Below are 228,601 nucleotides of genomic sequence, written 5' to 3' on the forward strand. Positions count from 1 at the left end.
CAGCGGCCTCAATGTTACCTGCATTAATATGATGCTGACCCAGCGCTTTGCTCCGGAAGATAACCGCCGTGAGAGCGCCTTCCTGTGGAACTACGCCGGGATGAACCTCGGATTCTTCCTCGGCTTTACCGGCGCGGGCTACTTCCAGCTCAGCGAGCACTATGAAGCGCTGTTCCTGTTCGCCACTATCGGTAACGCAGTGGCCATTGTTATCTCGCTGCTGCGCTGGAAGGTGCTGGCCGATATCAGTACCCCGCTGCTGCAGGCAAACCCGCGCCAGTTCCGCTGGCGCATGTTGGCCGGGCTGGTGATTCTGGTGGCGCTGGTGCCGCTGATCCGCCTGATGCTCAATCACGCCGGGTTTACCGGGGCGTTTGTGCTGGCGCTGGGCGCAGCGATCTTCCTGCTGCTGTGCTTTACCACGCTGCGCCATCGCCCGCGTGATGAGCAGCGCCGCATGTGTGCTTATCTGATCCTCGCGCTGGGTGCGCTGGTGTTCTGGACGCTGTACCAGCTGGCGCCGATGGGCCTGATGCTGTTCACCGAGCACAATATTAACCTCCGCGTGTACGGCATTCAGGTGGCCCCGCAGTGGGTGCAGAATATCAACACCCTGGTGATTGTTTTCGGCGGGCCTTTGCTGGCTATCTGGTTCCGCAACCTGCGCGAGCGCGGCTGGCGCATCGATATCCCGCTGCAGTTCTCCGCCTCGCTGTTTATGATCGGGCTGGGTATGCTGGTGCTACCGCTGGGTATCGCGCTGGCGGGCGGGGACGGTATTGTGGCGTTCAAATGGATTGTTATCAGCTACGTATTGCAGAGCATCGCCGAACTGCTGCTGTCGCCAATTGGCTATGCGATGATCGGCAAGCTGGCTCCGGCGCGCTATCAGGGGGTGATGATGGGCTGCTGGATGATGGTGACCGGCGTCGCTTCGGTGCTGTCCGGCTACGTTTCCGCGCTGATGCCGGAAAACAGCGGCAGCACGCCGCTGCTGACTAACCCTGGCTACAGCCATATCTTCAGCCTGCTCGGCTGGGGCAGTGCGGCGGTCGGTTTAGTGCTGATCTGCCTGATCCCGCTGCTGCGCCGACTGATCCAGCAGGTCGACCGGCCATAATTCTTTTCGGGGCAGTTCTCTGCCCCAAATTTTCACTTGCCAGCCGCCGCGTTTTCCCTGAGCCTAAACAAAAACCAGGAGAGAAAACGTGGACATCCTTTTTTATCACCCATCTTTTAAGGCAGAGACCTGGATCAGCGGGTTACAGCAGCGTTTACCCCATGCACGTATTCGTCTTTGGCAGCCCGGCGACGATCGGCCGGCTGATTATGCGCTGGTACGTCAGCCGCCGGTAGAGATGTTAAAAGGGCGGGCGCTGAAGGGCGTCTTTGCGCTCGGCGCCGGCGTTGATGATATCCTCGGCCAGCTGCGCGAGCATCCGGATATGCTGGCACCCGGGGTGCCGCTGTTCCGCCTGGAAGATACCGGCATGGGCCGCCAGATGCAGGAGTATGCGGTTTATCACGTCCTCGGCTGGTTCCGCCGCTTCCCGGAATATCAGAAACAGAAAACCGAAACCCTGTGGCACCACCTGCGCAACTACGCGCGCCGCGACTTCACCATCGGTATTCTCGGTGCGGGCGTGCTGGGCAGCAGCGTCGCCAGCAGCCTGCTGGCGTGGGGTTTCCCGGTCAGCTGCTGGAGCCGTTCACCGAAGCAGATTGACGGCGTCACCAGCTTCCATGGTGAAGCGCAGCTTGGCGAGTTTCTTGCCGGAAGCCAGGTGTTAATTAACCTGCTGCCGAACACGCCGCAAACCCGCGGTATTATCAACCGCCAGCTGCTCAGCCAGCTGAAGCCCGGTGCATTCCTGCTTAACCTCGCGCGCGGTGCCCACCTGGTGGAAGCCGATCTGCTGGCCGCGCTGGAAGCGGGCGAAGTGAAAGCAGCGGCGCTCGACGTGTTTAATCACGAACCGCTGCCCGCCGGACACGCGTTCTGGTCGCACCCGGATATCGCTATCACCCCGCATAATGCCGCTGTAACCTTGCCAGATGAAGCTATGGACTACATTGCGCGTTCGATTACCCGGCGCGAGAGCGGTGAAATGCCGGAAGGGCGCGTCGATATCGATCGGGGTTACTAATCAGGAGAGAACAGATGTATCCAGTTGACCTTCACATGCATACCGTTGCCAGCACCCATGCTTACAGCACGCTGCGCGACTACGTATTACAGGCGCAGACCTGCGGCGTTAAGCTGCTGGCGATCACCGATCACGGCCCGGATATGGCCGATGCACCGCACTACTGGCATTTTGTTAATATGAAAGTCTGGCCGCGGGTGATTGACGGCGTGGGCGTGCTGCGCGGCATCGAAGCGAATATCAAAAATGTACAGGGCGAGATCGACTGTAGCGGCCCGATGCTGGGTTCGATTGATATTATCGTTGCCGGGTTCCACGAGCCGGTATTTCCTCCGCAGGATGAAGCGACCCATACCCAGGCGATGATCGCCGCGATGGCCAGCGGGCTGGTGCATATTATCAGCCATCCCGGCAACCCAAATTACCCGATCGATATTCATGCGGTCGCTGAAGCAGCGGCGAAGTATGATGTGGCGCTGGAGCTGAATAACTCCTCATTTACCACCTCGCGCAAGGGCAGTGAACCCAACTGCCGCAAAGTCGCGCAAGCGGTGCGCGATGCGGGGGGCCGCCTGGCATTAGGCTCTGATTCTCACACCGCCTTTACCCTCGGTAATTTTGAGCACTGTCTGCGTATCCTGCGCGAGGTGGATTTTCCTGAAGATCGCGTGTTAAATGTCACGCCGCGCCGCCTGCTGGACTTCCTGCAGCAGCGTACCGGTAAGGAAATAGCTGAATTCGCCGATTTGTGACAGTGTCACGCATAACTTCTTACGGAATTGAAAGACATGAATGAGTTTTCCATCATCTGCCGCATTTTAGGCTCGCTTTACAACCGCCAGCCGCAGGACCCTTTACTGGTGCCGCTGTTCCAGATGCTGCGTGAAGGTAAACTGCAACAGCACTGGCCGCTGGAGCAGGATGAGCTGCTGACCCGTTTGCAGCAGAACTGTGACCCGCAGACGCTGGCGACCGACTACAACGCCCTGTTTGTTGGCAGCGAATGCCGAGTGTCGCCTTTCGGTTCGCAGTGGGAGAATGGCCCGCAGGAAGCAGACGTGCGTGCTTTTCTTACCAGCCGCGGTATGCCGCTTAGCGATGCACCTGCCGACCATATTGGCGCACTGCTGCTGGCGGCATCATGGCTGGAAGATCAGTCCGAAGCGGATGAAATTACTGCACAGATAACCCTGTTTGATGAGTATCTGCTGCCGTGGGTGGGGGCGTTTCTGGGCAAAGTAGAAGCCCATGCGACCACCGCCTTTTACCGCACGCTGGCCGTCATCAGCCGTGAAGCGATTCAGGCGATGCGCGACGAGCTGGAAGACGATATCGCGTAGGGTGTCAGGCAAGCCTGACCCGTTCATCACCGGACCATTAATCCTGCCATTCCGCCACCGCTGAACCTAACTTCGACGGCCCGCGCGACCAGTTTAGCGGCGTGCCGGGCAGCCAGAACGGCGAACGCAGCCGCTGGCTCAGGCCAAACGACGATATCAGCGCTTCGGCATCTTCATCTGGCGGCAGGCGCGTGCCCAAACCTGAGGGCTGTGCTTCCTGTGGATAGGGGGCGTCCGTCAGCAGGCAGGCGGTGCGCGCCAGCGACAGGCGAGCAGTGAAGCCGGTATTGTGCAGCAGGCGCTGGCGCAATCCTTCCAGTACCGCTGCCGCCATCATATAACCCGTGGCGTGATCCAGCGCCTGCACCGGCAGCGGGACTGGCGCATCGCTGTGCTGCCACAGGCGGCCGCGCTCGGCAATTCCGCTGGCCATCTGTACCAGGCTGTCAAAGCCGCGGCGGTTGCGCCACGGCCCGGTCCATCCCCATGCATTAAGGCTGACATCGACCAGCCCCGGTTTCAGCGCCTGTAACGCCTCTGCATCATAGCCCAGATTGCTGAGCGCATCGGCGCGATAGCCGTGCACCAGCACGTCACACTGGCCGAGCAGCTGCTCAAACCGTTTGCGTCCTTCCGCCGATTTCAAATTCAGCCGCGCACAGCGTTTACCCAGCGTAACTTCCTCCTCCAGCGCAGGTTCCTGCCAGTCTGGCGGATCGAGGCGCAGCACCTCAGCGCCCAGCCCGGCCAGAAAACGCGTGGCGACCGGCCCGGCGATAATGCGCGTCAGGTCGAGCACGCGCACGCCCAGCAGCGGGCGTGCCGCAAACAGTCGCCAGGTGGGCGCCGGGCCGCAGGCCTGCAGCGTCTGATCAATCAGCGCTTCACGGCTGACGCTCTGCCCCTGCGGGTGCTGCTGCCACTCGCTGTGGCTGCGCAGCGCGGCGGCACAGCCTCCTGCGTCCACCACGGCCTGCTCCAGCTCCACTTTCTGCCAGCGGGCGACGGCTGCCGCCAGCTGCTGACGATGAGTCTGCTGCCCGAGTACCTGTTCCATCGCTGCACGATGATGCGGCGCATTAGTATGCAGACGCACCCAGCCATCCGCGGTGGCGTAATCCCCGGCAAGCGGATCCCACAGCGAGGGCAGCGGGCGATTAACCGGGCGCAGCGCGTGCTGAAACCAGCGCGCACACAAAGCCGCATCCAGCTCCACCGGTTGCGCGCTACCGATCAGGCTGGCAGTCGCCTGCGCCGCCAGCCCGATGCTGGTGGCCGCCAGTTCGCTGACGGGATAAGCGGAAACCAGCGCCTGTTCACCGTTAATTTTCAGCTCGGGCAGCGGCGTGCTGCTGTTGCGAAGTCCCTGCCACAGCTGTTGCCACAGCGCAGCGCTCAGGCGATTATCCATTCAACTCTCCTTCAGTTAATCAGGGGCGATCCGAACGGCGGCGCACAAGGCGAAAACGCGACAGACGGGCGTGCATTTTCAGGTTGCGCAGGTTAATCACCGCGATTGCCGTGCCAATAATCACCAGCAGGCCGCCAGTGACTTTAAAGCTGTTCATGCTGTCGCCCAACACCACCACTCCCATAATCACTGCCAGAACCGGGGTCAGCAGCGAGTAGGGCATGATCAGGTTAACGTTGTAGTTTTTCAGCAGGCTGTACCACAGCGAATAAGCCACAATCGAGGAGCCGATCGCGCTGAACAGGATGCCAAACCAGCCGCGCCATGAAGAGTGTAGCAGCAGGTTAAGCTGGTCGGATTCGGTCAGCCAGGATGCGCTGGCGACGATGGGAATGGCCAGAAATGAGAGCCAGCCGGTCATGGTCAGCGGACTGATGGGCGGTGATTTTTTCACAATCATATTGCTCACCGCCCAGCCGAATGCACTCAGCAGCAGCAGAACCAGCACCCACCAATTAGGGATTGTTGGGCTTCCCGCCAGCACCACCACGCCGCTCAGTGAAATCGTAATGCCCAGCAGCTGCACCAGGCGCAGTTTCTCTTTGAGGATCAGCATCGCCAGCAGCATGGCGATAGGCGTGCCGAGCTGTACGATCACCGCCGCAGTACCGGCATCGGTATGGTTCAGGCTGACAAACAGCAGCGAAAAGTGCATAAAGCCAAACGTGAAGGCTAGCGGCACCAGGTAGCGCAGCTGCTGGCGCGAGACGCGGGTAAACGGCACCAGGATCAGCGCAACCACCACAAAGCGCAGGGTGGTCATCAGCAGCGGGGGCAGGTCATGCAGCCCCCATTTAATAGCGATGTTATTAAATGCCCAGATGGACACCACCATCAGAATCAGAAAAAAATGACGCAGGGCCACCACAAAATCCTTAGTTGAGTGATTGAGTCCCTTTCATCATGGCACGAAATGCGCCAGATGAGGCGCTGCTGACCGTCATTTTTTCAGCAGCAGGTAGTGCATAAGTGACGAAATAGCGCTCTGGCTAAGCCGATGCTTTGTATAAAGTTTACCTGAAAATGTTATGAGACAGGCTGGTGACAAACTGCGATGATGATCTGCGGGCTGTCCGGCCCCAATAACATTGCCGATAAGGAGCGAGATAACAGTGAAATTGCCGTTAGCGATTATCCAGCTTGAAAGCCCGCCGCAGGCGGTTAGCCGCCAGGTTGGGGAGCAGAAGCAGTGGTTTATTGAGGCGCTGGAGCTGGCCGATGATGACTATATCGTGGTACGCCCCGATCTTGGCGATGCACTGCCGGACGTGCAGCAGATTGCCTGCGCCGTGCTCAGCGGTTCGTGGGCGATGGTCACCGACCACGCAGAGTGGAGCGAGCGCACCGCCGCCTGGGTGCGCCATGCGGTGGCCGAACAGCTGCCGCTGCTGGGCGTCTGCTACGGTCATCAGCTGATGGCTTACGCGCTGGGTGGCGAGGTGGGGGATAATCCCAACGGCTGGGAGCGCGGCGTAAAGCTGCTGCAAACCACCCGCGCGCAGCGTCAGGATCCGCTGCTGGCCTCTGTGCCTGAGCGCTTCACCGCGTGGCTATCACACCGTCAGTCGGTGCTGACGCCGCCGCCGGGTGCACAGGTGCTGGCCGCCTCCGCGCAGGATGGCTGCCAGATAATTCGCTACTCTGCCAGCGCGCTGTCGCTGCAGTTTCACCCGGAATTCACCCCTGAAATTATGGCCGCCTGCCTGCATAACAGCCTCGCGCCGGGGGAAGTGCAGAAGCTGCTGACGCAACAGCCCGAACCGCACTGGCCGCGCCAGCTGCTGCGTGATTTTTTCCAACAGGCGCAGCCGCAGCAGGCGAAAAGCGCCTGATATTGGGGGCTGCCTGCAGCGGGCAGCTCCGCGCAATAACCGCCTGTGCGCCACCTCACATCACCCCGCGAAATTCCCGTTTTACTGACGTCCTCATCACAGTTTCAGCCTCTACGATCTGGCATCCTGCCGAATGTCGACAAGTGTTAACATTCAGTTATCACAGTGTTAATTATTCGCCACGGCGATGACCTCAACAGGAGTACGATGATGCGCTATGCATACCCGGGCACCACAGATTCACTGATTACCCTGAAGCAGGAGTATGGCAACTACATCAACGGCGAGTTTGTCGCTCCGGTCAACGGTAACTATTTTACCAATACCTCGCCGGTAAACGGTTCGGTTATCGGCAAGTTCCCGCGCTCTGATAAAGATGACGTTGAAAAGGCGCTGGATGCCGCCCACGCCGCTGCGGAAGACTGGGGGAAAACCTCCGTGCAGGCGCGCTCCCTGACGCTGTTGAAAATTGCCGATCGGCTGGAGCAGCATCTGGAAACGCTGGCGGTCAATGAAACCTGGGACAACGGTAAGCCGGTGCGTGAAACCATGGCGGCGGATATGCCGCTGGCGGTCGATCACTTCCGCTACTTCGCTGGCTGCCTGCGTGCGCAGGAGGGTACGGCGGCGGAGATAGATGAGTTTACCGCCGCCTACCACTTCCATGAACCGCTAGGCGTGGTCGCGCAGATTATTCCTTGGAACTTCCCGCTATTAATGGCAGCCTGGAAGCTGGCGCCTGCGCTGGCCGCCGGTAACTGCGTGCTGCTAAAGCCCGCCGAGCAGACGCCGCTGTCGATTACGCTGTTTGTGGAGCTGATTGGTGACCTGCTGCCGAAAGGGGTACTGAACGTGATCCACGGTTTCGGTAAGGAAGCGGGTGAAGCGCTGGCCTCGAACCCGCGCATCGCCAAAGTGGCCTTTACCGGGTCGACCGCGACCGGTGGACATATTCTGGAGCTGGCGGCGAAAAACCTGATCCCATCGACCGTCGAGCTGGGCGGCAAATCGCCCAATATTTTCTTCGAAGATATCATGCAGGCCGAGCCATCCTTTATTGAGAAAGCGGCAGAGGGGGTGGTGCTGGGCTTCCTGAATCAGGGGGAGGTCTGTACCTGTCCGTCGCGTGCGCTGGTACAGGAATCGATCTACGAGCCATTTATGGCGGCGGTGATGGCGCGCGTGAAAACCATTAAGCGCGGCGACCCGATGGACACCGACACCATGGTGGGCGCGCAGGCTTCGCAGCAGCAGTTTGATAAAATCCTTTCTTACCTTGAAATTGCGCAGCAGGAGGGGGCTGAAATTCTCACCGGCGGCGGGGTGGAAAAACTGGAGGGCGATCTCTCGAGCGGTTACTACATTCAGCCAACGCTGCTGAAAGGTACCAATAGCATGCGCGTGTTCCAGGAGGAGATCTTCGGGCCGGTGGTCGGCATTACCACCTTTAAGGATGAAGCCGAGGCGATTGCCATAGCCAATGATTCCATTTATGGCCTGGGTGCCGGCGTGTGGACGCGCGATATCAACCGTGCTTATCGCGTTGGACGGGCTATTAAAGCCGGGCGCGTCTGGACCAACTGTTACCACCTCTATCCGGCACATGCGGCGTTTGGCGGTTACAAAAAATCCGGTATTGGCCGCGAAACGCACAAAATGATGCTCGATCACTACCAGCAGACCAAAAATTTGCTGGTCAGCTACAGCGTGCAGCCACTGGGTTTCTTCTGAGTAAATAGCCTACAGGCCGGGGTTTTCCGGCCTGTGAATCCCACTGCGCTCCCCCTTAGTGGAACTGAGAACCGCCACCAAATCCTTCCGAACCGGTGTTGTTTGCTCCGTATCCGTGGCCGCCAAAAGCGTGCGATCCGGCATTATTTTCACCATGACCCGAGCCACCCGCATGCTGAGAACGCTGACCTTTACTGCTCCCTCCCGTTCCTTTTGCTGTCTGGAATGGGGCACTGTTTTTGACGACCGGTTTATTCAAAACAACAGCGGGTACAGTCTCGGTAAAGGTCGGGCGGCCGACAACCTGCGTTTTAACCCGATCAATATTCATCTGGGTAAGCTGCGCACCGAGTAACGCGTTGATCTGCATTTGCGTGCGCGCCTGATTGGCGGCGGTCAACTGAGCGCCTTGCAGCGCGGCAGTTTGCTGCGCGGTGCGCGCCTGATTGGCGGCGGTGAGCTGAGCGCCTTGCAGTGCGGCAGTTTGCTGCGCGGTGCGCGCCTGATTGGCGGCGGTGAGCTGTGCGCCTTGCAGCGCGGCAGTTTGCTGCGCGGTGCGCGCCTGATTGGCGGCGGTGAGCTGAGCGCCTTGCAGTGCGGCAGTTTGCTGCGCGGTGCGTGCCTGATTGGCGGCGGTGAGCTGTGCGCCTTGCAGCGCGGCAGTTTGCTGCGCGGTGCGCGCCTGATTGGCGGCGGTGAGCTGTGCGCCTTGCAGCGCGGCAGTTTGCTGCGCGGTGCGTACCTGATTGGCGGCGGTAAGCTGTGCGCCTTGCAGTGCAGTGCGCGCGGCTGCGGCAGCCTGTTGCCCAGCCAGGATGCTGGCAGTCATCGAGCTGTTTTTAATACTGTTTACAGTCTGGCTGCTGACAGCGGGTTTATCAGGTGTTGTTGCCGTTGCCGTTGGTACTGGTGCTGTCAGGGGCGTCAGGCCAGTCCTGGCAGGTTCACCTGAATATCCGATTCTGTTAGCGATAGTGCTATCCAGATCGGAAACTGAAATGTTGTACCCTTTTGCCAACTGGCCAAAAGTTTGTGCCTGCATATCGGTTAAAGTCATACCTGCGCGCCGTGCGGCAATATCCTTAATAGCAGAAATGTTCATTCCCAGAGGTTCTGAGGCAGCCTGGCGAACACTGTCTACGATCTGATGAAGTGGCTCAAAGGCGGAGGCAGAAAAAGCCAGTGTGGAAGCGATTACAACAGCGATGACTTTAATTGAAGTTTTCATAAATCTTCACTATAAAAAAATTTGCGTTTCATCGGGCCTCTCCCTGGATTCTCTACCTTGTAAGTATCGATAAAAAATCGACATTTTTACTTGCCATCTTTTTTTTTGAAGGTAAACAAGTAGCCAAAACCTTCCGACCAGCGCGTTAAAAAAAGATTAAAAGCCCACTGATAAATGTGAGTGACAGGCAGCATACCCTCCCTCGGCGAGGCTGATATTACGCCGCACTGGATGGCGGGATTTGACGTAGATCACACTTTTGGTGGAAGCGATTACACTGCGTAAATTTCCTATTGTTTCGTAAAGAAAAATAATTATCTAACAGTGTGGAATGGTGCAATTAGTGTCGTCTGTTGCACAACTGAGAAGGGTAATTATCCTTCCATAACTTTTTAATATGACCCAGACGATTGCTGACTAAAGCCAAATATGGCACGGTGTTTTTAAGGTTGTATAGACAAGAATGCACAACCATTTTTCAACATGACGCTGTCGCCGCGCCGTTCCCGCGGTGGTGAGATCACTTCAGGCAAGGAGTTTGGATATGTCCGTCACATCATCGCGCGCGCAGCCTCAGCCACGCCGTCTTATCGAAACCCGCAGTATTGATTATATTCCCGACGCCGAGCGCCATGGCCGGGTGTTCAGCCAGTTCACCCTGTGGTTCGGCGGTAATCTGCAAATTACCGCGATAATTACCGGCGCGCTCACCGTAGTCCTGGGCGGCGATGTCGTCTGGTCGCTGGTGGGGCTGCTGGCAGGACAGGTAATTGGGGCCGCAGTGATGGCGCTGCATGCGGTGCAGGGGCCACGCCTTGGGCTGCCGCAGATGATTACCTGCCGCACCCAGTTTGGCGTTTATGGCGCGGTGATCCCGCTGCTGCTGGTCTGCATGATGTACGTGGGCTTTTCCGCCAGTGGCACCGTGCTGGCCGGGCAGGCGCTGGCGCATCTTGCCGGCGTAGGTGACCGCAGCGGCATGATGCTGTTTGCCGTGATTATCATGGTGGTGGCGACGTTGGGTTACCGTCTTATCCATGGCTTAGGTAAAGTCGCCAGCGTGGTTGGCATCCTGGCATTCTGCTATCTTTTCCTGCGCCTGTTTATGGAAAATGACGTCAGCAGCCTGCTGGCGAACCGCCATTTTTCTCTGCCGATGTTCCTGTTGGCGGTGTCGCTCTCCTCATCGTGGCAGATCGCCTTTTGCCCCTATGTTTCCGACTACTCGCGCTATCTGCCGCGCAGCGTTTCGGCGCGCAACACCTTTCTGGCGGTGTTCAGCGGCACGGTGCTTGGCACCCAGGCTTCAATGACGCTCGGGGTGATTGCCGCAGCGCTGGCGGGCAGTGCCTTCTCGGGTAATGAGGTGGGTTATATCGTCGGGCTGGGATCGAGCGGCACGATGGCGCTGGTGCTCTATTTCGCCATCTGCTTTGGCAAAATCACCTTTACCACCCTGAATGCTTACGGCAGCTTTATGTCGCTGGCGACAATCGTCTGCGGCTTCCGCAAAAGTGCAGCGATTAGCGAGCGGGCGCGCATGCTGTTTATCATCGCTATGATGCTGGTCTCCTGCGGTATTGCCATACTTAGCGAACCCTCTTTCCTTAAGTCATTCACCCAGTTCCTGCTGTTCCTGCTGGCCTTCTTTGTACCCTGGAGCGCAATGAACCTGACCGACTACTACTTTATTACCCGTGGGCAGATAGATATTCCGGCGCTGAGCGATCCGGATGGCCGCTATGGGCGCTGGAACTGGACAGGCATTTTTACCTATGCGCTGGGCGTGCTGGTGCAGCTGCCGTTTGTCGCCAATGGCTTTTATCAGGGGGCGTTAGTGAGCTGGTTTGACGGCAATGATATTTCGTGGCTGATCGGCTGGGTATTTACCGCGTTGTGCTGGCTGGGAGTGAATAAGCTGCGCAACCAGCCGCACCTGTCGGCGACGGTGCTGCCTGACTAAAGAAAAGGGCGAGAGAAATCTCGCCCTCAGTGTTTATCGAGGCTGGCGAACCGGGGCGCCGTTGGCCTGATAGTACGGCACCTCCACCGCTGGCAGCGGGGCACGGCCGCGGATCACATCGGCCATCTTCTCGGCAATCATAATCGTTGGCGCATTCAGGTTGCCGGTGGTGATCTGCGGCATAATCGATGCATCCACCACGCGTAGCCCCTCAATGCCGTGAACTTTGCCATCGTTACCCACCACCGCCATATTGTGATAGCCCATCGCGTTCGAGCAGGAAGGGTGGTAGGCGGTTTCGGCATGATGGCGCACGAAGTCATCCAGCTGCGCATCGCTGACGCACTCTGCGCCCGGGGAGATCTCTTTGCCACGGAATGGATCCAGCGCGCGCTGCTGCATAATCTCGCGCGTGATGCGGATCCCCGCCCGGAACTCGCGCCAGTCCTGTTCGTGCGACATATAGTTGAACAGAATGCTCGGATGCGCTTTTGGATCCTTCGATACCACCTGCACGCGGCCACGGCTCGGGGAGCGCATTGAGCCAACGTGTGCCTGGAAGCTGTGGGTGCGGATCGGGTTTGAACCGTTATAGTTCACCGCCACCGGCAGGAAGTGGTACTGAATATTTGGCCAGCTAAACTCTTCGTGGCTGCGGATAAAGCCGCCCGCTTCGAAGTGGTTACTGGCGCCAATTCCCGTGCCGTTCAGCAGCCATTCGGCGCCGATCAGCGGCTGATTGTGCAGCTTCAGCGCGGGCGACAGTGAAACCGGCTGCGTACATTCGTACTGCAGATACATCTCCAGGTGGTCCTGCAGATTGGCACCCACGCCGGGCAGGTCAAGCACCAGCGGGATGTCCAGCGAAGAGAGCAGTGCGCCGGGGCCGACACCGGAGCGTTGCAGGATCTGCGGGGAGGCAATCGCCCCGGCGCACAGTAGCACTTCGCGTTTCGCATACGCCTGCTGCGGCTGATCTTTCTGCTGCCACAGCACCCCGACGGCGCGCTGCTGCTCGAACAGAATGCGGTCGGTCAGCGCATGGACTTCAATCGTCAGATTGCTGCGCGGACGCGCCTGATCGAGGTAGCCGCGCGCGGTGCTGGCGCGTCGTCCTTTTGGCGTCACCGTGCGGTCCATCGGACCAAAGCCTTCCTGCTGATAGCCGTTCAGATCTTCGGTGCGCGGATAACCCGCCTGCACGCCCGCCTCAACCATGGCATGGAACAGAATATTGTTATTGCTTTTCGGCGTGGTGACGCTGACCGGCCCGGCATCGCCGTGATAATCATTGCCGCCGATATCGCGCCGCTCGGCAATCTTGAAGTAGGGCAGGCAGTCGAGGTAGCGCCAGTTCTCCAGCCCCTCCTGCTGCGCCCAGTTGTCGTAATCCATCGCATTGCCGCGGATGTAGCACATGCCGTTGATCAGCGACGAGCCGCCCAGCCCTTTGCCGCGCCCGCACTCCATGCGGCGGTTGTTCATATGCGGTTCCGGGTCGGTCAGATACGCCCAGTTATAGCGGCGGCCCTGTAACGGGTAAGCCAGCGCCGCCGGCATCTGGGTGCGGAAATCCTGACGGTAGTCGGGGCCGCCAGCTTCCAGCAGCAGCACCGTCACCTCAGGATCTTCGGTCAGGCGGGTGGCCAGTACGTTGCCGGCAGAACCTGCGCCAATAATGATGTAGTCATATTCCCTGCGATTGCTCATGGTCACTTCCCTTTACTCATTAAAAAATTGACTGATAACGTTCCATCGAGACCTGCACCGACTTGATGCGGGTGTAATGGTGGAGAGCGGTTAAGCCGTTCTCACGACCAACGCCAGACTGCTTGTAGCCACCTACCGGCATCTGCGCGGGGGATTCTCCCCAGCTGTTAATCCAGCAAATTCCCGCCTCCAGCTGGTGGATAATCTGGTGAGCTTTCGCCAGGTCGGGCGTGACCACCCCAGCGGCCAGGCCATAAACGGTATCGTTGGCGCGCTGAATCGCTTCCTGCTCGCTGTCATAGCTGAGCAGGCTCATCACCGGGCCAAAGATCTCTTCGCGCACGATGGTGTGGCTATCTTCACAGTCGGTGAAGATGGTGGGCTGCACCCAGGCTCCGGCATCGTACATCCCACCGGTGATTGCCGCGCCGCCACTCAGCAGGCGCGCGCCTTCACGCTGGCCGGAAGCGATATAGCCGAGCACCTTGTCACGATGCGCGAAGCTAGCCAGCGGGCCAAAGTTGGTGTCCATTTCCAGCGGATCACCCGGGCGAATACGCTGCACGCGTTTGAGCAGTGCCGCTTCCAGCTCCGCTTTGCGCGCGCGCGGGACAAATACGCGGGTGCCGTTGGTGCACACCTGTCCCGAACTGTAGAAGTTCGCCATCATCGCGATGTCGGCGGCCAGTTCGATATCGGCATCGGCGAGGATAATCAGCGGCGATTTACCGCCCAGTTCCATGGTGACCTCTTTCAATGAGGACTCCGCAGCAGCGGCCATCACTTTCTTGCCGGTCGGCACGCCGCCGGTGAAGGAGATTTTTTCAATGCGCGGATGAACGGTTAGCGCCTGGCCAGTGCTGCCGCTACCCTGCAACACGTTGAATACGCCGTCCGGCACGCCCGCTTCGCTGTAAATCGCCGCCAGCTTAAGCGCGCTGAGCGGAGTGATCTCACTCGGTTTGAAGATCATCGCGTTACCCGCAGCCAGCGCCGGGGCCGACTTCCACAGGGCGATCTGAATGGGGTAGTTCCACGCGCCGATCCCGGCCGTGACGCCCAGCGGTTCGCGGCGGGTATAGAAGAAGCTGCCGCTGCGCAGCGGATACTGCTCGCCTTCAATAGCACCCGCCAGCCCGGCGTAATACTCCAGCACGTCTGCGCCGGTAACAATGTCCACGGCCGTGGTCTCCGACAGCGGTTTCCCGGTGTCCAGGCTCTCAAGCAGAGCAAGTTCGGCATTGCGCTCGCGCAGCAGTGCCACGGCATTGAGCAGAATACGCCCGCGCTCCGTGCCGGTCATGGCGGCCCAGATACGCTGGCCGCGTTCGGCGCTCTCCACCGCACGTTCGACGTCGGCGGCAGTAGCAATTTGCACCTGCGCCAGGCTTTCCCCCGTGGCGGGATTGATGGTTTCGAAGGTCTCTGTGCCGCTGGCATCCGTCAGGCGGCCATCGATATACAGTTTCTGAATGGGAAGTTGAGCCATATGACTTGTCCTTAAGTTGGGGCTTACGTGCTGCCCGGTGCTCCCAATCTGTGATGCAGATTACGGGAAAGAATCGGCTGTTTTATTATTGATTGAACGTTCAATTAAAATACTATAGGCTCACCCAATGTCAATGAGATGATGTTCAATTGATAATGAGATGTTGCAAAATGGTTTGTGAGATGAACAAGGAATGATGGATGACAGTGGAAAATCGCAATACGCATCAAGATGAATCGGTGAGCCTCAATCGGCCGGTTTTTGTCAGTTCATCGCTGGTGATTTTAGTTCTCGGCATCCTGCTGGTGCTGTTCCCGGCAGGCAGCGAGCAGTGGCTGAGCCACGCGCAACTGTGGATAACCGATGTGTTTGGCTGGTACTACATGCTACTGATGGTGCTGTGCATGGGGTTTGTTTTCTGGCTGGCCTCTTCACGCCACGGTAACATCCGGCTCGGTAAAGAGGGGGAACCCCCGCAGTTCAGCTATCCGTCATGGGTGGCGATGCTGTTCTCCTCTGGCATCGGTATCGCGCTGGTGTACTACGGCGCTTATGAACCACTCGACCATTTCCTGCAGCCCCCGGAAGGGGCAGGCGGCACCGTGGAAGCGGCGCGACAGGCGATGGCGATCACCTTCCTGCACTGGGGGCTACACGGCTGGGCGCTGTATGCGCTGATTGGCGTGGCGCTGGCCTATTTCGCCTATTGCCGCGGTCAGCCGCTGGCGCTGCGCTCCGCACTCTATCCGCTGTTTGGCGAGCGCACTCACGGCTGGCCCGGGCATCTGGTGGACAGTTTTGGCATCCTGGTCACGGTGATTTCGATGGTCACCAATCTCGGGATCGGCGCGCTGCTGGTCAACTCTGGCCTCAACTATCTGTTTGGCGTGCCGCAAACGCCGGGTGTGCTGCTGGGGTTGATTGTGGTGATGATGATCGTGGCAACCTTTGCAGCGGTCAGCGGCGTTGAGAAGGGCATCGCCATGCTGTCGAATATTAACGTCGGCTTCCTCTGCCTGCTGCTGCTGTTTGTCTTCCTGAGCGGGCCGACGCTCAGCCTGCTGAACGGCATGCTGCAAAACGTGGGTGACTATCTCTCCACTATTGTCAGCCGCAGCTTTGATGTTTACCTGTATGGTAAGGCGGAGAAGTGGCAGGGCGCATGGACGCTGTTTTACTGGGCGTGGTGGGTGGCATGGGCGCCGTTTGTCGGGCTGTTTATTGCCCGTATCTCAAAAGGCCGTACCATTCGTGAACTGATCCTCGGCGTGCTGCTGATCCCGCTCGGTTTTACCCTGGCGTGGCTCTCCATTTTCGGCAATACCGCCATCAGTCTGGTGCTGGAGCACGGCGATGCGATTTTAGGAAAGGTGGCGCTGACCGACCCGCCGATGTCGATATTCAAACTGTTTGAGAATCTGCCGTTCACGCACATTGTGTCTGGCTTTACCGTGGTGATCAGCTTCCTGCTGTTCCTGACGCCGGTCGATTCCGGCACGCTGATGATCGCCAACCTCTCCAGCAAGGGTGGAACCTCCAGCGATGATGCGCCGGCCTGGTTACGTATCTTCTGGGCGGCGGTGACCACTCTGGTCTGCGCCGGGCTGCTGTATGCCGGGAACTTCAATGCGATGCAGACGGCGGTGGTCATTTGCGGCGTGCCGTTCTCCGTGGTGATCCTGCTGTATATGGTCAGCCTGCATAAAGACCTGACGCGCAAGAGCCGGGAAGCGCAGCCGCAAAAGCTGTCGCCGCCACCGGCTGATGCCAACGTCAGCCACTAGACGCCGTCTCACCCGGCTGGCATGGCTCTGACTAGCTCCCGCCTTGCCAGCACACTCACTGACCGCTGATTTCCACTCCTTCAGCGGTCACCTCCAGCCCCACCGCATGAGCCACTTCACCACCGATCCCATCGCCTAAAGCCAGCAGGACGGCCAGCGACTGTCCGTGCACAGGTCAGCATAACCCGGCAATGACGGGCCTTTGAAGCCGGTTGATAGTCAGCGGGTAGCAACTCCCGATGATGAATTTGTTAACCTGGGATTAACTTATTAAAGGATTTTATCATTAGCAGGGATTTTGTCTCCCGGACGCTGGGAGATCGCTTTATCAGCTGGTTTTACTAATGAGAGTTTGTGGCGGCAAACGGTAACCGGGTGTGAGTTTGTATCTGACGACCGAGCCACTTTGCGGTGAAAGTGTGATTATCATCACGCTGGCTGATGCTTTTTTTGCTTAAAAAAAGTCAGATCTATGAGAATTATCTGTTTTAAACGGTGCTGAATCACCCGCGTTTACAAGCGCAGCGGGTTGACGTTCTCTGCTTGATGCTGAAAAGAGTGTAAATATTACACCGGGATGAACTAAGAGCGGGCAGGATGAGAGAGAAGCAGTCAGAGGAGCTAAGCTACAGATTTTTCAGGAAACCTGTTTTTTTACCTTTTGCTCCTTAACGCGTGAAATAAGAATATCCTCACTACATGCTTACCATTGGCAATAAATTCAAGCTAAGAATATTCCTGGTGGCGCTTTTCGTTTACTGGACGTTAATAGTAGAAAACGCGTCCATTTTTTCCTTAAGTTAACCTTAATGTAATCATTAGCGATAAATTACGTTTTAAATAAATGGATGTAATTATCCGTGGGCCGTTTAATCTCTGTTTATTTGTTTTCTCGCTAATGATTTTGCTGAGGATGTTTTAGGGTTTCTTATCTGATTCTTATGCGATTTCTTAAAAAAGATCGGCTTTATCCGAAACCCCATGCAGGAATTAAAGTGGCGTTGATATTTTATTTTATCTGGTGTTAATTAAATTAACTTCGAGATTAAGAGATTTACGTGATGACTCAAAAATTGCTGTCAGTGATCATCCCTGCGTATAACGTGGCTAACTATATTGTCGAGTGCGTTGATTCATTGCTGGTGCAGTTAGCGGCACCCAATGAAATTATTATCGTCAATGACGGTTCGACCGACGACACCCTGGCCCGCGTCGAGCAGGCCTACGGCAATGATGAACGAGTGAAAATTGTCACCCTGTCCAATGGCGGCGCGGGCCAGGCCCGTGACTACGGCATCAGCCTCGCACAGGGAACATTCGTCTTTTGCTGCGACCCAGATGATGTTGTTACCAATGGCTTTTTCGCAGAGTTACAGGCGACATACAGCCAGTATCCTGAGCTGGAACTGTTCTGCTTCAACTCCTCAATGTTTGCCGATAATGCCCCTGAACGCAGCTGGCCAAAAGTGCAGCATCAGCAGTTTGGTCTGCTGCGCCCGGCGACGGTTTTCCGCAATTTGTTAAGCCATGGTGGATATACCTCGGCGAGCTGGAACTACGTGCTTAAAAGGGAAGTTATTGAGAAACACAATTTGAAATATATCCATCGGGTGCATGAAGACCATTGCTACACGCTGGGGGCATTCCTCTGCAGTCGAATTGCCTTTGTCAGTACCAATATTTATTATCGTCAGCGCGTTCGCCAGGGCTCACTGACCAATAGCGCCAAAGCGGAAAGTTTCTTCCGTCAGCGTTATGATGCCTTTATCTCCTGCTATGAAAAGCTGATGAAGTTGACAAGCGGAATGGAAGAACGTCATGAATTGCGTCGACTTTATCTGATCCACTCCTTCAAATTAATGATTAATCTTTCGCTCGCCAGCAACAATCCGGTGCCGGATTACGTTAAAAATGCGATTAATTATTTCGGGAAAAATCTGAAACCGGGCGGTACAGGCAACTGGCTATTGTTAAAACAACCCGAACTGTACTCTAATCTGATTAAATTAAAGCGAGGACTTCGCAAGGCGCAAGGTTAGAGACTCATGGCAAAAGTAATTGATAAAGGCTTGTTAATAAATGTTCTCTCACTGCTGGCCTACCGTGGCGCTTCTTTCATCATCCCACTGGTGACGTTGCCTTACCTGGCACGCATCCTGGGCGTTGAACATATGGGGTTACTCGCGCTGGGCCTGGCCTGCGTGATGTACTGCAGTACCATCTCCGACTGGGGATTCAACGTTTACACCACCAAAGACATCGCAGAGCATCGTGATAATAAGCTGAAAGTCACCGAGCTGTTCTGGTCGACGTTCAACGCCAAGCTGCTGCTCGGCACAGCCTCACTGGCGGTACTGCTGATGGTCACCTGGTTCAATCCGGCCTGGCATAACCTGTTCTACATCGTGCTGGCTAACGCTACGGTGTTGTACGGTCAGCTGCTGTCGTTTGGCTGGCTTATGCAGGGCTTTGAGAAGCTGGGCAAGACGGCGATTATCTCGACGATTGGTCAGCTGACCTCTATCCCGCTGACTTTCCTGCTGGTAAAAACCCCGGATGATACCTGGCTGGCAGCGCTGATCCCGGGCGTTGTCGCTTTCGTTACCGCAATTATCACGCTGTCGATTGTCGTGAAGATGGATATCATCGGCTTCTACCGCTTCCAGCCCCAGGAAATTTTGCAGCGCATGAAAGACAGCCTGCACGTGTTCCTGTCAATTTTCGGCGCCAATATGTTTAACAACATCAACGTGCTGATCTTAGCGTCGATGACCAGCACCTATATGGTCGGGCTGTATAACGGGGCAGACCGCCTGAAAAAAGCCGCGAACTCGGTGCCGGAGCAGATCGGGAACGCCTTCTTCCCCCGCGTCAGCCATCTGTTTAACAAAGACCGCGCAGCGGCAATCGCGGCCACGCGTAAGAGCATCACGCTATCGTTCCTGCTTAGCCTGTTTATCGTGATTTTCACTTATTTCTTCGCCGATATTGTGGTGCGCATCCTGCTCGGGCCAGCCTTCCATGAGTCGGCAGACGTGCTGCGGGTGGCGGTGTGTGGCTTTATCTTCGGTAATATCAGCTACCCGGCTGGCCTGCAGATCCTCATTCCGCACGGCCTGACCAAGCAGCGCATGTACCTGATGTTTATCGTTGGCGGGATTAATATCCCGGCCTGCTGCCTGCTGGCGTGGAAGTTTGGTGCGTTGGGCGCGGCCTGTGCGCTGGTGTTTTCAGAAATCCTGATCTTTATCGGCATTATCTATCTGCTGGTGAAACACGATATTCTGAAAACCTATCTCGCCCGGCCTGCGGTTTTTAAACAGCCTGGTAACGAGCACGCAGGCTGAATCACTCGCGTCAGTTGCGATCGATACGTGACTGACGCCAGTTCAACCACGGCGTCACCGAGATGCCGTGTACCACCACGCTGGCGACGATCAGCGTAAACGCCATATCCGCCATGCGCGTCACTTCCTCCCCCGACAGTCCGTGGGTATAGGCCCAGGCAATATAGTTAATGCTGCCAATTCCGCGAATGCCCAGCCAGCCAATCGTGGCGCGCTGCAGGCGCGGGGTATGCATGCCCAGCGTGGCTATCCACACCGACAGCGGGCGAATAATCAGGAACAGCAGCGCGGCCAGCAGCAGCCCGTCCGCGTTCCAGTGCTGCGCCAGCGTCACCCCAAGCACGATAATGATCAGCGCGGCAAACAGCCGTTCGATGGTGTCGCCGAAGGAGAGCGCATCGCTGACCACCAGCCCGGCAGAGCTGGCCGGATTGGTGCCCTCAATCATATGGCGGGCGTTGGGGTTAATCAGCTCTTCAGCCGGTGGATGACAGTCGCTATCCTGGAACTCTTCGGTCGGGAAATGGCGCACCACGCGCATTTCGGCTCGGCGCAGCCCAACCCCGGCGGCGAAAGCGGCGAGAAAACCGGAAGCATCCAGCGCCTGAGCGGCGCTGTAGCTGAGGGCAATCAGCGCCAGCGCCAGAAAATCATTCGGGGCCACATCCTGATGCGTGTGGCGCAGGTGCGCGGCATACTGCCCAATCAGCTTGCCGAGCACAAAGCCGATAGCGCTACCGCCGACTACCGCCCACAGCACGTCGACCAGTGCCCAGTGGCTGAGATACCCCCAGGACATTTCTCCGCTGCCGGTCAGCAGCGCCACCGCCAGCATCAGCAATGGCAGGGCGGTGCCGTCATTCATTCCGGCCTCGCTGGAGAGCGAGACGCGCAGATTATCGTTATCGCGTGCGTCGTTGACTGAAATCAGGCTGGCGAGCACCGGGTCAGTGGGGGCGACGATAGCGCCAAATGCCAGCGCCAGCGGCCAGGAGAATCCGGCCAGCCAGTGGGCGGCCAGCGTTACGCCCGCCACCGTCAGCAGCATGCCTGGAAACGCCAGACGCAGCCCCATATGCCAGCCGGGGCTTTTGATCGGCAGCCGGAGCTTCAGCCCGGTGATAAACAGCGAGGCGGCCATGGCAATCTCAGTCAGGTTTTTGGCCAGCGTGGCGTGGGCAGCAATATCCACACGCAGCAGGTCCAGCACCCACGGGCCGCAGAGGATACCGGCAATCAAATAGAGAGCAAACGCCGTCACCGGGCCGCGCGTAATCCAGCCCGATGCCAGCGACATCAGTAATAACAGACCGCCGGTGGCGGCGGTCCAGCCAAGAAATCCCATCATTACTCCTGAATCGATTTTGCAATCTATTCAGTATGGACGGAATATGGCGAAGCGGCACAAACGACTGCCGCATTTGCGCGCAGTCAGTCGTTGCGACGTGCCAGCAGGGCGAGCGCTTCCAGCTGTGCGCTGAGGTGATGACGCGTGCTTTCGTCAGTCACGGTGCCGCTTTCCACATCAATACGCGTGGCGGCCTGGCCAATCATGATTTCCGGCTTATTCAGCACCTGAGCGTTAAGAAACACCATGGATTGACGCAGATGATACTGCGCACGCGCACCGCCAATGGCCCCCGGTGACGCGGTCTGGATCGCCACCGGTTTCCCTGCCAGCGGGTTATCCGGCAGGCGCGACAGCCAGTCGATGGCATTTTTCAGCGCGCCCGGCACCGAATAGTTATATTCCGGCATCACAATGACCACGCCGTCTGCCGCCGCAATGGCGGCCCCCATCGCCAGCACGGCCTCAGGGAAACCTTCCGCCTGGATATCGGCGTCATAGTGGGGGAAGTCGGCAATCGACCCCAGCGGGCTGATCTCTACCCCGGCCGGAGCCAGCTGCGGCAGGCTGTTAGCGACAACGGCATTCATTGATGCGGCCCGCAGGCTGCCGAGCAAAGTAACAAACTTCAGGGGAGCGTTATGACTCATGGTGGTTTCCCTATATTGACGGTAGGTTGCTCAATAAAAGCGCTAACCCGTTAATTTTACAAGCGCTATTATGAAATATCTGTAAATACTTATGCGCATTCTGTGCCGTTGTGAGGTTCAGAAAAGCCCGCAAAGATTGTCATCCGGCGCCCGGAAGTATACTGTTAGCACACTATTCATCTTTCTCTCCACGGAGTTCTCTTATCCGCTGGATGACCCGCTAAAACTGAGGTTGTTGTGTCCACTTACTCTCCCGCTCAGCGCCCAAGACGCCTTCGTCAAACCGCTTCTCTTCGCTCCCTGTTCCAGGAAAATACTCTTAGCCTGAACGATCTGGCGCTGCCGATCTTCGTTGAGGAAGAGATTGACGACTATAAGCCGATCATGGCGATGCCGGGCGTGATGCGTATTCCTGAAAAACGCCTGGCGTATGAGATTGAGCGCATTGCCAAAGCGGGCGTGCGGTCGATCATGACCTTTGGTATCTCTCACCATACCGATGCTGACGGCAGCGATGCCTGGAATGAAAACGGGCTGGTGGCGCGTATGTCGCGCATCTGTAAAGAGACCGTGCCGGAAATGATCGTGATGTCCGATACCTGCTTCTGCGAATACACCAGCCACGGCCACTGCGGCGTGCTGCACGATCATGGCGTGGACAATGACGCGACGCTGATTAACCTCGGCAAGCAGGCGGTAGTCGCGGCAGCAGCCGGAGCGGACTTTATTGCTCCTTCTGCAGCAATGGACGGCCAGGTGGGCGCGATCCGCCAGGCGCTGGATGCGGCAGGCTTTACCGATACTGCCATCATGTCCTACTCCACCAAGTTTGCCTCATCCTTCTACGGCCCGTTCCGTGAAGCGGCGGGCACCTCGCTGAAAGGTGACCGTAAAACCTACCAGATGAACCCGATGAACCGCCGTGAAGCGATCCGCGAATCGCTGATCGACGAAGCGGAAGGCGCGGATGCACTGATGGTGAAACCGGCGGGTGCCTATCTGGATATCCTGCGCGACGTGCGTGAACATACCCGGCTGCCGCTGGCGGCGTATCAGGTAAGCGGTGAGTACGCGATGATTAAGTTCGGCGCGCAGGCGGGGGCCATCAGCGAGATCGATGTGACGCTGGAAAGCCTGGGGGCGATTAAACGCGCCGGTGCCGATATTATTTTCAGCTACTTCGCGCTCGATCTTGCCGAGAAGAAAATCCTTTCCTGAAAATTAAGGTAGGGGTCAGGCATGCCTGACCCCTTTTCCGGGCGAGGCATGCCATCGCCCCTACGGCCACCTTTGTAGGGGCTGACCCTCTTTTTCGGTCAGCCCGCCTGCCTGACCCGTCTTTCATACAGGCACAAAAAACTGGAAACAGGCGCCGCGTTGCGGGCGATCGACCAGCTTAATATCGCTATCATGCAGCTGCAAAATGCGTCGCACGATCATCAATCCCAGCCCGCCAGCGCGATGCTTGCGCGCATTCAGCAGCGAAGGGCGCACAAACAGATCTTCGCGCAGTTCAGCGGCTATCCCCGGCCCGCTGTCATTGACCTGAACCTGTACTTTGCCAGCCTGCTGCGTCATCTCAATCTCAATCAGCCCATGCTCTGGCGTATGGCGCAAGGCGTTGTCCAGCAGGTTGGTCAGCACCCGCTCCATCATGCCGAGATCGGCCGTGACCAGCGGAATGCCCGGCGCGCCAGTTACCCGGATTTGCTGGTGGCGGGATTCAGCCGTCAGCTCAAATTTTTGCATCACGTCCTGCACCAGCTCACTCAGGCAGAACGTCTCCTTTTGCGGTTTCACCACGCCATATTCCAGCCGCGCCAGTTCGAACAGCTCCTGCGCCAGACGGCCCACTTTCTTACTCTGCGCCAGCGCGATGCCAAGGTAGCGCTGGCGATCCTCCACGCTGAGCGTATCGGCCTTCACCGACAGCGTTTCCAGATAGCCGTGCAGCGAAGTGAGCGGGGTGCGCAGATCGTGGGAAATATTGGCGACAAACTCACGCCGTAGCCGATCCTGCTGCGTCAGGCTCTGCCACTGCTGGTCAATACGCTGCGCCAGCTGGACAAACGCCTGCTGCAGCTGCGCGACCTCATCCTGCGGTTTGCCCGGCGGCAGGGGGGTATGAGCCAGGGCGCGGATGGCATCAATGCCGTCATCGTCCAGCCCGGCCACCTGCTGAGTCAGCCTGCGCACCGGGCGCGTGACCCAGCGGAAGGCGAAGAACCCGGCAATGCCACCCAGTAGCAGTACCAGCCCCATCGATCGCAGCGCCATCAGCACCGCCGAGTGGCGCTGCGCGGCGCTGGCCAGCAGCGAATACTCCTCGCCCTGCAGTATGATATAGACGTAGCCCTGCACGCTGTCGCCCATTTTCAACGGCGCGGCGCTGAACACCTGCGGCCGTGCGGGATCGCGCGGGTTATCGCCGTAGATCGGCATCGCCGCACCGGCCTGCAGCTGGTGCACCGGAGCCAGATCAACCTGCTGGCGCAGCAGTTTTCCCGCTGGGGCAGCATTGGCAATGATCTTGCCGCTGCTGTCCAGCAGATACACTTCCACGCTCGGGTTAACCGCCATCAGCTGGTCAAACAGCTTGTGGACCGCGCCCCGATCCAGCCCCTGCGCGCTGAGCAGCGGGTTGTTACTGACGATCTGGCTGGCGAGGTTAACCGACAGCCGCTGCGTCACGGCCTGGCTATACTGACTGGCGGAACGCACCTGCAGCCAGCCGGAGATGGCGCAGCAGGCGATCAGCAGCACGATAAACACCAGCATCAGGCGCTGCGAGAGCGTAAGTCGTTTCATAGGTTTTCCCGGGCGTCGTGCGCCTCAGCGACAAATTTATAGCCCTTGCCCCAGACGGTAAGAATGCGCTGCGGCTCGGCGGGGTTAGCTTCGATTTTGATGCGCAGCCGGTTGATGTGCGTATTCACCGTATGCTCGTAGCCTTCGTGCTCGTAGCCCCATACCTGATTCAGCAGGTTGAGGCGCGAAAATACTTTGCCGGGGCTTTTGGCAAAGAAATAGAGCAGGTCGAACTCGCGTGGGGTCAGCTCGATGGGCTGCTGATTTAGCATCACCTCGCGCGAGATCGGATCAATCAGCAGCCCGGAGAAGCTCAGCGTCCCGGCATCCATCTTCAGATTACGGCTCATCGCCTCCTGGCGGCGAAACAGCGCCTTAACCCGGGCCACCAGTTCCAGCATCGAAAACGGCTTGGCGAGATAATCGTCCGCGCCCAGCTCCAGCCCGAGCACGCGATGCACTTCGCTGGAGCGGGCGCTGATGATGATGATTGGCGTATAGCGCGTCATATTGCGCGCCCGGCGGCAGATCTCCAGCCCGTCGACGCCCGGCAGCATCAGGTCAAGGATCAGCGCATCCCAGCCGCCTTTTTCCAGCAGTGCCGCCCCCCGATCCCCGTCGGCAGCGTGGGTGATTTCGTAGCCCTCGTCGCGCAGATGCAGCCCCAGCAGCTCGGCGATATCGCCATCATCCTCCACGATTAAAATACGTTTGCCGTTTTCCATTCTGCCCGCCGTTGTCAGCCTTAATATCGCTCAGTTTACACACCCGCCTGCCGCGGAGTTATCACATTTTGTTTAACTCTGCGTGAGGTCTTCGGGAACTTATCCGGGCAATACTGCCTCATCGCAACGGAGTCGCTGAGGGTAAACATCATGAACGTGTCAACCGGGGAAGCAGGCAGCCGGCCTGAGATTATCCATCCACTGTGGCTACGGCTGACGCACTGGCTTAACCTGCTGGCGGTGCTGATGATGGTCACCAGCGGCTGGCGCATTTACAACGCCTCACCGCTGTTTGATTTCAACTTTCCCGCTGAAATCACCCTTGGCGGCTGGCTCGGCGGCGCGCTGCAGTGGCACTTTGCCGCCATGTGGCTGTTTGGGTTCAACGGCCTGTTTTACCTGGTGATGAACGTGGCCAGCGGGCGGATAAAGCGAAAATTTTGGCCGCTTAATCTGCACGGGCTGCTGGCCGACCTTGGTGCCGCGCTGCGCGGTAAATTGCAGCACAGCGATCCGCGCCACTACAACATGGTGCAGCGGCTGGCCTATCTGTTTGTGATGTTTGACGGCGTGATCCTGGTGCTTTCCGGGCTGGTGCTGTGGAAGTCGGTGCAGTTTCCGCTGCTGCGCGAGCTGCTGGGCGGCTACGACACGGCGCGCTACGTGCACTTTCTGGCGATGGCCTCGCTGCTGGGATTTGTGCTGCTGCACGTGGTGATGGTCGCGGTGGTGCCGAAAACGCTGCTGGCGATGCTGCGCGGACGTTAAGGAGAGACGATGAAAAAGATGATACGCACGATATTCAGCCCCGCAGAGACGCAGGACGTGGTGAAAGAAGCGCAGCGGCTGATTGCCCGCCAGCTTGAGTCCTCTTCACGCCGCCGCTTTCTGCGCCAGGGGTTAACCCTCGGTGGGGTAGCGATGCTGACCGGCTGTGATATCAGCGACAACGCCGGAGTCGAAAAGGCGCTGAACTCGGTTTCCGGCTTCAACGACCGCGTGCAGCACTGGCTGTTCGGTAGTGACCGGCTGGCGCCGGAATACCCTGAATCGGCTATCACGCGCCCGTTTCCTTTCAACGCCTTTTATGGCGAAGAGGATATTCCGCAGGTTAGCGGCGAGGATTATCGCCTGAACATCGCCGGAAAGGTGCTCGATAAGCGCAGCTGGTCGCTGCCCGAACTGTACAACATGGCGCAGGTCAGCCAGGTGACGCGCCATATCTGCGTCGAGGGCTGGAGCGCGATTGGTAAATGGGGCGGGGTGCCGTTTGCCGACTTCCTGCGGCTGATTGGCGCTGACCTTAGCGCGCAGTACATCAGCTTCAAATGTGCCGACGACTACTACACCAGCATCGATATGAAAACGGCGCTGCACCCGCAAACGCTGCTGGCGCTGACTTATGACGGGCAGATCCTGCCACCAAAGTACGGTTATCCCATGAAGCTGAGGATGCCCACCAAGCTGGGATATAAGAATCCCAAGCATATTCAGGTTATCGAAGTGACTAACACCTTCCCGGGCGGTTACTGGGAAGATCAGGGCTACAACTGGTTTGGCGGCAGCTAACGCCGCGAATAACAACGCTCTATCTGCACACTCTGTGCACTCTTACTATTAAGGAAATACCATGAAAAAGTTAATCAATGCAGTGATGATCTCTGGCGTGATGATGATGGGTCTGAGCGGGGCGGCACACGCAGCGGACAGCATGAAGAAAGAGAGCATGAGCCATATGTCCCACGACTGTATGGGCAAGGATTCAATGGGCAAAGATAAGATGGGCCATGACTGTATGAAAAAAGACGGCATGAAGAAAGACGCAATGTCGAAGGATGCGATGAAGAAAGACAGCATGGGCAAAGATTCAATGAGCAAAGATGGCATGAAAAAGGATGCCATGAGTCAGTGATTGATCGAACGCGGATGGCTTCATGCTGTGCCGTCCGCGTTACCACTTACCCGAATGCTTCGATGCTGTTGTAATAGAGATGCCTTTAGTTCAGGGTTATGAAATGGAAATACCCATTCTCTTAAGGATTTTATTCCCTGCAGTTTGAGGCAGCTTTATATTATTAATAATATTTATCTCATGATTAATATCGAGCCCTTCCGTATCCGAAAAGTCACAGTCGGAAAGATCTGTTCGGCGAAACTCGCAGTATGAAAAGGCAGAATTCGTAAAGCAGCTTTTCTTAAGATTGCAATCCTCAAAGGAACACTCCTTAAAGGAGCAGCTGCTGAAAGCACTGTTTTGCAACGCCAGATTAATAAAATCGACTAAGCTGAGTCGGCAATCGTAGAAGGAGAGTGAGTGCGGAATGGTCAAACCATTAAGCGAAACCCCTTGAATAAAACAATTGCGGAAAATGACATCGTTCATTCTCATAAATGACTGAGTTATCAGCCCGATTGAACTATCTGTAAACCTGCAGTTTTCGAACTCAAACTGACGCAAACGAATTTTTTCAAAGGTGCACCCGATGAAATCACAGTCAATGAAAGTACAGTTTTCTTGGGTGACATCCCTGACCTGCAGCCCTGTGTAGGTTTGATGTATGTACTCAATCATTTTTTCTCCTGGGCATTATCTCATTAATAAATGCCATCTTGCACATATTTTCCAGCCAGCGCTTAAACACTACTTTGCCTGGTTTTTATGTCAATTTATATTTTGAATGTTTCTAATGTGATGAATTATTAAAAATTATTTTATTGATTCTTATAGGCTCTTTTGGGGGCTTTTTATTTTCTGTTTTTCCTGGCAAGATCATTATCTTATTGAGTGGCTTCGGTTGAATTATTCGGCATGGTTACAAAAAGGCCGATAGATAGATGGCGTTTAATGCTGTTTTTTTTTGATAATTGAAGTTCTATGCGTGGTACCGATCACGCTTTATCACTGTGGCGCAACCAACTACCAAGAGAACATGAGCTACCTTTCCACGACTGGACTGTAGCAGAAGGAAAGCATGGGTTAACAGACTATGAGCCGCAGCGTAAGTTTGTGGGCGTGGGAAGTACCGCGCCCACGGGGTTTTATCCGACGCGCAATACCTCAGACACCATCTTCTGCGACTCGACGTTAGTAAAGTTTTTCACATCCGCGACAAACTCCGCACCATGCGCGTCAATTACCTGCTGGAACTCTTCAATGCTGTTGCAGTAAACATGGCAGGCGGCAATAAACGGCGCGCTGCTGTCCAGCGGCGTATCAATTTCATAGGCGACACACTTATCGCCCATGCGCGCTTTGAGCAGCGGCAGGTGTACATCGCGGTAATAGTCGTGGTCGAAATGGGCATCGGGCTTACGCGGGTAAAGTACGCTGAATTTGATCACACTAGATTCCTTTTGAAGAGGATGGCTAAGAGAAGGAGTATAACCAGGGGCGGGCGCAGCGGGTTAGCGCATTGAGCGCTTGGCTGAGCGTTTGACCGAAGACCTGTTTATAAGACCCGTTTGCTAAAAATCAGCCAGAGTAACAGCGCGCAGAGGGCTATTCCGCCCAGCGTCATATAGGCATGGCTCCACGTTGAATGGCTGACGATGGCGCCGGCCAGTGCCGGGCTGAGTGAGGCGCCCAGCCCCTGAAATAGCATCACTAAACCCAGCGCGGCGTTAATATGCCCTGAGCCGTTGAACATGGAAGCAATCAGTCCGGGTACGGCAACCCCCAGAATGCCCGCAGCGACACCGTCCAGCACCTGAACAGGAAATAACACCCACTCATTCCCCCACAAAGAGGCAATCGCGGCGCGCACTGGCAACACCACGAGGGCAATCAGAATCAGCCTGGCATAACCGCACTGAGCGGCATAGCGCGCGGTCAGCAATGCGGCGGGGATCATCACCACCTGCGAGATCGCCACCGTTAATGCGGCATAGGTGCCTGGCGTGAACATCGCTTTAGCACCAGAGGAGGCGATCTGCATGCTCAACATCGGCAGCTGGGCCGCATTAGCCAGATGGAAGAGCAGTAACGTGGAACCTGTAACCAGCAATTCTGGCCGTTTTAACAATGCTAACAAAGAGGGAGAAACGGCCGCACCTGCCTGTTGGTTACTCCCCCTTGCCACATTATGGTCGATATCATCTTTGTTGATGGCCGAGGTACAAATCAGGGTGCATACCGCCATCGCCGTCATCAGTAAGAAAACGGACCCGGTGCCCCAAATCCAGCAGGTGAACGCGGCCACGATGGCTATCGTCATATTGCCAGCATGGTTGAAGGCTTCATTGCGCCCCATTTGATGCACGAAAGCCTGCTGGCCGCCGATCCCCAGGGTGATACCGGCAATCGCGGGTGCGACGATAGCGGCCGCTAAGCCGGTGACGATCTGCGATGCAATCACGATGGTGGGCGTCGGAAAATACCAGAGCGCCAGCGTGCTCAGGGTGATGAGCAGGGACGAGACGATAAGTAACAGGCGCTTGTGACGCGTGGCGTCGACGATCATCCCAGAGGGGAAGGTGGCCAGCAATCCCGCCAGGCTACCGGCGGTCATCACCAGGCCAATATCATCCGCCTGCCAGTGGTGAGAGACCAGAAATATCCCGAGGAATGGCCCCAGCCCGTCGCGAACGTCGGCAATAAAAAAGTTGAGCAAACAGAGCACTTGCAGTGAACGTAATTTCATACATAACCCCGGGTGAAGCAAGAACACGCAATAAGGTGAGAGATGACAATAGGGGGGATATCTGAATTTTTCCACTGCAACTTACACCCGGCAACCTGCACCCTGAATCCGCCTATTTCGCCACCGGAAAATCGGCGTAGCGCGTGGTATACGCGGGCGACAGCATCTCGCGCTTCATCGCCCAGGCTTTCTCAATCCCCTGGCCGGCAAACCACACTTTGCCTTTCCCCGAGCGGTTCAGCGTGTCGATCGCCGCCATCAGTGCCGCGCTGTCAGGCCTGGGCTGACAGTCGTCAAACAGGTTCAGCTGCGCCACGCCGCTGCTGAAAAAATCCGCCAGCATCACGCCCGCCTTCATATAGCGGTGGCCGTCGCGCCAGATGCGGTCCAGCGCGTCGGTGGCGGCCTGAATAATATCGCGCGTGTCGTTCGACGGCGTCAGCAGCTTGCTGGCGGCCTGGTTACCGTAAAACACCTCATCCTGCGCGTGCGGGCTGGTGCGCAGAAAGACGCTGATAAAGCGGCAGAACTGCTTTTCCTGGCGCAGCTTTTCGGCGGCGCGTTCGGCATAGGCGCAGACGGCCTGGTGCATCTCTTCATAGGCGGTGATGCGGTGGCCGAACGAGCGGCTGCAGATAATCTGCTGCTTGGTGGGGGAGAACTCCTCCATGCCGAGGCACGGTTCGCCGCGCAGCTCGCGGGCGGTGCGCTCCAGCACCACGTTGAAGTGCTTGCGCACCACCCAGCTGGAGCAGTCGGCCAGCTGCAGCGCGCTCTCAATACCCATCAGATTAAGCTTTTTGCTGATGCGCCGCCCCACGCCCCACACTTCCTCTACCGGCACCAGCGCCAGCAGCTTACGCTGACGGTCGACGTTCGACAGATCGACCACACCGCCGGTCTTTTTCCACGTTTTCGCCGCATGATTGGCGAGTTTCGCCAGCGTTTTGGTCGGCCCGATCCCCACGCCAACGGTCAGCCCGGTGTTTTTCAGCACCTGGTTGCGCATCTGGTGGCCGAAGGTGTCCAGCGGCATACAGTTATTCACGCCGCTGACGTCGACAAAGGCTTCATCAATGGAGTAGATCTCAATGGCCGGGCCGATCTCCGTCAGGGTATTCATTACCCGACTGCTGAGGTCGGCATACAGCGCGTAGTTGGAGCTAAAGACGTGCACCTTCTGGCGGTGCAGCTCGTTTTTCAGCTTGAAGTAGGGCGCGCCCATCTTGATCCCCAGCATTTTGGCCTCGGCCGAGCGCGAGATCACGCAGCCGTCGTTATTCGACACCACCACCACCGGCTGCCCGCGCAGATCCGGGCGAAACACCGTCTCGCACGAGGTGTAGAAGCTGTTGACGTCAACGAGGGCGAACATGGCTACTGATGCGCTTTCAGGGTAAAGGTCACCACGCCGAAGATTTCCAGCTCTTCCTCGTTATGGAAGGTGATCGGCGCGTACTGGCTGTTGTGGGCGAACAGCTGCAAAACGGGGCGGGTGCGCAGCTCTTTCACCGTGAACTCGCCCGCCACGGCGGCCACCACGATGTTGCCGTGCACGGCATCGAGCGAGCGGTCAACGATCAGCAGGTCGCCATCGCCAATCCCCGCACCAATCATCGAATCACCGCTGACCTTAATAAAGTAGGTGGCGCTCGGATGTTTAATCGCCAGCTTGTTGAGGTCGAGCGTCTCCTCAACATAGTCCTGCGCCGGGCTGGGAAAGCCGCACGGCACCCGTTCGATAAACAGCGGGAGCGGCAGAGCCGGGGTGATGATGGCTGGGCGGATGAACGGCATAGTCTGAATCTCAATGTTACTGTGTTTATATACAGTATTACTGAATGCCGCCATCGATCAAGCGTCTTTCGCGCAGGTTCTGGAAAGCCTCTGAAGAGGCGGGGAATTTAGGTGATGCTGGAAAGGATAGCGCTGAGGTTCAGAGGGATAACGTGGGAGTATATCGCGGGTAATATCCAGTATGGCGACTCATGGATGAAACAGAAAGCCTGATGGCAATTGCCGCTCAATGGCAGGGGTATCCGCCAGCGGCTATGCTCTCTGCTGACGGACGCCATTCATCATCAGGAGAAGCCATGAAGGAATTTGATTACCAGCGCGATTTCAGCCAGATCGATTTCAGGAAACACCCGGAGCAGTACCAGGTCGGGCGCGGGGAGCAGGGCGTGCTGATGGTTGAGCCGTATAAAAGTGAGATCCTGCCGCACTGGCGCTTCAAAACGCCCGAAGTGGCGGAGATCTCTGCCGACGCCATCATGGCGCTGTTTGAAGCGTATCGCCGCGATGATGACTTCGTCGGCATGGATATGGCACGCAAGTTTATTCAGATGGGCTATACGCGCGCCAGGCGCTACGCCAACCACAAAGGCGGGCGTAAATATGATGCGCAGGGCGAGATATTGCCGTATCAGCTGAATGAAGAGAAGGCCGCCGCCGCCGCCATTTTTAAAGCCCACTGGGACAGCATTCGCCAGGATAAAGACTACCTGGCGCGGCGCAAAAAGCATCAACAGCAGTTCGGCTAAGCCCCTTTGCCGACGGGTTCGGGGGGCGCGACCAGGATAACGGTGATAAACGCGTTGATATCTGCCGTTGCAGCCTGCTGTGCAGCGGGGGATGGGGAGATAATCAGCTGGTCGGCATAGCCGTTGAGCATCGCCCACAGCTGGCGCGTCACCCGCTGCGCATCACGATGGCGAAAGTGACCGGCCGTGATACCGCGGTCGATAATGTCAGCCAGCAGTGCCTGCCACTGCGCCATCATCGCCTCCGCCAGCTGCGCCCACTCCTCATCGCGGATCGCCAGCTGCCAAAGCGAGCTGTACAGCGACCAGCTGGCGTCCGGTGCGGCGGGCAGGTAGTTTTGCACAAACGCGCTGAGCTGTGAGCGCGCTTCGAGCGCGCCAATCTCATCAGCAAACTCTACGCGGTCGCGCTGCATAAATAGCGTCATCGCCTCTTTGCACAATGTTTCCCAGTCGCGGAAGTAGTGATAGATGTGGCTGCGCGAGATGCCGAGCTGTTCGGTCAGCTCGCGGGTGGTCACGCGCTCAATGCCTTTTTCGCTAAACAGCGTAATTGCGCCATCAAGAATACGGGCGCGTAATACTTCAGCGGTCTCTTTCATTGTTGCTTCCCACGGCTCCATGTTGACTTTGAGCAACTGCTCAAATAGACTGCATCTGGTTTTTGAGCAACCGCTCAAGCCTAATCCTACCAGAAAATAATCCGATGAAAACCTGTACCACTGCGGAAATCGTACCGACTTCCGCCAGCGCGATCGCCACGCTGAAACTGCTTGGCCGCCGCCACAGCAAAAAATTGATCCTCACGCTGCTGCTGGTGATTGCCGAAAACGTCACCTATCTGCTCTATCCGCTGGCGGCCGGATTTGCCATTAACGCCATTCTCAGCGGCCAGGCGCTGCATGCGGTGCTGTATGCGGCGATGGTGTTTACCATGTGGGCGATTGGTGCCGCACGCCGCAGCGTGGATACGCGCACCTTTGCCCGCATCTATGCCGGGCTGGCGGTGCCGGTGATCCTCACCCAGCGCCAGCAAAACCATCCGCCGTCGACCGTGGCCGCCCGCGTGGCGCTGTCGCGCGAGTTTGTCGACTTCTTCGAGCAACACCTGCCGGTGCTGATCACCTCGGTGGCGTCGATTACCGGCGCGGCGGTGATGCTGCTGGCGATTGAGTTCTGGACCGGCATTGCCTGTCTGGTGATTCTGGCGTTTTTCAGCCTGTTTCTGCGCGGCTACACGCGCAAAAATGAGCGGCTGTTTGGCCGCCTCAATGACCGGCTGGAGAAAGAGGTGCGCTTTGTCACCCACGCCGAAACGCCTGCGCTGACGCGCCATTACCGCGTGCTGGCCGGGCTGCGCATCCGCCTGTCGGACCGCGAAGCCTGGGGCTATCTGGCAATTGGTAGCGCCGCAGCGCTGCTGTTTGCACTGACCATTCTGTATATGACGCTGAAGGGCGGGGCGGATGCGGGCCACATCTACTCGGTGATGACCTATATGTGGATGTTCGCCATGAGCCTCGACGATGGCCCGCAGCTGCTGGAGAAATATTCTCAGCTGAAGGATATTGGCAAACGCGTGAATACCGGGCTGGAGTAAGCGGCAGGTTGACGCGCGCATCACCGCATGGCGATGCGCGTCTGTTTTCAGGAGCGGTTCAGCTCGTTAATCAGCTTGCTGTTGAAGTCCGTCGGGTCTTCCATCTGCGGGGCGTGGCCCATACCGGGAAACTCAATCAGCCGCGCACCGGGAATCATCTTCGCTACCTGTTTGCCCAGCACGTTATAGTGACCGATCTTCGCTTTGACCTCTGGCGGCGCAATATCGCTGCCAATTGCCGTGGTGTCGGCATCGCCAATCATCAGCGTGGTCGGCACTTTGAGCTGTGGGAACTCGTAAAACACCGGCTGCGTGAAAATCATGTCGTAGATCAGTGCGGAGTTCCAGGCGACGATTTCGTGCCCCGGTCCCTTATTCAGCCCGGCCAGCATATCCACCCAGCGGTCGTATTCCGGCTTCCACTGCCCGGCGTAGTAGGTGTTCTGCTCATATTTGCGGATGCCTGCAGCATCCAGCTTCAGCTCGCGCTGATACCACTGGTCGACGCTGCGCCACGGCACGCCTTTGGCTTTCCAGTCTTCCAGCCCGATCGGATTGACCAGAACCAGCTTTTCGGTAGCCTGCGGATAGCTCAGGGCGTAGCGCGTCGCCAGCATGCCGCCGGTGGAGTGGCCAACGATAATGGCTTTGTCGATGCCGAGGCTGCCCAGCAGGGCGTGAGTATTGAGCGCCAGCTGCTGGAAGCTGTACTGATAATGGGCGGGCTTGCTGGCGCTGCAAAAGCCGATCTGATCCGGCGCGATCACCCGATATCCGGCGCTGCTCAGCGCTTTGATGCTGCTTTCCCATGTTGCACCGCAGAAGTTTTTCCCGTGCATCAGGACGGCGGTGTGGCCGTTGGCCTTGCCGGTTGGCGCCACGTCCATATAGCCCATTTTCAGCGACTGCTGCTGCGAGTCAAAGCTGAACTGCTTAAGCGGATAAGGGTACTCAAAGCCCTGCAATTCCGGGCCGTATCCCTGCTGCGGGCTGGCGGCAACGGCGCTGCCGGACAAGGCCAGGGCCAGCAGCAGGCATGAACGGGTCAAAAATGGCATCCATCTTCTCCATCAGATTCAGCGGGTAGGGGCAATAGCATAGCCTGCTTTGCCCTGAAGTTTTCGCACTGAAGCCAGTCGTTACAATGATTTACCTAAGCGCGTTTAAGCCAGGCTCAAACGGCGGGTCATCCACACCGTAATGATAATCGAGCTAAGCGCCACCAGCATCAGGCCCGCGCCGACCGCAATCATCGCGCTAAAGCCGAACAGGTTAAACAGCAGCAGTCCGGCGATACCGCCGCTCAGGAAGGAGACGATGGTGATCAGGTGGGTGAGGAACTGCTTGCGCTGGGTGGTGACCTGTTTGGAAACGTCGCGGCGCGCCAGCGTGGCAATCACCGAACCCAGCGCAATCCCGGCATCGGTCAGCGTGCCGGTGATATGCGTGGATCGTACGCGCCCGTTGGAGAGCTGAGTGGAGTTAGCGTTATGAATACCCATCAGGAAGCCGAGCAGCACGATCACCTCCCGGTTATTAAACGGGGAGTAAAACAGCATCTCAAAAGCGGAGATGGCAATTAACAGCGCCCCTTCTATCAGCAGCACCATGCTGAAGATGGTGCGGATATTGTGTTTAATTCCGCCAATAACAATCAGCCGGCAGGTAATACAGCCGAGAACAAACGCACCAATCACCGACATCAGAAGTATCAGGTCTTTCACATTAAAACTGGATACTTCTGCCGACAGTTGCGAAGTATTTCCGCTCATGTGCGACGGGAAGAAGCCAAAGGCACCCAGCGCCATGGCATTGAGCAGCCCGGCGCTGGTGGCCAGCACCAGCGCCAGACAGCGGTCCTCAGTGTGGGAGCGGGCGCGCTTGCGCTTAATCATCATATTGAGCATGGCTACCCCTTAATTTGCCTTGATGTTCAGTCATCAGTGTAGTGTGTGGGGTAAGAAGAAAGCCAATAATAACCGGGTAATTAGAGTTATCTTATATTTCGTAAATAAAGAAATTGGTTTTATCTGTTGTTATTAAAAGTTCGGTAAAGAAATACGGTGCGTTTATTGATAACGCCGGAGGGAGATATTATTTCGCGGCGTCTGATAAGCGTTATCTATATACCCGTCAGGCGCAATTTAAGCGCTTTACCGAAGGCGCTTTCGGCGTGATAACCGCGGACTGAACTGGCCGAAGCCGATGTTGATCACACCTGACAATTAAGTTGCCTGTTACCCCACAGGTTTTCATCGCCGCTGCCGATACTTCTCAGGAATGGAATTCACTCAGACTTGAGGAGGCGGGATGATCGTCGGTATTGCGGTGAACGAACTGCGGCTGGGTATGTACCTTTATAAGCTTGATGTGTTCTGGCTGAAACACCCGCTGGTCGGCAATGAAATGCTGCTGACGGATGAGACGCAGATAAAGGTCATCCAGAACAGCGGCGTGCGTGAAGTGTGGATCGACCTGTCGCGCGGGCGTGGCGTTGAGGTGAAGACCGGGATAGTCGAAAACGTGGTGCTGCCTGAGGCTGAGGCACCGTCTGGCTATCAGTCGCCGGAAGTTGATCGCGACCAGCCCGTTACCCTGCGCGGTGAGATGGCGCAGGCGCAGAAAATCTGCCTGGCGGCGAAAGGGCCAGTGATGGACATGTTCAGCGATGCGCGCATGGGCAAAACTATCGATGCAAACAGCACGCTGCCGCTGGTCAATGATATTGCCGGCTCGCTCAGCCGCCATCCAGCCGCTTTGCTGAGCGTGGTGCGCCTAAAATCGCACGATGATTACACTTACCTGCACTCGGTGGCGGTCTGTGCGCTGATGCTTTCTCTGGCGGCACAGCTGAAGCTGGATCAGCATCAGACCAAACGTGCCGGGATGGCGGGGCTGCTGCACGACGTAGGCAAAGCGGCGGTGCCGCTGGCAATCCTCAACAAGCCTGCCAGGCTGACGGAGGAAGAGTTTGAGGAGATGAAGATCCATCCGGTGGCCGGCGCGGAGATCCTGCGTATCAGCGGTGCCGATGCAGATTTACAGGATGTGGCACTGCATCATCACGAAAAGATCAATGGCACGGGATATCCGCACGGGCTGCGCGGCAATGCGATTTCTCTGCTCGCCCGTATGGCTTCAATATGTGATGTCTATGATGCCGTCACCTCCGACCGTCCCTACAAAGCGGGCTGGAACCCGGCCAGTGCAATGCACCAAATGGCTAACTGGCACGGCCATTTTGATCGTAAGCTGCTGCACTCATTTGTCAAAGCGGTCGGTATCTATCCGGTTGGCTCACTGGTCAGGCTCTCCAACGGGCTGCTTGGCGTGGTGACCGAGCCGGGTGAACACTCGCTGCTGCAGCCGAAGGTGTGCATTTTCTGGTCGTTAAACAGCGGCAAACGGCTGACGCCGTATGAGGTCGATCTCGCCAGCCAGCACGCCTCGGAAAGCATTGTCGGGCCGGAAGAAGCCGGACACTGGCCGGGGATAGACGTCAACGCACTGTGGCAGAAAGCGGTTACTGCCTGATTTTCTGGCAGGATTTGGAAACCCTTCTATACTTAATGCTGATGTTGTCCGCACTGAGGGTCGACGCGGTAGGAAAACCACGATCCCTCTCGACGTCAGACGACAGGCAACTGCTCTACGCCGTCCCCGTCAGACCACGCAGTTACCCTCATTGCACAGCATCTTTCTGAACCATTAATCAGGAGGAATGTGTGACTAAACAAGCAGATTTCGTTCCCCCAATTAAGGCAGAAGCGCGCTACGCCTTCTTCTTTGACGTGGATGGCACACTGGCGGCGATTAAACCGCGCCCGGATGAGGTTTCTGTCCCTGCTGAGGTAGTGGCTGACCTTCAGCACCTGGCGCAAAGCTGTGATGCTGCGCTGGCGCTGGTTTCCGGCCGCCCGATAAGCGAACTGGATGCCCTGGTCGCTCCGGCGCGTTTTCCGCTGGCCGGCGTGCATGGTGCTGAGCGGCGCAATCTCCAGAATGAAACAACGCGCATTGCCCTTGACCCGGGCACTGTGACGATCCTCAGCCGTGAACTGGAGCAGGCGATAGCCGCTCTGCCGGGCACCGGGCTGGAGAGTAAAGGTATGGCGTTTGCCCTGCATTATCGCCAGGCACCGCAGTATCAGCAGGCGATTGAAACGCTGGCCGACTCGCTGGTGGCGCGTTTCCCCGAGCTGGTACAACAGCCGGGAAAATGCGTGGTCGAACTGAAGCCGCGGGGCGTGAACAAAGGCGCCGCGATTAACGATTTTATGCAACTGCCTCCGTTTGCCGGCCGTATCCCGGTGTTTATCGGGGATGATTTGACTGACGAAGCAGGTTTTGACGTGGTCAATGCCATGGACGGTATCTCAATTAAAGTCGGCTCTGGAGCCACCGCCGCGCGCGGACGTCTGGCTGATGTTGATGCCGTTTACCGCTGGCTGGAACAGACCCGAATAAAACTAGATCAAGACGCAACAACGTCGGTGAGGAGTCAAAGTTATGAGTCGCTTAGTAGTCGTATCTAACCGTATTGCCATTCCTGATGGCAGTAAGGCCAGTGCCGGAGGGCTGACCGTTGGCATTGTTGATGCCCTGAAGACCACCGGAGGCATGTGGTTTGGCTGGAACGGTGAGATCAATGAAATTGGAGAAGATGAAGAGCAATTGAACATGCTGGAGCAGGACGGTATTACTTATGCCTCCTTCGGCCTCGATCAGAATGATTACGATCTCTACTACCTGCAGTTTTCCAACGCGGTGCTCTGGCCTGCTTTCCACTACCGTCTCGACCTGGTGAATTTCCAGCGTGAAGCCTGGGACGGTTACTGCCGCGTCAACAAGCAGCTGGCACAGCGCCTGCAGCCGCTGCTGAAAGAAGACGATATTCTGTGGATCCACGATTACCACCTGCTGCCGTTTGCCGCCGAACTGCGCAAGCTGGGCGTGAATAACCGCATCGGCTTCTTCCTGCATATCCCGTTCCCGACCCCGGAGATCTTCAACGCGCTGCCGCCGCACGCCGACCTGCTGGAGATGATGTGCGAATACGATCTGCTGGGCTTCCAGACGGAAAGTGACCGCCTGGCGTTCCTCGAGAGCGTTTCACTGCTGACCCCGATGCAGAGCGAGGGCAAACAGCATCGCGCCTTCGGCAACCGCTTCACTACCGAGGTTTACCCGATCGGTATCGAACCTGACAGCATCAAAGAGATGGCAGAAGGGCCGCTACCGCCAAAAATGGTGGCGATGAAGAAAGACCTGGGCGATGCGCAAAATATTATCGCCTGCGAGCGACTCGACTATTCGAAAGGGTTGCCGGAACGCTTTCTCGCCTACGAGGCGCTGCTGGAGAACTATCCGCAGCATCATGGCAAAATCCGCTACTCGCAGATTGCACCCACCTCGCGCGGCGACGTGCAGGCTTACCAGGATATCCGTCATACGCTGGAAACTGAAGCGGGCCGTATTAATGGTAAATATGGCACGCTGGGCTGGACGCCGCTCTACTACCTCAATCAGCACTTTGACCGCCGCCTGCTGATGAAAATCTTCCGCCTGACGGATATCGGGCTGGTGACGCCGCTGCGTGACGGCATGAATCTGGTGGCGAAGGAGTATGTCGCCGCGCAGGATCCGGATGACCCGGGCGTGCTGGTGCTGTCGCGCTTTGCCGGTGCCGCTAATGAGCTGACCTCGGCGCTGATCGTCAATCCTTATGACCGCGATGATGTGGCGGCGGCGCTTAATCAGGCATTGACCATGTCACGTACCGAAAGGATCTCGCGCTACAACGACATGATGGCGGTGCTGCGCAGCAATGACATTACCCACTGGCGTGAGAGCTACCTGCGTGATTTGCAGGCGCTGCCGCAGGATGGCCGGGTAAAGAACCAGCAGAGTAACGTGACTTCCTTGCCAAAATTGGCCTGAAACATCGGTCCAGTGTAAACAAGATGTTTGACCAGCAGGGGCTGCGGCCCCTGATTTTCCTTATCCCGCTTTAACCAATCCTCACGCTGCTTAACACTTCTCTGACGCAGTTTGCAGAAAAAACGCCCACTTGCTTCAGAAAAAACATAAGAAAGCCACTTTTCCCTAAAGGTTGGCGCCAGTCTGCCGATATTAAAATAAGCAATTACCCGAAAAATCCGAAAAACATTCACACTCCTTATGTAACGCCTATTTACATCTACAGGCATTAGCTGAACATCAGGCGCCGCCTGCTTACAAATCGCTATCACTCCATTGCAAAAACCTGACCTTTGTCACATTTTTACCTTCGAATAGCTTTCGTATATTCACTGTAAGTAACTACCTGAAGGTGGTGTAAAACACCTTATTTAAAGTATAAAAGTCTTATAAATAGTATCATTTATGAATTTTATGCTGCCACGTGCCGCTTCGCTGCTCCCCTTGCGTTTAAAATTCCACGCGCGTTGGTTTTCGTTCGAAGATGGTTACTTACCGGGCGGAATTTACAAAAACTGACTGAAATGATTAGTTAGTGAGCTAATCAACAGGGTTGCTGATGGTTTTTTCTGAATTATTTGCCTTAAAAGTGTGATCTAGATCACACTTTATCTAAAATTCAGGTAGGCTCTCGTTGTATGTCGAAATCAGAGGGGATAGAGTTGCCTTGTTTTCGGAATAGTCTTAAAAGAATGTAACAAGAAGTCACGGATGGAGTCAGGGAAGAGAGGGCTCAGGAATGGCCACTGGCAAAATGAGTTCATGATTATTTCCTGGCTTGGTTTCTGCGAAAAACAAGACAGCCTTAGCAAGCATTTGGCTTCTGCCACTAAATTTTTGCCATCTTTAGATTTACCAACCAGCAACCATGGTAGCGGCATTGACCGCACACGTTAAAAGTAGTGTCAGTCAGGATGGAAAAAAATGGGTACATCAGAATTACTCAAACATATTTACGACATCAACTTGTCATATTTATTGCTTGCACAACGTTTAATTAACCAGGAAAAAGCTTCGGCCATGTTTCGGCTGGGCATCGATGAATCAATGGCCGATGCTCTGGCAGGTTTGACATTGCCTGAAATGGTCAAGCTGGCGGAAACCAATCAGCTGGTTTGCCAGTTCCGTTTCACCGATCACAATTCGATTAGCCGTTTGACTCGTGAATCTCGTGTGGATGATTTACAGCAGATCCATACCGGTATCCTGTTATCCAGTCGTTTATTACGTGATGTCTCAAAAGATGACGAGACACCGAAAAGAAGGGCGGCGAGCTAATGAGCGAAAAAAGTATTGTTCAGGAAGCGCGTGACATTCAGCTGGCGATGGAATTAATCACGCTGGGTGCGCGCCTGCAAATGTTAGAAAGTGAAACACAGCTGAGCCGCGGCCGCTTAATTAAGTTATATAAAGAGCTGCGTGGAAGCCCACCCCCAAAAGGCATGCTGCCGTTCTCGACTGACTGGTTTATGACGTGGGAGCAGAATATCCATGCTTCGATGTTCTGTAACGCCTGGCAGTTCCTGATCAAAAGCGGATTATGCACCGGTGTTGAAGCGGTGATTAAAGCCTACCGTTTATACCTGGAGCAGTGTCCGCAACAGGACGAGGGCCCGCTGTTGGCGCTGACGCGCGCCTGGACCCTGGTCCGGTTTGTTGAAAGCGGTATGCTGGAATTAGCCGGCTGCAAATGCTGCGGTGGCAGCTTTATTAACCACGCACATCAGCCTGTTGGCAGCTTCACCTGCAGCCTTTGCCAGCCGCCGTCCCGAGCGGTAAAAAGACGTAAACTTATCGCAGAATCTGCCGATAACAATTCACAACTGCTGGATGAACAGGTTAAACAAGCCGTTTAATAGTGTTCGCCACGTGGAGTGAATCCAGCAGCGGTCTTTGACCGCTGCTTTTTTTTTGCCCCACGCCTGGCGATGCGCCTGCCGAATTCTGGCTTAACTTCCACCCACACGTTTACAGCGTAAGGATTTTTCGTGCTGATTATATTGGGTTATATCCTTGTCCTCGGATCGGTGTTGGGCGGCTTCGCAATGGTCGGCGGCCACCTTGGCGCATTATATCAACCGTCGGAGGTGCTGATTATTGTCGGCTCCGGCATTGGCGCATTTATTGTCGGCAACAACGGCAAGGCGATTAAAGCGACGCTCAAGTCGCTGCCGCTGCTGATGCGCGGCTCGAAATATAACAAGTCGGTGTATATGGATCTGATGGCGCTGCTCTACCGCCTGATGGCCAAATCGCGCCAGCAGGGGATGCTGTCGCTGGAGCGCGATATCGAAAATCCGCAGGAAAGTGAGATTTTTGCTAATTACCCGCGCATTCTTGCCGATAAAAGATTAGTGGACTTTATTACCGACTATTTACGCCTGATGGTCAGCGGCAATATGAATGCCTTTGAGATTGAAGCGTTGATGGATGAAGAGATTGAGACTTACGAGCACGAGTGCGATGTGCCGGCAACGGCGCTTGGAACGATGGGCGATTCACTGCCGGCGTTCGGTATCGTGGCCGCGGTAATGGGGGTGATTCACACCCTGGCCTCTGCGGACCGCCCGGCGGCTGAGCTCGGTGCGCTGATCGCCAACGCGATGGTCGGCACCTTCCTCGGTATTTTGCTGGCTTACGGTTTTATCTCCCCGCTCTCCGGGGTGTTACGCCAGAAGTGTGCCGAGACCACCAAGATGATGCAGTGCATTAAGGTGACGCTGCTCTCCAGCCTGAACGGTTATGCCCCGCAGATCGCGGTGGAGTTTGGTCGTAAGACGTTGTACTCAACGGATCGACCGTCGTTCAGCGAGCTGGAAGAGCACGTTCGTAATGCGAAATCCAATAAGCAGACTTCGGATCAAGACGCATGAAGCATAACAATCACCCCATTGTGCTGGTAAAGCGAAAAAAGTCGAATAAGCATGCCGGCTCGCACGGCTCGTGGAAAATCGCCTACGCCGACTTTATGACGGCAATGATGGCCTTTTTTATGGTGATGTGGCTGATTTCTATCTCAAGTCCTCAACAATTGATTCAGATTGCCGATTACTTTAAAACGCCGCTGAAAGTGGCGCTGACCGGCGGCCAGCGCAGCAGCGACAGCTCCAGCCCGATCCCCGGCGGCGGTAAAGATCCGGTCGAGAAGCAGGGTGAAGTGCATAAAGTGGTCGATATGGATGCACAGAAGCGCAAGCTGGATGAAATTCGTCTTAACCGCCTGCGGGAAAAGCTCGACCAGCTGATAGAGGCTGACCCGCGCCTGCGTGCGCTGCGTCCGCATCTGATTATTAACATGGTGGAAGAGGGGCTGCGTATCCAGATTATTGACAGCCAGAACCGCCCGATGTTTAAAACCGGCAGCGCCGAAGTGGAGTCGTACATGCGCGATATCCTGCGTGCGATTGCCCCGATTCTGAATGATATCCCCAACCGGATTAGCCTGGCGGGACATACCGACGACTTCCCCTATGCCGGGGGGGAGCGGGGTTACAGTAACTGGGAACTCTCTGCCGACCGTGCCAACGCGTCCCGACGCGAGCTGATGCTGGGAGGACTGGACAGCGGCAAGATGCTGCGTGTGGTGGGCATGGCTGACACCATGAAATTGAAGAACCGTGGTGGCAACGATGCGGTTAACCGCCGCATCAGCCTGCTGGTGTTAAACCATGACACGGAAGCGCAGATCGAGCGTGAAAATGCCGAAAGTGATGCGGTACAGATTAGTGATGCAAGTAGCCTTAAAACGATAGCGGCACCGGAAGTTCCTTCTGATGCCAGCAAAAACCAAGACCCTCAACACTCACAGGCTGAGCCTGTCAGCGCGAATGCTCCGGTAACGTCGTTACCTGCGGCACCCGCACCGGCGGCCCAGACCGATCGCGACTCACAGCCGAGGTGATACCGTGAGCATGGATATCAGCGATTTTTACCAGACGTTCTTTGATGAAGCCGACGAATTGTTGGCGGACATGGAACAACACCTGTTGGGTCTTGACCCGCAGGAACCAGATTCGGAACAGCTTAACGCTATCTTCCGTGCGGCCCATTCGATTAAAGGCGGAGCGGGTACCTTTGGTTTTACTGTATTACAGGAAACCACGCATATTCTGGAAAACATTCTCGACGGTGCGCGACGCGGCGAAATGCAGCTGAGCACCGATATCATCAACCTGTTTTTGGAAACCAAAGATATTATGCAAGAACAGCTGGATGCGTATAAGACTGCCTCGGAACCCGATGCGGCGACGTTTGCCTATATCTGTCAGGCGCTGCGTCAGCTGGCGCTGGAAGCGAAAGGTGAGGTTCCGGCCCCTGCGGTGGCGACTGACGCTGCTCCGGCTGTGGCGGTTGCTGCCAGCGGTCTGCGGATCAAACTGACCGGCCTGAAAGCGGGCGAAGCCGACCTGATGCTGGAAGAACTGGGCAATCTGGGTACGGTTTCCGCAGCCGTTAAGGGCGAGAACACGCTCGAAGCCTCACTGGATTCCTCAGTGGGTAAAGACGATATCGTCGCGGTGCTGTGCTTCGTTATCGACGAATCGCAAATCAGCTTCCCGCAGGCCGAGGTGGTGGATATCAGCGCTGCGGCTGCTGCTCAGCCGGTGGCTGAACCAGTGGCTGCGGTTACCAGCGCCGAAGCGGAACTGGCCAGCGTGAGCGAGATTGCTCCGCTGAAGCGCGAAGCGGCGAAAAAGCCTGCTGCCCCGAAGGTGAATGAATCAACCAGTATTCGCGTAGCGGTTGAGAAGGTCGATCAGCTGATCAACCTGGTTGGCGAACTGGTCATTACCCAGTCAATGCTGGCGCAGCGCTCCGGCGAGCTGGACCCGGTCAATCATGGCGACCTGCTGAACAGCATGGGCCAGCTGGAGCGCAATGCGCGCGACCTGCAGGAGTCGGTGATGTCGATTCGTATGATGCCGATGGAGTATGTTTTCAGCCGCTTCCCGCGTCTGGTGCGCGACCTTGCCAGCAAGCTGGGCAAAGAAGTCGAACTGACGCTGATGGGCAGCTCGACCGAGCTGGATAAGAGCCTGATCGAACGCATTATTGACCCGTTAACGCACCTGGTGCGTAACAGCCTGGATCACGGGATTGAAACGCCGGAAAAACGCCAGGCAGTCGGCAAGCACGCGGTGGGCAACCTGACGCTGTCAGCGGAACACCAGGGCGGCAACATCTGCATCGAAGTGACCGATGACGGTGCCGGTCTGAACCGCGAACGTATTCTCGCCAAAGCGCTCTCTTCCGGCCTGCCGGTCAGCGAGTCGATGAGCGACGAAGAGGTTGGCATGCTGATCTTCGCCCCGGGCTTCTCCACCGCCGAGCAGGTGACTGACGTCTCCGGTCGTGGCGTGGGCATGGACGTGGTGAAACGTAATATCCAGGAGATGGGCGGCCACGTTGAGATCTCCTCGAAGCAGGGCAAGGGCACAACGATCCGTATCCTGCTGCCGCTGACGCTGGCAATTCTGGATGGCATGTCGGTGCGCGTGGCCAACGAAGTGTTTATCCTGCCGCTGAATGCGGTGATGGAATCCCTGCAGCCGCTGGCGGATGACCTGAAAGCGCTGGCGGGCGGTGAACGCGTGCTGGAAGTGCGCGGCGAATATCTGCCGCTGGTTGAGCTGTGGAACGTCTTTGAAGTGCAGGGTGCGAAAACCGAAGCGACGCAGGGCATTGTGGTGATCCTGCAGAGCGCCGGTAAACGCTACGCGCTGCTGGTTGATCAGCTGATTGGCCAGCACCAGGTGGTCGTGAAAAACCTGGAAAGCAACTATCGCAAAGTGCCGGGTATCTCCGCCGCCACCATCCTTGGCGATGGCAGCGTGGCGCTGATTGTAGACGTCTCTGCACTGCAGTCTCTGAACCGTGAAAAGCGTGTGGCGGGAGCCGCAGCCTGACAATAACTGATTAAGGGTAGCATTATGACTGGAATGGCCACTGTCACTAAACTCGCCGGCGAAACCGTGGGTCAGGAGTTCCTGGTGTTTACGCTGGGTGATGAAGAGTACGGGATTGATATCCTCAAGGTGCAGGAGATCCGCGGTTACGATCAGGTCACGCGCATCGCCAACACCCCGGCGTTTATCAAGGGTGTAACCAACCTGCGTGGCGTAATCGTACCGATTATCGACTTGCGTATTAAGTTTGCCCAGCCGGACGTCGACTATAACGACAACACCGTGGTGATCGTGCTGAATCTGGAGCAGCGCGTGGTGGGCATCGTGGTGGACGGCGTGTCTGATGTGCTGTCGCTGACGCAGGATCAGATCCGTCCTTCCCCGGAATTTGCCGTCACCATGTCTACCGAGTATCTGACCGGTCTGGGCGCGCTCGGTGAGCGTATGCTGATTCTGGTCGACATCGAGAAGCTGCTGAGCAGCGAAGAGATGGCGCTGATGGATACGCTGCGCAGCGCATAATATTCAGCAATAACGATTGCGTAAGGGGTGGCCGTATTTTGGGTCACCCCTTTTTTTTGCAGTGATACCCCACATTGCTTTGCCTTAAGTGCCGGGAGGAGAGGGCTAAGATCTTTTAGTTACTTAACTTTGCGCAGCATAAAGTTCTCCGCCGGGGAACCGATACCATTAGACGTTATTCTATTCATCATACATACCAAGGGTTTCTTATGTTCACGCGGATTAAAGTCGTCACCAGCCTGATTATGGTTCTGGTGATTTTCGGCACGTTACAGTTAGCTTCTGGCGGCTTGTTTATCAATGCGCTGACTCACGATAAAAACAGCTTTGCGGTATCTCAGGCCGCCAGCGATAACGTGGCGCTGTTTACCGACGCCTGGGTCACGCTGAACCAGACGCGCATTACGCTCAACCGCGGCATGCTGCGCCTGCAGAGCGAAGCGGCCAACTCGGGCAGCAGCGCCTCCCTGAAGATGCTCAGTGACCAGGCCAAACAGCAGCTTGCGCTGGCGGCTAAAACTTACGCCGCTTATCAGGCCCTGCCGGAAACGCCGGGCATGAACAGTCAGCTGGTTGAGCGCCTGGAGCAGAGCTATGACGTTTACGTGCAGACGCTGACGCAGATGATCCAGCTGATGGATGACAAACAGCTGGATGCGATGTTCAAAATGAATATCGAAGCGAAGCAGAAAGTGATGCAGAGCACCTATGTCCAGTGGCGTGACCAGCAGGCAACGTTGAGCAAGCAGGGCGCGGCGCAGAACGAGAAAGCCTACGAGCAGATGCTGTGGCTGATCTCTGGCGTTATGATTCTGGTGGTGGCGCTGATCGTGCTGTGCTGGTATGGCCTGCGTAACATCTTGATCCGCCCGCTGCAAAGCAGCATTGCGCACATCAGGAGTATTGCAGAGGGTGACCTGACGCAAAATATCGTTGCGGTCGGGCGCAACGAAATGGCGCAGCTGGCGAACAGCCTGCATGAGATGCAGCAGGCGCTGGTGAAGACCGTCAGCGTCGTGCGCGATGGTTCAGACGCGATTTACACCGGCGCCAGCGAAATCTCTGCGGGTAATAATGACCTGTCAGCGCGCACTGAAGAGCAGGCTGCCTCGCTGGAGCAGACCGCTGCCAGCATGGAGCAGCTGACCGCGACGGTGAAGCAGAATGCTGAGAACGCCCGCCAGGCGTCACAGCTGGCGCTGAATGCCTCCGAAACGGCACAGAAGGGTGGCCGGGTGGTCGATGGCGTGGTGAAGACCATGAACGATATTGCCGGGAGCTCGAAGAAAATTGCCGATATTATCAGCGTTATTGACGGTATCGCTTTCCAGACCAATATCCTGGCGCTGAATGCCGCGGTGGAAGCGGCCCGTGCCGGGGAGCAGGGGCGTGGCTTTGCGGTGGTGGCGGGCGAAGTGCGTAACCTCGCCCAGCGCAGCGCCCAGGCGGCGAAGGAGATCAAAGGATTGATCGAAGACTCGGTAGCGCGCGTCGATACCGGCTCACAGCTGGTCGGCAGCGCGGGTGAAACCATGACCGATATCGTCAATGCGGTGACCCGCGTCACCGATATTATGGGCGAAATCGCTTCGGCTTCTGATGAGCAGAGCCGCGGCATCGACCAGGTCGGCACCGCCGTCACCGAGATGGACCGCGTGACGCAGCAGAATGCCTCGCTGGTGGAAGAGTCCGCCTCGGCGGCCGCCTCGCTCGAAGATCAGGCCAGCCGTCTGACCCAGGCGGTGGCGGTGTTCCGCATTGCGCGCCAGCAGGCGGCCCCGGTTGCCGTGCTAAAGCGCCCGCTGCTGAATAAGCCCAGCGCTAAGCCCGCTAACCCGGTGAGCAACGACGGTCATTGGGAAACGTTTTAATTCCGTATCCCAAACGGGTCGGGCATGCCCGACCCCTACACGTAATACGTAGGGTCGAGGCATGCCCGCCCCCTACACGTAATATGTAGGGCCGAGGCATGCCCGACCTCTACACGTAATATGTAGGGCCGAGGCATGCCCGACCTCTACACGTAATACGTAGGGTCGAGGCATGCCTCGACCTTAATCCATCCCAGCGCCATAAAGATCCCCCCGCGATTGCCGATAACAGCAGCCTTAACCGATTAATAAGGAACATTATGTTTAAGCGTATGAAGGTCGTTACCAGCCTGATAGTGGTGCTGGCATTTTTTGGTTCATTACAGTTAATCACCGGCGGCCTGTTCTTCCAGGCGCTGAAAGGCGACAAAGATAATTTCGCCGTCTCCCAGCAGCTGCGGCTGCAGCAGTCCGCCCTCAACCAGTCCTGGATCGCTCTGATTCAGGCACGTAATACCCTCAACCGTTCCGGGATCCGCTACATGCTGGATGCTAATCATATGGGCAGCGGCGACAGCGTTAAACAGCTGCTGGCGGCGGCGCAGGAACAGCTCAATATCGCAGAGAAAAGCTACGCCACCTGGGACTCTCACCTGTCGCAACAGGGCAAAAGCGCCGAAAACGTGCGCGCTATTCAGGAAAACTACCGCATCCTGCACGACGCGCTGGCGCAGCTGATCCAACTGATGAACGACGGCAAGATTAGCGAATTCTTCGATCAGCCAACCCAGCGTTATCAGGATGGTTTCAGCCATGCCTATAACAGCTGGCTGAGCAAAAACGATGCGCAGGCGCAGGCCGGTGCGGACCAGAATCTGCATGCCTTCAATCAGGCGATCTGGGTGCTGGTTATCGTGCTGGTGGTGTCACTGCTGGCAATTGGCGGGGTGTGGAGCGGCATCCGTCATATCCTGCTGCTGCCGCTGCAGAGCAGCATCGGTCATATCCGGCGTATTGCCAGCGGCGATCTGACGCAGCCCATTACCGTAGAGGGGCGTAACGAGATGGCGCAGCTGGCCGCCAGCCTGCAGCATATGCAGCAAGAGCTGGTGCGCACCGTCAGCGTGGTGCGCGACGGCTCTGATGCCATCTTTACCGGCGCCAGCGAAATCGCCGCCGGCAATAACGACCTCTCTGCGCGTACCGAACAGCAGGCCGCCTCGCTGGAGCAGACCGCGGCCAGCATGGAGCAGCTGACCGCCACGGTGAAGCAGAACGCCGAGAACGCCCGCCAGGCCTCACAGCTGGCGTTGAGCGCCTCTGAAACCGCACAGAAGGGCGGCAAAGTGGTGGATGGCGTGGTGAAAACCATGAACGACATCGCCGGCAGTTCGAAGAAAATTGCCGATATCACCAGCGTCATCGATAGCATCGCCTTCCAGACCAATATTCTGGCCCTCAATGCCGCGGTAGAAGCGGCGCGTGCCGGGGAGCAGGGGCGCGGCTTTGCCGTGGTCGCGGGCGAAGTACGTAACCTCGCCCAGCGCAGCGCGCAGGCGGCGAAGGAGATCAAAGGACTGATCGAAGACTCGGTATCCCGCGTCAACACCGGCTCGGTGCTGGTGGAGAGCGCCGGTGGAACCATGAGCGATATCGTCAATGCGGTGACCCGCGTCACCGATATCATGGGCGAAATCGCTTCGGCTTCTGACGAGCAGAGCCGCGGCATCGACCAGGTCGGCACCGCCGTCACCGAGATGGACCGCGTCACGCAGCAGAATGCCTCGCTGGTGGAAGAGTCCGCCTCGGCGGCCGCCTCGCTCGAAGAGCAGGCCAGCCGACTGACCCAGGCGGTCGCCGTGTTCCGCATTGCGCGCCAGCAGGCGGCCCCTGCTGCCGTGCTAAAGCGCCCGCTGCTGAATAAGCCCAGCGTTGAGTCCGCTAACCCGGTGAGCAACGACGGTCATTGGGAAACGTTTTAATTCCGTATCCCAAACGGGTCGGGCATGCCCGACCTCTGCACGTAATACGTAGGGTCGGGCATGCCCGACCCCTACACGAAATATGTAGGGTCTATGTAGGGTCGAGGCATGCCTCGACCTTAATCCATCCGAGCGCCATAAAGATCCCCCCGCGATTGCCGATAAAACACAGCAGTAGCTATCCAACTGGGGAAAGGTATGTTCAAGAGTATGAAAGTGGTAACCAGCCTGGTGCTGGTTTTGGTTTTATTTGGTGCTTTACAGTTGATTTCGGGCGGGCTGTTTTTCCAGTCTCTGAAAGGAGATAAGGAAAACTTCGCGCTGACTCAGCAGATTCGCCTGGAGCAGGCCAATCTTACCGCCGCATGGATAGCACTGGTTCAGACACGTAATACGCTTAACCGCGCCGGGATCCGCTATCAGCTGGATGCCAGCAATAACGGCAGCGGCGCCACCATTCCGGAACTGGTGGCGCTGGCGAAAAGCCAGCTGACCACCGCGGAAACGCAGTTTGCGGAGTACACCAAAGAGTTACCGCCGGATGTCGTGGCACTGCCGCACGTTCAGGCCGTGAGCGAGCACTACAAAATCCTGCATGACGCGCTGGTTGAGCTGAGCGACATGCTGGCCAAAGGTGACTTCAAAGGGTTTGTCGACCAGCCTACTACCGGTTTCCAGAACGGTTTTGAAGCGGCCTATGACAACTGGCTGAAGAATACCGATGCCCTGCTGTCGGCGGGTGCCGAGCAGAACGAGCGCGCATATCACCAGGCTATCTGGGTGCTGCTGATTATTCTGCTGGTCTCCGTCGCCACCATCGCGCTGGTGTGGACCGGTATCCACCACATTCTGCTGCGTCCGCTGAAGCAAAGCATCGAGCATATCCGCTGTATCGCCAGCGGCGACCTGACGCAGAGTATTGAGGTGACAGGGCGCAACGAGATGGCGCAGCTGGCCTCCAGCCTGCATCACATGCAGCAGGAGCTGGTAAAAACCGTTAGCGACGTGCGCGATGGTTCCGATGCCATCTTTACCGGCGCCAGCGAAATCGCCGCCGGCAACAACGACCTCTCTGCACGTACCGAAGAGCAGGCCGCCTCGCTGGAGCAGACCGCTGCCAGCATGGAGCAGCTGACCGCGACGGTGAAGCAGAACGCCGAGAACGCCCGCCAGGCGTCACAGCTGGCGTTGAGCGCCTCTGAAACCGCACAGAAGGGCGGCAAAGTGGTGGATGGCGTGGTGAAAACCATGAACGACATCGCCGGCAGTTCGAAGAAAATTGCCGATATCACCAGCGTCATCGACGGCATCGCCTTCCAGACCAACATTCTGGCCCTCAATGCCGCGGTAGAAGCGGCGCGTGCCGGGGAGCAGGGGCGTGGCTTTGCCGTGGTGGCGGGCGAAGTGCGTAACCTCGCCCAGCGCAGCGCGCAGGCGGCGAAGGAGATCAAAGGGCTGATTGAAGACTCGGTATCCCGCGTCAACACCGGCTCGGTGCTGGTGGAGAGCGCCGGAGAGACGATGACCGATATCGTCAATGCGGTGACCCGCGTCACCGACATCATGGGCGAAATCGCCTCTGCCTCTGACGAGCAGAGCAAGGGCATCGACCAGGTCGGCACCGCCGTCACCGAGATGGACCGCGTTACGCAGCAGAACGCCTCGCTGGTGGAAGAGTCCGCTTCGGCGGCGGCCTCGCTCGAAGATCAGGCCAGCCGACTGACTCAGGCGGTCGCCGTGTTCCGAATTCGTAAAGAAAATGTCATCGCGGCCGTTAATAACAACAGGGGCAACGTTTCCCCGGTGCTGGCAGCACCCGCGGCGGCGCGTAAAGCGTTACCGGCAGCCAGTTCAGACGAGCATTGGGAAACATTTTAATACGTCACAATAAGGTCGGTCGGCCGAAATAGCCGGTCTGCCAGTTAACGGGGCGACCGAAAAAGAGGGTCGACCCCTACAGTAGGGGCGGAGCGCTGTTGTGGTCCGCCCACGCAGAAACGTTGGGTTGAAGTTGGCAGGATGGCTACATGAAGAAAACGACGTTGTTAGCTCCACCGGAAACCGCAACGCTGCTGTCACAGATGGTGCAGCGTCTGCCGTTATCCGATACGCACTTTAAGCGTATCAGTCAGTTGATTTATCAGCGAGCTGGCATCGTCCTCGCCGACCACAAGCGGGAGATGGTTTATAACCGCCTCGTGCGCCGGTTACGTACGTTAAATATCGACGATTTTGGTCGCTATATGGCGCTACTGGAAACTGACCCGAACAGCGCGGAGTGGCAGGCATTTATCAATGCCCTGACCACCAACCTGACGGCCTTTTTCCGCGAGGCGCACCACTTCCCTATCCTGGCGGAGCACGCGAAGCGTCGCCCCGGCAGTTACAACGTCTGGTGTGCGGCGGCCTCCACCGGTGAGGAGCCTTACTCCATCGCCATGACGCTGGCCGAAACGCTGGGCACCGGTCCGGGTAAATTCCAGATCCATGCCACGGATATCGACACTCAGGTGCTGGAGAAGGCGCAGTCCGGCGTCTACCGCCAGGAAGAGCTGCGCACGCTGTCACCGCAGCAGATGCAGCGCTTCTTCCTGCGCGGCACCGGCCCGCATGAGGGCATGGTGCGCGCGCGTCCGGAGCTGGCAAATATGGTGAGCTTTGCCCAGCTTAACCTGCTGGCTAACGACTGGGCGCTCTCCGGCCCGTTTGATGTGATTTTTTGCCGTAACGTGATGATCTACTTTGATAAAGAGACGCAGGAGAAAATTTTACGGCGTTTTGTTCCGTTACTGAAACCAGGCGGCCTGCTGTTTGCCGGACACTCAGAAAACTTCAGCCAGATCAGTAAAGAGTTCTATCTGCGTGGCCAGACGGTCTATGGACTGACTAAGGAAAGATAATGAGTAAAATCAGAGTGTTGTGCGTTGATGATTCTGCCCTGATGCGTCAGCTGATGACCGAGATTATCAACAGCCATGCCGATATGGAGATGGTGGCATCCGCGCCGGACCCGTTAGTGGCGCGGGATTTAATCAAGCAGTTCAACCCGGATGTGTTAACGCTGGATGTTGAGATGCCGCGGATGGATGGCCTCGATTTTCTTGAAAAACTGATGCGCCTGCGTCCGATGCCGGTGGTGATGGTCTCCTCCCTGACCGGGAAAGGCTCTGAGATCACGCTGCGCGCGCTGGAGCTGGGGGCGGTGGATTTTGTTACTAAACCGTCGCTGGGGATCCGCGAAGGGATGCTGGCCTACAGCCAGATGATTGCCGATAAGGTGCGTGCCGCTTCCCGCGCACGTCTGCACACCCGTGGCCCAACGCCCGCGCCGGTGATGCTGAAAGCGGGCCCGCTGCTGAGTAGTGAAAAGCTGATTGCGATTGGCGCGTCGACCGGCGGTACCGAGGCGATCCGCCACGTGCTGCAGCCGTTACCGGCCACCAGCCCGGCGCTGCTGATCACCCAGCATATGCCGCCAGGCTTCACCCGCTCGTTTGCCGAACGTCTGAACAAGCTGTGTCAGATCACGGTGAAAGAGGCGGAAGATGGCGAACGTATTCTGCCCGGCCATGCCTATATTGCCCCGGGCGCGATGCACCTGGAGCTGGCGCGCAGTGGCGCAAACTACCAGGTCAAACTGAATGAAGGCCCGCCGGTGAATCGTCACAAGCCGTCGGTCGATGTGCTGTTTAACTCAGTGGCGCAGTACGCCGGTCGGAATGCCGTTGGCGTGATCCTGACCGGAATGGGTAACGATGGGGCTGCCGGGCTGCTGGCGATGAATAAAGCCGGTGCCTGGACCATCGCCCAGAACGAAGCGAGCTGTGTGGTATTTGGTATGCCGCGAGAGGCAATCGCCCTCGGGGGAGCCAGTGAAGTGGTGGATCTTCACCAAATCAGTCAGCACATGCTGGCAAAAATTAGCGCCGGACAGGCGTTGCGTATCTAACAACGCGGTCCTCGCGAGCGACAAAAAACGGGAGTAAGTATGGTCGATAAAAATATGCGGTTTCTGGTGGTAGACGACTTCAACACGATGCGTCGTATCGTCCGTAACCTGTTAAAAGAGCTGGGTTTCAACAACGTTGAAGAAGCAGAAGACGGCGTTGATGCGCTGAATAAGCTGCGCGCCGGGGGTTTTGACTTCGTGGTCTCTGACTGGAACATGCCCAATATGGACGGTCTGCAGCTGCTGCAAACCATTCGTGCGGACGCCACGATGAGCAAACTGCCGGTCCTGATGGTGACGGCGGAAGCGAAGAAAGAGAACATCATTGCTGCGGCTCAGGCGGGCGCCAGCGGCTACGTGGTTAAACCCTTCACTGCGGCTACCCTGGAAGAGAAATTAGGCAAGATCTTCGAAAAACTGGGTATGTAAGGAGCCAACATGAACGCAATTCCGAAACCAAATGTTGATGCTGCTTCGGCACAGGACATTATCTCCAAAATTGGTTCACTGACGCGGATGCTGCGCGACAGTCTGCGAGAGCTGGGTCTGGATCATGCTATTGCCGAAGCGGCAGAAGCGATCCCAGATGCCCGCGATCGCCTTGATTATGTGGTACAGATGACCGCGCAGGCGGCAGAGCGCGCGCTTAACTGCGTGGAGGCTGCACAGCCGCGTCAGACGGTGTTGGAAGATGGAGCGAAAACGCTGAAAGGGCGCTGGGATGAGTGGTTTGAAAATCCTATCGAACTGGCAGATGCCCGCTCGCTGGTTTCGGATACTCGTGGTTATCTCGACGAAGTGCCGCAGCATACCAGCTTCACCAACGCCCAGCTGATGGAAATCATGATGGCTCAGGATTTCCAGGATCTGACCGGGCAGGTGATAAAACGTATGATGGATGTGATCCAGGAGATTGAACGTCAGCTGCTGACGGTCCTGATGGAGAACATTCCAGACCAGAGTATGCGGGCGAAAAAAGATACCGACAGCCTGCTCAATGGTCCGCAGATTAATGCTGCGGCACCAAACGTGGTAGCCAGCCAGGACCAGGTCGATGACCTGCTGGACAGCCTCGGCTTCTGATATCCAGGGGCGGTACCCTACCGCCCCTCTATTGACTGTTTTTCCCATTCCGTAAATAACCCCCTAATTACACGTTTACTCGTGGCATTACCCCTGCGCGAATTTGGCATTCTAGCCTCAGTCAATCCGTACTGAAGGTTCGCCGCTGTGTCTCAGGATAGCGATGAGGAAAAAACAGAGTCCGCTACGGCTCACCGATTGGAAAAAGCCCGAGAAGATGGGCAGATTCCGCGATCGCGTGAGCTGACGTCGATCCTGATGCTGGTGGCCGGGCTAAGTATTCTCTGGGCTGGCGGCGAATGGATGGGGCGCAAACTCGGTGCTTTGGTGGCGGATGGTCTGGTATTTAACCACTCGGTGGTCAGTGATACCAGCCAGATGCTGCGCCAGATTGCCAACCTGCTGATGCAGGCGGTGATGGCTATCTTGCCGATGATGTTTGGCCTGGTGGTGGTGGCAATCGCCGCGCCGATGCTGCTCGGTGGCCTGGTCTTCAGCGGAAAATCAATTAAGTTCGACCCCGGCAAGATGAACCCGATCAAAGGGCTGGCGAAGCTGGTCTCCGCCCAGTCGGCAGCGGAGCTGCTGAAAGCAGTGCTTAAGGCCACGCTGGTTGGCATCGTTACCGGGCTATATATCTGGCACCACTGGGCGGAGATGCTGCGCCTGGTGAGTGAGTCGCCGGTGACCGCGCTGGCCGGGGCGCTGAACATGATTGCGATGTGCAGCATTCTGGTGGTGCTCGGGCTGTCGCCGATGGTGGGTTTCGACGTGTTCTTCCAGCTGTACAGCTACTTCAAGAATTTACGCATGTCGCGTCAGGATATTCGCGATGAGTACAAGCAGCAGGAAGGTGACCCGCACGTGAAGGGGCGTATCCGCCAGCAAATGCGTGCCGCCGCCCGCCGCCGCATGATGGCCGATGTGCCCAAGGCGGACGTGATTGTGACTAACCCGACCCACTATTCGGTCGCGTTGCAGTACGACGAGAAGAAAATGAGTGCGCCAAAGGTGCTGGCGAAGGGCGCAGGGGATATTGCTCTGCGCATTCGTGAGCTGGCGAAAGAGAATCGTATCCCGATCCTCGAAGCCCCGCCGCTGGCGCGTGCGCTGTATCGCCACAGTGAAATTGGCCAGCATATCCCGGGGCAGCTGTACGCCGCCGTGGCAGAAGTTCTCGCCTGGGTATGGCAACTCCGCCGCTGGAAAGTGGAAGGGGGGCTGATCCCAAAACGACCTGTTAAATTACCGGTGCCGGAAGCGCTGGACTTTGCTGGAGAAGAAAAACCTGATGTCTAATCTGGCCGCTAAATTACGGTTACCTGCCAACATGAAAGATACGCAGTGGAAGGTGTTGGCCGGGCCAATACTGATCCTGCTTATCCTGTCGATGATGGTGCTGCCGCTGCCGCCGTTCATCCTTGACCTGCTGTTTACCTTCAACATCGCGCTGTCGATTATGGTGTTGCTGGTGGCGATGTTCACCCAGAAAACGCTGGAGTTCGCCGCTTTCCCGACCATTCTGCTGTTCTCCACCTTATTACGCCTGGCGCTCAACGTGGCCTCCACGCGTATTATCCTGATGGAAGGCCACACCGGGGCGGCGGCTGCCGGACAGGTGGTGGAAGCCTTTGGTCACTTCCTGGTGGGCGGTAACTTCGCCATCGGTATCGTGGTGTTTATCATCCTGGTCATCATCAACTTTATGGTGATTACCAAGGGTGCCGGGCGTATTGCCGAAGTGGGCGCGCGCTTTGTGCTCGACGGGATGCCGGGTAAGCAGATGGCGATTGACGCCGACCTCAATGCCGGGCTGATCGGTGAAGAGGAGGCGAAAAAGCGTCGTTCCGATGTGACGCAGGAAGCCGATTTTTACGGTTCGATGGACGGTGCCAGTAAGTTCGTGCGCGGCGATGCGGTGGCGGGGATCATGATTATGGTGATCAACGTGATCGGCGGCCTGCTGGTCGGGGTGGTGCAGCACGGGATGGACGCCGGACATGCGGCGGAAACCTATACCCTGCTGACCATCGGTGACGGCCTGGTCGCACAGATCCCGGCGCTGGTGATCTCCACTGCGGCCGGTGTGATTGTGACGCGCGTGGGCACCGATCAGGACGTGGGCGAGCAGATGGTTGGCCAGCTGTTCAACAACCCGCGCGTCATGATGCTGAGCGCCGGGGTACTCGGCCTGCTTGGCCTGGTGCCGGGCATGCCAAACCTGGTGTTCCTGCTGTTTACCGCCGCGCTGCTGGGGCTGGCCTGGTGGATCCGCGGTAAAGAGATGCAGCCTAAAGCCGCCGCGACGCCGCAGATGGCCAAAGCCCCGCAGGAGAGCGCGGCCTCGGTCGAAGCCACCTGGGGCGACGTGCAGCTGGAAGATTCGCTGGGGATGGAAGTGGGCTACCGCCTGATCCCGATGGTCGACAGCGCGCAGGACGGCGAGCTGCTCGGACGCATCCGCAGTATCCGTAAGAAATTCGCCCAGGAGATGGGCTTCCTGCCGCCGGTGGTGCATATCCGTGACAACATGGATCTGACGCCGGCGCGCTACCGCATTCTGATGAAGGGCGTGGAAATTGGCAGCGGGGATGCGTATCCCGGCCGCTGGATGGCAATTAACCCCGGCACCGCTGCCGGAACTTTGCCGGGTGAAGCTACCGTCGACCCGGCCTTTGGCTTGGCGGCGATCTGGATTGACAGCGCGCTGAAAGAGCAGGCGCAGATTCAGGGCTTTACCGTGGTGGAGGCCAGCACCGTGGTGGCGACTCACCTCAACCATCTGATTGGCCAGTACGCCAGCGAACTGTTTGGCCGCCAGGAGGCGCAGCAGCTGCTGGACCGCGTTACCCAGGAGATGCCGAAGCTGACTGAGGATCTAATCCCGGGCGTGATCACCCTGACTACGCTGCATAAAGTGCTGCAGAACCTGCTGGCCGAGCGCGTGTCGATCCGCGATATGCGCACCATTATTGAAACCCTGGCGGAACACGCTGCGGTGCAGACCGATCCGCAGGAGCTGACTTCGGTGGTGCGCGTGGCGCTGGGCCGCGCCATCACCCAGCAGTGGTTCCCGGGCAATGGCGAAGTGCAGGTTATCGGGCTGGACTCAACGCTGGAACGTCTGCTGTTACAGGCGTTGCAGGGCGGCGGTGGGCTGGAGCCGGGTCTGGCTGACCGCCTGCTGGCGCAGGCGCAGAGCGCGCTGCAGCATCAGGAAGGGCTGGGGGCGCCGCCGGTGCTGCTGGTCAATCATCCGCTGCGTGCGCTGCTGGCCCGCTTCCTGCGCCGCACGCTGCCGCAGCTGATGGTGATCTCCAATATGGAGCTCACCGACAACCGCAATATCCGCATGACTTCCACCATCGGGGGTCATTAATGAAGGCGTTATGGCTGTTACTGCTGCTGCCGGGCATCAGCCTGGCGGCGGGCGGTGCCTGGCATGCCAGCGCCACCGGCCCGGGCCTGCAGAATCGCGGCGTGCAGGCGTCGTCGCGCCCGCTGGCACCGTCTGAAGCGGTGAGCGGCGCGATCACCGAGGTCGCCTGGCGCTACGTGCTGAGCACGCCGGCTCCGGCGGGTTTGCAGGTCAGGCTCTGTGCGGAAAATCGCTGCGTGCCGATTGAGGGCGGCAGCGGGTCAACGCGCGGCTTAAGCAACGTGGCGGCGGGTGAAACATTGCGCTTTATTTATCACGTAGAAGGGAAAGGGCGGGTATTTCCGATAGTGCGCGTGGTGAGTAATGAAGTGATGGTGAATTACCAGTAGGGGGCGACCTTCTTTTCCGGTCGACCCGGAATGTGGGCACGGGTCGACCAAAAAAAAGGGTCGACCCCTACGGTTGAATCCCGATTTTCGTAGGGGCGAGGCATGCCTCGCCCGCCGCGTTTACATCCGTTCTACCGTCTGAATGCCCAGGGTATCCAGACCCCGCTTCAGGGTTTTGGCGGTCAACAGCGCCAGGCGCAGACGGCTCTGTTTTGTGGCGTCATCTTCGGCATTCAGGATCGGGCAGTGCTCGTAGAAACCGGAGAACAGGCCCGCCAAATCGTACAGGTAGGCACACATCACATGCGGCATCCCGTCGCGCGCGACCTGAGTAATCACCTCTTCAAACTGCAGCAAACGCACGGCCAGCGCCGCTTCGCGCTCTTCGCTGATGCGCGTTTCGCCGCTGATGCCGTGTTCATCAATCCCGGCTTTACGGAACACCGACAGCACGCGGGTATAGGCATACTGCATATACGGCGCGGTGTTGCCTTCAAACGCCAGCATATTGTCCCAGTCGAAGATGTAGTCGGTGGTACGGCTTTTTGACAGGTCTGCGTATTTCACCGCGCCGATGCCGACGATCTCCGCCAGCTGCTGCAGTTCATCCGCTGGCATATCCGGGTTCTTCTCACCAATCAGCCTGGTGGCGCGGTCAACCGCTTCATCCAGCAGGTCAGAGAGCTTAATGGTACCGCCCGCGCGGGTTTTGAATGGCTTACCGTCTTTGCCCAGCATCATGCCGAACATGTGGTGCTCCAGCGGCAGTGAATCCGGGATATAACCGGCTTTACGCACGATGGTCCACGCCTGCATCAGATGCTGGTGCTGGCGTGAGTCGATGTAATAGAGCACGCGATCCGCTTTCAGCGTCTCGTAACGATATTTGGCGCAGGCGATATCGGTGGTGGTGTACAGATAGCCGCCATCCTTTTTCTGGATGATCACCCCCATCGGCTCGCCATCTTTATTCTTGTACTCGTCGAGGAACACCACGGTGGCGCCTTCGCTCTCGACCGCCAGCCCTTTGGCCTTCAGATCGGCGACAATGCCTGGCAGCATGTCGTTGTACAGGCTCTCACCCATTACGTCGTTGCGCGTCAGGGTGACGTTCATGCGGTCATAAATTTTCTGGTTCTGCGACATGGTGATGTCAACCAGGCGTTTCCACATCTTGCGGCAGTATTCGTCACCGCCCTGCAGTTTTACCACGTAGCTACGCGCGCGCTCGGCAAAGGCCTGGTCTTCATCGTAGGTGCGCTTGGCTTCGCGGTAGAACACTTCGAGGTCGGCCAGCGCGATCTCTTCGTGGTTCTCGTTCTGCTGCTTTTCGAGGAAGGCGATCAGCATGCCGAACTGGGTGCCCCAGTCGCCGACGTGGTTGGCGCGGATCACGTTATGGCCGAGAAACTCCAGCGTGCGCGCGGCGGCGTCACCAATGATGGTGGAGCGAACGTGACCCACGTGCATCTCTTTAGCGACGTTAGGGGCTGAGTAGTCGATCACCACGGTCTGCGGAGTGACATCCGCCACGCCGAGCTTCGGTGCCGCCAGCACGTTGTCGATCTGGCTGGCAACCCATGCCGGGTCAAGGAAGATATTAATGAAGCCCGGACCGGCAATCTCCACTTTCTGCGCAATTCCGGTGAGGTCCAGCTGCTCCAGAACCTTTTCTGCCAGCTGTCGCGGCGGCATGCCCAGCGATTTAGCCACGGCCATCATGCCGTTGGCCTGGTAATCACCAAACTGTGCTTTAGCCGACTGGCGCACCTGAGGCTCACAATTAGCCGGAGCACCCACTGCGATCATCGCCTGACTGACTTTATCTGAGAGAAGGGCCTGAATATTCACCGAGTTACCTTAATTTGCTGAAAGGTCAACGCTTGCGCGCTGGCCGTTGTCACGACGCCGCCCGCCGGGAAAATGACCGGGAATGGCAGCGCTAAAAAAGAAGGGGAAAAGTATACTGCATTTGATAACAAGTTATCCAGGAACCTGCGTTCCTGGATAACTTGTGCAGAGCAGGTGGGGATAACAGTGCTGTGAGGCTGTCATCCACAAAAAAGAGATATTAACGACGGCGATGGGGGCGGTGCGGGCTAGCGACAGTATTTTTTCCGTTCTGTACCTTCCAGTGGCGTACCAGAGCAAACCCCATCATCGCGATCAGCACGGCGACAAGCAATAACATAAGCATAGAGCTTTTCCTTGTGTGATGGTCGGGACAAATCTATAAGAAAGCAGAATAGCCTACAATCCACCCCTTTTGATTTAGGAATTGTCGCATTGTATAAATTTAACTAAACTAAAACAGAAAGTTAAAGGCTATTTTCTAAAAGAAAAGCTGGTACTAAACCAGCTGAAGCTGGATGAAAAGCCGGATAAACAGTCGAATTGTAGGAATAATTGCCTTAAAGCGATAAATTTCTATTGATTGAGATGGTACGCAATTCAGGTTGCCTTAAGTATGAAAGGTAAGCCTGGCTACAGTAAATGAAGGAAACAGTGATGTCTGAGCGCTTTGAAGCAGCAGAATTAAACGATCTGGCTAATGATTTACCCCGTTTTTTACACTCTCTTTACCATCTGGCGCAGCGTCTGGGGCTCGATCTCGCCGCGCTGGAAGTTGACCACATAGCGCTGAGGTGCAATCAGAACACCACCGCAGAGCGTTGGAAAGCGGGCCTTTTACGTCTGGGTACGCTGTTTTCCGAGAAGCAGATTGCGGGCAGGCCAATTGCATTATTCGAATTAACGCAACCGTTACAGGTGGGGCCGTGGCCGATAAGCATCATTGAACTACCGTGGCCCGGTCAGCGGCTCTATCGCCACGAGGGGTGGGAGCATATCGAAGTGGTGCTGCGCGGCGATGCCGACACGCTGGGGACGCGTGCGCTGGCGCTGATGGCCGATGAAGGCTTGATCCAACAGGGCATTTCAGTGAAAAGCAGCGCGCCGCATGGGGAAGGTGAGCGGCTGCCCAACCCGACGCTGGCGGTGACTGACGGCCAGGTGACCATCAAGTTCCATCCGTGGAGCCTGAAGGAGATTGTGGAGAGCGAACGCGAAGCTTAGCGACCGATAGCCAGCGCCAGCGTCATGCGGCGCAGGGCCTCGTTTAACAGGTCGCGCTGACAGCCAAAGTTGAAGCGCACAAACTTGTCATCGCCGAAGTCGCGCCCGGCCGAGAAACCCAGCCCGTGTTTTTCAAAGAACAGCGCCGGGCTGGCTACGTTGAGCTGGCTGGCGTCAATCCAGCCGAGGTAACTGCCTTCCGGCGCGACCATGCTCATGCCCGGCAGTGTGTTAACGTGCTGCACCAGCGCATCGCGGTTGCTGCGCAGATACGCCAGCTGCGCCTCCAGCCACGGCTGACCGTCGCGCCAGGCCGCGGTGGCCGCGACCAGCGCCAGCACGTCGACGTCCGGCACAATGCCTTTACGCTGCTGGTTAAAACGTTCACGCAGTTCACGGTTGGGGATAATGGCCAGCGATGCGCCCAGCCCGGCGATATTGAAGCTTTTTGACGGCGACAGCAGGGTTACTGAGCGCTGCGCGGCGTCTTCGCTCAGGCTGGCGAACGGAATATGCTCTACCCCCGGTTCCAGCAGCAGGTCACAGTGGATTTCATCCGAACAGACCAGCAGGTCGTGGCGCTGGGCAAACCGCAGCTGGGCTTCCAGCTCAGCGCGGCGATAGACGGTGCCGCCGGGGTTTTGTGGGTTGCACAGCATCAGCAGCTTCTCGTTGCCGGTCAGCTGCGCGTCCAGCGCGTCAAAATCCACTACCCAGCGCTGCTCTTGCAGCACCAGCGGGGCATTGATCTGATCTCTGGCGGCGAGCGAAGCCGCGGAACGAAACGGCGGATAGATTGGGGTGGGGGCCACGGTGCCCTGATGGGCTTCGGTAAAGGCACGCACGCATAGATTAAGCCCGGTTACTACGCCGGGAAGAAACACTAACCATTCCGGCTGGATTTGCCAGCCATAGCGGCTGCTCATACGCGCGATAATCACGTCAATCAGCTCTTCCTGCGGGAAGCCATAACCGAATATTCCGTGAGCCACCCGCTGCTGTAACGCGTCGATAATGCAGTCGGCAGAGCGAAAATCCGTATCCGCTACCCACAGCGGAAGGATATCCCGGTCACCATATTTTCGCCATTTCAGGCTATCGCTGTGACGGCGGTCTATCCGTTGGTCAAAACTGAATGCCATGATCATGTTTCCCGTTAAAATAAGTACCAGTGCAAGATAAGTTCAGACTAATCATCAGAGTATACATAAACAAACAGCCAGCAGTGATTAACCGGAGGATAGGATGCGAAAACTGGAAATATGCTGCTACGGGGTGGAGTGCGCAGTGACGGCAGAACGGGCGGGAGCCGACCGGATTGAGCTGTGCGCAGCCCCCGGCGAAGGGGGACTGACTCCGTCAGCAGGCGCACTGATTGCCGCGCGCCAGCGCGTATCGATTCCGGTTCACCCGATCGTACGCCCGCGCGGCGGCGACTTCTGCTACAGCGAGATTGAATTTGAGTTGATGAAGTCGGACATCGCTTTTATCCGCGAGCGCGGCTTCCCCGGGCTGGTGATCGGCCTGCTGGATGAAGACGGACATATCGATCTGGCGCGCATGCAGCAGGTCATGCGGCTGTGTGAGGGCATGAGCGTGACCTTTCATCGGGCGTTCGACCTGTGCCACAACCCACGCAGCGCGCTGGAACAGTTGACGGATCTCGGCGTGGCGCGCATTCTGACTTCAGGCCAGCAGCAGAGTGCAGAAAGCGGATTACCGCTGTTAAGGGAACTTAGCCGCATGACCTGCGGTCCGATTATTATGGCGGGTGCCGGCGTGCGCCTGAGCAATCTGCAAAAATTTATTGATGCCGGTCTGACTGAGCTTCACAGCTCGGCCAGTCAGCGAGTCTCTTCCCCGATGCGCTACCGCAAAGCCGGCGTGTCGATGTGTTCCGAAACGGAAATAGATGAATTCAGCCGCAGCTGCGTTGATGGCGACGTGGTGGCGGCAATGAAAAGCGTCATGTCGTTTGGCGCTCCCGAAAGAGTGGCCTGAGACAGCAGCCGATTTTGCCGCGCAGCACGCCGCACTCTGACGTGATGTTTGCAAGTACCAGACCCCAACCCCTTTGTTGGGGTTTTTTTTGTTCTCAACGCACGCAGATGATGCCGGATGACGCAAAAAACTTTTACACTCACTCTATCCCTAACCCGTGATGAGAGCCTTGATGAAGATTTTCGCTTGTACGTTAACGGCGCTGATGACTTTACTGGTGGCCCCGGCGGGATATGCCGCAGCAGCCTGCGCACCCGGCTCTCAGCAGGTGAACAATAACAACAGCCTGATGATGCTGGGCGGCACGGCAAAAGGCCCCATCAAACAGTTTGTGGTGGGGGAGTTTGGCAAAGATGTCGACCAGCAAAAGCGCATGCTCGGCCAGTTTGACCGCTGCGGAGCACTGCTGCGCGCCGATATCAGCTATGAGAAGCAGGAAGGGAATATGCAGATCAAGCTGGTACAGAATATCGAGCGCGTCGGGCAGGGCTGGCGCTCGGGCTATGATCTGGTGGTGTTTCAGCTAAAGGACGGCCAGCCGGTTGAGGTCAACCATAAGCAGGGCACCATCGACTATCACACCGGTAAGCGCGGCAGCATCACCAGTTCAACCGATAAATTTTTGCTGCAGGGTGAGGAAGGTTTTACGGAAACCACTAATCGCTTCGATGAGAAACAGCGCCTGGTGCGCAGCGTGTCGCGCGGCTCAGACCAAAATAGCAACGGGGCTTTCGACTACCGCTGGAATAATAACAATCAGCTGCTCTCTTCAAAATCGGAACGTAGCACCATGCAGTGGCGTTACGATAAGCAGGAGCGCGAGCTGAGCCTGACGACCAAAACCGACAATCCGCTCAGCAGTATGACCAGCGTCGACGAGTGCCAGCTGTGGGACGATCGCGGTAACTGTACCCTGAGCTACTCGCGCGAGATGGAAGTTTTTCCCAGTGGAATAGTGCGGCGCAATATTACCGCTGCCTACCGATTTGAGTATTGGGAATGAAAAGGGGACGGGCATGCCCGTCCCCTACGCAGATGCCAGGCTCGCGCCACTTTGGGAATGAAAAGGGGACGGGCATGCCCATCCCCTACGCAGATGCCAGGCTCGCGCCACGTATTCCCCTGGTTCAGGGCTTAGTGGCGACCAGCACCGCACGCAGCGGGGCCGGATAGCCTTCTATCGTTTTGCCCGGATCGTTCGGGTCGAGGAACTCGGCGAGGGATTCGCTGGTCATCCAGTCGGTCCGGCGCTGTTCCCCGGTGCTGGTCACGGAGTAGTCCACAATCTTCACATCGACGAAACCACACTTTTCCAGCCAGTTCTTCAGCGCCCCGGTAGAGGGGATAAAGTAGACGTTGCGCATCTGTGCATAGCGTTCGCCCGGCACCAGCACCTGCTGATCGTCGCCTTCCACTACTAACGTCTCCAGCACCAGTTCTCCGCCGGAAACCAGCTGGTTTTTCAACTGGAACAGGTGATCCAGCGGTGAGCGGCGATGGTAGAGCACGCCCATGGAAAACACCGTGTCGAACGCCTTCAGCTCCGGCAGTTGCTCAATGCCGAGCGGCAGCAGGTGGGCGCGCTGATCGTTACCCAGCAGCTTGCGCACGGCTTCGAACTGGCACAGGAACAGCTGCATCGGGTCGATGCCCACCACCAGCCTGGCTCCTGCGCCCAGCATGCGCCACATGTGGTAGCCGCTGCCGCAGCCGACATCCAGCACGGTGCGCCCGGCGAGGGAAGAGATATGCGGCAGCACGCGCTCCCACTTCCAGTCGGAGCGCCATTCGGTATCGATATTGACGCCATACAGCGAGAACGGGCCTTTGCGCCACGGCATCAGATTGCGCAGCAATTTCTCAATACCGTCACGCTGGCGGGCGGTCAGATGGGGACTATCGGCACTGACGCCGTGAAGCAGGTCGAGGGTTTCCGGGGTGAGATCCGGCAGGTGTTCGACGGAGCGGTCCCAGTTCTTGAAGTGGCCGTGCAGCGACTCGCGCTGCCAGGCGGCGATCTGCCCTGGCAGCGTTTCCAGCCAGTGCGACAACGGGCTTTTGGCAATTAGTTGGTAAAAGTTTCCGAAATCCATCAGGCGTGACCCGCTTTTAAAGCAATTAAAGATCCAAAGTTAAAGCACTGGAACCACAGTTCGGCATGTTCGAAACCGGCGCTGTGCAGGCGCGATTTGTGGGTTTCCACGCTGTCGGTCAGCATCACGTTTTCCAGCATGCTGCGCTTCTGGCTGATCTCCAGCTCGCTATAGCCGTTAGCGCGTTTGAAGTCGTGGTGCATGTTAAACAGCAGTTCACCCACATCGGCATCGGCAAAGCTGAATTTCTCAGACAGCACCAGCGCGCCACCGGGCTTCAGGCCCTGATAAATGGTATTCAGCAGCTGCTGGCGCTCCTGCGGTTCAAGAAACTGCAGCGTGAAGTTGAGCACCACCATCGAAGCATTTTTAATCGGGATCTGGCGGATATCGGCTTCAATGACCTCTACCGGCGTGTCGGCACGGAAGGCGTCAATATGGCGGCGGCAGCGCTCGACCATCGCGGGGGAGTTATCCACGGCGATAATATTGCAGCCTGCGGCTTTGATGTTGCGGCGTACCGACAGGGTAGCGGCGCCCAGTGAACAGCCAAGGTCATAGACGGTTGAGTCCGGCTGTACAAAACGCTCGGCTAACATGCCAATCATCGAAATAATGTTGGAATAGCCGGGCACGGAGCGCTGAATCATATCGGGAAAGACTTCAGCCACGCGCTCGTCAAACGTCCAGTCGCCAAGTTTGGCAATTGGCGCGGAAAACAGCGTATCGCGGTTAGACATAATGGTAAGTCCGGAGAGGCTAACGGAAAGGGCATATTCTGGCAGAAAGCGGCGCGGGCTGCACCTTTTCTGCCAGTCTGAGGATTAATGCAGGGTGAAAACCAGGTCCCACGGCAGGAACACCAGATTGGTGACAACCATGCCAAACAGGGAGAGCAGCGTGAGGATCATGCCATTGCGGCGCCACAGCAGGGTCCGGCTGCGTAAGCCGTGAAAGTGCATCAGGCGACCGAGGAAAAACAGCACGCCGAGCAGATGCAGCAGGACCATGTCAGCGCCGTTCATCTCCATCATCACCAGCAGCATCACGGCAATCGGAATATTTTCTACCGCATTGCCGTGCACCCGAATGGCAAGCTGTAGATCAGAGACGCCGCCATCGCCAATGGAGACCCGGTACTGACGCCGCAGCTTCACCACATCCAGAGAAAATTTAATAATAAAAATCGCGCCAAGCACTACGTAGAGAGCACTGACCATCTCTCACTCCATGTTGTAAGAAATTTCTTGTGCGACAGGGTAGCGGACAAACCGCTCTCTGTCGCTATCAGAACAGTAACTCCTGCCGTGGCCAGTCGGGAGCATCCCCTACCTGCGGCAATGCCTGCTGGAGAGCAGGCCACAGATAACGCACCAGTTCCGGGGCAAAGCCCACGTCCGGGGTATGAATAAACAGCCACGGCTGGCCCGCATCGTACCACTGCGGCAGGCGTTCCAGCCAGGCGTTAAACCAGCCGAGATTAGCAGCCGGGTCGTCCCCGCCGATAAAGCGAATCATCGGGGCATCTGCCGTCATCAGCGCATGGACCGGTAGCTTTGGCTTCTTGCGCTGGGCTTCGATAATTTCGGCAGTAGAAGGCACGGCGCTGTGTACGCCTCGCGTATCCAGAATGACCCGGTTAACCCGGCGCTGGTGCAGGCCGCGGTTCAGGGCGCGCTCCGCTTCCCCTTTGGCAAAAAACTCCGGGTGGCGCACTTCAACCCCGTAGCGAAACTGCGCGGGCAGGCTATCGAGAAAGCTCCAGAGCACGGGCAGGTCGGCCGGGGAAAAGGCGGAAGGGAGCTGCAGCCAATATTGCCCAAGACGATCGGCCAGCGGCGCCAGCAGCGAGAAAAACTCGTTACACAGATCGCTGCACTGGCGCAGCGCCGCCTGGTGGCTGATGGTGGCCGGGAATTTAAAACAGAAGCGGAAATCATCATGGGTCATCGCCCGCCAGCGCTGCACCACTTCCGGGCGCGGCAGGGCATAGAGCGTGGTGTTGCCCTCAACGCAGTTAAAGTAGCGGGCATAATCCTCCAGGGTGCTCATCCCCAGTTTCTTCCATTGCGGGTGCTGCCACTGCGGCAGGCCGAGATAAAACGGCTTCATCACGTTTCCTGTGAGTGTTGACTGCGGGCGACTGTAACGCGGGGGGATAACGGTGTGCAAGGGAGAAAAGGACCGGTTCCCTCCGGTCCGCGCCATGCGGATTACAGTGCGGCGATCACCTCTTCAGACTGGCGAACGCGGGCAATGCGCGGGAAAATCCACTCGAAGCTGGCCTGGTGCTGCTCTGCCGTCGCCGTGCTGCAGATATCTTCCGCAATCACCAGGTTGAAGCCCAGCTCCCAGGCGTTACGCGCGGTAGATTCCACACCGATGTTGGTGGCAATGCCGCCCAGAACAATCGTGTCGATGCCGCGGCGACGCAGCTGAAGCTCCAGGTCGGTGCCGTAAAATGCGCCCCACTGGCGTTTGGTCACTTCCAGATCGCTGGCCTGCACGTTAAGCGCCTGTGGGTAACTCCACCAGTTTTCCGGCAGCGCGCCGCCCGCATGCTCAGCGTCCACCGGCTGCTTCAGCGCTTCGGCGAAATCAGCCGACCAGCCCACGCGCACCAGCACTACCGGTGCATTGACGGCACGGAATTTTGCGGCCAGTTTGGCAGAACGCGCGACCACATCGCTGGCAGCGTGCGGGGCATTACCGAAAGGCAGGATGCCTTCCTGCAGGTCGATCAATACCAGGGCAGTGGTTTTTGGGTTCAGTTTAAACATGACTTTCTCCGGTTCAGCAGGTGAAAAACAGCGAGAATACAAAGGAACCGACTATTTGTGCGACAATTTATGGCGATAAAGCGGGGGAGATTTGTTAGCGGGTATTTCTTAGCCTGCGAATAGCTACATGGGGAACCATTGTTCCCCATGACAGAGACTCAGGTATTTGCGGGCTAAACTTCGATGTCAAAAAGGGTTTCCTGCGGCTCACTCAGCGTGCCGTAACGCTGGAGCTCTTCGCGTAAGGATTGCCACCGCTCCTGATAAATACGGCGATTTCGCTCGGCCTGTTCGGCTTTGCTCAGGCTCCTGCGCTCTGTGGTACTTTCCTGTTTCAATAACATAGATTCCTGCCTCCCTTTGAATATCCATGCGGTAGCGGTAGTCTAACTCCACTGATTGTTTTTTCAACAGGTAATTGTAATAACGGCCCAGAGCGGGGCGGGCGGACAGCCAGAAAAGGATGCTGCACTGCCCGCGTTGCGCAAAATTGCGCATCACAGAGCCAATCCCCTGGATGAACAGGGCTTCAAGCTCTTCCCGGCTGTAGTGCATCGCGCTATAAGTGTCATAGCGCGCGCGTGGATGCAGGGCATACAGCGCCTGCCGGTCAAAAAAATTAACCATCCAGGCGGTGCGGAGCTGCTCAGGGCTGTACCAGTCAGCCAGCATCAGCCCGTAGTCGGCTAGGAACTCAACGTGGTATTCACTTCTGAGCCAGTCACTCTTGTGGACGTTAAGTAAATAGTGATGCCGACACCGCGGCGTAGGTGTCATTTTGCTGCCTTGTATTCTCATCATACGTTCCCTGTGCTGCGTTCATTTCCGGGTACTGAGCAGCGACACTAGCGCTGGCAGAGCCACGCCGCCAGTTGCTTTATTGACCGCTTGAAGGGACTGGAAAGCTGCTCGCGTTTTTTCTGCGCTGTTGCACTGATGACAGCACTTATCCTGTGAGGCGTTTTCCATTATAATGGCCGCCATTTTTCGCGGCAGCAGCGCTTCTCAGAGCAGGGTATTGATTAAAAATGCTGCACCCGCAGCGCTGTAGTTAAAAGGATATCGTTATGCGTACTGAGTATTGTGGACAGATCAACCTGTCTCATGTAGGCCAGCAGGTAACACTGTGCGGTTGGGTTAATCGCCGCCGCGACCTCGGCAGCCTGATCTTTATTGATATGCGCGACCGTGAAGGCATCGTGCAGGTGTTCTTTGACCCGGACCGTCAGGAAGCTTTCAAGCTGGCTTCTGAGCTGCGTAACGAGTTCTGCATTCAGATCACCGGCACCGTGCGTGCGCGTGATGAGAAAAACAAAAACGGTGACATGGCGACCGGTGAGATCGAGGTGTTTGCCACCGACCTGACCATCATCAACCGCTCCGAGCCGCTGCCGTTGGACTCCAACATGGCGAACAGCGAAGAAGCGCGTCTGAAATATCGCTACCTCGACCTGCGCCGCCCGGATATGGCCAACCGCCTGAAAGCGCGTGCCAAAATCACCAGCTTTGTGCGCCGCTTTATGGATGAGCACGGTTTCCTCGATATCGAAACCCCGATGCTGACCAAGGCCACGCCGGAAGGTGCCCGTGATTACCTGGTGCCAAGCCGCGTGCACAAAGGCAAATTCTATGCGCTGCCGCAGTCGCCACAGCTGTTCAAACAGCTGCTGATGATGTCCGGGTTTGACCGCTACTATCAGATCGTCAAATGCTTCCGTGATGAAGACCTGCGCGCCGATCGCCAGCCAGAATTTACCCAGATCGATGTTGAAACCTCGTTTATGACGGCGCCACAGGTGCGTGAAATCATGGAACGTCTGGTGCGCGAGCTGTGGCTCGACGTGAAGTCTGTCGATCTCGGCGACTTCCCGCAGATGACCTTTGCCGAGGCGATGCGCCGTTACGGCTCTGATAAGCCGGACCTGCGTAACCCGATGGAGCTGGTGGACGTTGCTGACCTGCTGAAAGACGTAGAGTTTAAAGTCTTCTCCGGACCGGCGAACGATGCTAAAGGACGCGTTGCCGCACTGCGCGTGCCGGGTGGCGCGCAGCTTAGCCGCAAGCAGATTGACGATTACGGCAAATTCATTGAAATCTACGGTGCCCGTGGCCTGGCGTATATCAAGGTGAACGAGCGTGCGAAAGGCCTGGAAGGGATCACCAGCCCGGTGGCTAAATTCCTGAGCGCGGAAATTGTCGACGCTATTCTGTCGCGCACCGCTGCCGCCGATGGCGATATGATCTTCTTCGGCGCTGACAGTGCCAAAGTGGTGGCCGATGCGCTGGGTGCACTGCGCCTGAAGCTGGGACGTGACCTGAAAATCACCGACGAAGCCGCATGGAAGCCGCTGTGGGTGATCGACTTCCCGATGTTTGAAGACAATGGCGAAGGCGGCCTGACGGCGATGCACCACCCGTTCACCGCGCCGAAAGATATGTCACCAGCCGAGCTGAACAGCGCGCCGGAAACGGCGATTGCCAATGCCTACGATATGGTGATCAACGGTTATGAAGTGGGCGGCGGTTCTGTGCGTATCCACAATGGCCAGATGCAGCAGACCGTATTCGGCATTCTGGGTATTGCTGAGCACGAGCAGCGCGAGAAGTTTGGCTTCCTGCTGGATGCCCTGAAGTTCGGTACGCCGCCGCACGCTGGCCTGGCCTTTGGCCTTGACCGCCTGGTGATGCTGCTGACCGGCACGGAAAACATCCGTGATGTTATCGCCTTCCCGAAAACCACCGCTGCGGCCTGTCTGATGACCGAAGCGCCAAGTTTCGCTAACCCGGCTTCCCTGGCTGAGTTGGGTATTGAGGTGATTAAAAAGGTCAAAGACCAGCCATCAGAGAACGAATAATGGCCTTCAAGCATCCGGTATCAGTGCTGGTGGTGATTTACGCCGCCAATACGGGGCGGGTGCTGATGTTGCAGCGGCGCGATGATGTGGATTTCTGGCAGTCGGTCACCGGCAGTCAGGAAGCAGGGGAGAGCCCTGCACGGACCGCGCAGCGCGAGGTGCTGGAAGAGACGGGAATTGATATTTGCGCGGAGCAGCTCACATTAGTGGACTGCCAGCGTCATATAGAATTCGAAATCTTTCCGCACTTCCTCCACCGCTATGCGCCGGGCACCACCCACAACCGGGAACACTGGTTTACCCTGGCGCTGACGGCGGAGTGCGACATAACGCTGAGCGAGCATCTGGCCTATCAGTGGCTGGACGCCCCGGCCGCCGCCGCGCTCACCAAGTCCTGGAGTAATCGCCAGGCAATTGAAGAATTCGTAGTTTAACTTTGGTTTAATCTTTTGAACTTAGCCAAACGGTCAGGCGTCATCGCCAGCAAGATAGCCTGTCCGGTGCCAATTTGGAGACTAATAGGAAATGGCGGGACACAGTAAATGGGCAAATACCAAGCACCGCAAGGCTGCACAGGATTCCAAGCGCGGTAAAATCTTTACCAAAATCATCCGTGAGTTGGTGACGGCTGCCAAACTGGGCGGCGGTGATGCCAGCTCTAACCCGCGCCTGCGTGCGGCGATGGATAAAGCGCTGTCCAACAACATGACACGTGACACCATGAACCGTGCGATTGCACGCGGCGTGGGCGGCGATGATGATACCAATATGGAAACCATCATTTATGAAGGCTACGGCCCGGGCGGCACCGCCGTGATGATCGAGTGCCTGTCTGATAACCGTAACCGTACCGTGTCTGAAGTGCGTCATGCCTTCACCAAAACCGGCGGTAACCTCGGGACTGACGGGTCGGTTGCCTATCTGTTCACTAAAAAAGGGGTGATCTCTTACGCACCTGGCCTGGATGAAGATACGGTGATGGATGCGGCGCTGGAAGCCGGCGCTGATGACGTGGTGACCTATGACGATGGCGCGATTGACGTGTTCACCCCGTGGGAAAACATGGGCGCGGTGAAGGATGCTCTGGAAGCGGCAGGTCTGCCAGCGGAAAGCGCGGAAGTCACCATGATCCCATCGACCAAAGCAGATATGGATGCGGAAACCGCGCCAAAACTGCTGCGTCTGATCGACATGCTGGAAGATTGTGACGACGTGCAGGAAGTTTACCATAACGGTGAAATTTCTGACGAGGTGGCGGAAACGCTTTGATAGCGGCTCCATCGCACCGCAGGAGCGCGTAATGGCGATCATTCTTGGTATTGACCCGGGTTCGCGCATTACCGGCTACGGAGTGATCCGCCAGGTCGGGCGGCAGTTAACCTATCTGGGCAGCGGCTGTATCCGCACCAGCGTGGCCGATCTGCCGACCCGCCTGAAGCTGATCTATGCGGGCGTCAGTGAAATTATCACGCAGTTCCAGCCAGAATATTTTGCTATCGAGCAGGTATTTATGGCCAAGAACGCGGACTCGGCGCTGAAGCTCGGCCAGGCACGCGGGGCGGCGATCGTCGCGGCGGTTAATCAGGACCTGCCGGTGTTCGAATACGCGGCGCGTCAGGTCAAGCTGACCGTGGCAGGCACGGGCGGTGCGGAAAAGAGCCAGGTGCAGCACATGGTGCGCACCTTGCTTAAACTTCCTGCTAACCCGCAGGCGGATGCGGCGGATGCGCTGGCCATTGCCATCACCCACTGCCATCTGAGCCAGAACGTCACGCGTATTGGCGAAGGCAAACTGACCCTTGCACGCGGCCGCCTGAGTTAGCTTTCATCCCGAAATTCCCGGCAGGCTGGATATTCATCCAGCCTTTTTTATGCTATAAACTCCCCACTTAAAGTTATCGGAAGGAAGCGAATGTGATAGGTCGTCTGAGAGGCATTATCCTGGAAAAACAGCCGCCAGTGGTGTTAATTGAGGCCAGCGGCGTGGGTTATGAGGTGCAAATGCCGATGACCTGTTTTTATGAGCTTCCCGAACTCAATCAAGAAGCGATCATCTTTACCCAGTTCGTGGTGCGTGAAGATGCCCAGCTGCTGTTCGGCTTTAACAGTAAGCCCGAGCGTGCGCTGTTTCGCGAGCTGGTGAAAGTGAATGGCGTCGGGCCGAAGCTGGCGCTGGCGATCCTCTCCGGGATGTCGGCCCAGCAGTTTGTGACTGCCGTCGAGCGTGAAGAGATCGCCGTGCTAGTGAAACTGCCGGGCGTGGGCAAGAAAACCGCCGAGCGCCTGGTGGTCGAAATGAAAGACCGCTTTAAAGGCATGCACGGCGATCTGTTCGCCAGCGATGCACCGTTTGCCCTGACCAGCGAAATGCCGGTGGAAACGGGTAACGATGCCGAGAGTGAAGCCGTTGCTGCGCTGGTCGCCCTGGGGTATAAACCGCCAGAAGCCAGCCGGATGATCAGTAAAGTGGGCAAACCTGATGCCGACTGCGAAACGTTAATTCGCGAAGCCCTGCGCGCAGCCATTTAGAGGTAAAGCATGATTGAAGCCGATCGCCTCGTCTCTGCCGGGGTTATTACAGAAGAAGAGGTGATTGACCGCGCGATTCGGCCGAAGATGCTGGACGAGTACGTCGGCCAGCCTGTGGTGCGCGAGCAGATGGAGATCTTCATCAAAGCCGCCAAAATGCGCGGTGATGCGCTCGACCATCTGCTGATATTCGGTCCTCCGGGCCTCGGTAAAACCACGCTGGCCAACATTGTCGCCAATGAGATGGGCGTCAATCTGCGCACCACCTCCGGGCCGATTCTGGAGAAGGCGGGCGATCTGGCTGCTATGCTGACCAACCTTGAGCCTCACGACGTGCTGTTTATTGATGAGATCCACCGCCTTTCACCGATCGTGGAGGAGGTACTGTATCCGGCGATGGAAGATTATCAGCTGGATATTATGATCGGTGAAGGGGCGGGTGCCCGCTCGATCAAGCTGGACCTGCCGCCGTTTACCCTGATTGGTGCTACCACGCGCGCCGGGTCGCTCACCTCGCCGCTGCGCGACCGCTTTGGCATCGTGCAGCGCCTGGAGTTTTATCGCGTGGAAGATCTGCAGCATATCGTCGGGCGCAGCGCAGCCTGCCTCGGTTTGCCGCTGACCGATGATGGCGCGCTGGAGATCGCCCGCCGCGCCCGCGGTACGCCACGTATCGCCAACCGCCTGCTCAGGCGCGTGCGTGACTTTGCGGAAGTGCGTGCCGCCGGGGAGATGAGTGGCGATGTCGCCGCGAAAGCGCTGGATATGCTGAGCGTCGATACCGAAGGTTTCGACTATATGGACCGTAAACTGCTGCTGGCGATTATTGATAAGTTTATGGGTGGCCCGGTCGGGCTGGATAACCTGGCGGCGGCGATTGGCGAAGAGCGCGAAACCATTGAGGATGTGCTGGAGCCATTCTTAATCCAGCAGGGCTTTATTCAGCGCACGCCGCGCGGGCGTATTGCCACCGGGCATGCGTACAAGCATTTTGGTATCGATCGCCCGGCTTCTCCGTAGGGGCGAGGCATGCCTCGCCCGCTGCCAGCAAGCCAGGGTCAGGCATGCCTGACCCCTGCGAGGGATGCTAAACTGCCGGTTTTTTCACCATACTCAGCATAAACAGCACGGCAGCGCCCAGCACCACGGATGGGCCTGCCGGCGTGTCATAAAACGCCGAGAAGGTCAGACCGGCAGTGACGGCCAGCATGCCAACCACAATAGCCAGCAGCGCCATCTGTTCCGGGGAACGGGCAAAGCGGCGCGCGGTGGCGGCAGGAATAATCAGCAGGGAGGTGATGATCAGCGCCCCGACAAACTTCATGGCCACGCCAATGGTCAGCGCGGTGATCAGCATCAGAATCATTTTGGTACGCTGAATGTTCACCCCATCCACCTGCGCCAGCTCCGGGCTGATGGTCATCGACAGCAGCGCGCGCCACTGCCAGCCCAGCAGCAGCATCACCACCGTCACGCCCGCCGCAATCGTCCACAGATCCTGCGGCGTGACGGCCAGCAGGTCGCCAAACAGATAGGCCATCAGGTCAACGCGCACGTCTGACATCAGGCTGACCACCACCATCCCCAGCGACAGCGCGCTGTGCGCCATAATCCCGAGCAGGGTATCAATGGCCAGATGCGGCCTGCGCTCCAGCCACACTAACACCAGCGACAGCAGCAGGGTCACCGCGATCACCGCATAAAACGGGCTGACGTTGAGCAGCAGACCAAATGCCACGCCGAGCAGAGAAGCGTGCGCCAGGGTGTCGCCGAAGTAGGACATGCGGCGCCAGACCACAAATGACCCCAGTGGACCGGCCGCCAGCGCCAGTAAAATGCCGGCCAGCCAGCCGGGTAATAACAGCTCAATCATTGCGTCCGGTCCCTCTACGTAAAACAATGCGTCCCTGAAGATCGTGACGATGGTTGTGATGATGGCGATAAATGGCCAGCTGCTCGGCACCGCGTGGGCCAAACATCGAGATAAATTCCGGATGTTGCGACACCGCCTCCGGCGTTCCGGAGCAGCAGATATGGTGATTGAGGCACAGCACCTCGTCGGTTTTCGCCATCACCAGATGCAGATCGTGGGAGACCATCAGCACGCCGCAGTTCAGCTCGCGACGCAGCTGGTCAATCAGATCGTACAGTGCGACCTGGCCATTAACATCGACGCCCTGAGTCGGCTCATCCAGCACCAGCAGCTGTGGCTGATTGAGCAGTGCCCGCGCCAGCAGCACGCGCTGCATCTCACCGCCGGATAATTTCTGCAGCGGATACTCCAGCAGCTGCGCGGCCTGCACGCGCTTCAGCGCCGGCAGGATATCGGCGCGCTTCACGCCGGGGCGCAGACGCATAAAGCGATCGACGGTGAGCGGCAGGGTGACATCCAGATGAATTTTTTGCGGCACGTAGCCAATTCGCAGCTGGGCAGGGCGCGTCAGCGTACCGGCGGTAGGGGCAATCAGCCCCAGCACCACGCGCACCAGCGTAGATTTACCGGCACCGTTTGGCCCGAGCAGGGTCAGAATGCGGCCAGGCTGCAGCGTCAGTGAAACATCAGACAGCACGCGGCGCTGACCAAAACTCACAGATATTTTATCAAGGGCTATCAAAGGGGACATATCGATTACTGGTTGCAGAAGTTTACGGATGTTATAATATCACAACCCATCAGCTAATCACGATGGATTGAATCATTATGTTACATAAAAAAACGCGTGCCTTTTCAATGCTGGCTGGCCTGAGTGTCGCCGCTTCGCTTGCACTTCCTGCCCAGGCCGCCGTGGTCGCCTCCGTTAAGCCGGTGGGCTTCATCGCCGCAGCCATTGCCGATGGCGTAACCCCGGTCGAAATCCTGCTGCCCGACGGTGCCTCTGAGCATGATTACGCGCTGCGCCCATCAGACATTAAACGCTTGCAGGACGCGGATTTAGTGGTCTGGGTTGGGCCAGAAATGGAAGCTTTTATGACCAAGTCGGCCGCTTCACTTCCCGCACAAAAAAGCGTTGAAATGGACACCCTGCCGGGTGTAAAAGCGCTGCTGCTGAAGGGCGGAGAAGACGAAGAGGAAGAGCATGAAGGCCATGCTCACGGCGGTGCTGAAGAGCATGAGCACCACCACCACGGTGAATATAATATGCACCTGTGGATGTCTCCTGAAATCGCTAAGAAAACTGCGGTTGCAATCCATGCAAAATTATTGGAACTTATGCCGCAAAGCAAGGACAAACTAGACGCTAACCTGCAGCACTTTGAAGCAGAACTGTCGTCTGCCGATGCGAAAATCGGTAATCAGCTGGCCCCGGTTAAAGGTAAAGGATATTTCGTTTTTCATGATGCTTACACATACTTTGAAAAACACTACGGTCTGACCCCATTAGGTCATTTTACCGTGAATCCTGAGATCCAACCTGGCGCGCAGCGTTTACATCAAATACGAACACAGTTGGTTGAGCAGAAGGCCGCATGCGTCTTTGCTGAGCCACAATTCAGGCCGGCCGTGATTGAAGCCGTTGCCAGAGGGACCAAAGTGCGTTCGGGCACGCTGGATCCACTCGGGACGAACATCACCCCAGGTAAAGATAGCTATGTGACATTCCTCTCACAGCTGTCCAGCCAATATGCCAGCTGCCTGAATGGAGAATAGAGGAAACTTAAGTGCAGCAGATTGCCCGCGCTGTCGCCATAGCGTTCAATAATTTACCCCGACCTCACCGCATCATGCTGGGGTCGCTCACCGTCGTTACTCTGGCCGTCACCGTCTGGCGGCCTTACGTTTATCATCCTGGCAGTGAAAGCCCGATTGTGAAAACGGTCGAGCTGGAAAAGAGTGAGCTGCGCACGCTGCTCCCGGAAGCCAGTGAACCTATCGATCAAGATACGCCGTCCCCTGCTGATGATCTGCCCAAAGATGAAATCGATGAGGATGTGCCTGACGAAAGCGGCACGCACGACTATGTCGTTTCTACCGGCGACACGCTCAGCAGCGTACTGAATCAGTATGGCATTGATATGTCTGATATCAGCCAGCTGGTAAAGGCGGATAAAGATCTGCGTAATCTGCAAATCGGCCAGCAGCTGTCGTGGACGCTCACCGATGATGGTCAGCTTCAGCGCCTCAGTTGGGAAGTCTCCCGCCGTGAAACCCGTACTTACGATCGCTCCGGCGATGGCTTTAAATCCTCCGCGGCGATGCAGCAGGGTGAGTGGCAGAACAAGGTACTGAGCGGCGTGGTTAACGGCAGCTTCGTCAGCAGCGCCCGTGCGGCAGGCCTGACCGGCGGCGAAATCAGCGCGGTGATCAAATCACTGCAGTGGCAGATGGATTTCCGCAAGCTGCGCAAAGGCGATCGCTTCGCGGTGCTGATGTCGCGTGAAATGATGGACGGTAAAAGCGAGCAGAGCGAACTGCAGGGCGTACGTATGAGCAGCGGTGGCAAAGATTACTACGCTATCCGCGCTGAAGACGGCAAGTTCTATGACCGCAGTGGCTCCGGTCTGGCGCGCGGCTTTATGCGTTTCCCCACGGTGAAACAGTACCGCGTCTCCTCTAACTTTAATCCGCGCCGCGTCAACCCGGTCACCGGGCGTATCGCGCCGCACAAAGGCGTCGACTTTGCCGTGCCGGTCGGTACCCCGGTGCTGGCGGTGGGTGATGGTGAAGTGATCGTCTCCAAGCGCAGCGGCGCTGCGGGCAACTATGTGGCTATCCGCCACGGTCGCCAGTATATGACGCGCTATATGCACCTGAAAAAGCTGCTGGTGAAGCCAGGTCAGAAGGTGAAACGCGGTGACCGTATTGCGCTGTCCGGCAATACCGGGCGCTCCACCGGGCCTCACGTGCATTACGAAATCTGGATTAACAATCAGGCAGTCAACCCATTAACGGCCAAGCTGCCGCGTATGGAAGGGCTGGCCGGTAAAGAGCGTCGCGACTACCTTGCGCAGGTGCGTGAAGTGGTGCCTAAGCTGCGATTTGAATAATTCAGCTGCATGAAAACTGAGCCGATGGGTGTTGCCGTCGGCTTTTTTTTTAGGCAGGCAGAGGCTAAATGACCAATAACATTGCAAATTTGCCCGTCAGCACTATCATAAGCCCGTTATTGTTCGAGGCCAGTGCATGGAAAACAGAAAAAAAAGTAACGTTGAGTTTATACCCACCTTTCAGAAATCCTTTCTTTTACCGCGTTACTGGGGGAGCTGGCTGGCGGTAGGTGCCTTTGCTGGTCTGGCGCTGGTTTCCCCGCGCCTGCGCGACCCGCTGCTGGGTGCGCTGGGGCGTTTTGCCGGCAAGCTGGCGCGCAGCGCGCGACGTCGTGCGCAGATTAACCTGCTGTACTGCATGCCTGAGAAGACCGAAGCCGAGCGCGAGCAGATTGTCGATGAGATGTTTGCCACGGCACCGCAGTCGATGGCGATGATGGGCGAGCTGGCTATCCGCCCGCAGAGCGCAATCAAACGCATTCGCTGGCACGGCCGTGAGATTATCGAACCGATGCGCGCAGCGGGTCAGAATGTGATCTTCCTTGTGCCGCACGGCTGGGCGGTCGATATTCCGGCAATGGTGCTGGCTTCCGAAGGGCAGCCGATGGCGGCGATGTTCCATAACCAGAGCGATCCGGTGATGGACTATGTCTGGAACAGCGTACGTCGCCGTTTTGGTGGCCGTATGCACGCCCGTAATGATGGTATCAAACCGTTTATCAGCTCTATCCGTCAGGGTTACTGGGGCTACTATCTGCCCGATCAGGACCACGGTGCCGAGCACAGCGAGTTTGTCGATTTCTTCGGCACCTATAAAGCCACGCTACCCGCGCTGGGCCGCATGATGAAAGTGTGCCGCGCCAGAGTGGTGCCGCTGTTCCCGGTGTACGACAGCAAAACGCATATGCTGGATATCTGGCTGCGCCCGCCGATGGATGATCTGGTGGATGTGAACGATCAGACACTGGCGCGGCGGATGAATGAAGAGGTCGAAATCTTTGTGCGTCCTAACCCGGAGCAGTACACCTGGATCCTCAAGCTGATCAAAACGCGTCGTCCGGGTGAAGTGGAGCCTTACGATCGTAAAGAGCTCTACCCGAAGAAATAAGCAGTTTGCGCGTAGGGGTCGACCGCTGTTCTGGTCGACCCGCAACGACTTCAAGGGCGGACCGAAAAAGAGGGTCCGCCCCTACACAACATCACATCACCTTCTGATTATCAATCCAACGCCGACCGGCGCTTTCTCTCGCGCAGGAATGCACGCACCAGCCAGCACCAGAGCAGGCCACAGGCCAGATTTGCCAGGCTGAAAGCACGCGTGCCGTCGCTGAAGTAAGCAAACTTCGCCAGCTCAATCCCCAGCGCGAACACCAGAATACTCACCATACCGAGCATCGCGGCCACGCTGCCTTTGCCTGCGCTGCTGGAAAACAGCGTCAGACGATACAGCCCGGCATTGACCAGCCCGGTGCCGAAGCCATAGATGCTCAGCCCGGCAGTCAGCCACAGATAGCTGTGGCCGTCGATCAGCGCGGCAATGGCGGCAATCCCCAGCCCCAGAAGGATTGGCCAGGCACCCAAACGCAGCGGGAAGTCGATCGGCACGCGGGAGGCCAGCTTACCCAGCGTCAGGTTACCGGCAATCATCGCGACAAACACCGGCAGCTGCAGCAGCGCATAGTCCATGCGCGACAGCCCCTCGTCGTGGATCAGGATCACCGGCGACAGCGCCACCCAGGCCAGGCAGGGAATGGTGACCAGGCCGATCGCCAGCGAACCGCTCATCACCTGACGGTCCTTCACCAGTGCCAGGTAGCCTTTGCCGAGTGATTTCAGCGACAGCGACATCTGCCTGTCGCCTGCGGTTTCCGGCATGGTACGCCACAGTCCAACCAGCGCCACGGCGGTCACCACGCCAAACAGCCAGAACATGGTGCGCCAGTCGCTGAACTCAAGGAATGCCGCACCCGCCAGCGGGCCCGCTAACGGCGCCAGCAGGGCAACGTTCGCCATCAGCGCCATAATGCGCACGCTCAGGGCCTCGTCGAATGCTTCCTGTATGGCGGCATAACCGACGGCGCCGATAAAGCACAGGCTGATGCCCTGCAGGAAACGCAGCAGGACAAACTGCTCAATGCTCTGCACCCAGTGGGTCGCCATACAGGTCAGCATAAAGAAGGCGACGCCTGAGAGCATCACCGGGCGGCGGCCGAGCTTGTCGGACAGCGGCCCGAGCAGCCACTGCAGCACAATGCCGCCAATCAGATAGGCGGTCAGCGAGGCAGATACCCACTCCGGGCCGACCTTAAACTCGCTGGTCACCAGCAGCATGCCGGGCTGGATCATATCGTGGGCGATATAGGTGGCAAACTCAAACAGCACCAGTGACAGCGGGAAAATCAGATGTCGCCGGGTAAGGTTTGCTATGGGGATAAATGACGCCATTCCGGCTCCCTCCTGGAATTAATGAAAAGTAAAAAAAGCGCGGCCGCCTGAGCGACCGCGCTAACATACCGCATTTTTACCTGATAACACTGCACAATTATGAATTATCTAAAACGGGCAATCGGATTGTGCAATACGCCGGAAAACTTCAGGTTCTCTGCCGGATCGGCCAGATTGATCATCTGCTGATTGTTCGCCAGCTGCAGGCGGTTAAGGCAGGAGCGCTGGAACGTATCGGCAAACAGATCGTAGCGCGCAAACTTGCGGGCAAACTGTGGATGCGCCTGCTGATACTCCTGCACGCAGTGAGCCACGGCCTGCCAGAAACGCGCTTCGGGTAGCGTGCCGGATTGGTCGAGAATGGCGCTGACAAAGCGGAAGATGCAGTCGAAGACGTCGGTGAAGATCGACAGCAGCTTTAGCGGCTCCGGCACGTCCACCGCCAGGCGCTGCACGTTATCCGGCAGCTCGGCATCCGGGTTCATCACCGCAATCTCTTCGCCGATATCTTTCATATAGGCGCTGACCGGAATATTGTTCTGCAGCAGCAGGATCAGGTTCTCGCCGTGTGGCATAAATACCAGGTCGTGCTGATAGAAGCAGTGCAGTAGCGGACTGAGGTAGCAGCGCAGATAACGCGCGACCCAGTCGGCCGCGTCGAGGCCTGAATCGGCAATCAGCGCAGGCAGCAGCGGCTGCTGGTTGGCATCAAGGTGCAGGAATGATGCCATGGTCATCAGCCGCTGGCCGGGCTGCAGCTGTGCCATCGGGTTATCGCGCCACAGGGCGGCAAACATCTTCTTGTAGGCCGAGTCGCCGCTGATGGCCTGCTCGTAATAGCGGTTGTGATAGCCGATAGCCGCCACTTCGCGCAGGATGCGGAAATCGCACTGCTGCAGCCAGCGGTCATTTTTCACCAGCTCTGCCAGCCAGTGATTGATCGCCGGGGTGGTCGCCATGTAGTACGGCGACAGGCCGCGCATAAAGCCCATATTCAGCACCGACAGCGCGGTTTTAACGTAGCGTTTCGTCGGCTGGCTGCGGTTGAAGAAGGTGCGGATCGACTGCTGCGCCTGATACACATCATCCCCGCTGCCAAGCCAGATAATATCGCGGGCGGCAATATCGGCGGCAAACACCGTCAGCAGCTTGTTGTACCACTGCCACGGATGGACCGGCATCAGCAGATAGTCCTGCTGCGCCACGCCCGCCTGGTCAAGCTGCTGATGAAACGCCGCCAGGGTGGCATCGCCCAGCTCATCGCGCATCAGCTGCTGGTACTCCAGCTCATCCAGGCTGGCAAAGTGCGCATTGCGGCGATGCACCGCGACCCAGATCAGATTGATCGGCGCGGCAGCTTCCGGTGCATAGGCCAGGTAATCCCGGGCATCAAAACCGATGCGGCCATTGTTGGCGACAAAGCAGGGATGGCCTTCGCTCATGGCGGCTTCCACCGTCTGGAAATCGGCGCGAACCAGTTCGGCGCTGCTGAGGCTGTTTTTTTGCAGCTTGAAGACCGAGCTGCACAGCGTGCTGGTGATCTCCTCCATGTAGGTCGCCAGCAGGCTAGGCGGAATACCGATCTGCTGATTGAACTCGACGATAAACTGCAGCGCATCCAGCGGCAGCGGCGCGCCGTTGTTCAGCTTTTGCAGCGACTGCTCGTCGATTGCCCAGTGATCGAGCGCCATGCGCCGGGCGCGGAACTGATATTCGCACTCGCTGGCCGGAACGGGCAGGCGATAGCGGTCATCGCCCAGCGCCTGCGGCGTGATAATCAGCTCGTGTGAGAACTCGGCAATGGCTTTGCGCAGCAGCAGGCGGTTAGCCTGTTCCCAGTGGGGGCCTGGCAGATGGCTGCCGCTCAGCAGCGGGGAAGGGGTGGTCATGGTCAGCGTCTCCTGTTGCAGTGCCTGTTGGTAATCTTCGCGCTGGCAAAACGCCAGCCACGCGGTTTTGTGTCCCATATCAATCTGGTGCTGGTACTGGAAGCCGGCACGCTTATTGAGCGGGTGGATCCTGGCGTTATTGACATCCGGTTCGACCACCACGCGCTGGACCTCAGGGCGACTGAACATAAAGTCCATCACCACGGTAAACACCTGCCAGCTGAACTGCGGACGCGGCTGAGTAGCGGGGGCGATGAGGATGTGCATCCCGTAGTCGCCGTCGCGCGCCGGATAATACTTACCGACTTCATCGCGCTGCGCCTGATAGCACTCGATGAGAAACACCGGTTCGCCGTCGCAGCAGCCAACCAGCGCTGCGTGCGGATCGCTGGCGGTCAGCTGCTGATAAAACTGGCTGACCTGCTCCAGCGTGTCCTGCTGCATGCCCCAGAAGCGGGCGTAGTCGCGCGTTACCCAGCTGTGGATTACGGCGGCATCTTCAGGCTGCAGCGGGCGCAGCGAGAACGCTCCCGCCGGACGTGAGGTGGTGAAAATAGCGGATGACAACATATTACTGCTCCTCGCAGGCGGGGAAGGTCTGGAAGGCGATGCGGCGCTCAACGGGATAGACTTCCCGCCCGGTCAGTTCGCGGATCAGCACCGAGTTGCGGTAGCACGCCATGCCGAGGTCCGGGGTGACGAAGCCGTGGGTATGCAGCTCTGCGTTCTGCACAAACACCTGATTGTTGCGGTCGATACTGTAGTTACGCTGCACGTCGTAGCGGCCTTTATCATCCCAGCGCAGCCGCTGGGCGATCCCCTCAATAAACTGCGGCGGCTGATAGTGATAGCCGGTCGCCATGACGATGCCTTCGCTGCGGCGCGTGTAGCTGCGGTCCTGCTCCTGCTGATGCAGCGTTAGCTCAAATTCGCCCTGCGGCAACCAGCGCAGAGCGGTGAGGGCCGAGTGGGTAAACAGATTGACGTCAAGCGTACCGTCCAGCTGCTTAACGTACATCAGGTCATAAATCGCGTTAATCAGCTCGCTGTTGATGCCTTTATAGAGGTTCTTATGCTGGGCGTTGAGGCTATCGCGCTTCTCCGCAGGCAGCTGGTGGAAGTAATCCACCCACTCCGGCGAGGTCATCTCCAGCGTCAGCTTGCTGTACTCCAGCGGGTAGAAGCGCGGGGCGCGGGTCACCCAGTTGAGCTGGTAGCCAAATTTATCGATGTCGCCCAGCAGGTCATAGTAGATCTCCGCCGCGCTCTGGCCGCTGCCGAGTACGGTAATCGAACGCTTCTGCTGCAGCTGGGCTTTGTTCACCAGGTACTGGCTGGAGTGCGTCAGGCGCTGCTGATGCGGCTTGCTGCACTCCGGTAGCCAGGCCTGCGGGCCGGTGCCCAACACCAGGCGGCGCGTCAGCCACTGCTGGCGCTCCCCGCTGCGGCTGTCGTGGCTGCGCACGCGGTAGCACTGCAGCGGCTCATCCCAGCTGACGTCATCAACCCGGCTGTTCCAGCGCAGATTAGTCAGCTGAGCGGCGGCCCACTGGCAGTACAGGTTGTACTCTTTGCGCATCAGGAAGAAATCTTCGCGGATGTAAAATGAGTAAATCTTGCCCTGCTGCTTCATGTAGTTGAGCAGGCTGAAGCGGCTGGTGGGGTCAGCCAGCGTTACCAGGTCGGCCATAAACGGCGTCTGCAGATGCGCGCTCTCCAGCATCATGCCGGTGTGCCAGTCGAAGCCGGGATTCTGATCGAGGAAGATGCCATCGAGATCCTCCAGCGGCTCGGTCAGGCAGGCAAGGCTGAGGTTGAACGGTCCGATGCCAATGCCGATAAAATCGTAAATTTTACTCATGATGCTGGCCTCCTGTGCGCGGCTGGCTGAGCAGCTCGCGCCCGTAATGAACGATAAGCGCGAGGGTATCCTGCAGGTCAGCGAGGGTGGTATTGGGGTTGAGCAGGGTGATTTTCAGATACTGACGGCCATCCACTTTGGTTCCGGCGACTACGGCATTGCCAGAGCGGAACAGCGCCTTGCGCACCCCGGTATTCAGCTCATCGAGCTGCGCATCGCTGTAGCCTGCTTTCGGCACCAGACGAAACACCTGAGTGGTCAGTTCGGGGGCGTGCAGCACCTCCATCACCGGGTGATCGCGCAGCAGCTGGTGCGCCTGCTGACAGCGCTCCAGCAGGCCGTCAAATGCGCTGCCGAGCGTTTCTGCGCCCATAATGCGCAGCGTCAGCCACATTTTCAGCGCGTCGAAGCGGCGGGTGGTTTGAATGCTTTTATTCACCAGATTTGGCGTGCCTTCCTGCTGCGCGCTGAGCGGGTTCAGGTAGTCGGCGTGATGCGTGACGTGGCGCAGATGGCGTTTATCGCGCACCATGAAGGCGCCGCAGCTGACGGTCTGGAAGAAGGATTTGTGATAATCCACCGTCACCGAGTCCGCCAGTTCAATGCCCTCCAGCCGCTCGCGGTGCAGGTTTGACACCAGCAGCCCGCAGCCGTAGGCGGCGTCGACGTGCATCCATAGCCCGTAGCGGCGGCTGAGTGCGGCAATGGCGGGCAGGGGATCGATACTGCCAAAATCGGTGGTGCCACTGGTGGCGACCACGGCAATCGGGATTAATCCCTGCTGCAGACAGGCTTCAATCTCGCGCTGCAGCTCCCCGGCATCCATACGGAACTTGTCATCGTGCGCCACCGGGATCACCGCGTCGTAGCCTAATCCCAGCAGCGCTGCGGATTTTTGAATGCTGAAGTGGCTGAGGCCGGAAGTGAAAATGCGCCATTTACTGGCGTCGGCAGGTAGCCCGTTCTGCTTGATGGTGCGCCCGGGGTGGCTGCGCTCGTACCCGCTGTCACGCGCCAGCAGCATCGCCATCAGGTTTGACTGCGTGCCGCCGCTGGTGAAGATGCCGTCGGCGCTGGCGGGCAGGCCACAGCGCTTCAGCGTCCAGTCGATCACCTTCTGTTCAATCAGCGTGGCGCCAGCGCTCTGATCCCAGGTATCTACCGAGCTGTTCACGGCGGCCATCAGCTGTTCGGCCAGCAGGGAAGGGAGCACCACCGGACAGTTGAGGTGGGCAATGTATTTGGGATGGTGGAACCACACGGCATCCTTCAGCCACAGCTGCTGCAGTTCAGCCAGCGCGGACTCCTCGTCACCCAGTGGCCGGTCGAGGTCGACGCTGGCGAACGCCGGAGCCAGCTCATGCGGCAGGATGCCGCTAAAGGGTTTTTCCACATTGTGCAAGGTACTGGCAATCAGCGCGACTGCCCGCTCGGTCTGGCGTGAGTACGCTTGCAGCTGCGCATCATTGAAAATAAATTTTTCCGGCGGCAGAGAAGATGCCTCTGACTGTGCGGTTTGCGAACGAAAGACCATACCGGTCACCTTTTTTTGCGTAAAGAAGTCCAGCCGTCATATTTTTCTGACAGCACGATCCGCCTGACGCGCTGCGTCAGTTCAGTATGTTTAATGTTTTTTGCCGGTAGCGTTTTTCCGGTCAATAGGTTAAAGCGTGGGCTTTAGCGATATGGGATAATAAAACTCCTTTTTGTGGGGTTTAAACCGCTTTTAATGTCGTAATAGTAATGTGAATGAGATTATAAATAGTAATTATTATCATTCAACAGATTTAATGTGACAAAGGTTGCATAAGCAAACCTAATATCATGAGTGTGATCTGCGTCACAAAAAAAGTGTTTTATAGGTGAAAAATATTTTGTGCGGGGAGATAAAGAGTCAGGATGGCGGCACGACTGCCTGGAGAAAATGAGAAAGATTGGGCCTGAGCGGCCCAATCGGATGGCGGATTACTCGACGCGCAGTACGCGGCTGGTATTGGTGGTGCCGGTGGTGCTCATCACATCACCCTGAGTGACGATCACCAGATCGCCCGACATCAGGAAACCTTTTTCACGCAGCAGGTTAATGGCGTCGTGCGCTGCCGCTACGCCATCATTGTTGCTGTCAAAGAACACTGGCGTCACGCCGCGATAGAGCGCGGTCAGGTTCAGAGTGCGCTCGTGGCGCGACATGGCGAAGATCGGCAGGCCGGAGGTGATACGCGAGGTCATCAGTGCGGTACGACCGGATTCGGTCATGGTGATAATCGCGGTAACGCCCTGCAGATGGTTGGCGGCATACATCGCCGACATGGCAATCGCTTCTTCGATGTTGTCGAACTGCACGTCGAGGCGGTGCTTGGAGACGTTAATGCTGGGGATTTTCTCCGCGCCCAGGCACACTTTCGCCATTGCTGAAACGGTTTCCGCCGGATACTGTCCCGCTGCGGTTTCGGCCGACAGCATCACGGCATCGGTGCCGTCCAGTACGGCGTTCGCCACGTCCATCACCTCTGCACGGGTAGGCATTGGGTTAGTGATCATCGATTCCATCATCTGGGTCGCGGTGATCACGGAGCGGTTGAGCTGGCGCGCACGACGGATCAGCGCTTTCTGAATACCGACCAGTTCCGGATCGCCGATTTCAACCCCCAGATCCCCCCTGGCGACCATGACCACATCAGAGGCGAGAATGATGTCATCCATCGCTTCCTGGCTGGCAACGGCTTCGGCACGCTCAACTTTGGAGACGATTTTCGCTTCGCAGCCCGCTTCACGCGCCAGGCGGCGCGCATAGTTCAGGTCTTCTCCGCAGCGCGGGAAGGAGACGGCAAGGTAATCAACGCCGATTTTGGCTGCGGTCAGAATGTCAGCCTTATCTTTTTCCGTCAGCGCTTCAGCAGACAGGCCGCCGCCGAGCTTGTTGATGCCTTTATTATTAGATAGCGGGCCGCCAACGGTCACTTCGGTAAACACCTTCATGCCCTGGACTTCCAGCACTTTCAGCTGCACGCGACCATCATCCAGCAGCAGAATATCCCCCGGGACAACGTCAGCCGGCAGGCCTTTATAGTCAATACCGACTTTTTCACGGTCGCCTTCACCTTTACCGAGGCTGGCATCCAGCAGGAAGCGTTCGCCGATATTCAGGAACACTTTGCCCTCTTTGAAGGTTGAAACACGAATTTTAGGGCCCTGAAGGTCACCCAGAATCGCCACATGCCGCCCCAGCTTAGCCGCAATTTCACGCACTTTATCTGCACGCATCTGGTGATCTTCTGCTGTGCCATGTGAGAAGTTCAGACGAACGACATTGGCGCCCGCCGCGATGACTTTTTCAAGGTTGTTATCGCGATCGGTGGCGGGCCCCAAAGTGGTTACGATCTTGGTTCTTCTGAGACGTCTTGACATGTATAACTCCGTTGACTTTGAGTGTGGTGTTGCGGGAGCAAGCACTACTTAGGCTGTATCTCTAGTTATATGATATGGGCCAGATGAATTCGACCCTTTACCGTCGTTACTGATTAAAAAACGGTTAATTACTGGCGCGTCAGAGCAGAAATCAGGCTCTCTTTCTCGAAGCGTGAATCCTTGAGGGCTTCTTTCACCCGCTTCAGGTTATCGCGAAATTTCGCCCCGCGCCGCAGGGTGAAACCGGTGGCCAGAACGTCAATCAGGGTGAGCTGCGCCAGTCTGGAAACCATTGGCATATAGATATCGGTGTCTTCGGGAACGTCCAGCGTCAGAGCCAGTGTGGCCTCGCGGGCAAGTGGCGAGCCGGGAGAGGTGATAGCCAGCACGGTGGCATCATTTTCACGGGCCAGCATTGCCAGTTCGACCATACTTTTGGTGCGCCCGGTATGGGAGATCAGCACCATCACATCGCCTTCACCGCTGTTCATACAGCTCATGCGCTGCATCACAATATCATCTGAATAGATGACGGGGACATTGAAGCGAAAAAATTTATTCATCGCATCGTGCGCGACAGCGGCGGATGCGCCCAGGCCAAAAAAGGCGATTTTCTTCGACTGGGTGAGCAGGTCGACCGCGCGATTGACGGCATTAACGTCCAGACTCTGTTTCACCCGGTCGAGACCGGCCATCGCCGATTCGAAAATTTTGCCGGAATAGGACTCGACGCTGTCATCCTGTTCAACATTACGGCTGACATAGGGCGTGCCGTTTGCCAGGCTTTGAGCCAGCTGGAGTTTAAAATCTGGAAAACCGTTGGCATCCAGACGGTGGCAGAAGCGATTAACCGTCGGTTCGCTGACGCCGGCAGCACGTGCCAGCAGCGCAATGCTGGAGTGCATCGCGGTGGCCGGGGAGGCGAGGATCACTTCTGCCACCTTGCGTTCGGATTTGCTCAAATTTTCCAGTTGTAACTGAATTTTTTCCAGCATATTCATATTGCTACCCGCTCATACATTCTGACGATTTCAATCAAAGGAGAAATCGATGTCATTTTGTAGAGAATATACAATGCGCTACAGGCCCGGTGGCAGTAGCATAACGACAATACTTTACATTTTTTGCCAGAGTTTGAGCTGTGTCTGATTTTCACAACTGTAATAACAGTAACAAAAATGTCGAAAAATTACGCACAAACTGAGTGCCACCCCCTGAGGTTTGTCACTAAATTAGGCATTGGTTGAATACATTGTGCCTGAGTGCGTCCGGCTGGTTTACGCGGACCGGGCAAAAGCAGTACATTGTATTGAAACAAAATTACAATAAGAGTCTGTCTGACTACGCAATTTTAGGGACAGGCTAATCCTGCAACGAGGAGAATGAAATGGCGGTTACACAAACAGCCCAGGCATGCGATCTGGTCATTTTCGGTGCCAAAGGCGACCTTGCACGCCGGAAACTGTTGCCCTCACTGTACCAATTAGAAAAAGCCGGTCAGATCCATGAGGACTCCCGCATCATCGGCGTTGGCCGCGCTGAGTGGGATAAAGCAGCCTATACCAAGGTGGTGCGTGAAGCGCTGGAAACCTTCATGAAGGAGAAAATCGACGAAGCGCTGTGGGATAAGCTCAGCAACCGCCTCGATTTCTGCAACCTGGATGTGAACGACAGCAGTCATTTCCCCCGCCTCGGTAAGATGCTGGACCAGAAAAAACGCGTCACTATCAACTATTTCGCGATGCCACCAAGCACTTTCGGCGCGATCTGTAAGGGGCTGGGCACTGCCAAGCTGAATGCGCACCCGGCGCGCGTAGTGATGGAAAAACCGTTGGGCACTTCGCTGGCGACCTCGCAGGAAATTAACGATCAGGTCGGTGAGTACTTCGACGAGAGCCAGGTTTTCCGTATCGACCACTACCTCGGTAAAGAGACGGTGCTTAACCTGCTGGCGCTGCGTTTTGCTAACTCGCTGTTTGCTTCCAACTGGGATAACCGCACCATCGACCACGTGCAGATTACCGTGGCCGAAGAAGTGGGAATCGAAGGCCGCTGGGGTTACTTTGACCAGGCTGGCCAGATGCGCGATATGATCCAGAACCACCTGCTGCAGGTTCTGACCATGGTGGCGATGTCACCGCCGGCGGACCTCTCTGCCGACCGTATCCGCGACGAAAAGGTGAAAGTGCTGCGCTCCCTGCGCCGTATTGACCACACCAACGTGCGTGAAAAAACCGTGCGTGGCCAATACACGTCCGGCTTCGTGCAGGGCAAAAAAGTGCCTGGCTACCTGGAAGAAGAGGGAGCGAACAAAACCAGCACCACGGAAAGCTTCGTCTCTATCCGCGTGGATATCGACGACTGGCGCTGGGCGGGCGTGCCGTTCTACCTGCGTACCGGTAAGCGTCTGCCGACCAAATGTTCTGAAGTGGTGGTCTACTTCAAGAATCCGGCGCTGAACCTGTTCAAAGATACCTGGCAGGAGCTGCCGCAGAACAAACTGACCATTCGCCTGCAGCCGGATGAAGGCATGGATATTCAGATCCTGAATAAAGTGCCTGGCCTGGACCACAAGCACAACCTGCAGACTACCAAGCTGGATCTGAGCTTCTCAGAAACCTTCAACCAGTCGCACCTGGCAGATGCCTATGAGCGCCTGCTGCTGGAAACCATGCGCGGTATTCAGGCACTGTTCGTGCGCCGTGATGAAGTGGAAGAGGCGTGGAAGTGGGTCGACTCGATTATGGATGCCTGGGCTGCCGATAAAGAAGCGCCTAAGCCTTATCAGGCGGGCACCTGGGGGCCGGTGGCTTCCGTCGCGATGATCACCCGCGATGGTCGCTCATGGAATGAATTCGAGTAGTTCATGCCTGAACAGTAAAACCCGCTGCGGCGGGTTTTTTTATGGTCAAAATTCAGATTCATTAAAAATGAACCTCCATTTTAAAAATAACCAGGTGGCATAGACGCCTGCGGGCTTTCTCCTGTATGGTAGAGCACGCAATCATATTCCTGACGCTGTAGGCGTCACTTTTGCCTGCAACGATCCGCCAGGACGGGAGGCAGGCCCGACAGGAGAAGGTCACAGATGAGTCACTGGAAAACAAGCGCAGAACAGATCCTCACCACCGGCCCGGTCGTTCCGGTTATCGTAGTCAACAAGCTGGAGCACGCGGTACCGATGGCGAAAGCGCTGGTGGCGGGCGGCGTGCGCGTGCTGGAAGTGACGCTGCGTACTCCCTGTGCGATGGATGCCCTGAAAGCGATGGTGCGTGAAGTGCCGGAGGCGATTGTCGGTGCAGGGACGGTGTTAAACGCTCAGCAGCTGCAGGAAGTGACCGATGCTGGCGCGCAGTTTATTATCAGCCCGGGGCTGACTGAACCGCTGCTGAAGGCGGCCGTTGCCGGCTCTGTGCCGCTGATCCCCGGTATCAGTACCGTGTCTGAGCTGATGACCGGTCTTGATTATGGCCTGCGCGAATTTAAGTTCTTCCCGGCGGAAGCTAACGGCGGCGTGAAAGCCCTGCAGGCCATTGGCGGCCCGTTCCCGCAGGTGCGTTTCTGCCCGACGGGCGGGATCTCTCCGGCAAACTATCGCGACTATCTGGCGCTGAAAAGCGTGCTCTGCATCGGTGGTTCCTGGCTGGTGCCCGCCGACGCGCTGGAAGCAGGGGATTATGAGCGTATTACCCAGCTGGCGCGCGAAGCGGTGGCGGGCGCACGTTAAGCGAGCAGAGATGAAAAAAGGGCGCTGATATCAGCGCCCTGAGTTTTACCGCCTGCCAATTACCCGCTGACTTTAACCTGAGCAGCCGCTGCGACGGCACGCTGTACCGCATCATCAATATCATGACCGGTGGCCAGCGCCACGCCCAGCCGACGCTTACCCTGAATTTCCGGCTTGCCAAACAGGCGCAGCTGTAAACCCGCCCCGAGTGCTGCTGACAGATTGCCAAACTGCACGTTAGTGCTGTCCAGTTCTGGCAGGATCACTGCCGATGCCGCCGGGCCGTACTGACGAATGCCGCCAACGGGCAGGCCAAGGAAGCCACGCACGTGCAGCGCGAACTCGGAAACATCCTGCGAAATCAGCGTGACCATCCCGGTATCGTGCGGGCGCGGGGAGACTTCGCTAAACACCACCTCATCACCACAGACAAACAGCTCCACGCCAAACAGGCCGCGACCGCCAAGGGCGGTAACCACTTTCTTCGCAATATCCTGCGCGCGCTGCAGAGCCAGTTCGCTCATCTGCTGCGGCTGCCAGGATTCGCGGTAGTCGCCATCTTCCTGACGGTGGCCGATGGGCGCACAGAAGTGGATACCGTCAACCGCATTAATGGTCAGCAGCGTAATTTCAAAATCAAACTTCACCACGCCTTCAACGATGACGCGGCCCGCGCCGGCACGGCCACCCTGCTGGGCATATTCCCAGGCGGCATCCAGCTGCGAAGCTGTGCGAATAAAGCTTTGACCCTTGCCGGATGAGCTCATGACGGGCTTGACGATGCACGGGAAGCCAATCTCATCAGCCGCTGCGAGAAAGGCTTCACGGCTGTCGGCGAACTGGTAGGTTGAGGTAGGCAGCGCCAGCTCTTCTGCCGCCAGGCGGCGGATACCTTCGCGATTCATGGTCAGCTTCGCCGCGCGGGCGGTGGGCACCACGTGCTGGCCCTGTTTTTCCAGCTCGATTAGCATATCGGTGGCAATCGCTTCGATCTCCGGCACCACAAAGTCCGGTTTCTCCTGGGCGACCAGCGCAGCCAGCGCGGCGCCATCCAGCATGTTGATAACATGACTGCGGTGCGCAACGTGCATTGCCGGGGCATCTGCGTATCGGTCAACGGCGATAACTTCCACGCCCAGACGCTGGCACTCCAGCGCCACCTCTTTGCCCAGTTCACCAGATCCTAACAGCATTACGCGGGTTGCTGCAGGGCGCAGCGCGGTTCCAAGAGTCGTCATAATCTCTACCTGAATGGATTAAAAAAACGCGCGCAGTATAAACGAAAACGTTTGCGTATTCATCCGGCAGTTTGCACTTGAGTCAAAAAAGCGCCGCTGCTATACTGTATAAAAATACAGTTAAACGGGACGAAAATCATGGCTGTTGAGATCAAATACGTTGTCGTCAGAAAAGGTGAGGAAAAGATGACATTTGCCAGCAAGAAAGAAGCCGATGCCTACGACAAGATGCTCGACATGGCGGAAGTGTTCTCTGACTGGCTGAGCGCCAGCCCGCTGGAGATAGACGAGCAGCAGGGCGAGGCGCTTGGCCTCTACCTGGCCGAGAATAAAGACGCGCTGCAGCAGATCCTGCGCACCGGCAAGCTGCCGGAAGAGAGCAGCGCGGCCGACGGCAGCGAAGACGTCGCCGAAGGCAAACTGCGCGCGGTTTAACCTGCTCTGTAGGGGTCAGGCATGCCTGACCCTGACCCTGACCCCTGGGGACGCATGCTTCAACCCTACAGTACACCACGCAGGGCATTCATTGCCGCTGCTGCCGTAGCAAACGGATCGGCCGCCTTACGCCGATCGTTAAACACCTCCAGTCCTATTGGCCCGCGGTAGTCAATCTTCTGCAAATGGCCCAGTAAATCCTCCAGCGGATAATGGCCCTCTCCCGGCAGCAGGCGCTGATGACGGGCGACATCAACCAGACTGCCATCTTCCGGCTGCTTGTCGAGGTCGGAGAGCTGCACCAGATAAATTTTGTCTGCCGGAATACCCACCAAATCTTCAACGCTGCGCTGGCGCACAAATATATGAAAGGCATCAACGACCAGCCCCAGATTGGGCGCATCGATGCGCTTCACCAGCTGCCAGGCGGCGGCGGTGTTATTGATCTGCTGGCTCCAGGCCATCGCTTCATACGCCACGCGTAATCCCCGCCCGGCGGCCTGCGCCACCAGCCAGCGCAGATCGTCTTCCACCCGTTCAGCCTGGCAGCGCGCATGGGTTGAGGCGGGAACCAGTACGGTAGATGCCCCCAGCTGCTGTGCCGTGGTCATCATCCGCAGGGCTTCTTGGCGCTTGCTGTCGCGCAGATCGTCCGGCGCGCCGTCAAAGTCCAGCAGAACCTGATAATCGGTCAGACCAAGCGAGCGCGAACGGCATAACGCCGTCAGACTTTCCACGCCACCTTCTGCTGCCTCAACATCCTGCTGCCACAATTCAACCTGAGCGAAACCTGCCTGGGCAGCGGCTGCAAGCTTTTCCTGCGGGTTGCCCCCTAACAGTACGGTATTGATAAAGAGTGGATTGGTTGAAAATCTCATGTGGCTCCTTAAGCTGTTTTCCCCTGGCCTTTTAAAATAGGAACAAATTACCGTCTCCACCAGCAGGGGAACGGTAACAAACAGTGAAAATTTTAGCGCCTTTTCATGCTTTGACGTTTCCTGACGCGGGGTCACCTATTGTGGTGTTTTCTGGCAATGAAGGAGTGAGTATGAGCAACTGGCTGCAACAGATTCAGACGGTATTAGGCAAAGCGGGTAAATCGTCCGGTGGTGAAGGCCTGAGCAAGATGCTGGCGCCCGGGGCACTCGGCGGGCTGGCTGGATTACTGATTGCCAGTAAGTCATCGCGTGGATTGCTGGCTAAATACGGTAAAAATGCGCTAATCATTGGCGGCAGCGCCGCCGCAGGTGCCGTGCTGTGGAATAAATATAAGCAGCGCGTCAGCGAAACGCATCAGGATGAGCCGCAGTTCGGCCAGCAGAGCACGCCTGTCGATCGCCGCGCTGAACGACTGATTGAAGCGCTGGTGTTCGCGGCAAAAAGCGACGGGCATATTGATGCAGAAGAGCGCAAAGCCATCGATCAGCATATTCACCAGTCGGGATTGGGCACGCAGGCCGAGCAGATTGTTCAGCGCGCCATCGACCGGCCACTGGACCCGAATACGCTGGCTGCGGATGTGAAAAATGAAGAGGAAGCGCTGGAAGTCTATTTCCTCAGCAATCTGGTGATCGACGTCGACCACTTTATGGAGCGCAGCTACCTGCAGGCGCTGGGCGATGCGTTGAAAATCCCCGCCGACGTGCGGCAGTCGATTGAAACGGATATCCGCGCCGAAAAACAAAAACTTCCTGCCTGAACCTGAAGGCGGTGAAGTTATCGCCTTTCAGCTCATCCCCCGTGCTGATTGCCAGATTGTTCGCCATAACCCCTTGGCAATCAGCCTGGTTGCTGCCAACCTTACAGACAGACACAGCAACCGCGAAGATAATATGACACCTCCTAAAGCACAAAAAATCCCTCATGTGATGTCGCTGCACGGCGATACGCGCACCGATAACTACTACTGGCTGCGCGACGATGAGCGTGAAAACCCGCAGGTGCTGGCGCATCTGCGCGCTGAAAATGATTACTGCAAAGCGGCATTACTGCCGCAGCAGGCGCTACAGGCACAGCTGCTGAAGGAAATTGTCGAGCGCATCCCCCAGCGTGACCATTCAGTGCCCTATGTGAAAAAAGGCTACCGCTATCAGAGCCGCTATGAAGAGGGCAATGAGTACACCCTCTATACCCGCCAGCCTGCTGAGACCACAACCCCGGACGTCTGGGATACGCTGCTGGACGGCAACGAGCGTGCCGCTGACAGCGAGTTCTATACCTTAGGCGGCGTGGCGATCAGCCCGGATAACCAAGTGATGGCGGTGGCGGAAGATTTCCTCTCGCGCCGGGTGTATGGCATCCGCCTGCGCAATATACGCAGCGGGGAGTGGTATCCGGAGGTGCTGGAAGGCGTGGCTTCCAGCATGACCTGGGCGGCCGACTCGCGCACGCTCTACTATGTGTTGAAAGACAAAAAGACGCTGCTGCCTTATCAGGTCTGGCGCCATACGCTTGGGACGCCGCAGTCGCAGGACCAGCTGGTGTATGAGGAGCTGGACGATACGTTCTACGTCAGCGTTTATAAGACCACCTCTGAGCAGTTTGTGGCTATTGCGCTTGGTAGCAGCACCACCAGTGAGATCCTGCTGCTGGATGCTGAGCAGCCGGATGCGCAGCCGCAGGTTTTCAGCCCGCGCCGCAAGGATCACGAATACAGCGTGGATCACTACCAGCAACAGTTCTATATACGTTCCAACCGCGAAGGCAAAAATTTCGGCTTATACCGCAGTGAGCGTTTCGAGGAGCAGCACTGGCAGACGTTGATTGCCCCGCGTAACAACATCGTGCTGGAGGGTTATGCGCTGTTTCGCGACTGGCTGGTGGTGGAGGAGCGCGAGCGTGGGTTGACCAGCCTGCGGCAGATCAACTGGCAGAGCGGGGAGAGCAGCGCCATTGCTTTCGATGACCCGGCCTATGTCACCTGGATCGGCTACAACCCCAGCCCGGACAGCAGCAAGCTGCGCTATGGCTACTCCTCAATGACCACACCCGATACGCTGTTTGAGCTGGATCTCGACAGCGGCGAGCGCGAAGTGCTGAAGCAGACCGAAGTGAAGGGGTTTGATGCCGGTAAGTACCTCAGCGAGCGTCTGTGGATCAGCGTGCGTGATGGTGTTGAAGTGCCGGTATCGCTGGTTTACCGCAAGGACAGCTTTACGCCGGGCAGCAATCCACTGTTGGTTTATGGCTATGGTTCCTACGGCAGCAGCATGGATGCCGACTTCAGCGCCAGCCGTCTCAGCCTGCTTGACCGTGGTTTTGTCTTTGCCCTGACACATATTCGCGGCGGGGGTGAGATGGGCCAGCAGTGGTACGACGATGGGCGTCTGCTGAATAAGCTCAACACTTTTCACGACTTTATCGACATCACCCATGCGCTGGTGGAAAAAAGTTACGGCGATCCGGCAAAACTGTATGCCATGGGCGGTAGCGCCGGTGGCCTGCTGATGGGAAGCGTAATGAATATGGCGCCAGAGCGCTTCCACGGCATCGTCGCGCAGGTACCGTTTGTTGACGTTGTCACCACCATGCTGGATGAGACGATCCCGCTGACCACCGGTGAGTATGATGAGTGGGGTAACCCCAACGACGAAAAGTATTACCACTACATCAAACAGTACAGCCCGTATGACAACGTCAGCGCCCAGGCCTATCCGCACCTGCTGGTGACGACCGGGCTGCATGACTCCCAGGTGCAGTACTGGGAACCGGCAAAATGGGTGGCAAAACTGCGCGAGCTGAAGACCGATGACAACCTGCTATTGCTGGACACCGATATGGATTCCGGCCACGGCGGTAAATCAGGACGTTTTAAAGCGTATGAAGGCGTGGCGCTGGAATATGCGTTTCTTATCGCGCTGGCGACCGGACTGCTGCCCGGTCAGAACGCTTAATCAACCGCGCTCAGCGCCCGCTGCATAGCACTGCGTAAGTCGGGCTTCAGATCCGTGATATTTTTTAGCATCCATTTTAAATATCCCGGATCTTTCTTCGCCACTTCATCCACTTTCTGCCCACGATATTTGCCGAACGGGAAGGTATTTACCGAGCCCTGCACCTGCATACGGCGCACCATCTCGGCGGCATCCCAGCCGCTAAACGACATAATGCGGATCAGTAAAGCGGCCGTGACGTAGCAGTCGTACAGCGCGCGGTGGGCGTGCAGATCGGCAGGGGGCTCGACGTCCAGCTGCAGCGTCTCGCGCAGCGCCTGGTTACTGTATTTGAGGCCGGGCCACAGGCGGCGAGACAGCGTCATGGTGCAGATCCACTCACCGTGCATCTCCGGCAGCATGCGGCGGTCAAAGCTGGCGTTATGCGCCACGTAATGGCTGCTGCCGTGATAGCGACCGATAGCCTCTTCGATGGTCGGTTTACCGTGCACCATCGCTGGGGTAATTCTGTGGATCGCCATCGCCTGGTGGCTGATAGGGCGGTCGGGGGAGATCAGGTCGCTCATCGGATTGACGATCTGCCCGTCCACCACATCGACTGATGCCACTTCGACGATGCCACCCTGCAGCCCGCAGGTTTCCGTGTCTATCACGCGTAACATAACTTCTCCCGTTTACAGATTTGACGGGCAGGGTAACGGATGTGCCTCTCCCTGCCAATGGCTGGCGTTGCGCCGGGCAACAATCAGCTGCTCACCCTCGCCGCCGCGCACTACCTGGCGACCGCTCTGATCCCAGAAAGCGCTTTTTCCGGCGCAGATATAACCCCCGCTCGGCCACGCATGGTTGGCCATAACGATCGCCATTTTATACTCGCGCGACCAGTGGGCAAGGTACTCGCAATCGGTCTCGTAGCCGTTCTCTGACACCAGCACGCTGGTAGCATAGAGATCGGCACCGCGGTGAGCGGCATCACGGGCATACTCCTCCACGCTGATATCGGCGCAGATGGCGATGGCGACATGGTGATGCTGATAGCCAAACAGCGGCAGGGCTTCGCCCCGGGTGAATATCTGCTGCTCCGGGCCAAAGAGATTGCGTTTACTGTAGGCGAGACGGGTGCCGTCCGGCAGGAAGGTCAGTGCCGAAAGGCGCACGTTTTTACCACTTTGCAGCGGCAGGCCGATGCTAATCCCCATCTGATGCTCCTGCGCGGCATCGGCGAAGGCTTGCAGACGCGGATCGTCAGTGCTCATCGCCAGTTTCGCCATCAGCGGCAGCTCATACCCCGTCAGGGAAAGTTCAGGAAACATCAGCAGATCAACATGGTGTACAGCGGCGTAGCGGACAAATTCGAGGTGGTGCTGAAGGTTCCAGGCAATATCCCCTGGACGTGAACCTGACTGTGCTGCAGCGATAGTCCAACTGGACATAGGTGCTCCCCCGAGACGAGAAAGTAGGTGTCTTATCTCAACCGAAGCGGGAGCAAAACGCAAGTCGCTATTTTTGCTTGGGTTCCCAGGGCAGGCGGGAGAGTGAAAGTGAGGCCTGACGATAATGCATCAGACGCTGGCGAAACCAGTCACGCAGCGCTTCTGGCTGCTCGCGCTCAACCATTTCGGCGATGACCGGCATGTTATAACGCTCTTTAAACGCCACGCCTGCGGCGGCCAGATCAACGTTAACCTTATCTTTCTCATCCTGCGGCAGCGTGGCCAGATTGTAACTCATAATGTCCTCCCGATGGTTTGTGGCAGAAAGTAATGCAGAAGGCACGGATTAGCAAGTTTCAGCGTGGATTGATAGCTGCTATCACCTCGACACTGGTTTTTAAGCGGAGTATTCTTTCGGCCTCAGGCAGCAAGGTGCTGCGCATTGTTAAGGATAATTGCGATTCATGCGTAACTTCTTCAAGATCTCCGGCTTACTTACTGCCGCTCTTTTTGCCCAGCAGGCTTCTGCTCATGCACATCTTAAAAGTGAATACACCTCGTTAAATCCGGCGGGCAGTCAATATCCCAATGCGCTGACCATCCAGTTTACTGAAAATGTCGAGCCGGCGTTTAGCGGCATCGTCGTGACCCATATGGATAACTCGCCGTTGCCGCAGCTAAAGGCGAAACGCGTTCCAGGCCAGCGCGACACGCTGCGCGTGCAGTTCAAGCAGCCGCTGAAAAGGGGTGAGGAGTATAAGGTCAGCTGGCACGTATTGTCAGTAGATGGTCATAAGACAAAAGGGAACTACACCTTTAGCGTGCCGTAATGATCTCACTGGCAGGCGTCTACATCCTGTGCCGTTTTGTGCACTTCAGCGCGCTGATGTCGCTGGCGGGGGCGGGTGCCATGACGGTTATGCTGGCCCCGGAGCACTATCGCCAGCCACTCAGCCAGCGGCTGATGCCGCTGATGCGCGCTGCCAGCTGGCTGACGTTCCTGAGCGCGCTGCTACTGCTGGCCGCGCAGACCGGGCTAATGGGCGATGGCTGGCAGGATATTCTCGATGGGGAAACCTGGCTTGCCGTGCTGCAAACCCGGTTCGGCCTGGTCTGGCAGGGCCAGTTAGCCTGCGCGCTGCTGGGCTGCCTCGCACTTTGGCTGCGCGGCAGTGCGCGCCAGACGGCCCTGTTGCTCATGGCGCTGACACAGCTCGCCGGCCTGGCATTTGTCGGGCACGCGGCAATGCTTGAGGGCTGGATGGGCGTGCTGCAGCGCACTAACCAGATGGTGCATCTGATTGCTGCCGCATTCTGGGCGGGAGGACTGGTGCCGGTGGTGCTGCTGATGCGCTTAGCACGCCAGGATAAGCCGCAGTATGAAGCGATTTGTACCATGATGCGCTTCTCGCGCTATGGCCATCTGGCGGTTGCGCTGGTGCTGATAAGCGGCATGGTCAACGCGCTGCTGATCCTTGGCTGGCCGCCCGGCAGTTTCCGCCTCTACAGTCAGCTGCTGCTGTTAAAAACCCTGCTGGTGGCGGCGATGATAGCCATCGCCCTGTTTAACCGCTACTGGCTGGTGCCGCGCTTTCAGCGCAGCGGAGAAGGGGCGCAGCAACATTTTATGACCACCACGCTGGCTGAGATAGCGCTGGCGGCGGCGGTCGTGCTGACGGTCAGCGTGTTTGCCACGCTGGAACCGTCATAAGCCCGATGATTATTCACATGGCAGATTAAGTTTTATTGTTTGAGGTATAGAGATGAAAAAGTTGGCACTGTTATTGGTAGCACTGGGCGTTAGCAGCAGCGCAATGGCCGGAATTGAAACCGTCAGCCGCTTTGAGATGGGCAAAGACAACTGGCCGTTTACCCGCGAAGAGATCATGCTGAGCTGCGAAAAGGGCAACGTGCTGTTTGCCATCAATGACGGCACGCTGGTGCAGTATCCGCTCAACGCCGAGGCCGAGGCGAAGGTGAAATCCGGCCAGTCAAAAGGCTTCCCTATCGACAAGATTCTGGCAGACGATCCCACTCATCCCGGCGAGAAGAAAAGCCTGGCGCCTATCATCGCCCGCGCCGAAAAACTCTGTCGCTGATCCTCAGCGCTGGCGCATCTGTCGCGGTTCGCCAGCCTGGATTTCTGAGCGGTTAACTCGTGCCGCGCAGCAAAACCCTCTGGTTATATGCAGCCGGGATCACAGCGCTAACAATCAGTTGCCGGGCTGTTGACAACTGGCTGGAAATCCCCCACTTCTGGTCTACCTTTTAAAGTGCAAGGCGTAACCGCCTGCATAAATGCCAACTTTTAGCGCACGGCTCTGAAAAGAGCCATTTCCCTGGACCGAAGACAGGAATCGTCTTCGGTCTTTTTTTAACCATTAGAATAGTATAGATATTTTCTCGTGAAAAACGAAATTACACGAAAAATCCACGAAAACACATTTCCCGGTCTAAATGATAGTGTACTCTCGACCGCGCCCGTCGATGTACTCATCTGTTTGTTCAACATTCCTATGCCCGAGTAACTTTTGTGCGAATTCTTCACCACTTTGCTTGTTGTAAAGCCCGCCACACCCTCTACGGTTAATCTTGCTAAAGTACAAGGTGAACTAAGGCGTTTATCAGGTGAAAGTGGTTATCCCGGCAGCTCAGAGCAGAGCTGAGGGAAAGGAAATTGCCGCAGGTATTGAAGCGCTGTTAGAGAATGGCACGGAAATGGAGGGGGAGGGCTTCGTCTGTTACATGATCGGGGAACCCGCGCAGTATGCGGGCGTTCCCACGACAACCAGATTCACAATCCCCGTCAGCATGAATTATCGCATCGACAATCGTAATTGATGCATGGGCGCAAGTAATGGAGTTAAAATGGCCTTGCAGTCGGTAAATGCTCGTTGAATATGACGATTCATATATAATACTTGTGGTCCAATTTGAAATGCTATGTCATCATCATATTTCGACTCCAATCGTGTGCTGTTTACTTGAAGTATAATGCCTTTGCCGTAACAAGTATTGAAAGTTGCTTTTACACCCTCTGCTGTAAGCATGTGTTGATCAGCATCGATATGACACATCGCATCACGACAGTGTTTAATAGCATCAAATACGTCCGAAACATTTTTCCTCGCGGATGTCGGGTGAGTGAAGGGAGTTATGTCCTCCGAAAAACAAATTTTATGATTAATGCCTTTGCATTTATGCATTAAATCGTTGACCAGGATTAGTAATTCGATGAATGCAGAGCGGAAGAGTGGATTTCCACGATTAGTTTCTTCAAAAATCCCAGTGTTTAATAAATCCTCAGCTCTGATAATTGATGAGCATATATCTGTCTGAGTAAAAAAATCAAAGTTTGACATAAAACTACCTCTTTTAATGATTACTAACCTTATATTACCACAGGAGTGCTAAAATGAGCTTTGCTTTGCCCAACGGCGCGACCACTGCCTGATTTTGAGGGTAGGGACGTCTTGGGGTTCGCATTTAGTTCGATGGACTGGCGGGTTAGTACCTCTTATGCAGAAGATTTTGGCGGACGCGTATTTTGGTCAGCTAAAAAATAAGGTAATAGCGGGTTACGTGAATGTTGAGGCAGATTTGTGTAGTGGCATGCTGTAATCACGTCACAAGTTGATTGCTGGCGCAGGCGCGCCAGCAATAGACTTTTGGTGCCTTACATAGTTAATTCAAGGTGTTTTCCGTTAGGGAGATCAATAGAAACATTGAGAGTCCCACCGATAGCTTCAACATATCGCTTCAGGGTCGAAACTTTAATCTCTGCGCCACGCTGTTCCATCGCCGCCACTGTCGGCTGTGCGATACCCATAGCTTTACCTACGCCGGTTTGAGACGCTTCTGCCGCCTCTCTCAGTTGGTCGAGTCTTGTAACTATCAATAGCTCGTTTGTTTTCTCTTTGATGCGCTGCTGGCCTTCTGGAGAGCGTTTAGCCATCAGTTCTTTTAAATTTGCCATCTCATTTCTCCAGGCTATCTAAATGTTTTTGGTACTCTCTATCGGCTAGTTTTATCATATCAGCATAAAACTTAGCCTCGTTGACCCCACTCTTATCACCAGCACACAACGCTATAGCATTTCGTTCAGGGTCAAATGCAAAAAATGCTCTGATGGGGTCGCCTTTGTGTTGTACTCGCAACTCTTTCATATTCTTAAATATAGAGTCACGTACAGTGTCAACAAAAGGACGTCCAAGATTTGGCCCTCCGGCCTCAATCAGCCCCAACCCCGCCAGTATATCTTCCTGTAGTTCTTCCGTCTGACTATCAAACCACTTATCAAATAGGTCCGAAGTATTAACTTCCCACATCCTGTGCTCCTTATAGCCTAAAGGCTATAGAGTTAATGTATAGCCCAGGGGCTATGATGTCAATTTGCCGTCCAAACTATTTTTTGGCTTCCACTCTGATAACAGAGTGTCCAGATATGACTTTAATTTTAGACCTCAAAACGATCCTGGAATGAGAAGGGTGCTTAAGCGCTAACAGCCCAACAACAAAGTGGCGGGGATTGCTCCCCGCCGGTTGCCATCACGATTTGGATTCGTAAGCCATAAAGACGGCAACCTCCGTATGGTCGGTTCGGATGCGTACCTCACAGAGGTCTTTCCTGCTGACCAGCACGACCGCAATAGCCGCGATGATAATCAGAGCGGTGACCGTAATCACCCATTGCTGCTTCATGGTTGCGTCTCCTTGCCTTTCGGCACGCAAGAAGCTAACCTAATGTTGTGGAGCATTAGAGATGGCCTCATTTTGATTAAGAGTCAAAGTGGGGCTTTTCTCTTTCTGCCGTCTGCAACATGCTTAAGGCAGAAAGCCTCAAGCACCCGCCGATAAAATACTCCCGTCTGGCTAATTAATCTCATTCATCAAACAAATTTGCGTAGCGCCTCGTAAATATGGCAGGTAATATTACCTGTAAAATTAACGTAAACAGGTTATTTAATTAACCTTATAAGGTTCATGCAATGGGAACAGTGTTAGGTTTTATGGGGTTAATTTTGGGTGCATGGGCGGTTCGCAGCATCTGTATGAAGCAGCAAAATAATGTATTGAAAGCCGTTAAAGCGCTCCTCGCGGCAGTGTACTTTCTGGGGGCAGGCGGATTGGGGGGGACGAATGAGAAGATGTTCCCAACGGCTATAGTCATGCTGCTGGTGGGGGCCGCCGTGATGCTCTATTCAAACTGGGCAGCAAAGAAGGTGGCTTAAGTGCTAATAGCCCTAATTTAAAAACAGAAATTACGTAGCGGCTCATAAACCGACAGCGAAAAGCCAAATAAAAAACGGGGCCTTATTCAGCCCCGTGACTTATTACTCGATCTCTTTTTCCGGATGGTTTTGACCCTCTTCCATAAAGTCGCGATCGATTTCGTCGGTATTACCTCGATGGTCGCGGCCTGAAAGCAGATTCCAGCAGGAGATAAACAGCGCGGCGATCAGCGGTCCGATAACAAAGCCGTTAATACCATAAATCTCCATACCACCCAGCGTGGTGATCAGGATCAGGTAGTCCGGCATCTTGGTATCTTTGCCGACCAGCAGCGGGCGCAGGATATTATCAATAAGGCCAATCACCACCACAAAGAAGAAGGTCAGGATCACCCCTTTAACGATTGCCCCGGTAAAGAAGAAGTACAGCACTACCGGCAGCCAGATAATCGCGGAACCCACCGCCGGAATAATCGACAGGAACGCCATTAGCGAGCCCCACAAAATACTGCCCTGAATCCCGGCAAAGAAGAAGGCGATACCGCCGAGCGCACCCTGTACGGCGGCAACCACCACCGTACCTTTTACCGTGGCGCGAGATACCGCGGCAAACTTCACAAACAGATGCTGCTTCACATATTGTGAAAGTGGGATCGCGTCCAGCGCCAGGCTAACCAGGTAAGCGCCATCCTTCAGCAGGAAGAACAGCAGGTACAACATGATGCCGAAGCCAACGGTAAAGCTGAAGGTGCTTTTACCGATCATCATCAGGCTACCCGCAAAGAACTGCCCGCCCTTCATCGCCACGCCGGAGAGTTTTTCCTGAATAGCACTGGCATCGTTCAGATTGTTTTCGGCAAGGAAGTGACGCAGCCAGTCGGGAAGATGGTTGATCACCCCGGCCGCGGCAGAGGTCAGTTCACTCTGGTTATTTTGGATGCGGTTGTATAACGCATTGAATTCCAGCGCCAGCGATGAGGCGACGATGGCCAGCGGAATGAATACAATCAGGCAGATAATTACCAATGAAATCAGTGAAGCGAGGCCGTTACGGTCACCCAAATGCTTCCTGATTTTCGTTTTCAGCGGGTGGAAGATAATCGCCAGGATGGCGGCCCACAGAATGGCGGAGAAATAGGGTCCCAGGATGTGTAAAAAAGCGAACGTGGTGATCGCCAGTATGAAGATGAAAAATCCCTTACTTAAGCCCTTAATGATCATTGATTGGTCTCTGTTATTAAAATGCTATCTGGTTACGCGCTAAAAGTAGACCAGCGGCGGGTTTACGGCAATAACGTGCGCAACATAAAACGAAAAGAGTCGTTACGGCCGGGAGCCTGGCCAGCGGTAGACCTTTTGCGCCAGCAGGGAAAAGTCACTCTGAAACAGCGCACCACTTTTCTTCATCCGGTCGGGCAGCTCAGACAAGGGTGAAGGACAGTGCTCACGGCTGGCATAAATCACCACATTCCCGCTCGGAGTCGAGCAGTACAGTACGGTGCTGAACAGGGAGGTTAGCGCATCGGAAAAGGCAGAATCCTCATCGGGGGCCGTTTGGTGATTAAGCACCAGCCAACCCCCCGGCTGCAGGGCCTGGGCGCAGTGGCGCAAAAAGGCGCGCGTCGACTGCAGGGGAACCGCTGCGCTGGCGGAGTAGAGATCGGAACAGATGAGCGAGTAGTGGCCTTTCAGCGCGTTGGCGATGAACCGTGCAGCGTCGTCTACCTGATAGCGAATATCGTTGCTCAGCGGCAAACAGAAGTAGCGCTTCGCCACGTCAACCACGGCCTGGCGCAGCTCGACCACATCGATAGCAATGGCGGGATTGTGCGCATGCAGCGCGCGCACCAGACAGCCGCCGCCCAGCCCGAGCAGCAGAACCTTATCCAGCGGCGTGAGCGCTGCCGCCATCAGCATCGCGCTGATGTATTTATGCACCGGCAGCTCAGGGCGGCTCTTCTGCATCTTGCTTTGCTCAAAGACCCGGTCAAAGCTCATCAGTCGATAAATCTTATTATCGATCACCGAAACTTCTCCCTGCTCATCTTCAACGCTGGCGACCAGCTCTCCACGAATGCGAAACAGCGGGGATGAGTTATAGAGTTGGGCATCTGACATTTTAATCACTCCTTAAATGCACATCTTTCCTGATTATGCCGCCACATCTTCACATTTTTGCGGGTAAATGGGCAACCTTAGTCAAATTCGCACTACAAATGACATCACTGCTTGTAGATCGTCACGCAGCACTTTACGATGTCAGGTGGCCCGGCGCCGCGGATACCCGCAGCGCTGAATACTGGCCGGGAGCCTGTTGCATGAAAAGCGAGAAAGAGATATCCATCGATCAGTTTACCGAAGAAGAGAAAGGGTTGGTGGAGCAGCGGGTGAAAACATTGACGGACAAATTAAGTCATGTTGCCAGTAAGAAAGAGGAAAAAGAGATCCTCAAAGAGGCGAAACGCCTGGTAATGAAAGAGCGCGTGATGCGCGAGAGCAGCAAAGTTGTGCTGGCGAAGAAACCGCGTAAGCCCTCCGCGGCGAAAGAGAGTGAAGTAAAAGAGTTTAACTGGACTGCATCGCTGCGTAAGAATCCGCGTGCGTTAAAATAATTGAATCTCGGGCCGCAAAGGCCCTTGTCACCATGATCCTGCCTGAGTCAGTCACCCGACCACAATCAGATGTACCATCCGCGCCAACACTTCAATAATCAGCAAACTGCCAATCGTAATTAGCACCAGCGTGAAATAAAACTGCTTACGGTTATTCATGACGCTGGAGTCCCTGTCTGGCTGAAAGGCTATACTTTATCGCAAATTCACTAAACCAGGCGTCAATATGTGCCGATAAGAAAGGTTTAAGCGATGCTTTACCACTATTTAAACGGGGAAAACTGGCGGCATATTTTCATCGTTGGCGATCTGCACGGCTGTCGTGACATGTTGCAGCAGCAGTTAGCTGCTCTTCATTTCGATCAACAGCGGGATCTGGTCATCGGCGTAGGTGACTTGATCGACAGAGGTCCCAACAGTGCAGGTTGCCTCGCGCTGCTGCATCAGCCGTGGTTTCGCTGCGTGCGCGGCAATCATGAACAGATGGCGCTGGATGCGCTGAGCGGGGCGGGCAGTCAGATGTGGCGCCGCAACGGCGGCGACTGGTTTTACTCCATGAAGGGTTTACCGGTGCTGGAAGTGAAACGCAATTTGTTACGTTGTCACGAATTGCCACTGATTCTTCACCTGCAGCTGGCAGAGCGCGTCGCGGTTATCGCGCACGCTGACTATCCGGCGGAAGAGTATGCCTGGGGCAAGGAGATCGATACGGAGGCTGTGCTGTGGGGGCGCGAGCGCGTTGCAGCAGCGCAGCGCGGTAAAGGGGCAAGAATCCGCGGTGCCGATGATTTCTACTTTGGTCACACGCCGCTCCCGGCGCCGCTGAATGCCTGGAACCAACACTACATCGATACCGGCGCAGTGTTTGGTAATAACCTGACGCTGGTCCAGGTGCAGTAATGATGCGGCCTGATGACAGGCCGCAGGCTGTTACACGCTGAACAGTTTGCCGTCGCGCACCAAATCGCGCGGGTAGTTGTTTTTAATCCGGCTGCCCACCTTTTTGGCAATGCCAATCGCCTGCTGCTGATAGCAGACAATCACCTCGTCAGCAGGCAGGTCGCGTTCAGGATAGATATCGCGCCCGCGATACCACTCTTCCGCTTCGCTGCTGGTCAGTTCGAACGCGTTTGCCGCGTGAGGATCCGCCAGCGCAATCGCGGCTTCATGCTGCCAGCGCCAGCCTTTCGGGAATGTTTCCGCCAGCTTCAGGCCGATACGTGAGAAACGGACGCGCCCAAGCCACGGCTCCATCGCACGCGGGAACAGCCACAGCTCCTTATCACGCTGCCACAGCGACAGTTCATCGCTCCAGTTCAACCCGGCTTTTGCTGCGGCATCTGCCACGTCCTGCTGCTGCTTGCGGTTAAGCGGGCTAAAGGGCGGCTTGCCCACTTTATAGCCTGGAGCGGGCAGGCGCGGCACGCTTTCCAGCTTGCGCAGGCGGGCGACGAAGAAGCCTTCGCTGTCAAAAATATGCGGGAAGACGTGCAGAAACCCTTCCGCGGTGGCGGCCTGCTGCGCGCCGCTAAACAGCTGGTCGAGCGGCTCGATTTCAACGGCACCGGGATACTCGGCGAGCAGCCACTCAATGACCTGCTGATTCTCACTGCGGTTTAACGTGCAGGTGGAGTAAACCAGGATACCGCCAGGTTTCAGCGCGTGAAACGCGCTGTTGATCAGCTCCCGCTGGGTGGCGGCGATGTCGGCAGTGCTGGCTTCCGACCAGTTGCGCAGCGCATCGGGATCTTTGCGGACAACCCCTTCACCGGAACAGGGGGCATCCAGCAGCACCGCATCGAAACACTCGGGCAATGCAGGGCCAAATACCCGGCCGTCAAAGTGGGTCATGGCGCTGTTGCTGACGCCGCAGCGGCTGAGGTTAGCGTGCAGCACTTTCACCCGGCTGGCGGAGTATTCGTTGGCGAGGATGGTGCCTTTGTTCGCCATGCGCGCCGCAATCTGGGTGGTTTTAGAGCCCGGTGCGGCAGCGACGTCCATCACGCGTTCCGGCTGGCTACCGTTGGCAAACAGCGCGCTTACCGGCAGCATTGAGCTGGCCTCCTGGATGTAAAACAGCCCGGCAAGGTGCTCTGCCGTACTGCCCAGCGGCAGCGCATCCGCATCGTCGCGGCTGATCCAGAAACCCTCTTCGCACCACGGGATCGGCGTGAGCGCCCACTGCCAGGGCGCAACCAGCGCCAGGAAGTCATCAACGCTGATTTTCAGCGTATTAACGCGCAGGCTGCGGCGCAGCGGCTGCTGGCTGATAGCAATAAAGCGATCGAAGTCGTTCGCATCCGGCAGCAGTTGCTGCATCCGATCGAGAAAAGGCTGCGGGAAAAACACGCGGGAAGAGTGAGGCACAGGCAGGATCCACAGGAAAAAATGTGCGCGCAGTTTAGCACAGGGGGGCAGGTAAAAAAATTGGGCAGCGAAGGCTGCCCAATAGGAGGTTACTGCGGCAGGGCGGTTCCCCACTTGCGCCAGTCCTTCGGCTCTTCATCTTCCAACAGGAAGTGTTTACCCGAATTCGCCTGCGGCGCCAGCGGCACCGTTGGCGGCGTGGCAAAGGCAATGCCACCCTGGATAAACTGCTGGAAGGTGCCGGTTTTCACCACGCCGCCAATCAGGCCAAACTTGAGGTTGTAGCCGGAAGCCAGCCAGAACACCGAGTTGTTCCGTACCAGATGTTGATATTTCTTGCTGATGCGCAGAGTGATCTGCACGCGGTCGGCCATCGAGCCGAGAGACGTTCCGGTCACGGTACCCACTTCGATACCGCGGAACAGCACCGGGGTTCCGACCGTCAGAGAACCTCCCTCCGGCGCATCCATCACCACATTCAGGCCATCAAGGTAGCGTGCGTCGGTAATGGTTGATTCCTGCAGTTCGAAGCTGCGCTGAGGGCGCCCTTTACCTGGGTCAACGTTAATGTACGGCTGCAGCAGCGTCTCCAGATGGTTGACCCCCGCCGCCGAGATCTGCGGTGAAACGACCGAGAAGCGCGAGCCGAGACGGGCAAAATCTTTGACGTATTCAGGGTAGAGCACCGCTTTGGCGATCACCTGATTATTACCTTCGCCGAGCGCCAGCGATTCCAGCTGACCAATAGTGATGCCAAGGTAGCGGATCGGCAAACCCGGCGAAAGTTTGCTGGCGTCGTAAGTGCGCAGGGTGATCTGGCTACCCACCGCACGCGCGGCGGTTTCGGAATCATACAGCGTGCGTTTGTCCTGGCGGGTCAGGCCCACTCCGGCGCCGGTAAGATTTTCGAAGCTGATCGCCCCTTTCAGCGCGCGGTTAAGCGGCGAAGCCTGCACCGTCAGACCGCTGCCGTTAAGCTGCACGCGCGCCCCGCCTTCAGCCCAGAACACGCTACTTTGGGTCAGCAGCCGGCGATATTCCGGCTTGATATGCACATTAACGTCGAAGGCATCGGCACGCGGCGTAACGCTGACGATTTCACCGACCTGGAATTTACGGTAAAGCACCACGGAACCGGCCTGGATATCCGGCAGGCTGGTGGCCGTCAGGGTGAGGGTAGTTGGCAAGCGATCGCCGACCACCCCTTCAGCGGCTTTTTCCGCATTAGCATACAGTGGGTAAGTTTTTTTCACTTCGCCTTTGCTGCCGGGATCAAGGCGAATACCGCCGTCCACCCACTCACGGGCGCTGGCACCCAGCACTTCCATGCCATCAATACCGAGCTTGACGTCGAGACGGCTGTTAATGATGAACTTGCTGTCGCCGTGGACGAGGTCGCGATAGTCCGCGGCCACCGCCACGTTAAAGGTGACGCCTTTTTCATTCAGCGTGCGCTTAATCACCTGGCCGATGCGCATGCCGTGCAGCATCAGGGGCTGCCCGGCGTCAATGCCGTAGCTTTCCGGGGCGGTGAGGGTGATCTCCAGCGCATTCGGCTGCTGCAGCAGCGACTCATTGCTTGGCAGCACCACGAAATGGTCCTGCGGCGCGCCGTCGCCGGGGATCAGTTCAAGGGTATTGCCGGTCAGCAGGCTGCTCAGGCTGCTGTCAGTCAGGCTGATTTTCGGGCTGCGCATCTCAATGCGCGTTCCGCTGCGCATCAGGCCGGTGACGGAAGGATCCAGCGTCAGCTCACCGCTGACTTTGCCGTTGTCCTGCAGCGTCATTTTGGTCAGTGAACCCACTTCAAGACCCTGATACATCAGCGGGGTGCTGCCTTCCTTCAGGTTTTTACCGTCCGGCAGGTCGAGCAAAATTTTCACGCCGCGCTGGCTCTGCGCCAGGTCAGGGTAGAGGTTATAGTTGTCCTCGCTCTTCGCCGGCTGCGATGCCTGCGGTGAATCGAAAGCCACTGCGCCATTGACCAGCGCGGCAAGGCTCTCCAGCTGCACTTTAGCCCCACTCAGACCCACATCGGCCTTAACGCCGGAGACATTCCAGAATCGACTCTCTTTTTTCACCAGATTGGTAAAGCGACGCTCAATCAGCACGTCAATCGTGACCCCTTGATTACCGGAGTTGATGCTGTAGTCATACACGCGGCCAACCGGGATTTTGCGGAAGTAAACCAGTGAACCGCTATTCAGCGCGCCGAGGTCAGGGGCGTGAAGGTGGATCATCATTTCGCCGGTATTTAAGCGGTATTTGGGCTGGGTATCGAGCGCGGTAAAGTTTTCACGCGGTTCCCCCTTCTTGCCCGGCATCATGCCGATGTAGTTGCCGCCTACCAGCGCATCCAGACCCGAAACGCCGGCCAGCGAGGCTTTCGGCGTTACCAGCCAGAACTGCGTATCCTCACGCAGTGCGCCTTTCATATCGCTTTTAATGCTGGCCTTGATCTTAATGGTACGCAGGTCGTCGGTCATGCTGATGCCCTGCACCAGCCCGACTTCGACGCCCTGATAGCGTACCGGCGTGCGGCCCGGCACAATGCCGTCCGCGGTGGCGAAATCAATGGTCACCGTGGTGCCGCGCTCCTGGTAATTTGACCAGATAAGCCAGCCGGCAATCAGCAGGGCAATAAAGGGCAGCAGCCAGAATGGCGATATTTTTCGCCGATTTTTGACGCGTGCATTAGTCGGTGTAGTCGGCGTTTCCTGTTGCATGAGCATCCCAAAGTAAACGGCTATCCAGCCACTCAACGGCAAGAATAGTGAGTATGACCGCTGAACCGAAATAGAAGGCAGCCGGTCCCATAGTAAAAGCTAAAAGCTGGTCGCGATTAACCAGCGACATCGTTAGTGAAATGACGAACAGGTCGAGCATCGACCAGCGCCCCACCCACTGCACCACGCGCAGCAGGCGGATGCGGGTTTTCAGCCCTTGCTCACATTTGAAGTGAATACTGAGCAGCAGGGTCACCAGGACGATAACTTTGGTAAACGGCACCAGAATACTGGCGACGAACACCACGATAGCCACCGGGATATTGCCAGAGGCGAGCGAGAGAATACCAGAAAGAATGGTGTCATCCTGGCGAGAGCCGTTGAGATAGATGACTGAAATCGGCAGCAGATTAGCCGGGATCAGAAAAATAATTGAGGCGATCAGCGCCGCCCAGGACTTCTGCAGGCTGAAATGACGGCGGAAATAGAGCCGCGTGTGGCAGCGCGGGCAGCGGCCACGCTCATCGGCCACGCCGGTATGGTGGCAGCTCAGGCAAACCTGCAGCTGGGCAATCGGCACATTTGGATGAGGCTGCGGATAGAAACGGTGCCACAGCTGTTCAACGTTAAGGTGAATCAGCGTCAGCAGGCTGAGAAGCGTCAGAGAGATAAATGCCACCAGCCCAAGGCCCGGCGTAATGGCGGCATAGTCCTGCACCTTTATTGAGGCAACGGCAACGCCGACCAGGTAGATATCAAGCATCACCCACTCTTTCAGGCGGTCAAGCATCAGCAGCACCGGCCGCAGGTTCATGCCCAGCTTGTCACCGAAATAGAGGTAGCCAATAGAGACGACCAGCGTCAGCGGGGCGCCAATCGTGCAAAATGCCACCATTGAAGCGGCAATGACGTCACCTTCCCTGGTCATCTGCATGATGCCGCCCAGCAGGCTGGCGTAAATGTTGGTGCCGAGCAGCCGGATTGACATCAGCGGCTCATTGAAAGCGAAAGGCATCAGCAGCAGCATCGTCACCGCCATGGCGGTCAGTCGCGTCATCGACCAGTCCCGGCCATTCAGGATGCGCGCATTGCAGCGCGGGCAGTGCGCAGACTGGCTTGATTTAACATCTGGTAAGGAAAAAAGGGTATCGCATTGGGGACATCGCTGATAACGTGCCTGTGGCAGAGCATGACTTATGGCGTGTATTTTCATATTCCCGATCGTGCTTTGGCCCAACAGCGCAGGTGCAGGGCAGGTTAGGCTGATTAACGCCATGAGAGCAGGACTCAGTATAGCCGTGCTTCAGTATTCGGATAAATCCAAGGTTATATTAACTAACGGAATGAATCACCTTGTCCCGCTGTACTTTTAATGCTTAATTTTATCGGACTCAGTGGCTACCGGCCTGGTCTCAGTTTCTACAATGGTTAAACAATGACAAAAGCAGAATTTTATACCGACCTCAATCGCGACATGCGCGCACTTCTCAGCGGCGAAACCAGCTTCCTGGCGGTGATGGGCAATTGTAGCGCGCTTTTATACGAACGTCTTGATGGGGTTAACTGGGCGGGTTTTTATCTGCTGACCGAAGAGAACACGCTGGTACTCGGCCCGTTCCAGGGCAAAATCGCCTGCGTGCGAATTCCTGTCGGGCGCGGCGTTTGCGGTACAGCGGTGGCAGAAAACAGCGTTCAGCGTGTTGATGATGTGCATGAATTCCCGGGCCACATTGCCTGTGATGCTGCCAGCAACGCGGAAATTGTGCTGCCGTTAGTGGTAAATGGTCAGATTATTGGCGTGTTAGATATCGACAGCGTTGAATATAACCGCTTTGACAGTGAGGATGAGGCGGGGCTGAAAGCGTTGACTGACGGGCTTTGCGAGGTGCTTGCCGGATCGGATGTGGAAAAATTTATTCACATGAAACGCACCTAAAGCGCTGGATCACGTAGCAATTGCTGATGGGGTCATTATAATGTCGCCTGTTCATGCCTGCGCTGATTGGCAAACCCGTTGTAATCAGGAAATTTCATGGAAAATCAACCTAAGTTGAATAGCACCAAAGAAGTCATCGCCTTTCTGGCCGAGCGTTTCCCACAATGCTTTAGCGCCGAAGGCGAAGCACGACCACTGAAGATCGGAATCTTTCAGGATTTAGTCGACCGCGTGCAGGGTGAAATGAACCTGAGTAAAACTCAGCTTCGTTCAGCACTGCGTTTATATACTTCCAGCTGGCGCTATCTGTACGGCATCAAAGTCGGTGCGACTCGCGTTGACCTTGATGGCAATGCGTGTGGCCTGCTGGATGAACAGCACGTTGAACATGCGCGCAAACAGCTTGAAGAAGCCAAAGCGCGCGTGCAGGCACAGCGCGAACAGCAGCAGGCGAAAAAGCGTGAAGCCGGTGAAGACACCGCACCGCGTCGTCCGCGTAAACCTGTTCGTAAACCTGCGGCCGAAGGTGAGCAGCCACGTAAAGTGCGCAGCAAGCCAGAGCGTCCGCAGGCTGAACGCAACTCTTCCTCAGCAAGAGAAGAGACTCAGACGTCGAGTAGCAAACCGGTTACCGACACCTCAGCGTTGCAAGTGGGCCAGAGCATTAAAGTTACCGCAGGCAAAAGTGCGATGGATGCCACCATTCTTGAAATCTCTAAAGATGGCGTCCGGGTACAGCTGGCTAACGGTCTGGCAATGATAGTACGCGCAGAACACTTGCAGTTCTGATACGGAGGCTAATCAGGGCATGAACACTCTTTTTAAACGCACCATCATTGCGGGCCTGCTGATTGCAGGCAATGCCTTCGCGGCCGATAACATCACCCGTGCAGACCAGATCCCGCAGCTGCACCAGGAAGCACAGCACGCCACCGTCAGCGAGCGCGTCACTTCCCGCTTTACCCGTTCCCATTACCGCCAGTTTGACCTCAATAAAGACTTTTCGGTCAAAATTTTCGAGCGTTATCTGAACCTGCTCGACTACAGCCACAATGTGCTGCTGGAGTCTGACATTGCGCAATATGCGGACAAGAAAACCACGCTGGGCGATGAGTTAAAAAGCGGCCAGCTTTCGGCGTTTTACGATCTGTATAATCTGACGCAGAAACGCCGTTTTGAACGTTATCAGTACGCGCTTTCCGTGCTGAATAAGCCGATGAACTTTACCGGCAACGACACCATTGATATCGACCGCAGCAAGTCCCCCTGGCCCAAAAGTACCGCAGAGCTGAATGCCCTGTGGGACGCCAAGGTGAAATATGATGAGCTGAGCCTGAAACTGGCCGGTAAAGATGAGAAAGAGATCCGCGAAGTCCTCACCAAGCGCTATCAGTTCGCTGAACGTCGCCTGGCGCAGAGCAACAGCGAAGATGTGTTCCAGCTGGCGATGACCGCGTTCGCGCATGAAATCGACCCGCACACCAATTATCTCTCCCCGCGTAACACCGAACAGTTCAATACCGAAATGAGCCTGTCGCTGGAAGGTATTGGTGCGGTGCTGCAGATGGATGATGATTACACGGTGATCAATTCAATGGTTGCCGGTGGTCCGGCGGCGAAAAGCAAAACCATTACCGTGGGCGACCGTATTGTTGGCGTTGGTCAGCCGGGCAAACCGATGGTCGATGTGATCGGCTGGCGTCTGGATGATGTCGTTGCGCAGATCAAAGGACCTAAGGGCAGTAAAGTGCGCCTGGAAATCCTGCCTGCCGGCAAAGGTACCAAAACCCGTACGGTAACCCTGACGCGTGAAAAGATCCGCCTGGAAGATCGCGCGGTTAAAATGTCGGTCCATAACGTCGGCAAACAGAAAGTCGGCGTGCTGGATATCCCAGGTTTCTACGTTGGCCTGACTGACGATGTGAAGGTGCAGCTGCAGAAATTGCAGAAGCAGAACGTCGATAGCATTGTTATCGATCTGCGCACCAACGGCGGTGGGGCACTGACCGAGGCGGTTTCTCTCTCTGGTCTGTTTATCCCAAGTGGCCCGGTGGTTCAGGTTCGCGATAACAACGGCAAAATCCGCCAGGACAGCGACAACGACGGCATTACTTACTACAAGGGTCCGCTGGTGGTGCTGGTTGACCGCTTCAGTGCTTCGGCTTCTGAAATCTTTGCCGCTGCCATGCAGGATTATGGCCGCGCGCTGATTGTTGGTGAACCGACCTTCGGTAAAGGTACGGTACAGCAGTATCGCTCGCTTAACCGCATTTACGATCAGATGCTGCGCCCTGAATGGCCGGCGCTGGGTTCCGTGCAGTACACCATTCAGAAGTTTTACCGCATCAACGGCGGCAGCACGCAGCGCAAGGGTGTGACGCCTGACCTGCTGATGCCTACCGGCGTAGAAGCGATAGAAACTGGTGAGAAGTTTGAGGACAATGCGTTGCCGTGGGATAGCGTTCCTGCTGCTACCTATACCAAAACCGAAGACCTCAAGCCGCTGGAAGCACAGCTGATTAAAGATCATCAGGATCGCATCGCTAAAGATGCTGAGTTCCAGTACATCATTAAGGATATCGCCCGCTTTAATGCCAACAAGGACAAGCGCAATATTATCTCTCTGAATCTTGCCGAGCGCGAGAAAGAGAACAAAGAAGATGATGCATTGCGGCTGGAACGCATTAATGCTCGCCTGAAAGCAGACGGTAAGAAACCGCTGACCAAGCTGGAAGATCTGCCTAAAGATTACAAAGAGCCGGACCCGTATCTGGATGAGACGGTGAACATTGCCAACGACCTGGCGCAGCTGGAAAAACAGCAGCCGCCAGTGACACCGGCAGCGGCAAAATAAGCCCAACAGGCACAGCAATCGCTGTGCCTTTTTTTATTCTGTCCGTCCTGCCTGGCGCTGTGCGCGAAAAGTAACACAAAGTGTAAAGTTATGTCTTTTTAAACACTTAAAGATTAAGAGTGCTTGAAAAGCGGCGTATTGACCTTACGATGGTGGTACGCGAAAAGCGGAATAACTGAGGAAGTCTAATTTTATGATGCGTATTGCTCTTTTCCTGTTGACCAACCTCGGGGTTATGGTGGTTTTCGGGCTGATCCTCAGCCTGACAGGGATCCAGTCAAGCAGTGTAATGGGCCTGATGATCATGGCGGGTCTGTTTGGCTTCGGCGGTGCGTTTGTTTCACTGCTGATGTCGAAGTGGATGGCACTGCGCTCCGTTGGTGGTGAAGTGATTGAACAGCCGCGTAACGAAACCGAACGCTGGCTGATGGAAACCGTGGGCCGTCAGGCTCAGCAGGCCGGCATTGCCATGCCGCAGGTGGCTGTTTACCATGCGCCCGACATTAACGCCTTTGCTACCGGTGCGCGTCGTGACGCCTCGCTGGTGGCGGTATCAACCGGTCTGTTGCAGAACATGAGCCGTGATGAAGCGGAAGCGGTGCTGGCTCACGAAATCAGCCATATCGCCAACGGTGACATGGTGACCATGACCCTGATTCAGGGGATTGTGAATACCTTCGTGATCTTCATCTCGCGCATTCTGGCACAGCTGGCAGCGGGCTTTATGTCCGGTAACCGCGACGAGGAAGGCAGCAGCAACGGCAACCCGATGGTGTACTTTGCAGTATCAATGGTGCTGGAGCTTGTATTTGGTATTGTCGCCAGCATTATTACCATGTGGTTCTCACGCCACCGTGAATTCCATGCGGATGCGGGTGCTGCTCGCCTGGCCGGGCGTGAGAAGATGATTGCCGCACTGCAACGTCTGAAAACCAGCTACGAGCCGCAGGAAGCCAGCAGCATGATGGCCTTCTGTATCAATGGTAAATCCAAGTCGTTGAGCGAGCTGTTTATGTCGCACCCACCGCTGGATAAACGCATTGAAGCGCTGCGCAGCGGCGAATACCTGAAGTAGGGGCGCGGCATGCCGCGCCCGTTCAGGGCAAAATCATCAGCAAACCGGGCATGAGCCCGGTTTTTTTATGCCCGTTGATTGCCCGGCTGTGTAATGCGCAGGGCGCTGACCAGCGCGGCGATAGCGGCGAAGCTGCCCGCCAGCAACAGTGAGAGATGGGTGCCCTGGTTAGCAAACAGGTTGAACATCAGGGCGACAAGGGCCGCGCCGCTGGTCTGACCGAGCAGGCGGGCGGTACCGAGCATGCCACTGGCTCCTCCGCTGCGGTGACGCGGGGCCGAAGAGATAATCGTGTGATTATTCGGGGACTGGAACAGACCAAATCCGGCACCGCACAGCATCATGCGCCAGATAATATCGGCGTCTGATGGGCTGGCGGGTAGCAGGGCGAGCGCAAACAGCCCGGCGGCAAACATTGCCAGGCCAATCGCGCCGAGCAGGCCGGCGTGGAAGCGCTCAATCAGCCGCCCGGCAATGGGTGCCATCACCATCGTCGCCAGCGGCCACGGCGTCAGCAGCAGGCCGGTTGCCGCCTCGCTGCGTCCCAGCACGCTTTGCAGGAAGAAGGGCAGAGAGACCATGGCCAACATTTGCGCGCAGAACGAGCACACGGAGGTGCCAATCGACATGGCGAAAATAGGAATACGGAACAGGTCAACCGGCAGCAGCGGGAACTCCAGCCGCAGCTGGCGCCGGATGAACAGGGTTCCGACCAGCAGCAGCGCCACCAGTTCAGCCAGCAGCAGTTTTCCGTTCTGGCCCTGGGCAAAACCACTCAGCAGCGAGATAAGCAGGCCAAAGGTTAACGCATTCATCACGCTGCTCAGCAGATCAAATCGCTGCCCGCTGGCTTTCTGCGGATTATCCGGTAAATAGCGCAGGGCCAGCACCAGCGCGGCGATGCCGACAGGGACGTTAATCAGGAACAGCCATTGCCAGGACGCCACCGAGAGAATGGCGGCGGCAACGGTCGGCCCGGCAGCGCTGGATACCGCCACAATCAGCGAGTTAATTCCCATGCCGCGACCAAGATGGCGTTGCGGGTAGATAATGCGTATCAGAGCGGTGTTAACGCTCATCAGCGCGGCACCGCCGAAGCCCTGCAGCACGCGGGCAAAGGTCAACATGCCGAGCGAGTCCGACAGCGCACAGAACAGAGACGTACAGCTGAACAGCACCAGCCCCCACTGATAGATACGGCGGTAGCCGAGCATATCGCCAAGAAAAGAGAGGGTCAGCAGCGAAATAATAATGGCCAGCTGGTAGGCGTTAACAATCCAGATTGACTCTGCCGGGCTGGCATTCAGCTCGCGGGCAATCGTCGGCAGCGCCACATTGGCAATCGCGCCATCCAGCACGGCCACCGTGATGCCGAGTGCAATAGCCAGTATGGCCCCGTAGCGCTGGGGTAGCGGCAATCCGTCGTTGGCTGAAGTTGAGTGCATAGCGTTGAAATAGTTACGTGGGAGAAGAGTCTCATGCTAATGGTTTTTACGAATTATGCCAGTATGTAAATTGCTGAAAACTATCAGCAGATGTGTCCACGCCGTTGTGGCTTTCATTGCGCCCGGCGGAGGGGCTACGTATACTGGAAATAGCGTTCCATTTTTTATAAAACACAAAAGGTAAGTCATGGCGAGTGCCGATCCAGATAAACAGCCCGATTCCGTCTCTTCAGTGATGAAAGTATTTGGCATTTTACAGGCGCTGGGCGAAGAGCGTGAAAACGGCATCACCGAGCTGTCGCAGCGCGTGATGATGTCGAAAAGCACCGTATACCGTTTTCTCCAAACCATGAAAACGCTCGGCTACGTCTCACAGGAAGGGGAGTCAGAGAAATATGCGCTGACGCTAAAACTGTTCGAGCTGGGGGCTAAAGCCCTGCAAAACGTCGATCTGATCCGCAGTGCCGATATTCAGATGCGTGAGATCTCGCGCCAGACGAAAGAGACTATTCACCTTGGCGCCCTGGAAGAAGACAGCATTGTCTATATCCATAAAATCGACTCCCTGTACAACCTGCGCATGTATTCGCGCATTGGTCGCCGTAACCCGCTGCACAGTACCGCAATTGGTAAAGTGCTTTTAGCGTGGCGCGAGCGTGGCGAAGTGGATGCAATTCTGGCTAATGTTGAGTTTACCCGCAGCACGGCACGCACCATTACCACTAAGGACGCGCTGTTGCCCGTGCTGGAGCAGGTGCGTAGCCAGGGATTTGGCGAAGATAATGAAGAGCAGGAAGAGGGGTTACGCTGTATTGCGGTGCCGGTGTTTGACCGCTTTGGCATGGTGATTGCCGGACTGAGCATCTCTTTCCCGACCATCCGTTTCGCGGAAGAGAATAAAAAAGAGGTGGTGGCGATGCTGCATCTGGCGGCAAAAAATATCTCACAACAGATGGGTTACCACCACTATCCCTTCTGACATCAGCGGGCCGGCGTTGACCGGCCCGCCGGTCAATCAATTATCCACGACTTCGCTGCTTTTCTTCAGCAGCGGGCAATCCGTCACTCCAATAATGCCGCTGTCGGTGTGCAGATACTGTGCAATCACCATGCCGCGTGCGGTCAGGTACTGACACTGTAAGCCCATTCCCGCAACGTTTTTAGTGCTGCCCGTCAGAATGCCATAGCCAGTCAGCAGCATAGCCAGCCAGATAATGACCAGCAGCGCGACAATACGTAGCAAAAATTTCATGGTAATCCCCTTATTGTTTTCAGGCGGTGTCCTCACTGCCCGCAGCAGCATAACAGCTTGTCGCTTAGTACCACACAAATCGATAAGAGGATGCTGAAACCTTTGCACCTTTCTGAGAGTTAGATGCCGACTTTTTCGGGATCTGGCTATCATTTGCCGGGCTTACAGGTAAAATCATCTGCGCGGTACTGCCGCATAGAGGCAGCTCTTTTTCTGTATTGAGGCAAGTATGAATGAAATAAACAATGGTGCGATGGATATGGTCTCTGTTGGCATCGTGGCGTTGCTGGTGATAATCGGGCTGGTGGTATGGTTTTTCGTTAACCGCGCCAGCGTGAAGGCCAGTCAGCAGGTCCAACTGCTGGAAGCACTGCTGGAAGAGCAGAAGCGTCAGAACGCGATGCTGCGCCGCCTTACCGATGCGGTTGCCGGCAAAGAGCAGGGTGCTGCAGCGAAAGATAACGCTGATAGCAAAGATTTTACCCGGCTGATCCCGGAGCGCTAATTTTTTGTCGTGAAGTTGCAGGGCGACGGGTAAATTTTTTCCTGATAGTGCCCGCGAAATGGGCCAGTTTATCCTCAACCCCTGCAGCCCGATCGCCGTGCACCAAAATGGTTCATGCGTGACCGCGCCTGATAGCCGCCCAGGCGAGGTTACTCCGCGTCGGGTGCGAACAGATAATACCACCCAGGAATAATCCTAAAGCCATTTCATTATATCAGGCCACCTATTAAGAGAACCCAGTCTAAATACGCAAATAGATTGAGCGTAATAACGTTAATAAACTGGTGCAGATCAATGCATTTAAATGGGGCAGCGTGCCAGATAGTTTCCTGTTTTTGGTGCAATTTAATTTATAAACTGTACTAATCCGTGGTTGTTGTACAGTTGTAACACCTGAGCAGGATTGATAAATGGGCCTGAGTTTAATGAACTCTTTTGACAAAGCTTTGCCATATTTATGCCATCATTGGCGTTGACATTAGCCGCTACAGCCCGCAGCAGGACGGACTTGACACCTTCGGCCGTCTGTTATAAACCCTGTGTTGGTCAGGTGCTTAAAGGCTCTGCGGAGTGAATTCTGTTCAGTCATGAACGTCGTGATGCATCAATGTGCATTCTGTGCCAGCTATCGTTTTAAATGTGTGCGACATCTCTATCCCTGTTTAAAAATGACTTGCCATTAATTTGTGGATATGTGATAAAACATTCGGGTAAAACGAGGTACAGTTCTGTTTATGTGTGGCATCTTCAGTAAAGAAGTTCTGAGTAAAAGACTAACGTTGAATACCGCTTCCTTGCCGAGCTTTAATTTAGTGCCTCATGCAGTAATGTCTCTGGTTTTTCTGTACGTTAAGCCCACGGGCGAATAAACACTCTAAGGAAATTTGCAAAATGGCAAAGATTAAAGGTCAGGTTAAGTGGTTCAACGAGTCTAAAGGTTTTGGTTTCATCACTCCTGCTGACGGCAGCAAAGATGTGTTCGTACACTTCTCTGCAATCCAGGGTAATGGCTTCAAAACTCTGGCTGAAGGCCAGAACGTTGAGTTCGAAATTCAGGATGGCCAGAAAGGCCCTGCTGCTGTGAACGTCACCGCTATCTAATTTTCGATCTGAGCCTGACATTGCCGCCCGGCGTGTAATCCAGGCTGAAATCTGAATACTGAAGCCCTGTCATTGTTGACGGGGCTTTTTTATATCCGATTTTCGTGGTGCGCGGGATTTTCCACGGGCTTTGCAGTACACTGCCGCGTCTTAAATTGATGGAGTCTTGCTATGTCGTACCAGTGTCCTCTTTGCCAGCAGCCGCTGACGTTTGACCAGCGCACCTGGCGTTGTGAAAATCAGCACCAGTTTGACCAGGCGAAAGAGGGCTATGTCAACCTGCTGCCGGTACAGCATAAGCGCTCTAAGCAGCCGGGCGACAGTGCGGATATGATGCAGGCACGGCGCAATTTCCTTGATGCCGGTCACTACCAGCCACTGCGGCTGCAGGTCGGTGATTTGCTTGAGCGTGTGCTGCCGGCAGATGACGTCAGCGTGCTGGATATCGGCTGTGGGGAAGGCTATTACACCCATGAAGTTGCCAGCCGCCTGCAGGCCAGAGGTCAGGCTGAAGTGCACGGTCTTGATGTGGCTAAAATTGCCGTGCGCTATGGCGCTAAGCGCTATCGTAACGTGGAGTTTTGCGTCGCATCCAGCCACCGCCTGCCGTTCAGCGATCGGCAGTTTGACGCGGTACTGCGCATCTACGCGCCCTGCAAGGCTGAAGAGTTGGCGCGCGTCGTCAAGCCGCAGGGCTACGTACTTACCGTCACGCCAGGTCCGCGCCATTTAATGCAGTTTAAAGCGCTGATTTACCAGGATGTGCAGCTACACGACACCACGCCTGAGCAGATGCCCGGCTTCACGCTGGTTGAGCAGCAGCAGCTCTCCTACCCGATGACGCTTAACAGTGAAGAGTCCGCGGCGCTGCTGCAGATGACGCCGTTTGCCTGGCGTGCGCGCCCTGAAGTGTGGGGGATTCTGGCCACCACCGAGCAGTTTGAGTGTGAAACTGACTTCACGCTGCGCCTTTGGCAGCGTGACGACGAAATCGTGCAGGATGTCAGCGACTCTCCAGCATAAACTGATAGATGGTTTCCAGATCGTCCAGATTGCGTACATGAACCAGCAGGCGCCGTTTCTCCAGATTAATCACCAGTACGCCATCTTCTGACAGGTTGATGGCGCTGATACGCGCGTACTCAATAAAGACGTTCGCGTAGAAAAATCCCTTCTCCTTAAACAGCATTTTCGGCGCGCGGATCCAGAACAGCCAGACGGAGAGGCCTCCCAGTGCCAGCAGCAGCATAGTGGTCAGCTGGGGCCCCTGTGCGGCAAGGTTCTTATACAGCAGGATAGCCAGCAGGCCGATAAAGATCAGGCTGTCGAGCTTGTTGCGGCGCTGCAGCAGGATTTTCAGGCGGGTGGGGCCATGCAGACGATCCATAATCAGCTCGTCATAGATCGCATACAGCAGAATGAGTACGATAAAAAGGAGTATCAGGTAGTCAGTCAGAGACATATCGGCGTCCATAAAAAGGGGCCAGACTGGCTGGCCCCGGGGTAAAGATTATTCGTAACGCAGGATTATACGCCCAGCAGGCCAATCCAGTAACCGAAGATACCGATAACGAAGAAGCCCATAATAATCCACAGGGCATTCACCTTACGGCGCAGCAGCCACATACAGCCAAAGGTGAGCAGCAGCGGGATTAAGCCCGGCATCAGCTGGTCAAGAATCGACTGTACGGTGGTGACCGTGGTTTTACCGGTCTGGTCGGTAATCTCAGAAACCACCAGCGGCACGTTCACGTGCGTCCACTTGTTGACCAGTGCCCCCATGACAAACAGGCCGAGAATCGACGCCCCCTCAGTCAGTTTTTGCAGGAAGCCGCCGCCCATATCGCTAACGATATCGACACCTTTACGATAGCCATAAGCCACGCCGTAGTAGCGCACCAGCAGACGCACCAGGTTAAACAGGACAAAGAACAGCAGGGGGCCCATCAGGCTGCCGCTCATCGCGATACCTGCGCCCAGGGCCGCAAATACCGGGCGCACGGTACCCCAGAAGATCGGGTCACCCACGCCGGCCAGCGGCCCCATCAGGCCGACTTTAATGCCGTTTATGGCAGCATCGTCGATCGGCGCTCCGTTGGCGCGCTGTTCTTCCATGGCCATGGTCACGCCGAGTACCGGAGCAGCCACATACGGATGGGTGTTGAAGAACTCCAGGTGACGTTTGATCGCCTGTTTGCGGTCGTCGTTATTTTCCGGGTACAAACGGCGGATTACCGGTACCATCGAATAACAGAAACCCAGCGCCTGCATACGTTCGAAGTTCCACGAACCCTGGAACAGGTTTGAGCGTAAGAACACACCGCGCACATCGCCTGGCGTTAATTTCTTCTGCGTAGTGGTAGTTGTTGTGTCAACCATTTCTCTCACCTTTCCTTAATCGAGTTCGTTATCAAGGTCGTTATTAGCCGGACCTGCTGCCTGCGCACCGGCAACACGGTTATATTTTGGCGCCAGCTGGATATACAGCATGGCCATCACTACGCCGATGACGCCCAGAGCCACCAGGTTGAAGTTGGTGAAGGCAGCGGTCACGAAACCAAGGTAGAAGAACGGCATCAGGTAGCCTGCACGCATCATGTTAATAACCATGGCGTAACCGACCACCACGATCATGCCACCGGCGATATTCAGACCGTTGGTGACCACTTCCGGGATAGAGTTCAGCAGTTCCTGAACCACGCTGGTACCGACAGAAACGGCAACAATCACGGCAGGGATCGCGATACGCATTGCCTGCAGCACCAGCGCAGAGACGTGGATCCAGGAAATTGCAGTCAGGTTGCCCTTTTCAGCTGCTTTATCGGCAGCGTGCTGGAACGCAACGGTGATGGTACGGACAATAATGGTCAGAACCTGACCGGCTGCTGCCAGCGGGATAGCCAGTGCGATACCGGCACCCACGCTCTGCCCACCGGCAATAACCAGAATGGTCGAGATGATCGAAGCGAGTGCAGCATCCGGCGCCACGGCGGCGCCAATGTTCATCCACCCTAGTGCGATCATTTCCAGCGTACCGCCGATAATAATCCCGGTTTTCATATCACCGAGGATCATGCCGACTAACGTACAGGCCACGAGTGGCCGGTGGAACTGAAATTCATCGAGGATCGAGCCCATGCCCGCAATACAGGCAACGATAAATATCAGAACAATTTGCAGCGTGGTAATCTCCATTACACTTCTCCTATTAAATGCCAGAACGGAGTTCAACCTGAAATTTCAGGCCACGGGCTACTGATGCATTTTGGCGATCAGATCCATCATTTTCAGTCTCTGGTCGCTCGATACTTTACGCACTTCCAGTTCGATTCCGCGCTCATTCAACTTTTTGAACGCCTCAATATCTTTAGCATCCACCGATACCGCATTGTTGACCTGAGTTTTCCCCTGACGGAACGCCATCCCCCCGATGTTGACCGACGTGATATTGACGCCTTCTTCCACCAGTCGCACCACATCGGTAGGATTGGTAAACAGCAGCATCACTTTATCGTGGCCATATTTCGGGTTGTTCCACACGCGGATCATTTTCGCTACGTCCACCACATGCGCGGTAACGCCCGGCGGGGCAACCTGAGTCAGCAACGTTTTACGCACGTTATCGGCAGCAACTTCATCGCTGACGACAATAATGCGGGTTACGTTGGTTTCTTTGGTCCAGCGGGTGGCGACCTGGCCATGGATTAAACGGTCATCGATACGTGCCAGACCGATTTTCATGTGATCGCCGGGTGCCATCGGGGCCTGTGGTGCAGCCGGAGCTTTCACCGCAGCGGCGGGGGCAGGGGCTTCTGGTGCTTTCGCTTTCAGGGCTTTTACCCCTTCACGGCCAGTTTCCACGGCCAGCGCGACCAGTTCATCAAAGGTTGGGTTATCGTCTCGTGCCATCAGTACTTCGACCAGCATCGGAATATTGACCCCGGCGACGACTTCATAATCGGGTTTATCTACCACAAGGCGGCTGGCGGCGTTAAACGGGCTGCCCCCCCAGGTATCGACCAGAAAAAGCACTCCCTGCGTACTGTCCATATTGGCTAACCGTGCCTGATATTTCTCGATCAGGGTTTCGGCGTTTTCTCCGGGGACAAAGTCAATCCAACCGACATTTTCCTGTTCCCCTAACAGCATTTCGGCAGTTTTCAGCAGTTGTTCTGCTGCCCAGCCGTGCGTGCCAATCATAATAGCAATAGTCACTTGCTACCTCCTTATCCAGTTAAAACGACGCTTTGGAGTAAACGTCGTTTGAGGTTCAGCTGAGTTAATTGCGTTCAGCATGATTGAGGTCCCACTTTTATCTGTTGAGTTACTTATCAGCGGTACTGAACACACACCACATTGACGGCATTTATTTTAGTACGCGAAAAAATAAATTATGTGACCGTGCTCAGTAATTTAGACGCCGATCCACATTTGTCGGCTGAATGTTGAAACAACATGTCTGTGAAGGATTATGCACCCTGAGTGTAAGAAAATATTTTGACGTCCCTGTGGCAACTGATAAAGTAGTGATCCTTTTTTCATACAGGAGTAACGGGCCTCAGCCCTCCCTATGGACTGTCACCGAAGTCGCTTAATCATGCCGCCGGGCTATCCGGTATCGTTTTTAACGTCATTTGACGTCATCATGTTTTCCACCTGTCGTTATCTCTGCCGCACGTTCAGCCGAACGCCTGCTGCGATTTCCCGTTCCTTTTTCCGGAGTCTTTCATGGAATTTCTTTTAGACCCCTCAATCTGGGCCGGTCTCTTTACGCTCATTGTTCTTGAGATCGTGCTGGGCATCGATAACCTGGTGTTTATCGCTATTCTGGCCGATAAACTCCCGCCAAAGCAGCGTGATAAAGCCCGTCTGATTGGCCTGTCACTGGCGCTGATTATGCGTCTTGGCCTGCTGTCGCTTATCTCATGGATGGTGACCCTGACCCGTCCGCTGTTTAGCGTTGGCGAATTCAGCTTCTCTGGCCGTGACCTGATCCTGCTGGTGGGGGGGCTGTTCCTGCTGTTCAAAGCCACAATGGAGCTGCATGAACGGCTGGAAAACCGTGAGATGAATGACGGCGGCAATAAAGGATATGCCAGTTTCTGGGCCGTGGTGGTGCAGATCGTTATTCTTGATGCGGTATTCTCCCTCGATGCGGTAATCACCGCTGTCGGGATGGTTAACAATCTGGCGATTATGATGACCGCCGTGGTGATTGCGATGGGCGTGATGCTGCTGGCATCCAAACCGCTGACCAACTTTGTCAACGCGCATCCGACCGTGGTGGTGCTGTGCCTGAGCTTCCTGCTGATGATTGGTCTCAGCCTGGTGGCGGAAGGTTTCGGCTTCCATATTCCAAAAGGTTACCTGTACGCAGCGATTGGCTTCTCGATTCTTATTGAGCTGTTTAACCAGATTGCGCGCCATAACTTTATGCGCCATCAGGAAAGACGCCCGATGCGTGAACGCACCGCAGAGGCAATCCAGCGCCTGATGGGCGGGCGTCGTCAGAGCGAAGTGCAGAACAGTGAAAGCAGTGAAGTTGCCGCGATCATGCCGCAGGAAGCGTTTAAAGATGAAGAGCGCTACATGATCAATGGGGTACTGACGCTGGCATCCCGTTCAGTGCGCAGCATCATGACGCCGCGTGGTGAGATCTCCTGGGTTGACGCCACGCGTCCGCTGGATGAAGTTCGCCTGCAGCTGCTGGATACGCCGCACAGCCTGTTCCCGGTTTGCCGGGGCGAGCTGGACGAAATCATTGGCGTCGTGCGCGCGAAAGAGCTGCTGGTGGCCTTGGATCATGGGATTGATGTGGCAACCTTTGCCAGCAATACTCCGCCGATCATCGTACCGGAAACGCTCGACCCGCTGAACCTGCTGGGCGTGCTGCGCCGGGCGAAAGGCAGCTTTGTCGTTGTCACCAACGAGTTTGGCGTGGTGCAGGGGCTGATTACCCCGCTGGACGTGCTGGAAGCGATTGCCGGTGAGTTCCCGGATGAAGATGAAACCCCGGATATCATTGCGGATGGTGATGGCTGGCTGGTGAAGGGCGGAACCGATCTGCACTCGCTCCAGCAGCTGCTGGATACTCAGGAGCTGGTTAAGCCGGAAGACGATCATGCTTCGCTGGCAGGGCTGCTGATTGACCAGAAAGGTCAGCTGCCAAAAGCCGGTGAGGTGATTGAGATGCTGCCGCTACGCTTCCAGATTATTGAAGCCACCGACTACCGTATCGATCTGGTGCGCGTGACCAAAGAGCGTCAGGAAGACGAAGAAGAGTAAATATCCGGCGTGCCTGACCTGGATTAACAGCGGCCAGGCACGCCTCCCAACATCTGAAGCCTCATCGTCGCAGTTTAAAACCCACAGCGAGCACGAGGCGAGTGGGGGATGAGCTCAGACCGGTCAGAGGACGTTAGCGCTGGGAGCGATGTCTGAAGATAGTTAAAAGGCATGCCTGGCCGCTACAGGTCAACCCATCACGCGCTCAGCGTCTCCTGATGATTCATCAGCCATTCTGGGAAATCCCCCAGCGGCATCGGGCGGGCAAAGAAGTAGCCCTGAAGCGTATCAACGCCTCTCTCACGCAGATACTCAGCCTGTTCCGCCGTTTCTACTCCTTCAGCCACCAGGCTAATGTTCAGACGCTGCGCCAGTGAAATCACCATATCGGTCACGGTCGCATTGATCGCATCGGTGCCGATAGCGGCGGTAAAGACTTTATCAATCTTCAACACGTCCGGGCTCAGGGTCTTCAGGTACGAAAGGGAGCTGTGGCCAGTACCAAAATCATCGATCGCCAGCTTCACCCCAATCTTATGCAGATGCGACACCACGCGCTGATCGACCACCGGCAGCGAATCCCGCTCGGTCAGTTCGACAATCAGCTGTGGCCTGGGATTAGCCGGCCACCACAGTTGCTGTAAATCGTCGATAATGGCGCGCTCGTGGAAATGGCTGGCCGCCACATTGATCGCAATATGGAACGATTGACAGGCCGGCAGCTGCGGCAAATGGCGCACCACTTCACTGATGACAAAGCGGGTCAGCGGAGCTATCAGATTCTGCCGTTCGGCCAGCGGGATAAATACATCCGGCGGGATCCAGCCCTGGCGCGGGTTATGCCAGCGCAGCAGCAGTTCAATACCTTCACAACCCCCGCTGCGTGCGTTGATCAGCGGCTGGCAGTACACCATAAATTCACGGGCGGTGATGCCATAGCTAATCTGCCACGACAGGCTCATACGGTTGGCGGTTGCCAGCCAGACGATATAGCCCATCAGCAGGCTCAGCAGCAGGGCCAGCGGCAGCTGCGAAGGCACCGTCACCAAAGCCAGCCGCGCCGGGGATGGCCCAAATAGTGTGATCGAGAACGGGTAGCGCAGTGACGACTCTTCATAGGTCACTTCATCCTCTGAAGGCACCGCCGGTTCAATCATCGGATTACCAAACTCCAGGCTCTTACCACCCACGTTAAAAATGGCGCGCTCAACCCACGGCAGGGTCGGCTCCAGCAGATAGTTGGTCATCAGCTCAATATTGATGATCTGAATGATCCCGGAACGGTTGTCGAGGGAGCGTGGCGTCCAGAGCAGCAGCACCGGCGATCCCTTGATCAAATGCTCATCAACCGACAGCATCATGCGCTGGTTATTGACTGCCAGTTCTGGATAGTTGTCGGCAAAGCCAACATCCGTGGAGCCATAGATGCTGGAGCAGTAAACGCGGTCTCTGTCCACCAGTAAAATAGACCTGACCGTCTGCAAAGAAGCCAGTTTTTCAATCAGCGGAAAACGCACTTCACCACAGGTCAGGCCCACCAGGCCAAGGGTATTGTTTGCCGCGACGTCAAGCGGCGAGAACATTCGGTCAAAACGCTGGATAGCGTTGTCTGCGAAACTTCGCGACTGCTGCTCTATTCGGCCTTTCTCTTCCAGAAAACGGAAGGTTAACGTGAGAATGAGCACCAACGCGGCAACCACCACAGCGATCAGTAACCGCTTGCGGCGAAACTGTCCTAAAACTTCCTGGGACATGTGCATCAGTAACCACCCTTAGATCAAGACGCGTATAAATAGAGACCGAATACCAATTATCGGCAACAGGGGCATTAAGTTTAGTCGTGCTGAAGATAAAAGCTGAAGCGCTCAAAAACAGGAAGTTACTCGCGTAGATACGCCGAAAACACTCTAGCGGTTTCCAGGTTGCGGAGATAGCAGGAGAAGAAAATTATTTTTACGTTAAGACACAAAAAAAACGCCACCGCAGAGGTGGCGTTACGCTGTGATTAATCACACTGGACTTTTATCGCCAGCCCGCCGCGTGATGTTTCACGATATTTGGCATTCATGTCTTTGCCGGTCTCGTACATAGTTTCAATCACTTTATCCAGCGAGACGCGCGCTTCGCTGGTACGGCGCATCGCCATGCGCGCCGAGTTGATCGCTTTCACCGAAGCAATGGCATTACGCTCAATGCACGGCACCTGCACCTGACCTGCCACCGGGTCGCAGGTCAGTCCAAGGTTATGCTCCATACCGATTTCGGCAGCAACGCAGACCTGTTCCGGGCTGGCACCCAGTAGCTCGGCGAGACCCGCTGCGGCCATTGAGCAGGCGACGCCAACTTCGCCCTGGCAACCCACTTCAGCGCCAGAGATTGACGCATTCATTTTATACAGGATGCCGATAGCGCCGGAGGCCATAAAGTAGCGGATAAAGATGTCAGGGCTAACCGATTCGATAAAGCGATCGTAATACGCCAGCACCGCAGGCACGATGCCGCAGGCGCCGTTGGTTGGCGCTGTCACGACGCGGCCACCGGCAGCATTCTCTTCATTCACCGCCAGCGCGAACATGTTGACCCAGTCGATAACGTTCATCGGGTCGCTGGACAGCTTATCGGAAGAGGTCAGCAGCCGGCGCAGCGCGGAAGCACGGCGCGGAACGCGCAGCGGGCCTGGCAGTACGCCTTCGGTATTCAGGCCGCGATCGATACAGTCACGCATGGTCTGCCAGATATCGGCAAAGTAACGCTCAATGTCGGCACGGCTGTGCACGGCCAGTTCGTTCTTCATGATCATGCCGGACAGGGAGAGGCCGGTCTGATGGCAGTGCTCCAGCATCTCTTTCGCGGAGTTGAACGGGTAGGGGACCGACACTTCGTTCAGCACGGTTTTACCGAAACTCTCTTCATCGACAATAAAACCACCGCCGACGGAGTAGTAGGTTTTGCTGTAAATTTTCAGGTCGCCAGCAAAGGCGTGAATGCTCATGCCGTTCTCATGCAGCGACAGATTATCACTGCGGAACACCATGCCGCCCTCACGCGGGAAGTCGACTTCGTGTGCGCCGTTAGCCAGCAGTAGGCGTTGGCGCTGCTCCACGTCGCGGATGAAGCCGGGAATAGCATCAATGTCGACCGTTTCAGGGGAAGCCCCGGATAGCCCCATAATGATGGCGATATCAGTGTGGTGCCCTTTGCCGGTCAGCGACAGGGAGCCATACACATCGACGGCGATGCGCGTCACGGAAGAGAGCTGGCGGTTATTTACCAGATCGTCGACAAACAGTTTGCCGGCTTTCATCGGGCCGACAGTATGAGAACTGGACGGGCCAATGCCGATCTTAAACATGTCGAAAACGCTAATCACGTTACACGCTCCTGTCAGGATTATTGCTCGCGGTGGGCATTGCTCACGGTGGTTGCCCACGAATGGCGAGAAATATAAATGAAAAACTGCCGAATTGCAGTGATTTGGATCGCCACGCTGCGATTTTCTGGTGATAAATAATGTGAAGGTGGTTTTATCTGCAACTAATGGCTGGATTTTAACCGATTCAGGCCGGTTTAGCTACCTGAAGGCTAAGCTGACGAATAATCCCGGCGGTCATTCCCCAGATAAAGTAGTCATCAAACCACGATAGCCAGACGCGGTGTGACTGCCCGCCACGGTGCACATCCAGCGCGGAGTAGCGGCTCAGACGCAGCGCTTCTTCCAGCGGCATCTCAAACACCGATTCCACTTCGCCCTCGTTGGCCTGCCACTCCAGACCCGGCGGCAGCAGGCCGACGACCGGCGTAACCTGGAACCCGGTGCTGCTGGTGACCGCAGGCAGAATGCCGACCACGCTGACCGCCGCCGGCGGGATCGCGACCTCTTCAGCGGCTTCACGCAGGGCGGTGGCCACCAGGGAGGCATCGCTGCTGTCCATCGTGCCGCCGGGAAACGCCACCTGCCCGGCATGTTTACGCAGCGTGGCGGCACGGCGGGTCAGCAGTAAGGTTGGGCTGGCATGAGCGACGATCGGCACCAGCACGGCGGCCTGCCGACGCGGTAAATTCTGCTGCCCGGCAGCGGGCGGTTGCAGAATAAAACGCGCCAGAAAGCGCTCCAGCACCGGGTTGTCATGCGTCATCAGTCAGCTGCTCCAGGCAGGGTAAAATGCGGTTCACTTTATCGAAGGTTTCCTGATATTCCGCCGCTTCTTCGCTGTCGGCAACAATCCCGCCTCCGGCAGCACAGTAGAGGGTGCCGCGTTCGGCAATCAGCGTGCGGATGGTAATGCTGGTGTCCATGCGCCCGCAAACGCTGAGATAGCCGATACTGCCGCACCAGGCATTGCGCCGCTGTGGCTCCAGCTCTTCAATAATTTCCATCGCCCGCACTTTTGGCGCACCGGTAATCGACCCGCCCGGGAAGCAGGCGCGCAGCAGATCGCAGGCGGAAAGCGCAGGCTTTAGCTCGGCAGTGATAGTGCTGACCAGATGATGCACCGCCGGGAATGGCTCAACCACGAACAGCTCGGGCACTTTGACGCTGCCCGGGGTGGCAACGCGCCCGATATCGTTACGCAGCAGGTCGACGATCATCAGATTCTCGCTGCGATCCTTTGGCGACTGCGCCAGCTTCTCTCCCTGCAGGCGGTCGGCCACGGGATCGGCCAGGCGCGGCAGCGTGCCTTTAATCGGGCGCGTTTCAATCTGCTGACGCTGCAGCTTGATAAACCTTTCTGGCGACTGGCTGAGGATTGCGCTGTCCGGCAGGCGCAGAAAAGCGCTGAACGGTGCGCGGTTGGCGGCACACAGCTGGCGGAATGCCTGCCATTCATCGCCCGCGTAGCTGGCGTTGAAGCGTTGGGCGAGATTTACCTGATAGCAGTCGCCGGAGAGCAGCCACTGCTGCACTTGACGGAACTTGTCACCGTATTCTTGACGCGACATATTCGCCTGCCAGCTGCTGGTCAGGCGGAAGGCGGGCTGAGCTGCCGCCTGCTGATCGTCCAGCCAGTCCAGCCGCGCCTGCACGTCGCCATGAACCACCAGCGTCAGTTTTTGCTGGTGGTGATCGGCAATCAGCGCCCAGTCGTAAATGCCTACCGCCATATCCGGCGTGGTCAGCTGCTGCTGTGCTGTAGCGGGCAGTTTTTCAAAGCGCCGGCCGAGGTCGTAGCCAAACAGGCCAAGCGCACCGCCCTGAAACGGCAGGCTGTCATGATGCTCAGCACGCAGGCCGCAGTTTTCCAGCTGCTGCTGCAGCAGCGCGAGTGGGTCATCCTCACTGACTATCGTCCCGGCTGCATGCTCGATTACCGTCTCTGCGCCGCGCGTGGTGAGAGTGATACACGGCTGAGCCACCAGGATATCAAAGCGGTTATCGCTGTGGTCGGCAAAGCCGGAGTGCAGCAGCATTGCCCATGGCTGATGGGAAAGGGTGGCAAACCGATCGGCCAGCGCATCTGGCGTATACTTCAGAGGATGATAGACAGGCGACATGGTTCTTCAGCAGATAAAGGTACACAGGTGCGCAAGCCTGACATATTTTTAAGCCGCTGGCATCTCTTTGTCGCCCGTGGAATAATCCCGCAGCAAATCCACCCAGGAGTCACTATGTTTACAGGATTACCCGCGCTGTCGTACGAAGAGCAGCAACAGGCCGTAGAACGCATTCAGGAACTGATGGCAAATGGCATGAGCAGTGGCGAGGCCATTGGCATGGTGGCGGCTGAAATTCGTGAGAATCACACGGGCGGACATGTCCCGGTAATGTTTGACGAAGATGAAGAAGACTACATGGGCGATAACAACCACGACGAAGAAGAAGACGAAGAAGAGTAAGTGGTTTACCCCTGCCCGCTGCTAGCAGGGGAAAGAGGTTACTTCGCGGCAACCACTTTAATTTCGACCAGATATTTCGGGTTCATCAAATTGGCCTGTACGGTGCAGCGCACGGGCGCATTACCCGGCGAGACCCAGGCATCCCACGCGCGATTCATCGCGGCAAAATCTTCTTTGTGCACCAGAAAAATGGTGGCATCCAGAATCTTACTTTTATCTGAGCCGACGCGCGTCAGCAGCTTATCAATTACCGCGAGGGCGTTGGCGGTCTGCGCTTCGGCATCCTCATCCAGATTCTCCGGCACGCTGGTGTAATACACCGTGTCGTTATGGATCACGGCTTCCGACATGCGGTGCTCTGGGTCAATACGTTCGATGGTCATGTGCATTCCTTTATTACTGATACTTTTAAAAGCAGACAGACTGGCACAGATTCAGGCGGCTTGTCACCTTAAGGGTGGCTCAGACCGGTGGATACTGACATAATTACAGGTGTTTTTTTCCGGCAGTGAGGATGTGTGGCAGACGATTTTGCAGCAGACGGCGCCCTGGCGCAGGCTATACCCGGCTTCAGGCCGCGTGAACCACAGCGGGAGATGGCCGCCGCCGTGGCCCGGGCGATTGAGGGCAAGAGCGAACTGGTGGTCGAGGCCGGTACCGGCACCGGTAAAACCTATGCCTATCTTGCCCCGGCACTGCGCTCCGGGAAGAAAGTGATCGTCTCGACCGGTTCAAAAGCCCTGCAGGACCAGCTTTACAGCCGCGACCTGCCGACGGTCGCCAAAGCGCTGAAGTTCAAAGGCAGCGTGGCCCTGCTGAAGGGGCGCTCCAACTATCTGTGTCTGGAACGCATGGAACAGCAGTCGATGGCCGGTGGTGAACTGGCGGTGCAGGCGATGAGCGATCTCGTTCACCTGCGCGGCTGGTCAAACGAAACCGTCGATGGCGATATCAGCACCTGCGGTGGCGTGGCGGAAGACAGCACTATCTGGCCGCTGGTCACCAGTACCAACGATAACTGCCTTGGCAGCGACTGCCCGCAGTATAAAGATTGCTTCGTGGTTAAAGCCCGCCGTAAAGCGATGGATGCCGATGTGGTGGTGGTCAACCATCATCTGTTTCTCGCCGATATGGTGGTGAAAGAGGGGGGCTTTGCGGAGCTGATCCCGGATGCTGACGTGATGATCTTCGACGAAGCGCATCAGGTGCCGGATATCGCCAGTCAGTACTTTGGTCAGCAGCTCTCCAGCCGCCAGCTGCTTGACCTGGCGAAAGACATCAATATTGCCTACCGTACCGAGATCCGTGACGTCCAGCAGCTGCAAAAATCCGCCGACAGGCTGGCGCAGTGCGCCCAGGATTTCCGCATCGCGCTGGGCGACCCCGGTTTTCGCGGCAACCTGCGCGATTTACTGAGCAATCAGCAGATTCAGCGCGCGCTGCTGCTGCTCGATGACGCGCTGGAACTCTGTTACGACGTGGCGAAGCTCTCGCTGGGGCGCTCTGCACTGCTGGATGCCGCCTTTGAGCGCGCCGCGCTCTACCGCGGGCGTTTAAAGCGCCTGAAAGATGTTTCGCAGCCGGGATTCAGCTACTGGTATGAGTGCAACTCGCGCCACTTTGTGCTGGCGCTGACGCCGCTCTCGGTGTCCGATCGCTTCCGCGAAGTGATGGATGAGCGTCCGGCCAGCTGGATCTTTACCTCGGCAACGCTGGCGGTGAATGAGCAGATGACCCACTTTGTCGACCGCCTAGGCGTCGGCCAGGCAGAGACGCTGATCCTCAACAGTCCGTTTGATTTCGCCAGCCAGGCGCTGCTGTGCGTGCCGCGTAATCTGCCCTCACCAAATCAACCCGGCGGGACGCGCCAGCTGGCACGCATGCTGCGCCCACTGATTGAAGCCAACAACGGGCGCTGCTTCTTCCTGTGTACCTCGCACAAGGTGATGCGCGAGCTGGCGGAAGAGTTTCGCGCCATGCTGACCTTACCCGTGCTGCTGCAGGGCGAAACCAGCAAAGGCCAGCTGCTTAAGCAGTTTGTCGCGGCGGGTAATGCCCTGCTGGTGGCAACCAGCAGCTTCTGGGAAGGGGTGGATGTGCGCGGTGATGCCCTGTCGCTGGTGATTATCGACAAGCTGCCGTTTACCTCGCCGGACGATCCGCTGCTAAAAGCGCGTATGGAAGACTGCAAGGTGCGCGGCGGCGATCCGTTTGATGAAGTGCAGCTGCCGGATGCGGTGATCACCCTTAAACAGGGGGTTGGCCGTCTGATCCGCGATGTTGACGATCGCGGCGTGCTGGTTATTTGTGATAACCGCCTGGTGATGCGCCCCTACGGCGCGGTTTTCGTTAACAGTTTGCCGCCGACGCCGCGTACCCGAGATTTAGACAAGGCCGTGGCGTTTCTTAAGCCAGCGACAAGCAGTAATGGATCCGGCGGCAGTATGCTATGATGCGCGCCGAAAATTTTTCTCCCCCTGAGGTTGTGATGTCCACGCGAATTTTAGCTATTGATACGGCGACAGAAGCCTGTTCGGTTGCGTTGCTGAACCACGGTCAGACGTTAGCCCATTTTGAACTCTGCGCGCGTGAACATACGCAACGCATTCTGCCGCTGGTGCAGCAGATCCTGCGCGAGAGCGGGGTGGCATTAAGCGAACTGGATGCGCTGGCATTCGGGCGTGGCCCCGGCAGCTTTACGGGCGTGCGCATTGGCATTGGCATCGCTCAGGGATTATCGCTGGGTGCCAGCCTGCCGCTGATTGGCGTTTCCACCTTGCAAACCATGGCGCAGAGCGCATGGCGTCTGCATGGGGCTTCCCGCGTGCTGGCCGCGATTGATGCACGCATGGGCGAAGTTTACTGGGCAGAATATCAGCGCGATGAGCAGGGCGTCTGGCACGGTGAGCAGAGCGAAGCGGTGCTGAAACCGGAAGCCGCCGCGGCACGTATGGCAAAGCTGAGTGGTGAATGGGCCTGCGTGGGTACCGGCTGGCAGGCCTGGCCGCAGCTGGCAGAAAACAGCCCGCTGAGCTTAACCGTTACTGATGTGACGCTACCGCGCGCAGAAGATATGTTGCCGCTGGCCGGGCAGGCGCTGGCCGCCGGGCAGACCGTGGCCCCGGAACACGCAGAGCCGACTTACCTGCGTAATGAAGTGGCGTGGAAAAAATTACCGGGTCGCGAGTAGCCGTCGGCAACTATTTAAATGGGATGCAGTCGAAGTAGCATAAACCAGGGAGAATCTTAATGCGTAAACCGAGTATCTGGCAGTTAAGTGGTTTGTTATTGGTGTCGCTGTTGCTCAGCGGCTGTGTCACCGTGCCGGATTCAGTTAAAGGCTCCTCGCCCACGCCCCAGCAGGATCTGGTGCGGGTGTTAAGTGCGCCAGAACTGTTTGTTGGTCAGGAGTCGCGCTTTGGCGGGAAAGTCATCAAAGTCGACAACCGCAATGGTATGACGCGGCTGGAGATTGCCGCCATGCGCCTTGATGACGGGGCGCGCCCAATTCTTGGCAGCGCCTCTATTGGCCGTATCTTTGCTGACGTGAACGGTTTCCTCGATCCGGTGGATTTCAATAACCAGATGGTCACCGTGGTCGGGCCGATCAAGGGCACTGAGAAAGGCAAGATTGGCGAGGCGCAGTATAGCTTCGTGGTGGTGAGTGTGACCGGCTATCAGCGCTGGCATATGAGCCAGCAGATCGTTACGCCGCCGCAGCCTATCGACCCGTGGATCTGGTATGGCCCCGGCAACGGCCGCCATCGCGGAGGTTACTGGGGCCCGGCCCCGTGGGGTTACTACAACACCGGCCCGGCGCAGGTGCAGACCATTCTCACCGAGTAGCCACAGCGCGTAAACATTGACGACGGCATATCTGCCAGCCGCTGGCGATATGCCGTTTTTTATTGATTCTCTCCGGATGAGAGAAATTTAGTGATGGGCTTCGCAACCTCAAAACAGAGACCTGAGCAAACTGGTACGCTGAGTTAAAATAATGTTAACAGATGCCGATCGGTCGAGGCTGCGATGACAACAAATAATAATTTTCGAGGTGATTCCTTGCATAAGGTTTGGCTAAACCGCTACCCCGCTGATGTACCTGCTGATATTAACCCCGATCGCTACCGGTCGCTGATCGAACTGTTTGAGCACGCGGCGCTGCGTTACGCTGAGCAAACGGCATTTATCAATATGGGGCAGAGCATGTCCTTCCGTCAGCTGGATGCGCGCAGCCGCGCATTTGCCGCCTATCTGCAACAGGGGTTGGGGCTGAAAAAGGGCGACCGCGTAGCGCTGATGATGCCAAACCTGCTGCAGTACCCGATTGCCCTGTTCGGCATCCTGCGTGCCGGCATGATTGTGGTGAACGTTAACCCGCTGTATACCCCACGAGAGCTGGAACATCAGCTGAATGACAGCGGTGCCAGTGCGATTGTGATTGTCTCCAACTTTGCCCACACGCTGGAAAAAGTGGTGGCGAAAACCCAGGTTAAGCACGTGATCCTGACGCGCCTTGGCGACCAGCTCTCCCCGGCCAAGGGTACGCTGGTCAATTTCGTCGTCAAATACATCAAAAAAATGGTGCCGAAATATTATCTCCCCGGAGCGATTTCGTTCCGTCAGGCGCTGCACAGCGGGGCACAGCTGGAGTATGTTAAGCCGGAGATTATCAATGACGATCTCGCTTTCCTGCAATATACCGGCGGCACTACCGGTGTCGCTAAGGGCGCCATGCTGACGCACCGCAACATGCAGGCTAACCTTGAGCAGACCAAAGCGACTTATGGCTCGTTGCTTAAGGCGGGTGAACATACCGTGGTCACCGCGCTACCGCTGTACCATATTTTCGCGCTGACGGTGAACTGCCTGCTGTTTATCGAGCTGGGCGGCGCTAACCTGCTGATCACCAACCCACGTGATATTCCGGGCCTGGTAAAAGAGCTAGCGAAATATCCCTTTACCGCGATCACCGGCGTTAACACGCTATTTAACGCGTTGCTTAACGATGCCGCGTTCAACCAGCTCGATTTCTCAACGCTGAGTTTATCCGCCGGTGGCGGCATGGCGGTGCAGAAGGCGGTGGCCGAGCGCTGGGAGAAGCTGACCGGCCATTATCTGCTGGAAGGTTACGGCCTGACAGAATGCTCCCCGCTGGTGTCGGTCAACCCGTATGACATTACCTGCCATAACGGCAGCATTGGTTTACCGGTGCCCTCTACCGATATCATGCTGGTGGACGAAGCCGGGAATGAAGTGCCGGAAGGTGAACCGGGCGAACTCTGTATTAAAGGCCCGCAGGTGATGCTGGGATACTGGCAGCGCCCTGATGCAACCGATGAAGTTTTAAAAAATGGATGGCTTCGCAGCGGTGATATTGTTACCGTTGACCACGAAGGTTTCCTGCGTATTGTCGATCGTAAAAAAGATATGATTCTGGTTTCCGGTTTCAACGTTTATCCTAATGAGATCGAGGATGTGCTGATGCTGCACCCAAAAGTGCGCGAAGCAGCCGCCATTGGCGTGCCGAATGATGTCGCGGGTGAGATGGTGAAAATCTGCGTGGTGAAGAAGGATCCGTCACTGACGAAAGATGAACTGCTGGCTCACTGCAAGAAGCATCTGACAGGATATAAAATTCCTAAAATTGTTGAGTTCCGTGATGAGCTGCCGAAGACCAACGTCGGCAAAATACTGCGTCGCGAACTGCGCGAGGAAGCCATCAAGACGGCCCAGCCCACAGGCTGATCGCCAATGGCTTTTCCTGCTAACGTACAATGCCGGGTTGCCCGGCATTTTTATTGTTAACGCCAGCTGACTACAGGGCAATGGCCCCTGTGGCGAGAGAATACAAATTTGAATTACACCATGATCACCACCAATGAGGCGCTGGCCGAGGTCTGCCTGCGCGCCCGTCAGGTTCCTGCGCTGGCGCTGGATACTGAATTCGTCCGTACCCGTACTTACTACCCGCGTCTCGGTTTAATCCAGCTGTTCGACGGAGAGACTATTTCACTGATCGACCCGCTGCCGATCACCGACTGGACACCGTTCCGCGATCTGTTGGTCGATGCACAGTGCATCAAATTCCTGCATGCCGGGAGTGAAGACCTCGAAGTATTCCATCACGAGTTTGGCGTGCTGCCGCAGCCGATGATCGATACGCAGATCCTCGCTGCCTTTAGCGGCCGCCCGCTGTCGTGCGGCTTCGCGACGATCGTTGAGTCCTTTACCGGCATTGCGCTGGATAAAAGCGAGTCACGTACTGACTGGATAGCGCGCCCGCTAACCGAAAAACAGTGCCAGTACGCCGCTGCTGACGTGTTCTATCTGCTGCCGATTGCGCATAAGCTGATGGCAGAGACCGAAGCAGCAGGGCAGATGGACGCGGCGCTGGATGAGTGCCAGCTGCTGTGCAAGCGCCGCACTACGCTGCTTGACCCGCAGGATGCCTGGCGTGAAATCACCAATGCCTGGCAGCTGCGCCCACGTCAGCTGGCCGCGCTGCGCCTGTTGGCTGCCTGGCGGCTTGAGCTGGCACGGGAGAAAGATATGGCGGTTAACTTTGTGGTACGCGAAGAGAACCTGTGGAAGGTCGCCCGCTTTATGCCGGGTTCGCTGGGCGAGCTGGACCATCTGGGGCTGGCCGGGCAGGAGATCCGTTTCCACGGCAAAGCGCTGGTAGCGATGGTGGCGCAGGCCAATACACTGAGCGAAGCAGAGCTACCGCAGCCGTTGCCGAATCTGGTTGACTATCCGAACTACAAGCAGGTTTTCAAAGGGTTAAAAGCCCTGGTGGCGGAGGCGGCGGAACAGCATGGCGTCAGTCAGGAACTGCTGGCATCGCGCCGTCAGATCAATCAGCTGCTGAGCTGGTACTGGAAATTGAAACCACAAACGACTAAGCCGGAGCTGGTGGATGGCTGGCGTGGGAAACTGCTGGAAAAGGGTATCAACGAACTGCTCGCGGCGTACTAAACGCGCGAAGAAATTTTCCCCTGCTGCGATAGCAGGGGAAAATCAGGAACGGTTGGGGATCATTTCGGTGTGTCTTCCGCTTCCGCTTCTGTCTCTGGCAGGGTGACGTTCAACTCAAGAATAGAGATGTCATCATCCTTTTGATCCAGCTTGACGCTCAGCATCTCTGGATCAATTTTCACGTATTTGCAGATCACTTCCAAAATGTCCCTTTTCAGCTGTGGCAGATAGTGGGGCTCACTGTCGCCCCTTCTGCGTTCCGCCACAATAATCTGCAGCCGCTCCTTGGCTATATTGGCTGTGCTCTTTTTACGGGATAAAAAGAAATCGAGTAAGGCCATGGTTTATCCCCCAAACAGGCGTTTCAGGAAACCCTTCTTCTCTTCTTCAATGAAGCGGAAGGGACGTTCTTCACCGAGCAGACGGTCAACGGTATCGGCATAAGCTTTACCTGCGTCTGATTCAGCGTCCAGGATCACTGGCTCACCCTGGTTTGAGGCGCGCAGCACGGACTGGTCCTCCGGAATCACGCCGGCCAGTGGAATACGCAGAATTTCCAGTACGTCTTCCATGCTCAGCATGTCACCGCGGTTTACGCGGCCCGGGTTATAACGGGTCAGTAACAGATGCTCTTTAATCGGGTCCTGGCCGTTCTCCGCACGACGTGATTTGGAGGACAGGATACCGAGAATACGGTCGGAGTCGCGCACTGACGACACTTCCGGGTTGGTGGTGATGATCGCTTCGTCGGCGAAATAAAGCGCCATCAGGGCACCGGTTTCAATCCCCGCCGGGGAGTCACACACCACGAAATCGAACTCCATGTTGCCGAGGTCATTCAGCACTTTTTCCACGCCTTCGCGGGTCAGTGCATCTTTATCACGGGTTTGCGACGCTGGCAGAATAAACAGGTTTTCGGTGCGTTTATCTTTGATTAACGCCTGGTTCAGCGTGGCATCACCCTGAATCACGTTCACAAAGTCATAAACCACACGGCGTTCACAGCCCATAATCAAATCGAGGTTACGCAGACCGATATCGAAATCGATAACGACAGTTTTTTTACCTTTCTGCGCCAAACCGGTAGCGATGGCCGCGCTGGACGTGGTTTTACCAACGCCTCCCTTACCCGATGTAACAACAATAATGCGTGCCATATAGTAATTTCCTTAAGAAAAGAAAGGGCTCGTGAGCCTGACTCAGTTCAATGTTTGTATAGTCAGGGCGCCATCTTTGAGACAAAGACGCGACGCTTTTCCGAAAAATTCAGCGGGGATCTGGTCCATAATCCAGTAGTTACCGGCTATGGAGACCAGTTCAGCTGATAAACTGGTACAAAAAATCTGGCAATTTTTATCGCCGGAGGCGCCAGCCAGCGCACGCCCACGCATCATGCCGTAAATATGGATATTGCCATCGGCGATCAGTTCAGCACCGGCGCTGACGCTGTTAGTAACGATAAGATCGCTGTTTTTGGCATAGATTTGCTGCCCGGAACGAACCGGTGTGGAGATAATCCGGGTTTTGGTGGCAGGTAGCTCGGTCGGGGCAACCGGCACTGGCAGTGCCGCTGCCTCAGCATTTTTCTTCTGCTCTTTGCCTTCGCTCAACACGGGCAGGCCCGAGCGCGCAATCATGCGTTTTAACTGCTCATCCTTGCAGCCGCTGATGCCAACAATATGTAAACCTGTCGCCACGATAGCCTGCTGCATCAGCCGCCAGTTAACTTCGCGCGAGAGCGACGACACATTGACGACCACGGGGGCATTCTTCAGAAAGGCCGGAGCCTGGCTGACCTTCTCCTCCAGTGCCCGACGCACGGTATCAGGATCGGTGTGGTGCAAATGAACGACCGACAGCGTAAAACTACTGCCCTTTAACTCGATTGGCGATTGTGACATCTGTCCCGCTCAGTCCTGTTATTTCTTACCCGGCTAAATCAACCCCACAAGACGGTGATTAATCAAAGCCGTGAATATTCCGAAGTTCTGCAAGCATGTTATAGTTACTGTAATATTCAGGCAAGCCACCATCCCGGTTAATTCGAGTAAAAAATATGTTTTGTGTGATCTACAGAAGTCCCCAGCGTGACCAGACTTATCTTTATGTCGAAAAAAAAGACGATTTCTCCCGCGTTCCCGAAGCCTTACTGAAAGGGTTCGGCAAACCGCAGCTGGCAATGCTGCTGCCGCTTGACGGCAGTAAGAAGCTGGTGGGTGCGGATATCGAGAAAGTCAAAGCGGCGCTGCGTGATGAAGGCTTTTATTTACAGATGCCGCCGCCGGTAGAAAGTCTGCTTAAGATGCACCTGGAAAATGATAAAAAAGTTTAATTAGGATTCATCTGCAAATATATCTCCACCGTTCAGAACCCCCCCTGGATGTTTTAATTCGACGGTGGAGAGCGTAAAAAAAAGGATGCCGCATGAAGCTGTCAGCCCTGCACACTTTACTGTTCACCGTCGCCCTGGCTGGCTGTGCCGCCAGTAACCACGCCGCTCCGGCCCCCGAAACCTCAGAACCTGCAGCTAAACCTGCAGCCAGCCCCACACCTTCCGGTGGCTTCCTGAAGCCAACCCCGAGCAGTAGCACCCTGGCGCAACAGGGGCGCGATCCCGCAGAGTTCCCGGCCTACGTGGAGCAGCTTAAAGCGCAGGCCCGCCAGCAGGGAATCGACCAGGCTACTATCGATACGGCATTCACCGGCGTGCATTTTGTTGATCGGGTGATCAAATCCGACCGCGGGCAGCTCGAGAAAAAAATCACCCTTAACGACTACCTTAGCCGGGTGATCACCCAGGCGAAGATCGATAAAGGGCGCGAGAATCTGCAGCAGTATCAGAATCAGCTGCAGCCGATTGCTGCCGCTTCTGGCGTGCAGGCCAATTACATTGTGGCGCTGTGGGCTATGGAAAGTCAGTTCGGCAGCATCCAGGGCAAAGAGGAAGTGGTCTCCGCACTTTCAACGCTGGCATTTGAGGGCCGCCGCGAGGCGTTCTTTACCAAAGAGCTGATGGCGGCGCTAAAAATCATTCAGCAGCAGCAGATGTCCGCTGCCGATCTAAAGGGCTCGTGGGCCGGTGCGATGGGGCAGAGCCAGTTTATGCCAAGCTCTTTCCTGACTTATGGTAAAGACGGCGATGGCGATGGCAAAATCGATATCTGGAACAACCTTGATGATGTCTTTGCTTCCACCGCTAATTATCTGCAGCGTGAAGGCTGGCAGGCGGGCCAGCGCTGGGGCGTGGAAGTGACGCTGCCGGGCAACTTTGATGCGCAGCTGGCCGGGCTGAAAACGCCGCAGGCGAAAACCGTGGCGCAGTGGCAGCAGCTGGGCGTGCAGGCCAATAATCCCGATGCGGCCAGCAACGGCGCACAGCGGGCATGGATTGTGACCCCGGAAGATGGCGACGGCCGTTCATTCATGGTTTATGACAATTTCCGCACTCTGATGCACTGGAATCGATCCTATTATTTCGCTATCAGTATTGGCACCATGGCCGATGCACTTGCGGCACAGTAAGCACTAAACTCATCACGACGTGCGCTGGCACGATGTCGGCGCCGCTCACCAACCAGGCAGGGGAAGAGTATGTATCAGCATCACAACTGGCAGGGCGCACTGTTAGATTTTCCGGCAAGTAAGGTCGTGTGCGTGGGCAGTAACTACGCTAAACATATTAAAGAGATGGGCAGCGCTACGCCGACTGAGCCGGTACTGTTCATCAAGCCGGAAACTGCGCTGTGCGATATGCGCCAGCCGCTATCGATTCCGCAGGGGTTAGGCGCGGTGCATCACGAAGTTGAGCTGGCAGTGCTGATTGGCGCGACGCTGAAGCATGCAAGCGTTGAGCATGTGGCAAAGGCGATTGCCGGCTACGGCGTTGCGCTGGATTTAACCCTGCGTGACGTGCAGGCCGGGTGCAAGAAAGCCGGTCAACCTTGGGAAAAAGCCAAAGGCTTTGATAACTCCTGCCCGCTCTCCGGTTTTATTCCGGTCAGTGAGTTTAACGAAGATCCTCAGGACGTGGAACTGAAGCTGGTGGTCAACGGCGAAGTGCGCCAGCAGGGCAGCACCGCGGACATGATCCATAAAATTGTGCCGCTGATTGCCTACATGAGCCAGTTCTTCACCCTGCGTGCGGGCGACGTGATCCTGACCGGCACGCCAGAAGGGGTCGGCCCGATGGTTTCTGGCGATAAGCTGCAAGTCTCCCTGGGCGGAAGAGGGGTTGCCACGCGCGTCCTGTAATCACCCGCCAAGGCGAGAACACTTGCAACTGAAGCCCAAACCCCTTATAAGGTTCGGGCTTTTACTTTTACTGGACGCCAACATGACTGAGACCCCTTTCTGGCAGCGTAAAACGCTGGAACAAATGAGCGACGAGGAATGGGAATCCTTATGTGATGGCTGCGGTCAGTGCTGCCTGAATAAGTTGCAGGATGCCGATACCGATGAAATCTACTTCACCAACGTCGCCTGTAATCAGCTGAACATCAAAACCTGCCAGTGCCGTAACTATGAAACCCGTTTCGAACTGGAGGAGGACTGCATCAAGCTGACGCGCGATAATTTGCCCACCTTCCAGTGGCTGCCGCCGAGCTGCGCCTATCGCGTGCTGGCTGAAGGCAAAACTCTGCCGCCGTGGCATCCGCTGCGCAGCGGTTCACGTGCCGCCATGCATGCCGCGCGTATTTCGGTGCGCCACATCGCCGTGCATGAGAGCGAAGTCGTAGACTGGGAAGAGCACATCATTAACCGTCCGCGCTGGTACGGCAAGTAGTACAGAAGGCGGAGGAGCAGAGCCAGCGGACGCTGGCTCTGGCAAGCTTAACGTGAGAACAGATCGCGTCTTTTCGGTTTAAACGCCTGGGCAATCAGCACCAGCACGCCAACCAGCAGGTAAGCCGCAAAGATCCCCACCAGCCACTGCGGCATCCCCAGCGTCAGAAACGACCAGGATTTCTCCGCGCAGTCACCTGAGGCGACAAATACCGACGGCAGCCATTTATCCAGCGGCAGCCACGTCGGGAAGCGAGCAGCAAAATCACAGGTGACAAACGGTGACGGATGCAGCTGGATCATCGTGTGTTCCCACGCCAGACGCACCCCTTCCCAGGCACTGTACAGCCAGATGACGATTGCCACCCAGCGCAGCGGTGTTTTTGGTGCGATGGCACCGACAATCCCTGCACCCATAATGCCAAACAGCGCGCAACGTTCATAAATGCACATTACGCAGGGTTTCAGCAGCATCACGTGCTGAAAATAGAGCGCTGTCATCTCCAGGGCAAAAGCCGTTAGCGCCATTAAAAGCCAGGCACCCCGGCCATAAGAGCAGCGATTCAGGTATCTCAACATAAGTCTGTCCGTGTAGTAGGCGTTGAAACGGCAGTGTAAACGAAAAGCGCCAGCATGCCAGCCTGCGTGAGAAAAATTTAAGCGGGAAAATGACTTAAAATAAACCCGTTAGTAAAAAAGTGAAGTTTTCAGCTTTCGAAGCCGACACGGAAAAAGAAGCCGATAAAGCGCCATCCGTTACCGGAAAAGAATCTCTGATTTTTGCAGATGATCGCTTTTTCCCCGGTAGCCAGGCTAGGTGAAGCCTGGGGCGTCTGGTATGATGAGCTGAAATTTTGCAGTCCTGAACGCAACGGAATTAGAACGCTATGGTCATTAAAGCGCAGAGCCCTGCGGGTTTCGCTGAAGAGTATATTATTGAAAGTATCTGGAATAATCGTTTTGCTCCGGGTTCTATCCTGCCTGCAGAGCGTGAGCTCTCCGAACTGATTGGCGTTACCCGCACCACGTTGCGCGAAGTGCTTCAGCGCCTGGCGCGCGATGGCTGGCTGACCATTCAGCATGGTAAACCGACTAAGGTGAACAATTTTTGGGAAACTTCGGGGCTGAGTATTCTGGAAACCCTGGCCCGGCTTGACCATGACAGCGTGCCGCAGCTGATCGACAATCTGCTCTCCGTGCGCACCAATATCTCTTCAATCTTTATCCGCCGCGCTATCCGCACCTATCCGGAAAAAGCCCGCGAAGTGCTGGAAACGGCCAATCAGGTTGAGGACCAGGCCGAGGCGTATACCAACCTTGACTACAATATTTTCCGCGGGCTGGCCTTTGCTTCAGGCAACCCGATTTACGGTCTGATTCTTAATGGATTGAAAGGGCTGTATACCCGCGTTGGCCGCCACTACTTCTCTAATCCGGAAGCGCGCCGTCTGGCGCAGGCGTTCTATCAGCAGCTGCTGGAAATCCTGCAGACTAAAAACTATGAGCTGATTGTCGACAGCGTGCGTGACTACGGCCGCCGCAGCGGCGAAATCTGGCACGCCATGCAGATCAGCATGCCGACCGACCTGCCGCCGGCGCGTCGCTGAAATTAAAAGGGACGACCAAAAAAGCGGTCGTCCCCTACAATTGTCCTCAGATAGCTGTTCCGGCACGCGGCGGACAGCGGTCTAAAATTTCAACGCTGCCGTCATCGTTCTGCTGCTCGAGATTGACATCAAAGCCCCACAGGCGGTGTACGTGTTTCAACACTTCACGACGGCTCTTGTCGAGCGGTGCCCGGTTATGCGGCACATAGCGTAACGTCAGTGAGCGATCCCCACGTAAATCAACGTCATAAACCTGAATATTCGGCTCCAGATTGCTCAAGTTATATTGAGCGGACAGCTGCTGGCGAATAGCCCGATATCCGGCTTCATCGTGGATAGCCGCAATCTCAAGGAAATTATTGCGGTCATCATCCATCACGGTAAACAGGCGGAAGTCACGCATCACTTTCGGTGACAGGAACTGGCTGATAAAGCTCTCATCCTTAAATTCGCGCATCGCGAAGTGCAGGGTATCCAGCCAGTTCGAACCGGCGATATCCGGGAACCAGTAACGATCCTCCTCCGTCGGCTCTTCACAAATACGTTTGATATCCTGGAACATGGCAAAGCCCAGCGCATAGGGGTTGATGCCGTTGTACCACTGGCTGTTATACGGCGGCTGGAACACCACGTTGGTATGGCTGTGCAGGAACTCCAGCATAAAGCGCTCGGATACTTTGCCTTCATCGTACAGGTGATTAAGGATGGTGTAGTGCCAGAAGGTCGCCCAGCCCTCGTTCATAACCTGAGTCTGCTTTTGCGGATAGAAATACTGGCTTACTTTACGCACGATACGCAGGCACTCACGCTGCCACGGTTCGAGCAGCGGAGCATTCTTCTCCATAAAGTAGAGAATGTTCTCCTGCGGCTCCGCCGGATAGCGGGTATTGGCGAAGTGGGTCTCCTCACGCTCGCGGCGCGGCAGGGTGCGCCACAGCATGTTAACCTGGCTTTGCAGATACTCCTCGCGGCTCTTCTGGCGGGCTTTCTCCTCCTGCAGCGAGATCTTCTGTGGGCGTTTGTAGCGGTCAACACCGTAGTTCATCAACGCATGACAGGAGTCCAACAGCCGCTCGACCTGTTCCACACCATAACGCTCTTCACACTGGGTAATATAGTTACGGGCAAAAATCAGATAGTCGACAATCGAGCTGGCATCGGTCCAGCTGCGGAACAGGTAGTTATTTTTGAAGAAGGAGTTGTGCCCATAACAGGCATGCGCCATAACCAGCGCCTGCATCGTCATGGTGTTTTCTTCCATCAGATAGGCGATGCAGGGATTGGAGTTAATGACGATCTCATACGCCAGCCCCTGCTGCCCATGCTTGTAACGCTGCTCGGTCTCAATAAATTTCTTACCGAATGACCAGTGGGCGTAGTTAATTGGCATGCCGACGCTGGAGTATGCGTCCATCATCTGTTCCGAGGTAATGACCTCGATTTGGTGCGGGTAGGTATCAAGGCGGTAAGATTTGGCGACGCGGTCAATCTCCTTGAGATACACATCAAGCAGGTCAAAGGTCCAGTCTGGTCCATCATCGAGTCGTTTGCTGTCCTTAATCGGAACGTCAAAGATCGTGGTCATAGCGCACCCCTTTTTATAAAACCGGTTTCTGGCGATACATCCGTAGCGGCAAAATGTCCGTTTTCATGTCAGCTTCACCCGCAGCCGTGCCGTGATGATAAGCCTGGAATTAAAACCAATATCTCAATGATAGTTCACTGTCTCTTATCCCTCTTGCGAAAACAATTGAAATTTTCGATACAAAATACAGCGTTGGGTTAAAAAAGGTTTTTACCTGAGGTTAAATGCAGAATAAGGCTGTTTTTTTAGAATAATATACTGTTTATCGTGAAAAGTTATGACGGGGATCGTTTGTGCTGATGTTTGCGCAATTATGCTATTTATTGATTATTACCTGCTTAAAAAGTGTCTTTGTTAGAGTTTTCAACTGAAATGATGGCGGCATCTTGTTTTTATTTCGGCATCAGGTAAAAAATATGTGAAATTTATCAGTGGAAGGATGAAGTGCTCTCTGGTTTTTTCATCCAGTTGATAACTAAAAATCCAGTGCATTGTTCTTTTCTAATTCTCGGCGAGGTGGTTATGCGTGTTGTCATTCTGGGCAGTGGAGTGGTTGGCGTGGCGAGCGCCTGGTATCTGGCACAGGCCGGGCATCAGGTGACGGTTATCGACCGGCAGCCCGGCCCGGCACTTGAAACCAGCGCGGGTAATGCCGGGCAGATCTCGCCGGGCTATGCTGCCCCCTGGGCTGCGCCAGGCGTGCCGCTAAAAGCCATTAAATGGATGTTTCAGCGCCATGCTCCGCTGGCGATTCGTCTGGACGGAAGCCGTTTCCAGCTCGAGTGGATGTGGCAGATGCTGCGTAACTGCGATATGCGCCACTATCAACAAAATAAAAGCCGCATGGTGCGCATTGCCGAATACAGCCGGGACTGCCTGAAGGCGCTGCGCCAGCAAACAGGCATTGCCTATGAAGGGCGCCAGGGCGGCACGCTGCAACTGTTCCGCACCGCCCAGCAGTACGAAAGCGCGGCCAAAGATATCGCCGTGCTGAAGGAGGCCGGCGTGCCTTACGAGCTGCTGGAAGCCGCGCAGCTGGCGCAGGCAGAACCGGCGCTGGCCGCCACGCAGCACAAGCTGACCGGCGGGCTGCGGTTACCTAATGATGAAACCGGTGACTGCCAGCTGTTTACCCAGCGGCTGGCTAAAATGGCTGCTGACGCTGGGGTAGAGTTCCGTTTCAATACCCCGGTTGACGGGTTACTCCAGGAAGGGAATAAGATTACCGGCGTGCAGTGTGGCGATGAGCGGGTGACGGCTGAGGCTTACGTCGTTGCGTTCGGATCGTATTCAACGGCACTGCTGGATGAGATCGTCAAAGTGCCTGTCTATCCGCTAAAAGGTTACTCGCTGACCATTCCAATTAAAGATGCAGATGCCGCGCCGGTCTCAACGGTGCTCGATGAAACCTACAAGGTGGCAATCACCCGATTTGACGACCGCATCCGCGTGGGCGGCATGGCGGAAATTGTCGGCTACAACACCAAACTACTGCCTGCGCGTCGCGGCACGCTGGAGATGGTGGTGCGCGATCTCTATCCGCAGGGTGGGCATATTGAGCAGGCGACGTTCTGGAGCGGGCTGCGCCCGATGACCCCGGACGGAACGCCGATTGTCGGCCGTACCCCATTGAAAAACCTGTTCCTTAATACCGGTCATGGTACTCTTGGCTGGACCATGGCATGCGGTTCTGGTCAGCTGCTGGCCGACATTATTTCCGGCCGCACGCCGGCGATTGCGGCTGACGATCTGTCCGTCATGCGCTATCTGCCGGGATATGCTCCGGCCGCAGCGACCACGCTGCACGGTGCCAATATTCGTTAATGCAGCCCAAGGTTATAAGTTATTCAAGGAGAGGAGAGGGTATGTCACGTCCGATTGTCGCAACGATTAATCGCGCCGCGTTGCGGCAAAACCTGGCAGTGGCGCGCCAGGCCGCCCGGAATTCGCGCCTGTGGTCCGTGGTGAAAGCCAACGCCTACGGACACGGTATTGAACGCGTCTGGGAAAGTCTGGCAGAGACCGATGGTTTTGCGCTGCTCGACCTCGAAGAGGCGATCCTGCTACGCGATCGCGGCTGGAGAAAGCCGATACTGCTGCTGGAAGGCTTCTTCCATCCCAGCGATATCGAACTGCTTGATCGCTACCGCCTGACCACCAGCGTGCACAGCAACTGGCAGATCAAAGCGCTGGCAGAGGCGAAACTCTCTGCGCCGCTGGATATCTACCTGAAAATGAACAGCGGGATGAATCGACTCGGCTTTCAGCCAGAGCAGGTGCACAACGTCTGGCAAAAACTGCGTTCGTTAGCTAACGTTGGCGAGATGACGCTGATGGCGCACTTTGCCGAAGCAGAGAGCGCAGAAGGCATCGTCGAGCCGATGCGGCGTATCAACCAGGCCGCGGAGGGACTGGACTGTGCGCGTTCGCTGGCTAACTCCGCCGCCACGCTGTGGCACCCAGAGACCCATCATAACTGGGTGCGGCCCGGCATTATTCTTTATGGCGCTTCCCCAAGCGGACAGTGGCAGGATATCGCCGGGAGTGGGCTGCAGCCGGTGATGAGTTTAAACACGGAAATAATCGGCATTCAGCAGCTGGCTGCCGGTGCCGCAGTCGGTTATGGCGCGCGCTATCGTGCCGCTGGCGAACAGCGTATCGGTGTGGTGGCCTGCGGCTACGCGGATGGCTACCCGCGCCACGCGCCGACCGGCACGCCGATCGTGGTCGACGGCACGTTAACACGCACCGTAGGGGCCATCTCAATGGATATGATCACGGTAGATTTAACGCCGTGCCCGCAGGCCGGTATCGGCAGCAAGGTTGAGCTGTGGGGCAATAACGTGAAGATTGATGACGTGGCGGCCGCTTCCGGCACCGTAGGTTACGAGCTGATGTGCGCGCTCGCCCGTCGGGTGCCGGTCGTCGTGGAGTAAACTTAGAGCGCGGTCAGCGTACCGCGCACTTTACGGCTCATCCGCCATGCGGTAAATGCCAGCAGTGCTCCGGCCACCATCATCAGCGCCAGTGCGGATTTCTCCGCCAGCGGCAGCGCCATCACCAGCAGTCCCGCAGAAGAACCCCCGGCCATCTGAATAAACCCAGCCAGCGCGGAAGCCACGCCTGCCTGCTGCTGATAAGGCTCCAGCGCATAGCTGGTGGCCGGACCGACGGTAAAGGCCAGACCCGCAACGGAAACCGCAACCGGGAGCATATACAGCGCCCAGTGGCTCTGCATACTTTCGGGGAACAGCATCACGCCAGCCATCAGCATCAGCGCGCCCAGCGTCATGGCCAGCGCGCCGCTCGCCAGGCAGATCGGGCGGCCCAGCTTGCGGATCATCTTATTGACCAGCACGCTCACCAGCATGATCCAGAATCCGTTCGCGCCAAAGGCAATCGAGAACTGCAGGGCACTGAGCTGGCCTTCGGTCATTAACACGTGCGGGGCGAGAGAAACGTAGGTCAGTACCATACCGAGCGCGCCCGCATTGGCAAAAGCAAAGGCGAGGAAACGCGGCTGGCGGAGGATCTGCCAGTACTGGCGCAGCGGCACTCCTTTGACTTTTTGCGTGTCGGCCGGTCGGGTTTCCGGCAGGAAGAAGATCACCAGCAGGCCAATAAACAGCGCATAGCCGGTCAGGAACCAGAAATTGGCGCGCCAGCCGAAAGCTTCAGCCAGAAATCCGCCGAGCATCGGTGCCAGCGCCGGGACAATGTTCAGTGCGCCATTCAGGAAGCCGTAAGCGCGCGCCGCTTCATCGCCATCAAGACGGTCGCGCACGCCGCTGAATGCCACCACGGCGGTGCAGCAGACGGCACAGCCCTGAATAATACGGGCGCTAAGAAACTGCGGCCAGCCCGTGGCGGTCGCGGCCAGCACGCTGCCGCCGACATACAGCAGCAGACCGATCAGCGCGATAGGCTTACGACCCAGATTGTCCACCAGCGGTCCGGCAATGATCTGCCCTAACCCCATAACCAGCAGAAACAGCGGGATAGTGGTCTGAATGGTGGTGACAGGCGTTGCCAGTCCGGCGGCGATATCCGGCAGCGTAGGTAAATAGAGGTCAATACCCAGCGGGGCAAGGAGCACCAGGCTGAGCAGTAGCAGCGTGAATTTTTGCATGGAATGGAGAGGTCCGAAGTAAAGCAAGCCGGACAGGGTAGAGATAACGCCGGGAAAAGAAAAGCAGAAAATGGCAAAAAGGGGAATTGAGGTGGCGATAGTCATGCCCGGCGGCACGGCATGACTATCGCAGACGGGCGTTACTGAGGATTAATAAGCACCGTCACGACGTAATACCACGCCTGCGGTTTTGAACAGAATGGCAATGTCGGTCCACAGCGCCCAGTTTTTAACATACCAGGAGTCGAAGTAGACGCGGGTGTCATAGTCGATATCGTTACGACCGCTGACCTGCCACAAACCGGTCATCCCCGGTTTAGCCATCAGGTAGTAGTCAACGTCACCGGCATAACGCTCCAGCTCGGCTTCAATAACCGGGCGCGGACCGACCAGACTCATTTCGCCGCGGATCACATTCCACAGCTGCGGCAGCTCATCAAGGCTGGTTTTACGCATAAACGAACCGATTTTGGTCACGCGCGGGTCGTTTTTCAGCTTGAAGTCTTTATCCCACTCGGCGCGGGCTTCTTCGCTGGTCGCCAGCAGCTTCTCCAGCACTTCTTTGGAGTTCATTACCATTGAACGGAACTTCAGGCATTTAAATTTCTTGCCGTCCTGGCCCACGCGCTCGTGACCGTAGATTGGGCTGCCGCCGTCACGGCTGACCATCCAGCAAATCAGGCCAAAGGCCGGGGCGAGCAGCAGCAGCAGCATTGAGGCCACTACGATGTCAAACATGCGCTTGAGGAAGCGGGAAGAGCGCTTTGCCAGATTGTTGCTGACGCGCAGCAGCATCACTTCATGACTGAAGATAAAGGACATGTCTGTACCATACAGCGGCACGCCACGCAGGGTAGGTACCACTGAGACCGAACGGCATTTTTTCTTCGACAGCAGCTTGAGCCACTTATCGCGGATTGCACGCTGGTCGTTCTCCATCGCCACGATAAACTGGGTGTTATCGAGGTCGACGGTATCCCAGACGATATCTTTATGGGTGATAACCGGAATGCCGTTAAAGCTTTCAGGACCGCTTTCACCGGCCGGTGCGACGAACGCTTTCACATCATAGCCCAGCAGCTCTTCGCTCTGTAATGCGGCATAAGCTTCCCGGGCATTTCTGCCCGAGCCGATAATGATGGTGTGCTTCTGCCACTGACCTGCTTTCAGAATGGCATTCTTCACGCATGAGCGCAGTAGCGGAACCAGAATCAGCGCGTAGATCCAGGTAAAACTCCACAGCATGCGGGAGAAATCCCATTTAGAAAACGCAATCAGGGCCAGATCCAGCAGCGAGAAAATCACCAGAGTTTTGATAATCTCTTTTAATTCAAACCAGAATGGCTTGCGATAAGTATAGTGGCGCAGTCGCATCCAGAACCAGGCGGTACACAATACTGACATGACGGACTGGGCAATAAAGCGCACTTCAACTTCCTGCGGTGGAATAAATATATCCAGATTACCCCAAATACCCTGCAGGGTGGCAGCAGAAAGGAACAGTGCCAGGTTAATCGAAAGTAAATCTGAAAAGCTTAATGCGACTTTCGCGATGACGTTTTTTCTTGTGCCGCTAAACGTGCGGCGACGGTCATTCAGTACCAGAGTACTTGCCATAATGCCTGCTCTCTTTTCATGAGGAATCAGTAACCTGACGGGAATAAAGCACGCGTCAAGGCGTCGCTACATCAAACCTTCACGGTTATCCGGACTGACTTTAATGTTTCTGTTGTGTGACAAAATCAGGGCAGCGGAGCGGTGATGAAAAAGGCCACCACGCAATTCCGTCATAATTGAAGAGATGAGTATGCAGGAGTTATTTGGCTTAGTTAATACGGGAAAATCCTAAAAGACGATGAAAAATCGAACAGGATAATTCTGAAAGGTAAAATAAGCGCAGCGGTAATTTAAAACTTAAAAAATGTGGTTATGACAATAAGATAACAATAAAGCCCCCGTTTGATGAAAATGAAAACCGCCAGCGGCAATTATGGCGGTTTTCGGATTATCCCTATCTCAGCGGCAAGCGAGAAATGACGTTACTCCTTCTCTTCCTGAACCCTTACGCCAATCTTGACGATCTCATTGGCTTCTTTTTCTGCCACGGTCCAGATCATATTTTTCCATTCAACCTGGTCCCCGACCACCGGCGCGCCGCCGATGATGCCGGATACCAGCTGGCCCAGCGTCTGCTGGCTGTTGGCCTCTTCATCCAGGTCGATGCCATAGATCTCTGACACGTCGTGCAAACGCGCATCAGCCTGCAGAATAAAGTCACCAAAGAAGCGCTGGTCGAGGGCGACAGGCGGCGACTGGCTGAACAGCTTACCGAGCGCAGGCAGGTCGCGCTCGCGGCCAATCACGCACAGTACATCGTTCTCACGCAGTCGCGTGCTGCCGGTGGGGTGCAGCAGCAGGTTATCGCGAAACAGCGCGGCGATGCGCGTTTCACGCGGCATCTTCAGGTCGCGCAGCGCCGCACCTACGCACCATTTGTCGGCGCTTAGCTGATAGACGAACTGCTCCCACGGATTCTCCGGATGGATGTCGAGGCCGACGCGGGAGATTGGCGAAGCCATGGGGGGCACAATCACCCTGGCTTTGCGCGCCGCCCAGCCCAGCGAGGTGCCCTGAACCATCAGCGACACCAGCACCACGAAGAAGGCGATATTGAAGAACAGCGGGGCGTGAGGCAATCCGGCCATCATCGGAAACACCGCCAGGATAATCGGTACTGCGCCGCGCAGCCCCACCCAGCTGATAAATATGCGCTCGCGAATATTAAAGCCGCGAAACGGCAGCAGCCCGATGATGATTGACAGCGGGCGAGCTACCAGGATCAGGCACAGCGACAGCAAAGTGGCAGGCAGCGCGATGTGCCACAGGTCGGTCGGGTTTACCAGCAGTCCCAGCACCAGGAACATGCCAATCTGGCTAAGCCAGGCCATACCGTCGAAGGTCTGCAGGATGCCGTGGCGATTGCGAATTGGGCGGTTGCCCAGTACAAAGCCGCACAGGTAGACGGCGAGGATACCGCTGCCTTCCAGCACGGTCGTCAGCGCAAAGACCAGAATCCCACCGCTGACCGCCAGCAGAGGGTAGAGGCCGCCCGCGAGAGAGACGCGGTTAATCATTTGCAGCAGCGCCCAGCCGCCGCCCAGCCCAAGCACGATCCCAAGGCCAAACTGCTGCACCAGATGCACCACAAACATCCAGCTCAGCCCGCTTTGCCCCTGCTGGATCATCTCAATCAGGGTGATGGTCAGGAACACCGCCATCGGGTCGTTGCTGCCGGACTCAATCTCCAGCGTGGCGCTGACGCGCTCGTTGAGACCTTTGCCGCCCAGCAGGGAGAACACGGCTGCAGCATCGGTAGAGCCGATAATTGCCCCGACGAGAAAACCGTTCATCAGATTAAGGTCGAACAGCCAGGCGGCAGCCAGACCGGTCAGCCCGGCGGTGATCAGTACTCCCACCGTTGCCAGCGACAGCGCCGGTCCGAGCGCCACCTTAAAGGAGCTGGCCTGAGTACGCATGCCGCCGTCCAGCAGGATGATGGCCAGCGCAAGGTTACTGATCAGATAGGCTGCCGGATAGTTGTCAAAGGCAATGCCGCCGATGCCGTCAATCCCGGCAAGCATACCGAGGGCGAGAAAGATAACTAATATCGGGATGCCCAGCTTAGATGAGAAAGAGCTGAGCAGAATGCTCGAAGCTACCAGCACTGAACCAATGATGAAAAGACTGTAGATCGCGCTGGCTTCCAATGGGCATTTCTCCTGTGAAGATTAAAACCTGTTTTTACAGTGTGTTGTAACAGCCGGTATAAAGTCAAAACCCGAAGGTCACTGATTGGCATTCTGAGGGTACTATTTTAGCCAGAATAAAATATCGCATAAAGTCATGAAACAAATGCTGATGAGTGCGATAAAAGGTCGCTTTATTTCGTGGATTGAAGCGAAAGGCGGGTAGTGAGGGGAAATCTGCCGCTTAAAGCGGCGTCGTCACCCTGGCACCAGGTGATTCTACGGGAAAAGGGTTGACCAGGCGACCGGTCAACCCGCTGGTTTAATAATTCTCTTCGGCCTGCTTGTGAAACAGCTCGCGGAATACCGGGTAGATATCTTCCGGCTCACGAATGTGCTGAATGGCGAAGTTATCAAACGTCGACTGCAGATGTTCATACTCACGCCACAGGGTTTGATGAGCACGCCGGGTGATTTCTATATAGCTGTAGTAACGCACCACCGGCAGGATGTTTTTTGCCAGGATCTCATGACACAGCGGCGAGTCATCGGCCCAGTTGTCGCCATCGGAGGCCTGTGCGGCATAGATATTCCACTGCGCCGGGTCATAGCGCTCTTTAACCACTTCATCCATCAGTTTTAACGCGCTGGAGACGATAGTGCCGCCGGTCTCCTGCGAGTAGAAGAACTCCTGTTCATCCACTTCTTTCGCCTGAGTGTGATGACGGATATACACCACATCCACGTTCTTGTAAGTGCGGCTGAGGAACAGATACAGCAGGATATAAAAGCGCTTCGCCATATCCTTGGTAGCCTGATCCATGGAACCCGAAACGTCCATCAGGCAGAACATCACCGCCTGGCTGGAGGGCTCCGGGCGCTTCTCGAAGTTCTTATAACGTAAGTCAAAGGTGTCAATAAACGGCACGCGTTTAATGCGCGCGCGCAGTTCGGCAATCTCTTTACGCAGCCGCTCTTCTTCGAGCAGCTGAGCCGGTTCGCTGTTCTCCACTTTCAGCAGGGTGGCTTCCAGTTCGCCCAGCTCGCGCCGCTTGCCGGCGGTCATGGCGGTGCGCCGCGCCAGAGAGTTTTGCAGTGACCGCACCACGCTGATGTTGGCTGGAACGCCGTTAGCGGTGTAGCCGGCGCGGTGGGTTTTATATTCATTCATCTGCCGGTGCTGATTTTTCTTCAGGTTAGGCAGTGCCAGATCTTCAAACAGCAGGTCGAGATACTCATCTTTCGAGATGTTGAAGACAAATTCATCCTGTCCCTCACCATCCTGTCCGGCATTTCCCTGACCGCTACCGCCGCCACCGCCGCCGCCCTGCGGGCGCTCAACGCGGTCGTTTTGGACAAAGTGGTCATTACCTGGATGAACGCGATGACGCTGGCCGCCGCGCCCCTGGTGGAAACTCGGTTCATTGATATCTTCAACAGGAATAGAGACGGATTCGCCGCTTTCAACGTCGGTAACCGAACGCTTATTAATGGCCTCGGAGATCGACTGTTTGATTTGCGACTTATAGCGGCGCAAGAAGCGCTGGCGGTTCACCGCGCTCTTGTTTTTGCCGTTAAGACGCCGATCGATAAAATAGGCCATAGCTCCCCCAAACAACGTTGCAATCCGGGTCAGGGACCGGCCCTGACCCGATTGGATGCGACTTTCTGGTTACGACGATTTTCTCACGCGCAGATACCATTCGCACAGCAGACGTACCTGTTTGCGGGTGTACCCTTTTTCCATCATACGGTCGACGAAATCGTCGTGTTTCTTCTGTTCGTCGGTCGACGTTTTGGCGTTAAATGAAATGACCGGCAGCAGCTCCTCAGTATTCGAGAACATTTTCTTCTCGATCACGGTGCGCAGCTTCTCGTAGCTGGTCCAGTTCGGATTACGACCATTGTTATGCGCCCGGGCGCGCAGCACGAAGTTGACGATCTCATTACGGAAGTCTTTCGGGTTACTGATCCCGGCTGGCTTCTCAATTTTCTCCAGTTCGGCATTCAGGGATTCACGGTCAAACAGCTGGCCGGTGTCCGGATCGCGGTACTCCTGATCCTGAATCCAGAAGTCAGCGTAGGTGACATAGCGATCAAAAATGTTCTGGCCATATTCGGAGTAGGACTCCAGATAGGCAGTCTGGATCTCTTTGCCAATGAACTCGGCGTATTTCGGGATCAGATAGCCTTTCAGATGCTCGAGATATTTCTCTGCCTGCTCCTGTGGGAACTGCTCACGGTCAATCTGCTGTTCCAGCACGTAAAACAGATGCACCGGGTTAGCTGCTACTTCGACATGGTCAAAGTTAAACACGCGCGACAAAATTTTGAAGGCAAAGCGGGTAGATAACCCGTTCATTCCCTCATCGACGCCAGCGTAATCACGATACTCCTGGTAAGACTTCGACTTAGGGTCGGTGTCTTTCAGGCTTTCACCATCATACACGCGCATTTTTGAGTAGGTGCTGGAGTTTTCCGGCTCTTTCAGGCGCGACAGGATAGAGAAGCGTGCCAGGGTTTCCAGCGTGCCGGGCGCGCAAGGTGCATGGGTCAGCTCACTGTTGACCAGCAGTTTCTCGTAGATTTTTATCTCTTCAGAAACGCGCAGGCAATAAGGCACTTTGACGATGTAGACACGGTCTAAGAACGCTTCGTTGTTCTTGTTATTACGGAACGTTACCCACTCAGATTCGTTCGAGTGCGCAAGGATAATCCCGTTAAATGGCAGGGCGGAGATACCTTCCGTCCCGTTATAGTTCCCTTCCTGGGTGGCGGTCAGCAGCGGATGCAGCACTTTAATCGGTGCTTTAAACATCTCGACGAATTCCATAATCCCCTGGTTAGCACGGCATAACGCGCCTGAATAACCGTAAGCATCCGGATCGTTCTGGGCGTGGTTTTCCAGTTTACGGATGTCGACTTTACCCACCAGTGCGGAGATATCCTGGTTGTTTTCATCGCCCGGTTCAGTTTTGGCAATCGCCACCTGTTCCAGAATTGACGGCCAGACTTTCACCACTTTGAAGCGGGTGATGTCACCGCCAAATTCATGCAGGCGTTTAGCCGCCCACGGCGACATGATGGTGCCAAGATAACGGCGCGGGACGCCATACTCTTTATCCAGAATATGGGCATCTTCCTGCGGGTTAAACAGGCACAGCGGATGGTCATTAACCGGGCTGCGCTCGCCGTCAGCGGTCAGCACGTAAATGGGTACGCGCTGCATTAAAGATTTTAGCCGCTCAGCCAGTGAGGATTTACCGCCACCGACCGGGCCGAGCAGATAGAGAATTTGTTTCTTCTCTTCCAGCCCCTGCGCCGCGTGCTTCAGGTAGGAGACGATCTGTTCAATCGCATCCTCCATACCATAAAACTCTTCGAACGCCGGGTAGCGTGCGACCACACGGTTAGAGAACAGTCGGGAAAGGCGTGGCTCCAGGGCGGTGTCCACCATTACTGGCTCACCGATAGCCATTAACAGTCGTTCCGCCGCGTTGGCGTATGCACTGCGATCCTGCCGGCAAACCGCAAGGAACTCCTGCAGTGTGAACTCTTCGTCCTTGGCAGCTTCATAACGCTGACGATAGTGATCGAATATATTCATGGCGATGCCCGTCCTTTCGTTTTTAGCACAGGTACCAGGAGCCTAATTGGGGTCAGCCCCTGAAGGAACTTGTTAATGAGTACAGCAACCCTTATGCCAACCTGACTGTTTTAGCGGAAAACACAATTTTTTTTGGTTACTCTGCTCGTCAAAATTTAGCGTCTTACAATTAAGCGTAGATCGCATTTAGGAAATTTCCTGAACCGCTCGACATTTTCAATGAAATTTCAATAACAAAGTCATTTTGTCACTAAGCGCTGGCCTTAACTGATGCGGGCTGAGGCGGTTTTCGTCAGAACAATGGTCAATTTTTAACAGTTCAATTGATTCTAAGTGCTACCAGTTGTGTAAATATCTGACTAACAATCCACTTACTGTTTAAACTATTACGCTGATTGTTATATTTATGGAACGGATAAATTGTGAACCATTTCAAAGTTACCGCGCTTGCTGCCTTTTTACCTCTCTGTTTTGCGGCACCCTTCGCACAGGCGAACCCACTGACGCTGGGCGCTTCACTGCTTTATAGCCAGAGCCCATATAAGAGCGGCCAGGACCGTTATTACCCTGTTCCCATCGTCAATTATGAGGGCGACAGTTTCTACATTCGCAGCCTGCAGGCGGGTTATTACCTGTGGAAAGACAGCCAGGATCAGCTGTCATTAACCGTGCTGGGTTCCCCGCAGAACTTCGACCCGGATGATGTGGATGATGGTGATATGAAGTCGCTGAATAAGCGTCATATGACTCTGATGGGCGGTGTGGCTTATCGTCATAGTGCCGACTGGGGTATCGTGCGTACCACGTTGGTTGGCGATATGCTCGATAACAGTAACGGAATAATCTGGGATCTGACCTATCTGTACCGCTTCGAATTTGGCCGTTTCAGCCTGACGCCGGGCATCGGTGCGCTGTGGAACAGCTCGAATCAGAACGACTACTATTACGGGATTTCCTCTGCTGAATCTCGCCGCAGCGGTCTGGACAGTTACGATCCTGACAGCAGCTGGAGCCCCTATCTGGAAGTGACCGCCGGCTGGAAAATTGCCGACAGCTGGAATGCCACGCTTTCAGGCCGCTACACCCGTCTGGGCAGTGATATCAAGGATAGCCCGATGGTGGACCAGGATTCTCAGGTTCTGCTATGGACCGGAGTCAGCTATACCTTCTGACGCTGCAGGTATGCACTGATAAAGGGCGCTCTGCGCCCTTTTGCACATCTGTAGCGCACCAATAAAGTGCATGGAGATTGCGATGAGCCGAATTGTTACCTTTGCTGATGGAACCCCCTTGCCTGCGATTGGACAGGGGACCTGGTATATGGGGGAGAGCCCGGATTTGCAACGCCAGGAAGTGAGCGCATTACAGGCCGGACTGGATTGCGGGTTAACGCTGATTGATACGGCTGAAATGTATGCTGACGGCAGGGCGGAAGAAGTGGTTGGCGTGGCGCTGAAACAGCGCCGTGACCAGGCGTTCGTCGTGTCAAAAGTTTACCCCTGGCACGCCGGGCAGTTGGAGGCGATTGAAGCCTGCGAGCGCAGCCTACAACGTCTGCAAACGGATTATCTCGATCTCTACTTGCTGCACTGGCGCGGCAATATCCCGCTGGAGGAGACGCTACGGGCAATGGAGCAGCTGCAGAGCCAGGGCAAAATTCGCCGCTGGGGCGTATCCAATTTTGACGTCGAGGATATGCAGGAGCTGCTGGCTGAAGAGGGCGGAGAGCATTGCGCAACTAATCAGGTGCTGTACCATCTGGCCTCACGCGGTATTGAGTATGATCTGCTGCCGGAATGTCAGCAGCGGGCAATGCCGGTGATGGCCTACTGCCCGCTGGCACAGGCCGGAAAATTGCGCAGCGAGCTGATGCAACACCCGACGCTACGCGATATTGCACAACAAAAGGGCATCAGCGTCGCTCAGCTGCTGCTGGCATGGGCAATCCGCAAAGAAGGGGTACTGGCCATTCCTAAAGCCAGCACTATTGCCCATGTGCAGGAGAATGCGGCTGCACTTGAGGTGACCTTATCCAGTGCGGAGCTGGCGCTGATTAACCAGGCTTACCCGCCCCCGGTCAGCAAAATGCCGCTGGATGTGGTGTAAGGAGCGGCGTTAGCCGCCCCTGAGCGATTAAACTTTGCTACGCACCCGGAAGGTGGTTGCCAGCCGCGCCGGGTTTTCTCCGGCACTTTTCATCGCGCTGCTGACGTGGGCGGTTTCGACGCAGACCATGGTTTGATAGCCGTCATTCGCCATATCCCCCATGCTGCATGAGAGTTCAGCCCCCGGGTTCCACGTGACAACGTCACTATGATGATGGTGGTAGACCTCAACAACGCGCTGACCCGCCTTGTCGTTAATGACGCTGCAATCCGCTGGCGCGGTATAGATGCGGTCAATGCGCTGCGGATAGGTCTGCTTACCGTCGTCTGAATGCCCCTCAACGCCGTTATTAACCTTATCGATAAAGCGGTTGCCAAGCCCGCTCACCTCTACGCCCTGAATATCCGCGACTGCAAAATAGCTGTGCAGGGCCGCAGTCGCCTCAAAGTCACCGTGGGCTTCCAGCTCAATTTCGCAGCGGTCGCTGAAGCGGAAACGGGCAAACAGGGTGAAATCATGCGGCCACAGCTTCTTAGTCTGTTCGTTGCTTTCCAGCACCAGCGTCAGCACCACGCTGTCAGCATTCTCATCGTGGGCGGAGAGTTTCCACGGCAGGTTACGGGCGAATCCATGCGCAGGTTCACCGGCAGGGCCGAACCATGGCCAGCAGATCGGGACGCCGCCGCGAATGGCTTTCCCGCTGTTCCACGCGGTTTTGTCGCTGAGCCAGATGACCGGCTTCTCGCCTGAAGGCTGCCAGGCAATCAGCTGGGCGCCCTGCAGGGTGACGGCAGCGCGGACTTTAGGATGGGTGACGACGATTGTCGGCAGTTCACCTATCTGGCGCTGGGTGATGTAGGGGCTAATTTGGTTAATGACCGGCAGTGAAAAAAGTTTCTCGTTCATGAGTCAGCCTTCTGAAATTTAACCATAAAAAAAGGGCGACTCACGTCGCCCTCAGATTCTCTCGCGTCGCTTATTTAGCGATGTGAGCAACCAGGTCCAGGACCTTGTTGGAGTAACCAGTTTCGTTATCGTACCAGGAAACCAGCTTAACGAAAGTGTCGCTCAGTGCGATACCGGCTTTCGCATCGAAGATTGAAGTCAGCGTTTCGCCGTTGAAATCGGTAGAAACAACTTCGTCTTCGGTGTAGCCCAGAACGCCTTTCATTTCGCCTTCGGCAGCAGCTTTGATTGCAGCACAAATTTCTTTGTAAGATGCAGGCTTAGCCAGACGTGCAGTCAGGTCAACAACGGAAACGTTAGGGGTAGGAACGCGGAACGCCATACCAGTCAGTTTGCCGTTCAGCTCAGGGATCACTTTACCTACGGCCTTAGCAGCACCGGTAGAAGAAGGGATGATGTTCTGGGATGCGCCGCGGCCGCCGCGCCAGTCTTTGTGAGACGGGCCATCAACAGTTTTCTGAGTCGCGGTGGTTGCATGCACAGTGGTCATCAGGGCTTCAACGATACCGAACTTGTCGTTGATCACTTTAGCCAGTGGTGCCAGGCAGTTGGTGGTGCAAGATGCGTTAGAAACGATATCCTGGCCAGCGTATGACTTGTGGTTCACGCCCATAACGAACATTGGGGTGTCATCTTTAGATGGGCCAGTCAGAACAACTTTCTTAGCGCCAGCTTCGATGTGTTTACGGGCAGTTTCGTCGGTCAGGAAGATACCGGTCGCTTCTGCAACCACATCCACACCGACTTCATCCCACTTCAGGTTAGCCGGATCGCGCTCAGCGGTAACACGGATGGTTTTGCCGTTAACAACCAGGTGGCCGTCTTTGACTTCCACGGTGCCGTTGAAGCGGCCGTGAGTAGAGTCATATTTCAGCATGTAAGCCATGTACTCGGCGTCCAGCAGATCGTTGATGGCAACGATTTCTACATCAGAACGTTCCTGAGCAGCACGGAAAACAATGCGACCGATACGGCCAAAACCGTTGATACCTACTTTGATAGTCATATATTCCACCAGCTTGTTGATAGTGAATAAAAGGTTGGCTGTAAAATTACAAAAACCTTACCAGGCGTCAAGCGGAATCGTGTCAATTGTTGCGACAAATCAAACTGTCGAGCAGGAATTATTCGACACAAAACCTATTTCTTGACCCGCGAACTACATTGATATTGGGATACTGTGCCCGAATATAAAGGGATGGTCGATCCGAATGGTGATCTGCATCACAGTTTGAGATATGACAGAATTCTCTCAGCGCCCGGACGCGAAAAATTCACCTGATCTTGTTAAGTATTTGTTAGAATACTCAGCGATCTTTTCAGAACAACACTGCCAGAGAGTCTAGCATGGCTAATGAAAATACACCTTTCTCACCCGAAAATGAGTTGAACGAGATGCAGCGCTACGTCACCCAGCAGCGCGGCACCGAACCTCCGTACTCCGGTAAACTGTTGCATAACAAAGACCAGGGCATATACCACTGTCTGGTGTGCAAAGCTCCGCTGTTCCTGTCGGGCAGTAAATATGATTCCGGCTGCGGCTGGCCGAGCTTCTATGAACCCTACAGTGATGAAGCTATTCGCTATCTGGAAGACGATTCCCACGGTATGCAGCGCGTTGAGATCCGCTGCGGCAGCTGCGATGCCCACCTGGGGCATGTGTTCCCGGACGGCCCGCAGCCGACCGGAGAGCGCTTCTGCGTGAACTCTGCCTCGCTGAGCTTCACCGACGAAGACGGCAACAGCACTCGGGGGTAAGGCATAATGGAACTGGATGAAATGATTGCCAGCATGACGCCGGAAGTGTATCAGCGTCTGGCGACGGCGGTAGAAACCGGCAAGTGGGCTGACGGCGTGGCATTAACCGCAGAGCAGAAAGAGAACAGCCTGCAGCTGGTGTTGCTATGGCAGGCGCGTCACAACGATAACCCGCAGCATATGAGCGTGGCGAAGGGCGGGGAGATCGTGACCAAGAGTAAGAAACAGCTGAAAGAAGAGTTTGGCATTGGCGATGACGACGTCACGCAAATCACGCTGCAGTAAATTATTCCTGCAGGAATAATTCGTACAAAGAATCGCCGGCCCGGTCTGCTGACTGCCCGGCGATTTTTTTATCCCTTCAGAGGATCACCGCTCCGGCGTTGGCCATCTCTTGCAGCGCTTTCTGGCTGTCATCCGGCCTAAGGTTGACACCACGGCAGCCTGCGGACACCAGCGTCACCTGATAACCGAGTGCCAGCGCATCCAGCACGCTGTATTTCACGCAGTAGTCCGTTGCCAGCCCCATTACCGTCAGTGAGGTGACTGCGTGCTGCTGCAACCACGCGTGCAGATGCGTCTGCTGACGCTGCCCGTTGTCAAAAAACGCGCTGTAGCTGTCAATCTGCGGATTTTCGCCTTTACAGATCTGCGTGCTAATCAGCGAGCGGTCCAGCTCAGGATGCAGCTCGGCGCCTGGGCTGTGCTGGATAGCGTGATCCGGCCACCACACCTGGGGTAAACCATGCAGTTCACCCACGGTGCCGGGGATATTACCCGCCGTGGAGGCAAAACTACCGTGCCCGGCAGGGTGCCAGTCGAGCGTGGCGATGACCGGCTCACCGCGCGCGCAGAACTCAGCCGCCAGCCGATTAGCCACCGCGATAGTCTGGTCGCCATCGGCCACCGCCAGCGCGCCGCCCGGACAGAAATCATTCTGTAAGTCGATGAGTAACAGTGCCTGACGTGCGCTCATACCACTCTCCCCGGGTTAATCCTGAGTTAATTCACCGCGCAGGTTCTGCGTCATAAGCTGGCGGATCTCTTCACTGCTCAGATCCTGGCTCAGCAGGAAGTGCAGCTTGGTCAGCGTGGCTTCCACGGTCAGGTCAGCTCCGCTGATCACACCGGCGTGTGCCAGGGCATTGCCGGTGGCGTAACCGCCCATGTTCACTTTGCCGGACATGCACTGGGTCAGATTAACCACCACGATACCACGGTCAGACGCTTCCTGAAGTTCGCGCAGGAACTCTTTATTCTGCGGCGCGTTACCGACGCCGTAGGAGCGCAGGATCAGCGCTTTCACCGGCTGCTGCAGGAAGTTACTCACCACTTCTGACGAAATCCCCGGGTAAATCGTCACCACGCCAATCGGCTGCGGCGTAATGGGATGAACGATCAGCTCACCGTTGCCGGTCGGGGCCGCTGGCGTATTGAGGCGGCGAATATGGATACCAGCTTCCAGCAGCGGGGCCAGGTTGGGCGAAGCGAAGGCGTTAAAGCCATCGGCGTGCGCCTTAGTGGTGCGATTACCGCGGAACAGGGTGTTGTTGAAGAACAGCGTCACTTCATTGATCGGGTAGTTTGCTGCGACAAACAGCGAGTTAAGCAGGTTCTGCTGCCCGTCAGAGCGCAGCTGCTCCAGCGGGATCTGTGACCCTGTCACGATGACCGGCTTCGCCAGATTCTCCAGCATAAAGGAGAGCGCAGAGGCGGTGAACGCCATGGTGTCGGTGCCATGCAGGATCACGAAACCATCGTAGTTATCATAGTTCTGGCGAATATCATCCGCAATCGATTGCCAGTCCTGCGGCGTCATGTCCGAGGAGTCAATCAGCGGGGCGTATTCGTGGATGGTGAAATCTGGCATTTCCGGGCGATGGAATTCTGGCATATTTGCCAGCTGATTTTGCAGGTGGCCGGAAACAGGGATAAAGCCGTGTTCGGAACGCTGCATGCCGATGGTACCGCCGGTGTAGGCGACATAAATCGATTTCTTTTGCATTGGTTAACTCAGGGCTTGCCGAAAAGGCGCAGTATAAGGGGAATTGTCAGGAAAACCAGCCCGACCAGAGATGGCCGGGCCGTTTAGTGCGTTAACTCACTACTTTACATCGCCACAGGTCAGGCAGAATGCATAGCGATTTTGCGGATCGTTGAGATTATCCAGCAGGCCTGGCTGCTTCTTCATCGCGGCCATGACGTCGAGCATCGGGGCAGGCAGATAAGCGCGCAGCGCCGCAGGCAGTGCTGCCTGTGCAGAAGCATCAACCTGGCTGAACAGCACGTCGATCATGCTCGGTTCATCCTGATACCAGTTCAGCTGTGGCTGCTGGATCTTCGCCAGCTCGGCAGCTTTCGCCACCGCGTCGTCGAAATCACCCAGCGCATCCACCAGACCGTTCGCTTTGGCATCGCTGCCGGTCCAGACGTGACCCTGTGCAATCTGATCGATCTGTTCTGGCGTTTTGTTGCGTGATTTTGCCACCAGACCAAGGAAGTTTTTATAGCCGTTTTCGATGGTCAGCTGCATCAGCTGCTGAACTTCCGGCGGCAGGGCTTTGGTACTGGCGACATCCGCCAGCGGAGACGTTGCCACGCCGTCGGTATGCACGCCGATAGCATCCAGTGAGTTCTCCACGGTGTTGATCACGCCGAAGATACCAATAGAGCCGGTCAGCGTATTCGGGCTGGCAATAATATAGTTAGCCGGAGTGGAAACCCAGTAGCCGCCAGATGCCGCCATGCCGCCCATGGAAACCACCACCGGTTTACCCGCGGCTTTTGCCGCCGCCAGCTCTTCACGGATAGTTTCAGAAGCGGTCACGCTGCCGCCAGGGCTGTTGACGCGGAACAGAATGGCTTTGATCTTCGGATCGAGGCGCGCTTCACGAATTTCCAGCGCGGTGGTATCACCCCCGACGCTGCCCGGGGTCTCTTCGCCGTCCATAATCGCCCCGTTCGCCACGATCACCGCGATATTGCCGTCGGTGGTTGGGGTGTTTTTCAGCGGATAGTCATAGATGCTGGTGCCGTTGTAATCCTTCGCCTCTTTATCCCAGCCAAAGGTTTTCACCAGCTGCTGGTCGACCACTGAAGGTGAGGCCAGCTCATCCACCAGCTTACTGTCTTTGGCGTACTGCGCGCTGTCGCCGCCCACTTTGTTCAGACCATCGAGCACGCCCTGAGCGCCAGGGAATACCTGATTGGCAGTGATCTGACGGTTTGCCGCCAGCGTATTGACATAGTTCTGCCACAGCTCGCCAACCCAGCGGCTGTCGGCATCGCGCGCGGCAGGGGACATATCATCACGCAGGAACGGCTCTACCGCCGATTTGTAGGTACCGACGCGGAACACGTGCGAGCTGACTTTCAGCTTGTCCAGCAGGGTTTTGTAATAGAGGCTGTTGGTGGCAAAGCCGTGCAGATCGACGGTGCCCTGCGGCGAGAGGGTGATCTTGTTGGCGAAGCTGGCGAGGTAGTACTGTGCCTGGCTGTAGCTGTCGCCGCTGGCATAGATTGGCTTGCCGCTGTCGCGGAACTCACGCAGCGCTTTACCAATATACTGCAGCGACGGCTGGTCAGCGCCCGCAAAGTTGTGCAGGTCGAGCACCATGCCGGTAATTTTATCGTCGTCTTTCGCCTGGCGAATGGCATCCACCACGTCGAACAGTGAGTTCTCTTTCAGACGATCGCTGCTGGCGCCTAACAGCTGTCGGCCAATCTTACTCAGCTTGTTGCTGACGGAAGGTTTATCTACCACCACGCCGCTGAGATCGAAGATCAGTGCGCCTTTCTGCACTTCAGCCGGTGCATTGGCGCTGCTGACGTGCAGCCAGATACCCACGCCAACCACGATCAGCAGAATAAGGAAGAGATTAAGGATAAATTCGCGAACAAAATTCAGGACTCGCCATGTCCACTTAAAAATGCCAGCGATCATTCGCCATAACACGCGCATAGATACTCCAGGGTCGCAATGAAATGCCAGAAGCAGAGGTCCGGGCAGGAATAGCACACATCCTAATTAGCAAGGGGGCAATTGTCAGCATGAAAAAGCGCAATGCTGTAACAAAACATCATCCTGTGCTAGTTTTTGCGGGATGAGAATCACTATCACAGGAGGACATCATGGACGCTCTGGATTTACTGGTTAATCGTCGTTCCGCATCACGGCTGGCAGAACCTGCGCCGACAGGTGAAGCGCTGGAGAACATTCTGCGCGCAGGTATGCGCGCGCCGGATCACGGCACTTTGCAGCCGTGGCACTTCACTATTGTCGAGAATGAAGGGCGCGATCGCCTGAGCGCGCTGCTGGAGAAGGTATCGCGAGATGCGCAGCTGGAAGAGAAAGCTATCGATAAGGCAAAAAATGCACCCTACCGCGCGCCGATGATTATTACGGTGGTCGCGCGTTGTGAAGAGCACCCGAAAGTGCCGCGCTGGGAGCAGGTGGTGTCGGCAGGATGTGCCGTGATGGCGATGCAGATGGCCGCTGCCGCACAGGGCTTTAACGGTATCTGGCGCAGCGGGGCGTGGACCGAAGATGAAGCGGTGCGCAGCGCGTTTAACTGTCGCCCTCAGGACGCCATCGTCGGCTTCCTGTACCTGGGAACCCCGCAGCTGAAATCATCCACCACCGTGTTAGCGCCCGACAGCGCCCCGTTTGTCAGTTATTTCTGAATGACATTTTCGCTGTTAGCAGGCAGGGTTGTGAGCGGCCCTGCAATTCGCCGGGATAATGAGCAAACAACGGGCAGAATCGTCGGTTAGTCTTATCACTCTCTGGCGAAAACGCTACCATGACTTCCGGTGAAGCTAACAGGGAACAGATCTTCATGAACTTAGATAATGTCCGTCTGACTCAGTACAGCCACGGCGCAGGCTGCGGTTGTAAAATCTCGCCTGCGGTGCTGGATACCATTCTGCACAGCGACCACCCGTTACGTAAGGACCCGCATCTGCTGGTGGGTAACGAAACCCGTGACGACGCGGCCGTATACGATCTCGGCAATGGCACCGCAGTGGTCAGCACCACCGACTTCTTTATGCCGATCGTGGATGACCCTTTTGATTTTGGGCGCATCGCCGCGACCAACGCCATTAGCGATATCTGGGCGATGGGGGGCAGACCGATTATGGCGATCGCCATCCTCGGCTGGCCGGTTAACCAGCTGCCGCCGGAGGTTGCCCGTAAGGTGATCGAAGGCGGGCGCAGCGTCTGCGAGCAGGCGGGGATTACCCTGGCGGGCGGGCACTCTATCGATGCCCCGGAGCCGATCTTCGGCCTGGCGGTCACCGGCGTCGTGGCCACCGATCAGGTGAAGCGCAACAGTGAAGCACGGGCAGGATGCCGCCTTTTCCTCACTAAGCCACTGGGCATTGGCGTTCTCACTACTGCCGAAAAGAGATCTCAGCTCAAGCCGGAGCATCAGGGGCTGGCGACGGCCACCATGTGCCAGCTCAATCAGATTGGGGCCGAGTATGCCGGTGAAGCGGGCGTCAGCGCGATGACCGATGTCACCGGCTTTGGTCTGCTCGGCCACCTCAGTGAGATGTGCCAGGGTGCCGGCCTGCATGCCGACCTGTGGTACAGTGCCATCCCGCGTTTGCCCGGAGTGGATGAATATATCGCCGCAGGCTGCGTGCCGGGCGGTACCGAAAGAAATTTCGCCAGCTACGGGCAGCTTATCGGCGCCATGACGCCCGCGCAGCGCCAGCTTCTCTGCGACCCGCAGACATCGGGCGGGCTGCTGCTGGCAGTACTGCCGGAAGCAGAGGCTGCGGTGCAGGCGATTGCCGCCGCGCAGCAAATTACACTCACCCCGATTGGTGAACTCCTGACGGCTCAGGCCGGAAGGGCCGTTATTGAAGTCAAACCCTGAGCAGGAACTCACCCCAGCATGCGTTTGTTTATTGCCGAAAAACCCAGCCTTGCCCGCGCGATAGCGGACGTTCTGCCTAAGCCGCACCGTCGTGGCGACGGCTTTATCGCCTGTGGGCAGGATCAAATGGTGACCTGGTGCGTAGGCCACCTGCTGGAACAGGCGCAGCCTGACAGCTACAACAGCCGCTTTGCCCGCTGGTCGCTGGCCGATTTACCGATTGTGCCGGAAAAGTGGCAGCTGCAGCCGCGTCCGTCGGTGGCAAAGCAGCTCAACGTGATTAAAGGTCTGCTGGAGCAGGCCAGTGAAGTGGTCCATGCCGGTGACCCGGATCGTGAAGGTCAACTGCTGGTGGATGAGGTGCTCGACTACCTGACCCTGCCGGCAGAAAAGCGGGCGAAAGTGCAGCGCTGCCTGATTAACGATCTCAACCCGCAGGCGGTTGAACGCGCCATTGGCCGCCTGCGTGAAAACCGCGAGTTTATTCCCCTGTGCGTCTCCGCGCTGGCGCGCTCGCGTGCAGACTGGCTTTACGGTATCAACATGACCCGCGCCTACACCTTACTGGGGCGCAACGCGGGCTATGACGGTGTGCTCTCCGTTGGGCGCGTTCAGACCCCGGTGCTGGGGCTGGTGGTACGGCGTGATGAAGAGATTGAGAACTTTGTCGCCAAAGACTTCTTCGAGGTCAAAGCGCATATCGTCACCCCGCTGGATGAACGCTTCGTGGCGCTGTGGCAGCCGAGTGACTCCTGCGAGCCTTATCAGGATGAGGAGGGCCGCCTGCTGCATCGCCCGCTGGCCGAGCATGTGGTGGCGCGTATCGACGGCCAGCCCGCGCTGGTGACCAGCTATAACGACAAGCGTGAAAATGACACTGCGCCGCTGCCGTTCTCGCTTTCGGCGCTGCAGATTGAGGCCGGCAAGCGCTTTGGCCTCAGCGCGCAGGCGGTGCTGGATACCTGCCAGCGCCTGTATGAGACCCACAAGCTGATTACCTATCCACGTTCCGACAGCCGCTATCTCCCTGACGAGCATTTCGCCGGGCGTCATGCGGTTTTGAATGCAATCAATGTTCATCAGCCGGACCTGACGCCTCCCGCTGATTTCAATAGCGATCAAAAAAATCGCTGCTGGGACGACAAAAAAGTCGACGCGCACCATGCGATTATCCCGACTGCGCGCAGCAGCAAGGTCAACCTGTCGGATAACGAGCAGCAAATCTACCGTTTGATTGCCACCCAATACCTGATGCAGTTCTGCCCGGATGCGGTGTACCGCAAATGCGTGATCGAGCTGGATATCGCCGGAGGCAAGTTTATCGCCAAAGCGCGTTTCCTGGCTGAGGCTGGCTGGCGTGCCTTACTCGGCAGCAAGGAGCGGGATGAGGAGAATGACGGTACGCCGCTGCCGGTGGTGGCCAGGGGGGATGAGCTGCTGTGCGAGCGTGGCGAAGTGGTCGAGAAGCAGACCCAGCCGCCGCGCCCGTTCACTGACGCTACGCTATTATCGGCGATGACCGGTATTGCCCGCTTCGTACAGGATAAAAATTTAAAGAAAGTGCTGCGTGCGACCGATGGTTTAGGTACGGAGGCAACGCGCGCCGGGATTATCGAGCTGCTGTTCAGACGCACCTTCCTGTTTAAGAAGGGGCGCTATATTCACTCCAGCCCGGCCGGACGCGCGCTGATCCATTCACTGCCGGAGATGGCCGCGCGGCCAGATATGACCGCGCAATGGGAGTCAACGTTGACTAAAATCAGTGAGAAGCAGTGTCGCTACCAGGACTTTATGCACCCTCTGGTGGAAACGCTGCACAGTTTGATCTCCCAGGCCCGTCAGCAGCCCGCCGCACATGCGTTTCGCGGCGTTACGGCTCCGGCAACGGTCGCCAAGAAAAAACCGCGACGTAAAGCGGCGAAGGAAAAGGAAAGCGAGTAATGAAAATGCATCTGGCACTGACACTGCTGCTGGCCGTTAGCTCATCGGCAATGGCCGAGCGCTATATCAGCAGCGGGCAAGGGCATGGCAACAGCGGCGGCAATAACGGTAACGGCGGCGCTAATGCGGACGTGGTAGTCGATATGCCGCCAGAAGTCTGGACGCAGGGGCAAAACAACAGCCAGCCCTGTAACCGCTGCTGCATCTATGAAAACCGCAACTATACGGAAGGGGCGGTGCTGAAGAGTGAAGGGGTACTGTTGCAGTGCGCGCGCGACCCGCAGTCGCTGGGCACTAATAATCTTATCTGGCGCATCGTCAAATAAACTCCCTTCCTCTTTCACGCTGCAGGTGTGTTGGCTGCCTCTATTCCCCAGGTCACTGACTCAGGTAAGCTCCCGGGGATTTATTCAGTTGCCGCCTTCCTGCAGCGCGAAATCTAATGGGGATTAGAACAATCAGTAGCTAAACTGGGCCCAGATCGGTGCGTGATCGGAGGGCTTTTCCATCGCGCGAATATCGTAATCAATCCCGGTTGCTATGCAGCGCTCCGCCAGCGGCTTGCTGGCCAGCACCAGGTCAATGCGCAGGCCGCGGTTATCGTCAAAGCCTTTTGAGCGGTAGTCGAACCATGAGAAGCGGTCGTTAACTTCGCTGTTCTGCGCGCGCCAGGTATCGACCAGGCCCCAGTTCATCAGGCGGTCCATCCATTCGCGCTCTTCCGGCAGGAATGAGCACTTACCGGTGCGCAGCCAGCGCTTGCGGTTATCCTCGCCAATGCCGATATCCAGGTCGGTGCTGCTGATATTCATGTCGCCCATAATCAGTACCTGATTTTCCACTTTCTGCTGCTGCTCAAGGTAGCTTTGCAGGTCGCGATAGAACTTCTCTTTCGCCGGGAATTTGGTCGGATGGTCGCGGCTTTCCCCTTGTGGAAAATAGCCGTTAATCACGGTGAGCGGGCCGGCTGGCGTTTGAATGTCCGCCATAATGATACGGCGCTGGGCGTCTTCGTCATCACCCTCGAAACCGCGACGCACGGCGATCGGCGGCTCTTTCGTCAGCAGTGCCACGCCGTAATGCCCTTTCTGACCGTGATAAAACACGTTATAGCCGAGTTTCGCCACGTCCTCGAGCGGGAACATGTCATCGTGAACTTTGGTTTCCTGCAGGCCAATCACATCTGGCTGATGCTGTTCGACAATAGCGGCAAGTTGATGAGGGCGAGCACGCAGCCCATTGATATTAAAAGAAACAAATTTCATAGCGCAGGCCATTTAGCGTCGGAAAAGATGGCGGAATGGTAGCAGAAGTCGGGGCGAGAAAGAAATATTGCTGCGATAGATGATGCAATCAGTAGGTGTACGAAGGGGGAGGAGATGTCGAAATGGTGGTGGGGGAAGGATTCGAACCTTCGAAGTCGATGACGGCAGATTTACAGTCTGCTCCCTTTGGCCGCTCGGGAACCCCACCAGGGGAAGCGTGTTAACAAGTGCAAATTCTCAGCCGTGGAAGGATTACTGCGTCGCTGCGCTCCTTGCCCTCCGGGCCGCCACAAGTGGCGTTGTCTCACTGCGTTCGACTCGAACCTCCGATGTCGAAGCTCCTCATCCTTCCCCGTGGGGAATATGAAAGCGTGAAACTCATTTTTAAATATGAAAACTATCTAAAAATGGTGGTGGGGGAAGGATTCGAACCTTCGAAGTCGATGACGGCAGATTTACAGTCTGCTCCCTTTGGCCGCTCGGGAACCCCACCACTGGCCTTACTGCTGTGCTTGTTAAGCGGGGCGCATCATATCAGATGAACTGACGCTGTAAAGCCCCGTTTAAGAGAAAGCGTTGCGATTGCCGTTTTTTTGCCCGCGCTGCTGTTTTGTCATACAAAACAGCAGCATCCGGCTTACAGGATGATGGTGCGGTTGCCGTAAACAAATACCCGCTGCGCCAGCACCTGGTAAAGTGCGCGGCTCAGCGCATTCTTCTCTACGTCACGCCCGGCACGCATCATATCTTCTGCGGTATAGGTATGATCGACGTGGATAACATCCTGCATGATGATTGGGCCTTCATCCAGATTGTCATTCACGTAGTGCGCTGTCGCACCGATGATCTTCACGCCGCGTTCATACGCCTGGTGGTAGGGACGAGCACCAATAAAGGCAGGCAGGAAGGAGTGGTGAATATTGATGATCTGGTTCGGATAACGCTGCACAAAGGCCGGGGTCAGCACGCGCATGTATTTTGCCAGTACCACATAGTCTGGCTGATAGCGGTCAATTTCCGCCGCCATGTTATTGTCGTGCTCTTCGCGGGTTAAGCCTTCGTGACTGACCAGGACAAACGGCACATCGAAACGCTCAACCAGCGTACGCAGCGTTTCGTGATTACCGATCACCGCCGCAATTTCAACATCCAGACCACCGTAGGCGCTTTTCATCAGCAGATCGCCAAGGCAGTGCGCCTCTTTGGTCACCAGAATAACAATACGGCGGCGGCCCGCTGGCTGCAGCTCGCGCACTGAACCAGCCGGCAGCGCGCTGTCAAGGTCGGCCAGCAGCGTGGTGTCGTTGAAAATGCCTTCCAGCTCGGTGCGCATGAAGAAGCGCCCGGTGCGGTGATCAACAAACTCATTATTCTGTACAATGTTCAGTTCGTGCTTGTAGCAAATATTGGTGATTTTGGCGATCAGCCCTTTTGCATCCGGGCAGATGGTCCGTAAAACTTTTCGTTGCAGTGTTTGCGCTTGCATTGCGATGGTAATCCTGTCGATACAATTGGGAAATCAGGGGTCAAGAGTGACCGCAGCATTTCTTGTATTTCTTGCCGGAGCCACATGGGCACCGATCGTTGCGCCCGATTGGCGGGAAGGTTCCGTCGATATAGTACCAGCGTTGCTCCTCGCGAAGAAAGCGTGAACGTTCATGAATAGAGCGTTCGCGCTGATTTTCAGAGAACCTGGCAAAAAAAGTCACATAACCCTGTTGGCCATCCGCGATAACTTCGCTGCTTAATACATTCAACCCGAGCCATTCGGTGTGGGCAAAACTCTCTTCTATACTGGCTGCAAAAGCAGAGGCTTGACATGACGGGTGCCAGGTTGCAACCAGGTAACCCACATCCTGTTTGACATAAGCACAGTAGCGCGAGCGCATTAATGCTTCTGGATGAGAAGGTTGCGCCGCACCGCTTAGAAACGGCTGGCAACATAGGCTATACTGCGATCCGCTACCGCACGGACAAAGTTCAGACACGTAAACTCCGATTAGCTAATAACAGGGTTAAAATTTTAGGCATCATGATAACCGGGCAGCATCGGTGATGCCATTTTGTTAGTGAATTTCATGCCAGAGGGTGGAATGAGACAGGTTAAAATCGGGCTAGCGCTGGGGTCGGGTGCCGCAAAGGGATGGGCACATATCGGGGTGATAAACGCTCTTGAACGCGCTGGCATCCGTATCGACGTCGTGGCCGGATGCTCCGTAGGTGCCCTGGTCGGGGCCGCATATGCCACGCAGCGACTGACGCTGATGGAGCGCTGGGTGCGCTCATTCAGCTACTGGCAGGTGATACGCCTGATGGATTTTTCATGGCAACGTGGTGGGCTGCTGCGCGGTGAGCGCGTGTTCAGCCACGTGCGTGAGCTGATCGGCAAAAATAATATCGAACAATGCGGTTTACCTTTCGGCGCTGTGGCGACTAACCTTAGTACCGGCCGTGAGCTGTGGCTGACGGAAGGCGACCTGCATCAGGCCGTGCGCGCATCCTGCAGCATGCCCGGTTTACTGGCACCTGTGAGCTGGAACGGTTACTGGCTGGTGGATGGCGCGGTGGTCAACCCGGTGCCTATTTCCCTGACGCGTGCGCTGGGCGCTGATATTGTGATTGCCGTGGATTTGCAGCACGATGCGCACCTGATGCAGCAGGATTTGCTGTCAGTGACGCCAGAATCCGGCGATGAGCATCCTCAACCGCAGCCTGACAGCTGGAGCGGCCGCCTGCGTCAGCGCATTAGCAACCTTAAGCTACGTAGAGTAAATCACACACCCGGCGCCATGGAGATTATGTCTACCTCTATCCAGGTGCTGGAAAATCGGTTGAAGCGCAATCGTATGGCGGGTGACCCACCAGATGTGTTGTTACAACCCTTCTGCCCACAAATTTCTACCCTGGACTTCCACCGGGCTGAAGAGGCCATTGAAGCGGGGAGACTGTCCGTTGAGAAAAAAATGGATGAATTGTTACCTCTGGTTCGCGACAGGCAACAATAGCGTGGTCAAAAAGCGACGACTTCAGCCAATTCTGAGAGGCGCAAAGAGCGTTTATAGACCACTATTGAGGTATCTGTTATGCAGGGGGAAGCAATGGAAAAACCATTAAGTGGAAAACATATTCTCATCGTTGAGGACGAAGTCGTTTTCCGTTCCCTGCTGGATAATTTCCTCACTGCGCTCGGTGCGGTGGTCACGTTGGCTGATGACGGTATACACGCACTTGAATCCCTGAGCCGTACTCTGCCGGACTTGATGATCTGCGACCTTGCCATGCCACGTATGGACGGTATCAAACTGGTGGAGCATCTGCGCAGCAAGGGAAACACATTGCCCATCCTGGTTATCTCTGCCACGGGAAATATGTCGGATATCGCCCACGTGCTGCGTCTGGGCGTGCAGGATGTGCTGCTCAAGCCGGTTAAAGATCTTGCTCGCCTGCGTGAAGCGGTGTTCGAGTGCCTCTATCCCTCAATGTTTACGTCTAAAGTGGAAGAGGACGAACAGCTGTTTCAGGACTGGGACGCGCTGGTCAGTGACCCGCAGGCTGCCGCCAAGCTTCTCAAGCAGCTGCAACCGCCGGTGCAGCAGACAATCGCTAACTGTCGCATCAACTATCGCCAGCTGACGATGGCAGAGCAGCCGGGACTGGTGCTTGACGTGGCGGCATTATCGGAACGCGATCTCGCTTTCTATTGTCTCGATGTCACCCGTGCCGGTGATAACGGCGTGCTGGCCGCACTACTGCTACGCGCTCTGTTCAATGGACTGCTGCAGGAGCAGCTTTCCGGTCAGGGGCAGCGCCTGCCCGAGCTGGGCGGCCTGTTAAAGCAGGTCAATTTGCTGCTGCGCCAGGCCAATCTGAAAGGTCAATTTCCACTGTTGGTGGGCTACTACCATCAGGGGTTAAAGAATCTGATCCTCGTTTCTGCTGGTTTAAACGCCACTCTCAACATTCATACCCACCAGATCCAGCTGAGCAATGGTGTCCCTCTTGGCACCATGGGCAGCACACATCTTAATCAAATCAGCCAGCGGTGTGATGCCTGGCAGTGTCAGGTTTGGGGCGCCGGAGGCCGACTGCGCCTGATGTTGTCTACGGATTAACCGCTGCTTCACTATTTTCATCTGGCCCTGGAAGACAGGGCCAGAGATAAGCTTTACACTTGGGTAATAGTCTTAATTTGCACTGAAAAGGTTTATCCAGGATAAATCCGCGTGGGTTCAACTGGTATACTCAACTCGTTTTTAACTCGACATATCAAGTAATAACTTGAACGGCCTAAAGAGAGGTACTTAGATGTCTGCCTATAAGTCCAAAGTAAAAAAAGCGGTTATCCCTGTTGCTGGTTTGGGAACGCGTATGCTGCCAGCCACCAAAGCTATTCCAAAAGAAATGCTGCCGCTGGTTGATAAGCCGTTAATTCAGTATGTCGTTAACGAGTGTATCGCTGCTGGGATCAACGAGATTGTGCTGGTTACGCACTCTTCTAAAAACTCGATTGAAAACCACTTCGATACCAGTTTCGAGCTGGAAGCGATGCTGGAAAAACGCGTTAAGCGCCAGCTGCTGGAAGAGATTCAGTCTATCTGCCCACCGCACGTCACCATCATGCAGGTTCGTCAGGGTCTGGCGAAAGGCCTGGGTCACGCGGTTATGTGCGCATGGCCAGTGATTGGCAATGAGCCCGTTGCGGTGATCCTGCCGGACGTTATTCTCGACGAATATGAGTCAGACCTGTCGAAAGATAACCTGGCTGAAATGATGAAGCGCTTCGACGAAACCGGTCACAGCCAGATCATGGTTGAGCCAGTCGCTGACGTGACTGCTTACGGCGTAGTCGACTGCCAGGGTGCAGAGCTGAAGCCTGGCGACAGCGCACCAATGGTGGGTGTGGTTGAGAAGCCAAAAGCGGACAAAGCGCCGTCTAACCTTGCGGTTGTTGGTCGCTACATTCTCTCTGCGGACATCTGGCCACTGCTGGCGAAAACCCCTCCGGGCGCCGGTGATGAGATCCAGCTGACTGACTCCATCGCCATGCTGATGGAAAAAGAGACCGTAGAAGCTTATCACCTGAAAGGTGTGAGCCATGACTGCGGCAACAAGCTGGGCTATATGCAGGCCTTCGTTGAATACGGTGTGCGTCACAACACGCTGGGCAGCGATTTTAAAGCGTGGCTGGAAAGCACCGTAGGCAATAAAAAGTAAGTTTAATTTCTAACCGGGACAATTCAATGAAAGTCACCGTATTTGGTATCGGCTATGTTGGTCTGGTTCAGGCTGCGGTTTTGGCCGAAGTCGGACATGACGTTCTTTGCATCGATGTCGACGAAAATAAAGTCGAGAATCTGAAGAAAGGGATCATTCCTATTTTTGAACCGGGCTTGACGCCGCTGGTTATGCAGAACTATGAGGCCGGACGCCTGAAGTTCTCCACTGACGCAGCAGCTGGCGTTAACCACGGGGTTATGCAGTTTATCGCGGTGGGTACGCCGCCTGATGAAGACGGTTCAGCGGACCTGAAATATGTTACCGCCGTGGCGCGTACCATTGCTCAGCATATGCAAGAGCATAAAGTGGTGCTCGACAAGTCGACTGTGCCAGTGGGTACGGCTGACCGCGTGCGTCAGGTAATGGAAGAGACGTTGAAAGGGCGAGGCGTAGAGCTGACCTTTGACGTGGTCTCCAACCCTGAGTTCCTGAAAGAAGGGGCAGCAGTCAGCGACTGTATGCGTCCTGAGCGTATTGTTATCGGTACGGATAACGACGAAGTGGTTGAACTGCTGCGCGAGCTGTATGAGCCGTTTAACCGCAATCACGATCGCATGATCCTGATGGATATTCGTAGTGCTGAGTTAACCAAGTATGCAGCCAACTGCATGCTGGCGACCAAAATCAGCTTTATGAATGAAATCTCTAACCTGGCTGAACGCCTGGGTGCAGATGTCGAAAAAGTGCGTCAGGGCATTGGCTCCGATTCACGCATCGGCTACTCATTCATTTATCCCGGCTGTGGCTACGGCGGCTCCTGCTTCCCGAAAGATGTTCAGGCGCTAATCCGTACCGCAGAGCAGATCGGCTACAAGCCACGTCTGCTGCAGGCGGTTGAAGACGTCAACGATTCGCAGAAGACCAAACTGCCGACGTTTATCAAGCGTCATTTCGGTGAGAATTTGCAGGGCAAAACCTTTGCGCTGTGGGGGCTGTCATTTAAGCCAAACACCGACGATATGCGTGAAGCTTCCAGCCGCGTGCTGATGGAGTCACTGTGGCAGGCGGGCGCAACCGTGCAGGCTTTCGATCCGGAAGCGATGGATGAAGCGCAGCGTATCTACGGTCACCGCAGCGATCTCAAGCTGATGGGAACCAAAGAAGCTGCCCTGCAGGGCGCAGATGGCCTGGTGATCTGTACCGAATGGCAGAACTTCCGCGCACCTGATTTTGACGTGATTAAAAATGCTCTAAAAGAACCCGTGATTTTTGATGGTCGTAACCTGTATGATCCAGAAAGAATCAGCAAGCGCGGTTTTGTTTATTATGCAATCGGCCGCGGAGCATCTCTTCAAACTGCATAATAAATGAGGGTAGTATGAAATATCTGGTTACCGGCGCAGCAGGCTTTATTGGCTTTCATGTCACCCAACGTCTGTTGGCTGCCGGTCACCAGGTTGTCGGTCTCGACAACCTGAATGACTATTACGACGTTAATCTTAAGACAGCCCGTCTTGACCTGATTAAAAACCACCCCGAATTCACCTTTGTGAAAGGCGATCTCGCCGATCGTGAAGGCATTGCCGAACTGTTCCGCGCTCAGCGCTTCCAGCGTGTCATTCACCTCGCCGCGCAGGCGGGCGTGCGTTATTCATTAGAGAACCCACTGGCTTATGCCGACGCCAATTTAATTGGCCATCTCAATATTCTGGAAGGGTGCCGCCATAACCAGGTTGAGCATCTGTTATATGCATCATCCAGCTCGGTGTATGGATTAAATCGTAAGATGCCATTCTCAACCGACGACTCGGTTGACCACCCGGTATCGCTGTATGCCGCGACCAAAAAAGCCAATGAGCTGATGTCCCATACCTATTCACATTTATATGGTATTCCTACCACTGGCCTGCGCTTCTTCACCGTTTATGGTCCGTGGGGGCGTCCGGATATGGCGCTGTTTAAATTTACCCGTGCGATGATTGCGGGTGAAAAAATCGACGTCTATAACCACGGCCAGATGCGTCGCGATTTCACCTATATTGACGATATTGCCGAAGCTATTCTGCGCTTACAGGATGTTATCCCACAGGCGGATATTAGCTGGACGGTTGAAAGCGGCAGCCCGGCAACCAGCTCTGCGCCTTACCGCGTATACAATATCGGCAACAGCCAGCCCGTTACGCTGATGTCGTATATCGAAGCGCTGGAGAGTGCGCTGGGGCAGACTGCGCAGAAAAATATGCTGCCTATGCAGCCGGGTGACGTGATGGAAACCAGCGCCGATACCAGCGCATTATATAAGGTGATCGGCTTCAAGCCGCAGACGTCAGTCGAAGAGGGGGTGGCGCGCTTTGTGGCGTGGTATAAAGATTTCTACCGCGTATAAGCCCACCAGCCCAAAGAAAAAGGAAGCCGTGATGGCTTCCTTTTTTTCTTTGCCTGGTGGCTGTAACAAAATGGGACGAAACGCCCCATTAAATTTAAGTCTAAAGAACCGGAGGTTGAGCGAAATTACAGCAGAAAGTCTTCCAGCTTCTTGCCTTGCTCTTCAATGGCTTTTTTGATTACGGCAGGTGTACGGCCCTGGCCGGTCCAGGTTTTGCTTTCGCCATTCTCATCGACATAAGAATATTTTGCCGGGCGCGCTGCACGCTTAGCTTTACCAGGGGCTTTAGCCGCAGCCAGAGTAGACAGTAATTCATTCGGGTCAATACCGTCTGCAATCAGCATATCGCGATACTGCTGCAGTTTACGGCTGCGTTCTTCAACTTCAGCCTGTGCCTGGCTCTCTTCTTCGCGGCGTTCGTTAACCACTACTTCCAGTTTTTCCAGCATTTCTTCCAGCGTTTCCAGGCTACATTCTCTCGCCTGAGCACGCAGCGTGCGGATATTGTTCAGGATTTTAAGTGCTTCGCTCATTGTCCAATTCTCTAAATTATATTGATGGGTTACTAATGCTCGATAATAATAGTGTCCGGCTATAAGAACTGCAATAGTTAATTTTGTAAGAAAAGTAGAAGTGCTAATAGTCAGGAATCTCTGACATGATAAAAGGCGATAAAATATGATTCACTGGCTAAATATCCTGCTGTGAAAAGAAGGGTGATGGTATGGAAACAGTGAATTCCATATCATCAGAAAATTGAAAAATCCTGTTAAGTTGTGCTGAAGCCACCTGTTCAACCACTATTTCTTCGGGTTATTGCAGGCGTGAAGGCTCTCGCTGCGGCGGTTTATGGTACACTGCCGCCATCTTGGTGATTCGGAGTAGGGGCTGATGGCTCAGCTATATTTCTATTATTCCGCGATGAATGCTGGAAAATCGACGGCTTTGTTGCAATCTTCTTATAATTATCGTGAGCGCGGCATGCGCACTCTGGTGTATACCGCAGAGATCGATAATCGCTTCGGCGCGGGTAAAGTGAGTTCGCGTATCGGCCTCTCTTCCCCAGCAAAATTGTATAATAAAGACACGTCGTTGTTTGCTGAGATAAGTGCTGAGCACCAGCGGGAAACCGTTCACTGCGTGCTGGTGGATGAAAGCCAGTTTCTGACGCGTGAACAGGTTAAAACATTATCCGAAGTGGTGGATGTTTTAGATATACCTGTACTTTGTTATGGCTTACGTACAGATTTTCGCGGCGAGTTATTTATCGGTAGCCAATACCTTTTAGCCTGGTCAGATAAACTGGTTGAATTAAAAACCATCTGCCACTGCGGCAGAAAAGCCAGCATGGTATTAAGGCTCGATCAGGACGGTAAGCCCTTTAAAGAAGGGGAGCAGGTGCAAATTGGCGGTAATGAGCGCTATGTATCCGTCTGCCGTAAGCATTACTACGAAGCGTTGGAGAGTGGTTCACTGCACGCCATTTATGGCAGCAAGGGGCCGGAGTAATAGTGATCTGCCGCGGCGGTTAACGCAAAGAAATGTGCCGTCGATATTTCACAACTCTATAAGCGTCTCTTAATATTTCCTGATAAAAAAACCCGCCAGCTTTATGGGGTCAGTTCAAGCTGGCGGGTTTTTATTCTCACACTCGGGCTTAACGTTTCACTTTCTTTTCAACTTTCCTGGCTTCGACGGGCGCAGCGGCCACGGCTTCGGCAATGTTAGCGAAAGGTTCAACATAATCGCGGCCGTAGAAGCTATCCAGCATGATCTGTTTCAGTTCAGCAATCAGCGGGTAGCGTGGGTTAGCGCCGGTACACTGGTCATCGAAAGCATCATCAGCCAGCTTATCGACTTTCGCGAGGAAGTCCGCTTCCTGCACGCCTGCTTCGCGGATGGACTTAGGAATACCCAGTTCCGCTTTCATCCCGTCCAGCCAGCTCAGCAGCTTCTCAATTTTCTGTGCGGTACGGTCGCCCGGTGCACTGAGGCGCAGGTGATCGGCGATTTCAGCGTAGCGGCGGCGCGCCTGCGGGCGGTCATACTGGCTGAAGGCCGTCTGCTTGGTTGGGTTATCGTTGGCGTTGTAGCGAATCACGTTACAGATAAGCAGCGAGTTCGCCAGACCGTGTGGAATGTGGAACTCTGAACCCAGCTTATGCGCCATCGAGTGACAGACCCCAAGGAAGGCGTTAGCAAACGCGATACCGGCGATAGTCGCGGCATTGTGTACACGCTCACGCGCCACCGGGTTTTTCGCCCCTTCACGGTAGCTGGCCGGCAGGTTTTCCTGCAGCAGTTTTAGCGCCTGCAGCGCCTGACCGTCGGAGTATTCGTTAGCCAGCACCGAGACGTACGCTTCCAGCGCGTGGGTTACGGCATCCAGACCACCAAAGGCGCACAGTGACTTCGGCATATCCATCACCAGGTTGGCATCCACAATCGCCATATCCGGGGTGAGGGCATAGTCAGCCAGTGGATATTTCTGACCGGTGGCGTCGTCGGTCACGACCGCAAATGGCGTAACTTCTGAACCTGTACCTGAAGTGGTGGTGACGGCAATCATCTTCGCCTTCACGCCCATTTTCGGGAATTTATAGATACGTTTACGGATATCCATGAAGCGCAGTGCCAGCTCTTCGAAATGCGTTTCCGGATGTTCGTACATCACCCACATAATTTTCGCCGCATCCATCGGCGAACCCCCGCCCAGGGCGATAATCACGTCCGGCTTGAAGGAGTGCATCTGTTCAGCACCTTTACGCACGATGCTCAGCGTTGGGTCAGCTTCCACTTCGAAGAAGACTTCAGTTTCCACCCCGCGCGCTTTCAGCACGTTGATGATCTGGTCAGCGTAGCCGTTGTTAAACAGGAAGCGGTCGGTGACGATAAAGGCGCGTTTGGCTCCGTCGGTGGCCACTTCATCAAGGGCAATGGGCAGTGAACCACGGCGGAAGTAGATAGACTTAGGAAGTTTATGCCACAACATATTCTCAGCTCGCTTGGCCACGGTTTTCTTGTTAATCAGATGTTTGGGTCCGACGTTTTCAGAAATCGAGTTGCCACCCCACGAGCCGCAGCCCAGCGTCAGTGACGGTGCGAGTTTAAAGTTGTACAGGTCGCCGATCCCCCCCTGAGAGGCCGGAGTGTTGATCAGGATGCGCGCTGTCTTCATTTTGTCGCCGAAGAAGTTAACGCGTTCACGCTGATTATCCTGGTCAGTGTACAGGCAAGAGGTATGACCGATACCGCCCATCGCCACCAGCTTCTCAGCTTTACTTACCGCGTCAGCAAAATCTTTGGCGCGATACATCGCCAGAGTCGGTGACAGTTTTTCATGAGCAAAAGGTTCCGACTCATCGACCAGTTTCACTTCACCAATCAGGATTTTAGTGTTGCCCGGGACGCTGAGGCCGGCCATTTCAGCAATTTTCACCGCAGGCTGACCGACGATAGCGGCATTCAGCGCGCCATTCTTCAGAATGATATCCTGAACCGCTTTCAGCTCGCTGCCCTGCAGCATGTAGCCACCGTGGCTGGCAAAGCGCTCGCGCACCGCCTCATAAGCGCTGTCGACTACAATAACTGACTGCTCAGAAGCACAGATTACGCCGTTATCGAAGGTTTTCGACATCAGGATAGAAGCCACGGCACGTTTGATGTCCGCCGTTTCGTCAATCACTACCGGGGTATTACCTGCGCCCACGCCGATAGCCGGTTTGCCGGAGCTATAGGCGGCTTTCACCATACCCGGGCCGCCCGTGGCGAGGATAAGGTTAATATCAGGGTGGTGCATCAGCTGGTTAGACAGTTCAACGGAGGGCACATCGATCCAGCCGATAATGTCTTTGGGTGCCCCGGCCGCAATGGCGGCCTGCAGTACGATATCGGCCGCTTTGTTGGTGGCATCTTTCGCACGAGGATGCGGCGAGAAGATAATCCCGTTACGGGTTTTCAGGCTGATCAGCGCTTTAAAGATAGCGGTAGATGTTGGGTTGGTTGTCGGGACAATCCCGCAGATGATGCCGGTGGGTTCCGCGATAGTGATGGTGCCGAAAGTGTCATCGGTTTCAAGAATACCGCAGGTTTTTTCGTCTTTGTAGGCGTTGTAGATGTATTCAGAAGCAAAGTGGTTTTTGATCACTTTATCTTCGACGATACCCATGCCAGATTCGGCAACGGCCATTTTAGCCAGTGGGATACGGGCATCAGCAGCTGCTAATGCCGCAGCCCGGAAGATTTTGTCTACTTGTTCTTGAGTAAAGTTGGCGTATTCACGCTGGGCTGTTTTAACACGTTCAACAAGTGCGTTAAGTTCAGCGACATTAGTAACGGCCATAATGCTCTCCTGGAAAGTTAAACTCTATTAGTAAACAAGTGAGAACGAGTAAGTATAGTCATGGCTGGTTATCGGGCCGTATTAGGGCGGGCCAACCTGCTAAACAGGTTCTTCCGGGTTTACTGAAAGAGTCTGCGCTCTGCACGCGCTGTGGGTCACTTTCGGTAAGTTACTAACTCCTTTTGGTAACACTGAGCATAGCGCTTGTACTGGGGGCAAATAATGATTTGGATCATGTTTACTGGTGGCTGACACCTTTCAGCCTGTGATTAGAAGATGACCAGTTTCAAACTATCGCAAACCTGGCGTCGAAAGTTGAGAATAAGTTTCATCTGCTAATCTTCAGCGTCGTAATGGCGATATCCACTGCCTGCGGCGCAGCATAATGGCGTGATATTCCAGGGGGCGGGGGATAGTCATTATCACGGATTTGAATTACATTAGCGCCCATCAATCAGCCCAACAGGAGCATGGTGTGAATCCTGCACTTTTAGACCTCTCTGGATATATTAAATTTTTCGTTGGCCTGTTCGCCCTGGTCAACCCGGTGGGGATCATTCCTGTTTTTATCAGCATGACCAGCTATCAGGTTCCGGCAGCGCGCAATAAAACCAACCTGACTGCCAACCTGTCCGTGGCGATTATCCTCTGGACGGCGCTATTCCTCGGCGACGGCATCCTGCACATCTTCGGGATCTCTATCGACTCATTTCGTATTGCGGGCGGCATTCTGGTCGTCACCATTGCGATGTCGATGATCAGCGGCAAACTGGGCGAAGATAAGCAGAATAAACAGGAGAAGTCAGAAACGGCTAACCGGGAGAGCATCGGGGTCGTACCGCTGGCGCTGCCGTTGATGGCGGGACCGGGGGCGATCAGTTCGACGATTGTCTGGAGTACGCGCTACCACAGCTGGCAAAACCTGCTGGGCTTTAGCGTGGCGATCGCGCTGTTTGCCTTCTGCTGCTGGCTCTGCTTTCGCGCTGCACCGTTAATGGTCAGAGTGTTGGGGCAGACTGGAATTAACGTGGTGACCCGTATTATGGGATTGCTATTGATGGCGTTAGGGATAGAGTTTGTGGTGACCGGGATAAAAGCGTTGTTCCCGGGGCTGGTCAACTAGCCTGTTTTAATTCTGAAATAATCATATTAAAGCGCATATTCTGCGCTTTTTTTATCTATGCATTCTTGTGGTGCACTATATCAGGTCAACTTACCGTGCAGCTGCATCATTATGGTGCAATTATTCATGGCGCTTAATTGAGGGCGCTGATTATTAATGTAATTACTGCAACTGCCGGTTCAATCGCTTAGTTACCACCGTTTGTGAGATTTATTACATTTCAATCTGGCGGTGAGAGACGGATTTATCAAAATTTAATGCTAGTCGCCCGGCAAAACCCGGAATTTTTGTGACGAATTTAGTGTTTTCGGCAAAATTTGCTTATTTTTTGCTTTGAAATCGCTTTATTTATGTTCGAAAGTCAGGTTTTAGTCATTAAATTCATTTTCTTTCATAAGCTTAGCCGTTATTTCACAATGCTAAATAACACTTTGCCCCTGCTTTTTCTCATGATAAAAGAGAATTGGTTAACATTTTTGTTATTTTGCTTTAGCGCAAATGTCCCCCTTCTGATAATTTTTCTGCCAGTTGATAAAAACTGGCACCAGATGTGCAAAACGTTAACCTCATCCGTCCCGGCTGTTCTGACGGTAGTCGTTGGTATCACCACACAGGGTTTTAGCTGAATGAAATGTTTTACATCATTACGCCACATCGCGAGCGGAACAGGGTTACTGCTGGGCCTTATCACTCTCAACGCCGTGGCAGCTGACGTTCCGGACGGGGTCAGCCTGAGCAAGCAGCAAAATCTGGTGATCAACAATGGCACTGAAGTTTCATCTCTCGACCCGCAAAAAACAGAAGGGGTGCCCGAGACCGATGTGATCCTCAATCTGCTGGAAGGATTGGTCAGCACCGACAACATCGGCCACCTGGTGCCCGGCGTGGCACAAAGCTGGAGCAGCGAGCAGGGTAAAGTCTGGACCTTTACCCTGCGGCCAGATGCAAAGTGGAGCGACGGCGAACCCGTCACGGCCAGCGATTTCGTCTACAGCTGGCAGCGGCTGGTGGACGCTAAAACCGCATCGCCTTATGCCAGCTATCTGCAGGCCGCTCACGTGGCTAACGTTGATGAGATCCTGGCGGGTAAACGCCCGGCCAGCGATCTCGGGGTGAAAGCGCTCGACGATAGCCACTTCCAGGTCACGCTCAGTCAGCCGGTCCCTTATTTCCTTGCTATGGCGGCACACACCGCGTTGAAACCGGTCAACCGGGCTGCGATTGAACGCTGGGGGGAGAAGTGGACTTTGCCTGCGCATTACGTGGGGAATGGGGCTTATACCCTGAGCGACTGGGTGATCAATGAAAAAATTGTGCTCAAGCGCAATCCGCACTACTGGAACAACGGTAAGACGGTGATTGAGCAGGTGACATTCTTACCGATCGTCTCCGAAACCAGCGATGTTAACCGCTATCGCAGCGGCGAAATCGATATCACCAACAGCGCCTTGCCGCCCGAGCGTTTTCAGCAGCTGAAAAAAGAGCTTGGCCCGCAGGTCAGAGTCAGTCCTTATCTCTGCACCTTCTACTATGAACTGAATAACCGCCGTCCGCCGTTTGACGATGCGCGGGTGCGCACCGCGGTGAAGCTGACCCTCGACCGCGACATCATTACCGGGAAAGTGATGGGCCAGGGGCAGATCCCGGCATGGAGCCTGACGCCGCCGTTTACTGACGGCGCGCAGTTCAGCGCACCGCAGTGGTTCCACCTGACGCAGGATGAACGGAACCAGCAGGCCAAAGCGTTGCTCGCGCAGGCGGGCTACAGCGCGTCAAAACCGCTGCGTTTCTCACTGCTGTATAACACCTCTGACGTCAATAAAAAGCAGGCCATTGCGGCCGCATCGATGTGGAAAAAGAATCTCGGTGCCGACGTGACGTTACAGAATCAGGAGTGGAAAACCATGCTTGATACTCGTCATCAGGGCAATTATGACGTGGCCCGCGCCACCTGGTGTTCCGACTATAATGAACCCTCTACCTTCCTCACTATGTTGCTGAGCGACTCCTCAACCAATACGGCTTTTTACCGCAGCCCGGCGTTTGACCAGCTGATGACGCAGTCGCTCAACATGAGTGATGACGCCGAGCGGGCAACCGTCTATCAGCAAGCGGAGCAGCAGCTGGATAAGGATTCTGCCATTGTGCCGGTCTACTACCGGGTGAGTGCGCGGCTGGTGAAGCCGTGGGTAGGGGGCTTTACCGGTAAAGATCCGCAGGACCTTACCGATGTTAAATACTTTTATATAACCAGTCACTAAACCGTGCGGCCCTGCCGGGCGGTAAAGGGTGATAGCAAAGCAGTACCGATGAAATAAAAAAAGACAAGCCGGGTGGAATCGTTCCTCTACCCGGTGAAGTTTTCCCGCAAACGGGGGTAGCCACGGTGCCCGGCACACGTTGGCATTAATAAAAACTGGAGTAGGTAATAAGATGATCAACATCACGAAGAAAACTTTGATCGCCGCAGGCGTTATGGCCGCGCTGACTGGCAATATGGCCTATGCCGCCAATGTACCGGCGGGCGTTCAGCTGGCAGATAAGCAGGAGCTGGTCAGAGGTAACGGTGCTGAGCTGCAGTCGCTTGACCCGCACAAAATTGAAGGCGTCCCGGAATCTAACGTTAACCGTGATGTGCTTGAAGGCCTGGTGATTAACGATGCGGACGGGAAAATCATCCCTGGCGTTGCGGAATCATGGGAAAACAAAGATGGCGGTAAAGTCTGGATATTCCACCTGCGTAACACCGCCAAGTGGTCAAACGGCGAGCCGGTGACCGCGCAGGATTTCGTTTACAGCTGGCAGCGCCTGGCCGACCCGAAAACAGCGTCCCCTTACGCCAGCTATCTGCAGTACGGCCATCTGCTGAATGTGGATGACATCATTGCCGGTAAAAAAACGCCTGATACCCTCGGCGTTAAAGCACTGGACGCTCACACCCTGGAAGTGACGCTGAGCGATGCAGTTCCCTATTTCTATAAGCTGCTGATCCATCCATCTATGTCGCCGGTGTACAAGCCAGCGGTAGAGAAATTTGGCGAGAAGTGGACCCAGCCTGCAAACTTCGTTGGCAACGGTGCCTTCAAACTGAAAGAGTGGGTGGTGAACGAGCGCATCGTGGTTGAGCGTAACCCTGAGTACTGGGATAACGCGCACACCATCCTGAATCAGGTCACTTTCCTGCCGATCCCGTCTGAAGTCACCGACACCAACCGCTACCGCAGCGGCGGCAGCGATATTACCTACAACTACCTGCCAATCGAGCTTTACCAGAAGCTGAAAAAAGAGATCCCGAAAGAGATCCACGCCGATCCGTATCTCTGTACTTACTACTATGAGATCAACAACCAGAAGGCGCCTTTCAACGATGCGCGCGTGCGTACCGCGCTCAAGCTGGGCCTGGACCGCGATATCATCGTCAATAAAGTGAAAGCGCAGGATGAAGATCCCGCCTACAGCTTCACACCGCCATTCACCGACGGCATCAAGCTGGATAAGCCAGAGTGGATGAGCTGGACCCAGGAAAAACGTAACGAAGAGGCGAAAAAACTGCTGGCGGAAGCCGGTTACACCGCCGACAAACCGCTGACGTTTGACCTGCTGTATAACACCTCCGATCTGCATAAAAAACTGGCGATTGCCGCAGCCTCCATCTGGAAGAAAAACCTCGGTGTAAACGTTAAGCTGCAGAACCAGGAGTGGAAAACCTTCCTCGATACTCGCCATCAGGGTAACTTCGATGTGGCGCGTGCGGCCTGGTGTGCTGACTACAACGAACCGACCAGCTTCCTGAACATCATGCTGTCAGACAGCAGCAACAACACCTCGCACTATAAGAGCCCGGCATTTGACAAAATTATGTCAACGGCACTGAGCGCGAGTGATGAAGCGAAACGTGCGGAAGTTTACGCCGAGGCGGAGAAGCAGCTCGATAAAGATTCCGCCATCGTGCCGGTCTACTACTACAAAAACCTGCGTTTAGTGAAGCCTTACGTTGGTGGTTATACCGGTAAAGATCCACTGGATAACAGTCACGATAAAGATCTGTACATTATCAAGCACTAACAATTCGGGCGGCGATGCTGCTCTTTTAAAGCAATGTCACCGCAGGGGTTCGCCCCTGCGGTGTAAAGCCAGCAGGTACGGGCAATGTTAAAATTTATACTGCGTCGTTTTCTCGAAGCGATTCCGACGCTCTTTATTCTGATCACCATCTCCTTTTTCATGATGCGTATGGCACCCGGCAGCCCGTTTACCGGTGAACGTACGTTGACCCCGGAAGTGATGGCTAATATCGAAGCCAAATATCATTTAAACGATCCGATGTGGAAACAGTATCTCAACTATCTCCAGCAGTTGGCGCATGGGGACTTTGGACCGTCGTTTAAATACAAAGACTATTCGGTCAATGACCTGGTGGCGGGTTCATTCCCCGTATCCGCCAAGCTGGGCGCTGCGGCCTTTCTGTTTGCTCTGGTGTTTGGCGTGACGGCTGGCGTTATCGCCGCCCTCAAGCAGAACAGCAAATGGGACTATGCGGTGATGGGGGTCGCCATGACCGGCATCGTTATTCCGAGCTTTGTTGTGGCGCCACTGCTGGTGCTGCTGTTCTCGATCACCTTGAAATGGCTGCCGGGCGGCGGCTGGAACGGCGGGGCGCTGAAATATATGATCCTGCCGATGGTGGCGCTCTCCCTGGCCTATATTGCCAGCATTGCGCGCATCACCCGAGGTTCGATGATCGAAGTCTTGCACTCCAACTTTATCCGCACCGCGCGCGCGAAAGGGCTGCCGATGCACCGCATCGTACTGCGCCACGCGCTGAAGCCCGCGCTGCTGCCGGTTCTCTCTTATCTCGGCCCGGCCTTTGTCGGTATTATTACCGGTTCAATGGTTATCGAGACGATTTATGGTCTGCCGGGTATCGGTCAGCTGTTTGTCAATGGCGCGCTGAACCGTGACTATTCGCTGGTGTTAAGCCTGACTATTCTGGTTGGGGCGTTAACCATTCTGTTTAACGCGATTGTTGACGTGCTGTATGCCGTTATCGATCCAAAGATTCGTTATTAATCCGGGAGCTGGCAATGATTTTAAGTAAAAAAAACAGCGAAGCTCTGGATAACTTCACTGAAAAACTCGAAGTGGAAGGGCGCAGCCTTTGGCAGGATGCGCGCCGCCGCTTTATCCATAACCGTGCGGCGGTTGCCAGCCTGTTTGTGCTGCTGCTGGTGGCTCTGTTTGTCACCTTTGCACCGATGCTGTCGCAGTTTACCTACGATGACACCGACTGGGCGATGATGTCGGCCGCGCCGGACCTGACCTCCGGTCACTATATGGGCACCGACTCCTCCGGGCGCGACCTGCTGGTGCGTGTGGCGATTGGCGGACGTATCTCGCTGATGGTGGGGATTGCTGCGGCGCTGGTTGCTGTGGTGCTCGGCACGCTGTACGGCACGCTGGCGGGTTATCTGGGCGGCAAAACCGACTCGGTGATGATGCGCCTGCTGGAGATCCTCAACTCCTTCCCGTTTATGTTCTTCGTTATCCTGCTGGTGACGCTGTTTGGTCAGAATATCCTGCTGATTTTCGTCGCCATTGGCATGGTGTCATGGCTGGATATGGCGCGTATCGTGCGCGGCCAGACCCTGAGCCTGAAGCGCAAAGAGTTTATTGAAGCGGCAGAAGTGGGCGGGGTATCGACGATGAATATCGTACTGCGCCATATCGTCCCGAACGTGCTCGGCGTGGTGGTGGTGTATGCCTCACTGCTGGTGCCCAGCATGATCCTGTTCGAGTCCTTCTTAAGCTTCCTGGGGCTCGGTACTCAGGAGCCGCTCAGCAGCTGGGGCGCTTTGCTGAGCGACGGCGCTAACTCGATGGAAGTGTCGCCGTGGCTGCTGCTTTATCCGGCCGGCTTCCTGGTCGTCACCCTGTTCTGTTTCAACTTTATTGGCGATGGCCTGCGTGATGCCCTCGACCCGAAAGATCGTTAAGGAGTTCCCGATGAGCACGATTGAATTACAGCCAGCGATGGCCAAAACCAGGGAAAGCCAACGTCTGCTGGATGTTAAAGACCTGCGCGTGACCTTTAGCACCCCGGATGGGGATGTCACGGCGGTTAACGACCTTAACTTCAGCCTCAGCGCCGGGGAAACCTTAGGGATCGTCGGCGAATCCGGGTCCGGAAAATCGCAGACCGCGTTTGCCCTGATGGGCCTGTTGGCCAGCAACGGGCGCATTGGCGGCTCGGCCCGCTTTAACGGCAGCGAGATCCTCAACCTGCCGGAGAACAAGCTGAATAAGCTGCGCGCCGAGCAGATCGCGATGATCTTCCAGGACCCGATGACCTCGCTGAACCCGTACATGCGCGTCGGTGAGCAGCTGATGGAAGTGCTGCAGCTGCATAAGGGGATGAACAGCGCGCAGGCGTTTGAAGAGTCTGTGCGCATGCTCGACGCGGTGAAAATGCCGGAAGCGCGCAAGCGCATGAAAATGTTCCCCCATGAATTTTCCGGCGGGATGCGTCAGCGCGTGATGATCGCCATGGCGCTACTGTGCCGTCCTAAGCTGCTGATTGCCGATGAGCCGACCACCGCGCTCGACGTGACGGTGCAGGCGCAAATTATGACGCTGCTGAACGAGCTGAAGCGCGAGTTCAATACCGCGATTATTATGATCACCCACGACCTCGGCGTGGTGGCCGGGATCTGCGATCAGGTGCTGGTGATGTATGCCGGGCGCACCATGGAATATGGTAAAGCGCGCGATGTCTTCTATCGGCCTTCACACCCGTACTCCATCGGCCTGCTCAATGCCGTGCCGCGTCTGGATGCCGACGAGGGCGACTCGCTGCTGACGATCCCGGGCAACCCGCCGAACCTGTCGCGTCTGCCAAAGGGCTGTCCGTTCCAGCCGCGCTGCCCGCACGCGATGGATATCTGCGCCAGCGCACCGCCGCTGGAAGCGTTCGGCGAAGGCCGACTGCGCGCCTGCTTTAAGCCCGTGGAGGAGTTGGTATGACAACGGTTGCTGAGAAGAAAGTTCTGCTGGAAATTGCCGATCTCAAAGTGCATTTCGACATCAAAGATGGTCGGCAGTGGTTCTGGCAGCCGCCAAAAACGCTGAAGGCGGTCGACGGCGTCAGCCTGCGTCTGTATGAGGGGGAAACCCTCGGCGTGGTCGGTGAGTCCGGCTGCGGGAAATCCACGCTGGCGCGGGCGATTATCGGCCTGGTGAAAGCGACAGAAGGGCGCGTTGCCTGGCTGGGGCGCGACCTGCTGGGGCAGAGCGCAGACGAATGGCGCGCTGCACGCAGCGATATTCAGATGATTTTCCAGGATCCGCTGGCCTCACTGAACCCGCGTATGAACATCGGCGAGATTATCGCCGAACCGCTGCGCACCTATCATCCGAAGATGCCGCGCCAGGAAGTGAAAGAGCGCGTGAAGGCGATGATGATGAAGGTGGGGTTACTGCCCAACCTGATCAACCGCTATCCGCACGAGTTCTCCGGCGGCCAGTGCCAGCGTATAGGCATTGCGCGCGCGCTGATCCTGGAGCCGAAGCTGATTATCTGCGATGAGCCGGTGTCCGCACTCGATGTGTCGATTCAGGCGCAGGTGGTAAACCTGCTGCAACAGCTGCAGCGTGAAATGGGGCTATCGCTGATCTTCATCGCCCACGATCTGGCGGTGGTGAAGCATATTTCTGACCGCGTGCTGGTGATGTATCTGGGGCATGCTGTAGAGCTGGGAACTTACGATGAGGTGTATCAGAACCCGCAGCACCCTTACACGCGTGCATTAATGTCAGCGGTGCCAATCCCGGACCCGGACCTTGAGCGCAACAAGACGATACAGCTGCTGGAAGGTGAACTGCCGTCGCCGATCAATCCGCCTTCAGGCTGCGTGTTCCGCACCCGCTGCCCGATTGCCGGGCCGGAATGCGCCAAAACGCGTCCGCTGCTGGAGGGCAGTTTCCGCCATGCGGTCTCCTGCCTGAAAGTGGACCCGCTTTAATAACATACCCCATCTTCTAAATATTTTGCGCTGAGACAAGGCGGCAACAAGGTGAATCCCCGGGAGCTTACTGAAGTCAGTGACCGGGGTGAACCGAGGCAGCCAACGCAGGATCGGGGGAAAATATGACACACCCAATCCTCTAAATATTTTGCGCTGAGACAAGGCGGCAACAAGGTGAATCCCCGGGAGCTTACTGAAGTCAGTGACCGGGGTGAACCGAGGCAGCCAACGCAGGATCAGGGGAAAATATGACGAGGATTTATTCCTTCCAAAGGATGTGGCACAGCTTGTGGTCCTTCTCGCGGCACAGCAGTACGCGGGCAAAGACATCGGTAATCGGTTCGCCATCCTCTTCGCCCAGGCCAATCACCACTTCAGCGAAAAAGTCCGGGTTAAGGTCGAAATCAACGTGTTCAGCCCAGTCCTCTGCCGGGTCATACAGCTCTGCACCACCGCGCTCCTCAAACTGCAGATTAAACAGAATCACGTCCGCCGGGTCGAGGTTATCGACGGCCAGCTCAAGAAAGATGTCGTAGGCCTGTTCCAGGGTTTCATCTTCGGTAAGGCGGTTATTTAGGTCCATAAAAATTCCTGTGTTGCCCCTTGGGCGCTGTGCATTTTCGCTCGTTTTACAGCAATGGACTGAAGAAGTAAAACAGTCGTTCTACGATCCGCTGCCAGTATGCGCGGCGCGACCAGCGTTGACCATCAACCAGTCTGGATCGTGCGATATAATCCTCCTGCACCCGGGCCAGATCGCTACCAAAACCATCGTCATCAATTACCAGCGTAATTTCAAAGTTGAGCCACAGGCTGCGCATATCGAGATTCACGGTGCCCACCAGGCTGAGCTGACCATCTACCAGAATACTCTTGGTGTGCAGCAGACCGCCTTCAAACTGATAGATCTTCACCCCGGCGTCCAGCAGCTCGCCAAAGAAGGCGCGGCTGGCCCAGCCCACCAGCAGGGAGTCGTTGCGGCGCGGCACGATAATACTGACATCAACGCCACGATAAGCCGCGGTGCAGATAGCGTGCAGCAGGTCGTCGCTCGGAACAAAGTAGGGGGTCGTCATAATCAGCTGTTCGCGCGCTGAATAGACGGCGGTTAACAGCGCCTGATGGATCATATCCTCCGGGAAGCCAGGGCCGGAAGCGATCGCCTGAATGGTATGGCCACTCTCCTGCTCAAACGGCATCACATTGTCATCTGGCGGAGGCGGCAAAATGCGCTTGCCGGTCTCAATTTCCCAGTCGCAAGAGTAAATAATGCCCAGTGTGGTGGCGACCGGGCCTTCCATACGCGCCATCAGGTCAACCCACTGGCCGACGCCAGCGTTCTGCTTAAAGTAGCGTGGGTCAACAAGGTTCATGCTGCCGGTATAGGCGATATAGTTGTCGATCAGCACCACTTTGCGGTGCTGGCGCAGATCCATACGGCGCAGGAAAACGCGCAGCAGGCTCACTTTTAGCGCCTCGACTAAATCGATACCCGCGCTGCGCATCATCGCTGCCCACGGGCTACGGAAGAATTCGACGCTGCCCGCCGAGTCCAGCATCAGGCGGCAGTGAACGCCGCGCCGCGCCGCCGCCATTAGCGCTTCAGCCACTTCATCCGCCTGCCCACCGGGCTGCCAGATATAGAACACCATCTCGATATTATGACGTGCCAGCTGAATATCACGTACCAGCGCGCGCAGGGTGTCATCGGTGCTGGTGAGCAGCTGGAGCTGATTACCTTTAACCCCGGCAATCCCCTGACGGTTTTCACATAGCTGAAACAGTGAACGGGCCACATCGCTGTTATCTTCGGCAAAAATATGGTGACTGGCTTTGAGATCGGTTAGCCAGCGGGCGGTAGAGGGCCACATGGTGCGCGCCCGCTCCGCACGCCGTTTACCAAGGTGCAGCTCACCGAATGAGAGATAGGCAATGATGCCAACCAGCGGAATAATATAGATAATTAACAGCCAGGCCATGGCGGAGGGCACTGCGCGCCGCTTCATCAGGATACGCAGGGTGACACTGGCAATGAGTAACCAATAACCAAAAACCAGCAGCCAGCTCATTACGGTATAAAAGGTGGTCATGAAGTGAAAATCCTGTTCACGCGGCAATTAAAGGGAGTTTACGTGCAGATGACAGTACAGGAAACCTTTAACCACACTTTAACGGATAAAGAGATCGGACCTGGTGAGGTTTGATAAAGGTCTATACTGCGTCGCGAGTTTTTCCTGGGGCAATCAGAGGGTGTAATGAGACGAAGTAGAAATGAGGTGGCGCGCTGGCGCATGTTGCGCCAGGTTCAGCGGCGTCGGTCGCGTTGGTTGGAGGGGCAGTCTCGTCGCTACGGACGTATGCACTCTTTCCGCCATCAGGTGAGCCAGCAGCAACGCCGTTCTATTCTGTTTATTACCCAGATTCCCTGAGGCGGGTAACAGGCCCGGCGATACTGATATCGCCGGGCTGTTAAATCAGAAAGCGCGTTTAAACGGCTTGATAGCAACCTGCTTATATACCCCGGCTGCAATATAGGGATCATCCTGCGCCCATGATTGCGCGGCTTCCAGCGAAGGGAACTCGGCAATAATGGTTGAACCGCTGAAACCGGCAACGCCAGGTTCGTTACTGTCCACCGCGGGCATCGGGCCGGCAATAATCAGACGACCTTCATCACGCAGCAGCTGCAGGCGGGCAAGGTGAGCAGGGCGCACGGCGGTGCGTTTTTCCAGTGAGTCACTATTATCTTCAGCGTAAATTACGTAGAGCACCTTCAAAACTCCTGTCTGGGATGAGATTCGGCATCACGTTAAGTGATCGTTAACATTTGTGCAAACTAAAGCGTCTCTGGCCTTGATAAAGGTCAGCCTGCGGCGTTTAAAAGGCGAAATCGACGATTCAGCGTGCGTGCTTATTGAAATTGATTGCTATTTGCATTTAAAATCAACGCTTCACATTTTGACCAGAAAGATTATGACGACGCTGACAACTGAACTACCTCGCCGCTCACCTTTACCACTGCTGCTTTCGGTCGTACTGCATGGTTCAGCGATCGGGGCACTGCTGTATGCCTCATTTCATCAGGTGGTCGAAATGCCTCAAGCGTCTCAGCCTATCAGCGTGTCGATAGTGGCCCCTGAAGTGCAGCCGGAACCCCAACCTGCGCCGCCTGAAGTGGCGCCGCAACCTGAGCCAGAACCGGAACCGGCGCCTGAACCGCCTAAGCCAGAGCCGGTACCGATCCCGAAACCTGAGCCGAAGCCAAAACCGAAGCCGGTGAAGAAAGAGGTGGTTAAGCCGAAGAAAGAGGTGAAACCACGCCCGGCAGCCGCGCCGCAGGAGACTAAACCCGTTGAGCAGAGTAAGCCGTCCACCGCGCCCAAGACCTCACAGGCGCCGTCTACCGCCATCTCGACCGGGCCGCGGGCGTTAACCGTCGGCAAGCCAGACTATCCGGCGCGTGCTTTTGCCCTGCGTGTGGAAGGGCGTGTGCGGGTGCAGTTTGACGTCGATAGCGCCGGCAGGGTAGATAATGTCCGTATCCTGTCGGCCGAACCGCGCAACATGTTTGAGCGTGAAGTGAAACAGGCGATGCGCAAATGGCGCTATGAGGCCGGTAAGCCGGGCAAAGACCTGACGATGAATATCGTATTCAGGATGAGCGGCGGGACATCCATCGAATAAGAAAAAAGGGCGATAGCCCTTTTTTTATGCCTGCGGTTCGAGCTCAAAGTGGCTCTTACCGGCGGGTAGCGGCCGCGGTTTGCCTTCCGGGTCGACGGCAACATAGATAAACACCGCTTCGGTGGTGCAGTAGCGCTGACCAATGGGTTCAGACGACACCTTCTTAATCCACACCTCGATGTTGATGGTGATGGAGCTGGTACCGGTTTTGATACAGCGCGCATGACAGGTGACGACATCACCTACCGCGACCGGTTTCAGAAAGGTCATGCCGTCGGCACGCACGGTGACCACGCGACCTTCCGCTATCTCTTTTGCCAGAATCGCGCCGCCCATATCCATCTGTGACATCAGCCAGCCGCCGAAGATATCGCCGTTAGCGTTGGTGTCTGCAGGCATCGCCAGCGTACGCAGCACCATTTCGCCCTGCGGTAATCGTTGTTGTTCGCTCATTGTGTGCTCTCGAATTGCTTGCTACCGGTCATTCAATTCGCCCGGCTTAAACCTCCGGGCAATGATGGGTTATTTTTCTTCTTGTTGCGGCATCAGACGATAAATGTAGACACCGCTCAGTAGCGTAAACAGTAGCGTCAGGGCGCTCAGGCCAAAGACTTTAAAGTTAATCCAGATATCCTGCGACAGCCAGAAGGCGACATAAATATTCGCCAGTCCGCAGGCGAGGAAGAACAGTGCCCAGGCAATATTCAGGCGGCGCCAGGCGAATTCAGGCAGCTGAAGCTCTTTCCCCAGCATCTTCTGGATTAGCGGCTGTTTCATAAACCATTGACTGAACAGCAGCGCAAGGGTAAACAGGCCATAGATGATAGTGACTTTCCACTTAATAAAGTCCGGGTTGTGCAGCGCAATAGTCAGCGTGCCAAACACCGCAACCAGCGCAAAGGTCACCAGCGACATCTTTTCAACTTTACGATAAAGCAGCCAGCCCGCCGCCAGTGCCAGCGCGGAGGCGGCAATCAGTGCGCCGGAGGCCACATAGATGTCGTAAAGCTTGTAGAAAACAAAAAACACCACGAGGGGAAGAAAGTCGAGTAACTGCTTCATAGCGGCTTCCAAATAACAGACGAATGCGAAATATCATTATCCAGCAGGATGCCTCTGTCGAGGCATTCCGGGTTAATTAACGTAACAGCATATACAGGCGCGACAAATAGATAATCAGTATGGCTGAAACCAGGTTGCTGAGCGCGTTGAGCACCACAGAAGCGACGTCCGGCGGCAGCACCAGCAGCGAGGAGGCCAGCAGCAGCACCACCAGTTTCGCCACAATCCATAATATCACCGCCGGGGCGATCAGTTTCATCTGGCTCCAGCCGAGACGCATGCTGGCACGCATAGAGGCGATCACTCCCACTTTCTCGGTCATCAGGATGATCGGGGAGAGTGCCAGGGTAACGGCCAGCAGCACGCCGGGAACCACCAGCACCATAAAGCCGAGCTGGATAAGCACGGTCATCAGGATGGTGAGCAGCAGCAGTGCCGGTAAGCGCGGAGCGGATGCGCCAATAGCACGCAGCGCGCTGATGCGCTGGCCGGATGACGCCAGCGGGATCAGGCTCAGCATGCCGCCCAGCAGCAGGACATTACCTACCAGTGAAGCAAAAGTACCGGCAGCGGAAGCGTGCAGCAGCACCTGCTGCTGTTCGGGGGACATATTACGGATCATCTCCATCAGGCTGCTGGCGGAACCCGCAGCGCCTTCACCGAGGATCTGCATCTCATCGGCGCCTGGCGTGAATGCCTTGCCGATAAGCATAGTAATAAACGAAGTTAACAGCGCCATCAGCACAATAGTGACCGACTGATGGCGGAAGAAATTCCCCGTGTCACGGTATAGCGAACCCGCCGTGATAGACATGTACTCTCCTTGAAAGGCCGGTGTTATAGACCCGGCGATTGTACATGGTCTGGCAGGGTGCTGGCACCCAGATTGACATAACTTTCGATTAAAGAAGGTATTAGCGGCATTCCGCGCTTGTTGACTTCAGCCACGCTGGTTGCGCTGTTTTTACCTGACTCTCTTCACCGCCAAAGCCCGTGAAAATTGATCCAAATCAACTCTATGTTTTATATCAACTTTTTGTTAATTGATTTGCATGATCTCGCAGGTAAATCAGGGTAAATATAGGTCGGCTAAAAACGCATCAAGGCCTCAAAGCAGGTCGCATGCTTACAATAATTTGCAGAAAAAAAGGAGTGGTTATGAAATTAAAAGCGCTGGTACTCGCCGTCATGAGCTTACTGCCCGTCGTGGCATCAGCCCACCAGGCTGGGGATTTCTTTATGCGTGTCGGTTCTGCGACCGTGCGCCCGACCGGAGGGTCGGATGACGTTATGGGTCTGGGTGAGTTCAACATTGACAACAACACCCAGATGGGCCTGACCTTCACCTATATGGCCACCGATTACATTGGCGTGGAGCTGCTGGGTGCGACACCGTTTAAACACCATGTTGGCCTGCAGGCGACCGGCACGCTGGCAACGGTTCACCAGTTGCCGCCAACGCTGATGGCACAGTGGTACCCAATGGGTAACAGCAGTAAGTGGCAGCCTTATGCGGGCGTCGGGGTCAACTACACAATGTTTTATAACACCGACTTTAACCAGACCGGGCGTGATGCGGGATTAAGCAATCTCAGCGTGAAAAACTCCTGGGGTTTAGCGGGGCAGGTAGGTCTGGATTATCAGCTGACGCCTGACTGGCTGATTAACGCCTCGCTGTGGTACATGGATATCAACACCAAAGTGCGCTTCGACTCTGCGGCAGCAGGCCGCCAGAGTATTGATACGCATATTAATCCGTGGGTGTTCTTCTTCGGCGCGGGCTACACTTTCTGATCGGTTAAAATGCAAAAAGGCGCGAAATTCGCGCCTTTTAAGCCATTCAGAACGGTTATTTAATCTGCATATTATTCACAACAGATTTGACACCCGCCACACCGCGGGTAATGCCGACGGCACGGTTAGCCATCTGCGGTGAGCTAACAAACCCACTCAGCTGCACGCGTCCTTTGAAGGTCTCAACGTTAATTTCTGTCGACTTCAGCGAGTCATCGGCCAGCAGGGTTGATTTTACCTTGGTCGTAATGACGGTATCGTCAATATAACCCCCGGTTCCCTCTTTGGTTGCCGTTGGCGCACAGGCACTCACTGACAGAGCCACCACGGCTGCAATAACCACACCTGATAAGACTTTGAACCATTTCACTATGTAATCTCCCTGTCATCATCAAAAGGCTGTAACCGACATCATCATCGGTATGCATAGATTTTTAGCGAGGATCGCAAGAAATGCAAATAGATATGCCGGGGAAATTGAAAGAAAATAATGCCTTATCCGGGAGATAAGGCATGGGTTATGCTTAGCGCGTTGCGGCTTTCAGTTTGCTGACGAAAGCGGTCAGCTCAGCGAGCATCACTTGCGGCTGTGCCAGGTTTTTCTCGATGATTTTCACGATGGCAGAGCCAGAGATAGCGCCGGCTGCGCCGGAACCCACCGCTTCCTGTACCTGCGACGCTTCAGAAATACCAAAGCCCTGCAGCGCCGGGGCAGCGTGGTACTCGCGCAGTTTGTCGACCAGATGCTTAAGCGGCAGATTGGCGCGCGTTTCCGAACCGGTCACGCCGGCACGCGACAGCAGATAGGTGTAACCACGGCCGTGGGAGGCAATTTCTCGCAGCAGCTCGTCACTGGCGTTCGGCGGGCAAATAAAGATTGGCGCGACGTTGTGACGCAGCGCAGCCTGACGGAACGGGGCAGACTCTTCAAGCGGCACGTCGGCAACCAGCACCGAATCGACGCCAACCTGCTGGCAGCGGGCATAGAAGTTGTCGATACCGTTGGAAAATACCAGGTTCGCGTACATCAGCAGGCCGATGGGCAGCTCCGGGTATTTCTGGCGGATGGCGGCCAGCATCTCGAAACATTGTGACGGCGTCACGCCAGCCGCAAAGGCACGCAGGTTAGCATTCTGGATAGTTGGACCGTCCGCCAGCGGATCGGAGAAGGGAATGCCGAGTTCAAGCGCATCGGCACCACCGGCCACCAGCGCATCGATAATCTGCAGCGAGAGTTCCGGCGTTGGGTCGCCCAGGGTGACGAAGGGGACAAAAGCACCTTCTTTACGCTCTGCCAGACGTTTGAAACAGCTATCGTAACGTTCCATCAGATTTCTCCCTTCGCGGTCAGAATGTCATGCACGGTGAAAATATCTTTATCGCCACGGCCGGAGAGGTTGACCACCAGCAGCTGCTCTTTCTCAGGGTCGGCTTTCATCATCTTCAGGGCATGAGCCAGCGCGTGGGAAGATTCCAGCGCCGGGATAATCCCTTCGCTGCGGCACAGCGTTTTGAACGCATCCATCGCTTCGTCGTCGGTGATCGAGACGTATTCAGCGCGGCCAATGCTGTTCAGATAAGCGTGCTGCGGTCCGACGGAGGGGAAATCCAGACCGGCGGAGATGGAATAAGACTCTTCAATCTGACCGTCTGCGGTCTGCATCATTGGCGACTTCATACCGAAGTAGATGCCGACGCGGCCATGCTTGAGTGGCGCACCGTGTTCACCGCTTTCAATACCGTGGCCAGCAGGCTCGACGCCGATCAGGCCGACGCTGCTCTCATCAATAAAGTCGGCAAACATGCCGATGGCGTTCGACCCGCCGCCGACGCAGGCGATGACGGCATCCGGCAGGCGGCCCTCTTTCTCCAGGATCTGCGCTTTCGTTTCTTCGCCGATCATGCGCTGGAACTCGCGCACAATGGTCGGGAACGGGTGTGGACCAGCGGCAGTACCGAGCATATAGTGCGCGGTTTCATAGCTGCCTGACCAGTCGCGCAGCGCTTCGTTACAGGCATCTTTCAGCGTGGCAGAGCCGCTGTGCACCGGGATCACTTCCGCGCCCATCAGCTTCATACGGAACACGTTTGGCGACTGGCGCTCAATATCTTTCGCACCCATGTAAATGCGGCACTTCAGGCCCAGCAGGGCGCTGGCGAGGGCCGAGGCAACCCCGTGCTGACCAGCCCCGGTTTCAGCAATGATTTCGTTTTTACCCATGCGTTTTGCCAGCAGCGCCTGACCGAGTACCTGGTTAGTTTTGTGCGCGCCGCCGTGCAGCAGATCTTCTCGCTTCAGGTACAGGCGAGTTTGGGTGCCTTTGGTGAGATTCTTACACAGCGTCAGCGCCGTTGGGCGCCCCGCATAGTTCTTCAGCAGGTCGGTAAATTCAGCCTGGAATTCCGGGTCGCTTTGGGCGCTGATAAAGGCGTCTTCCAGCTGTTCCAGAGCCGGCATCAGGATCTGCGGCACGTACATGCCACCAAACTCACCAAAATAGGGATTTAACTTAGTCATGATCGCTTCTCTTATATCAGTAGGCTTTCAGCGTCTGAAACACTGAAGCAATTTTACCGGCATCCTTAATTCCGGGGGCACTCTCCACGCCGGAATTAAAGTCGAGGCCTGCACAGCCGAGCTGTGCGGCCTGAACGCAGTTATCCGCCCCGAGACCACCGGCCAGCAGCACGTTATCGAGTTTCTCACCCTGCAACAGCTGCCAGTTAAACTGCTGGCCGCTGCCGCCATTGCCGTTATCAAACACATAGCGGTCAACGTGTGGCCAGTCGCGGACGGGCAGGCTGGAACCTATGCTGAAGGCTTTCCAGATCTTTACGCTGTCCGGAAGTTCTGCGCGCAGCTGACTAACAAATTCGCGATCTTCCTCACCGTGCAGCTGTACGGCAAACAGCTTCAGCTGCTGCGCTTTAGTGACAATGTCACTGATGCTGTTATTACGGAATACGCCAACATATTTTAGCGCGCCGCCCGCCATCACGGCCGCGGCCTGAGCGCTGTCGATTTTACGCGGTGAACCTTCTGCAAAGATCAGCCCGCCATAATTCGCGCCGGACTCCAGCGCGCAGCGGGCGTCTTCGGCGCGCGTCAGTCCGCACACCTTATTGTCACCAAGGATCACCCGGCGCACGGCGGCGGTGAGGTCCTCTTCTGACATCAGGGCAGAGCCAATCAGGAAACCGTTGGCGAAGTGGCTAAGCTCGCGTACCTGCGCGTAACTGTTAATGCCGGACTCGCTGATCACCGTCACCCCGTGCGCCACTTTCGGCGCCAGGCGGCGGGTGCGGTCCAGATCGATAGAGAGATCGCGCAGGTCGCGGTTATTAATGCCGACCACCTTCGCGCCCAGCGCGGTGGCGCGTTCCAGCTCTTCATTACTGATCACTTCGGTCAGCACGCCCATCTGCAGGCTATGCGCCACGGCAGAGAGCTGGCGATACTGCTCGTCGTCGAGCACCGACAGCATCAGCAAAATGGCATCGGCCTGGTGATAGCGCGCCAGATAGATCTGATAAGGGTCGATAATAAAGTCTTTGCACAGCACCGGCTGGGTCACGGCTTTGCTGACAATCGGCAGAAAATCAAAGCTTCCCTGGAAGTACTTCTCGTCAGTCAGCACTGAAATCGCCGAGGCATAATGCTGGTAGACGCCAGCGATAACCGCCGGGTCAAAGTCTTCACGGATCAGACCCTTCGACGGGGAGGCTTTTTTGCACTCCAGAATAAACACGGTGCGGGCGCCCTGTAGCGCATGATAAAAGCCGCGCGTTGAGGGGACGATCTCATTCTGGAAGGTGGCCAGGGGCTGCTGCTGCTGGCGCTCTGCCAGCCAGATAGCTTTATCCTGGACGATTTTATTCAGTACGGTTTCCTGCATGATTATCTCCTTGCTGCCAGGGCGACAACCTGCTCGTAAGCACGGCCGCTGCGGATGGTTTCCAGCGCCTGCTGAGCATTTTGTCGCAAATCTTCATGGCCAAAAATTTTCAGCAACAGGGCGACGTTGGCCGCCACGGCTTCTTCATGAGCCAGCTCGCCATTACCCTGGAGTAAACGCGCCAGAATGTCACGATTTTCTTCCGGCGTGCCCCCGGCCAGCGCCTCCTGCGGATGGCTGCTCAGACCAAAGTCCTCCGCCGTCAGCTGGTAGCTGGTGATGTCACCGTCGCGCAGCTCCGCCACGTGGGTTGCGCTGTGCAGCGCCACTTCATCCATGCCGCCACCGTGCACTACGGCAGCGCGCTGATAGCCCAGCACTTTTAGCGTTTGCGCTACCGGCAGCACCAGCTCCGGGCTGTAAACGCCAATCACCGCCAGCGGCGGACGCGCCGGGTTGATCAGCGGGCCGAGCACGTTAAAGATAGTGCGGGTTTTCAGCTCTTTACGTACCGGCATCGCATGGCGGAATCCGCTGTGGTACTGCGGCGCAAACAGGAAGCAGACATTAAGATCGTCCAGCGCCTGGCGTGCTTTCTCCGCCGGAAGATCCAGGCTGATGCCAAAGGCTGCCAGCAAATCTGAAGAACCGGATTTACTCGAAACGCTGCGGTTGCCGTGCTTGGCAACCTTCAGGCCGCAGGCCGAGGCGACAAACGCGCTGGCGGTCGAGATGTTAATGCTGTTGCTGCCGTCACCGCCGGTACCGACGATATCGGCAAATGCGTAGTCGGGGCGCGGAAAGGGTTTGGCATCTTCCAGCAGGGCGGTCGCGGCCCCGGCAATCTCCTGCGGCTGCTCACCGCGTACTTTCATCGCAATCAGTGCACCTGCCAGCTGGGTAGGTTCCAGCTGCCCGGTGATAATCGCCGAAAACAGCTGGTGGCTCTCAGCCTGCGTCAGGATCTCAGCCTGAAAGAGTTTTTCCAGAATAGTGTGCATCTTGTAACTCCTTGATTACGCCAGCGCCCAGGCGAGGGTTTGTTCCAGCAGGCGTGCCCCCTGGGTGGTAAGAATCGATTCCGGATGGAACTGGTAACCGCAGACGCGGTTGGCGTCGTCGCGCACGGCCATCACCATGCCGTTAAAGGTGGCGTTCACCGTCAGCCCGGCAGGAATGTTGCTGCCTACCAGCGAGTGGTAGCGGGCTACCGGCAGCGGGTTGCTCAGACCGGCGAACATGCCCTGATCGTCATGGGTTATCGCAGACGCTTTACCGTGCAGGATTTCGCCGGCCTGACCGACGTGACCACCGTAGGCTTCCACGATGGCCTGGTGGCCCAGGCAGATGCCGATAATCGGCAGGCGGCCGCGTAACGCGAGCAGCAGCTCCGGCATACAGCCGGCTTCTGACGGCGCGCCCGGGCCTGGCGACAGCATCAGTACCGGATTTTCCATCTGTTGCAGGCGCTCAATCAGCGTCTGCGCCGGAACATTGTTACGGTAGACCATCACGTTATGGCCGAAGGTGCGTAACTGGTCGACGAGGTTATAGGTAAAAGAGTCGAAGTTATCGAGCAGCAGAATATCGGCCATCAGAAAATCTCCTTGCAGTGATGAGCAGTGGCAATGGCGCGCAGAACCGCACGCGCTTTGTTGCGGCTTTCATCCGCTTCCGCCTGCGGATTGGAGTCAAGAACCACGCCGGCACCGGCCTGTACGGTTGCCACGCCATCTTCAACATAGGCGGAGCGGATTACGATGCAGGTATCCAGATCCCCGCTGGCGGTAAAGTAGCCCACGGCGCCGCCGTAACTGCCGCGTCGCGTCCCCTCGGCTTTGGCAATCAGCTGCATGGCGCGTACTTTCGGCGCGCCGCTCAGGGTGCCCATATTCATACAGGCGCGGTAGGCGTGCAGCACGTCGATATCGTTACGCAGCTGGCCGACCACGCGTGAGACAAGGTGCATCACGAAGGTGTAGCGGTCCACTTTGGTTAAATCCGCGACATAGCGGGTGCCCGGCTGGCAGATACGCGCCAGGTCGTTGCGCGCCAGGTCAACCAGCATCAGGTGTTCAGCCATCTCTTTATGATCGGTACGCATCTCAAGCTCGATACGGCTGTCGAGATCACGGTCCAGCGAACCATCCGCATGACGTCCGCGCGGGCGGGTTCCGGCAATCGGATAGATTTCAATCTGGTTGCTGCGCGCGTCATATTTCAGCGAGCTTTCCGGTGAGGCACCGAACAGGCTGAAGTGGCGATCCTGCATAAAGAACATATACGGGCTGGGATTGCTGTTCTTCAGCGTGTCATAGGCGGCCAGCGGCGACGGGCACGGCAGGGAGAAGCGGCGCGACGGCACCACCTGGAAGATCTCGCCGACGCGGATCGCTTCCTGCATTTCGCGCACCACCGCGCAGTAGTCTTCATCACTCTGGCTGATGCTCAGGCTCATGCTTTCCACTTTCTGCACGGGCAGCGGCGTGGCAGCCTGCTGCATCTGACTGTGCAGCTGTTCGATGCGGCTTTGCAGGCGCATAAACTCGGACGGCTGGTGCGTGAACAGGCTGGCCTGCAGGCGTGCGCTCTGCGTCTGATGGTCGATTACCAGCAGGGTTTCAGCGAGGTAAAAACAGTAATCCGGGCAGCGCTGTTCGTTTTTCAGCGCCGGCAGCGCTTCGAAACCGGCAACCAGGTCGTAAGCGAACAGGCCGCCCAGCAGCACCGCTTCGCGCTCTTCTGCCGGTGCATTCACCAACTGTGGGATCAGGCGCAGCGCGTCAAATACCGACAAAGCGCGCAGGTTGGAATCTTCATCCTGGATTTCAGCATTAACGGGAAATACCAGCTCACGCCCGTCCGGACGCACGTGGTTCTCAACGCTGGCGGGCAGGGCAGCATCCAGCAGCGGTAGCAGAGCACGGCCATTTTCCGACAGCGCCTGCACCTGCACGCGATTATCCAGCGCGCTGAGACGCAGGGCGCTGTCAACAATCAGCAGGCTTTTCAGGTTGCATTTGCTGTCGACGTCGGCTGATTCCAGCAGCAGGGTTTCAGTGCGCGCCGCGCAAAGCTGATGAAAGACCGCAGCGGGATCTTCACGATAAGGTGCGTTGCCGGTAATCAACTTCACTGTAGGTTTGGCATTTTGCATGTGATGTTCTCTGTTTTTTGCTCAAAAAAAAGCCCGCGGTAGGCGGGCTTAAGTATCTGCACTGCGTATTAACCGTGCATGACAGCTTCGCCCGTTCAGGGTGAAGTGTGCCACCAACCAGTCATCAGAGAGAATGAATACGTCATGATACAGACACCTTTGCTTGTGAACTTGCGTACTAGTTAACTGGTTCGCGGCAAAAAAGTCAATACTCTTTTTCCCTCAGTGGCAAATGTCGGTATCATGCTGCGATACTTCCCCGCGTTTTCCGGAGCCGTTTTGACAGCAGTCGCCACCTCAGTCAGTTCTTTCCCTATTTACGATCTCCACAGCCACACTCGCGCTTCCGATGGTCTTTTGACCCCGGAGCAGCTGGTATTGCGGGCAGTAGAGCACCGTGTGGGCGTGCTGGCCATTACCGACCATGACACCACCGCAGGTATTTCAGCCGCGCGTGAGGCGATTGCTCAGCATCAATTGCCACTCCAGCTGATTAACGGTGTGGAAATCTCCACCCTGTGGGAAAACCACGAAATCCATATTGTTGGCTTGGGAATTGATATCGATCACCCGGTGATGGTGGCGTTTCTGGCGCAGCAGGCCGAGCGGCGCCTGGCGCGGGCGCAGCTGATTGCTGAGCGGCTGGAGAAGGCGCATATTCCCGGCGCGCTTGAGGGGGCGCTGGCGCTGGCCGAAGGCGGGGCGATTACCCGTGGTCACTTCGCCCGTTTTCTTATCGCGCAGGGCAAAGCAGACAACATGCAGCAGGTATTCAAAAACTACCTGGCGCGTGGCAAAACCGGCTATGCGCCGCCACAGTGGTGTACAATTAAACAAGCTATTGATGCTATTCATCATTCTGGCGGCCGTAGCGTGCTTGCCCATCCGGCGCGTTACGGGCTGTCGGCTAAGTGGCTGAAGCGCCTGCTGGCGCATTTCAGCGAGCAGGGTGGCGAAGCGATGGAAGTGGCGCAGTGCCAGCAGGCTCCGAACGAGCGCAGCCAGCTGGCGCGCTATGCACAGGATTATCAGCTGGCGGCGTCGCAGGGGTCTGACTTCCATCAGCCCTGTCCCTGGATTGAGCTGGGGAAAAAATTATGGCTACCTGGCGGTGTTGAAGCCGTGTGGCTAAGATTTCCTGAAATCGCACAATGAACCCGCGCAGAAAGCGCAGGTGAGAGGTTAGTTATGAGTCAATTTTTCTATATTCACCCGGATAATCCCCAGCCGCGCCTGATCAAGCAGGCGGTGGAGATGTTGAACAAAGGCAGCGTCATCGTGTATCCCACCGATTCCGGTTATGCGCTGGGCTGCAAGCTGGAAGATAAGAACGCGATGGAGCGTATCTGCCGCATCCGTCAGCTGGATGGTAACCACAACTTTACCCTGATGTGCCGCGATCTGTCTGAGCTGTCTACCTATGCTCACGTAGACAACACGGCATTTCGCCTGATCAAAAACAACACGCCGGGCAACTACACTTTTATACTCAAGGCGACCAAAGAAGTGCCGCGTCGTCTGATGAGCGAAAAGCGTAAAACCATCGGCCTGCGCGTGCCGTCTAACCCCATTGCGCTGGCGCTGCTGGAAGCGCTGAATGAGCCGATGATGTCGACGTCGCTGATGCTGCCCGGCAATGACTTCACCGAGTCGGATCCGGAAGCTATTCAGGATGAGATCGGCAAAATTGTCGACCTGATTATACACGGCGGTTATCTTGGGCAGCAGCCGACGACCGTTATCGATTTAACGGAAAATACGCCGGAAGTGATCCGTGAAGGCGTGGGCGATATTCAACCCTTCCTTTAAGTACAATTAACAGGCTCTGAAGCGTGAGCCTGTTATTATTTATCGTTTAGTGTTATCACGATGTAGATTTTTCCAGCCACTCTTTAAAATCCTGATACGGAATATACAGCGAGACATCCTTAAGCGGAACTGGAGATTTCTTCGGTCGTTTTAACTCATTCGTAAAGCCAATAATGACGCCGCCGATGGTATCATCGCTGTTATAAACGGCGCCGCCGGACATCCCTTTCACCACGCCGGCATTCGATGCCATTGCCACGCACGGGCGCTTATTCCACTCATTACGTATCCCGGTCAGCGTGAGATTAACGCCGGATGATTCAACCGGCATGGCGGAAATAAAGCTGTAACCGTACATTTTAACCGACTCGCCGATTGCGCCATCGCGGAATTTCGGCAGGGTTTTAATGTCGTTCTTGTGGTAGATAATCGCGAGGTCGCAGTAAGGGTGGTAGGCCTTTACCTTCTGCACGGAGAGCTTGGCCACGTGCGCCGCAGTCAGGCTGTACTCAGGAGTGATAGGAATGCTGGTGCCGAGCGAACCGATACCGAGGACGGTCGGAATGCCGGTAAAATTCATATCTACACGTTTCATAGCTTCGCTGCTGTAGTCATATTTGCCTACAGAGCAGCCGCTCAGTATTAGCATAGCCAATACCGGCAGGGTCATTTTAATTTTCATAATTGTCACATTCTTGTCGGACACGTCAGTAAGATCCCTGGTGAGGAGTAATGACGTGTAATGCCGATGCTGACTATTTATCAGCGTATTTTAATGGGAACTTACGCTCCCGATTCGTGCCAACGAAGAAAATAAATCAAAGAATTTGTGTTACACGATGAACGTGTATTTATAATATAAATTTAACAATCTATTTATATGGCGCTCTTCTGCCTGAGTGAATTCTACACAAACTTATTAGCCAGGCAAATTAATTAAAGGTCAAAAAAGGTAAAAGTCTAAATCATCCAGCGTTAACTCAATCCACGATATTTATAAACTGACTATTTGATGTTGAAGCTAATGTATCTTTTACACTAACTCTGCTTTGCAGCATAAAAAACTGTGCTGTAAAAATAAAATGGTGCTTAAGACCATGAAACTGCATAAATGCAGGTTAGCAATCTGGATTCGTTCAGCGATGCTGGAGTATTTGCTGGCAGCCTAACGCTGGGGCGGCCTGTAGCGCTGTTAGCCATACAGAAATATGCCCGGGCAAGTCGCTGTATTTACGCTAATTTCAGCAGAATGAGAATGAAGTATCATGCCTGAACTGATTAGCATTTAACGTCTTAAAACGATAAGCCACTGTTAAATCTTATCAATGCAAAATGAAATGATTTCAACCGTAAACGTGCGCAAACCGGTCTCAGCATGCCGTAACGGCAAAAGATGCTGCCTGTGCGCCTCGCGACAGGGATGTATTCATGCCGGTGCCAGACTGCGCTACACCAAATCAGCAAACTCCGGCTATAGCGTTATGATTGGCAAGGCAGATAGTGTAGAATGCGCTTCCCTGAAAAAGCGGGTCGCGAAACAGCATGGCTGCCTGGGGTAGCAGGCTGATATTCGTGCGAATCTCCACTTTGATGGCACCATCTTACCAATTAATGACGCCTGGGAAGGCGACACAGAGGTAGCTCCATGAGCGACAAGAGCGAAAAGTTACAGAAAGTATTAGCACGCGCCGGGCACGGTTCCCGTCGTGAAATCGAAACCATGATCTCCGCCGGGCGCGTCAGCGTTGACGGCAAGCTGGCCACGCTGGGTGACCGCGTTGAGCCAAGCGCATCTATGAAAATCCGCATCGACGGTCACGTTGTGCCGGTCAGCGAATCCATCACTGAAGTCTGCCGCGTACTGGCTTATTATAAGCCGGAAGGCGAACTCTGCACGCGCAATGACCCGGAAGGGCGCCCGACGGTATTTGACCGTCTGCCAAAACTGCGCGGCGCGCGCTGGATTGCCGTTGGTCGTCTGGACGTTAACACCTGCGGTCTGCTGCTGTTCACCACCGACGGTGAGCTGGCTAACCGCCTGATGCACCCGAGCCGCGAAGTTGAGCGCGAATACGCCGTGCGCGTATTCGGCGCTGTCGACGACGATAAGATCAAACAGCTGAGCCGTGGTGTGCAGCTGGAAGATGGCCCGGCCGCGTTTAAAACGCTGAAGTTTACCGGTGGTGAAGGGATCAACCAGTGGTACAACGTTACGCTGACCGAAGGGCGTAACCGCGAAGTGCGCCGCCTGTGGGAAGCGGTTGGCGTGCAGGTCAGCCGTCTGATCCGCGTGCGTTACGGCGATATCGATCTGCCAAAAGGCCTGCCGCGCGGTGGCTGGACCGAGCTTGAGCTGGGGCCGACAAACTACCTGCGTGAGCTGGTGGGTCTGGATGCAGAAACCGTCAGCAAGGTCGCGGTGGAGAAAGATCGTCGTCGCACCAAGGCGAATCAGATCCGTCGCGCCGTTAAGCGCCATACTACGACGGCGAAAGCCAGCAAGCCAGGCAGCAATCGCCGCCCGACGAAGTCGTCCAAGCGCCAGCAGCAGGGCTAAACGACTGACAGGGGGCCGGGCATCATGCCCGGCCCCTTTTTTTTCCTACCAGTCAATTCCCTGCTGTGCCTGGATCCCGGCATCAAACGCATGCTTAACCGGGCGCATTTCACTGACCGTGTCCGCCAGCGCCAAAATCTCCCGATGACATCCGCGACCGGTAATGATGACGCTCTGATGAGCAGGGCGCTGCTGCAGGGCGGCAATCACTTCTTCCAGCGGCAGGTAGTCAAAACTCACCATGTAGGTCAGCTCATCCAGCACCACCAGGTCGAGAGTCGGATCCTGCAACATGCGTTTGCCGTGCTGCCAGACGGCCAGGCAGGCGGCGGTGTCCGTTGCACGATTCTGCGTATCCCAGGTAAAGCCGGTCGCCATCACCTGAAACTCGACGCCGTGCGGTTCCAGCAGATTGCGCTCGCCGTTTGGCCATTCGCCCTTGATAAACTGAATCACCCCGACGCGCTTCTGGTGGCCAACCGCCCGGCTGGCGGTGCCGAATGCCGCCGTGGTTTTCCCTTTGCCGTTGCCGGTAAATACCATCAGAATGCCGCGCACTTCGGTAGCCGCAGCGATGCGCGCATCAACCTGATCCTTCAGTTTTTGCTGCCGCTGCTGGTGGCGATCTTCGGCCATTATTCTGCCGCCCCGGGCTTGCGCCCCGGCTGGGCATCAAAGCTGGTGCCGGTTTTACGTTTGCTGTCATCACCCATCAGCCACAGATAGAGTGGCATAATGTCGGCGGGAGTTTTCAGCTTATTGGCATCTTCCTGCGGGAAGGCACTGGCACGCATTTTGGTGCGCGTGCCGCCGGGATTAATGCAGTTAACGCGAAGCTGGCGTGGGTCATACTCTTCTGCCAGCACCTGCATCATGCCTTCGGTGGCGAATTTGGACACTGAGTACGCCCCCCAGCCGGCGCGGCCCTGGCGGCCCACGCTGGAAGTGGTGAAGACCAGTGAAGCCCCCTCAGCTTTTAACAGCAGGGGCAGCAGCGCCTGCGTCAGGAAGAAGGTGCCGTCAATGTTGACGCGCATCACCTGCTGCCAGATAGCGGGATCCTGCTTATCCATCGGCACCACCTCACCGAGCACTCCGGCGTTGTGCAGCACGCCATCAAGTCGCGGCAGCTTTTCGGCAATAGCTTCTGCCAGCTGCTGGCAGCTTTGCGCCGTGGCGGTTTCCAGATCGAGGGTAAACCACAGTGCCGGAGCCTGACTGCGCTGGTTAACCTCGTCACAAACCTGTTGCAGTTTTTCCGCATTGCGCCCCAGCAGAACCAGCTGAGCGCCATAGCGGGCATAGGTCAGCGCGGCTTCGCGGCCAATGCCGTCGCTGGCCCCGGTGACAAGAATAATACGGTTATTGAGCAGATCGCTTTTCGGTTGATAGTGCACAAAGAATTCCTCTGGCGATGGGGGGATTTCCGCAGGGCGGCTGATAGTATCGCCTGTTGTAAACCCTTGCGCGGACTGAATAAAGTGATTTATGCCTGAAAAAGTGGGTGAGTTCAATCAGCGCTTTAGCATATTCATGTGCTGTTACCGGGTTACAGGCGACTCAACGCGGGGACTCCGCTACACTAGAGCTATCTATAACATAATGTAAATTAAGGCGGATTGAGTGGATCTACTCTCTTATTATGGACTCTTCCTGGCAAAAACCGTCACCGTGGTGATTGCTATCGTGGCAATTGCGGTGGTGATCGCCAACCTTGCGCTGCGCAAACGCGCGCAGAATGGCCAGCTCAAGCTTACTCAGCTGGGCGAGAAGTACAGTGATATGCAGGACGATATGCGCCTGGCGAAGATGAAGCCGCATCAGCAAAAACAGTGGCACAAAGAGCAGAAGAAAAAAGAGAAGCTGACGGCGAAAACGGCCAAACAGCAGGCGAAGCTGGGCCGCCCGGAAGAGAAAGCCAAATCCACGCTGTACGTGCTCGATTTTAAGGGCAGCATGGATGCCGGCGAAGTCTCTTCGCTGCGTGAAGAGGTTTCTGCGGTGATGGCGGTGGCAGCACCGGGTGACGAAGTCCTGCTGCGTCTTGAAAGCCCCGGCGGCGTAGTTCACGGTTATGGACTGGCTGCTTCACAGCTGCAGCGCTTGCGTGATAAGGGTATTCCGCTGACGGTAGCCGTGGACAAAGTCGCCGCCAGCGGCGGGTATATGATGGCCTGCGTGGCGGACCGTATCGTCGCCGCACCATTTTCCATTATCGGTTCCATCGGCGTGGTGGCGCAGATCCCTAACTTCAACCGCCTGCTCAAGCGCAATGAAATTGACGTTGAGCTGCACACCGCCGGCGAGTTCAAGCGTACCCTGACGCTGTTTGGTGAAAACACCGAAGAAGGGCGTGAAAAATTCCGCGAAGATCTTAATGAAACCCACCTGCTGTTTAAACAGTTCGTGCATCAGATGCGCCCAACGCTGGATATCGACAGCGTGGCGACCGGGGAACACTGGTACGGCACCCAGGCGCTGGAGAAGGGACTGGTGGATGCGATTGGCACCAGTGACGATCTGATCATCGATCGGATAGAGAAACATCAGGTGATCGGCGTGCGCTATGCGCGGCGCAAAAGCATGATGGACCGCTTTACCAACAGCGCCACGCTGAGCGTTGAACGCCTGCTGCTGCGTATCTGGCAGCGCGGTGAAAAACCGCTGCTGTAACTGCCACGGTTTACCCTGCTTAACGCCCGCACCCGCGGGCGTTATTTTTCCAGCCGGTAGCGCGCCGAGAGATTCACCGCCAGCGCTTTATAGACGTTAAACACCGTGGTGCTCTTTGCCGTCGCCAGGCCCTGGTCATCAAGATAGTAGTTGCCGCGAAATACCAGGACGTCTCCCTTCTGCTCGACATCATCAACGCTCAGGCCTGTGAAATAGTCTGGATGGTTGACGATCATTTCCCGGGCCAGCGCCAGCAGATGTTCACGATTGACGGCTTGCTGTTGTGACATGGTCCTTTTCCTTCTTTATATAGTCATTTTCTGGCCGCTATTGTACGCCAGCCCCTTAAATCCGCAATCTTTGTGGTGATATACAAAAGTGACTCTTTTTTCTTAGTTTTCTGGCGTAAATGGGGCATGGATGCTAATTAAGTTGCGTAACAGATTTTATCAGGTAGAGTGTGGGCGTTTCGGGTTCCGGGCGTAAAACAGACTTTACGCCTTGTTAGAGATTCGCTTAACAGGTAGTAAAAAGTACCGTTAATCAACGTGTTGTAACGTCAGATTTCGCACTGGAATTGATGAAAAAGTTGTTCGGGTTGAATTCATTTTCCCCAATAACCCTATCCTTAGTGCGCTGCGTAGCTTCAGGAAGACGGCACAACTTACTCTCGGACGTTTTAATCAGGTAAAGGTAACTATGGGAAAAGCTCTCGTAATAGTTGAGTCCCCGGCAAAAGCCAAAACGATCAATAAATATCTCGGTAATGACTACGTGGTGAAATCCAGCGTGGGTCACATCCGTGATTTGCCGACAAGTGGATCAACAGTTAAAAAGAGCGCTGACTCTACAACCAGTAAAACCGGCAAGAAGGTCAAAAAAGACGAAAAGACTGCCCTCGTTAACCGTATGGGCGTCGATCCTTATCACGGCTGGGATGCGAATTATCAAATCCTGCCAGGTAAGGAAAAGGTCGTTGCTGAACTGAAAGCACTGGCCGAAAAAGCTGACCACATCTATCTCGCAACGGACCTTGACCGCGAAGGGGAGGCCATTGCATGGCACCTGCGGGAAGTGATCGGTGGCGATGAATCACGCTACAGCCGCGTGGTGTTTAACGAAATTACCAAAAACGCTATCCAGCAGGCATTTGAAAAGCCGGGTGAGCTGAATATTGACCGCGTCAATGCTCAGCAGGCACGCCGCTTCATGGACCGTGTGGTCGGTTATATGGTCTCCCCGCTGCTGTGGAAAAAAGTCGCACGCGGCCTTTCTGCGGGGCGCGTGCAGTCAGTCGCCGTTCGCCTGGTGGTTGAGCGTGAACGTGAGATCAAAGCATTCGTCCCGGAAGAGTACTGGGATCTGAATGCCGACCTGACTACGCCGAAAGGCGTTGACCTGCCAATGCAGGTGACTCATCAGGCCGACAAACCGTTCCGCCCGGTTAATCGTGAGCAGACTTATGCTGCCGTTAGCCTGCTGGAAAAAGCCCGCTACGTGGTGGCCGACCGCGAAGACAAGCCAACCAGCAGTAAGCCAGGCGCACCCTTTATTACCTCTACGTTGCAGCAGGCGGCAAGTACCCGCCTTGGCTTCGGCGTGAAGAAAACCATGATGATGGCGCAGCGTCTGTATGAAGCGGGTCATATCACCTATATGCGTACTGACTCTACCAACCTGAGCCAGGATGCGGTGGGCATGGTGCGTGGCTACATTGAGGATGAATTTGGCGCGAAATACCTGCCGAAAGCCGCCAATGTTTACAGCAGTAAAGAGAACTCTCAGGAAGCGCACGAGGCCATCCGTCCTTCGGATGTCAAAGTGCAGTCTGAGCAGCTAAAAGATATGGAAACGGACGCGCAGAAGCTGTATCAGCTGATCTGGCGCCAGTTCGTGGCCTGTCAAATGATGCCAGCGCAGTACGACTCTACAACACTTACCGTAGAAGCAGGCGATTTCAAACTGAAGGCCAAAGGGCGCACGCTGCGCTTTGACGGCTGGACGCGGGTAATGCCGGCGCTGCGTAAAGGTGATGAAGATCGCGTACTGCCACCGGTTGAAGTAGGCAGCGAGCTGAGCCTGCAGCAGTTGGTACCCAGCCAGCACTTCACTAAGCCACCGGCGCGTTTCAGCGAAGCTTCGCTGGTGCGTGAGCTGGAAAAACGCGGTATTGGTCGTCCTTCTACTTATGCTTCGATCATCTCAACGATTCAGGATCGTGGCTATGTGAAAGTGGAAAGCCGCCGCTTCTACGCTGAGAAAATGGGCGAGATCGTCACTGACCGTCTGGAAGAGAACTTCCGTGAGCTGATGAATTACGACTTCACCGCGCACATGGAAGACAATCTCGATAAAGTAGCGAACAACGAAGCGCAGTGGAAAGCCGTGCTGGACAAGTTCTTTGGCGAATTCAGCCAGCAGCTTGAGCAGGCAGAGAAAGACCCGGAAGAGGGCGGCATGCAGCCGAACCAGATGGTGTTGACCTCTATTGACTGCCCGACCTGTAGCCGTCAGATGGGTATCCGTACCGCCAGTACCGGGGTGTTCCTCGGCTGTTCCGGCTACGCGCTACCGCCGAAAGAGCGCTGTAAGCAGACCATTAACCTGATCCCAGAGAATGAAGTACTGAATATTCTCGAAGGGGATGATGCGGAAACTAACGCGCTGCGCGCCCGCCGCCGCTGCCAGAAGTGTGGCACCGCGATGGACAGCTACCTGATCGACCCCTCGCGCAAGCTGCACGTCTGTGGTAACAACCCGGAATGTGACGGTTACGAGATCGAGCAGGGCGAGTTCCGCATTAAGGGGTACGACGGGCCAATCGTTGAGTGTGAAAAATGCGGCTCTGAAATGCACCTGAAAATGGGGCGCTTCGGCAAGTACATGGCCTGCACCAACGACGACTGTAAAAACACGCGTAAAATTCTGCGCAACGGCGAAGTGGCGCCACCGAAAGAAGATCCGGTGCCGTTACCTGAGCTACCGTGTGAGAAGTCAGACGCTTACTTCGTGCTGCGTGACGGCGCGGCGGGCGTATTCCTTGCGGCGAATACCTTCCCTAAATCGCGTGAAACCCGCGCGCCGCAGGTTGAAGAGCTGCAACGCTTCCGTGACCGGCTGCCCGAAAAGCTGCGTTACCTGGCCGATGCTCCGGCAACGGATGCCGATGGCAACAAAGCCGTGGTACGCTTCAGCCGTAAAACAAAACAGCAGTATGTCAGCACCGAGAAAGACGGCAAAGCCACCGGCTGGTCCGCCTTCTATGTTGACGGTAAGTGGGAAGTGAGCGCGAAGAAATAATTTCTTGCTTCCCCCAGTGAGCGAGCCGCCTCGTGCGGTTCGCTCACGCTTCATCTTCCTCACGCTTTCCCCTTCCGATGCTATACATATCCCACTTTTTTGATATAGTTGTTATAGATAGCACCTTTCTTATTATTAATTCGCATTATAACCTTCATTCTTGAAGCTGTGACTTCGTTAGCTGCGTGTATACGCCCTGGTCACTTACTACAGTAAGCTCCCAGGGACTAATACACTTGCCGCCTTGCCACACCTCCAATTATTTTGGTTATAGACCGTTAACCTGACGCAGTTTCCTTATGCTGCCGGGGATTCGGCGCGTTGCTTCAAACCCTGGATGGAATGAAAAATGAAATTGCAGCAGCTGCGTTACATCGTTGAAGTGGTGAACCATAACCTCAACGTCTCTTCAACGGCCGAGGGCCTGTATACTTCACAGCCCGGCATCAGTAAGCAGGTGCGCATGCTGGAAGATGAGCTGGGCATCCAGATTTTCGCCCGCAGCGGTAAGCACCTGACTCAGGTCACGCCCGCCGGGCAGGAGATTATCCGCATCGCGCGTGAAGTCCTGTCAAAGGTTGATGCAATCAAATCCGTGGCGGGTGAACATACCTGGCCTGATAAAGGCTCACTGTACGTGGCGACCACGCATACGCAGGCGCGCTATGCACTGCCAAACGTGATTAAAGGCTTTATCGAACGCTATCCGCGCGTCTCGCTGCATATGCATCAGGGCTCGCCAACGCAGATTGCTGAGGCCGTGTCGAAGGGAAATGCCGACTTTGCCATTGCCACTGAAGCTCTGCATCTTTACGACGATTTGATCATGCTGCCGTGCTATCACTGGAACCGTGCCATTGTCGTCACGCCTGACCATCCGCTGGCGGCGAAGAGCAAAGTGTCGATTGAAGAACTTGCAGAATATCCATTAGTCACCTACACCTTCGGTTTTACGGGCCGTTCAGAACTGGACACGGCGTTTAACCGTGCCGGGCTGACCCCACGGATTGTCTTTACTGCAACCGATGCTGACGTGATAAAAACCTATGTCCGGCTGGGACTGGGGGTAGGGGTAATTGCCAGTATGGCGGTGGACCCCGTATCCGATCCTGACCTGGTGAGAATTGAAGCGACCGACGTCTTTAGCTACAGCACCACCAAAATTGGCTTCCGCCGCAGCACCTTCCTGCGCAGCTATATGTATGACTTCATCCAGCGCTTTGCGCCGCATCTGACGCGTGATGTTGTTGATACTGCTGTAGGTTTACGCTCGAATGAAGATATTGAAGCGATGTTCAAAGACATCAAGCTGCCGGCAAAGTAGTAACCCACAATATTATTGATGATATAAGTGGGCCGCTTGCGGCCCACTTTTTTTATGATTGGTGCCACCGATTACTGCAAACGTTAACCCCATTTCATTATTTTTTCGTAAATGAAACATGTATCACATGTTCCTTCATTGTTATTTCTTAAATGAGAAACAGTACACACTTTTCATTGTCGCTCTTTGCGCCAGGATAGGATGATTCTCATACTCTAGTTAAAAGGAGTGGAGATCGCCTGTGGCCTGAGGCGTGCTAAATTTATCTCTAATTTAGGCTGGACCTAATAGAGGGGCCAATGCAACCAGTTTGGGTTAAGGAGTAATTATTCCCCTTAAGTTAACTTAGCGTTTTTAATTAATCTTTTTGATGCTTGATAAATCCTGTTAATCGTTTTGTTCAATAAAAATTACTGGATTTTGCAACACAGAATGTTTAGGATTCATCCTAATTTCTGATTGGTTCAAACAATCGTTTTAATGAGAGTGATTATCAAAAACTATGGCTACTAGATTATCTGTACAACCCGACTTCGGGGACAAAACCATCAAGGTTGAGCGTAACAGCAATCTGAAACGCAAAGCCTGGCTCACGGTATTCGCTGCTTCCTCATTGTTCTGGGTTGTGGTTGCTTTATCTGTCTGGCGTATTTGGGGGTAACAATGCAACTTGGACTGCACGATCGTAAAGCACAGCAGGTACGTAAAACCGAGCGTTTTTGCAAAGGCAAAAATGACACTCAGGATTCGATTCCAGCATCATGGAATCTGAATGAACTGCAGCGTAATTTTATTGAGTCAATGTTCGAAGACAAGAAAGCAAAATAAGTCACGACGTGACTATTTCCCAGGCAACCTTGCCGGGCATTATTATTAAAACAGATTCATTTAATCTTAAGACCGAACCACTGGTCAGGGCTTCTTGACGCCCAATTCTGATGGTAACGCCATCATTTAACGGTGAAATCCTTGTGGTAGATGCCGAGGATTTAATGCGGTACGTTTTGGTCAGCAGTGGCCTGAGAGAGAATATGATGAATTTAACCCAAATTACCTGGTTCAGTACCTGGACATTTTCAGCCCTGTTCTGGACTAGCGCGTTATGGCTTGCAATGGTGATGCGCTAATCGCGCCTTTAATTAAAAGCTTAGCGTAATAAACAATAACGCCCTGCTGACCTGTACAGCGGGGCGTTTTGTTTTTTAATTTTCATTTTGTTTCAGCTGTTGTCAATTAGTGTTGTTATCAAAACGTTGCTGCCGAGTTGTGCTATGTTTAATCAAACCTTGCAATCACTAAGGTTATGATTATTCGAGCGCACGAATGGAGGAGCAATGTCGACATTAAGCCAAATCAGTCAGGACACGCTGGAAGTCAACGATCAGCGCTACCATTTCTACAACCTCACGAAAGCACAATCAGAGCTGGGCGACATCAGCCGCTTACCCAAATCAATGAAAGTCCTGCTGGAGAACTTGCTGCGCTATCAGGATGGCGATTCCGTCACGGCGGAGGACATCAGCGCACTTGCCGGCTGGCTTAAAGACGCCCATGCCGACCGGGAAATAGCCTATCGCCCGGCACGAGTTTTAATGCAGGACTTTACTGGAGTGCCGGCGGTGGTCGATCTTGCGGCCATGCGCGAGGCGGTTAAGCGTCTCGGCGGTGATGTTGCCAAAGTCAATCCACTGTCGCCCGTCGATCTGGTCATCGACCACTCCGTCACCGTGGACCACTTTGGCGACGACGACGCGTTTGAAGAGAACGTGCGCCTGGAGATGGAGCGCAACCACGAGCGCTACGTGTTCCTGCGCTGGGGGCAGAAAGCCTTTAACCGCTTCAGCGTGGTGCCGCCCGGCACCGGTATTTGTCACCAGGTAAACCTTGAGTATCTCGGCCAGGCCGTCTGGCACGAAGAACAAAATGGCCGCCAGGTCGCTTACCCCGACACGCTGGTCGGCACTGATTCGCACACCACGATGATCAATGCGCTCGGCGTACTGGGCTGGGGCGTTGGCGGCATTGAAGCCGAGGCGGCGATGCTCGGTCAGCCGGTGTCGATGCTGATCCCGGATGTAGTGGGCTTCAAATTGACCGGCAAGCTGAAAGCGGGGATCACCGCCACCGACCTGGTGTTAACCGTTACGCAGATGCTGCGCAAGCACGGGGTGGTTGGTAAGTTCGTGGAGTTCTATGGCGACGGGCTGGATGACCTGCCGCTGGCCGACCGTGCGACCATTGCCAATATGGCGCCAGAATATGGCGCAACCTGCGGCTTCTTCCCGGTCGATGACATCACCCTCAGTTATATGACGTTGACCGGGCGCAGCAGCCAGCAGATTGCGCTGGTCGAGGCCTACGCGAAAGCGCAGGGGCTCTGGCGTAACACCGGGGACGAACCGGTGTTCACCAGCAGCCTGGCGCTGGATATGGGCGTGGTTGAGTCCAGCCTCGCCGGACCGAAGCGCCCGCAGGACCGTGTGGCCCTTGGCGATGTGCCTGCTGCCTTCCGCGCCAGTAATGAACTGGAAGTGAATCGCGCGCAGAAAGATCATAAAGCCATTACTTACCGCGACAGCCACAGCGGGCAAGAATATCAACTGGAAGACGGTGCGGTGGTCATCGCCGCTATCACTTCCTGTACCAATACGTCAAACCCTAGCGTGCTGATGGCCGCCGGCCTGCTGGCGAAAAAAGCCGTGTCGCTTGGGCTGAAACCAAAACCGTGGGTTAAGGGTTCACTGGCACCTGGCTCCAAAGTGGTGTCTGACTATCTGGCCAGCGCGGGGCTGACGCCCTATCTCGATAAGCTTGGCTTTAACCTTGTCGGCTATGGCTGTACCACCTGCATCGGTAACTCGGGTCCGCTACCTGCAGAGATTGAGAGCGCGATTAAGCAGGGCGATCTCACCGTGGGCGCCGTGCTGTCCGGCAACCGTAATTTTGAAGGGCGCATTCATCCGTTTGTGAAAACCAACTGGCTGGCATCACCACCGCTGGTTGTCGCCTATGCGCTGGCGGGCAATATGACCCTGAATCTGCACAGCGATCCTATCGGCGAAGATACCACCGGCAAACCCGTTTACCTGAAAGATATCTGGCCGTCGCCGGAAGAGATTGCTGAGGCGGTACAGATGGTATCGACCGATATGTTCCTTAAGGAGTATGCCGAAGTCTTTGAAGGCACGCCGGAGTGGCAGCAGATCAAAGTCAGTGAGGCGGCGACCTATGACTGGGATGAGGGCTCTACTTATATTCGTCTCTCGCCGTTCTTTGATGACATGGGCAAAGAGCCGAAGCAGGTGCAGGATATTCACGGCGCGCGCGTACTGGCAATGCTGGGAGACTCGGTGACCACTGACCATATTTCGCCTGCGGGCAGCATCAAGGCGGACAGCCCTGCCGGGCGCTACCTGCTGGAGCATGGCGTGGAGCGCACGGACTTTAACTCCTACGGTTCGCGCCGTGGTAATCACGAAGTCATGATGCGCGGAACCTTCGCCAATATTCGCATCCGCAATGAAATGGTGCCGGGCGTGGAAGGGGGCATGACCCGCTTTATCCCGGGTAATGAGCAGATGGCGATTTATGATGCCGCTATGCGCTATCAGCAGCAGGGTACGCCACTGGCGGTGATTGCGGGTAAAGAGTACGGCTCCGGTTCCAGCCGCGACTGGGCAGCGAAAGGCCCGCGTTTGCAGGGCGTGCGCGTCGTCATTGCTGAGTCGTTCGAACGTATCCACCGCTCGAATCTGATTGGTATGGGTATTCTACCGCTGGAGTTCCCGCAGGGCGTAACCCGCAAGACGCTGAAGTTGACCGGGGATGAACTGATCGATGTCCACGACCTCAACCAACTGCAGCCGGGAGGGAGCGTCAAAGTGACCTTAACCGGCGTGGATGGGGCTAAGGAAGTGCTGGAGATGCGCTGTCGTATTGATACCGGTAATGAGCTGACCTATTACCAGAATGACGGCATTCTGCACTATGTGATCAGGAATATGCTGGATTAGCGCGAGTCAGAAGAGAGAGCGGGCCAGGACAGGCCCGCTTTTTTTTGCACTTATTTGGATAACAAATGGCCCATTTTGGCGGCTTTGGTATCCAGATAGTGGGCATTTTTCGGGTTGCGCCCGACGATCAGCGGAACGCGCTCGACGATGTTGATCCCGGCTTCGCTGAGGATCTCCACCTTGCGCGGATTGTTGGTCAACAGGCGAACTTCTTCCACGCCCAGCAGCTTAAACATATCGGCGCACGGGGTGAAGTCACGCTCATCAGCGGCAAAACCGAGCTGGTGGTTAGCTTCAACCGTGTCGTAGCCTTTATCCTGTAGCGCATATGCGCGGATCTTGTTCAGCAAGCCGATATTGCGGCCTTCCTGACGGTGGTAAAGCAGAATGCCGCGGCCAAGTTCGGCAATCTGCGCCATCGCGGCTTCCAGCTGGAAACCACAGTCACAGCGCAGGCTGAACAGGGCATCGCCAGTCAGGCATTCAGAATGAACGCGGGCCAGCACCGGTTTGTTATCAGATATATCGCCATAAACCAGGGCAACGTGGTCATGACCGGTTGCCAGTTCTTCAAAACCGACCATGAGGAAATCTCCCCATGGCGTGGGCAGATTGGCTTCTGCCACCCGTTTAAGCTGCATGTGACTCTCCAGAAACTTCAGGTAGTACGCTATCATCAGATAGCGCTTTGTCAGTCGCCTGACGCAAACAATCCCTCTATTTTGCCACAACACAGGCCGGGGCGGTTAACACGTTAGAGCGATTGTTGTAATACAGCACAAATATCATAAGTACTATCCTTATGTTATTATTTTTTAAGATAATCTTATTACATTGTTGTCAATCAGAGATGCGTAAAAGGAACAAGAATGGCTGATATCGTTAAACGCACCACCCTCGGCGCACTGCTGTTACTGATTATGCCGCTTGGCGTGATGCTATCTGGCTGGCAGTGGCAGCCGGGCGAAATGGGAATAGGCCATCTGGTTCTGTTTTGGTTCACCGAAACGGTCACCAGCCCGTGGGGCACGCTGACCAGCGCGGTTTTGTGCATTTGGTTTCTCTGGTGCCTGCGTTTCCGCCTTAAACCTGCCATATTTTTATTAGCGATAATCATTGGCACGCTGCTGGCTGGTCAGTACACCAAAAGCGTGATTAAAGAGGGGGTGCAGGAGCCGCGCCCTTATGTGCTGTGGCTGGAAAAGACCCACGGCATCAATGAACGGCAGTTCTATGAGCAGAAGCGTAAGCAGCGCAGTGAGATGGTGCGCAGTGCGGTGGCGAACGATCCCCAGCTGCCCGAATGGCTGAAAAAGCACTGGGCGTTTGAAACCGGATTTGCGTTCCCTTCGGGTCACAGCATGTTCGCCGCCAGCTGGGCGCTGCTTGGCGTCGGGCTGCTATGGCCGCGTCGCCGCACCGTGACGATTGTTATCCTGATGGGGTGGGCGGTGACGGTGATGGGCAGCCGCCTGCTGCTCGGAATGCACTGGCCAATCGATCTCATCACCGCCACGCTGATTAGCTGGCTGTTTATCACTCTGGCAACCTGGCTGGCCCAGCGTTTCTGCGGCCCGCTCACCGTGCCGCCGCAGGAGCAGCAGGAAATAAGCGCGCGTGAAACCGAAGCGGATGGATTGTAAAGAGGGCATTTGACCCCATATCTTACTTTTCGCCGGCGCCGTGGCGAAGGAGAGTCAGGGCGCTGTTTCATGTTCTGCCGCGGTTTGCACTCATCAATGCAAGCATCAGGACGATTTTTTTGGCATAATTCATCTGCTTAACTCCGGCATATGGGACGAACTGTGAAATATTTGCTCATTTTTTTAGTGGTTCTGGCGATTTTCGTCATTTCGGTCACTCTTGGCACCCACAACAATCAGGTGGTGAACTTTAACTACCTGCTGGCACAGGGCGAATTCCGCATTTCAACGCTGCTGGCATCGCTGTTTGCGGTCGGTTTTCTGCTGGGCTGGGCGATCTGTGGGCTGTTCTGGCTGCGCGTGCGGGTTTCGCTGGCGCATGCTCAGCGTAAACTCAAACGAATTCAGCAGCAGCTCAGTACGGCTGAAAGCAACGTGACCTCGTCACAGCATCCTGCCGTCAAGGAATAACACTTTATGTTAGAGCTGCTCTTTCTGTTACTTCCCATCGCCGCCGCTTATGGCTGGTACATGGGGCGCAGAAGCGTGCAACAGGATAAGCAACAGGAGGCCAGCCGCCTGTCACGTGATTATGTCACTGGGGTGAACTTCCTGCTTTCTAACCAGCAGGACAAGGCCGTTGACCTGTTCCTCGATATGCTAAAAGAGGACAGCGGCACGGTTGAAGCACACCTGACCCTCGGTAACCTTTTCCGTTCGCGTGGCGAAGTCGACCGCGCCATTCGCATCCACCAGGCACTGATGGAAAGTGCTTCTCTGACCTACGATCAGCGCCTGCTGGCGATTCAACAGTTGGGCCGTGACTATATGGCTGCCGGTTTTTACGACCGGGCGGAGCAGATGTTTGGTCAGCTGATCGATGAAACTGATTTTCGCGTGAGCGCACTGCAGCAGCTGCTGGTGATCCATCAGGCAACCAGCGACTGGCCTAATGCGATCGAGGTCGCTGAGCGGCTGGTGAAGTTGGGTAAGGATCGCCTGCGGATGGAAATCGCC

The 228,601-nt window shown here is 55.9% G+C and carries 212 protein-coding genes, 2 tRNA genes, 1 other RNA gene, 1 pseudogene and 1 other annotated feature (2 of these 217 only partly in view); of the genes and pseudogenes, 118 read left to right on the plus strand and 98 right to left on the minus strand.

What is annotated here, in order from left to right:
* The 4 genes from J2Y91_RS17540 to J2Y91_RS17555 all read left to right on the plus strand — a co-directional run.
* Positions 1–1,120, plus strand: partial view of a peptide MFS transporter gene (locus J2Y91_RS17540; RefSeq protein WP_253539066.1) — the 3' portion only. The gene continues 347 nt to the left of window position 1, outside the view; the window shows 1,120 of its 1,467 coding nt (coding positions 348–1,467); its start codon lies off the left edge, out of view; its stop codon occupies positions 1,118–1,120.
* Between the two features lie 88 nt (positions 1,121–1,208).
* Positions 1,209–2,147, plus strand: coding sequence for a glyoxylate/hydroxypyruvate reductase GhrA (gene ghrA, locus J2Y91_RS17545; protein ID WP_253539068.1), 939 nt, complete (start codon positions 1,209–1,211; stop codon positions 2,145–2,147).
* Positions 2,148–2,161: 14 nt separating this feature from the next.
* Positions 2,162–2,899, plus strand: a complete 738-nt coding sequence (locus tag J2Y91_RS17550) for a phosphatase (RefSeq protein ID WP_133623854.1) — start codon at positions 2,162–2,164, stop codon at positions 2,897–2,899.
* A gap of 36 nt (positions 2,900–2,935) precedes the next feature.
* Entirely contained in the window at positions 2,936–3,487 is a 552-nt protein-coding gene (locus tag J2Y91_RS17555) for a TorD/DmsD family molecular chaperone (protein WP_253539070.1), read from the plus strand.
* Positions 3,488–3,524: 37 nt separating this feature from the next.
* On the opposite strand, the gene J2Y91_RS17560 is transcribed toward J2Y91_RS17555, so the two are convergent.
* A complete protein-coding gene (locus tag J2Y91_RS17560) occupies positions 3,525–4,898 on the minus strand; it encodes a CoA transferase (RefSeq protein ID WP_253539072.1) in 1,374 nt (457 codons plus the stop codon).
* 19 nt (positions 4,899–4,917) lie between these two features.
* Positions 4,918–5,823, minus strand: coding sequence for a DMT family transporter (locus J2Y91_RS17565; protein ID WP_191149327.1), 906 nt, complete (start codon positions 5,821–5,823; stop codon positions 4,918–4,920).
* Positions 5,824–6,064: 241 nt separating this feature from the next.
* Between J2Y91_RS17565 and J2Y91_RS17570 the strand changes: the two genes are divergently transcribed.
* A complete protein-coding gene (locus J2Y91_RS17570) occupies positions 6,065–6,790 on the plus strand; it encodes a glutamine amidotransferase (protein ID WP_187498502.1) in 726 nt (241 codons plus the stop codon).
* Between the two features lie 210 nt (positions 6,791–7,000).
* Positions 7,001–8,521 (plus strand): acetaldehyde dehydrogenase ExaC, encoded by a 1,521-nt coding sequence (exaC, locus tag J2Y91_RS17575; protein ID WP_133625082.1) that lies wholly within the window; start codon positions 7,001–7,003, stop codon positions 8,519–8,521.
* A 55-nt stretch (positions 8,522–8,576) separates the two neighbouring features.
* On the opposite strand, the gene J2Y91_RS17580 is transcribed toward exaC, so the two are convergent.
* Positions 8,577–9,350, minus strand: a complete 774-nt coding sequence (locus tag J2Y91_RS17580; protein WP_253539075.1) for a hypothetical protein — start codon at positions 9,348–9,350, stop codon at positions 8,577–8,579.
* Between the two features lie 943 nt (positions 9,351–10,293).
* Here J2Y91_RS17580 and J2Y91_RS17585 point away from each other — a divergent pair.
* Complete coding sequence (locus tag J2Y91_RS17585) at positions 10,294–11,712, plus strand: purine-cytosine permease family protein (RefSeq protein ID WP_436232198.1); 1,419 nt, start codon at positions 10,294–10,296, stop codon at positions 11,710–11,712.
* A 33-nt stretch (positions 11,713–11,745) separates the two neighbouring features.
* Here the strand turns inward: J2Y91_RS17585 and betA are convergent, their stop codons facing one another.
* Positions 11,746–13,422 carry a choline dehydrogenase gene (gene betA / locus J2Y91_RS17590; protein ID WP_253539081.1) on the minus strand — a complete coding sequence of 559 codons (1,677 nt, stop codon included), beginning with the start codon at positions 13,420–13,422 and terminating at the stop codon, positions 11,746–11,748.
* A gap of 19 nt (positions 13,423–13,441) precedes the next feature.
* Positions 13,442–14,911 (minus strand): betaine-aldehyde dehydrogenase, encoded by a 1,470-nt coding sequence (betB, locus tag J2Y91_RS17595; protein ID WP_253539086.1) that lies wholly within the window; start codon positions 14,909–14,911, stop codon positions 13,442–13,444.
* Between the two features lie 200 nt (positions 14,912–15,111).
* Between betB and J2Y91_RS17600 the strand changes: the two genes are divergently transcribed.
* The 3 genes from J2Y91_RS17600 to J2Y91_RS17610 all read left to right on the plus strand — a co-directional run bounded on the left by J2Y91_RS17600 (position 15,112) and on the right by J2Y91_RS17610 (position 20,042).
* Entirely contained in the window at positions 15,112–16,695 is a 1,584-nt protein-coding gene (locus J2Y91_RS17600; RefSeq protein ID WP_253539091.1) for a BCCT family transporter, read from the plus strand.
* A 1,061-nt stretch (positions 16,696–17,756) separates the two neighbouring features.
* Positions 17,757–18,734: a glycosyltransferase family 2 protein gene (locus J2Y91_RS17605; protein WP_133625081.1), complete on the plus strand. Its 978-nt coding sequence runs from the start codon at positions 17,757–17,759 to the stop codon at positions 18,732–18,734.
* A 6-nt stretch (positions 18,735–18,740) separates the two neighbouring features.
* Positions 18,741–20,042, plus strand: a complete 1,302-nt coding sequence (locus J2Y91_RS17610) for a flippase (protein WP_253539094.1) — start codon at positions 18,741–18,743, stop codon at positions 20,040–20,042.
* A 10-nt stretch (positions 20,043–20,052) separates the two neighbouring features.
* On the opposite strand, the gene J2Y91_RS17615 is transcribed toward J2Y91_RS17610, so the two are convergent.
* Together J2Y91_RS17615 and J2Y91_RS17620 are read right to left on the minus strand one after the other, a co-directional pair.
* Positions 20,053–21,387, minus strand: a complete 1,335-nt coding sequence (locus J2Y91_RS17615) for a cation:proton antiporter (protein ID WP_253539534.1) — start codon at positions 21,385–21,387, stop codon at positions 20,053–20,055.
* 86 nt (positions 21,388–21,473) lie between these two features.
* A complete protein-coding gene (locus J2Y91_RS17620) occupies positions 21,474–22,040 on the minus strand; it encodes an NADPH-dependent FMN reductase (protein ID WP_253539098.1) in 567 nt (188 codons plus the stop codon).
* Between the two features lie 237 nt (positions 22,041–22,277).
* On the opposite strand from J2Y91_RS17620, the gene hemB reads away from it, so the two are divergent.
* The gene (gene hemB, locus J2Y91_RS17625) at positions 22,278–23,258 is read left to right on the plus strand and encodes a porphobilinogen synthase (protein WP_048915774.1); all 981 of its coding nucleotides are present in this window, start codon (positions 22,278–22,280) and stop codon (positions 23,256–23,258) included.
* A 123-nt stretch (positions 23,259–23,381) separates the two neighbouring features.
* Here hemB and J2Y91_RS17630 read toward each other — a convergent pair whose 3' ends face one another.
* Together J2Y91_RS17630 and J2Y91_RS17635 are read right to left on the minus strand one after the other, a co-directional pair.
* Positions 23,382–24,848: a sensor histidine kinase gene (locus tag J2Y91_RS17630; protein WP_253539101.1), complete on the minus strand. Its 1,467-nt coding sequence runs from the start codon at positions 24,846–24,848 to the stop codon at positions 23,382–23,384.
* Positions 24,845–25,573 carry a response regulator transcription factor gene (locus J2Y91_RS17635; RefSeq protein WP_133623841.1) on the minus strand — a complete coding sequence of 243 codons (729 nt, stop codon included), beginning with the start codon at positions 25,571–25,573 and terminating at the stop codon, positions 24,845–24,847. Before J2Y91_RS17635 ends, J2Y91_RS17630 begins: the two co-directional genes overlap by 4 nt.
* A 150-nt stretch (positions 25,574–25,723) precedes the next feature.
* Between J2Y91_RS17635 and J2Y91_RS17640 the strand changes: the two genes are divergently transcribed.
* The 3 genes from J2Y91_RS17640 to J2Y91_RS17650 all read left to right on the plus strand — a co-directional run bounded on the left by J2Y91_RS17640 (position 25,724) and on the right by J2Y91_RS17650 (position 27,485).
* Positions 25,724–26,341 (plus strand): cytochrome b/b6 domain-containing protein, encoded by a 618-nt coding sequence (locus J2Y91_RS17640; protein WP_253539104.1) that lies wholly within the window; start codon positions 25,724–25,726, stop codon positions 26,339–26,341.
* A gap of 18 nt (positions 26,342–26,359) precedes the next feature.
* Complete coding sequence (locus J2Y91_RS17645; protein WP_436232201.1) at positions 26,360–27,142, plus strand: molybdopterin-dependent oxidoreductase; 783 nt, start codon at positions 26,360–26,362, stop codon at positions 27,140–27,142.
* Between the two features lie 61 nt (positions 27,143–27,203).
* On the plus strand, positions 27,204–27,485 hold the full coding sequence (locus J2Y91_RS17650; RefSeq protein ID WP_253539109.1) for a pentapeptide MXKDX repeat protein: 282 nt from the start codon (positions 27,204–27,206) through the stop codon (positions 27,483–27,485).
* Positions 27,486–27,581: 96 nt separating this feature from the next.
* On the opposite strand, the gene J2Y91_RS17655 is transcribed toward J2Y91_RS17650, so the two are convergent.
* The 5 genes from J2Y91_RS17655 to umuD form a co-directional block, all read right to left on the minus strand.
* Positions 27,582–28,145, minus strand: a complete 564-nt coding sequence (locus J2Y91_RS17655) for a pentapeptide repeat-containing protein (protein WP_253539112.1) — start codon at positions 28,143–28,145, stop codon at positions 27,582–27,584.
* Positions 28,146–28,612: 467 nt separating this feature from the next.
* Positions 28,613–28,915, minus strand: a complete 303-nt coding sequence (locus J2Y91_RS17660; protein ID WP_133623834.1) for an EthD family reductase — start codon at positions 28,913–28,915, stop codon at positions 28,613–28,615.
* Positions 28,916–29,022: 107 nt separating this feature from the next.
* Positions 29,023–30,213 (minus strand): MFS transporter, encoded by a 1,191-nt coding sequence (locus tag J2Y91_RS17665; RefSeq protein ID WP_253539114.1) that lies wholly within the window; start codon positions 30,211–30,213, stop codon positions 29,023–29,025.
* 112 nt (positions 30,214–30,325) lie between these two features.
* The gene (gene umuC, locus J2Y91_RS17670; RefSeq protein WP_133623832.1) at positions 30,326–31,588 is read right to left on the minus strand and encodes a translesion error-prone DNA polymerase V subunit UmuC; all 1,263 of its coding nucleotides are present in this window, start codon (positions 31,586–31,588) and stop codon (positions 30,326–30,328) included.
* 2 nt (positions 31,589–31,590) lie between these two features.
* Positions 31,591–32,010, minus strand: a complete 420-nt coding sequence (gene umuD / locus J2Y91_RS17675; RefSeq protein ID WP_133623831.1) for a translesion error-prone DNA polymerase V autoproteolytic subunit — start codon at positions 32,008–32,010, stop codon at positions 31,591–31,593.
* Positions 32,011–32,306: 296 nt separating this feature from the next.
* On the opposite strand from umuD, the gene J2Y91_RS17680 reads away from it, so the two are divergent.
* A complete protein-coding gene (locus J2Y91_RS17680; protein ID WP_253539116.1) occupies positions 32,307–32,756 on the plus strand; it encodes a DUF4385 domain-containing protein in 450 nt (149 codons plus the stop codon).
* On the opposite strand, the gene J2Y91_RS17685 is transcribed toward J2Y91_RS17680, so the two are convergent.
* The gene (locus J2Y91_RS17685; protein ID WP_048915785.1) at positions 32,753–33,358 is read right to left on the minus strand and encodes a TetR/AcrR family transcriptional regulator; all 606 of its coding nucleotides are present in this window, start codon (positions 33,356–33,358) and stop codon (positions 32,753–32,755) included. The genes J2Y91_RS17680 and J2Y91_RS17685 overlap by 4 nt on opposite strands.
* A gap of 104 nt (positions 33,359–33,462) precedes the next feature.
* Here J2Y91_RS17685 and J2Y91_RS17690 point away from each other — a divergent pair, with 104 nt between their 5' ends.
* Positions 33,463–34,356 (plus strand): ABC transporter six-transmembrane domain-containing protein, encoded by an 894-nt coding sequence (locus J2Y91_RS17690; RefSeq protein ID WP_048915786.1) that lies wholly within the window; start codon positions 33,463–33,465, stop codon positions 34,354–34,356.
* A 47-nt stretch (positions 34,357–34,403) separates the two neighbouring features.
* On the opposite strand, the gene J2Y91_RS17695 is transcribed toward J2Y91_RS17690, so the two are convergent.
* Together J2Y91_RS17695 and J2Y91_RS17700 are read right to left on the minus strand one after the other, a co-directional pair.
* On the minus strand, positions 34,404–35,414 hold the full coding sequence (locus J2Y91_RS17695; RefSeq protein WP_187498338.1) for an alpha/beta fold hydrolase: 1,011 nt from the start codon (positions 35,412–35,414) through the stop codon (positions 34,404–34,406).
* 105 nt (positions 35,415–35,519) lie between these two features.
* The gene (locus J2Y91_RS17700; RefSeq protein ID WP_253539118.1) at positions 35,520–36,263 is read right to left on the minus strand and encodes a YoaK family protein; all 744 of its coding nucleotides are present in this window, start codon (positions 36,261–36,263) and stop codon (positions 35,520–35,522) included.
* Positions 36,264–36,666: 403 nt separating this feature from the next.
* Here J2Y91_RS17700 and J2Y91_RS17705 point away from each other — a divergent pair, with 403 nt between their 5' ends.
* The 19 genes from J2Y91_RS17705 (at position 36,667) to flhE (ending at position 59,356) form a co-directional block, all read left to right on the plus strand.
* Positions 36,667–37,890, plus strand: coding sequence for a cyclic di-GMP phosphodiesterase (locus tag J2Y91_RS17705; RefSeq protein WP_253539120.1), 1,224 nt, complete (start codon positions 36,667–36,669; stop codon positions 37,888–37,890).
* 191 nt (positions 37,891–38,081) lie between these two features.
* Positions 38,082–38,891: a trehalose-phosphatase gene (otsB, locus tag J2Y91_RS17710; RefSeq protein ID WP_253539124.1), complete on the plus strand. Its 810-nt coding sequence runs from the start codon at positions 38,082–38,084 to the stop codon at positions 38,889–38,891.
* Entirely contained in the window at positions 38,866–40,296 is a 1,431-nt protein-coding gene (otsA, locus tag J2Y91_RS17715; RefSeq protein ID WP_253539128.1) for an alpha,alpha-trehalose-phosphate synthase, read from the plus strand. Before otsB ends, otsA begins: the two co-directional genes overlap by 26 nt.
* Before the next feature lie 963 nt (positions 40,297–41,259).
* A complete protein-coding gene (gene flhD / locus J2Y91_RS17720) occupies positions 41,260–41,613 on the plus strand; it encodes a flagellar transcriptional regulator FlhD (protein WP_048915794.1) in 354 nt (117 codons plus the stop codon).
* Positions 41,613–42,191, plus strand: coding sequence for a flagellar transcriptional regulator FlhC (flhC, locus tag J2Y91_RS17725; RefSeq protein WP_048915795.1), 579 nt, complete (start codon positions 41,613–41,615; stop codon positions 42,189–42,191). The genes flhD and flhC overlap by 1 nt, the downstream gene beginning before the upstream one ends.
* A 132-nt stretch (positions 42,192–42,323) precedes the next feature.
* Positions 42,324–43,208 (plus strand): flagellar motor stator protein MotA, encoded by an 885-nt coding sequence (gene motA / locus J2Y91_RS17730; protein ID WP_048915796.1) that lies wholly within the window; start codon positions 42,324–42,326, stop codon positions 43,206–43,208.
* Positions 43,205–44,236: a flagellar motor protein MotB gene (motB, locus tag J2Y91_RS17735; protein WP_133623821.1), complete on the plus strand. Its 1,032-nt coding sequence runs from the start codon at positions 43,205–43,207 to the stop codon at positions 44,234–44,236. The genes motA and motB overlap by 4 nt, the downstream gene beginning before the upstream one ends.
* Before the next feature lie 10 nt (positions 44,237–44,246).
* Positions 44,247–46,241 carry a chemotaxis protein CheA gene (gene cheA / locus J2Y91_RS17740; RefSeq protein ID WP_253539538.1) on the plus strand — a complete coding sequence of 665 codons (1,995 nt, stop codon included), beginning with the start codon at positions 44,247–44,249 and terminating at the stop codon, positions 46,239–46,241.
* A 24-nt stretch (positions 46,242–46,265) separates the two neighbouring features.
* Positions 46,266–46,763, plus strand: coding sequence for a chemotaxis protein CheW (gene cheW, locus J2Y91_RS17745; protein ID WP_048915799.1), 498 nt, complete (start codon positions 46,266–46,268; stop codon positions 46,761–46,763).
* 209 nt (positions 46,764–46,972) lie between these two features.
* The gene (locus tag J2Y91_RS17750; RefSeq protein ID WP_133623820.1) at positions 46,973–48,634 is read left to right on the plus strand and encodes a methyl-accepting chemotaxis protein; all 1,662 of its coding nucleotides are present in this window, start codon (positions 46,973–46,975) and stop codon (positions 48,632–48,634) included.
* 260 nt (positions 48,635–48,894) lie between these two features.
* Complete coding sequence (locus tag J2Y91_RS17755) at positions 48,895–50,556, plus strand: methyl-accepting chemotaxis protein (protein ID WP_133623819.1); 1,662 nt, start codon at positions 48,895–48,897, stop codon at positions 50,554–50,556.
* A gap of 198 nt (positions 50,557–50,754) precedes the next feature.
* On the plus strand, positions 50,755–52,434 hold the full coding sequence (locus J2Y91_RS17760; protein WP_133623818.1) for a methyl-accepting chemotaxis protein: 1,680 nt from the start codon (positions 50,755–50,757) through the stop codon (positions 52,432–52,434).
* A gap of 149 nt (positions 52,435–52,583) precedes the next feature.
* Positions 52,584–53,456 (plus strand): protein-glutamate O-methyltransferase CheR, encoded by an 873-nt coding sequence (cheR, locus tag J2Y91_RS17765; RefSeq protein WP_048915803.1) that lies wholly within the window; start codon positions 52,584–52,586, stop codon positions 53,454–53,456.
* Positions 53,456–54,505: a protein-glutamate methylesterase/protein-glutamine glutaminase gene (locus tag J2Y91_RS17770; RefSeq protein ID WP_048915804.1), complete on the plus strand. Its 1,050-nt coding sequence runs from the start codon at positions 53,456–53,458 to the stop codon at positions 54,503–54,505. Before cheR ends, J2Y91_RS17770 begins: the two co-directional genes overlap by 1 nt.
* A 39-nt stretch (positions 54,506–54,544) precedes the next feature.
* The gene (cheY, locus tag J2Y91_RS17775; RefSeq protein ID WP_048915805.1) at positions 54,545–54,934 is read left to right on the plus strand and encodes a chemotaxis response regulator CheY; all 390 of its coding nucleotides are present in this window, start codon (positions 54,545–54,547) and stop codon (positions 54,932–54,934) included.
* A 9-nt stretch (positions 54,935–54,943) separates the two neighbouring features.
* On the plus strand, positions 54,944–55,588 hold the full coding sequence (cheZ, locus tag J2Y91_RS17780; protein WP_048915806.1) for a protein phosphatase CheZ: 645 nt from the start codon (positions 54,944–54,946) through the stop codon (positions 55,586–55,588).
* A 147-nt stretch (positions 55,589–55,735) separates the two neighbouring features.
* Positions 55,736–56,887, plus strand: a complete 1,152-nt coding sequence (gene flhB, locus J2Y91_RS17785) for a flagellar biosynthesis protein FlhB (protein ID WP_133623817.1) — start codon at positions 55,736–55,738, stop codon at positions 56,885–56,887.
* Positions 56,880–58,967, plus strand: coding sequence for a flagellar biosynthesis protein FlhA (flhA, locus tag J2Y91_RS17790; protein ID WP_048915808.1), 2,088 nt, complete (start codon positions 56,880–56,882; stop codon positions 58,965–58,967). Before flhB ends, flhA begins: the two co-directional genes overlap by 8 nt.
* Positions 58,967–59,356 carry a flagellar protein FlhE gene (flhE, locus tag J2Y91_RS17795; protein ID WP_133623816.1) on the plus strand — a complete coding sequence of 130 codons (390 nt, stop codon included), beginning with the start codon at positions 58,967–58,969 and terminating at the stop codon, positions 59,354–59,356. The genes flhA and flhE overlap by 1 nt, the downstream gene beginning before the upstream one ends.
* A gap of 120 nt (positions 59,357–59,476) precedes the next feature.
* On the opposite strand, the gene argS is transcribed toward flhE, so the two are convergent.
* Entirely contained in the window at positions 59,477–61,207 is a 1,731-nt protein-coding gene (gene argS / locus J2Y91_RS17800; protein ID WP_133623815.1) for an arginine--tRNA ligase, read from the minus strand.
* Positions 61,208–61,864: 657 nt separating this feature from the next.
* Here argS and J2Y91_RS17805 point away from each other — a divergent pair.
* Positions 61,865–62,431, plus strand: a complete 567-nt coding sequence (locus J2Y91_RS17805; RefSeq protein WP_133623814.1) for a VOC family protein — start codon at positions 61,865–61,867, stop codon at positions 62,429–62,431.
* On the opposite strand, the gene J2Y91_RS17810 is transcribed toward J2Y91_RS17805, so the two are convergent.
* The gene (locus tag J2Y91_RS17810; RefSeq protein ID WP_133623813.1) at positions 62,428–63,573 is read right to left on the minus strand and encodes a MalY/PatB family protein; all 1,146 of its coding nucleotides are present in this window, start codon (positions 63,571–63,573) and stop codon (positions 62,428–62,430) included. The two genes, J2Y91_RS17805 and J2Y91_RS17810, sit on opposite strands and share 4 nt — an antisense overlap.
* Before the next feature lie 103 nt (positions 63,574–63,676).
* Between J2Y91_RS17810 and cutC the strand changes: the two genes are divergently transcribed.
* Positions 63,677–64,432: a copper homeostasis protein CutC gene (cutC, locus tag J2Y91_RS17815; protein ID WP_133623812.1), complete on the plus strand. Its 756-nt coding sequence runs from the start codon at positions 63,677–63,679 to the stop codon at positions 64,430–64,432.
* Positions 64,433–64,604: 172 nt separating this feature from the next.
* Entirely contained in the window at positions 64,605–65,435 is an 831-nt protein-coding gene (locus J2Y91_RS17820; RefSeq protein WP_133623811.1) for a hypothetical protein, read from the plus strand.
* 124 nt (positions 65,436–65,559) lie between these two features.
* Here J2Y91_RS17820 and cmoB read toward each other — a convergent pair whose 3' ends face one another.
* The 6 genes from cmoB to J2Y91_RS17850 form a co-directional block, all read right to left on the minus strand.
* Positions 65,560–66,528: a tRNA 5-methoxyuridine(34)/uridine 5-oxyacetic acid(34) synthase CmoB gene (cmoB, locus tag J2Y91_RS17825; protein ID WP_133623810.1), complete on the minus strand. Its 969-nt coding sequence runs from the start codon at positions 66,526–66,528 to the stop codon at positions 65,560–65,562.
* The gene (gene cmoA / locus J2Y91_RS17830; protein ID WP_133623809.1) at positions 66,525–67,265 is read right to left on the minus strand and encodes a carboxy-S-adenosyl-L-methionine synthase CmoA; all 741 of its coding nucleotides are present in this window, start codon (positions 67,263–67,265) and stop codon (positions 66,525–66,527) included. The genes cmoB and cmoA overlap by 4 nt, the downstream gene beginning before the upstream one ends.
* Before the next feature lie 84 nt (positions 67,266–67,349).
* Positions 67,350–67,745 (minus strand): MAPEG family protein, encoded by a 396-nt coding sequence (locus J2Y91_RS17835; protein ID WP_048915816.1) that lies wholly within the window; start codon positions 67,743–67,745, stop codon positions 67,350–67,352.
* A gap of 67 nt (positions 67,746–67,812) precedes the next feature.
* Positions 67,813–68,637, minus strand: a complete 825-nt coding sequence (locus J2Y91_RS17840) for a DUF72 domain-containing protein (protein ID WP_133623808.1) — start codon at positions 68,635–68,637, stop codon at positions 67,813–67,815.
* 101 nt (positions 68,638–68,738) lie between these two features.
* Positions 68,739–69,305, minus strand: a complete 567-nt coding sequence (locus tag J2Y91_RS17845; RefSeq protein ID WP_133623807.1) for a hydrolase — start codon at positions 69,303–69,305, stop codon at positions 68,739–68,741.
* 207 nt (positions 69,306–69,512) lie between these two features.
* Positions 69,513–70,106, minus strand: coding sequence for a hypothetical protein (locus J2Y91_RS17850; RefSeq protein WP_133623806.1), 594 nt, complete (start codon positions 70,104–70,106; stop codon positions 69,513–69,515).
* 266 nt (positions 70,107–70,372) lie between these two features.
* Here J2Y91_RS17850 and aspS point away from each other — a divergent pair, with 266 nt between their 5' ends.
* From aspS to ruvB, 6 genes are all read left to right on the plus strand, one after another.
* A complete protein-coding gene (gene aspS, locus J2Y91_RS17855; protein WP_133623805.1) occupies positions 70,373–72,160 on the plus strand; it encodes an aspartate--tRNA ligase in 1,788 nt (595 codons plus the stop codon).
* Entirely contained in the window at positions 72,160–72,594 is a 435-nt protein-coding gene (gene nudB / locus J2Y91_RS17860) for a dihydroneopterin triphosphate diphosphatase (protein ID WP_048915821.1), read from the plus strand. The genes aspS and nudB overlap by 1 nt, the downstream gene beginning before the upstream one ends.
* 91 nt (positions 72,595–72,685) lie before the next feature.
* Positions 72,686–73,429, plus strand: coding sequence for a YebC/PmpR family DNA-binding transcriptional regulator (locus J2Y91_RS17865; protein ID WP_048915822.1), 744 nt, complete (start codon positions 72,686–72,688; stop codon positions 73,427–73,429).
* A 31-nt stretch (positions 73,430–73,460) separates the two neighbouring features.
* The gene (gene ruvC / locus J2Y91_RS17870; RefSeq protein ID WP_048915823.1) at positions 73,461–73,982 is read left to right on the plus strand and encodes a crossover junction endodeoxyribonuclease RuvC; all 522 of its coding nucleotides are present in this window, start codon (positions 73,461–73,463) and stop codon (positions 73,980–73,982) included.
* 92 nt (positions 73,983–74,074) lie between these two features.
* Positions 74,075–74,689 (plus strand): Holliday junction branch migration protein RuvA, encoded by a 615-nt coding sequence (gene ruvA, locus J2Y91_RS17875; protein ID WP_048915824.1) that lies wholly within the window; start codon positions 74,075–74,077, stop codon positions 74,687–74,689.
* Positions 74,690–74,698: 9 nt separating this feature from the next.
* Positions 74,699–75,709: a Holliday junction branch migration DNA helicase RuvB gene (gene ruvB / locus J2Y91_RS17880; protein WP_133623804.1), complete on the plus strand. Its 1,011-nt coding sequence runs from the start codon at positions 74,699–74,701 to the stop codon at positions 75,707–75,709.
* Between the two features lie 67 nt (positions 75,710–75,776).
* On the opposite strand, the gene znuB is transcribed toward ruvB, so the two are convergent.
* Together znuB and znuC are read right to left on the minus strand one after the other, a co-directional pair.
* Positions 75,777–76,562 carry a zinc ABC transporter permease subunit ZnuB gene (gene znuB / locus J2Y91_RS17885; RefSeq protein WP_133623803.1) on the minus strand — a complete coding sequence of 262 codons (786 nt, stop codon included), beginning with the start codon at positions 76,560–76,562 and terminating at the stop codon, positions 75,777–75,779.
* Complete coding sequence (znuC, locus tag J2Y91_RS17890; protein WP_048915827.1) at positions 76,555–77,313, minus strand: zinc ABC transporter ATP-binding protein ZnuC; 759 nt, start codon at positions 77,311–77,313, stop codon at positions 76,555–76,557. Before znuC ends, znuB begins: the two co-directional genes overlap by 8 nt.
* Before the next feature lie 77 nt (positions 77,314–77,390).
* On the opposite strand from znuC, the gene znuA reads away from it, so the two are divergent.
* From znuA to lpxM, 3 genes are all read left to right on the plus strand, one after another.
* On the plus strand, positions 77,391–78,338 hold the full coding sequence (gene znuA / locus J2Y91_RS17895; RefSeq protein ID WP_133623802.1) for a zinc ABC transporter substrate-binding protein ZnuA: 948 nt from the start codon (positions 77,391–77,393) through the stop codon (positions 78,336–78,338).
* Between the two features lie 11 nt (positions 78,339–78,349).
* On the plus strand, positions 78,350–79,675 hold the full coding sequence (gene mepM / locus J2Y91_RS17900) for a murein DD-endopeptidase MepM (protein ID WP_133623801.1): 1,326 nt from the start codon (positions 78,350–78,352) through the stop codon (positions 79,673–79,675).
* A gap of 136 nt (positions 79,676–79,811) precedes the next feature.
* Positions 79,812–80,783, plus strand: a complete 972-nt coding sequence (lpxM, locus tag J2Y91_RS17905) for a lauroyl-Kdo(2)-lipid IV(A) myristoyltransferase (RefSeq protein ID WP_133623800.1) — start codon at positions 79,812–79,814, stop codon at positions 80,781–80,783.
* A 110-nt stretch (positions 80,784–80,893) separates the two neighbouring features.
* Here lpxM and J2Y91_RS17910 read toward each other — a convergent pair whose 3' ends face one another.
* The 6 genes from J2Y91_RS17910 to J2Y91_RS17935 all read right to left on the minus strand — a co-directional run bounded on the left by J2Y91_RS17910 (position 80,894) and on the right by J2Y91_RS17935 (position 90,279).
* Entirely contained in the window at positions 80,894–82,120 is a 1,227-nt protein-coding gene (locus J2Y91_RS17910) for an MFS transporter (protein WP_048915831.1), read from the minus strand.
* A gap of 104 nt (positions 82,121–82,224) precedes the next feature.
* Positions 82,225–84,579 carry a GNAT family N-acetyltransferase gene (locus J2Y91_RS17915; protein WP_133623799.1) on the minus strand — a complete coding sequence of 785 codons (2,355 nt, stop codon included), beginning with the start codon at positions 84,577–84,579 and terminating at the stop codon, positions 82,225–82,227.
* A 1-nt stretch (position 84,580) separates the two neighbouring features.
* Positions 84,581–85,870 (minus strand): lysine N(6)-hydroxylase/L-ornithine N(5)-oxygenase family protein, encoded by a 1,290-nt coding sequence (locus J2Y91_RS17920; RefSeq protein WP_301292162.1) that lies wholly within the window; start codon positions 85,868–85,870, stop codon positions 84,581–84,583.
* Positions 85,863–87,404: a pyridoxal phosphate-dependent decarboxylase family protein gene (locus J2Y91_RS17925; RefSeq protein ID WP_133623797.1), complete on the minus strand. Its 1,542-nt coding sequence runs from the start codon at positions 87,402–87,404 to the stop codon at positions 85,863–85,865. The genes J2Y91_RS17920 and J2Y91_RS17925 overlap by 8 nt, the downstream gene beginning before the upstream one ends.
* Before the next feature lie 431 nt (positions 87,405–87,835).
* On the minus strand, positions 87,836–89,278 hold the full coding sequence (pyk, locus tag J2Y91_RS17930; protein ID WP_048915836.1) for a pyruvate kinase: 1,443 nt from the start codon (positions 89,276–89,278) through the stop codon (positions 87,836–87,838).
* Between the two features lie 128 nt (positions 89,279–89,406).
* Positions 89,407–90,279: a MurR/RpiR family transcriptional regulator gene (locus J2Y91_RS17935; RefSeq protein ID WP_048915837.1), complete on the minus strand. Its 873-nt coding sequence runs from the start codon at positions 90,277–90,279 to the stop codon at positions 89,407–89,409.
* A 386-nt stretch (positions 90,280–90,665) separates the two neighbouring features.
* Between J2Y91_RS17935 and zwf the strand changes: the two genes are divergently transcribed.
* Both zwf and J2Y91_RS17945 read left to right on the plus strand, forming a co-directional pair.
* Positions 90,666–92,141 (plus strand): glucose-6-phosphate dehydrogenase, encoded by a 1,476-nt coding sequence (gene zwf / locus J2Y91_RS17940; RefSeq protein ID WP_048915838.1) that lies wholly within the window; start codon positions 90,666–90,668, stop codon positions 92,139–92,141.
* Between the two features lie 225 nt (positions 92,142–92,366).
* Positions 92,367–93,005, plus strand: coding sequence for a bifunctional 4-hydroxy-2-oxoglutarate aldolase/2-dehydro-3-deoxy-phosphogluconate aldolase (locus J2Y91_RS17945; RefSeq protein WP_048915839.1), 639 nt, complete (start codon positions 92,367–92,369; stop codon positions 93,003–93,005).
* Between the two features lie 59 nt (positions 93,006–93,064).
* Here the strand turns inward: J2Y91_RS17945 and purT are convergent, their stop codons facing one another.
* Entirely contained in the window at positions 93,065–94,243 is a 1,179-nt protein-coding gene (purT, locus tag J2Y91_RS17950; protein ID WP_133623796.1) for a formate-dependent phosphoribosylglycinamide formyltransferase, read from the minus strand.
* A 138-nt stretch (positions 94,244–94,381) separates the two neighbouring features.
* Between purT and J2Y91_RS17955 the strand changes: the two genes are divergently transcribed.
* The gene (locus J2Y91_RS17955) at positions 94,382–94,678 is read left to right on the plus strand and encodes a YebG family protein (RefSeq protein ID WP_133623795.1); all 297 of its coding nucleotides are present in this window, start codon (positions 94,382–94,384) and stop codon (positions 94,676–94,678) included.
* 65 nt (positions 94,679–94,743) lie between these two features.
* On the opposite strand, the gene J2Y91_RS17960 is transcribed toward J2Y91_RS17955, so the two are convergent.
* Complete coding sequence (locus J2Y91_RS17960) at positions 94,744–95,556, minus strand: sugar phosphate isomerase/epimerase family protein (protein ID WP_133623794.1); 813 nt, start codon at positions 95,554–95,556, stop codon at positions 94,744–94,746.
* Between the two features lie 170 nt (positions 95,557–95,726).
* On the opposite strand from J2Y91_RS17960, the gene J2Y91_RS17965 reads away from it, so the two are divergent.
* Both J2Y91_RS17965 and J2Y91_RS17970 read left to right on the plus strand, forming a co-directional pair.
* Positions 95,727–96,377 carry a tellurite resistance TerB family protein gene (locus J2Y91_RS17965; RefSeq protein WP_048915843.1) on the plus strand — a complete coding sequence of 217 codons (651 nt, stop codon included), beginning with the start codon at positions 95,727–95,729 and terminating at the stop codon, positions 96,375–96,377.
* A gap of 133 nt (positions 96,378–96,510) precedes the next feature.
* The gene (locus J2Y91_RS17970) at positions 96,511–98,571 is read left to right on the plus strand and encodes a S9 family peptidase (RefSeq protein ID WP_133623793.1); all 2,061 of its coding nucleotides are present in this window, start codon (positions 96,511–96,513) and stop codon (positions 98,569–98,571) included.
* On the opposite strand, the gene exoX is transcribed toward J2Y91_RS17970, so the two are convergent.
* The 3 genes from exoX to J2Y91_RS17985 form a co-directional block, all read right to left on the minus strand.
* The gene (exoX, locus tag J2Y91_RS17975; protein ID WP_133623792.1) at positions 98,568–99,233 is read right to left on the minus strand and encodes an exodeoxyribonuclease X; all 666 of its coding nucleotides are present in this window, start codon (positions 99,231–99,233) and stop codon (positions 98,568–98,570) included. The two genes, J2Y91_RS17970 and exoX, sit on opposite strands and share 4 nt — an antisense overlap.
* A 12-nt stretch (positions 99,234–99,245) precedes the next feature.
* Positions 99,246–100,004: a carbon-nitrogen hydrolase family protein gene (locus tag J2Y91_RS17980; protein WP_133623791.1), complete on the minus strand. Its 759-nt coding sequence runs from the start codon at positions 100,002–100,004 to the stop codon at positions 99,246–99,248.
* A gap of 67 nt (positions 100,005–100,071) precedes the next feature.
* Positions 100,072–100,302, minus strand: coding sequence for a DNA polymerase III subunit theta (locus J2Y91_RS17985; protein WP_048915847.1), 231 nt, complete (start codon positions 100,300–100,302; stop codon positions 100,072–100,074).
* 166 nt (positions 100,303–100,468) lie between these two features.
* On the opposite strand from J2Y91_RS17985, the gene copC reads away from it, so the two are divergent.
* From copC to J2Y91_RS23065, 4 genes are all read left to right on the plus strand, one after another.
* The gene (copC, locus tag J2Y91_RS17990) at positions 100,469–100,834 is read left to right on the plus strand and encodes a copper homeostasis periplasmic binding protein CopC (protein ID WP_048915848.1); all 366 of its coding nucleotides are present in this window, start codon (positions 100,469–100,471) and stop codon (positions 100,832–100,834) included.
* Entirely contained in the window at positions 100,834–101,715 is an 882-nt protein-coding gene (gene copD, locus J2Y91_RS17995) for a copper homeostasis membrane protein CopD (RefSeq protein WP_208864884.1), read from the plus strand. Before copC ends, copD begins: the two co-directional genes overlap by 1 nt.
* A 52-nt stretch (positions 101,716–101,767) precedes the next feature.
* Positions 101,768–102,103, plus strand: a complete 336-nt coding sequence (locus J2Y91_RS18000; protein WP_133623790.1) for a YebY family protein — start codon at positions 101,768–101,770, stop codon at positions 102,101–102,103.
* A gap of 535 nt (positions 102,104–102,638) precedes the next feature.
* The gene (locus tag J2Y91_RS23065) at positions 102,639–102,845 is read left to right on the plus strand and encodes a phage tail terminator-like protein (protein WP_366521330.1); all 207 of its coding nucleotides are present in this window, start codon (positions 102,639–102,641) and stop codon (positions 102,843–102,845) included.
* On the opposite strand, the gene J2Y91_RS18005 is transcribed toward J2Y91_RS23065, so the two are convergent.
* From J2Y91_RS18005 to J2Y91_RS18020, 4 genes are all read right to left on the minus strand, one after another.
* Positions 102,821–103,366 carry a hypothetical protein gene (locus J2Y91_RS18005; RefSeq protein ID WP_133623788.1) on the minus strand — a complete coding sequence of 182 codons (546 nt, stop codon included), beginning with the start codon at positions 103,364–103,366 and terminating at the stop codon, positions 102,821–102,823. The genes J2Y91_RS23065 and J2Y91_RS18005 overlap by 25 nt on opposite strands.
* A gap of 314 nt (positions 103,367–103,680) precedes the next feature.
* Positions 103,681–103,980: a helix-turn-helix domain-containing protein gene (locus J2Y91_RS18010; RefSeq protein ID WP_133623787.1), complete on the minus strand. Its 300-nt coding sequence runs from the start codon at positions 103,978–103,980 to the stop codon at positions 103,681–103,683.
* Between the two features lies 1 nt (position 103,981).
* A complete protein-coding gene (locus J2Y91_RS18015) occupies positions 103,982–104,332 on the minus strand; it encodes a type II toxin-antitoxin system RelE/ParE family toxin (RefSeq protein ID WP_133623786.1) in 351 nt (116 codons plus the stop codon).
* Between the two features lie 220 nt (positions 104,333–104,552).
* Entirely contained in the window at positions 104,553–104,705 is a 153-nt protein-coding gene (locus tag J2Y91_RS18020; RefSeq protein WP_133623785.1) for a Hok/Gef family protein, read from the minus strand.
* A gap of 287 nt (positions 104,706–104,992) precedes the next feature.
* Between J2Y91_RS18020 and J2Y91_RS18025 the strand changes: the two genes are divergently transcribed.
* Positions 104,993–105,235 (plus strand): hypothetical protein, encoded by a 243-nt coding sequence (locus J2Y91_RS18025; RefSeq protein ID WP_133623784.1) that lies wholly within the window; start codon positions 104,993–104,995, stop codon positions 105,233–105,235.
* A 102-nt stretch (positions 105,236–105,337) separates the two neighbouring features.
* Here the strand turns inward: J2Y91_RS18025 and J2Y91_RS18030 are convergent, their stop codons facing one another.
* Both J2Y91_RS18030 and J2Y91_RS18035 read right to left on the minus strand, forming a co-directional pair.
* The gene (locus J2Y91_RS18030; protein ID WP_133623783.1) at positions 105,338–106,456 is read right to left on the minus strand and encodes an AI-2E family transporter; all 1,119 of its coding nucleotides are present in this window, start codon (positions 106,454–106,456) and stop codon (positions 105,338–105,340) included.
* Positions 106,457–106,558: 102 nt separating this feature from the next.
* Positions 106,559–107,353 carry a spermidine synthase gene (locus J2Y91_RS18035; protein ID WP_253539132.1) on the minus strand — a complete coding sequence of 265 codons (795 nt, stop codon included), beginning with the start codon at positions 107,351–107,353 and terminating at the stop codon, positions 106,559–106,561.
* Positions 107,354–107,553: 200 nt separating this feature from the next.
* Here J2Y91_RS18035 and yjbD point away from each other — a divergent pair, with 200 nt between their 5' ends.
* Together yjbD and J2Y91_RS18045 are read left to right on the plus strand one after the other, a co-directional pair.
* Positions 107,554–107,847 carry a DUF3811 domain-containing protein gene (yjbD, locus tag J2Y91_RS18040; RefSeq protein WP_048915856.1) on the plus strand — a complete coding sequence of 98 codons (294 nt, stop codon included), beginning with the start codon at positions 107,554–107,556 and terminating at the stop codon, positions 107,845–107,847.
* A 252-nt stretch (positions 107,848–108,099) separates the two neighbouring features.
* The gene (locus J2Y91_RS18045; RefSeq protein WP_133623781.1) at positions 108,100–108,747 is read left to right on the plus strand and encodes a metallophosphoesterase; all 648 of its coding nucleotides are present in this window, start codon (positions 108,100–108,102) and stop codon (positions 108,745–108,747) included.
* Between the two features lie 30 nt (positions 108,748–108,777).
* Here J2Y91_RS18045 and rsmF read toward each other — a convergent pair whose 3' ends face one another.
* From rsmF to yebS, 3 genes are all read right to left on the minus strand, one after another.
* A complete protein-coding gene (rsmF, locus tag J2Y91_RS18050; RefSeq protein WP_099753652.1) occupies positions 108,778–110,214 on the minus strand; it encodes a 16S rRNA (cytosine(1407)-C(5))-methyltransferase RsmF in 1,437 nt (478 codons plus the stop codon).
* Positions 110,215–110,303: 89 nt separating this feature from the next.
* The gene (locus J2Y91_RS18055) at positions 110,304–112,940 is read right to left on the minus strand and encodes a PqiB family protein (protein WP_133623780.1); all 2,637 of its coding nucleotides are present in this window, start codon (positions 112,938–112,940) and stop codon (positions 110,304–110,306) included.
* Complete coding sequence (gene yebS, locus J2Y91_RS18060; protein WP_048915893.1) at positions 112,909–114,153, minus strand: membrane integrity lipid transport subunit YebS; 1,245 nt, start codon at positions 114,151–114,153, stop codon at positions 112,909–112,911. Before yebS ends, J2Y91_RS18055 begins: the two co-directional genes overlap by 32 nt.
* 222 nt (positions 114,154–114,375) lie before the next feature.
* Between yebS and J2Y91_RS18065 the strand changes: the two genes are divergently transcribed.
* The 4 genes from J2Y91_RS18065 to htpX all read left to right on the plus strand — a co-directional run bounded on the left by J2Y91_RS18065 (position 114,376) and on the right by htpX (position 118,805).
* The gene (locus J2Y91_RS18065; RefSeq protein WP_048915859.1) at positions 114,376–114,876 is read left to right on the plus strand and encodes a GAF domain-containing protein; all 501 of its coding nucleotides are present in this window, start codon (positions 114,376–114,378) and stop codon (positions 114,874–114,876) included.
* 96 nt (positions 114,877–114,972) lie between these two features.
* On the plus strand, positions 114,973–115,665 hold the full coding sequence (gene proQ / locus J2Y91_RS18070; protein ID WP_048915860.1) for an RNA chaperone ProQ: 693 nt from the start codon (positions 114,973–114,975) through the stop codon (positions 115,663–115,665).
* Positions 115,666–115,684: 19 nt separating this feature from the next.
* Positions 115,685–117,730: a carboxy terminal-processing peptidase gene (gene prc, locus J2Y91_RS18075; RefSeq protein WP_133623779.1), complete on the plus strand. Its 2,046-nt coding sequence runs from the start codon at positions 115,685–115,687 to the stop codon at positions 117,728–117,730.
* A gap of 193 nt (positions 117,731–117,923) precedes the next feature.
* A complete protein-coding gene (gene htpX / locus J2Y91_RS18080; RefSeq protein WP_048915862.1) occupies positions 117,924–118,805 on the plus strand; it encodes a protease HtpX in 882 nt (293 codons plus the stop codon).
* Positions 118,806–118,870: 65 nt separating this feature from the next.
* Here htpX and J2Y91_RS18085 read toward each other — a convergent pair whose 3' ends face one another.
* Positions 118,871–120,250, minus strand: coding sequence for an MFS transporter (locus J2Y91_RS18085; RefSeq protein ID WP_133623778.1), 1,380 nt, complete (start codon positions 120,248–120,250; stop codon positions 118,871–118,873).
* 187 nt (positions 120,251–120,437) lie between these two features.
* Between J2Y91_RS18085 and kdgR the strand changes: the two genes are divergently transcribed.
* Entirely contained in the window at positions 120,438–121,229 is a 792-nt protein-coding gene (gene kdgR, locus J2Y91_RS18090) for a DNA-binding transcriptional regulator KdgR (protein WP_133623777.1), read from the plus strand.
* A 36-nt stretch (positions 121,230–121,265) separates the two neighbouring features.
* On the opposite strand, the gene J2Y91_RS18095 is transcribed toward kdgR, so the two are convergent.
* Positions 121,266–121,502, minus strand: coding sequence for a YobH family protein (locus tag J2Y91_RS18095; RefSeq protein WP_048915865.1), 237 nt, complete (start codon positions 121,500–121,502; stop codon positions 121,266–121,268).
* Positions 121,503–121,731: 229 nt separating this feature from the next.
* Here J2Y91_RS18095 and J2Y91_RS18100 point away from each other — a divergent pair, with 229 nt between their 5' ends.
* The 4 genes from J2Y91_RS18100 (at position 121,732) to rlmA (ending at position 124,131) form a co-directional block, all read left to right on the plus strand.
* Positions 121,732–122,007, plus strand: coding sequence for a YebO family protein (locus J2Y91_RS18100; RefSeq protein WP_133623776.1), 276 nt, complete (start codon positions 121,732–121,734; stop codon positions 122,005–122,007).
* A 734-nt stretch (positions 122,008–122,741) separates the two neighbouring features.
* Positions 122,742–122,876: a DUF2627 domain-containing protein gene (locus tag J2Y91_RS18105; RefSeq protein WP_224750361.1), complete on the plus strand. Its 135-nt coding sequence runs from the start codon at positions 122,742–122,744 to the stop codon at positions 122,874–122,876.
* A gap of 22 nt (positions 122,877–122,898) precedes the next feature.
* Entirely contained in the window at positions 122,899–123,108 is a 210-nt protein-coding gene (gene cspE / locus J2Y91_RS18110) for a transcription antiterminator/RNA stability regulator CspE (protein WP_001062678.1), read from the plus strand.
* Positions 123,109–123,279: 171 nt separating this feature from the next.
* The gene (gene rlmA, locus J2Y91_RS18115) at positions 123,280–124,131 is read left to right on the plus strand and encodes a 23S rRNA (guanine(745)-N(1))-methyltransferase (RefSeq protein WP_048915867.1); all 852 of its coding nucleotides are present in this window, start codon (positions 123,280–123,282) and stop codon (positions 124,129–124,131) included.
* Here the strand turns inward: rlmA and J2Y91_RS18120 are convergent.
* The 4 genes from J2Y91_RS18120 to manX all read right to left on the minus strand — a co-directional run bounded on the left by J2Y91_RS18120 (position 124,112) and on the right by manX (position 127,323).
* Entirely contained in the window at positions 124,112–124,570 is a 459-nt protein-coding gene (locus J2Y91_RS18120) for a DUF986 family protein (protein WP_133623775.1), read from the minus strand. The genes rlmA and J2Y91_RS18120 overlap by 20 nt on opposite strands.
* A 65-nt stretch (positions 124,571–124,635) precedes the next feature.
* Positions 124,636–125,487 (minus strand): PTS mannose transporter subunit IID, encoded by an 852-nt coding sequence (locus J2Y91_RS18125; RefSeq protein ID WP_048915868.1) that lies wholly within the window; start codon positions 125,485–125,487, stop codon positions 124,636–124,638.
* A 15-nt stretch (positions 125,488–125,502) separates the two neighbouring features.
* Positions 125,503–126,303 carry a PTS mannose/fructose/sorbose transporter subunit IIC gene (locus J2Y91_RS18130; protein WP_048915869.1) on the minus strand — a complete coding sequence of 267 codons (801 nt, stop codon included), beginning with the start codon at positions 126,301–126,303 and terminating at the stop codon, positions 125,503–125,505.
* A 57-nt stretch (positions 126,304–126,360) separates the two neighbouring features.
* Positions 126,361–127,323, minus strand: coding sequence for a PTS mannose transporter subunit IIAB (gene manX / locus J2Y91_RS18135; protein WP_133623774.1), 963 nt, complete (start codon positions 127,321–127,323; stop codon positions 126,361–126,363).
* Positions 127,324–127,836: 513 nt separating this feature from the next.
* On the opposite strand from manX, the gene J2Y91_RS18140 reads away from it, so the two are divergent.
* Positions 127,837–129,393 (plus strand): TerC family protein, encoded by a 1,557-nt coding sequence (locus tag J2Y91_RS18140; RefSeq protein WP_048915871.1) that lies wholly within the window; start codon positions 127,837–127,839, stop codon positions 129,391–129,393.
* Positions 129,394–129,590: 197 nt separating this feature from the next.
* On the opposite strand, the gene J2Y91_RS18145 is transcribed toward J2Y91_RS18140, so the two are convergent.
* The 4 genes from J2Y91_RS18145 to pabB form a co-directional block, all read right to left on the minus strand.
* A complete protein-coding gene (locus J2Y91_RS18145; protein WP_048915872.1) occupies positions 129,591–131,153 on the minus strand; it encodes an EAL domain-containing protein in 1,563 nt (520 codons plus the stop codon).
* A 245-nt stretch (positions 131,154–131,398) separates the two neighbouring features.
* Complete coding sequence (locus tag J2Y91_RS18150; RefSeq protein WP_133623773.1) at positions 131,399–132,763, minus strand: L-serine ammonia-lyase; 1,365 nt, start codon at positions 132,761–132,763, stop codon at positions 131,399–131,401.
* 187 nt (positions 132,764–132,950) lie between these two features.
* Positions 132,951–133,529, minus strand: a complete 579-nt coding sequence (locus J2Y91_RS18155) for a CoA pyrophosphatase (RefSeq protein ID WP_133623772.1) — start codon at positions 133,527–133,529, stop codon at positions 132,951–132,953.
* On the minus strand, positions 133,519–134,886 hold the full coding sequence (pabB, locus tag J2Y91_RS18160; protein WP_133623771.1) for an aminodeoxychorismate synthase component 1: 1,368 nt from the start codon (positions 134,884–134,886) through the stop codon (positions 133,519–133,521). Before pabB ends, J2Y91_RS18155 begins: the two co-directional genes overlap by 11 nt.
* A 114-nt stretch (positions 134,887–135,000) precedes the next feature.
* On the opposite strand from pabB, the gene J2Y91_RS18165 reads away from it, so the two are divergent.
* Positions 135,001–135,228, plus strand: coding sequence for a YoaH family protein (locus J2Y91_RS18165; RefSeq protein WP_048915876.1), 228 nt, complete (start codon positions 135,001–135,003; stop codon positions 135,226–135,228).
* Positions 135,229–135,266: 38 nt separating this feature from the next.
* Here the strand turns inward: J2Y91_RS18165 and J2Y91_RS18170 are convergent, their stop codons facing one another.
* Positions 135,267–135,611, minus strand: a complete 345-nt coding sequence (locus J2Y91_RS18170) for a RidA family protein (RefSeq protein ID WP_048915877.1) — start codon at positions 135,609–135,611, stop codon at positions 135,267–135,269.
* Positions 135,612–135,746: 135 nt separating this feature from the next.
* Here J2Y91_RS18170 and yoaA point away from each other — a divergent pair, with 135 nt between their 5' ends.
* The 5 genes from yoaA to rnd all read left to right on the plus strand — a co-directional run bounded on the left by yoaA (position 135,747) and on the right by rnd (position 142,206).
* Complete coding sequence (gene yoaA, locus J2Y91_RS18175) at positions 135,747–137,681, plus strand: DNA repair helicase YoaA (protein ID WP_048915878.1); 1,935 nt, start codon at positions 135,747–135,749, stop codon at positions 137,679–137,681.
* Positions 137,682–137,716: 35 nt separating this feature from the next.
* Positions 137,717–138,418 (plus strand): tRNA (adenosine(37)-N6)-threonylcarbamoyltransferase complex dimerization subunit type 1 TsaB, encoded by a 702-nt coding sequence (tsaB, locus tag J2Y91_RS18180; RefSeq protein ID WP_208864883.1) that lies wholly within the window; start codon positions 137,717–137,719, stop codon positions 138,416–138,418.
* 59 nt (positions 138,419–138,477) lie between these two features.
* Positions 138,478–139,074 (plus strand): Slp family lipoprotein, encoded by a 597-nt coding sequence (locus J2Y91_RS18185; RefSeq protein ID WP_048915880.1) that lies wholly within the window; start codon positions 138,478–138,480, stop codon positions 139,072–139,074.
* Positions 139,075–139,290: 216 nt separating this feature from the next.
* Positions 139,291–140,976 carry a long-chain-fatty-acid--CoA ligase FadD gene (gene fadD / locus J2Y91_RS18190; RefSeq protein WP_133623769.1) on the plus strand — a complete coding sequence of 562 codons (1,686 nt, stop codon included), beginning with the start codon at positions 139,291–139,293 and terminating at the stop codon, positions 140,974–140,976.
* 120 nt (positions 140,977–141,096) lie between these two features.
* On the plus strand, positions 141,097–142,206 hold the full coding sequence (gene rnd / locus J2Y91_RS18195) for a ribonuclease D (RefSeq protein WP_133625078.1): 1,110 nt from the start codon (positions 141,097–141,099) through the stop codon (positions 142,204–142,206).
* Between the two features lie 59 nt (positions 142,207–142,265).
* On the opposite strand, the gene minE is transcribed toward rnd, so the two are convergent.
* Genes minE through minC form a run of 3 tightly spaced genes read right to left on the minus strand, consistent with a single transcriptional unit; the run spans position 142,266 to position 144,107 of the window.
* Entirely contained in the window at positions 142,266–142,547 is a 282-nt protein-coding gene (gene minE, locus J2Y91_RS18200; RefSeq protein ID WP_099753633.1) for a cell division topological specificity factor MinE, read from the minus strand.
* 3 nt (positions 142,548–142,550) lie between these two features.
* Positions 142,551–143,363, minus strand: a complete 813-nt coding sequence (minD, locus tag J2Y91_RS18205) for a septum site-determining protein MinD (protein WP_048915883.1) — start codon at positions 143,361–143,363, stop codon at positions 142,551–142,553.
* Positions 143,364–143,405: 42 nt separating this feature from the next.
* Positions 143,406–144,107: a septum site-determining protein MinC gene (gene minC, locus J2Y91_RS18210; protein WP_048915884.1), complete on the minus strand. Its 702-nt coding sequence runs from the start codon at positions 144,105–144,107 to the stop codon at positions 143,406–143,408.
* A gap of 155 nt (positions 144,108–144,262) precedes the next feature.
* Between minC and J2Y91_RS18215 the strand changes: the two genes are divergently transcribed.
* From J2Y91_RS18215 to ycgN, 4 genes are all read left to right on the plus strand, one after another.
* Positions 144,263–144,538, plus strand: coding sequence for a YcgL domain-containing protein (locus tag J2Y91_RS18215; protein WP_133623768.1), 276 nt, complete (start codon positions 144,263–144,265; stop codon positions 144,536–144,538).
* A 92-nt stretch (positions 144,539–144,630) separates the two neighbouring features.
* Entirely contained in the window at positions 144,631–145,728 is a 1,098-nt protein-coding gene (locus J2Y91_RS18220) for a lytic murein transglycosylase (RefSeq protein WP_048915886.1), read from the plus strand.
* Positions 145,729–145,797: 69 nt separating this feature from the next.
* Positions 145,798–146,457, plus strand: a complete 660-nt coding sequence (locus J2Y91_RS18225; protein ID WP_133623767.1) for a fumarylacetoacetate hydrolase family protein — start codon at positions 145,798–145,800, stop codon at positions 146,455–146,457.
* An 82-nt stretch (positions 146,458–146,539) separates the two neighbouring features.
* The gene (gene ycgN / locus J2Y91_RS18230) at positions 146,540–146,989 is read left to right on the plus strand and encodes a cysteine cluster protein YcgN (RefSeq protein ID WP_048915888.1); all 450 of its coding nucleotides are present in this window, start codon (positions 146,540–146,542) and stop codon (positions 146,987–146,989) included.
* A 47-nt stretch (positions 146,990–147,036) separates the two neighbouring features.
* Here ycgN and dsbB read toward each other — a convergent pair whose 3' ends face one another.
* Positions 147,037–147,567: a disulfide bond formation protein DsbB gene (gene dsbB / locus J2Y91_RS18235; RefSeq protein ID WP_048915889.1), complete on the minus strand. Its 531-nt coding sequence runs from the start codon at positions 147,565–147,567 to the stop codon at positions 147,037–147,039.
* A gap of 308 nt (positions 147,568–147,875) precedes the next feature.
* On the opposite strand from dsbB, the gene fadR reads away from it, so the two are divergent.
* Entirely contained in the window at positions 147,876–148,595 is a 720-nt protein-coding gene (fadR, locus tag J2Y91_RS18240) for a fatty acid metabolism transcriptional regulator FadR (protein ID WP_048915890.1), read from the plus strand.
* 46 nt (positions 148,596–148,641) lie between these two features.
* On the opposite strand, the gene J2Y91_RS18245 is transcribed toward fadR, so the two are convergent.
* Entirely contained in the window at positions 148,642–150,180 is a 1,539-nt protein-coding gene (locus J2Y91_RS18245; RefSeq protein WP_048915891.1) for a SpoVR family protein, read from the minus strand.
* A 522-nt stretch (positions 150,181–150,702) separates the two neighbouring features.
* Between J2Y91_RS18245 and J2Y91_RS18250 the strand changes: the two genes are divergently transcribed.
* Positions 150,703–152,004 carry a D-amino acid dehydrogenase gene (locus J2Y91_RS18250; RefSeq protein WP_099753637.1) on the plus strand — a complete coding sequence of 434 codons (1,302 nt, stop codon included), beginning with the start codon at positions 150,703–150,705 and terminating at the stop codon, positions 152,002–152,004.
* 41 nt (positions 152,005–152,045) lie between these two features.
* Positions 152,046–153,116: a catabolic alanine racemase DadX gene (dadX, locus tag J2Y91_RS18255; RefSeq protein WP_133623766.1), complete on the plus strand. Its 1,071-nt coding sequence runs from the start codon at positions 152,046–152,048 to the stop codon at positions 153,114–153,116.
* A 2-nt stretch (positions 153,117–153,118) separates the two neighbouring features.
* Here the strand turns inward: dadX and J2Y91_RS18260 are convergent, their stop codons facing one another.
* The 5 genes from J2Y91_RS18260 to yeaG all read right to left on the minus strand — a co-directional run bounded on the left by J2Y91_RS18260 (position 153,119) and on the right by yeaG (position 161,662).
* Positions 153,119–154,309 carry a multidrug effflux MFS transporter gene (locus J2Y91_RS18260; protein ID WP_048915899.1) on the minus strand — a complete coding sequence of 397 codons (1,191 nt, stop codon included), beginning with the start codon at positions 154,307–154,309 and terminating at the stop codon, positions 153,119–153,121.
* Between the two features lie 150 nt (positions 154,310–154,459).
* Positions 154,460–155,926: an undecaprenyl-phosphate galactose phosphotransferase WbaP gene (wbaP, locus tag J2Y91_RS18265; protein WP_048915900.1), complete on the minus strand. Its 1,467-nt coding sequence runs from the start codon at positions 155,924–155,926 to the stop codon at positions 154,460–154,462.
* Positions 155,927–156,348: 422 nt separating this feature from the next.
* Positions 156,349–158,076, minus strand: coding sequence for a potassium/proton antiporter (locus tag J2Y91_RS18270; RefSeq protein WP_048915901.1), 1,728 nt, complete (start codon positions 158,074–158,076; stop codon positions 156,349–156,351).
* Positions 158,077–158,377: 301 nt separating this feature from the next.
* Positions 158,378–159,658 carry a YeaH/YhbH family protein gene (locus J2Y91_RS18275; protein ID WP_133623765.1) on the minus strand — a complete coding sequence of 427 codons (1,281 nt, stop codon included), beginning with the start codon at positions 159,656–159,658 and terminating at the stop codon, positions 158,378–158,380.
* Between the two features lie 69 nt (positions 159,659–159,727).
* Positions 159,728–161,662 (minus strand): protein kinase YeaG, encoded by a 1,935-nt coding sequence (gene yeaG / locus J2Y91_RS18280; RefSeq protein WP_133623764.1) that lies wholly within the window; start codon positions 161,660–161,662, stop codon positions 159,728–159,730.
* A gap of 422 nt (positions 161,663–162,084) precedes the next feature.
* Between yeaG and J2Y91_RS18285 the strand changes: the two genes are divergently transcribed.
* On the plus strand, positions 162,085–162,834 hold the full coding sequence (locus J2Y91_RS18285) for a MipA/OmpV family protein (RefSeq protein ID WP_048915904.1): 750 nt from the start codon (positions 162,085–162,087) through the stop codon (positions 162,832–162,834).
* 82 nt (positions 162,835–162,916) lie between these two features.
* Positions 162,917–163,768 carry an aldo/keto reductase gene (locus J2Y91_RS18290; RefSeq protein ID WP_133623763.1) on the plus strand — a complete coding sequence of 284 codons (852 nt, stop codon included), beginning with the start codon at positions 162,917–162,919 and terminating at the stop codon, positions 163,766–163,768.
* A gap of 27 nt (positions 163,769–163,795) precedes the next feature.
* On the opposite strand, the gene J2Y91_RS18295 is transcribed toward J2Y91_RS18290, so the two are convergent.
* Positions 163,796–164,674, minus strand: a complete 879-nt coding sequence (locus J2Y91_RS18295; protein ID WP_133623762.1) for a D-hexose-6-phosphate mutarotase — start codon at positions 164,672–164,674, stop codon at positions 163,796–163,798.
* 70 nt (positions 164,675–164,744) lie between these two features.
* Complete coding sequence (gene gapA, locus J2Y91_RS18300) at positions 164,745–165,740, minus strand: glyceraldehyde-3-phosphate dehydrogenase (RefSeq protein ID WP_048915907.1); 996 nt, start codon at positions 165,738–165,740, stop codon at positions 164,745–164,747.
* A gap of 341 nt (positions 165,741–166,081) precedes the next feature.
* Between gapA and msrB the strand changes: the two genes are divergently transcribed.
* Entirely contained in the window at positions 166,082–166,492 is a 411-nt protein-coding gene (gene msrB / locus J2Y91_RS18305; protein ID WP_253539134.1) for a peptide-methionine (R)-S-oxide reductase MsrB, read from the plus strand.
* A 6-nt stretch (positions 166,493–166,498) separates the two neighbouring features.
* The gene (locus J2Y91_RS18310; RefSeq protein WP_048915909.1) at positions 166,499–166,777 is read left to right on the plus strand and encodes a YeaC family protein; all 279 of its coding nucleotides are present in this window, start codon (positions 166,499–166,501) and stop codon (positions 166,775–166,777) included.
* Between the two features lie 76 nt (positions 166,778–166,853).
* Here the strand turns inward: J2Y91_RS18310 and pncA are convergent, their stop codons facing one another.
* The 3 genes from pncA to sppA all read right to left on the minus strand — a co-directional run bounded on the left by pncA (position 166,854) and on the right by sppA (position 170,453).
* Positions 166,854–167,468 carry a bifunctional nicotinamidase/pyrazinamidase gene (gene pncA / locus J2Y91_RS18315; RefSeq protein WP_133623759.1) on the minus strand — a complete coding sequence of 205 codons (615 nt, stop codon included), beginning with the start codon at positions 167,466–167,468 and terminating at the stop codon, positions 166,854–166,856.
* Positions 167,469–167,483: 15 nt separating this feature from the next.
* The gene (gene ansA / locus J2Y91_RS18320; protein WP_133623758.1) at positions 167,484–168,497 is read right to left on the minus strand and encodes an asparaginase; all 1,014 of its coding nucleotides are present in this window, start codon (positions 168,495–168,497) and stop codon (positions 167,484–167,486) included.
* 99 nt (positions 168,498–168,596) lie between these two features.
* Positions 168,597–170,453, minus strand: coding sequence for a signal peptide peptidase SppA (gene sppA, locus J2Y91_RS18325; RefSeq protein WP_133623757.1), 1,857 nt, complete (start codon positions 170,451–170,453; stop codon positions 168,597–168,599).
* 170 nt (positions 170,454–170,623) lie between these two features.
* Between sppA and J2Y91_RS18330 the strand changes: the two genes are divergently transcribed.
* The 4 genes from J2Y91_RS18330 (at position 170,624) to J2Y91_RS18345 (ending at position 174,644) form a co-directional block, all read left to right on the plus strand.
* Entirely contained in the window at positions 170,624–171,175 is a 552-nt protein-coding gene (locus tag J2Y91_RS18330; protein WP_048915913.1) for an NAD(P)H nitroreductase, read from the plus strand.
* A gap of 155 nt (positions 171,176–171,330) precedes the next feature.
* Positions 171,331–172,377, plus strand: a complete 1,047-nt coding sequence (selD, locus tag J2Y91_RS18335; protein WP_133623756.1) for a selenide, water dikinase SelD — start codon at positions 171,331–171,333, stop codon at positions 172,375–172,377.
* 18 nt (positions 172,378–172,395) lie between these two features.
* Complete coding sequence (locus tag J2Y91_RS18340; protein ID WP_133623755.1) at positions 172,396–174,318, plus strand: DNA topoisomerase III; 1,923 nt, start codon at positions 172,396–172,398, stop codon at positions 174,316–174,318.
* Positions 174,318–174,644: a YnjH family protein gene (locus tag J2Y91_RS18345; RefSeq protein WP_099753646.1), complete on the plus strand. Its 327-nt coding sequence runs from the start codon at positions 174,318–174,320 to the stop codon at positions 174,642–174,644. Before J2Y91_RS18340 ends, J2Y91_RS18345 begins: the two co-directional genes overlap by 1 nt.
* A gap of 132 nt (positions 174,645–174,776) precedes the next feature.
* Here J2Y91_RS18345 and xthA read toward each other — a convergent pair whose 3' ends face one another.
* From xthA to J2Y91_RS18375, 6 genes are all read right to left on the minus strand, one after another.
* Positions 174,777–175,583 (minus strand): exodeoxyribonuclease III, encoded by an 807-nt coding sequence (xthA, locus tag J2Y91_RS18350; protein WP_048915916.1) that lies wholly within the window; start codon positions 175,581–175,583, stop codon positions 174,777–174,779.
* Positions 175,584–175,706: 123 nt separating this feature from the next.
* Positions 175,707–175,791, minus strand: a tRNA-Tyr gene (locus J2Y91_RS18355).
* Between the two features lie 27 nt (positions 175,792–175,818).
* Positions 175,819–175,950, minus strand: a non-coding RNA gene (locus J2Y91_RS18360) — RtT sRNA.
* Positions 175,951–175,991: 41 nt separating this feature from the next.
* Positions 175,992–176,076, minus strand: a tRNA-Tyr gene (locus J2Y91_RS18365).
* A gap of 144 nt (positions 176,077–176,220) precedes the next feature.
* Entirely contained in the window at positions 176,221–177,069 is an 849-nt protein-coding gene (purU, locus tag J2Y91_RS18370) for a formyltetrahydrofolate deformylase (RefSeq protein ID WP_048915918.1), read from the minus strand.
* 40 nt (positions 177,070–177,109) lie between these two features.
* Positions 177,110–177,571, minus strand: coding sequence for a YchJ family protein (locus J2Y91_RS18375; protein WP_133623754.1), 462 nt, complete (start codon positions 177,569–177,571; stop codon positions 177,110–177,112).
* Between the two features lie 105 nt (positions 177,572–177,676).
* Here J2Y91_RS18375 and rssA point away from each other — a divergent pair, with 105 nt between their 5' ends.
* The 5 genes from rssA to J2Y91_RS18400 all read left to right on the plus strand — a co-directional run bounded on the left by rssA (position 177,677) and on the right by J2Y91_RS18400 (position 183,186).
* Positions 177,677–178,588 (plus strand): patatin-like phospholipase RssA, encoded by a 912-nt coding sequence (gene rssA / locus J2Y91_RS18380; RefSeq protein WP_048915920.1) that lies wholly within the window; start codon positions 177,677–177,679, stop codon positions 178,586–178,588.
* 93 nt (positions 178,589–178,681) lie between these two features.
* Positions 178,682–179,695 carry a two-component system response regulator RssB gene (gene rssB, locus J2Y91_RS18385; RefSeq protein ID WP_133623753.1) on the plus strand — a complete coding sequence of 338 codons (1,014 nt, stop codon included), beginning with the start codon at positions 178,682–178,684 and terminating at the stop codon, positions 179,693–179,695.
* Between the two features lie 193 nt (positions 179,696–179,888).
* A complete protein-coding gene (gene galU / locus J2Y91_RS18390) occupies positions 179,889–180,797 on the plus strand; it encodes a UTP--glucose-1-phosphate uridylyltransferase GalU (protein WP_048915922.1) in 909 nt (302 codons plus the stop codon).
* Between the two features lie 26 nt (positions 180,798–180,823).
* On the plus strand, positions 180,824–182,164 hold the full coding sequence (locus J2Y91_RS18395; RefSeq protein ID WP_048915923.1) for a UDP-glucose dehydrogenase family protein: 1,341 nt from the start codon (positions 180,824–180,826) through the stop codon (positions 182,162–182,164).
* A 14-nt stretch (positions 182,165–182,178) separates the two neighbouring features.
* Complete coding sequence (locus tag J2Y91_RS18400) at positions 182,179–183,186, plus strand: NAD-dependent epimerase (protein ID WP_048915924.1); 1,008 nt, start codon at positions 182,179–182,181, stop codon at positions 183,184–183,186.
* Positions 183,187–183,311: 125 nt separating this feature from the next.
* Here the strand turns inward: J2Y91_RS18400 and hns are convergent, their stop codons facing one another.
* Positions 183,312–183,719, minus strand: a complete 408-nt coding sequence (hns, locus tag J2Y91_RS18405; protein WP_048915925.1) for a histone-like nucleoid-structuring protein H-NS — start codon at positions 183,717–183,719, stop codon at positions 183,312–183,314.
* Positions 183,720–184,077: 358 nt separating this feature from the next.
* On the opposite strand from hns, the gene tdk reads away from it, so the two are divergent.
* Positions 184,078–184,695 carry a thymidine kinase gene (gene tdk / locus J2Y91_RS18410; protein ID WP_048915926.1) on the plus strand — a complete coding sequence of 206 codons (618 nt, stop codon included), beginning with the start codon at positions 184,078–184,080 and terminating at the stop codon, positions 184,693–184,695.
* 148 nt (positions 184,696–184,843) lie between these two features.
* Here the strand turns inward: tdk and adhE are convergent, their stop codons facing one another.
* Positions 184,844–187,528 carry a bifunctional acetaldehyde-CoA/alcohol dehydrogenase gene (adhE, locus tag J2Y91_RS18415; RefSeq protein WP_099753649.1) on the minus strand — a complete coding sequence of 895 codons (2,685 nt, stop codon included), beginning with the start codon at positions 187,526–187,528 and terminating at the stop codon, positions 184,844–184,846.
* A 475-nt stretch (positions 187,529–188,003) separates the two neighbouring features.
* On the opposite strand from adhE, the gene J2Y91_RS18420 reads away from it, so the two are divergent.
* The 7 genes from J2Y91_RS18420 to oppF all read left to right on the plus strand — a co-directional run bounded on the left by J2Y91_RS18420 (position 188,004) and on the right by oppF (position 196,669).
* Positions 188,004–188,651 (plus strand): YchE family NAAT transporter, encoded by a 648-nt coding sequence (locus tag J2Y91_RS18420; RefSeq protein ID WP_048915928.1) that lies wholly within the window; start codon positions 188,004–188,006, stop codon positions 188,649–188,651.
* 626 nt (positions 188,652–189,277) lie between these two features.
* Entirely contained in the window at positions 189,278–190,912 is a 1,635-nt protein-coding gene (locus tag J2Y91_RS18425; RefSeq protein ID WP_133623752.1) for an ABC transporter substrate-binding protein, read from the plus strand.
* A 172-nt stretch (positions 190,913–191,084) separates the two neighbouring features.
* Positions 191,085–192,716 carry an oligopeptide ABC transporter substrate-binding protein OppA gene (gene oppA / locus J2Y91_RS18430; RefSeq protein WP_048915930.1) on the plus strand — a complete coding sequence of 544 codons (1,632 nt, stop codon included), beginning with the start codon at positions 191,085–191,087 and terminating at the stop codon, positions 192,714–192,716.
* An 84-nt stretch (positions 192,717–192,800) separates the two neighbouring features.
* Positions 192,801–193,721: an oligopeptide ABC transporter permease OppB gene (oppB, locus tag J2Y91_RS18435; protein ID WP_048915931.1), complete on the plus strand. Its 921-nt coding sequence runs from the start codon at positions 192,801–192,803 to the stop codon at positions 193,719–193,721.
* A 14-nt stretch (positions 193,722–193,735) separates the two neighbouring features.
* On the plus strand, positions 193,736–194,644 hold the full coding sequence (oppC, locus tag J2Y91_RS18440) for an oligopeptide ABC transporter permease OppC (protein WP_048915932.1): 909 nt from the start codon (positions 193,736–193,738) through the stop codon (positions 194,642–194,644).
* A gap of 10 nt (positions 194,645–194,654) precedes the next feature.
* Complete coding sequence (locus J2Y91_RS18445) at positions 194,655–195,671, plus strand: ABC transporter ATP-binding protein (RefSeq protein WP_048915933.1); 1,017 nt, start codon at positions 194,655–194,657, stop codon at positions 195,669–195,671.
* Entirely contained in the window at positions 195,668–196,669 is a 1,002-nt protein-coding gene (gene oppF, locus J2Y91_RS18450) for a murein tripeptide/oligopeptide ABC transporter ATP binding protein OppF (protein WP_048915934.1), read from the plus strand. Before J2Y91_RS18445 ends, oppF begins: the two co-directional genes overlap by 4 nt.
* A gap of 262 nt (positions 196,670–196,931) precedes the next feature.
* Here the strand turns inward: oppF and J2Y91_RS18455 are convergent, their stop codons facing one another.
* Together J2Y91_RS18455 and cls are read right to left on the minus strand one after the other, a co-directional pair.
* On the minus strand, positions 196,932–197,261 hold the full coding sequence (locus J2Y91_RS18455) for an HI1450 family dsDNA-mimic protein (protein ID WP_208864915.1): 330 nt from the start codon (positions 197,259–197,261) through the stop codon (positions 196,932–196,934).
* Positions 197,262–197,301: 40 nt separating this feature from the next.
* Positions 197,302–198,762 (minus strand): cardiolipin synthase, encoded by a 1,461-nt coding sequence (gene cls / locus J2Y91_RS18460; RefSeq protein WP_048915936.1) that lies wholly within the window; start codon positions 198,760–198,762, stop codon positions 197,302–197,304.
* A gap of 165 nt (positions 198,763–198,927) precedes the next feature.
* Here cls and J2Y91_RS18465 point away from each other — a divergent pair, with 165 nt between their 5' ends.
* On the plus strand, positions 198,928–199,101 hold the full coding sequence (locus tag J2Y91_RS18465; RefSeq protein ID WP_099753651.1) for a YciY family protein: 174 nt from the start codon (positions 198,928–198,930) through the stop codon (positions 199,099–199,101).
* 45 nt (positions 199,102–199,146) lie between these two features.
* On the opposite strand, the gene J2Y91_RS18470 is transcribed toward J2Y91_RS18465, so the two are convergent.
* Positions 199,147–199,443, minus strand: a complete 297-nt coding sequence (locus tag J2Y91_RS18470) for a YciI family protein (protein ID WP_048915937.1) — start codon at positions 199,441–199,443, stop codon at positions 199,147–199,149.
* Positions 199,444–199,645: 202 nt separating this feature from the next.
* Here J2Y91_RS18470 and tonB point away from each other — a divergent pair, with 202 nt between their 5' ends.
* Positions 199,646–200,356 (plus strand): TonB system transport protein TonB, encoded by a 711-nt coding sequence (gene tonB / locus J2Y91_RS18475; protein ID WP_208864882.1) that lies wholly within the window; start codon positions 199,646–199,648, stop codon positions 200,354–200,356.
* A gap of 24 nt (positions 200,357–200,380) precedes the next feature.
* On the opposite strand, the gene yciA is transcribed toward tonB, so the two are convergent.
* From yciA to J2Y91_RS18490, 3 genes are all read right to left on the minus strand, one after another.
* On the minus strand, positions 200,381–200,809 hold the full coding sequence (gene yciA / locus J2Y91_RS18480; protein ID WP_133623751.1) for an acyl-CoA thioester hydrolase YciA: 429 nt from the start codon (positions 200,807–200,809) through the stop codon (positions 200,381–200,383).
* 69 nt (positions 200,810–200,878) lie between these two features.
* Positions 200,879–201,418 carry a septation protein A gene (locus tag J2Y91_RS18485; protein WP_133623750.1) on the minus strand — a complete coding sequence of 180 codons (540 nt, stop codon included), beginning with the start codon at positions 201,416–201,418 and terminating at the stop codon, positions 200,879–200,881.
* 76 nt (positions 201,419–201,494) lie between these two features.
* The gene (locus J2Y91_RS18490) at positions 201,495–202,232 is read right to left on the minus strand and encodes a YciC family protein (RefSeq protein ID WP_048915941.1); all 738 of its coding nucleotides are present in this window, start codon (positions 202,230–202,232) and stop codon (positions 201,495–201,497) included.
* 344 nt (positions 202,233–202,576) lie between these two features.
* Between J2Y91_RS18490 and ompW the strand changes: the two genes are divergently transcribed.
* Positions 202,577–203,212, plus strand: coding sequence for an outer membrane protein OmpW (gene ompW / locus J2Y91_RS18495; protein WP_133623749.1), 636 nt, complete (start codon positions 202,577–202,579; stop codon positions 203,210–203,212).
* A 55-nt stretch (positions 203,213–203,267) separates the two neighbouring features.
* Here the strand turns inward: ompW and J2Y91_RS18500 are convergent, their stop codons facing one another.
* The 6 genes and pseudogenes from J2Y91_RS18500 to J2Y91_RS18525 form a co-directional block, all read right to left on the minus strand.
* Positions 203,268–203,582, minus strand: coding sequence for a BON domain-containing protein (locus J2Y91_RS18500; protein WP_048915943.1), 315 nt, complete (start codon positions 203,580–203,582; stop codon positions 203,268–203,270).
* 154 nt (positions 203,583–203,736) lie between these two features.
* Positions 203,737–204,540 carry a tryptophan synthase subunit alpha gene (gene trpA, locus J2Y91_RS18505; protein ID WP_133623748.1) on the minus strand — a complete coding sequence of 268 codons (804 nt, stop codon included), beginning with the start codon at positions 204,538–204,540 and terminating at the stop codon, positions 203,737–203,739.
* On the minus strand, positions 204,540–205,733 hold the full coding sequence (trpB, locus tag J2Y91_RS18510) for a tryptophan synthase subunit beta (protein WP_099754611.1): 1,194 nt from the start codon (positions 205,731–205,733) through the stop codon (positions 204,540–204,542). The genes trpA and trpB overlap by 1 nt, the downstream gene beginning before the upstream one ends.
* Positions 205,734–205,746: 13 nt before the next feature.
* Entirely contained in the window at positions 205,747–207,108 is a 1,362-nt protein-coding gene (gene trpCF, locus J2Y91_RS18515; protein ID WP_133623747.1) for a bifunctional indole-3-glycerol-phosphate synthase TrpC/phosphoribosylanthranilate isomerase TrpF, read from the minus strand.
* 2 nt (positions 207,109–207,110) lie between these two features.
* A pseudogene (gene trpD / locus J2Y91_RS18520) lies at positions 207,111–208,703 on the minus strand (bifunctional anthranilate synthase glutamate amidotransferase component TrpG/anthranilate phosphoribosyltransferase TrpD).
* Positions 208,703–210,265 (minus strand): anthranilate synthase component 1, encoded by a 1,563-nt coding sequence (locus J2Y91_RS18525; RefSeq protein ID WP_099754613.1) that lies wholly within the window; start codon positions 210,263–210,265, stop codon positions 208,703–208,705. The pseudogene trpD and the gene J2Y91_RS18525 overlap by 1 nt, the downstream one beginning before the upstream one ends.
* Before the next feature lie 23 nt (positions 210,266–210,288).
* Positions 210,289–210,387 (minus strand) — a sequence feature (Trp leader region).
* A gap of 157 nt (positions 210,388–210,544) precedes the next feature.
* Between J2Y91_RS18525 and rnm the strand changes: the two genes are divergently transcribed.
* A complete protein-coding gene (rnm, locus tag J2Y91_RS18530) occupies positions 210,545–211,420 on the plus strand; it encodes an RNase RNM (RefSeq protein ID WP_133623746.1) in 876 nt (291 codons plus the stop codon).
* A gap of 33 nt (positions 211,421–211,453) precedes the next feature.
* Entirely contained in the window at positions 211,454–212,074 is a 621-nt protein-coding gene (locus J2Y91_RS18535) for an L-threonylcarbamoyladenylate synthase (protein WP_048915951.1), read from the plus strand.
* 55 nt (positions 212,075–212,129) lie between these two features.
* Here J2Y91_RS18535 and J2Y91_RS18540 read toward each other — a convergent pair whose 3' ends face one another.
* Positions 212,130–212,756, minus strand: a complete 627-nt coding sequence (locus J2Y91_RS18540; RefSeq protein ID WP_396018873.1) for a S1 family serine peptidase — start codon at positions 212,754–212,756, stop codon at positions 212,130–212,132.
* 963 nt (positions 212,757–213,719) lie between these two features.
* On the opposite strand from J2Y91_RS18540, the gene rluB reads away from it, so the two are divergent.
* On the plus strand, positions 213,720–214,631 hold the full coding sequence (rluB, locus tag J2Y91_RS18545; RefSeq protein ID WP_048915952.1) for a 23S rRNA pseudouridine(2605) synthase RluB: 912 nt from the start codon (positions 213,720–213,722) through the stop codon (positions 214,629–214,631).
* Between the two features lie 45 nt (positions 214,632–214,676).
* Here the strand turns inward: rluB and cobO are convergent, their stop codons facing one another.
* Both cobO and J2Y91_RS18555 read right to left on the minus strand, forming a co-directional pair.
* A complete protein-coding gene (cobO, locus tag J2Y91_RS18550; protein WP_099754614.1) occupies positions 214,677–215,267 on the minus strand; it encodes a cob(I)yrinic acid a,c-diamide adenosyltransferase in 591 nt (196 codons plus the stop codon).
* Positions 215,267–216,028, minus strand: coding sequence for a YciK family oxidoreductase (locus J2Y91_RS18555; RefSeq protein WP_133623745.1), 762 nt, complete (start codon positions 216,026–216,028; stop codon positions 215,267–215,269). Before J2Y91_RS18555 ends, cobO begins: the two co-directional genes overlap by 1 nt.
* Before the next feature lie 226 nt (positions 216,029–216,254).
* Between J2Y91_RS18555 and sohB the strand changes: the two genes are divergently transcribed.
* A complete protein-coding gene (gene sohB / locus J2Y91_RS18560; RefSeq protein WP_048915955.1) occupies positions 216,255–217,304 on the plus strand; it encodes a protease SohB in 1,050 nt (349 codons plus the stop codon).
* A 41-nt stretch (positions 217,305–217,345) separates the two neighbouring features.
* On the opposite strand, the gene J2Y91_RS18565 is transcribed toward sohB, so the two are convergent.
* Entirely contained in the window at positions 217,346–217,594 is a 249-nt protein-coding gene (locus J2Y91_RS18565; protein ID WP_048915956.1) for a DUF2498 family protein, read from the minus strand.
* A gap of 409 nt (positions 217,595–218,003) precedes the next feature.
* Here J2Y91_RS18565 and topA point away from each other — a divergent pair, with 409 nt between their 5' ends.
* The 5 genes from topA to acnA all read left to right on the plus strand — a co-directional run bounded on the left by topA (position 218,004) and on the right by acnA (position 225,941).
* Complete coding sequence (topA, locus tag J2Y91_RS18570) at positions 218,004–220,604, plus strand: type I DNA topoisomerase (RefSeq protein ID WP_048915957.1); 2,601 nt, start codon at positions 218,004–218,006, stop codon at positions 220,602–220,604.
* Between the two features lie 349 nt (positions 220,605–220,953).
* Entirely contained in the window at positions 220,954–221,928 is a 975-nt protein-coding gene (gene cysB, locus J2Y91_RS18575) for an HTH-type transcriptional regulator CysB (RefSeq protein ID WP_048915959.1), read from the plus strand.
* Positions 221,929–222,430: 502 nt separating this feature from the next.
* Positions 222,431–222,589, plus strand: a complete 159-nt coding sequence (locus J2Y91_RS18580; RefSeq protein WP_099754619.1) for a YmiA family putative membrane protein — start codon at positions 222,431–222,433, stop codon at positions 222,587–222,589.
* A gap of 2 nt (positions 222,590–222,591) precedes the next feature.
* On the plus strand, positions 222,592–222,756 hold the full coding sequence (locus tag J2Y91_RS18585; protein ID WP_099754620.1) for a YciX family protein: 165 nt from the start codon (positions 222,592–222,594) through the stop codon (positions 222,754–222,756).
* Between the two features lie 506 nt (positions 222,757–223,262).
* Entirely contained in the window at positions 223,263–225,941 is a 2,679-nt protein-coding gene (gene acnA / locus J2Y91_RS18590; RefSeq protein ID WP_133623744.1) for an aconitate hydratase AcnA, read from the plus strand.
* Between the two features lie 50 nt (positions 225,942–225,991).
* On the opposite strand, the gene ribA is transcribed toward acnA, so the two are convergent.
* A complete protein-coding gene (gene ribA / locus J2Y91_RS18595) occupies positions 225,992–226,582 on the minus strand; it encodes a GTP cyclohydrolase II (protein WP_048915961.1) in 591 nt (196 codons plus the stop codon).
* 228 nt (positions 226,583–226,810) lie between these two features.
* Between ribA and pgpB the strand changes: the two genes are divergently transcribed.
* The 3 genes from pgpB to lapB all read left to right on the plus strand — a co-directional run.
* Positions 226,811–227,584 (plus strand): phosphatidylglycerophosphatase B, encoded by a 774-nt coding sequence (pgpB, locus tag J2Y91_RS18600; protein ID WP_048915962.1) that lies wholly within the window; start codon positions 226,811–226,813, stop codon positions 227,582–227,584.
* Positions 227,585–227,746: 162 nt separating this feature from the next.
* A complete protein-coding gene (locus J2Y91_RS18605; protein WP_133623743.1) occupies positions 227,747–228,055 on the plus strand; it encodes a lipopolysaccharide assembly protein LapA domain-containing protein in 309 nt (102 codons plus the stop codon).
* Positions 228,056–228,061: 6 nt separating this feature from the next.
* On the plus strand, positions 228,062–228,601 hold the 5' portion of the coding sequence (lapB, locus tag J2Y91_RS18610) for a lipopolysaccharide assembly protein LapB (RefSeq protein WP_048915964.1). 630 nt of this gene lie beyond the right edge of the window; 540 of the gene's 1,170 nt are visible here — the first part of the coding sequence; it begins with the start codon at positions 228,062–228,064; its stop codon lies off the right edge, out of view.

Origin of the sequence: Erwinia aphidicola (genome assembly GCF_024169515.1) — a bacterium.
Taxonomy (GTDB): domain Bacteria; phylum Pseudomonadota; class Gammaproteobacteria; order Enterobacterales; family Enterobacteriaceae; genus Erwinia; species Erwinia aphidicola.

What these genes read in the sequence shown, in the direction of transcription:
- J2Y91_RS17550 (WP_133623854.1), top strand. Translation starts at nt 2,162, where the DNA reads ATGTATCCAGTTGACCTTCACATGCATACCGTTGCCAGCACCCATGCT.
- J2Y91_RS17555 (WP_253539070.1), top strand. Translation starts at nt 2,936, where the DNA reads ATGAATGAGTTTTCCATCATCTGCCGCATTTTAGGCTCGCTTTACAAC.
- J2Y91_RS17560 (WP_253539072.1), bottom strand. Translation starts at nt 4,898, where the DNA reads ATGGATAATCGCCTGAGCGCTGCGCTGTGGCAACAGCTGTGGCAGGGA.
- exaC (WP_133625082.1), top strand. Translation starts at nt 7,001, where the DNA reads ATGCGCTATGCATACCCGGGCACCACAGATTCACTGATTACCCTGAAG.
- J2Y91_RS17580 (WP_253539075.1), bottom strand. Translation starts at nt 9,350, where the DNA reads ATGACTGCCAGCATCCTGGCTGGGCAACAGGCTGCCGCAGCCGCGCGC.
- J2Y91_RS17585 (WP_436232198.1), top strand. Translation starts at nt 10,294, where the DNA reads ATGTCCGTCACATCATCGCGCGCGCAGCCTCAGCCACGCCGTCTTATC.
- betA (WP_253539081.1), bottom strand. Translation starts at nt 13,422, where the DNA reads ATGAGCAATCGCAGGGAATATGACTACATCATTATTGGCGCAGGTTCT.
- betB (WP_253539086.1), bottom strand. Translation starts at nt 14,911, where the DNA reads ATGGCTCAACTTCCCATTCAGAAACTGTATATCGATGGCCGCCTGACG.
- J2Y91_RS17600 (WP_253539091.1), top strand. Translation starts at nt 15,112, where the DNA reads ATGACAGTGGAAAATCGCAATACGCATCAAGATGAATCGGTGAGCCTC.
- J2Y91_RS17605 (WP_133625081.1), top strand. Translation starts at nt 17,757, where the DNA reads ATGACTCAAAAATTGCTGTCAGTGATCATCCCTGCGTATAACGTGGCT.
- J2Y91_RS17610 (WP_253539094.1), top strand. Translation starts at nt 18,741, where the DNA reads ATGGCAAAAGTAATTGATAAAGGCTTGTTAATAAATGTTCTCTCACTG.
- J2Y91_RS17615 (WP_253539534.1), bottom strand. Translation starts at nt 21,387, where the DNA reads ATGGGATTTCTTGGCTGGACCGCCGCCACCGGCGGTCTGTTATTACTG.
- J2Y91_RS17620 (WP_253539098.1), bottom strand. Translation starts at nt 22,040, where the DNA reads ATGAGTCATAACGCTCCCCTGAAGTTTGTTACTTTGCTCGGCAGCCTG.
- J2Y91_RS17630 (WP_253539101.1), bottom strand. Translation starts at nt 24,848, where the DNA reads ATGAAACGACTTACGCTCTCGCAGCGCCTGATGCTGGTGTTTATCGTG.
- J2Y91_RS17635 (WP_133623841.1), bottom strand. Translation starts at nt 25,573, where the DNA reads ATGGAAAACGGCAAACGTATTTTAATCGTGGAGGATGATGGCGATATC.
- J2Y91_RS17640 (WP_253539104.1), top strand. Translation starts at nt 25,724, where the DNA reads ATGAACGTGTCAACCGGGGAAGCAGGCAGCCGGCCTGAGATTATCCAT.
- J2Y91_RS17645 (WP_436232201.1), top strand. Translation starts at nt 26,360, where the DNA reads ATGATACGCACGATATTCAGCCCCGCAGAGACGCAGGACGTGGTGAAA.
- J2Y91_RS17650 (WP_253539109.1), top strand. Translation starts at nt 27,204, where the DNA reads ATGAAAAAGTTAATCAATGCAGTGATGATCTCTGGCGTGATGATGATG.
- J2Y91_RS17655 (WP_253539112.1), bottom strand. Translation starts at nt 28,145, where the DNA reads ATGATTGAGTACATACATCAAACCTACACAGGGCTGCAGGTCAGGGAT.
- J2Y91_RS17665 (WP_253539114.1), bottom strand. Translation starts at nt 30,213, where the DNA reads ATGAAATTACGTTCACTGCAAGTGCTCTGTTTGCTCAACTTTTTTATT.
- umuC (WP_133623832.1), bottom strand. Translation starts at nt 31,588, where the DNA reads ATGTTCGCCCTCGTTGACGTCAACAGCTTCTACACCTCGTGCGAGACG.
- umuD (WP_133623831.1), bottom strand. Translation starts at nt 32,010, where the DNA reads ATGCCGTTCATCCGCCCAGCCATCATCACCCCGGCTCTGCCGCTCCCG.
- J2Y91_RS17680 (WP_253539116.1), top strand. Translation starts at nt 32,307, where the DNA reads ATGAAGGAATTTGATTACCAGCGCGATTTCAGCCAGATCGATTTCAGG.
- J2Y91_RS17685 (WP_048915785.1), bottom strand. Translation starts at nt 33,358, where the DNA reads ATGAAAGAGACCGCTGAAGTATTACGCGCCCGTATTCTTGATGGCGCA.
- J2Y91_RS17690 (WP_048915786.1), top strand. Translation starts at nt 33,463, where the DNA reads ATGAAAACCTGTACCACTGCGGAAATCGTACCGACTTCCGCCAGCGCG.
- J2Y91_RS17695 (WP_187498338.1), bottom strand. Translation starts at nt 35,414, where the DNA reads ATGCCATTTTTGACCCGTTCATGCCTGCTGCTGGCCCTGGCCTTGTCC.
- J2Y91_RS17700 (WP_253539118.1), bottom strand. Translation starts at nt 36,263, where the DNA reads ATGCTCAATATGATGATTAAGCGCAAGCGCGCCCGCTCCCACACTGAG.
- J2Y91_RS17705 (WP_253539120.1), top strand. Translation starts at nt 36,667, where the DNA reads ATGATCGTCGGTATTGCGGTGAACGAACTGCGGCTGGGTATGTACCTT.
- otsA (WP_253539128.1), top strand. Translation starts at nt 38,866, where the DNA reads ATGAGTCGCTTAGTAGTCGTATCTAACCGTATTGCCATTCCTGATGGC.
- flhD (WP_048915794.1), top strand. Translation starts at nt 41,260, where the DNA reads ATGGGTACATCAGAATTACTCAAACATATTTACGACATCAACTTGTCA.
- flhC (WP_048915795.1), top strand. Translation starts at nt 41,613, where the DNA reads ATGAGCGAAAAAAGTATTGTTCAGGAAGCGCGTGACATTCAGCTGGCG.
- motB (WP_133623821.1), top strand. Translation starts at nt 43,205, where the DNA reads ATGAAGCATAACAATCACCCCATTGTGCTGGTAAAGCGAAAAAAGTCG.
- cheA (WP_253539538.1), top strand. Translation starts at nt 44,247, where the DNA reads ATGGATATCAGCGATTTTTACCAGACGTTCTTTGATGAAGCCGACGAA.
- cheW (WP_048915799.1), top strand. Translation starts at nt 46,266, where the DNA reads ATGACTGGAATGGCCACTGTCACTAAACTCGCCGGCGAAACCGTGGGT.
- J2Y91_RS17750 (WP_133623820.1), top strand. Translation starts at nt 46,973, where the DNA reads ATGTTCACGCGGATTAAAGTCGTCACCAGCCTGATTATGGTTCTGGTG.
- J2Y91_RS17755 (WP_133623819.1), top strand. Translation starts at nt 48,895, where the DNA reads ATGTTTAAGCGTATGAAGGTCGTTACCAGCCTGATAGTGGTGCTGGCA.
- J2Y91_RS17760 (WP_133623818.1), top strand. Translation starts at nt 50,755, where the DNA reads ATGTTCAAGAGTATGAAAGTGGTAACCAGCCTGGTGCTGGTTTTGGTT.
- cheR (WP_048915803.1), top strand. Translation starts at nt 52,584, where the DNA reads ATGAAGAAAACGACGTTGTTAGCTCCACCGGAAACCGCAACGCTGCTG.
- J2Y91_RS17770 (WP_048915804.1), top strand. Translation starts at nt 53,456, where the DNA reads ATGAGTAAAATCAGAGTGTTGTGCGTTGATGATTCTGCCCTGATGCGT.
- cheY (WP_048915805.1), top strand. Translation starts at nt 54,545, where the DNA reads ATGGTCGATAAAAATATGCGGTTTCTGGTGGTAGACGACTTCAACACG.
- cheZ (WP_048915806.1), top strand. Translation starts at nt 54,944, where the DNA reads ATGAACGCAATTCCGAAACCAAATGTTGATGCTGCTTCGGCACAGGAC.
- flhA (WP_048915808.1), top strand. Translation starts at nt 56,880, where the DNA reads ATGTCTAATCTGGCCGCTAAATTACGGTTACCTGCCAACATGAAAGAT.
- flhE (WP_133623816.1), top strand. Translation starts at nt 58,967, where the DNA reads ATGAAGGCGTTATGGCTGTTACTGCTGCTGCCGGGCATCAGCCTGGCG.
- J2Y91_RS17805 (WP_133623814.1), top strand. Translation starts at nt 61,865, where the DNA reads ATGTCTGAGCGCTTTGAAGCAGCAGAATTAAACGATCTGGCTAATGAT.
- J2Y91_RS17810 (WP_133623813.1), bottom strand. Translation starts at nt 63,573, where the DNA reads ATGGCATTCAGTTTTGACCAACGGATAGACCGCCGTCACAGCGATAGC.
- cutC (WP_133623812.1), top strand. Translation starts at nt 63,677, where the DNA reads ATGCGAAAACTGGAAATATGCTGCTACGGGGTGGAGTGCGCAGTGACG.
- J2Y91_RS17820 (WP_133623811.1), top strand. Translation starts at nt 64,605, where the DNA reads ATGAAGATTTTCGCTTGTACGTTAACGGCGCTGATGACTTTACTGGTG.
- cmoA (WP_133623809.1), bottom strand. Translation starts at nt 67,265, where the DNA reads ATGTCTAACCGCGATACGCTGTTTTCCGCGCCAATTGCCAAACTTGGC.
- J2Y91_RS17835 (WP_048915816.1), bottom strand. Translation starts at nt 67,745, where the DNA reads ATGGTCAGTGCTCTCTACGTAGTGCTTGGCGCGATTTTTATTATTAAA.
- J2Y91_RS17840 (WP_133623808.1), bottom strand. Translation starts at nt 68,637, where the DNA reads ATGAAGCCGTTTTATCTCGGCCTGCCGCAGTGGCAGCACCCGCAATGG.
- J2Y91_RS17845 (WP_133623807.1), bottom strand. Translation starts at nt 69,305, where the DNA reads ATGTTTAAACTGAACCCAAAAACCACTGCCCTGGTATTGATCGACCTG.
- J2Y91_RS17850 (WP_133623806.1), bottom strand. Translation starts at nt 70,106, where the DNA reads ATGATGAGAATACAAGGCAGCAAAATGACACCTACGCCGCGGTGTCGG.
- aspS (WP_133623805.1), top strand. Translation starts at nt 70,373, where the DNA reads ATGCGTACTGAGTATTGTGGACAGATCAACCTGTCTCATGTAGGCCAG.
- nudB (WP_048915821.1), top strand. Translation starts at nt 72,160, where the DNA reads ATGGCCTTCAAGCATCCGGTATCAGTGCTGGTGGTGATTTACGCCGCC.
- J2Y91_RS17865 (WP_048915822.1), top strand. Translation starts at nt 72,686, where the DNA reads ATGGCGGGACACAGTAAATGGGCAAATACCAAGCACCGCAAGGCTGCA.
- ruvC (WP_048915823.1), top strand. Translation starts at nt 73,461, where the DNA reads ATGGCGATCATTCTTGGTATTGACCCGGGTTCGCGCATTACCGGCTAC.
- ruvB (WP_133623804.1), top strand. Translation starts at nt 74,699, where the DNA reads ATGATTGAAGCCGATCGCCTCGTCTCTGCCGGGGTTATTACAGAAGAA.
- znuB (WP_133623803.1), bottom strand. Translation starts at nt 76,562, where the DNA reads ATGATTGAGCTGTTATTACCCGGCTGGCTGGCCGGCATTTTACTGGCG.
- znuC (WP_048915827.1), bottom strand. Translation starts at nt 77,313, where the DNA reads ATGTCCCCTTTGATAGCCCTTGATAAAATATCTGTGAGTTTTGGTCAG.
- znuA (WP_133623802.1), top strand. Translation starts at nt 77,391, where the DNA reads ATGTTACATAAAAAAACGCGTGCCTTTTCAATGCTGGCTGGCCTGAGT.
- lpxM (WP_133623800.1), top strand. Translation starts at nt 79,812, where the DNA reads ATGGAAAACAGAAAAAAAAGTAACGTTGAGTTTATACCCACCTTTCAG.
- J2Y91_RS17910 (WP_048915831.1), bottom strand. Translation starts at nt 82,120, where the DNA reads ATGGCGTCATTTATCCCCATAGCAAACCTTACCCGGCGACATCTGATT.
- J2Y91_RS17915 (WP_133623799.1), bottom strand. Translation starts at nt 84,579, where the DNA reads ATGTTGTCATCCGCTATTTTCACCACCTCACGTCCGGCGGGAGCGTTC.
- J2Y91_RS17920 (WP_301292162.1), bottom strand. Translation starts at nt 85,870, where the DNA reads ATGAGTAAAATTTACGATTTTATCGGCATTGGCATCGGACCGTTCAAC.
- J2Y91_RS17925 (WP_133623797.1), bottom strand. Translation starts at nt 87,404, where the DNA reads ATGGTCTTTCGTTCGCAAACCGCACAGTCAGAGGCATCTTCTCTGCCG.
- pyk (WP_048915836.1), bottom strand. Translation starts at nt 89,278, where the DNA reads ATGTCAAGACGTCTCAGAAGAACCAAGATCGTAACCACTTTGGGGCCC.
- J2Y91_RS17935 (WP_048915837.1), bottom strand. Translation starts at nt 90,279, where the DNA reads ATGAATATGCTGGAAAAAATTCAGTTACAACTGGAAAATTTGAGCAAA.
- zwf (WP_048915838.1), top strand. Translation starts at nt 90,666, where the DNA reads ATGGCGGTTACACAAACAGCCCAGGCATGCGATCTGGTCATTTTCGGT.
- J2Y91_RS17945 (WP_048915839.1), top strand. Translation starts at nt 92,367, where the DNA reads ATGAGTCACTGGAAAACAAGCGCAGAACAGATCCTCACCACCGGCCCG.
- purT (WP_133623796.1), bottom strand. Translation starts at nt 94,243, where the DNA reads ATGACGACTCTTGGAACCGCGCTGCGCCCTGCAGCAACCCGCGTAATG.
- J2Y91_RS17955 (WP_133623795.1), top strand. Translation starts at nt 94,382, where the DNA reads ATGGCTGTTGAGATCAAATACGTTGTCGTCAGAAAAGGTGAGGAAAAG.
- J2Y91_RS17960 (WP_133623794.1), bottom strand. Translation starts at nt 95,556, where the DNA reads ATGAGATTTTCAACCAATCCACTCTTTATCAATACCGTACTGTTAGGG.
- J2Y91_RS17965 (WP_048915843.1), top strand. Translation starts at nt 95,727, where the DNA reads ATGAGCAACTGGCTGCAACAGATTCAGACGGTATTAGGCAAAGCGGGT.
- J2Y91_RS17970 (WP_133623793.1), top strand. Translation starts at nt 96,511, where the DNA reads ATGACACCTCCTAAAGCACAAAAAATCCCTCATGTGATGTCGCTGCAC.
- exoX (WP_133623792.1), bottom strand. Translation starts at nt 99,233, where the DNA reads ATGTTACGCGTGATAGACACGGAAACCTGCGGGCTGCAGGGTGGCATC.
- J2Y91_RS17980 (WP_133623791.1), bottom strand. Translation starts at nt 100,004, where the DNA reads ATGTCCAGTTGGACTATCGCTGCAGCACAGTCAGGTTCACGTCCAGGG.
- J2Y91_RS17985 (WP_048915847.1), bottom strand. Translation starts at nt 100,302, where the DNA reads ATGAGTTACAATCTGGCCACGCTGCCGCAGGATGAGAAAGATAAGGTT.
- copC (WP_048915848.1), top strand. Translation starts at nt 100,469, where the DNA reads ATGCGTAACTTCTTCAAGATCTCCGGCTTACTTACTGCCGCTCTTTTT.
- copD (WP_208864884.1), top strand. Translation starts at nt 100,834, where the DNA reads ATGATCTCACTGGCAGGCGTCTACATCCTGTGCCGTTTTGTGCACTTC.
- J2Y91_RS18000 (WP_133623790.1), top strand. Translation starts at nt 101,768, where the DNA reads ATGAAAAAGTTGGCACTGTTATTGGTAGCACTGGGCGTTAGCAGCAGC.
- J2Y91_RS18005 (WP_133623788.1), bottom strand. Translation starts at nt 103,366, where the DNA reads ATGTCAAACTTTGATTTTTTTACTCAGACAGATATATGCTCATCAATT.
- J2Y91_RS18010 (WP_133623787.1), bottom strand. Translation starts at nt 103,980, where the DNA reads ATGGCAAATTTAAAAGAACTGATGGCTAAACGCTCTCCAGAAGGCCAG.
- J2Y91_RS18015 (WP_133623786.1), bottom strand. Translation starts at nt 104,332, where the DNA reads ATGTGGGAAGTTAATACTTCGGACCTATTTGATAAGTGGTTTGATAGT.
- J2Y91_RS18020 (WP_133623785.1), bottom strand. Translation starts at nt 104,705, where the DNA reads ATGAAGCAGCAATGGGTGATTACGGTCACCGCTCTGATTATCATCGCG.
- J2Y91_RS18025 (WP_133623784.1), top strand. Translation starts at nt 104,993, where the DNA reads ATGGGAACAGTGTTAGGTTTTATGGGGTTAATTTTGGGTGCATGGGCG.
- J2Y91_RS18030 (WP_133623783.1), bottom strand. Translation starts at nt 106,456, where the DNA reads ATGATCATTAAGGGCTTAAGTAAGGGATTTTTCATCTTCATACTGGCG.
- J2Y91_RS18035 (WP_253539132.1), bottom strand. Translation starts at nt 107,353, where the DNA reads ATGTCAGATGCCCAACTCTATAACTCATCCCCGCTGTTTCGCATTCGT.
- yjbD (WP_048915856.1), top strand. Translation starts at nt 107,554, where the DNA reads ATGAAAAGCGAGAAAGAGATATCCATCGATCAGTTTACCGAAGAAGAG.
- J2Y91_RS18045 (WP_133623781.1), top strand. Translation starts at nt 108,100, where the DNA reads ATGCTTTACCACTATTTAAACGGGGAAAACTGGCGGCATATTTTCATC.
- J2Y91_RS18055 (WP_133623780.1), bottom strand. Translation starts at nt 112,940, where the DNA reads ATGCAACAGGAAACGCCGACTACACCGACTAATGCACGCGTCAAAAAT.
- yebS (WP_048915893.1), bottom strand. Translation starts at nt 114,153, where the DNA reads ATGAAAATACACGCCATAAGTCATGCTCTGCCACAGGCACGTTATCAG.
- J2Y91_RS18065 (WP_048915859.1), top strand. Translation starts at nt 114,376, where the DNA reads ATGACAAAAGCAGAATTTTATACCGACCTCAATCGCGACATGCGCGCA.
- proQ (WP_048915860.1), top strand. Translation starts at nt 114,973, where the DNA reads ATGGAAAATCAACCTAAGTTGAATAGCACCAAAGAAGTCATCGCCTTT.
- prc (WP_133623779.1), top strand. Translation starts at nt 115,685, where the DNA reads ATGAACACTCTTTTTAAACGCACCATCATTGCGGGCCTGCTGATTGCA.
- htpX (WP_048915862.1), top strand. Translation starts at nt 117,924, where the DNA reads ATGATGCGTATTGCTCTTTTCCTGTTGACCAACCTCGGGGTTATGGTG.
- J2Y91_RS18085 (WP_133623778.1), bottom strand. Translation starts at nt 120,250, where the DNA reads ATGCACTCAACTTCAGCCAACGACGGATTGCCGCTACCCCAGCGCTAC.
- kdgR (WP_133623777.1), top strand. Translation starts at nt 120,438, where the DNA reads ATGGCGAGTGCCGATCCAGATAAACAGCCCGATTCCGTCTCTTCAGTG.
- J2Y91_RS18095 (WP_048915865.1), bottom strand. Translation starts at nt 121,502, where the DNA reads ATGAAATTTTTGCTACGTATTGTCGCGCTGCTGGTCATTATCTGGCTG.
- J2Y91_RS18100 (WP_133623776.1), top strand. Translation starts at nt 121,732, where the DNA reads ATGAATGAAATAAACAATGGTGCGATGGATATGGTCTCTGTTGGCATC.
- J2Y91_RS18105 (WP_224750361.1), top strand. Translation starts at nt 122,742, where the DNA reads ATGTGTGGCATCTTCAGTAAAGAAGTTCTGAGTAAAAGACTAACGTTG.
- cspE (WP_001062678.1), top strand. Translation starts at nt 122,899, where the DNA reads ATGGCAAAGATTAAAGGTCAGGTTAAGTGGTTCAACGAGTCTAAAGGT.
- rlmA (WP_048915867.1), top strand. Translation starts at nt 123,280, where the DNA reads ATGTCGTACCAGTGTCCTCTTTGCCAGCAGCCGCTGACGTTTGACCAG.
- J2Y91_RS18120 (WP_133623775.1), bottom strand. Translation starts at nt 124,570, where the DNA reads ATGTCTCTGACTGACTACCTGATACTCCTTTTTATCGTACTCATTCTG.
- J2Y91_RS18125 (WP_048915868.1), bottom strand. Translation starts at nt 125,487, where the DNA reads ATGGTTGACACAACAACTACCACTACGCAGAAGAAATTAACGCCAGGC.
- J2Y91_RS18130 (WP_048915869.1), bottom strand. Translation starts at nt 126,303, where the DNA reads ATGGAGATTACCACGCTGCAAATTGTTCTGATATTTATCGTTGCCTGT.
- J2Y91_RS18140 (WP_048915871.1), top strand. Translation starts at nt 127,837, where the DNA reads ATGGAATTTCTTTTAGACCCCTCAATCTGGGCCGGTCTCTTTACGCTC.
- J2Y91_RS18145 (WP_048915872.1), bottom strand. Translation starts at nt 131,153, where the DNA reads ATGCACATGTCCCAGGAAGTTTTAGGACAGTTTCGCCGCAAGCGGTTA.
- J2Y91_RS18155 (WP_133623772.1), bottom strand. Translation starts at nt 133,529, where the DNA reads ATGACGCATGACAACCCGGTGCTGGAGCGCTTTCTGGCGCGTTTTATT.
- pabB (WP_133623771.1), bottom strand. Translation starts at nt 134,886, where the DNA reads ATGTCGCCTGTCTATCATCCTCTGAAGTATACGCCAGATGCGCTGGCC.
- J2Y91_RS18165 (WP_048915876.1), top strand. Translation starts at nt 135,001, where the DNA reads ATGTTTACAGGATTACCCGCGCTGTCGTACGAAGAGCAGCAACAGGCC.
- J2Y91_RS18170 (WP_048915877.1), bottom strand. Translation starts at nt 135,611, where the DNA reads ATGACCATCGAACGTATTGACCCAGAGCACCGCATGTCGGAAGCCGTG.
- tsaB (WP_208864883.1), top strand. Translation starts at nt 137,717, where the DNA reads ATGTCCACGCGAATTTTAGCTATTGATACGGCGACAGAAGCCTGTTCG.
- J2Y91_RS18185 (WP_048915880.1), top strand. Translation starts at nt 138,478, where the DNA reads ATGCGTAAACCGAGTATCTGGCAGTTAAGTGGTTTGTTATTGGTGTCG.
- rnd (WP_133625078.1), top strand. Translation starts at nt 141,097, where the DNA reads ATGATCACCACCAATGAGGCGCTGGCCGAGGTCTGCCTGCGCGCCCGT.
- minE (WP_099753633.1), bottom strand. Translation starts at nt 142,547, where the DNA reads ATGGCCTTACTCGATTTCTTTTTATCCCGTAAAAAGAGCACAGCCAAT.
- minD (WP_048915883.1), bottom strand. Translation starts at nt 143,363, where the DNA reads ATGGCACGCATTATTGTTGTTACATCGGGTAAGGGAGGCGTTGGTAAA.
- minC (WP_048915884.1), bottom strand. Translation starts at nt 144,107, where the DNA reads ATGTCACAATCGCCAATCGAGTTAAAGGGCAGTAGTTTTACGCTGTCG.
- J2Y91_RS18215 (WP_133623768.1), top strand. Translation starts at nt 144,263, where the DNA reads ATGTTTTGTGTGATCTACAGAAGTCCCCAGCGTGACCAGACTTATCTT.
- J2Y91_RS18220 (WP_048915886.1), top strand. Translation starts at nt 144,631, where the DNA reads ATGAAGCTGTCAGCCCTGCACACTTTACTGTTCACCGTCGCCCTGGCT.
- J2Y91_RS18225 (WP_133623767.1), top strand. Translation starts at nt 145,798, where the DNA reads ATGTATCAGCATCACAACTGGCAGGGCGCACTGTTAGATTTTCCGGCA.
- ycgN (WP_048915888.1), top strand. Translation starts at nt 146,540, where the DNA reads ATGACTGAGACCCCTTTCTGGCAGCGTAAAACGCTGGAACAAATGAGC.
- dsbB (WP_048915889.1), bottom strand. Translation starts at nt 147,567, where the DNA reads ATGTTGAGATACCTGAATCGCTGCTCTTATGGCCGGGGTGCCTGGCTT.
- fadR (WP_048915890.1), top strand. Translation starts at nt 147,876, where the DNA reads ATGGTCATTAAAGCGCAGAGCCCTGCGGGTTTCGCTGAAGAGTATATT.
- J2Y91_RS18245 (WP_048915891.1), bottom strand. Translation starts at nt 150,180, where the DNA reads ATGACCACGATCTTTGACGTTCCGATTAAGGACAGCAAACGACTCGAT.
- J2Y91_RS18250 (WP_099753637.1), top strand. Translation starts at nt 150,703, where the DNA reads ATGCGTGTTGTCATTCTGGGCAGTGGAGTGGTTGGCGTGGCGAGCGCC.
- dadX (WP_133623766.1), top strand. Translation starts at nt 152,046, where the DNA reads ATGTCACGTCCGATTGTCGCAACGATTAATCGCGCCGCGTTGCGGCAA.
- J2Y91_RS18260 (WP_048915899.1), bottom strand. Translation starts at nt 154,309, where the DNA reads ATGCAAAAATTCACGCTGCTACTGCTCAGCCTGGTGCTCCTTGCCCCG.
- wbaP (WP_048915900.1), bottom strand. Translation starts at nt 155,926, where the DNA reads ATGGCAAGTACTCTGGTACTGAATGACCGTCGCCGCACGTTTAGCGGC.
- J2Y91_RS18275 (WP_133623765.1), bottom strand. Translation starts at nt 159,658, where the DNA reads ATGGCCTATTTTATCGATCGGCGTCTTAACGGCAAAAACAAGAGCGCG.
- yeaG (WP_133623764.1), bottom strand. Translation starts at nt 161,662, where the DNA reads ATGAATATATTCGATCACTATCGTCAGCGTTATGAAGCTGCCAAGGAC.
- J2Y91_RS18290 (WP_133623763.1), top strand. Translation starts at nt 162,917, where the DNA reads ATGAGCCGAATTGTTACCTTTGCTGATGGAACCCCCTTGCCTGCGATT.
- J2Y91_RS18295 (WP_133623762.1), bottom strand. Translation starts at nt 164,674, where the DNA reads ATGAACGAGAAACTTTTTTCACTGCCGGTCATTAACCAAATTAGCCCC.
- gapA (WP_048915907.1), bottom strand. Translation starts at nt 165,740, where the DNA reads ATGACTATCAAAGTAGGTATCAACGGTTTTGGCCGTATCGGTCGCATT.
- msrB (WP_253539134.1), top strand. Translation starts at nt 166,082, where the DNA reads ATGGCTAATGAAAATACACCTTTCTCACCCGAAAATGAGTTGAACGAG.
- J2Y91_RS18310 (WP_048915909.1), top strand. Translation starts at nt 166,499, where the DNA reads ATGGAACTGGATGAAATGATTGCCAGCATGACGCCGGAAGTGTATCAG.
- pncA (WP_133623759.1), bottom strand. Translation starts at nt 167,468, where the DNA reads ATGAGCGCACGTCAGGCACTGTTACTCATCGACTTACAGAATGATTTC.
- ansA (WP_133623758.1), bottom strand. Translation starts at nt 168,497, where the DNA reads ATGCAAAAGAAATCGATTTATGTCGCCTACACCGGCGGTACCATCGGC.
- sppA (WP_133623757.1), bottom strand. Translation starts at nt 170,453, where the DNA reads ATGCGCGTGTTATGGCGAATGATCGCTGGCATTTTTAAGTGGACATGG.
- J2Y91_RS18330 (WP_048915913.1), top strand. Translation starts at nt 170,624, where the DNA reads ATGGACGCTCTGGATTTACTGGTTAATCGTCGTTCCGCATCACGGCTG.
- selD (WP_133623756.1), top strand. Translation starts at nt 171,331, where the DNA reads ATGAACTTAGATAATGTCCGTCTGACTCAGTACAGCCACGGCGCAGGC.
- J2Y91_RS18340 (WP_133623755.1), top strand. Translation starts at nt 172,396, where the DNA reads ATGCGTTTGTTTATTGCCGAAAAACCCAGCCTTGCCCGCGCGATAGCG.
- J2Y91_RS18345 (WP_099753646.1), top strand. Translation starts at nt 174,318, where the DNA reads ATGAAAATGCATCTGGCACTGACACTGCTGCTGGCCGTTAGCTCATCG.
- xthA (WP_048915916.1), bottom strand. Translation starts at nt 175,583, where the DNA reads ATGAAATTTGTTTCTTTTAATATCAATGGGCTGCGTGCTCGCCCTCAT.
- purU (WP_048915918.1), bottom strand. Translation starts at nt 177,069, where the DNA reads ATGCAAGCGCAAACACTGCAACGAAAAGTTTTACGGACCATCTGCCCG.
- rssA (WP_048915920.1), top strand. Translation starts at nt 177,677, where the DNA reads ATGAGACAGGTTAAAATCGGGCTAGCGCTGGGGTCGGGTGCCGCAAAG.
- rssB (WP_133623753.1), top strand. Translation starts at nt 178,682, where the DNA reads ATGGAAAAACCATTAAGTGGAAAACATATTCTCATCGTTGAGGACGAA.
- galU (WP_048915922.1), top strand. Translation starts at nt 179,889, where the DNA reads ATGTCTGCCTATAAGTCCAAAGTAAAAAAAGCGGTTATCCCTGTTGCT.
- J2Y91_RS18395 (WP_048915923.1), top strand. Translation starts at nt 180,824, where the DNA reads ATGAAAGTCACCGTATTTGGTATCGGCTATGTTGGTCTGGTTCAGGCT.
- J2Y91_RS18400 (WP_048915924.1), top strand. Translation starts at nt 182,179, where the DNA reads ATGAAATATCTGGTTACCGGCGCAGCAGGCTTTATTGGCTTTCATGTC.
- hns (WP_048915925.1), bottom strand. Translation starts at nt 183,719, where the DNA reads ATGAGCGAAGCACTTAAAATCCTGAACAATATCCGCACGCTGCGTGCT.
- tdk (WP_048915926.1), top strand. Translation starts at nt 184,078, where the DNA reads ATGGCTCAGCTATATTTCTATTATTCCGCGATGAATGCTGGAAAATCG.
- adhE (WP_099753649.1), bottom strand. Translation starts at nt 187,528, where the DNA reads ATGGCCGTTACTAATGTCGCTGAACTTAACGCACTTGTTGAACGTGTT.
- J2Y91_RS18425 (WP_133623752.1), top strand. Translation starts at nt 189,278, where the DNA reads ATGAAATGTTTTACATCATTACGCCACATCGCGAGCGGAACAGGGTTA.
- oppA (WP_048915930.1), top strand. Translation starts at nt 191,085, where the DNA reads ATGATCAACATCACGAAGAAAACTTTGATCGCCGCAGGCGTTATGGCC.
- oppB (WP_048915931.1), top strand. Translation starts at nt 192,801, where the DNA reads ATGTTAAAATTTATACTGCGTCGTTTTCTCGAAGCGATTCCGACGCTC.
- oppC (WP_048915932.1), top strand. Translation starts at nt 193,736, where the DNA reads ATGATTTTAAGTAAAAAAAACAGCGAAGCTCTGGATAACTTCACTGAA.
- J2Y91_RS18445 (WP_048915933.1), top strand. Translation starts at nt 194,655, where the DNA reads ATGAGCACGATTGAATTACAGCCAGCGATGGCCAAAACCAGGGAAAGC.
- oppF (WP_048915934.1), top strand. Translation starts at nt 195,668, where the DNA reads ATGACAACGGTTGCTGAGAAGAAAGTTCTGCTGGAAATTGCCGATCTC.
- cls (WP_048915936.1), bottom strand. Translation starts at nt 198,762, where the DNA reads ATGACCACCTTTTATACCGTAATGAGCTGGCTGCTGGTTTTTGGTTAT.
- J2Y91_RS18465 (WP_099753651.1), top strand. Translation starts at nt 198,928, where the DNA reads ATGAGACGAAGTAGAAATGAGGTGGCGCGCTGGCGCATGTTGCGCCAG.
- tonB (WP_208864882.1), top strand. Translation starts at nt 199,646, where the DNA reads ATGACGACGCTGACAACTGAACTACCTCGCCGCTCACCTTTACCACTG.
- yciA (WP_133623751.1), bottom strand. Translation starts at nt 200,809, where the DNA reads ATGAGCGAACAACAACGATTACCGCAGGGCGAAATGGTGCTGCGTACG.
- J2Y91_RS18485 (WP_133623750.1), bottom strand. Translation starts at nt 201,418, where the DNA reads ATGAAGCAGTTACTCGACTTTCTTCCCCTCGTGGTGTTTTTTGTTTTC.
- J2Y91_RS18490 (WP_048915941.1), bottom strand. Translation starts at nt 202,232, where the DNA reads ATGTCTATCACGGCGGGTTCGCTATACCGTGACACGGGGAATTTCTTC.
- ompW (WP_133623749.1), top strand. Translation starts at nt 202,577, where the DNA reads ATGAAATTAAAAGCGCTGGTACTCGCCGTCATGAGCTTACTGCCCGTC.
- trpA (WP_133623748.1), bottom strand. Translation starts at nt 204,540, where the DNA reads ATGGAACGTTACGATAGCTGTTTCAAACGTCTGGCAGAGCGTAAAGAA.
- trpCF (WP_133623747.1), bottom strand. Translation starts at nt 207,108, where the DNA reads ATGCAGGAAACCGTACTGAATAAAATCGTCCAGGATAAAGCTATCTGG.
- J2Y91_RS18525 (WP_099754613.1), bottom strand. Translation starts at nt 210,265, where the DNA reads ATGCAAAATGCCAAACCTACAGTGAAGTTGATTACCGGCAACGCACCT.
- J2Y91_RS18535 (WP_048915951.1), top strand. Translation starts at nt 211,454, where the DNA reads ATGAGTCAATTTTTCTATATTCACCCGGATAATCCCCAGCCGCGCCTG.
- J2Y91_RS18540 (WP_396018873.1), bottom strand. Translation starts at nt 212,756, where the DNA reads ATGAAAATTAAAATGACCCTGCCGGTATTGGCTATGCTAATACTGAGC.
- rluB (WP_048915952.1), top strand. Translation starts at nt 213,720, where the DNA reads ATGAGCGACAAGAGCGAAAAGTTACAGAAAGTATTAGCACGCGCCGGG.
- cobO (WP_099754614.1), bottom strand. Translation starts at nt 215,267, where the DNA reads ATGGCCGAAGATCGCCACCAGCAGCGGCAGCAAAAACTGAAGGATCAG.
- J2Y91_RS18565 (WP_048915956.1), bottom strand. Translation starts at nt 217,594, where the DNA reads ATGTCACAACAGCAAGCCGTCAATCGTGAACATCTGCTGGCGCTGGCC.
- topA (WP_048915957.1), top strand. Translation starts at nt 218,004, where the DNA reads ATGGGAAAAGCTCTCGTAATAGTTGAGTCCCCGGCAAAAGCCAAAACG.
- cysB (WP_048915959.1), top strand. Translation starts at nt 220,954, where the DNA reads ATGAAATTGCAGCAGCTGCGTTACATCGTTGAAGTGGTGAACCATAAC.
- J2Y91_RS18580 (WP_099754619.1), top strand. Translation starts at nt 222,431, where the DNA reads ATGGCTACTAGATTATCTGTACAACCCGACTTCGGGGACAAAACCATC.
- J2Y91_RS18585 (WP_099754620.1), top strand. Translation starts at nt 222,592, where the DNA reads ATGCAACTTGGACTGCACGATCGTAAAGCACAGCAGGTACGTAAAACC.
- acnA (WP_133623744.1), top strand. Translation starts at nt 223,263, where the DNA reads ATGTCGACATTAAGCCAAATCAGTCAGGACACGCTGGAAGTCAACGAT.
- ribA (WP_048915961.1), bottom strand. Translation starts at nt 226,582, where the DNA reads ATGCAGCTTAAACGGGTGGCAGAAGCCAATCTGCCCACGCCATGGGGA.
- pgpB (WP_048915962.1), top strand. Translation starts at nt 226,811, where the DNA reads ATGGCTGATATCGTTAAACGCACCACCCTCGGCGCACTGCTGTTACTG.